The sequence below is a fragment of the Mesorhizobium sp. C264A genome, from assembly GCF_040324515.1.
Lineage (GTDB): Bacteria > Pseudomonadota > Alphaproteobacteria > Rhizobiales > Rhizobiaceae > Mesorhizobium.
Genome location: NZ_JAMYVY010000001.1, coordinates 1694530 through 1916665, shown reverse-complemented (window position 1 = coordinate 1916665; position 222136 = coordinate 1694530). Strand labels below are relative to the sequence as shown.

Genomic DNA, 222136 nt, shown 5'->3' with positions numbered 1-222136 from the left:
GTCGCCAACATCGACGAAGTGATCAAGCTGATCCGCACCGCGCCCGATCCGCAGACGGCGCGCGAGCAGTTGATGGAGCGACGCTGGCCCTCCGGGGACGTCGAGTCATTGATTCTGCTTATCGACGATCCGCGCCATCGCATCAATGAGGATGGCACCTACAACCTCTCCGAGGAACAGGCGCGCGCAATCCTCGAACTGCGCCTGCAGCGCCTGACCGCGCTCGGCCGTGACGAAATCGCCGACGAGCTGAACACCATCGGCGACGAGATCAAGGATTACCTCGACATTCTGTCGTCCCGCGCCCGCATCCAGCAGATCGTCAAGGACGAGCTTGCCGCCGTGCGCGACGAGTTCGGCACGCCGCGCCGCACCGAGCTCACCGACGGCGGCGCCGACATGGAAGACGAGGACCTGATCCAGCGCGAGGACATGGTCGTCACCGTCAGCCATTCCGGCTACATCAAGCGCGTGCCGCTGTCGCTCTACCGGGCGCAACGCCGCGGCGGCAAGGGCCGCTCCGGCATGTCGACCAAGGAAGAGGATTTCGTCACCCGGCTGTTTGTGGCCAACACGCATACGCCGGTGCTGTTCTTCTCCTCGCGCGGCATCGTCTACAAGGAAAAGGTCTGGCGGCTGCCAATCGGCAATCCGCAGTCGCGCGGCAAGGCGCTGATCAACATGCTGCCGCTGGAGCAGGGCGAGCGCATCACCACCATCATGCCGCTGCCCGAGGACGAGACCAGCTGGGGCGAACTCGACGTCATGTTCGCCACCACGCGCGGCACCGTGCGCCGCAACAAGCTGTCCGAATTCGTCCAGGTCAACCGCAACGGCAAGATCGCCATGAAGCTGGAGGAGGAGGGCGACGAGATCCTCGGCGTCGAGACCTGCACAGACAATGACGATGTGCTTTTGACCGCCAGCTCCGGCCAGTGCATCCGCTTCCGCGTTGGCGATGTGCGCGTCTTCCAGAGCCGCAATTCGGTCGGCGTGCGCGGCATAAGCATGGCCGAGACCGACCGCATCATCTCCATGTCGGTGATCGAGCATGTCGATGCTTCACCGGCGGAACGCTCCGCCTACCTCAAGCGGGCAGCCCTGGAGCGGCGGCTTGCCGCCGAGGTGACCGGCGAGGAAGAAGAGATTGCACTCACCAATGAGGAGATTGGCGAGGAGACCGAGCTTTCCGACAGCCGTTACGAAGAGCTCAAGGCGCATGAGCAATTTGTGCTGACGGTGACGGAATATGGCTACGGCAAGCGCTCGTCATCCTACGATTTCCGCCTGACCGGACGCGGCGGCAAGGGCATCCGCGCCACCGACGTGTCGAAGGTGGCCGAGATCGGCCAGCTGGTGGCGACTTTCCCGGTCGGCAATGACGACCAGATCATGCTGGTTTCGGACGGCGGCACGGTCATCCGGGTGCCGGTCAACGGTATCCGTTTCGCCAGCCGCGCCACCAAGGGCGTGACCATCTTCAACACCGCCGAAGGCGAAAAGGTGGTTTCGGTCGAACGGATCTCGGAGCCGCAGGCCGACGAGGATGTCGAAGAGAGTGTCATTGAGGCCGGCGCCGGAGATGCCGTACCGGACAGCGCCGAATAGGTTTTGACCAACAACGCCGGCCCGATGGGCCGGCGCAAACAAGAAACTAGCAATAAATCAGGGGTGACGGTGGGGCCAGCGAGCGCCGAAACCTTCGAACCGCTTTGTCCGGACACGGACGCGCTCTGCCTCGCTATGCAATCCGAATGCGGTGGCGATCAGCATGGCGACGGTCATTGCGGTGGCGAGCATGTAGATCAGCATGTGCGTGTTCTCCTGCGCCTATCCAACGGTTAGATCGGGTTTTGGTTTCATCTTCCGAAGTGCAAACTAGCGAACGCGGCGTGAAGTCTTCGTGATCAAGGCATTCATCTGTCGTTCATGTCTGCGAAAAGGTTCACGCAGATGTTCCCAATCGCATTTGCCTTCCGCCCAATGCCCCGCTAGAAGCACCTCCCATGACCGATCGCATCGCCCTTTATGCCGGCTCCTTCGACCCGCTGACCAACGGCCATCTCGATGTGCTGAAGGCATCGCTGGCTGTCGCCGACACGGTTTATGCGGCGATCGGCACCCACCCCGGCAAGACGCCGCTGTTTTCCTTCGACGAACGGGTGAAGCTGATCGAGGCCGCGACCAAGGCCGAATTTGGCCGCGACGGCGACCGTATCAAGGTCGTCGCCTTTGACGGGCTGGTCATCGACGCGGCCCGCAAGCATGGCGCCTCGATCATGATCCGCGGCCTGCGCGACGGCACCGATCTCGATTACGAGATGCAGATGGCCGGCATGAACGAGACCATGGCGCCGGAACTGCAGACGGTTTTTCTGCCCGCCAGCCCATCGGTACGCACCATTACCGCCACACTTGTGCGCCAGATAGCCTCGATGGGCGGAGACATCCGTCCCTTCGTACCGGCCGCCGTTGCCGGCGCGCTCACCGCCAAATTCGCGAAATAGTGCATGTCGCCCAAAAGTGGATGCCGGTTTTGGGGCAACGACATGCACCCTAACAAAGACCTTCGGAGATCCCTTATGCAGCTGAAAAAGCTCGCCTCGTTCCTCGTCGTGCTTGCCGGTCTCGTGACCGCATCCGTTTCGGCCTTCGCCGCCGAACCGGAAAACACCATGGTCATCACCTTGAAGAACGGCGACGTCACCGTCGCGCTACGCCCAGACCTGGCACCCAAGCATGTCGCCCAGATCAAGAAGCTGGTGCGCGAAGGCGCTTATAACGATGTCGCATTCCACCGCGTCATCAACGGCTTTATGGCGCAGACCGGCGACGTCAAGTTCGGCAACATGAAGAAGGGGTTCAGCCCCGAGGCCGTCGGCACCGGCGGTTCAGACCTGCCCGACCTGCCGGCGGAATTCTCGCAGAGCGAACATTTCAAGCGCGGCACGCTCGGTATGGCCCGTTCGCAGGACCCGAACTCCGCCAATTCGCAGTTCTTCATCATGTTCGCGCCGGCGCCGAACCTCGATGGCCAGTACACCATCGTCGGCAATGTCGTCAGCGGCATAGAGCTGGTGGACAAGATCAAGAAGGGCAACGAGGCGGACAATGGCACGGTCAGTGAGCCCGACCGCATGATCAAGGTACGCATCGCCGCCGACAAGTAAACCTCTCAAATCATTCTGTTTTCTGAGATAAAGGATATCCGACATGGCTGAGATCAAGGACCGCGAAAACGCGCTCATCCTGGAAACGACCAAGGGCAAGGTCGTCATTGAACTGTTCCCCGACCTGGCCCCGGGCCACGTCGCCCGGATCAAGGAACTGGCCCGCGAAGGCGCCTATGACGGCGTGGTTTTCCACCGCGTCATCGAAGGCTTCATGGCGCAGACCGGCGACGTGAAGTTCGGCAATTCGTCGAAGCCGACCTTCGCGCCTTCGCGTGCGGGCATGGGCGGCTCGGAAAAGCCGGACCTGAAGGCTGAGTTCTCCAACGCCAACCATGGCCGCGGCACCTGCTCGATGGCCCGTTCGCAGAACCCGAACTCGGCCAATTCGCAGTTCTTCATCTGCTTCGACGATGCCGCTTTCCTCAACCGCCAGTACACGGTCTGGGGCCAGGTCATCGAAGGCATGGACAATGTCGACAAGATCAAGCGCGGCGAGCCGGTGGTCGATCCCGACAAGATCGTGTCGCTGAAGGTCGCGGCCGACGTCAGGTAAGGACAAACGAAGATGATGGGCGTGGTCTGGTCGCTGCTCGGCATCCTGTCAGGCGCCTTCATCGCCGTCCAGGCGCCGATCAACTCGCAGCTGGCGCGCGGCCTGGGGCTCCCGGTCGCGGCTGCTGCGTTTTCGTTCCTGTCGGGCGCGATCGTGCTTGGTATCATCTCCATTGCCGTTGTGCGGCTGCAGGACATCTCGCTCGACTGGAAGGCGCCTGCGCCTTGGCTGTTCATCGCCGGCGGCATGCTCGGCGGTTTCTATGTCACCCTGTCGACCATTCTTACGCCGCGCATCGGTGCAGCCGCGCTGATGGCGTTCCTGGTTGCCGGCCAGCTGCTGGCCGGCATGCTGATCGATCGGGTCGGCTTCCTCGGCGTGGCGGTGCGCGAGATTTCGCTCGGCCGCATCGCCGGCGCGGTGCTGCTCTTGGCCGGAGCACTGCTCGTCCGGCTCTACTGATGCGCGTCGATCTCTTCGACTTCGACCTGCCGGAGGAGCGCATCGCGCTGCGCCCGGCCGAGCCGCGCGACAGCGCAAAAATGCTCGTGGTCAGGCCGGGCGAGGGTCTTTCGGACCGCGCGGTTGGCGACCTGCCGTCCTTGCTCAACGCCGGCGACGTGCTGGTCTTCAACGACACCAAGGTCATTCCTGCCCAGTTGAGAGGCATAAGGCGGCGCGGCGAAGCGCAGGCGCAGGTCGACGCCACGCTGCATATGCGCATGGCGCCGGACCGCTGGCTGGCCTTCATGCGGCCGGGCAAGCGCATCGCCGCCGGCGACCGCATCCATTTCGGCCATGACGGCAATTCCTGTTTCCTCGGTCAGCTCGATGCCACGGTGATCGAGAAGGGCGATGCCGGCGAGGTGCTGCTCGGTTTCGACCTGTCGGGGCCGTTTCTCGACGAGGCGCTGCATGCCGTCGGCCACATCCCGCTGCCGCCCTATATCGCCTCCAAGCGCAACGACGACGCGCGCGACCTGACGGATTACCAGACCATCTATGCCAAGGAGGAGGGCGCAGTCGCTGCCCCCACCGCAGGCCTGCATTTCACGCCGGAGCTGTTTGCGGCGCTCGACGCTAAAGCCATCGAACGCCGCTTCGTCACCTTGCATGTCGGTGCAGGCACCTTCCTGCCGGTCAAGGCGGACGATACCGCTGACCACAAGATGCATGCCGAGACCGGCTCGGTCAGCGAAGCAACAGCCGACGCTCTGAATGGCGCCAAGGCGCGGGGCGGGCGTATCATCGCTGTCGCACGACCTCGCTGCGCCTGCTGGAGAGCGCGGCACGGCCTGATGGCTCGCTGACCGCCTGGTCCGGCCCGACCGACATCTTCATCACGCCGGGCTATCGGTTCAAGACCGCCGACCTGCTGATGACGAACTTTCATCTGCCGCGTTCGACGCTGTTCATGCTGGTTTCGGCCTTCAGCGGCCTAGATACGATGCGTGCGGCCTATGCTCATGCCATCGAGAACCGTTACAGATTCTACTCCTATGGAGACGCAAGCCTGCTTTATCGAGCGGAGATGAGCGATGGACGATGATCTGCAAGCCTTTGATCGCGAGAGCCTGATCGCTGAAGTGAAGAAATTGCGTGCCGGCATTCGCCAGCACCGAGATTCTACCGGCCATGATTTATGCTGGCATCATCCCAACCTGTGGGACCTGCTGCCGGAAAAGACCGATCCATCGATTGCTGTGCCGCCATGGCCGAAATTCATGCGCGGCTGCATCCAATACCGGCAGTCGCTCGACAGGCAGGCGCCAGGCGCGCCTGTCCATGACAAGGAATTCAATGGCTGAGACATTCACCTTCAAGATCCTCGCCACCGACGGCAAGGCGCGGCGCGGTGTCATCGACATGCCGCGCGGCGAAATCCGCACGCCAGCCTTCATGCCGGTCGGCACCGGCGGCACGGTCAAGGCCATGTATATGGACCAGGTGCGCGGCGTCGGCGCCGACGTCATTCTGGGCAATACCTATCATCTTATGCTGCGGCCAGGCGCCGAGCGCGTGGCGCGGCTTGGCGGCCTGCATGAGTTCGCCCGCTGGCCACAGCCGATCCTGACCGACAGTGGGGGTTTTCAGGTCATGTCGCTGTCGAAGCTCAGAAAATTGACCGAGAAGGGCGTCACCTTTCGCTCGCACATTGACGGCGCTGCCTACGAGATGTCGCCGGAGCGCTCGATCGAGATCCAGGGCCTGCTCGATTCCGACATCCAGATGCAGCTCGACGAATGCACAGCGCTGCCGGCCGACCTCAAGCAGATCGAGCGCGCGATGGAGCTGTCGCTGCGCTGGGCCGAGCGCTGCAAGACAGCGTTCGGCGACCAGCCCGGCAAGGCCATGTTCGGCATCGTCCAGGGTGGCGACAACGCAGCTCTCAGGGTGCGTTCGGCGCAGGCGCTGAGCGCGATGGAGCTGAAGGCTATGCGGTCGGCGGCCTGGCCGTCGGCGAACCGCAAGCGGTGATGCTGGATATGCTGGAGATCACCTGTCCGGAATTGCCTGACAACAAGCCTCGATATCTCATGGGCGTCGGCACGCCGGACGACATCGTGAAATCAGTGGCGCGCGGCATCGACATGTTCGACTGCGTGATGCCGACCCGCGCCGGCCGCCATGGCCTGGCCTATACCAGGCGCGGCAAGGTCAATCTCAGGAATGCCCGCCATGCGGACGATCCGCGGCCGCTGGACGAGGAGAGTGACTGCCCGGCGGCACGCGACTATTCACGCGCCTATCTGCATCATCTCGTGCGCTCGCAGGAGGCGCTGGGCGCGATGCTTCTGACCTGGAACAACCTGTCTTACTATCAGAAGCTGATGCAGGACGTTCGCGCCGCGATCGAGGCAAAGGCCTTCGAGGCGCGCACATCAGACATTTCAGAGGGATGGGCGAGGGGCGATATTCCGGTGCTATAAGCACATCTAGGTGCTGAGCGAATTCGCTGCGCGCAAGCTGCAGCCGGTGATTTGAAAGCTGCCGTCGGGCTGCTGTTCCAGCGTGTAGACCGCCTCATAGTCCTTGCCGTCGGGTCCGACGATCAGCACTTGCTGGATTAGCGAAGTTGGCCCCATCTGCTCGACCTTGCCGAAGGAATAGCTCTGCGGCTGGCGCACCGGCGGATAGCCGTTGGTCACCATGTTCATGAAGGTGTCGACGGTCGGAAAGATGCGCTTCACATTTGGAGCGGCGAAACTGTACGCCTTGGCGCCATCATTGGCGATGAGCGCCTTCAACTGACCATCGATGACGGCCTGGCCGGCCTTGACTTCGGCGTCGCCGGCAAGGGCTGCCGACACGAACAACGCGAACAGCAATGAAACAACTGCGAATGCGGTGCGGCGCATGGCCTGTCTCCATTGTCCCCCAACAAAACCTGTCCCGGGACGCATCATACCATACGGTTTGCGGAGCCTCACGGTTTCAGCAACCGCAATATTCGCCACGCAAGTGCCACATGATCATGCTTAAGCCTCCTTTAACGCGGGGCGCGCATCGTAGGGACGGGTGGGGACCCGTTCGCGCAACCAGGGGACAACCATGTTCAAGCAGCCGATCGACCGGCGCCTTTTGCTGAAGGGCGCGGCAAGCCTCGCAGTTTTGGCTCCCTTGCCCGCCTGGGCAAGCACTGGGCCGACCGTCACGGAAGTCGCCTTCGATCCCGCCATTCCAGCGCTCGGCAACCCCGATGGCGACGTCACCATCGCCGAATTCGTCGACTATCAGTGCCCGATCTGCAAGCTCGTCTTCGTCGAACTGAAGAAGTTGATGGAAGAGGACAGCGGCGTTCGGCTTGTGATGAAGGACTGGCCGATCTTCGGCGACGTGTCGCGCGACGCGGCGCGGGTGACGCTGCTGAGCGGCGAACACTATGGCGCGGCGGTCGATGCGCTGATGACCAACCAGCGCGGCCTTTCGGAACGCCGCACCAACGACATCCTTTCTTCCGTCGGTGTCGATGTGGCGATGGTGCGTGCCGACCTCGCCATCCGTGAACCCGACATCGACGCTGCCCTTGTCCGCACCGAAGTCCAGGCGACAGCGTTCAAGCTGCGCGGCACGCCAGCCCTGGTCATCGGCGGCAACTTGTATCGGCGCGGCATGCCGGTGTCCGAACTGAGACAAGCCGTCGCCAAGGCGCGCTCGGCCTAATGCTTGAAAGCCGGGCGGCAGTCTGCCACAAGGGCCGCTTGAGTGCTGAAGCTTGATCGGGACCGGCAATGAAGACGTTTTTCATGCAGATAAAGTGCGATCTGGGCAAGTCCTATGAGGTCGCCAGCGCGCTCGCCGATGCCGAAATCGCCTCGGAAATCTACTCGACCGCCGGCAATTACGACCTGCTTGCCAAATTCTACGTCGACGACGAGGAAGATGTCGGCCACTTCGTCAACGAGAAGGTGCAGATTATTCCCGGAATCAAGGACACCTTCACGGTCGTCACTTTCCGCGCTTTCTAAAGCAATTCCAGGAAAAAAATGTGAAGCGGTTTTCCGTCCGGAATTGCGTCAAAGCAAAAAGCCATGGCAGGTCGCCGTTTCCATGAAACGGTGAACTGCTATGGCCGCATCAGGCACTTGCCCGGCGACAAGGCAGAGCCTGATTAAGGTCCCGTTCCGACTGCCCGAATTTTGGGCAGTCGAAACATACTGATCGCCGATATCCTCCAAATCACCGATTGCGCTTGATTTTCTCCCGCGACGCCAGTGAAATGGCGTCACAGGGGAGTATGCGATTGGCAGCGTTCGATGAAATGCTTCCGGAAGTTTCCGGGCTTAGACAACCGTATACGGCTTACGACCGCTGGCTGAAGGAGCAGGACCCGGCCAGGCTTACCGAAAAGATGCAGGACGCCGAGCGCGTCTTCCGCAAGACCGGCATTACCTTCGCCGTCTATGGCGAGCAGGAAGCCTCCGAGCGGCTGATCCCCTTCGACATCGTGCCGCGCATCATCTCCGGCAATGAATGGCGAAGGCTGACGCAAGGCATCGAGCAGCGCGTGCAGGCGCTGAACGCTTTCCTCGACGACATTTACCACCGCCAGGAAATCCTGCGCGCCGGCCGCGTGCCGAGGGAGCTGATCGCCAGGAACGAGGCGTTCCTGCCGGAAATGATCGGAGTGCGGCCACCGGCCGGCGTCTACACCCACATTATCGGCGTCGATATCGTCCGGATCTCGGAGAACGAGTTCTACGTGCTGGAGGACAATGCGCGCACGCCGTCGGGGGTCTCCTACATGCTGGAGAACCGCGAGACGATGATGCAGCTCTTTCCCGAGCTGTTCCAGCAGATCAAGGTGCGGCCGGTGGAGAATTATCCGCAATTGCTGCGCCAGTCGCTGGCGGCAGTGCGGCCGCAAAGCACCAAGGGCGCACCGACCATTGCCGTGCTGACGCCGGGCAGCTTCAACTCCGCCTATTTCGAACATGCCTTCCTCGCCGACCAGATGGGCGTGCAACTGGTCGAAGGCCAGGATCTGCGCGTTGTAGACGGCCACGTCGCCATGCGCACGACCGAAGGCTACAAGCAGATCGACGTGCTTTACCGGCGCGTCGACGATTCCTTCCTCGATCCGCTGACCTTCCGGCCGGACTCGGCCCTTGGCGTGCCCGGCATCATGGACGTCTACCGCGCCGGCAACATCACCATCGCCAACGCGCCGGGAACCGGCATCGCCGACGACAAGGCGATTTATTCCTACATGCCCGACATCGTCGAGTTCTACACCGGCCGCAAGGCCATCCTCGGCAACATCCCGACCTGGCGCTGCTCGGAGCCCGACAGCCTGAAATACGTGCTCGAACACATCCATGAGCTGGTCATCAAGGAAGTGCACGGCTCCGGCGGCTACGGCATGCTGGTGGGGCCGGCTGCGACCAAGAAGGAATGCCAGGATTTCGCCAAGAAGCTGCAGGCGAAGCCTTCCAACTACATCGCCCAGCCGACGCTGGCGCTGTCGACCTGCCCGATCCTGACAGAAAAAGGCCTGTCGCCGCGCCATGTCGACTTGCGACCCTATGTTCTGGTCTCCGACCGAATCCAGATCGTGCCCGGCGGCTTGACGCGGGTGGCGCTGAAGGAGGGGTCGTTGGTCGTGAATTCCTCGCAAGGCGGCGGCACGAAGGATACGTGGGTGTTGGACGATTAGGTAGGCAGTAGGCAGTAGGCAGTAGGCAGTAGGCAGTAGGCAGTAGGCAGTAGAGGGACAAGAAATGCCATATTCAACAGAGATTCAAATGCTTACTAATCCCTACTCACTATTCCCTACTCACTAGCCAGAAGGCCACTTCACATGCTTCTCGGCCGCACCGCCAACGGGCTCTACTGGATGAACCGCTATATCGAGCGGGCGGAAAACATGGCGCGTCTGGTCGATGCCGGCCTTCGCATGGCGCTGACCCGCACCCAGAGCGCGTCGGAAGAGTGGAATTCGGTGCTGCTCAGCGCCGGCTCCGACGTCACCTTCACGCAGAAATACAAGGACTATACCGCCGCCAACGTCGCCGACTTCCTGCTGCGCGACACCTCGAACCCGTCGAGCACGATGTCGGCGATCGAGACCGCTCGCAACAATGCCCGCATGGTGCGCACCGCGCTGACGCGCGAGACCTGGGAGAGCATCAACGAAGCCTGGATGGCGCTGAAGCGCATGCTGGCAAAGCCGATCGACGAGCGCGACCTGCCGAGTGTGCTCGACGCCATCAAACGCGAGACGGCGCTGATCCGCGGCTCGTTCTACGGCACGATGCTGCGCAACGAGATCTTCGACTTCTCGCAGCTCGGCACCTATGTCGAGCGGGCCGACAACACGGCACGCATCCTCGACGTGAAATACTACGTGCTGCTGCCGTCGATCTCCTGGGTCGGCTCGAGCCTCGACAACTACCAGTGGGAATCGATCCTGCGCTCGGTGTCGGCGCACCGTTCCTATCGCTGGGTCTATGAGGCCGACTACAAACCGACCAATATTGCCGACTATCTGATCCTCAATGTGCGCATGCCGCGTTCGCTGACCTTCTGTTATCGTTTTCTCGCCGAGCATCTGAAGTTCCTGGGCGACGACTATGGCGACCGTCATGCCTGCCACGCCACCGTCGACAGGACACAGGCGATGCTGCAGGCAGGGTCGATCAAGGACATATTCGACACCGGCCTGCACGAATTCCTGGCCAGGTTCATTCAAGACAACACCAAGCTTGGCGAAGAGATCGCACAAGATTACCGGTTCAATTGAGCATGATCGCGAACCGGAGGACCGCGCTAGCGACAAGTGAGACCCGGTTTTCGGATAAGATCATGCTTACAAACGGAAAATAGGCATGCGGCTCAAGATCACCCACCGTACCGAATACCGCTACGACGCGCCGGTGCACTATCTGTTGCAGCGGCTACGCCTGTTACCGGTCAGTGGCCCGACGCAGACCGTGCTGTCCTGGGCGCTGAAGATCGAGGGCGCGCGCGAGGAAGTCCGCTTTAACGACCATTTCGGCAACGATAACAGGCTGTTGAGCGTCGAGGGCGAGCGCGACTTCATCACCGTCGAGGCCTCCGGCGAGGTTGTCACGCGCGACACAGCGGGCGTCTCGGGTCCGCATCACGGCTTTGCGCCGCTGTGGCTGTTCAGCCAGGAGACAGCTTTGACCATCCCCGGCGAGGGCATAAGCGAGCTTGCCGCGGCGGTCGGCAAAGGTACCGACATCGAAAGGCTGCATCGGCTGATGGCGCTGATCGTCGAGCGCGTCGCCTACACGCCGGGCACCACCAGCGTGACGACCCCGGCGGAAGAGGCATTGGCGCTGAAGACCGGCGTTTGCCAGGATCACAGCCACATCTTTGTCACCGCAGGCCGCGTCATGGGTTTTCCGGCCCGCTATGTCAGTGGCTATCTGATGATGGATGCGGCCATCGAGCAGGCGGCAAGCCATGCCTGGGCCGAAGCCCATGTTCAGGGTCTCGGCTGGGTCGCCTTCGACGCCGCCAACGGCATTTCCCCCGATGAACGCTATGTCAGGGTAGCCACCGGCCGTGATTATCGCGACGCCTCGCCGGTGTCGGGAATTCGACTGGGACAGGCGGAGGAACAGCTTGCAGTCACCGTCACGGTAGAGCAGTAGTCTCCGGCAAGATTGCTGCCTGAAGAGATTCCATGACTTATTGCGTCGGCCTCAAGATCGATCGTGGGCTCGTGTTCATGTCGGACACGCGCACCAATGCAGGGATGGATTCGATCTCCACTTTCAAGAAGATGCATGTCTGGGAAGAGCCAGGCGAGCGCGTCATCGTACTGATGTCGGCCGGCAATCTGGCTACGACGCAGGCCGTGGTCAGCCTGCTCGACGAGCGCACCAAGGCGGTGGCGGAACGCCACGCGACGCTGCTCGAGACCCCATCCATGTACCAGACGGTGCGGCTGGTCGGCGACACCGTCAAGGAAGTCATCGCCAGCTCGTCGCCTGCCGGCGAAAAGGCGGATTCCTATTTCAACGCCTCCTTCATCCTCGGCGGCCAGATCAAGGGCAGCCCGCCACGGCTGTTCATGATCTATCCCGAGGGCAATTTCATCGAATCGACCGACGACACGCCGTTCTTCCAGATCGGCGAGACCAAATACGGCAAGCCGATCATCATCCGTGCCTATGAAAGGACGATGAGCCTGGCTGAAACGGTCAAGCTCTTGCTGGTATCGTTCGATTCGACGCTGAAATCGAACCTGTCCGTCGGCCTGCCTCTCGACCTGCTGTTCCTGGAGGAGGACACGTTCACGGTGGGTTTGAAAAAGCGCATCGGCCAGGACGATCGATATTATCGTGCTATTTCCGAAGGCTGGTCGAACGCGTTGAAGACGGCCTTTGCCAGCCTGCCGGATTTTCCGGGCTAGCGCGGGAACCTTCGTCGCGGTTGCCTGTCTCTATTTAACATGTTAATCAAAATTCAAACGGCTGTCTGATCGGCGCGTCGGGAGGATCCATGGACAACGAGCAATTCCGCGACTGGTCGAGGCGCGCCGCCGACTGGGGCGCTGATTACCGCGCCGGCCTTCGCGATCGGCCCGTGCGACCTGCCATAGCGCCGGGCGAGATCTTCAGGAGCATCGAAGCTTCTCCGCCGGATGCCGCGGAATCGATGGAGACGATCTTCGCCGATTTCGAAGCCAAGATCGTGCCCGGCATGACGCATTGGCAGCATCCGCGTTTCTTTGCTTATTTCCCGGCCAATGCAGCACCCGTCTCGGTGGTTGCCGAATATCTGGTCTCTGCGATGGCCGCGCAGTGCATGCTGTGGCAGACTTCGCCGGCGGCGACAGAGCTTGAGACGCGCATCGTCGACTGGATGCGCCAGGCGCTCGGCCTGCCCGAAGGCTTTTCCGGCGTGATCCAGGACTCCGCATCATCGGCGACGCTGGCCGCCGTGTTGACCATGCGCGAGCGCACGCTCGACTGGCAGGGCAACAAGAAGGGTCTTTCCGGGCAGGGCAGGCTGCGCGTCTATTCCTCCGACCAGGTGCACACCTCGATCGACCGCGCCATCTGGGTCGCCGGCATTGGCGAGGAAAACCTCGTCCGCATTCCCGTCGCCGGCACCTACCGCGCCATGGATACCGCGGCTTTGGAAGCGGCGATTGTTGCCGACCGCGCGGCCGGCCTATTGCCGGCCGGCATCATCGCGTGCGTCGGCGGCACCAGCACCGGCGGCACCGACGACATCGCTGAAGTGGCCGCGGTGGCCAAACGCCAGGGGCTCTATCTGCATATCGACGCCGCCTGGGCCGGATCGGCCATGATCTGCCCGGAATACCGGCATTTCTGGACCGGTGTCGAGGGCGCGGACTCGATCGTCTTCAACCCGCACAAATGGCTGGGCGCGCAATTCGACTGCTCGATCCAGTTCGTCCGCCAGCCGGAGGATCTCGTGCGCACGCTGGCGATCAAGCCGGACTATCTGAAAACTCGCGGCCATGACGGCATCATCAACTACTCCGAATGGTCGGTGCCTCTCGGCCGTCGCTTCCGGGCGCTGAAGCTGTGGTTCCTGCTGCGCGCCCATGGCCTCGAGGCGCTGCGCACCATGATCCGCAATCACGTCGCCTGGAGCGAAGGCATAGCAGCGCGCCTGGCCGAGGAGGAGGATTTCGAGCTCGCCAGCCAGCCGATGCTGTCGCTGTTCTCGTTCCGGCATCGCGCCACATCCGGCGCTGACTGCGACGAGCACAATCTGCGTCTGGTCGACGCCATCAACAATGACGGCCGTATCTACCTGACGCAGACGCGTGTCGATGGGCGGGTCGCCATCCGCTTCCAGGCAGGCCAGTTCGAGACAACCGCGGCCGATGTCGATACCGCCTTCACTGTCATATGCGAGTGTGCAAGATCCCCGAAGGACTGACAGGGATTGCCCGGGTGGTTGCCGCCGCCGGGGCAAGCCAGCAAGGACTTGCGAGCAAGCATATGGCCGGAAGGGCTGAAGGGGTTAGCCAGAATCTGACGGGCGTCTGGAGCGGGCGCTATTTCTATCCGCGCGAACTGCCGCCGGTTTCCTTCGTTGCAACGCTGATCGAGACGGCAACCAGCTTGACGGGGATGACCCACGAACCGGCGGCGACCAGCACGGCAAGATACGCAAGCCTGCAGGGGCAGCGAGAGGGCAACGCCGTCTCCTTTACCAAGACATACGACAAGGCCGAATTGAAGGCGCACCCGATTCACTACAGCGGCATCATCAACGGTGATGCAACCGAGATCAAAGGCACTTGGCGGATCCCGGGATACTGGTCCGGCAATTTCCTGATGATCCGCTCGCCAGGTAAAGTCGCGGCTGTCACCCGCAAGGTGGCGGAGCGGGTCTGAGCCGTATCTGCCCGGTTCGCCTTTGCAATCATCGATATTTCATTAGCCGGCGTCTCCCTTTTCATTGCTTTCGTTTTCAGCTACAAACAAGAAAAACGAAAACGGGAGGTTCTCAGTGTATTTGTCGCCGCGCCATGCCGAGATCATCCAGATGGCGAAGGACCATGGCCGTGTGCTGGTCGATGACCTCGCCACGCATTTCAACGTGACGCCACAGACCATCCGCAAGGACCTCAACGATCTCTGCGACCAGCGGCTGCTGACGCGCATCCATGGCGGGGCCCTGTTCCCGTCCGGCATCGAGAACATGGAGTATGAGGCGCGCCGCAAGATTGCCGCCGACGAGAAGGAGGCCATCGGCCGCGCGGCGGCCAGGCTGATACCCGACAACGCCTCCCTGTTCATCAACATCGGCACCACGACCGAGTCGGTCAGCAAGGCGCTGCTCGACCATACCGGGCTGATGGTCATCACCAATAATATCAATGTTGCCAACAGGATGCGCATCTATCCTTCGATCGAGGTGGTAATCGCCGGCGGCGTCGTGCGTGGCTCCGACGGCGGCGTTGTCGGCGAGGCCGCGGTCGATTTCATCAGGCAGTTCAAGGTCGACTATGCAGTGATCGGCGCCTCGGCCATCGACCATGACGGCGCGTTGCTCGATTTCGACTTTCGCGAAGTGAAAGTGGCGCAAGCCATTATCGCCAATGCCAGGCATGTCATCCTGGTCTCCGACCAGACCAAGTTCGAACGCACCGCGCCGGTTCGCATCGGCCATCTCTCGCAAGTCAACACCTTCATCACCGACCGTTGCGACATCCCGTCGGTGCGTAAGATCTGCGAGGAAGCGGAGGTTCAATTGATCGAAACGTCGCTCGGCTAGGCTATCGATCACGGTCCCGTTACATTTCGTTTGACATTCGTTCTTATTTCGAAATAATCCCGATACGGTTTCGTAACAACTCAAAAATGCTGCAATGCGAAATCGCGGGAGGGATTTGTGGACGCAGTCCGTGACATCTTCGTCATCGGTGGCGGCATCAATGGCTGCGGCATCGCCCGCGACGCCGTTGGGCGGGGCTTTTCGGTATTTCTCGCCGAGATGAACGACCTCGCCAGCGGAACCTCCTCCGGTTCGACCAAGCTGATCCATGGTGGCCTGCGCTACCTCGAATTCTACGAGTTCCGGCTTGTGCGCGAGGCGCTGATGGAGCGCGAGGTTCTGTGGAAGAACGCGCCGCACATCATCTGGCCGATGCGCTTCGTGCTGCCCTATGCCAAGGGCCTGCGCCCGGCCTGGCTGATCCGGCTCGGCCTGTTCCTCTACGATCATATTGGTGGCCGCAAATTGCTGCCGGCGACCCGGACACTGGACATGTCCAAGGATCCGGCGGGCAAGCCGCTGAAGCCGCTGTTTCACAAGGCCTTCGAGTACTCGGACGGCTGGGTCAACGATGCCCGGCTGGTGGTGTTGAACGCGCGTGACGCCGCCGACCGCGGCGCCACCATCCGCACCCGCACGAAAGTCGTCGGGGCGCGGCGCGAAGGCGATCTATGGGCGATCCGCGTGGAAGACGTGCGGACGGGAGATGCCGACGAGGTCAAGGCCCGGCTGCTGGTCAATGCCGCCGGTCCATGGGTCGACCACGTCCTGTCGACCACCGTGGGCCAGAACGACGTGCACAATGTGCGCCTGGTGCAGGGCAGTCATATCGTCATCAAAAAGAAATTCGATGATCCGCGCGCCTACTTCTTCCAGAACAAGGACGGGCGCATCATCTTCGCCATCCCTTACGAGGAAGAATTTACGCTGATCGGCACCACCGATCGCGACTATCCCGGCGATCCGCATGACGTGAAGATCAGCGACACCGAGATCGACTATCTCTGCGCGGCGGCGAGCGAATATTTTGCTGAAGCCGTGACGCGCCCCGACATCGTCTGGACCTATTCGGCCGTGCGCCCGCTCTACGACGACGGCGCTTCGAAGGCGCAGGAAGCGACCCGCGACTATGTGTTGAAAGCCGATGGCGGCGAGGGCAAGGCGCCGATCGTCAACGCTTTCGGCGGCAAGATCACCACCTACCGCCGGCTGTCGGAATCGATGCTGGAAAAGATCGAAGGTTTTCTCGGCAAGCGCGGCAAGCCGTGGACGGCGAACGCGCCCTTGCCGGGCGGCGATTTCCCGGCCACCGGTTTCGACGTCCAGGTGGCGAAGCTGAAGAGCGCCTATCCTTTCCTCGACCAGCGCCTGGCGCGTCGGTTGACCAGGCTTTACGGCACGCGCGCGCAAGTGCTGCTCGGCCTTGCCAAGTCGAACGCCGATCTCGGCCGCAATTTCGGCGCCGATCTCTATGAGGCCGAGGTACGCTACCTCAGCGAAAATGAATGGGCGCTGACCGCCGAAGATGTATTGTGGCGTCGCACCAAGCGCGGTCTGCATCTCAGCCGCGAACAGGCCTCGGCGCTTGACGAATTCATGCGCGGCATCAGCCGGCGCCATGTCGCGGCAGCGGAATAGGGAAGGCGATTGATGCACAAAGCCTGGGAGGAGGCATCATGCTGGAACTGAGAAACGTGACGAAGATGGTCGGCGCGGTGGAGCATATCCGCGACGTGTCGCTGACGCTTCAGCACGGCTCGCTCAACGTTTTGCTCGGGCCGACACTGTCGGGCAAGACAAGTCTGATGCGGCTGATGGCCGGGCTCGACGTGCCGACCACCGGTTCAGTCTGGTTCGACGGCCAGAATGTCACCGGCATGCCGGTGCAGCAGCGCAAGATCGCCATGGTCTATCAGCAGTTCATCAACTACCCCGCGATGACCGTCTACGAGAACATCGCCTCGCCGTTGCGCGTCGCCGGCACCGACCAGGCCAAGATCGACAAGGAAGTCCGCAACGCGGCAGGGCTTCTGAAGCTCACACCCTATCTCGACCGCACGCCGCTCAGCCTGTCCGGCGGACAGCAGCAGCGTACGGCGCTGGCCCGCGCCATCGTCAAGAATGCCAGCCTGGTGCTGCTCGACGAGCCGCTCGCCAATCTCGACTACAAATTGCGCGAGGAGCTGCGCGCCGAACTGCCCAAGATATTTGCCGCCGCCGGCACCATTTTCGTCTACGCCACGACTGAGCCGCATGAAGCCTTGCTGCTCGGCGGCAATACGGCGACGCTGTCCGAGGGGCGGATCACCCAATTCGGGCCGACCATCGACGTCTTCCGCAAGCCGATCGACCTGGTGACGGCGAAAACCTTTGCCGATCCGCCGCTCAACACCATCGTGCTGGCCAAGAAGGGCCCGGATTTCCTGCTCGAGGGCGGCGTCAAGCTGCCGGTGCCGGCCGAACTCGCCGGCATTGCCGACGCCAATTACACGATCGGCTTTCAGCCGCATCATCTGTCGCTGGAGCGGCCCAACGCTGCCGCGGTGCCGGTGCGCGCCAAGGTGACGATCACCGAGATCACCGGCTCGGAAAGCTTCATCCACCTCGATTTTGCCGATGCGCGCTGGGTCATGCTGGCCCACGGCATCCGCGATTTCGAGCCGGACGCCGAGATCGAGGTGTTTATCGATCCGCGCCACATCATGGTCTTCGACAGCAACGGCAGCGCCGTCGCCGCGCCGAAGCTTGCGGCCTGAGGGGGAAGAGATGGCGCGCATCGACGTCAACCATGTCAGGCACTCCTACCTGCCCAATCCGCAGAAGGATGCCGATTTTGCGCTGCGGGAAGTGCACCACACATTCGAGGATGGCGGCGCCTATGCGCTGCTTGGGCCCTCGGGTTGCGGCAAGACCACGCTGCTCAACATCATTTCGGGACTTCTGCACCCCTCGCACGGTGAGTTGTTGTTCAACGGCAAGGACGTCACCAATCTGTCGACGCAGGAGCGCAACATCGCGCAGGTGTTCCAGTTCCCGGTCATCTACGACACCATGACCGTTTACGACAATCTTGCCTTCCCGCTGCGCAATCGCGGCGTGCCGGAGGCCGATGTCGACCGCAAGGTGCGCGAGACGCTGGAGATGATCGACCTGGCGTCGTGGGCGAAGAAGAAGGCGAGGGGCCTGACCGCCGACCAGAAGCAGAAGATCTCGCTCGGCCGCGGCCTGGTGCGCTCGGATGTCAATGCCATCCTGTTCGACGAACCGCTGACGGTTATCGATCCGCACATGAAATGGGTGCTGCGATCGCAGTTGAAGCAACTGCACCGCCGCTTCGGCTACACCATGGTCTATGTCACCCATGACCAGACCGAGGCGCTGACCTTCGCCGACCAGGTCGTCGTCATGTATGATGGCGGCATCGTCCAGATCGGCACGCCGGCTGAATTGTTTGAGCGCCCGCGCCACACATTCGTCGGTTACTTCATCGGCTCGCCCGGCATGAACGTCATGCCGGTGGCGATCGACGGCAAGACTGCGACCATTGGCAGTCAGCGCATCGAGTTGCCCGGCGCGCCAAAGACCGCCGCTGGGAGCTCCGGCGCCATCGAACTCGGCATCCGCCCCGAGTATGTCAGGCTCGGCCGCGAGGGCATGGCGGTTAAAATAAGCAAGGTCGAGGATCTCGGCCGCCACAAGGTGGTGCGCGCCAGCCTCGAAGGCCGCGAGATCGCTGCCGTCATCGGCGAGGACGAGAGCGTGCCGGCCGACCCAAAGGTTCGCTTCGATCCGGCCGGCATCAACATCTATGCCGATTCCTGGCTGGTTGAGATGGGGCGTGTCGAGATGGGGGCATAGATGGAAAAGACCTGGAACAACAAGGCCTGGTTCCTGGTGCTGCCGGTGCTGGTGCTGGTGGCGTTCTCGGCCGTCATTCCGCTGATGACGGTCGTCAACTATTCGGTGCAGGACACCTTCGGCAACAACGTCTTCTTCTGGGCAGGCACCCAGTGGTTCGAGGAACTGCTGTCGTCCAGCCGCTTCTGGGAAGCCATGGTGCGCAACCTGATCTTCTCCTTCATCATCCTGGCCATCGAAGTGCCGCTCGGCATCTTCATCGCGCTCAACATGCCGAAGAAGGGTTGGGGCGTGCCGGTCTGCCTGGTGCTTATGTCGTTGCCGCTGCTCATTCCGTGGAACGTCGTCGGCACCATCTGGCAGGTCTTCGGCCGCAACGACATCGGCCTGCTCGGCTACTACGTCAACGCGCTCGGCATCGACTACAATTACGTGCAGGATCCGTTCGACGCCTGGGTCACCATCATCATCATGGACGTCTGGCACTGGACCAGCCTTGTCGTGCTGCTCTGCTATGCCGGCCTGGTTTCGATCCCGGATGCCTTCTACCAGGCGGCCAAGATCGACGGCGCCTCGCGCTGGGCGGTGTTCCGTTATATCCAGCTGCCGAAGATGCAGCGTGTGCTTTTGATCGCCGTGCTGTTGCGCTTCATGGATAGCTTCATGATCTACACCGAGCCCTTCGTCGTCACCGGCGGCGGCCCCGGCAACTCGACCACCTTCCTGTCGATCGACCTCGTCAAGACCGCGCTCGGCCAGTTCGACCTCGGTCCGGCGGCCGCCATGTCGCTGGTCTACTTCCTGATCATCCTGTTGTTGTCGTGGGTGTTCTACACCGTGATGACCAACTACGACGCGGAGCGCTGAGATGAGCGGCGCCAACGAAAGAGCCGACAGAGTGAGCGAAACCACCGCTTCGGGAAAATTGGCGAGCACGCTTTCGCAGGATCAGGTCGCCCGGCTGATGCGCAAGCGCGGCGAGGAATCGCGCTGGTGGTGGATCGTGCCGACGATCTACATCATCGTGCTTCTGCTGCCGATCTACTGGCTCATCAACATGAGCTTCAAGACCAATGCCGAGATCGTCTCCTCGCTGACGCTCTATCCGCATCAGCCTACGATCGCCAACTACGTCACCATCTTTACCGACGCCTCCTGGTACTCGGGCTACATCAACTCGATCACCTATGTGGTGATGAACATGGTGATCTCGGTGGCCGCCGCGCTGCCGGCGGCCTACGCCTTTTCGCGTTACCGCTTCCTCGGCGACAAGCATCTGTTCTTCTGGCTGTTGACCAACCGCATGGCGCCGCCGGCAGTGTTCGCGCTGCCGTTCTTCCAGCTCTATTCGGCTTTCGGCCTGATCGACACCCACATCGCCGTGGCGCTGGCGCACTGCCTGTTCAATGTGCCGCTGGCGGTGTGGATCCTCGAAGGCTTCATGTCGGGCGTGCCCAAAGAGATCGACGAAACAGCCTATATCGACGGCTACTCCTTCCCGCGCTTCTTCGTCAGGATTTTCATGCCGCTGATCGCCAGCGGCATCGGTGTCGCGTGCTTCTTCTGCTTCATGTTCTCATGGGTCGAGCTTTTGATCGCTCGCACGCTGACGACCACCGATGCCAAGCCCATCGCCGCCACCATGACCCGCACCGTCTCGGCCGCCGGCATGGACTGGGGCCTGCTTGCCGCCGCCGGCGTGCTGACGCTGATCCCCGGCGCGCTCGTCATCTGGTTTGTCCGCAACTACATCGCCAAGGGCTTCGCCCTGGGGAGGGTGTGATGAAACAAACGCACGGGTTCATCCTCACCACCACCGCCAAGGGCTTTGCCCTGGGGAGGGTGTCACCATGAATCTCGACCTCACCTGGATGGCGTGGACGTGGCCGACGGCGGCGTTCTTCGGCACCATTCTTCTGCTGCTGTGCGGCATGGCGTTTTGGGAATTTGCCTCGCCGGGCGGCAATCCGCGCGTCGGCATCCTGCGCTTCGAGACGACGCGCGGCGACCGTCTTTTTCTGTCGCTGCTTGGCAGCGCCTTTATCCATCTCGCTTGGCTGGGTCTTGTCGGATCCAACCTGTGGTGGGCTCTCGCTCTCTCCGTGGTCTACGCCGTCGGCGTGTTCCGCTACGTATAGAGGGGGAAACTGTTGGATCGACCGCGTGCCGGCGGCCGTTCCAGATCGCACTTGAAACCTAAATGTGGAGGAAACCTATGCGACGGCAATTTTTAACATCAACAACTGCCCTTGTCCTGTTGCTCGGGGTAGGCAACGCCTACGCCGGAATGGATGAGGCCAAGGCGTTTCTGGACAAGGAAATCGGCCCGCTGTCGACGCTCGACCGCGCCGGCCAGGAAGCAGAAATGCAGTGGTTCATCGATGCCGCGAAGCCTTTCGCCGGCATGGACATCAAGGTCGTGTCCGAAACCATCGCCACCCACCAGTATGAATCGCAGGTGCTGGCGCCCGCCTTTACCGCCATCACCGGCATCAAGATCACGCATGACGTCATCCAGGAAGGCGACGTCGTCGAGAAGATCCAGACCCAGATGCAGACCGGCCAGAACCTCTATGACGGCTGGGTCAACGATTCCGACCTGATCGGCACCCACTGGCGCTACCAGCAGGTCCGCAACCTGACCGACTGGATGGCGGGCGAGGGCAAGGACGTTACCAATCCCAACCTCGACCTGAAGGATTTTATCGGCACCTCCTTCACCACCGCGCCGGACAAGAAGCTCTATCAGCTGCCCGACCAGCAGTTCGCCAACCTCTACTGGTTCCGTTACGACTGGTTCAACGACGAGAAGAACAAGGCCGACTTCAAGGCGAAATACGGCTACGACCTCGGCGTTCCCGTCAACTGGTCGGCCTATGAGGACATCGCCGAGTTCTTCACCGGCCGCGAGATCGACGGCAAGAAGGTCTATGGCCACATGGACTACGGCAAGAAGGACCCGTCGCTCGGCTGGCGCTTCACCGACGCCTGGCTGTCGATGGCCGGCAACGGCGACAAGGGCCTGCCGAACGGCCTGCCGGTTGACGAATGGGGCATCAAGGTCAACGAGAAATCACAGCCGGTCGGCTCCTGCACGGCGCGCGGCGGCGACACCAACGGCCCGGCTGCCGTCTACTCCATCCAGAAATACCTCGACTGGCTGAAGGCCTACGCTCCGGCCGAAGCCCAGGGCATGACCTTCTCCGAATCCGGCCCGGTGCCGGCACAGGGTGCGGTCGCGCAGCAGATATTCTGGTACACCGCCTTCACCGCTTCGATGGTCGACGCCGGCGCCAAGGCGGTGCTGAACGACGACGGAACGCCGAAGTGGCGCATGGCCCCGTCGCCGCATGGCGTCTACTGGAAGGACGGCATGAAGCTCGGCTATCAGGACGTGGGTTCCTGGACGCTGATGAAGTCGACGCCGACCGACCGCGCCAAGGCCGCCTGGCTCTACGCGCAGTTCGTGACCTCGAAGACGGTCGACGTGAAGAAGAGCCATGTCGGCTTGACCTTCATCCGCGAAAGCACGATCCACGACAAGAGCTTCACCGAACGTGCGCCGAAGCTCGGTGGTCTGATCGAGTTCTACCGCTCGCCGGCCCGCGTTCAGTGGTCGCCGACCGGCACCAACGTGCCCGATTATCCGAAGCTGGCACAGCTCTGGTGGCAGGCGATCGGCGATGCCTCGTCCGGCGCCAAGACGGCGCAGGAAGCCATGGACTCGCTCTGCGCCGAGCAGGAAAAAGTCATGACCCGCATCGAGAAGTCGGGCGTCCAGGGCGATATCGGCCCGAAGATGGCCGAAGAGCATGACCTCGCCTACTGGAACGCCGACGCGGTCAAGAACGGCAATCTCGCGCCTCAGCTGAAGATCGAGAACGAGAAGGAAAAGCCGATCACCATCAACTACGACGAACTGGTGAAGAGCTGGCAGAAGTAATCTTGGCGTACGCGCCAGGATCATAGTGAACGGGGAGGCGGCATCTTGCCGTCTCCCCTGTTTGTATAGGCGAGCTACCGGGAGGACTAATGACCGGATACATCCTTGCAATCGACCAGGGTACGACATCGACCAGGGCGATCCTGTTCGACGGCGCGATGAAGGTCGCCGGCAGCAAGCAGCAGGAATTCACGCAGCATTATCCTGCCTCCGGCTGGGTCGAGCATGATCCGGAAGAGATCTGGGCAAGCGTCGTCGCGACGGTCAAAGGCGCGCTGAAGGCCGCCGGCCGCGAGGCCTCGGATGTGGCGGCGATCGGCATCACCAACCAGCGCGAAACCGTCGTCATCTGGGACAAGGCGACCGGCAAGCCGATCCACAATGCCATCGTCTGGCAGGACCGCCGCACCGCGCCGCTGTGCCAGAAGCTGAAAAAACACGGCCTGGAGAAAAAGTTCACCAAAAAGACCGGCCTGCTGCTCGATCCCTATTTCTCCGGCACCAAGATCGCCTGGATGCTTGACAAGGTAAACGGTGCGAGAAAGCGCGCCGAAAAGGGCGAACTGCTCGCCGGCACTATCGACAGTTTTTTGATCTGGCGGCTGACCGGCGGCAAGGTGCATGCGACGGATGCCACCAACGCCTCGCGCACGCTGGTCTATAACATCGAGAAAAATGTCTGGGACGACGAGCTGCTCTCCATCCTGCGCATCCCGGTGGCGATGCTGCCTGAGGTCAAGGATTGCGCCGACGACTACGGCGTGACGGAAAAAAGCCTGTTTGGCGCCGAAATCAAAATCCTTGGCGTGGCCGGCGATCAGCACGCAGCGACCATCGGCCAGGCCTGTTTCGAGCCAGGCATGATGAAATCGACTTATGGCACCGGCTGCTTTGCGCTGCTCAACATCGGCGCCGATCTGGTGCGCTCGAAGAACCGGCTGTTGACCACCATCGCCTATCGGCTGAACGGCAAGACCACCTATGCCTTGGAAGGCTCGATCTTCATCGCCGGTGCCGCCGTGCAATGGCTGCGCGACGGCATCAAGGTGATCGGCAAGGCCGAGCATAGCGGCGTTTTGGCTGCAACCGCCGACCCCACGCAGAACGTCTATCTGGTGCCGGCTTTCGTCGGTCTCGGCGCGCCGCATTGGGACGCCGAGGCGCGTGGCGCGATCTTCGGGCTGACCCGCAACTCTGGCCCGGCGGAGTTCGCCCGCGCGGCGCTGGAATCCGTCGCCTACCAGACGCGCGATCTCCTCGACGCAATGCGCAAGGACTGGAAGGGGGCGTCGGCCAAAACCGTGCTTCGCGTCGACGGCGGCATGGTGGCCTCCGACTGGACCATGCAGCGGCTGGCCGATATCCTCGATGCGCCGGTCGATCGCCCGACCATTCTGGAGACGACGGCGCTGGGTGCGGCGTGGCTTGCCGGCTCGAAAGCAGGCGTGTGGCCGAAGGCGAAGGATTTTGCCAAGAGCTGGGCGCTCGAGCGCCGCTTCAAGCCGGACATGGATGCCACGGTGCGTTCGGCAAAACTGGCCGGCTGGCGCGATGCGGTGCGCCGGACGCTGAGCGTACGGTAGTAAATCGTGGCGGGGGAAGGGGATGAATCCACACTGGTATGTCGCCTGGCGCGACGAGGCTGTCGAACAATTGGATGCAAAGAATGCACGCTTGCAGCAGGCGTTCCGACTCGGCAGTTGGCCTCGCTATGACTATGATCTGACAGAAGGAAAGCTTCTGTTCTCGGACAACGGCATCACCAAGGTCGTCGCCGAAATCCAAATCGCCGGATCGACGAGTGCCAAGGCCAGCAACTGGCTCTGGGCTTGGGCAAATTCAAACCTGCCTGGCGAACTGCTTGCCGACGCAAAGCTGGTTCGGTCATTCGGACAGGAGCATTCCATTGATGAACTGGCTCAATCCTATGCGATAGCTTTGAACAACGACCTGGAAGTGCTCGGCTGGAAGATGACCGCAGTTGCGGTTCGAATCTGCAACGGCCTCGGTGCATACCGTTCTCCGCGTGGTGAAGGCGGAGCCCTGTATCTGATCTTCAAGAGCGTCAATTGGGCCAGCTAATCCGCCGCGCCCGTACCCAAGCAACCTACGGAAAGGCCCGCGCCGTTGCCGGCGCGGGCTTTTCTACACAACACTTGGTACCAACTCAGCTCAATAGGGCGAATTGCACTGCCGACGCGGGCCGTAATTGGGCTGGAATGTGTTGTCCGAAGCGCGGTACGACCGATAGTGGTCGTAGCACCACTGCACATGCGCATCGCCGCGGTTGTTCTCGCTGTTGACGATCGCGCCGGTGATCAAGGCGCCGGTGGCGAAGGCAGCCAGCGGGAACCAGTAGTCGCCGTGACGGCGATAGCCGCGGTGATATTCGCGATAGCCGCGATGGCCATTCCAATAGCTGCCGCCATCATTGTTGCGCGAGAACTGGCGGCCCACGCGGAAATCGCGATTGCCGGAATTGCGGTTGCCATGGCGCATCCACCGCCAGTTGTCATGACGAGAATCGCCCACATTCACGATGTCGGACGAAGTTTCTGATGACTGGGGCACGAACATCTGGGCGGCATTGGCCGGCATAGCGGCGGCCGCGGCAAACGAAATTGACAGGGTGGTCGCCAGTAGACCCGTTGCGATCTTGTTCATGATCTTCTCCTTGAAGGGTGGTTGACGTCCCTTGTGAGACGAAAACGGCCCGCTCGTGCGATGGTTCCCACCAAAACAGTAAGTTGCTGATTTGTAATGTTTCTCGAATTCGGCGCGAGAGAAAAGGCGCGTCTCGCGCGCCAACAGATCGAAGCGGCGACCACGTGCGGGAGCGGCTCACCGGGCTGGTGACGACGCAATTTGCGGCGCGTCTGGCGATGGCTGAAACCCCGGTCGAAGGGCATCTTTTTCCGGTTGACCGGTCGCGGCACTCTCCCTATGTTCCGCGCAATTTCGAGGGCGGCCTTTAGAGCCCGCGGGAGCGCGTAGCTCAGCCGGTAGAGCAACTGACTTTTAATCAGTAGGTCTCGGGTTCGAACCCCGACGCGCTCACCAAAAACTGAAGAAAATCAAGGAGTTGCGGGAGGTGAGGGCGGCCTTTTGTGTCCGCTGAAATCCATGTCCGCACTATGTCCGGAAAACTGGCCATTGTTTCGTCTGTGACAGTGCCACACTCGCCTTGGTTGATGCGACATCACGAGGCGATCATGGGTGTGATTGAGGACGTTCGAATAGTCGACTGGCCGGCGATCCCCTCAATTCACGTCGACGGACTCAACGGCGGCAACTTAGCCGACAGGTGTGGCTTACTAGCTACATACAAGGTTGCAGGTTTATGGCACTAAGTTCCTGACATTGTGCTGGGGATTCCGATGAAAGCCTTTCTTTTCGCTTCACTTATCGCGCTTTCGGTGACCGCGCCGGCGATCGCCGCCGACACCATTACTGCTCCTGTGGACACCCCTGAATGGACCTGGCAAGGACCTTACGCTGGTATCTTCGGCGCGGGGACGCTGGAACACTACAAGATACATGAGCCGAACATTGGTGCCGGTGCTACCCACAGCCCAGGCTCGGCAACAATCGGCGGCTTTGCGGGCTATAACTTCCAGTCCGGCACGATTGTCTACGGCCTCGAAGGCGAGCTTGGGTATCGCTTCAAAAAGAACACCTTCAACGACATTCCAGGACCAGGCGTCCTCGACGCATCCACCGGGTTGTTCGGCTCTGTAAAGGGTCGAGTCGGCATGGACATGGGCGCGTACATGCCGTTCGTCACTGCGGGTGTAACCGCGGCGAAGTTGAAGACGTTCTATCCAGGTGGCGACGCGGAGCGCGATGCCACCTTGGTAGGCGGCATCGTTGGAGCAGGTTTAGACGTCGCACTCACCCACAACGTGTTTTTGCGCGGAGAGTATGATTTCTCCTTCTTTGGCAAGAAATCGCTAGAATATTGCGGTGGCGGGTGCACACTCGAACACACGGTTCAGACGCACGACTTCCGCGTCGGCGTCGCGATGAAATTCTAGCAGTAGAGAGATCGCCCGCCAGCGTGAGCCGGCGGGCTTTTCGGGAGGCACTCTCTGGCCACAAGAAACCCGCCGCTGTGAGGGGGCCCAGGGCGGCGGGTTCTGCACCTTGAATAGAGCGGCCATATTCCTGAGAAAGCCGCTGCACGACATAAACCCGCAGAGGCGGCTCTTGTTCCGGACAATTTTAAGAACCGGCCAGCACTTCCTGCGATTTCAGATCATCGCCCCACATAATCGTCTCGCCGTAATCTTCCGGGCAATAACCCTCAGCGTCGCCGCCCTCCTCATCGTCGGCGTTGTCTAGCTCCAGATCGTATGTGTCGCCGGCCGGCAGGTTGGGAGCGGTTCCGGACAGGAATGACTGTCCACCGTTATGCGCCCAGCCGAGCGACGGCTCCTCGTCGCCGGTTTCCTCATCGTTGCAAAAGTCGGCTTCCATCAGATCCAATGCCGTCACCAGCGACATCGCCCGGTCTAGAAGGTCGTTGAGGCGTTTCTCGACTGACTGCCTCCAAACACGCGGGTCCGTCCCCTTGGGCATGCCGTAGGGGCGTAGCGTCCTAACCAGGGCGGTCATGACACGCGCTCCTGATCGAGGAACGCCAGCGCCGATATCAGGATGGCTTCTGCCACCCGATCAATCAGCGAATGCTCCTCCAGAGCGTAGCGGATCGCTTCTGCAACGCCCCGATTGCTATTTGCCGGCGGCGTTGCGTGCCACAGCTTGTCATCCAGTGGACCATAGGTTGCCGCGACGAGGGCATCCTCGTTTTCGCCCGTGATCTCGCCGTTCGGAATTGCCATGAACTCTGCCATCTTGGCATAATATTCGGCGATGGTGTCGGCGAGCGGGTCAGTAGCCCTTGCGGGCGGCGCCAGCGCCACAGCGCCTCCTATGAGTGGAAGCGAGGCAAAGGCGCCAAGCAAGGCGCGGCGGGAAAATCTCCCGATGACTGCGGGCATAGCTTCGCCGGCAGCCGGAACATGGGTGTTCGGCATTGTAAATCCCCTTTGCGTTGGATATGCTGTTTACAGGGTAAACATGCCACTGCCCGTATACAGTGTCAACAGGGGCGCGAATGATCACACCATCACAGTGCCGAATGGCTAGAGCCGCGCTTCAGATCGGCGTGCGCCAACTGGCTCACAAAGCCGGGATATCGTCGATGACGGTTACTCGCTTCGAAAACGGCCATTCTGCCGGCGCACCTGAGACGGTCGCCGCGTTGCGTGCTGCCCTCGAAGCTGCCGGCGTCGAGTTCATCGCCGAGAATGGCGGCGGCGCCGGGGTGAGGCTAAGGAAGACCTAGCTTTAGCAAAAGGGGATGGGGCTGGTAGGCTCGACTTCATCGAGCGCCACATCTCAGCGCTTCACCTTCGGCGTGATCGTCGCCCGCACCTTACGCCTACTAGGCCGCTTCCGCAGCAATCACCACGCGCAATTTTTCTAGCAGATCCGCCGTCTGCGGCACTCGACGTAGTCAGCGAAGGAAAGCTTGGGCTCGATATAATGCTCGTAGTCCTTCTTCACCGCGTCGACAAAGAGATCGTTGGATATGTCAAAAAGATCAAGCACAAACTCGTCCGGATGGCGCGCTTCAAGCCGCAATGGCTTAAGAACCTCTGTCGGGAAATCAGCCAGGTTGAAGGTGACAATTACATCGGCCCGTGTGAGGGTCGCAGCAGCCACTATGTGTCGGTCGTTGGGATCTGGAAGTTCTATGCCCCCTCAAGTTGTTCATACCCTGAGACCAGAGCATCTGGCACCGCTCTGTCCATCAATTCGCGGAGCTTTTGGAGTTTCTCAGGTTCAATGCCACGCTTTTCGGCAACCGCAGCCATCCATTCCTGATGGACCCGCTCACTCCAGCGTGCGCGATACATCTTTGTCTGAGACAAAAAAAGGAGGAGGCTTCTCAGCCTCGCTCCAAAGAAAACATTGGCGTCAATGAACGCCGTGAATGTTGAGATCATTCAAGTCCGAGCTTTCTAGTTTCCTCTGCCATTTCAGCCAATGCATCATAACGATCGTTCTGTGAAGACTTCTCGTATGCAAGGATGTCGGAAAACTTCACTCTGCGGTGACGGTTTACCAAACGGGCTTTCAACTTCCCCTCGTCAATTATCTTGCAGACGTATGGCCGAGACACATTTAGAAAATCGGCCACCTGTTTAGTGGTCAATTCGGCTTCATGCGGTATCATTGATACTGGCTTACGCTCAGCCATCGCCAGCAAGATAGTTAGCATCATTTTCACTGCCTTCGCGGGCAGAGGGACAGCAATCTTCGCAACCCCTTCGACGTGCACTGTGATATCTTGATCGGCCTCGGCAACGGCCGCGAGCCTTTCAGCCGCCTTTTTTGCAATGACAGCTTCCGTCTCGTCAGCGGTTATCGGCGCATATGTTTGATCGAGAAGAGCTAGCATTTTTTTATCCTCTTTTTTTGCCTGCATCATATATGTACGCTTCTAGCGTCTAAACGCAACACGCGCAACGAACGAAACAGACGCAACAATCGAAATAGCAACGAAATGTGTTAACGGAATGTTCCGAGCGAACGAAAATTTCGTTAAAGTGACGCGCAATAGAGGATCATCCGCAACTCAACCGGCGACAATCTGGCCCGCGCCCATTTGGCAGTGCGGGCGCGGAGCCGACCAAGCTTTGGAGCCTTGGCCAGCAGCCGGGAAGTGAGGGCGACCTAGCTGCCATACGTTGAAACAGCCCGGGGTCAGCAAAGTTCAGGCGGCAGCCGGGCCACCCTAGAACGGCCACCAAGACAGCACCAGAACGACGATGCTTGCGGCGGTGAATGCGATGTGATCGGCGGTCATGCGTTGCCGTCCAGTTCCTTAGCTGCAAGCTGGCGGTGCCCCATCTCTTCGATCGAGCCGGCGAGTTCGGCAAAGAACTGCTCGACCATCCGACCAGGCAGCGCGAAGCGATGGATCGAGCCGTCCGGGCGGTGAAACTGGAAGGCGAGGTGTTTCCCGTCCATGGACGTGCCGAGCCAGAACGAATCGAATTCGACGGCTTCGAAACTGCCGAACTGCGCCTTGAATTTGAGCCGGTTCTGTTCGGCCCGGCCTTCGTGTTCCGGCGGCGGGCGCCACCATGCGAGCTTGTCGGTCATTTGCCGCGCCCCGGCTTTCGTCCTGTGCTCAGCAATCCGCTTCTGACGGCTTCTTTTTGCAGGCGACGCATCGAAACATCTCCGATGGTCATGTCATCGATTTCCGCGCCGTTCGGCAGTTGCAGCACGAATGGCGTGCGGCCGGCGGTGGTCGACGGAGATGAAGCCGGTACGTTCGCGAAACCGCCGCCGGCAAAGCGCGGGATCGTCAGTTGCGACATTGAGCCGTTGAAGCTGTCGGCGAAGCCGCCCATGGAGAAGCCGCGCAAGCCCTTCAACGATGGCAGAAACCCGTTGTTCAAGGCGTGAAAGAAATCCACGCCAAGCCGTTTCACGATCGCCGCCTGGACGACAAATTCACCATCGCTTAGGCGTGCCAGGATGCTGTCTGTCCGTGGCCCACCCGGGCCGCGAACTGAGCCGCCGCCGGCAAAGCCACCATGCGAGCCGCCGCTATCGGAAGATGAACTGGAGCCGGCAGCCGCGCGGAGAGACTGTGCGGCAGCCGCCGCTGCCCTGAGCGAGGCCAGGATGCGGGCGATTGCCGCCTCGACCTGTGCCGCCAGGGTGTTGACGATGCCGGCGAAACCGGAGAAGCCGCTTTGAAGCAAGGCACGCATTCCAGACAGGATTGCCGAGAGCTTGCCCGGAAGGGTCTCAAATGGCGCCACGATGGCTTCTGCGGCGGCTTGGGCTGCACCGGAGTCGAGATTGCCGAGCGAGCTATTGAAGCCGCTAGCGGCCTCCTGTGCGGCAGGAGCAATGGTGCTGATGGAATGGGTGATTTCGTTGCTGACGCCATCCACGGCGCCGCTGGTGCCGTCAACGCTGCTCTTCAAGCCGTCGAGAGCCTGCTTGCCATCATCGGCCGCGCGGGCCACACCGTCGACGACATTGAAAACTTGCTTCGTCAGTTCCCCACCACCGCCGCGAATAACCGTGATCTGGTGGCCGAGGTTTTCCACCTGGCCGGCGGTCGTAGCGGAAGCAGCACCGACAGCAGCAACACCTTTTGCTGCGCCGTCAGCGTTCTCACGAAGATCGATGATGTTGCCGACGACCTTGCCGGCAATCGTGTTCTGGATGTCTTCGAGTTGGCGCTCAGTCTGCGCAAGTCGGATATTCGCCCTGACAAGCGCGTCCATCGCCGGATCTATGTCGACGCCGAGGCGCTTTTCCATCGGGCCAAGCGCGCTCTGATCAGCAGAGAGCTTGGTCGCATCGAACACCGCCTGCTGATGCGCGAGCTGCGCCTTGGCGTCCGCAATTGCCGCCTTGGCGGCGTCGATATGAGCTTGGCCGAGACGCTTCAGCGCGCCCTCCGCACCCGGAACGCCGTTCTTGACCGCGGCAACTGCGGCATTCAGGTCGGCCAGGGCTTTCTGGTGGGCTGCCGTTGCGGTTGCAGCGTCGAACTGCTTGTTGCGCACCAGACCGAGTGCCAGGCGCAGCCCCTCGAATGCGGCGGCGACGATGACGATAGCGCGGCCCCATGGCGTCAAGAACAGGAAAGCATTTTTCAGTGCGAGGGCAATCCTGATCAGGTTGGCCACGCCGCCGAACACAAACCCTAAGCCCCGCCCGAGCAAGCCAAGTGCAATCAGCGCCGGGCCAATGGCCGCCGCCACCGCGCCGATCTCCGTGCCGAGCTTCAGCGTCTCCGGATTGAGCTTCGAAAGCGACGTGGTGAAGTCGGTGAGTTTGACGACCATCTTGGTGACGGATTCGAGCAATCCGGAATCGCCTATGGCAATCGACAGGGTTTCCACCGCGCTGTTGAACTTGTTCACTTCGCCGGTCAAACCCTGGACGCGGACTTCGGCCAGCTTGTTCGCGCCGACACCATTGATACTTGCGGCAAGCTCCTTGAAGCCCTTGGAACCGAGCTTCATCAGCGCGATCGCGGTGCGCAGCGCGTCCGTGCCGAAGATGGTCGAGCCCTTGTCGTTGAGGTCTTCCTGCGAGAGCTTGCCGAGCTTTAGGTGCAGTTCCTCGGCAATGGCGGCCAGGCTTTTCATCTTGCCCTTGCTGTCGAAAAACTGAAGGTTCAATTCCTTGAAGACGCCGGCCGCTTCCTTGGATTGCGGCACCAGCCGTTGGAGGAAGGTTTTAAACGATGTGCCGGCATCCGAGCCGCCGGAGAACAAGGCGGCCGTGCCGGCAAGCGCGGTGTTCATGTCCTCCAGACTCACGCCCAGAGATGAAGCCACACCGCCGGTCTGGCCGATCGCCAGGCGATAATCATCGAAGCCCAGCTTCGACTTGATCAACGTGCCGGTGATGCCGTCGACGACACCGGGCAGTTGCTTGGCCTTGAGATTGAACTGCTGGATCAGGTCGCCAGCGATGCCAGCTGCCGCGACCAATTGCCCGCCATTGGCGGCAGCCAGGTCGAGTGTGGCTTGCGCCGCCCCGTCCATGATCTGGCTATATTCAAGGCCGACCTTCGCCAGCTCGGTCATCGCGTTGGCGGAATCGGTGGCGCTGAAGACTGAGGCATTGCCGAGCTCGATCGCCTTGGCCTTGGCCTGGTCGAATGCGTCGCCTGCCGCTCCGGTGTTGGCAACGAAGCTGTTCATCGCGGTCTGGAAATCGGCGGCCTGTTTCAGGATGCCGACACCAGCGCCGACGATCGGCAGCGTCAATGCGGTCGAAAACCCCCGGCCAACGCTCTGGATTTGTTTGCCAGCGTCTTGAAACGACTTGGCTAGCGATTTGATCTGGACTTCCGCCTGCTTCAGGGAGCTGAAGAAACCGGGACTGAGCCCCTTAGTCTGGGCCGCTGCTGTCTGCAAATCCTTGAACGCCTTGCGGCCGGCAGCGCCGAACTCTTCAAGCTCGCGCTTGAGTTCCTTGCCGCCGTCGAGGGCGATGCGCTGTTTGATTGTTGAGGCCATGATGGCTTCCTTCTAGGGACAGGCGCGCCATCACGGCGGGCCGAATTGATGTAGCTACTTGTTGCGGCGAGCGTAGATGCCTGCAGCCAGGTCGTTGAAGCCCTCGTTCGTTTTTGCGATGGCCTTATCCCACGCCTTCGAAATGGTCGTGACTGGTTTGCCCGATTCGGCAGCATCGAAGGGCGCCCGCTTCATGGCTTCGGACGTTTCGAACTTGGCCCGATCTTCGGCCCGAGCCTGAGCCAGGGCAGCGGCGTATTGCTCTGGATGACGGTCTGCCAGGTCGAGATAGTGCTTCTCTTCCTGGGAAAAGAGGGCGGTGACGAAGCGTGCCTTGTAGAAAAAGCTCACCATATCGCCGGCGGTGCGAAAGCCGGTGGCGGCACCCGTGGCGAGCGCGGTTTTCCAGTGGTCGGGAAAGTGGCTTGGGATGGTCATTGGGTGTTTCTCCTTCGAATGGGACGCGGTGTCGTCACGACGCTGCGGGTTGGTTTTAAGGCTTGGCTCCCCAGCACGCCGACATTGAGCGTTCCGCCCAATCGGCGCCGCCGGGCAGGCCTTCGATGTCGTCCGAGGTCCATTGCCCGCCTGACCCGTCATTGCCGGTTTGGTCGACGAATTCTTTCACGTCGTCGGACCAGTTCAGGACAGGCCGAGCCGGCAACGGCAAACGAAAATCATGAGTGCGTGAGCGGTTGATATCTTGATGCACCGCGCAGGCCAGCGTCGCGGTAAGATCCTCCACCGCTATCACGGCCCGAGCCTGGTCGAGTTCTGAGGCTCCCAGGATTTCCATCGCCTCTCGGATCAAAGACGGCCATTCGGCTGTCATGACCGACAGGCACGCTTTCACGGCCGGGTCGTATCCATCGGTGGATTTTGCCGTCCAAGTTGAGCGCCGACGCTCAGCCCGATCTGGTCGGCCGCCATGGCCGTTCTTTATGTTGGAATTCTGGCGCCGCGCCGCGTCGGCAGCCTGCCGGTCGATCATACGCCGGCCATCAGCCAGAACGACCACAGGCAATGAACCGCGCACCACAGCCCGGCTGATGGTTGACGGGTTGACGCCGATGGTGGCGGCATATGCGGACATTGTGAGGAGAGCTGCTGACATCAGATCATTTTCAACAGGTCAGAATTGCGCGGGAGGAGGGTTCCAGACCTTGCGCCATAAGGGGTCAGCCAATTTGCATGGTGACCATGCCCATGTTTTGGAAGGCTGTGGCTAGGGACAGTTTGGGCTACCGCCGGCCCCTCATACGTGCAGCGCTGGGGAGAACCTACCCTAGGTTGCGTAGCGGTGCCGCTTGGTTGCAAAGCCGGTGCGGACGGACAAGTCGGGGAAACCCTTTCCGACCGTCCGTCCGCGACGCACGCCGGGATGGAAGTCCGCGACCGCGCCATTCGTGATGATGCCGTGAGCCGGCGGCCAACCGCTCTGAAGTCCGCCGGCTCTATGCCCACGCTGTCAGGACTGACAGGAACCGACGCAGGGCAATGGGTGAGGCCGGGCAGCCGAAGCCGTCCGGTCTCTTGGTGATGGTGAAGGATTAACACCATGCTCGTGAACTCAGTCCCGCAGTTCCGGCAGATCGTCGGCCAGACAAAGCAACGCGCGGGGATCCACATCGGCTCGGCGTTCGACTGGCAGGTGTTCGGCCAGGGCTGCATCGACAAGGGCTTCCTCTGTGCGCTCCTTGGCGAGCAACTGCCCATCGATCTCGTTGATCTTGTAGGCGCGGGTGGCCTTATCGAGTGCACGGTCGTCGGCGGCTATAGCGCCGATGTCCCTGTTAAGGGCGGCAATCATCGCGTCTGGGTTGAGCCAGCATTGGAGGGCCACCGGATCAACTGCGCTAGCGTGACCGCGCGCTATGCCGTGCGCGTCGGGCATGACAACCGTGGTCTCGACGGTGATCATCTTGTTGGGGAATTCGATCTCGTTGCGGCCACCGTCAAGGATGCCATAGAGGCGCGGCTTGGCTGTAGCTGCCTGTGCGGCCACCCAGGCCTTGGCAAATGCCTTAGCATCGCTGGAGGGCAGCGGAGCGGTCTCAACGTCGCGGCGGTCGGCCTTCAGTTTCGAGATGGTCGACCGACTCACCTTGATCTCGGCAAGCAGCTTGTCACCCTTTGCGGTCGACGGCTTCACCGGCTCGGCCACTTCGATCCGGCCAGGAATGTCCTTGAGGTAGCGCTCAAGCCTGTCAACGAGGGCAGCATGGGAGCGCCAGACGGTGGCGCGCGCCTCGTACTGGCCGCGCACCCGTTCGAGTTCTTCTAGGGCGATGTCCAACTTTGCCTTGGCTTCTGCCAAGCGGGGATCGTCTGGGCCTCGCCGGACAACGCCGTTGGGCAGATCCTCCTCGCGTTGCAGTTCACCGCGATCCAGGGCGCGTTCCAGGCGCTGGAACTCCGTCTCGGCTTCGTCGCGCTTGTCGAACAGCTTCCGCTGCTTGTCCGAAATCCCCATCAGCAATGCGCGTGCATCGTCGCGGGCCTCGACCAGTCCGACGAACTTTGCCTTTGCCGGTGCAGGCAACTTTCCACCCGGATTGGCGCTGTTGAGGAAGACGATCAGATCGGCGGGAGTGGCGGCGTCCATAGGTTTCTCCGTTGATTTGCACGCATTTTACCAGACCCTGAAAAGTGCCTCGACGCGCAAATATGATTTCCGCGTTAGGTGCTGAAGAAGTCGGCGAGCCATCGCCGTGTCGGAGCTTTGCCGCCATTGCCGCGAAGGATGGTCCAGGCTAGCGCCTTGCCGCCTTCCGGGTGCGGGCAGACAGCCGCCGTTCGATGCTCTGGCCATTCGCCAGCGGCATAGGCTTCGAGGTGTTCGAACATATCCCAAACGCCTTCAGCGCCGGCGCCGTCGCGATCGGCCGCAACATGCCCGGCAAGTTCCCGCAGAGCTTTGTCGCGCTCGCCGATGAGCCAGGCGCGTCGTGCATCGGCCTGGCCAGGGCCAGCGGCCTTCAGGCCGAGCGCTGCGTCGAGCGTAGGCGCGTGACCAGCAAAGAATGCGTCGATCGCCTCGCCGAGCGGCATCGCGTCAACAGGATCGATCGGGCGCCCTTCGCGCAAAGCTGCCGATATCCTGCGAAGCCGTGCAGCGGAGTCGATGGCGCCGCTCATAGGGCGCCGCTTTCTGTGGAAAGTTCTTGGCCTGAAACTTTCTGAGCGCTATGCGGCATCGAGCTGCCCCCCGAGCTCTTCGTATAGCCTGCGGGCTCTGCCGTAGTTCTTGTCGTCGTTGTCCATGGTGGCATGCTCACCGACAAGCCCGTCGAGCCAGTTGAACCAGTACCGCAGTCTTGAACTGTCGCCGCTCTTCATCCCGCGCTCGACCATCGCGAGCACGGCGCCGACGCTGGAGGAGTTCACCCTCTCCTTGCCCCTTTTGTCGAATGGCGTGACGTTCGATGACGCCGTTTCAACGGGATCTATTATTACCGTTTCAACGGGATCTATTAAGGCTTCGCCTAATATATTATACAGCCCATCTCCTTGAAGTTGTTCAGCGTTTTCTGAAAGTTGGTTACCTATCGGGTCATTTTGAGGAACGGGACGGTTACCCATGCGCGCCGTTGAGGTAACAGGCTGGTTACCTGTGGTAACATGCTGGTTACCCTTGACGGTCTTCAGGATGGCCTCGTCCATCTCGCTGTAGATGACGAAGTAGCATCGCGATTTCGGGTTGAGTGGGTTAGCGCGGCCACCGATATAGCCGCACTCAGCCAGGGTTCTGATAGACCTGGAAAGGCTCTTGAGATGGCATCCGACAAGGCCTGCCAATCGGCCATGGCCCGCGGTGCAGCCTATGCCGTTGGTGCTCATGCGGTCATGGATCGAGATTGCCATCATAACCCGGAGATCCAAGGACGTGAGGCGCTGATCCGCCATGGCGCGCGGCGGATCAGGACAGAAGAGGCGACCATCATTCTTAGCCATTGGCGCCTCCTTGCCTGCGCAAGAGCGCATGGAGCCGGCGATGATGCTTGCGGCAGAGACAGATTATCAGCATCGCGTCCGCCGCCGGCTCCGGATGGTGACAGTCCACCCTCGGGTCGCCGCAAACCTCACACGGCCAAACGATCAGCTTTCCCTTTTTGCGCGCCTGTGCGACGGCGCAATGAGCGCGACGCGCGTCCGGGTTGGCAAGGTTCCAGTTGCGTTGCGCGCGCCATTTCGGGTCTGGCGATTGCCTGCGGCGAGTGCTATTGTCCGAACTCTCAGATGCTGCCAAGCTTGAGACTTCGAAGCCGGTGAGCGTGGTTGCACACGCCGCCGGTTTTTCTTTTTGCTGATCCATTTTAGGTAGCCCTCGCCAATGCCAGATGGTGTTGGCGGACAGCCTCACAGGCTTCGCGGGCGGTCAGCCCGAGACCTCTCAAGGCGGGGATAGCCGGGCCGCGAGCGTGGCGCGGCGTATCCTGGATGAAGCGCAATCCGATCTCGACTTTCGAGGAATCGCAGGCGGCATGGTCGTCGGTTTGAAGGCCGATCATTTATGCGGCCCTCCGGCGAGGGTTCGGCTTGCGCTCCAGCGTCTCAATCCACGCCTTCACGGAAGGGACGCGGTAGAGGATGCGGCCACCGAGTTCGACATAGGGAAGCCCGTCCGGCAAACGTTGCCACCGGATCAGGGTGCGCTCGCTGACATGTAGTTGTGCAGCCAGGGCAGGGCGGTCCAGATAGTCATCAAGTAGGCTCATTCGCTGACACTCCTTTCGATGAGTTGACAGCGGGAACCTATGTTTTGACGGGCGGCAGGTCGGCCGGAAAAGGTCAGAAAAGGTCAGTTTTGAATTTCTGGCCTAATCCTGGCCAAGAATTCGGCCACATATCCCCGAACCGTAGAGACGCCTGCCGAGCAGCCTTCGCGCTCTAGCAAGTCAGTTACCCACCGTTCGACGTCTGCTTGCTTATCCCATCCTTTGACGTTGAGCTCGTCGGGATAGCCAACGGCTGCGATCTTGGTTTTCAGCGCTTCGAAGTAATCCTCCCAGTCGGCCACTTTTCTTCGCCCACGTTGTGCTTGACTTTTGGCCGGCGGACTTGCTGGTGCGGCCGGCTGCGCTTCGCTGGGCAGCTTGTTTGCGGCCGTAATGCGATCTCTAACCGGCTGGTCGCGCGGTATCTCGCCATAGGTCAGAAACCGAACGCCACGAAACTCGATCCCTTCACCGGACGCCCTGGCCTCCTTAATATTCAGGGCTAGGAAGGGCCAGTACCTATTCGGTATCACCTCTTCTGGGGCATCCAGATGGCGCCGGCCGAAACCGATCCAGCTCCCGGAACCCATCATCTCCATCATCAGCCGATCGACTGCCGCATTGGACTCGCTGATCAAACGTCGAAGCGGCTGGACTATCTCTTCGAATTGCTGGCGATCAGCGTCTTTGGCGCCGTGGAGCGCAAAGATGTGGGTCTCGAAGGCAAGATTGCGCTCGGCTTCTTCAATCACCTCTTTGACGCTGATGTTCGGATCGGTCCTCGAAACAGCAATATCAAGGACACGATTGCGGACTTCCTGAGGGGTTTTCCATGTGATAGGAGCCATCATGCACCGCCCTTCAAGTTCACAACCTCGGCGCCTTGCCCCTTCGCCATGACAATGGCGCCAGCTCGTTCGGTCGCTGCCCGCAGGGGATCATCCATCAAATGGCTGTAGCGCGCCGTGGTGGCCGGCTGTGAGTGTCCGAGCAAGGCGCCGATGATTGGCAGGGACAGGCCAGCACTGGCCAGCACGGAGGCATAGGTGTGGCGCAGGTCGTGAATGCGGGCCGATGGCGTCACCACGATCTTTTCGCCTACGGTTTCGGCCGTGACGATGCCGGCGGCAAGACATAGTCCCCGCCACTCGGTCTTGATCTCGACGCGATGTTCGGCGCCACGGCCGGGGAACACATAGACGGCATCATCCTTTGCCTTCTCGCGAAGCTGATTTAGCAGTAGCCGGGCCGGAGCCGAGAGGGGGACGCGATGCATGGTCTTCTGCTTCGTGGTCGATCCCGGCTTTGTCCAGACGCCAGCGGTGAGATCGAACTGATCCCACTTCGCGGCTTGAACCTCGCCACGCCTCGCGCCAGTGAGCAGCAGAAGCCGGAATATGTTCGCTGCTTGCTGGTCCTCTAGAGCGGTCAGCGCCTCGGTGAGCTTGCCCAACTCGGCCGGGGACAGATAGCGATGCCGCTTCTGCTCGTCGTTGCGCTCGATCCCCTTGGCGGGATTGTCGGTGCGCCACCGCCACTTGATGGCGAGCCCGAACATCTTCGAGAGAACGGCCACGGTCCTGTTTGCCAGATAGGGCGCGGTCTTCGAGATCTTGCGGTGCAGGCCGTCGATGTCGGTGAACTCGACCTCGGCCACCTTCTTGTTTTTCAGCGCCGGCAAGATGTGGTTCTTGATCAGCGCCTTGTAGTCGCGGGCGGTCGAGTCCCGCTTCTTGGTGAGGTGTTCCTTTTCGAAGCGGTCGCAGAGATCGCCAACGGTCTTTGCGTCGCGGGCGGCAGCGACCTGGCCCATGGGGTCGGCGCCCACGTCGATCTGCTTCTTAAGGTTCTTTGCTTCCTCGCGGGCAGGACCGCTTTTCCAGTCAGGGAAAGAGCCGATCGTGTACCGACGCTCCAGGCCGGAGCGAGTGCGATAGTTCAGGATGAACGCCCGGGCGCCAGCCTTGGTGACGCGGATGCCGAAGCCCTTCACGTCGTCGTCATAGGTGATCTTGTTCCCGCTTGCCGGAGCCGGCAGGGCTTTGATGATGGCGTCCGAGAGTTGCATCTGGTGTCCGCACTGTGTCCGTCATATCGACGGCGCTTCATGTGCGTTCAATGTCTCACACTGTCCTGATTTGTCAAAGAGTGTCCCTTAGGAATCAACAGCTTATGTGCGGACACGGTACAAAAACGAACGAAAGCAATGGCTTGGCAAAATGGCCGGAAATGAACTTTTAATCAGTAGGTCTCGGGTTCGAACCCCGACGCGCTCACCAGAAATATTTCGTGCGGAAGTTGCCCTGTCAGCAGCCCCCATCGCCCCCTACAATCGCCGCCCGGTCTTGACGTCGAACAGATGAGCGCAGGCGCGGTCGATCTCGATGCGCATCTGCTCGCCCTGTTTCAGTGCCAGCCGCTCGCGGAAAAGGCAGGAGATTTCTTCTCCGGCGCAGTCGACCCTGGCAAAGATTTCCGAACCCGTTGCTTCCAGAAGCACGATCGTGCCGGGGATTCCTTTGGCGGTCGTCGCTCGGATGTGTTCGGGGCGGATGCCGTAGATGAGGTCGCCGCCGGGTATGTTTGCCAGGTCGATGCCTTCCGGCAGCGGCAAGATCAGTCCACCGGCGCTGCGGAAAACACCTTCCTCGACATGGCCGCGAATGAAATTCATCGCCGGCGAGCCGATGAAGCCGGCAACGAAGAGGTTGGCCGGGCGATCGTAGAGATCGAGCGGCGCGCCGATCTGCTCGACAAGGCCGTCATGCAGCACGACGATCTTGTCGGCCATGGTCATGGCCTCGATCTGGTCGTGCGTGACGTAGATGGTTGTGGTTCCCAGCCGCTGGTGCAGCGCCTTGATCTCGCCGCGCATCTGCACGCGCAATTTGGCGTCGAGATTGGACAGCGGCTCGTCGAACAGGAACACCTGCGGGTCGCGCACGATGGCGCGGCCCATGGCGACGCGCTGGCGCTGGCCGCCGGAAAGCTGACGCGGATAGCGGTCGAGCAGCTTGTCCAGGCCGAGAATGCTGGCGGCCCTGCCGACGCGGCCGGCGGTGTCGGCCGGATCGGCTTTCTTGATCTTCAGGGCAAAGCCCATATTGTCGGCCACCGTCATATGCGGATAGAGCGCGTAGTTCTGGAACACCATGGCGATGTTTCGGTCGCGCGCCCTGAGATTGTTGACGACGCGATCGCCAATGGCGATCCTGCCGCCCGAGATCGTTTCCAGTCCGGCAATCATGCGCAGCAGCGTCGACTTTCCGCAGCCCGACGGCCCGACCAGGATGACGAATTCGCCATCGGAGATGTCGACGCTGACATCGTGGATGATCTTGGCGGCTCCGAAAGCCTTCTGGACGTTGTTGATTGTTACCGATGCCATTGGATTTCTCCCGGAATGAGTGATGTCGGGCCGTGCCTCAGCCGCCCTTGACGGCGCCTGCGGTCAGCCCTGCGACGATCTGCCTTTGCGCGAACAGGGTCAGCACCAGCACCGGCAGCGTCACCACAAGTGCTGCGGCGGCGAGCGGACCCCAGCTCACCTGCTCGTAGGAAAGCATGTTGTAGACGGCGACCGGCAGCGTGCGAGTCTCGCGGCTGGCGAGCACAATGCCGAAGACGAAATTGTTCCATGAGAAGATGATCGACAGGATGAAGGCGACGACAATGCCCGGCTTGGCGATGGGCAAGGCGACCAGCCGGAACACCTGCCAGGAACTGGCGCCATCGATGTTGGCCGCTTCTTCCAGCTCCATCGGCGTGGTCTCGAAATAGCCGATCATCACCCAGACCACGATCGGCACCGTCACCACCAGATGGATGATGATCTGCGGCCACAGCGTGCCGAGAATGCCGACCCACTGGAACAGCAGGAACAGCGGAATGAGATAGGAAAGCCCCGGCGTCATGCGGGCGATCATGATGACCACCGCCGAGCGTTCGGCCTTGAGCCGCGCGATGCCATAGCCCGCCGGCACGCCGATCAGCAGCGCCAGCAACGTTGCCGTGCCCGTCACCAGAACCGAATTCCAGAAATAGAGCAGGAAATTGTTCTCCTCGAATACCTTCACATAGTTCGACCAGGCGAGATGTTCCGGGATCAGGATCGGCGGGTAGGCACCGTTGTCGATCTCGAACTTCAGCGACAGCGAGATCATCCAGAGGAAGAACAGGATCGCCGGCGAGACGAAGACCAGAGCCGCGAAAAACAGCCCGATCCGGTTGAGCAGCCGTGAACTCATCTATTTGCCCTCCACCCCGATCCATTGGGAGCCCTGGCGCAGCATCAGCAGGATGAAGGACAGCGCGACGATGACGATGAAGAACACCACGGCCATGGCCGAGCCATAGCCGATGTCGTAGTAGGAGAAGGCGGTGTTGTAGAGATAGATGTTGATGGTTTCCGAGGCCGTGCCCGGTCCGCCCTGGGTCATGGCATAGATGATGTCAAAACTTTTCAGCGCATCGATAGTGCGGATGATCATCGCGATCATCAGGAACGGCGCGATCATCGGCAAGGTGAGATAGCGGAATTGCTGCCAGGCGTTGGCGCCATCGATCTCGGCGCTCTCGAAGGGCTCGCGCGGCACGGAGGCCAAGCCGCCCAGCACGATCAGCATCACCAGCGGCGTCCACTGCCAGGTCTCGACCGCAACCAGGGACGGGATGACCGTCCTGGCATTAAAGATCCATTCCTGCGCCGGGATGCCGACCAGCGACAACAGATAGTTGAGCACGCCGAGCTGGGGATGGAACATCATCGTCCAGACCAGCGCCACGGCGACTGGCGTTGCCATCATCGGCATGACGAAGACGCCGCGCAACAGGCCGCGCAGCGGAAATTTGGCGTCGAAGATCAGCGCCGCGACAGTGCCAAGGAACATCGGCGCCGCGACCGAAAGCGCCGTGTAGGTCAGCGTATGGAAAAGCGATTCCCAGAAGCGTTGGTCGACTGCCAGCCGCAGATAGTTTTCCATCCCGGCAAAGCTTCGCGCCTGGCCGAGGGTCCAGCGGTTGACGCTCATCCACAGTGTGAAGGCCCAGGGAAAGACGATCACGGCGCCGACGACGACGAGCGCCGGGACGACGAAAGGCCAGTAGTTGGGAGCCAGACGGATGGTCTGGCCCCCTTCGATGGCTTGCGTCGTCACCCCGGTGCGTTCTGGGGTGATGGCGGACATCAGCCTTGCTCGCTCCGGTCGAGCACCGGCTGGAACTGCTCGGTGGCCTTCTTCAGTTCCTCTGCCGGATCGGCGCCGGCGATCAGATTGGTCAGCGCCACGCCATAGATGTCGCGGAACTCGGTGACCGGAATGATGACCGGCAGCGACAGCCGGCTGACATTGCCCGAGCCGACCACGGCATCGAGCCAGCTCGCCGGCATGGTGACGCCTTCGCGCACCTTGGGATCTTCCAGCACCGACTTGCGGAACGGCACGCCGGCACCCGCCTGCAGCAGGCGCGCGCCCATGGCGGGCGAAATCGCCCACTGGCAGAAGAGGTAGGCGGCCTCCTTCTTCTCGCTGGCGGCCGTCACGCCGAGGCCGTCGCCAAAGGTGCCGGCGGCATGCGCCTTGGGCCCCTTGGGCATGACGCCGTAGCCGACCTTGCCGACCACTCGTGACTTTTCCGGGTTTTCCATCGGCGGGGCAAAGCCGACGCCATCGAACCACATGCCGATCTTGCCTTGCAGGAAGGCGGACTGGGCTTCGGCCCAGTTGAATCCGGTGACGCCTGGAGGCGCCGACTTGGTCATCAGCCGCTGGTAGAGGCTGGCGGCCTCGACCGCCTCGGGCGAGGTCGTGCGCAGCTTGCCCTTGTCATCGAGCGGCGTCATGTCGTAGCCGAGCATCAGCGACGTCCACACCGGCGTGTTGGCGTTTTTCAGGCCGCGGGCGACAAAGCCGTAGGTGTTGGTCGACGGATCGGTCAGCGTTTCGGCGGCGGCCACCAGCTGCTCGAACGTCTCGGGGTATTTGAGGCCCTTGGCCTCGAACAATTCCTTGTTCCAGTAGACGATCCAGTAATCCACCGAGAACGGCAGCGAGCGCAGCACGCCCTGGCCGTCCTTGGCAAACAGCATGCCGGCATCGGCGAAATCGGTTTCCACCAGCGCAGGATCGGTCAGGGTCGGGTCGGCGAGATAGCCTGATATGTCGGCCAGCCAGTCGCCCTTTTCGAACTGGCGCTTCTGCACGTGGTAGCTCAGATGCACGACGTCGAAGCTCGGTTTGCCGGAGCTCAGTTCGATCACCGTCTTCTGGCGCTGCTGCTGTTCCGGCGTCGCTTCGGCATTGACCTTGATCCCGGTCAGTTCCTCGAACTCGGCGATGTATTTTATCAGCGTGTCGCTGCGCGGGCTTTTCACCAGATTGACGTCAAGCGTCGTTCCCGCAAAGCGCTTCCAGTCGACGCCGGCGGCAAAGCTTGGGCGAACACCGGCAAAGCCGGCGGCGGCAAGGGCGGCGGTTCCCTGGAGGAGTTGCCTCCTGGTTGGGTTGAACAGATTGGACGACATTTTCTTCCTCCCGGTTGTTGTCGTTGTCGATTGCGCCGCAGCGACCGCGGCGCGGCTCATGCTTCCTCAGATTTGCAGCGCCAGCCGGCGCGCCTTTTCGATATGCTGGCTGATGGCCTCGACCGCCTTCCCAGGATCGCGGCTCTGCATCGCATCAATCACCGCCAGGTGCTCGCGCATGACCGGCACGACGCGCCCGTCGATACGGAACCGCTCCTGGTGGATCAGGCGGATCTTCACCGAATTCACCAGATAGGCCTTGGCGATGATCTCGTTGCCCAGCGCATCGATGAACGTGTCGTGCATGGCCCAGTCGATGGTCTGCGCCTTGGCCTCCATCTCCGGCGTCGGGGTTTGCGCCAGCGCCTGGGCAAGCATGTCCTCATGCTCGCGCCGCAAGCGGGCAAGCTCGGCATCGGAGGCGCTTACCGTAAACAGCGCCACCGCTTCACGCTCCATGAACAGGCGGAACTGAAAGGCCTCGCGGATCAGGCTGATGTCTATATGGGCGATCTGCATGCCGCGCTGCGGGATGGTCGTCAGCAGTCCTTCCGCCTCGAGACGCGGCACGATCTCGCGAATGGCGCCGAGCGGCAGTCCGGTGAAGGCAACCAGCTCACGTTGCGACACGAACTGGCCCGGCTTGAAGTCGCGCGCCAGCAAATGCCGCGTGAAGCTGGCATAGGCCTTCTCCCTGAGGGTGGTCGGTTCGTTGCCGTCTTCCATTTCGGCGCGCTTCCCTTTGCCGGTCAGGCCGGTTCCCTGGCAAACAGGCTGTCATAGGCTGCGGCAAGCTGCTGCTGCCCTTGCAACGCAATCGGCTCCAGCGGCGGACGGACCGCCAGCCAGCGCTCGTCGCCGGTCTTGCGCGCCACCATGACCTTTACCGCGGGGGTGACCGGATATTTCAGCAATTCGAGCACAAAACTTTCGACGCGAGGATCGTCGCGCCCGTCCTCGGCCATGGCGCGGATTTCGCCCGGGACGAAATTGGCCATGCCCGAGATTGCACCTTGAGCACCCAGTCGCACCGCACGCGCCAGATGCCTTTCATCGCCGATCAGGATCACCAGATCGCCATAGGCGGCAAGCAGCGCCTCGCTGTAGCTCCAGTTTCCACCGGAATCCTTCACCCCGGCGACCACGTCGGGAAAAGCAGTGCGCAATCGGCCGATCAGGCCAAGCGAAAGCTGCACCATGGTAACCGAAGGGATGTTGTAGAGCAGCACGTCACGGGCGAGGGGGCCAAGCGCGGCAAAGACGGCGGAGAACCAGCCGAAAAGGCCCTCCTCGCCGACATTCTTGAAGTAGCTCGGCGGGGCCAGCAGAATGTTTCGGGCGCCTCGCTGCAAGGCATGCTGTGCCTGTTCGGCGGCGTCTTCGGCGGCGTCGACCAGCACGCCGGCAACGAGTTGATGCGGCAAGATTCCAGCAGCCAGCATGGCTTCGGTCACCGACCGCCGCTCCGTCGTGCCCACCGACGCGCCTTCCCCTGTGGTGCCGAAAAGCGTCACGCTGCCGCAACCCTGCGCCAGGCAACTTTTGGCCTGAGCGATCATGGGATCGGTGGCGATCTGCCCGCGGGCATCGAAAGGCGTGGCGAGAGCGGCCGAAAGGCCAAAGCATGATGTCACCGGAAGGTCTCCGAAGTAGGTGTGTATGCCGTGCTAGCACACTAACATGTTAGTCGTAAATTGGGGTGGTGCGCTTTTTTAACAGCGGAGGGCCTTATCGAGCGGTTCACGGTTCGAAGCCCATGGCGGATCGAGACCATTGGCGAAACGGCAGGATGGCCCAGTGTTCGGGCGCGGAGCGGCAGCTCCAACCTTGTCCCCATCCCAGTCGATGGCTAAACTCAGCCTTTCCCAGGGGAGGGTTCTGACATGACACTTCAGCTTTCGGCGGATGCTGTCGCTCCTAAGGCGGCGGCGCCTCAAAAGTACCTCTTCGGCCCGGTCGCCGATTTCCTCATGCTGGGCGGCAGCGCCTTTCTCATCCTGCCGGTGCTGTTTCTCGTTCCGCTCGAATATGAAGGTCCGGTGGCCGCAACGATGGTCTTCGTGGCCTATCTCGTGAACTATCCCCACTTCGCCCACTCCTACCAGCTCTTCTACCGCAATTTCGGGCGCAAGGTGACGGGCGACGGCTACGACGGGAGCCTGCAGCTCCGCTACATCTTCGCGGGCATTGTCGTGCCCCTGGTCATGGCCGGGTTCTTTGCCTATGGCGCCGCGGCGGCGAACACGCGCCTGCTCGGCTATGCCACCAACGCCATGTTTTTTTTTGTCGGTTGGCACTACGTCAAGCAGGGCTACGGCATGCTGATGGTGGATGCGGTGCTGAAGCGCAAATTCTTCGACGACCGCGACAAGAAGGTGCTGCTGGTCAACTCCTATGCGGTGTGGATCCTGGCATGGCTGCAGACGAATACGGCGGTCACCCAGGGCAAATATTATGGCCTGGACTATTACACATTCGCGGCCCCTTCCTGGGTCACCGACATCGCCATGCTGGCGGCCGTTGCGTCGACGACGGCCACGCTCTTGATGCTGGTCAATCGTTGGCGGAAGAACGGCGGCGGCCTGCCCTATAACGGTTTGGTGGCCTATGTGGCGTCGCTCTATCTCTGGATCTTGATTGCGCGCGTAAACCCGCTTTGGCTGCTGATCGTGCCCGCGCTCCACTCGCTGCAGTATCTCGCCGTGGTCTGGCGCTACCAGACGAACGTCGAGCGCGACAGTTCCGATGCCGAAAGCGATCCGCAGCCGAAAATCCTGTCCTTTCTCGGCCCCCTCTACAGGTTTCGGCTCGTCGGCTTTATCGTCGGCGGCACGGCCCTTGGCTATCTCGGCTTCTGGCTGATCCCATCCGCGCTGACGGCCTTGATTCCCTATGACAGGCAAGTGCTGGGGTCATCGCTGTTCTTCTTCATCGTGCTGATCTTCATCAATGTGCATCATTATTTTCTGGACAATGTGATGTGGCGCCGAGGCAATCCGGAGGTATCGCGGTATCTGTTCCGCTGACTGATGCGCAGACTGTCGAGCCCGGTTTTCGTCAGCTGTCGAGTATGCCATTGCGAGCGTGATCGTCAGTGCAACGGAGAGCCCTGGAATGGCGGAGTGCTTTTCCGGGAGCCGCCTGGAAAATACCCTACGGTGGCATCTGTACCGGCGTTGGCGACTATACCGAGGTTGGCGCCGCCGGCGTGACCCTCGACGCGTGAGTTGCGGCCGACGTGCGGCGGGATCGGCTGGAACGTCACGAAACCAGTGAGACATTGCCGCCGGCATGGCGCTCGATGCGGCCGGCAAGGTCGAGTTCCAGCAGCACCATGGAGACTTGCGCGGCGTTGAGGCCGGTGTGGCGGATGATCTCGTCCACGCCCACCGGCGTTGGGCCCAGCACCTCGAGCACGCCGCTGCGTTCGTCCTCACCGGGCGGGGGAGTTGCCGAAAAATCGGGTGCCTTTTCTGGTGGCGCAATGCTTCGCGTTCGCGTGCCGGCCAAGGGTGCAATCGCGCCGGAAACGTCGGCCGCCTCGGTGACCAGGGTGGCGCCGTCCTTGAGCAGGCCGTTGGAGCCGGCGCAGCGCGGATCGAGTGGCGAACCCGGTACGGCAAAGACCAGCCGGCCCATCTCGCCGGCCAGGCGCGCGCTGATCAGCGAGCCGGAGCGTTGCGCAGCTTCGATCACCACCAGTCCGAGGGCGGCGCCCGCGACAAGCCGGTTGCGGCGCGGAAAATCCTGCGCCCGCGGCTGCCAGCCGAACGGCATTTCCGAAATAACGGCGCCGCCACGCTCGGCAATGTCGTCGCACAAGCCGATATTTTCGGGCGGGTAGGGGACATCGAGCCCACCGGCCAGCACACCCACTGTACCAGTCGAGAGACTGCCCTGGTGTGCTGCCGTGTCGATGCCGCGCGCCAGGCCGGAAACGATGACGTAGCCGTCGCGGCCAAGATCCGCTGACAGCATGCGCGCCATCTTGATGCCGGCGAGCGACGCGTTGCGGGCGCCGACGATGGCCACCGCCGGCAGGCGAAAGACGGCTGCCTCGCCCTTCACGGCAATCAGTGGCGGCGGATTGTCCATGTTTTTCAGCATCGGCGGGTAGTCGGCCTCGCCGATGCCGACGAAGCGGGCGCCGTTTTCACTGGCTGCGTCGAGTTCCGCTTCGGCTTCCTCCACGGAAGGAATGCGCATGATCCTTTTGGCTCCGCCCGAAATCATCAGCTCGGGCAGCATCTCCAACGCCGCCTCCGCCGAACCAAAGCGGTTGATCAATTCGCGAAACGAGGCCGGGCCGACATTTTGTGTGCGGATCAGCCGCAGCCAGCTCAGCCGCTGCCGGTCGCTGAGGCGCGGCCCGGCGGCGGGCTTGCTCAACCCTTGGCTCCGATCTTGCCTTCGGTGCCGGCAAGAAGGCGCGAAATGTTGGCGCGATGTTTGAAGATGACGATCAGGCTCATCACCAGGAACAGCCCGGCGGTCTCAGGTGTGCTCCAGAAATAAAGCGCGATCGGCACGATGACCGCCGCCGTCAGCGCTGCCAGCGAGGAATAGCGAAACAGAAAAGCCATCGCCAGCCAGACGACGATAAAAATCAGCGCCACATGCCAGCCGAGCGCGATCAGCACGCCGAGATAGGTCGCCACGCCCTTGCCGCCCTTGAAACCGAGCCAGACCGGAAACAGATGGCCAAGGAAGGCGCCAAGGCCCGCCCAGAGTCCAAGGCCGGCCCACAGTCCGTAGTCGTGTCCAAAATGGCGCGCGATCATCACCGCCGCCGTACCCTTCAACGCGTCGAGCACCAGCGTCGCGGCGGCGAGGCCCTTGTTGCCGGTGCGCAGAACGTTGGTGGCGCCGATATTGCCGGAGCCGATTTTGCGCACATCGCCGAGGCCGGCCGCGCGGGTGATCAAGAGGCCGAAGGGAATCGAGCCGAGGAGATAGCCGAACAGCAATGCCAGGATAACGTTATAACTCATTGTTTGCCCCCGCATTTCCCCAGCAACATATCGGTCTGCGACGTGGCGCGATCGCTCTAGCTCGAAAACACTGTGCGGCCCGCCACCAGCGTTTGCAAGACCATGCCTTGCAGCCGCGCACCTTCGAAGCAGGTGTTTTTCGAGCGCGAGCGGATGCCGCTTTCACTCACGATCCAGGGTTCTTCAAGGTCGATCAGCGCAAGATCGGCCGGCGCTCCCGGCTTCAGCGTGCCGCCCGGCAGGCCGAACAGCCTTGCTGGTGCGGTGGACAGTGTTTCGACCAGCCGAAGTAGCGGCACGTCGCCATTGTGGTAGAGCCGAAGCGCTGCTCCAAGCAGCGTCTCCAACCCGATCGCGCCGGCAGCTGCATCGGCGAAGGGAAGGCGCTTGGTGTCGACATCCTGCGGGTCGTGCGAGGAGACGATGATGTCGATCGTGCCGTCCTTGACCGCCTCGATCATGGCCAGCCGGTCTTCCTCGGCGCGCAAAGGCGGCGTCAGCCGGAAGAACGTGCGGTATTCCCCGACATCGTTTTCGTTCAGCGACAGATTGTGGATCGCCACGCCCGCCGTGACATTGGCCTGGTCGGCTTTCGCCCGCGTCACCGCTTGCGCTGCCATCGCCGTCGAGATCTTGGCCGCGTGGTAGGCGCCGCGCGTCAGCCGTGCCAGCGCCAGGTCGCGCTCCAGCGGGATGGACTCGGCCTCGCGCGGAATGCCGGCAAGGCCGAGCCAGCTGGCATACAGGCCTTCATTCATCACGCCTGCCGAAGCGAGGTCGCCATCCTGTGTCTCATGTGCGATGACGCCGCCGAAATCGCGGGCATAGGTCAGCGCCCGGCGCATCACCAGTGCGCTGGATATTGTGTGCCGCCCATCGGTGAAGGCGACCGCACCGGCCTCGCGCAACAGGCCGAATTCGGTCATCTCGCGACCGGCGAGGCCTTTGGTGATCGCCGCCGCCGGAAAGATGTTGACGCTTGCCGTGTCCCGGGCGGTGCGCAGCACGAATTCGACCAGCGCGACATTGTCGATCACCGGGTCCGTGTCGGGCATCATAACGACGGAGGTAACGCCGCCGGCCGCCGCCGCAACGCTGGCCGAAGCGATGGTCTCGCGATGTTCGCCGCCCGGTTCGCCGATGAAGACGCGCGCGTCGATCAGGCCGGGAATGATTGCCTTGCCGGCGCAGTCGACCACGGTGGCTCCCGCCGGCAGGCCCTGGTTCAGGGCAGCCTTGCCGGCGGCAACGATCTTTTTCCCCTCGACGATCACGGTGCCGACCTCGTCGAAGCCGCGTGACGGGTCGACGATGCGGGCGCGCTCAAAGACCGTCGTGCTCATGCGCTCCGGCCCTCGTTGCGGCGCGGGTCGAGCAGCGCTTCCATCACCGCCATACGCACGGCGACACCCATCTCGACCTGTTCCTGGATGACGCTTTGCGGCCCGTCGGCGATTTCGGACGCAATCTCGACGCCGCGGTTCATCGGCCCGGGATGCATGACCAGCGCGCCGTCCTTGGCGGCCTTCAGTTTTTCGGCATCGAGGCCGAAATAGCGGAAATATTCGCGCACCGAAGGCACGAAGGCGCCTTCCATCCGCTCACGCTGCAGGCGCAGCATCATCACCACGTCGGCGCCCTTGAGGCCCTCGGCCATCGAGCGCGAGACGATGACGCCCATTTTCTCGATGCCGGACGGCAGCAGCGTCGACGGCGCCACGACCCGCACCTGCGCGCCAAGCGCGTTCAACAGCATGATGTTGGAACGCGCGACGCGCGAATGCAGGATGTCGCCGCAGATCGCTACGATCAGTTTCGACAGCGGCCCCTTGGCACGGCGGATGGTCAGCGCGTCGAGCAGCGCCTGCGTCGGGTGTTCATGCGCGCCGTCGCCGGCATTGACCACCGAGCAGCCAACCTTCTGCGCCAAAAGGGCGGCGGCGCCCGCCGATTGGTGGCGGATGATCAGGATGTCGGGCCGCATGGCGTTCAGCGTCATCGCCGTGTCGATCAGCGTCTCGCCCTTCTTCACCGAAGAGCTCGCCACCGACATGTTCATGACGTCGGCGCCGAGCCGTTTCCCGGCCAGTTCGAACGACGACTGCGTGCGCGTCGAGGCTTCGTAGAAGAGGTTGATCTGGGTGCGGCCGCGCAGCGTCGAGGTCTTCTTTTCGGACTGCCGCGAAATGGCGACGGCGCGATCGGCCCGGTCGAGCAGAAGCTCGATGTCACCGGGGGAAAGATCGCGGATGCCCAGAAGATGGCGGTGAGGATAAAGCGGCAGGGACGAAGCGTCGGTCATCTCAAGGCGCTGCTATAGGGGGAGAATTCCTTGCCGCAAGCGTCAGCTTGGCATTGCGGCCTTTCTCCCCGGTATTTTCGTCGCGCGCGACGCCTGCCTTGGGCTATATCTAGCCGATTGCTTCGGATTCGAAGCCTTGTGATGATAAGTGCCTTTCTAGCGTTAGAAGGCCCTTCTACTTTCAGAAGGATTGGGCGTGACCGACGACGTGACCAACCAGCCGCCGCCGCTGACGGGCGGCAACGCCTGGCGGGGCGATCCGTTGCTGATCCAGCTTGCCGAGCGTTTTTCCGATCCGGTGCGCAAGGACCTCGACGGGCTTGGCCGGTTCGTCCTGACGCAGGAGGCGCAGGAGCTGGCGCGCCTCGCCAATGTCGAGACGCCGAAGCTCCGCACGCATGACCGTCAGGGCCGGCGCATCGACCTCGTCGAATTCCATCCGGCCTATCATGCGCTGATGCGCCGCTCGGTTGCCGGCGGCCTGCATTCCTCGATCTGGGAAAACGGCGATAGCGAGATCGGCCGTCGCCATCAGGTGCGCGCCGCGCGTTTCTACCTGACCGCCGAACTCGAGACCGGGCATCTCTGCCCCATCACCATGACCAGCGCTTCGCTGGCCGCCCTGATGGCCAGCCCAAAGCTGTTTCGCGAATGGGCGCCGCGCGTGACGACGCGCAAATACGACCAGAGTCAGAAGCCGCCGGTCGACAAGACCGGGCTGACGCTCGGCATGGGCATGACCGAAAAGCAGGGCGGCACCGACGTGCGCGCCAACACCACACGGGCCGAACGCGCCGGCAGCGGCTTTTATCGCCTCACCGGCCACAAATGGTTCATGTCGGCGCCGATGTCGGACGCTTTTCTCGTGCTTGGACAGGCGCCGGAAGGGCTTTCCTGTTTTCTCGTCCCGCGCATCCTCGGCGACGGTTCCGGCAACGGCTTCCGCTTTCAGCGGCTGAAGGACAAGCTCGGCAACCGCTCCAACGCCTCATCGGAGGTAGAGTTCGTCAACGCCATCGGCGAGATGGTCGGCGAGCCCGGCGCCGGCATAAAGACGATCATGGACATGGTCACGCTGACCCGGCTCGACTGCGCCGTCGCCTCGTCGGCAATCATGCGAGCGGGGCTGGCTGAGGCCGTGCATCACGCCCGTCACCGCCAGGTGGCCGGCTCGACGCTGATCGAACAGCCGCTGATGCAGCGCGTGCTGGCGGACATGGCGCTCGATGTCGCCGCCGCCACGGCACTCTCGTTCCGACTGGCGCGCTCCTTCGACGAGGCTGCCGGCGACCGCGGCGAGGCTGCTTTTGCCCGCGCCATGACCCCGGTGGTCAAATACTGGGTCTGCAAGATCGCGCCGCCACTGCTCTATGAGGCGATGGAGTGCCTCGGCGGCAATGGCTATGTCGAGGAAGCGCCGCTCGCCCGCTACTACCGCGAAGCCCCGGTCAATGCGATCTGGGAGGGCTCAGGCAATGTCATGGCGCTCGACGTGCTGCGCGTGCTCGGCCGCGCGCCCGGCCTGTTCGAGGAGGTGCTGGCCGGCATCGACCGCGATCTCGGCGCCGGCGGACGCGGAACCATTGGCGTGCTCAAGGCGGCCATGCAGGTAGCCGGCACCGATGAGGGGTCGGCCCGCCTGCTGACCGAACAGCTGGCGCTGTCGGCGGCAGCTGCGGAATTGCGCCGGCTGGGGGCAGGGCGGATTGCGGACGCCTTCGTCGAGACGCGGCTCGCCGGCCAGTGGCGCAACACCTATGGCATGCTCGATTCGCGCCACGATGCGCGCATGATCATCGACACGCTCTATCCGCCGGTGAATTGAGGGCCTTCCGCCAGGCCTTGAACGAATTTGCCTGCCTGTGGAAAGCCGTTAACCTTAACGAATGGTTTCCGTTGCAGCCGCAGGCCGCAGACCCCACTGTCTTTGTCACCAAAGCAGGAATGCCATGCGGCACATTTTGACGTCCTTTCTGGCCTTGCACTGGGCGCTGGTTTTCGCCCTGCTGGCGTTCATCTGTGTCGATGGAAACCGCGGCGTTGCGGGCGCTCTGGGCGTGCTCGGCGTCGTCGTGGAAAACACTCGTCTGGCCGATGTCGACAATGCTGCCGTCGTGGCGCCGCTGGCCATCGCCTTGCTGGTCGTGGCGGTGCTGTTTTGCTGGGTCTTCGTCGAGAGCCTGGTTAACGCCGCAGCGAGCCCGGACGGAGCCGACAGTGTGGCGCGGACCGCCTTCATTTCGGCATCCGCGGTGTTGTCGCTCATCCTGATCGGCGGCGCAGCGCGAGGCATCAACGGCCTGTTTTTGGTTGTCGCCGTGCAATTGGCGGCACTTCTGGCCTCCTATGTCGCCATGCTGGCAGAGCGGAGGTCGGTCTTCGCCGTCATGGTTTCGCGGGAGGCAGAGAGCCGCGCCACCGCCCATGCCATGGCCAAGGGTGCCGCGCACGGCTCCTTGCTGTCGCGCATTTCCGGCCGTCCGGACATTGGTCCCAGCGGTCCCAGAGGCGGTTCGAGCCGCAGGGACGGTCACTGATGCGCACGCTGTTCGCATTGTGGGCCGCGCCACTCGCTCTGTTCTGGGGCTGGTTCTTCCTGTCGCTCAACGACATCAATTTCGGCTACGTCATGCTCAGCCGGCAGCTGCATGATTTCGTGTTCCAGCTCTACGGGCAGATGCTGGGCATCGATCCGGCGATCATTCCGGGCATGGTGGCAAGGGCCTGCGTCTTTGACGGCTTCCTGCTGATGGCATTGTGGGCGTTTCGCCGCCGCCGCAACATCACGGCCCGGGTCAGGCGGCAGGCGGGGAATCCGGTTCCGTCCGATCGCGTGGGTCAAGCGACTGGAGCCGGTCCAGAACTCCCTGCAGAATAAAGGCCGCAGCCGCCGAATCGATCTTGCCGGCGCGCTTTCGGCGCGAGAAATCCATCTCGATCAGCGTCCGCTCCGCCGCCACCGTCGACAGCCGCTCGTCCCACAGCACGAAGGGCAGGTCGGTTATGCCTGCCATGTTGCGCACGAAGGCGCGCGACTTCTGGGCGCGGGGACCTTCCGAACCGTCCATGTTGATGGGGAGACCGAGTACAAACGCACCGACATTGTCCTTCTGCAGCTGGGCGAGCAGCGCTGCCGCATCCAGCGAAAACTTTTTACGCAGGATGACAGGGCGCGGATGGGCAAAGGACAGGCCGCGGTCGGAAACGGCGACACCGATCGTCTTGTCGCCGAGGTCGAGCCCTGCCAGCGTCCTGCCGCCCTCCAGGCGTGTCGGCAGATCCTCGATTGCTATGATGCCCAACGGCTTTCCCCAACCAGCGTTACCGTGACTCAGTCTATTGCGACCCAGACTTGCCGTCACAAAGAGCGCGACACGTTCTTTTGAAGCGCGAGCACACTATGTCACTTTAATTTTGCTGCCGGCGTTCTATCTTCCGGCGCAACCAAAAATCGAGGAACACGATCGATGAAATTGACCTGGTACGGACATTCCGCCTTCCGCGTCGAGACATCAGGCGCGACCATCCTGATCGACCCCTATCTCGTCGGCAACCCATCATGGACGAGCGGCTGGGAGGGGCCGGCGGAAGGCGTCACCCATGTGCTTCTGACCCACGGCCACAGTGATCATGTCAGCGGCGCGGTGGAGGTGCTGAAGAAGAGCGGCGCCCAGCTGGTCGCCAATTACGAGATCTGCATGTACCTGGTCGGCAAGGGCGTCGACGGCAAGAAGATCAATCCCGGCAATCATGGCGGCACCGTCGATTGCGGTGCCTTCACCACCACCTTCGTGCAGGCACTGCATTCCTCGTCGTTTGGGCTCGATGGCGGCCAGAACGTCTACCTCGGCAATCCCAACGGGCTGGTCCTGCATTTCCCGGAGGACAAGACGCTCTACCATATGGGCGACACCGACATCTTCTCCGATATGGCGCTGATCGAGGAATTGCATGAGCCGAAGATCGGCCTCGTGCCGGTCGGCGACCGCTTCACCATGGGCGGCGCGGTGGCGGCCCTGGCCTGCCGGCGCTTCTTCCACTTCGACACCGTCGTGCCATGCCACTTCGGCACCTTCCCGATCATCGACGCGACGGCGGAGAAGTTCGTGGCCGGCCTCGAAGGATCAGGTGTCGACGTAGCCTTGCCAGCCATCGGCCAAACGATCACACTATAGAGCGATCGTTGAAACGATCCCTTGTCGCAAAGGGGAATTAAACCATGGGTTTGAGAGAGACTCTTTGCGTTTCGATGCTGGTCGCTGCGTCGCCCGCATCCGCCGCCGAGGACTTCATCAAGGGCGTTTACCTCCAGACCCAGGAGCTTTGCGCGCAAGCCAAAAAGGACACGCTGCAGACGCTGATTGACACCGGCAATGTCATCTTGTCGGCGGACGGCCTGCAAAGCGTCGAGTATAATTGCGAGTTCGTCCAGGTCACCAAGGCGACGCGCTCGCCGAGCTGGGCGGTCACTGCCATCTGCCAGGAGCCGGGCTTTCTCTTTCCCGATATACTGTCGATCACGCAGATGAACGCGACCCAAATCGACATCGTCTCGGTGCGCCCGACCGCCGACGAAGGCGAGCAGGCCGGCAATGGCGGCAGCTATTATCTGTGCGAGGGTGTATCGCTGCCCTAGGCTGAAATGCCGCCCTGGCATGAACGGGCTCTATCCCCAAGCACGATCGATGTTGCGCGGCACGCGCCACGCCGCTATAGCGCCATCTGGTTTTCCCAAAGGCTAAAGACATGTCCGTTGATCTGCAAACTGTGAAGCGCGTCGCGCGTCTCGCCCGCATTGCGGTGAGCGAGGAGGATGCCGAGCGCATGACCGGCGAGCTGAACGCCATTCTGGGCTTTGTCGAGCAGCTGAACGAGGTTGATGTCTCCGGCGTCGAACCGATGACATCGGTGACGCCGATGGAGATGAAGAAGCGCCAAGACATCGTCACCGACGGCAACAAGGCTGCCGATATCGTCGCCAACGCGCCGGCCACTGACGAGAATTTCTTCCTCGTGCCGAAGGTCGTGGAGTAGCTGGCCGATGGCAATCGAGATCGCCGTCGAAACGCCGCTGCAGGACGATGTCCGCGCTTTGGTCGAGGAGCTCAACGCGGCTCTGCTCGAACTGACGCCGCCGGAGCATTGCTACCATCTGACGGTCGAGCAGATGGCTGGCGACGACACCACCGTCTTTATCGCCCGCGACGACGGGCAAGCCATCGGCTGCGGCGCGCTGAAGCGCCATGATGCCCGCGTCGGTGAGGTCAAGCGTATGTACACGCGGCCTTCGCATCGCGGCAGGAAGATCGGCGCCAAGATCGTCGAACATGTCGAAACGCTGGCGCGCAGCGAAGGGCTGAAGCGTCTGGTGCTGGAAACCGGCGACCGCCATCCCGCCGCCTGGACCGTCTATGAACGCGCCGGCTTCTCGCGCTGCGGGCCGGTGCTGGATTATCCCGATTCCGAGTGGTCGGTGTTTTACGAAAAGAGCCTTTGATGAGCGAACTGACCCATCTGACAATTTCGCAGGCGCGCGCCAAGCTGCGCGCCAAGGAGATTTCTGCCGTCGAAATCACCGAGGCCTATCTCGGTGCCATCGAGCGCGCCAATCCGGTGCTCAATGCCTACATCGTCGTCACCGGCGACAAGGCGCGCGATATGGCCAAAGCTTCCGACGCCAGGCTCGCCAAGGGCCAGGGCGGTGCGCTGGAGGGCATCCCGCTCGGCATCAAGGATCTGTTCGGCACCGAAGGTGTCCACACCCAGGCCTGCAGCCATGTGCTCGACGGCTTCAAGCCGCGCTACGAATCGACAGTCACCGCCAATCTGTGGGCAGACGGCGCCGTCATGCTGGGCAAGCTCAACATGGACGAGTTCGCCATGGGCTCGTCCAACGAGACCTCCTATTACGGCCCTGTCGTCAATCCGTGGCGGCGTTCGCGCCTCGACACGGTGGTGATGCCGACCACGCATCAGGGCGATGGCGGTTTCGTTTCGGCCGGCGGCACGAAGACCGCGCGCACGCTGGACAATGCCCAACTGGTGCCGGGGGCTCGTCGGGGGGCTCGGCTTCCGCCGTCTCGGCTTTCCTGTGCGCCGGCGCCACCGCCACCGACACCGGCGGCTCGATCCGCCAGCCAGCCGCCTTCACCGGCACCGTCGGCATCAAGCCGACCTATGGCCGCTGCTCGCGCTGGGGCATCGTCGCCTTCGCTTCGTCGCTCGATCAGGCCGGCCCGATCGCCCGGGACGTGCGCGATGCCGCGATCATGCTGAAGTCCATGGCCTCGGTCGACCCCAAGGACACCACTTCCGTCGACCGGCCGGTGCCGGATTACGAGGCGGCGATCGGCAAACCGATCAGGGGCATGAAGGTCGGCATTCCCCGGGAATACCGCGTCGACGGCATGCCGGAAGAGATCGAGGCGCTGTGGCAGAAGGGCATTGCCTGGCTCAGGGATGCCGGCGCCGAGATCGTCGACATCTCGCTGCCGCACACCAAATACGCTTTGCCGGCTTATTATATCGTTGCGCCCGCCGAAGCGTCATCCAATCTGGCGCGCTATGACGGCGTCCGCTACGGCCTGCGCGTGCCGGGCCAGGACATTGTCGACATGTACGAAAAGACCCGAGCCGCCGGGTTCGGTCGGGAGGTCAAGCGTCGCATCATGATCGGCACCTATGTGCTGTCGGCAGGCTATTACGATGCCTACTATCTGCAGGCGCAGAAGGTGCGCAATTTGATCAAGCGCGACTTCGAGACGGTTTTTGCCGACGGCGTCGACGTCATCCTGACGCCGGCGACGCCGTCGGCCGCCTTCGGTATCGCTGACGAGGACATGGCCGCCGATCCGGTGAAAATGTACCTCAACGACATTTTCACGGTGACCGTGAACATGGCCGGACTGCCGGGCATTGCCGTGCCTGCCGGCCTCGATGCCAAGGGCCTGCCGCTCGGCCTGCAGCTGATTGGCCGCCCCTTCGACGAGGAAACCCTGTTCCAGACAGCCGCCGTCATCGAGCAGGCGGCGGGAACCTTCCAGCCGGAGAAGTGGTGGTAGCATGCCGCCTCCGTCTCGCATTTCCATGGTCGAGACGGGAAACGAACTGCTGATCATGAACCCGCCACGCACCTCGGATTTCAGGACCGTCTTTGTCCTGATCGGGGCCGCGATCGTCGCCTACACCGGCTACATGGGATTGACGGATATGTCGTCCGCAACGCTCACCAGCGGCACGCTCGGCCTGCTGTCCTTCGTGGCGGTCATTGCCCTCTTCACCTATTTCCTGGGCAAGGATTTCATCTGGCGGGTGTTCGGCAGGGAAACCCTGCGGCTGACCGACACCGCAGCCGTGCGCTCGGTGAGGGGTTCTTTGCGAAATCGGTGGTCACTGCCTTTGAAAGGGCATCTTAGGGTCGAAATCCTCGACCACACCTATCCCACGGACGAAGTGGGACTGTCGGAAGTCATCAGCTTGACCAACGCGAACGGCGTCCTTGTTTTCGGCAGGGAGTTAAGCCGCCTCGAAGCGGAAGCGGTAGCGAGTGCGGTCGAGCACTTCATCGGCCGTCACAATTTGAGCTGGAGATAGGCAGGCAATGTTCTTCTATCTCTCCAAGATATTCTGGTTCTTCGTCCAACCACTCAACCTGGCGATCTTCCTGCTGCTTGCCGGCTTGCTCGCGGCGCTGATCGGCCGCCGGCGATTGGCGGCGACGGGCAGTGTGTTCGCCTTCCTGATTCTGGCGCTGTCGGCCTGGACGTCGCTTGGCGCCATGATGCTCAATCCGCTCGAAGAGCGCTTCCCAAAGCCGCCGCTGCCGCAGAAGGTCGACGGCATCGTCGTGCTCGGCGGCGGTTTCGAGGGCGCCATCAACCTGGCGCGCGGCGGCTATGAGCTGAATTCCGGCGGCGACCGCATGGTCGAGACGGCGATCCTTGCCCGGCGCTTTCCCGAGGCGAAAGTGGTTATCTCCGGCGGCACCGGTGAACTGTTCATCGATGGCGAGGGCGATGCGGCCACCGCGCCGCGCCTGCTCGGTGCGCTTGGCGTCGACGCCGATCGCCTGATGCTCGATAACAAATCCCGCAACACCTATGAGAATGCGGTCTTCACCAAGGAACTGGTAACACCGAAACCGGGCGAGACCTGGCTGCTTGTCACCTCCGCCTTCCACATGCCGCGCGCCAAGGCGCTGTTCGACAAGGCCGGCTTTCAGACGGTCCCGTGGCCGGTCGACTATCGCACCTCGGGCAAGGAAGGCTTTGGCCTGTTTCGCGACAACGCACCCGATTCGCTGCAGACCACCACCATTGCGATCCGCGAATGGATCGGCCTCGCCGCCTATTGGCTATCGGGCCGGATCGACCAGCTTTTCCCCGGCCCGGGCGGCTGACCGATCACGGCTTGTCGCGCCGCTGAAAAGAACTGGCGCCGCACCAGCACCGCCAGAAGCAGCAGCGTCGACAGCACGAACACGATCGGGTCGACGAACCAGCCGAGATAGCCGATCGAGAAGAACACCGCGCGCAGGCCTGAATTGAAATGCTTGCCGGCCAGCATGTTCATGCGCGCCGCGCGCCACACCGCCGTTTCGCTGACCGGGTTGCGTGACGCCTCGCCATAGGGGATCGGCACCGCGCCGATCAGGATCGTGCAGTAGTTGAAGAGACGGTAGGCCCAGCCGAACTTGAAGAAGGCGAAGGCTAGGATCAGCACCAGGCCAAAGACCTTGATCTGAAAGGCGGAGCGCGATGAGGTCGCGTTCAACGGCAGGTCGTTCAGCACGGCAAGGACCTGATCCGAGGCGCCAAGCAGCGCAAAGCAGCCACCGAGCGCAATCAGCGAACTGGAGGCGAAAAAAGCGGTGCCCTGCTGCAGGCGGCTCATGATGGCGGTGTCGACGATGCGAATTTCGCGCTCGGCCATGGTGCGCATCCAGGCCTCGCGCTGCACGTTCATGGCCATCGTCAACGACACCCGGCTGACCAGTCTGCCGTCGGACGCGAGCGTATGCAGCAACCATGCGAGCAGGAAAAAAGCCAGCGCCGCCAGATCGGCCGTCGACAGATGGAAGGAATCGCCCATGCCCCCTTTTACCACAGGCAAAGCGGTCAGTTCGATGCTCCAAAGCATGTCGCCCAGAAGTGAGCTTCGGTTCTGGGACAACGACATGCATTAAAACAAGAACTTAAAGCGCGTCGCATGAATCCGTTTCAGCGCGACGCGCTTTCAGCCGGGGATGTCGCTGCCGGAGCAAACAAGGTCGGCAGGTGCAGCGCCGCAATCCGCAAAACAGCACAAACATCATGGAAAGTCCTATATGTAGGTCTTGATCCCATTCCCGGAGACGGCGCAGCGTGTTTCTTTCGGTTTTCGACTTGTTCAAGATCGGCATCGGACCGTCGAGTTCGCACACGATGGGACCGATGACGGCGGCGCGGCGGTTTCTCGACGAGATCGCCGGAGATGACTGGCCGCGCCCGGCCGGAGTCAAGGTCGATCGCATTGGCGCCAGCCTGCACGGCTCGCTCGCCTATACCGGTATCGGCCACGGCTCGGATCGCGCCGTTGTCCTCGGCCTTGCCGGCCTGACACCGCAGACGGTCGATCCCGATCAGGCCGAGGGAATCGCCACGCGCATCGCCGCCGAGAAGCGGATATCGCCACACGGCCATCCCTCCTATCGCTTCGACCCGGCGACGGATCTGGTGCTCGACCGCAAGACGCCGCTCACCGGCCACGCCAACGGCATGGCCTTCTACGCTTACGATGCCGGCGACCGGCTGCTGCTCAAGCGCATCTATTATTCCATCGGCGGCGGCTTCGTGGTGTCCGAGGAAGAGCTGCAGCGGATGAAGGTCAAGGGCTCGGTGACCACAGAAGGCAAGAAGGTGCCCTATCCCTTCAAGAACGCCGTCGAGATGCTGAAGATGGCAGGCAAAAGCGGCCTGTCTATCGCCGACATGAAGCGCATCAATGAAGAGACGCATATGTCGCGCGAGGAGCTCGACAGCGGCCTTGATGCGATCTGGGGCGCCATGAAGGGCTGCATCGACCGCGGCCTGTCGCAGGACGGCATCATGCCGGGCGGGCTGAAAGTGCGCCGTCGTGCCCGCATGCTGCACGACAAGCTGCAGGAGCAATGGCAGCAGAACAAGCCCAACCCTTTGCTGGCCAATGACTGGCTGTCGATCTACGCCATGGCGGTGAACGAAGAGAACGCCGCCGGTGGACGCGTCGTCACCGCGCCCACCAATGGTGCGGCCGGCACATTGCCGGCGGTGCTGCGTTACTGGCTGCATTTCCACCCCGAGGCCGACCAGCCGAGCATCCGCGACTTCCTGCTCACGGCCGCCGCCGTCGGCGGCATCATCAAGACCAATGCCTCGATCTCCGGCGCCGAGGTCGGCTGCCAGGGCGAGGTCGGTTCGGCCTCGGCGATGGCTGCCGCGGGTCTCTGCGCCGTCATGGGCGGCACGCCCGAGCAGGTCGAGAACGCCGCCGAAATCGCGCTCGAACATCATCTCGGCATGACTTGCGATCCAGTCGGCGGTCTGGTCCAGGTGCCTTGCATCGAGCGCAACGCGCTCGGCGCCGTCAAGGCGGTCACCGCCGCCTCTCTGGCGATCAAAGGCGACGGCGTCCATTTCGTGCCGCTCGACGCCGCGATCGAAACAATGCGCCAGACGGGCCTCGACATGAACGAGAAGTACAAGGAAACCAGCCTTGGTGGGCTCGCCGTCAATGTCGTGGAATGCTGACCGTGCAACGCCACTGGCACTGTGGAGAAGTCGGGCAGGGCCGTTGACGCAATCGCGCGCCGGACTAAACCTTAAGCGATGGCACTCAATCTCCTAAAACTGTGCGTCGGTTGCGACAGCGTCGAGGACCTCGAAGAATGGATCGCCTTCCGCCTCGATGAGCGCCGCCGCGCCGGCGAACCCGCCGAGCACTGGCACACCACCCGCATGGTGCCGACGCGCGGCGCCGAGGTCACCGATGGCGGTTCGCTTTATTGGGTGATCAAGGGCAGCGTGCAATGCCGCCAGTTGATCACTGATATCAGGCCCTTTACCGACGACGAAGGCATCGGCCGTTGCCGCCTGATGCTCGACCTCGACGTCGTCCGCACCGACTGGCAGCCGCGCCGCGCCTTCCAGGGCTGGCGTTATCTCAAACCGTCGGATGCGCCCGCCGATATCGGCAAGGGCAAGGCCGGAATGGTCGAGATGCCGCCGAAACTGAAGCGCGAGCTCGCCGATCTGGGCTTGTTGTAAGGCCACGGCGCGGCCGCTTCTCCCAGAGCGTCGAGCGCTGGCCCTTCATCTTGTCCAAGGCTGGACTTGCAAGGGGGCCGACAACGCCACATCTTGCTTCTTATGAGCGACAAGAAGCAGCGCGTGCCCGCAAGGGCCGATCCTGCGCCGGTCAAGCCTCAATCCAATGCCGGCGAGATCGACGCCTTTATCCGTCAGGCCCGGACGCTTGTCGCGACCGGCACGGGCCGGCTGATCCTTGCCCTCGACGCAACGATGAGCCGCCAGCCGACCTGGGATCTCGCCATCAAGCTGCAGGGCGAAATGTTCGACGCCGTCGGCAAGGCCGGCACCCTCAGCGTCCAACTGGCCTATTTTCGCGGGTTGGGCGAGTGCCGCTCGTCGGCTTTTGTCGCCGACACCAATGCCCTGAAGCAGCTGATGACGCGGATCGACTGCCGTGCCGGCCACACCCAGATCGGCAAGGTGCTGGCGCATGCGCTGAAGGAAACGGCGGCTGCCAAGGTCAATGCTCTGGTCTATATCGGCGACGCCATGGAAGAGGATATCGACGACCTGGCGCAGAAGGCCGGCAGCCTCGGTCTGCACGGCGTTCCCGTCTTCGTCTTCCAGGAAGGCCATGATCCCGGCGCAGAAAAGGCGTTCAAGGAGATTGCGCGGCTGTCCAAAGGGGCTTGGTTCCGATTTGATCGGCGGGCTGCCGCGACCTTGGCCGGGCTGCTTTCGGCGGTTGCCGTCTATGCGACGGGCGGATTGAAGGCGCTCGAGGCAAGGGACAGGCCGGGATATCGGCTGCTGATCGAGCATCTCAGGGGCGGCGGGAATTGATGGGCGCTATCATTGCACTTGTTGCACTGTTTCTGGTGCTGCTCGGCGCGGCGACGATCTTTGTCCGTGCCGATGCGCAAAAACTGGCAAGCGGCATGCGCACGCTCGGGCCGGTGCTTCTGGCGCTGGTCGGGCTCGCCGTGCTGGTGGTCGGGCGCGAAGGCATTGCCGGCCTCATTCTGGCCGCGGCCCTTGCCTGGTACGGTTCGATGCGAATGAAGCGGCCGTCGGTCGGGCCGGCGCCCGGCAAGCGCTCGACGGTGCGGACCGCCGCACTGGAAATGGAGCTTGATCACGATACGGGCGGGCTTGAAGGCCTGGTTCTGGCCGGCCGCCATGAAGGCAAGATGCTGGGCGCGATGGGCCTGGCCGAGCTGCAGCAGCTTTACCGCGAACTCCCCGGCGACCCGGAGAGCCGCCAGCTCCTAGAGACGTATCTTGACGGCCGTTTTCCCGTCTGGCGCAAAGACGCTGAGGCGAACGGTGGCGAAGGGCTGGGTGTTGCGCCAGGTGCGGGCGCCATGACTAAGGAGGAGGCCTACAAGATCCTTGGTCTTGAAGCGGGGGCCGCCGCGGCGGATGTCCGCAAGGCGCACCGCCGCCTGATGCAGCGCCTGCACCCCGACATCGGCGGCACGTCTTTCCTGGCGGCGCGGATCAACGAAGCCAAGGACGTCTTGCTCTCCAATCACAACTAGTCTCCTTCGACGCAGTAAATTTCCGGGAGATGGTTCCGACGCCGCCCTACTGTTGGACGGCGTAGCAGGCGATTTTCTTTTTCTTCAGGGCATTGCAGGCATTCCAGGCCGCGTCCTTCGAGCGGAAGCCGCCGAACCGGGCGCGGTAATAGGTCTCGCCATCCTTTTCGAAGGCGACGGTGAAACCGGAAGCAGCCCCAAGAACTTTGGGCGCCAGCTTGGCGGTCTTGTCGAGGAAAGCCTTGGCTTCGGACTGCTTGGGCGACGACGCCACCTGCACCGCCCAACCAGCCGGCACCGAGGCCGTGTTGACCGGGTCGACCGCCTGTGGGATACAGGCGTGGGTTCGGCATAGGCAGCCACAATCTGCGCAGTTTCGACCTTCGGCGCCGTCACGATGACGGTCTTGACCTTCCTGGTCTTGACGACGGGGGCGGGCTCTTCGACCGCGGCCACCGTCTGTTCGTCGGCAGACTGGCCTTCAGCAGACTGCTCGTCAGCGGATGTCGGATCGTCATTGGACGCTACGGCATCGTCTTCAACGATCGGCTTGCCATCCGGCGTCGGCGCGTCATGCTTGGGCAGGAAGACCTTGGCCAGCCCTTTGACCGGATTGTCGCCGCCGGCCTTGGCGACCAGGGCGCCGCCGCCGCGGGTCGATGCGCGCGGCATGTAGGCGTTGATCAGGCCGGCCATCTGGTTGTCGCGGCTGCGCCCCGAAGTGCCGCCCATGACGACGGCGACGAGGCGGCGGTTGCCATCCGAAACCGACGAGACGAGGTTGAAGCCGGAGGCGCGGGTATAGCCGGTCTTGATGCCGTCGACGCCCTTGATGCGGCCGAGCAGACGGTTGTGGCCATTGATGCGCTGGCGGCCGTAAAGGAAGGAGCGCTGCGAGAAATAGCCGTAATACTGCGGATAATGTTCCCTGAGCGCTATGCCGAGCATCGCCATGTCGTGGGCGGTTGTGAACTGGCCGGGATCGGGCAGGCCGTTGGCATTGCGAAACACGGTGCCGTCCATGCCGAGCGCGCGCGCCTTGGCGGTCATCATGCGGGCGAAATTGCTTTCGCTGCCGCCGAGCAGTTCGCCGAGCGCGGTCGCCGAATCATTGGCCGACTTGGTCACCATCGACAGGATGGCGGTCTCGACCGAAACCGCTCCGCCCGCCTTGACGCCGAGCTTGGTCGGCGGTTCGGCCGCCGCTTTGGCCGAGAACGGCACGGGCGTGTTCCTGCTGATCCGGCCCTTCGCCATGGCCTCGAAGGTCAGATAGAGCGTCATCATCTTGGTCAGCGACGCCGGGTAGCGCCGGCCGTTGGCATCGGAGGAATAAAGCACCTTGCCGGTCTTGGCGTCGACGACGATCGCCGAAGACCTGGCGGCCATCGAGGACGCGGCATCCGCAACGACAAATGACATCGCCAAAGCGAGGATCATGATCGTTTTGAGGGAAGATGCGGATTTTGAACCGAAGACCGACAACGCCTGACGCACTGATAGTTCCTTTGAAACTCATTGCCATGGAGGCGGCAAAGGGATCCGACCTCACTTGTCGTCAAACTATCGCGGCCAGCGTTACCAATCCGTTTATGGTAACCGGCGCGTTCACCATTTTCCTCGGGCTTGAGCCTTTCTTTATTCGAATTTTAGCTGTTGCCGGCGCAGCGCGGCCTGATGCCGCTGAAATCTTGACTTTTGTGCAGCGCACAATATATTCTCGTGCATTGCACAACGGCGCTCAGGCAAGGGCGCTTCAAAACGCCAAGGGAAACGTCAAATGACCCAGACCTACGAGGACTTCTCGAAATACGGCAAGGAGTTTGCCGATACCGGATTGAAGAGCTTCACCTCGCTCTCCAAGGGCGCGCAGGCGATCGCCACTGAAGCTGGCGAATACACCAAGAAGAGCTTCGAAGCCGGCAGCGCCGCGGTCGAAAAGCTGTTCTCCGCCAAGTCGCTGGAAAAGGCGGTAGAGATCCAGTCCGACTTCGCCAAGCAGAGCTATGAGAGCTTCGTTGCCGAGGCGACCAAGTTCGGCGATCTCTATGCCGATCTCGCCAAGGAGGCTTACAAGCCCTTCGAATCGATTGTCGCCAAGGCGAAGTAATTTCGCTCGAGAATACCAGGCACGGCCTTTCGGGCTTGCAAAACAGACCCGGTCGCGGATGCGCGGCCGGGTTTTTTCATGCCGGTTTCAATTCCGGGGCTTTGGCGGTTCACGATTTTGAAAATCGCCTCGGTTTGCCCACCTAGCCATATTGTCAGCTAACAAGAAGGGCTTAAAATCGTCCATCGAACACCTACATATCGAACTCGCCATGGGGATTCGAAAGAGGCAGGATTACGTGACTTCAGGTTTGACTGCCACGACAAGCGTGGTGCGGATGCAAAGTGACGGCGACGGCAATGAGGCCGGTCGCGGCACAGCCGTCATTACGCGCACCAAGACCAAGACGAAGAAGCCCAGCCTTTACAGGGTCCTCATCCTGAACGACGACTATACGCCCATGGAGTTCGTGGTTCACGTCCTGGAGCGTTTTTTTCAAAAGGACCGCGAAGCCGCCACACGCATCATGCTTCATGTTCACAATCATGGGGTGGGCGAGTGCGGGGTCTATACATTCGAGGTGGCCGAGACCAAAGTGTCTCAGGTCATGGATTTCGCCCGACAGAATCAGCATCCGCTGCAATGCGTGATGGAGAAGAAGTGAGGTAACATGCCGGCTTTCTCCCAAGGCCTGGAAAAGGCGCTTCACCAGGCGCTGACGCTCGCCAATGAGCGGCACCATGAATATGCAACCCTAGAACATCTGCTGCTCGCCCTCATCGACGACACCGAGGCGGCCGCCGTTATGCGCGCCTGCAACGTCGATCTCGACGAGCTGAAGCACACCGTTCTGACCTATATCGACACCGAACTCGACAATCTGGTCACCGGTTACGATGAGGATTCCAAGCCGACCGCCGGCTTCCAGCGCGTCATCCAGCGCGCCGTGATCCATGTGCAGTCATCCGGCCGCGAGGAAGTGTCCGGCGCCAACGTGCTCGTCGCCATCTTTGCCGAGCGCGAGAGCCATGCCGCTTATTTCCTGCAGGAACAGCAGATGACCCGCTACGACGCGGTCAACTACATCTCGCACGGCATCGCCAAGCGCCCCGGCGCATCGGAGACGCGCTCGCCGCGCGGCGCCGATGACGAGCAGGGCGGCCAGAACGGCGCCGAGCCGCAGGAGGAAGGCGGCAAGAAGAAGCAGCAGCAGGATGCGCTGACGGCTTATTGCGTCAACCTCAACAACAAGGCCAAGGCCGGCAAGATCGATCCGCTGATCGGCCGCGAGAGCGAAATCAACCGCACCATCCAGGTGCTGTGCCGCCGCTCCAAGAACAACCCGCTCTATGTCGGCGATCCCGGCGTCGGGAAGACGGCGATTGCCGAAGGTCTGGCCAAGCGCATCGTCGAAGGCGACGTGCCCGAAGTGCTGCAGGACGCCACCATCTTCGCGCTCGACATGGGCACGCTTCTGGCCGGCACCCGCTACCGTGGCGATTTCGAAGAGCGGCTGAAGCAGGTCGTCAAGGAGCTCGAGGATTATCCGGGCGCCGTGCTGTTCATCGACGAGATCCACACCGTGATCGGGGCCGGCGCCACCTCAGGCGGCGCCATGGATGCGTCGAACCTGTTGAAGCCGGCGCTGTCTTCGGGTGCCATCCGCTGCATCGGCTCGACCACTTACAAGGAGTTCCGCCAGTTCTTCGAGAAGGACCGCGCTCTGGTGCGGCGCTTCCAGAAGATCGACGTCAACGAGCCGACCATCGAGGACGCCATCGAGATCATGAAGGGCCTCAAGCCCTATTATGAGGAATTCCACAAGGTGAAGTTCACCAACGAGGCGATCAAGGCTTCGGTGGAACTGTCGGCCCGCTACATCAACGACCGCAAGCTGCCGGACAAGGCGATCGACGTGATCGACGAGACCGGCGCCTCGCAGATGCTGGTGCCGGAAGCCAAGCGCAAGAAGACGATCGGCATCAAGGAGATCGAAGCCACGATCGCCACGATGGCCCGCATCCCGCCGAAGACGGTTTCGGCCGACGACGAGAAGGTGCTGCAAGGCCTCGACATCGAGCTGAAGCGCGTCGTCTATGGCCAGGACACCGCCATCACCGCGCTGACCTCGGCGATCAAGCTGGCGCGTGCCGGCCTGCGCGAACCGGAAAAGCCGATCGGCTCTTACCTGTTCTCAGGCCCGACCGGCGTCGGCAAGACCGAAGTCGCCAAGCAGTTGGCTGCCTCGCTCGGCGTCGAGCTGATCCGCTTCGACATGTCGGAATATATGGAACGCCACACCGTTTCGCGGCTGATCGGCGCGCCTCCCGGCTATGTCGGCTTCGACCAGGGCGGTCTGCTCACCGACGGCGTCGACCAGCATCCGCACTGCGTACTCTTGCTAGATGAGGTCGAGAAGGCGCATCCGGACCTGTTCAACATCCTGTTGCAGGTCATGGACCACGGCAAGCTGACTGACCACAACGGCAAGCAGATCGACTTCCGCAACGTCATCCTGATCATGACCACCAATGCGGGCGCATCCGATGCGCAGCGCGCGGCGATCGGTTTCGGATCGACCAAGCGCGAAGGCGACGATGTCGAGGCCATCAACCGGTTGTTCACGCCGGAGTTCCGCAACCGTCTCGATGCGATCATCCCGTTCGGTTCGCTGCCGGTGCCGGTCATCCATCAGGTGGTGCAGAAGTTCGTTATGCAGCTCGAGGCCCAGCTCTCCGAGCGGGGCGTCACCTTCGACCTGTCGCCGGACGCGATCGCCTGGCTGGCCGACAAGGGCTATGATGAGCGCATGGGTGCGCGGCCGCTCGGCCGGGTCATCCAGGAGCACATCAAGAAGCCGTTGGCCGACGAGGTGCTGTTCGGCAAGCTCAAGAAGGGCGGCACGGTGCGCGTCACCGTCGAGAAGAAGGAAACCGGCGAAACCGGCCTGAAGCTCGAATCACTGGCCGACGAAGCCCCGGTGCAGCCGAAGCAGGAGCCGGAAGAGGCGCCGAAAGCCCGCAAGGCGGTGGCCAAGAAGCCGGTCGCCAAGAAGGCGGTGGCGCAGAAGCCTCAGCCCAAGGGCAAGGACGAGCCTGAGCCCAAGGGCAAGGATGGCGGCAAGCGCAGCCTGGTGCCGCAACTGCCGCGCAAGAGCTAAAAAGTTCGCCTATGAAAAAAGGGCCCGGTGACGGGCCCTTTTTTCATTGGCTGGCCGGTTTGCCGACACAGCGCCCCTGCTTTTCAGGTCAGATGTCGTTAGGTCAGGCGGCGACGCCCTCGGGTGCAAACTTGCCCAGGAAGTACCCGCACGCCTTCCAGATGGCGATCGAAATCAGAACGCTCGCATAGCCACGGCATAATGCCAGCCAAGGACGACCGAGCCGACCATGATGATTGCGGCGAATGCCCACATCAAAAGGCCGGCCAACCGTGAGCGGCGTGTTGCATAAAGCGCGAAAAGCACCGCCATCGCCACATGCATGGACGGGAAGGCGGATATGCCGAGCGTCGCCCCGATATAGCCGCTCCAGACAATGTCCTGCGTGCTGAGCGCCCAGATCGGTTAGATGCGATCGGCGGCGGCGAGTGCTTGCATCAGGGAATGATAGTCGCTGCCCAGCCCCAGTCGCTCGTAAAAGCACGGCCCTGCCGAAGACAGGCCCATCGCCAGGAAAAAACCCGCCAGTATCCACACGAGCATGAAGCTCATCAGGAACTGGTGACGCAGCTTCGTGTCCCTGCGCGTGATGCAAGCGATGAAGACCGAGGCGATAAGGACGACGAACCAGGAATTGTAAGCCAGGTTGAACGATCTTACGGCGAGCGGCGACTGGACGATAAGCCATAGCCATTCATGGGGCGCTCGGCCGAAATGCAGCACCCGGTCGGCCTGAGCCAATGCGTGATCCCATGCGAATGGCGAAAGGATCGCGACCGCCCCTTTCAACACGCCGAAAGCGGATATGAGCGCAATGCTCGCCGCCAGACCATTCAGGCTGTTGGCGTTGCGCTCGGCGTCGCCGAAGACGCCGCCGATCGATCGCAGAAAAGTGCCGAGCGGTTCAGGATCCCGCTTGATGAGCGCAAGGTGAAAAAGCTGCCGAGTGCGAAGGCGCAGCCACCGATCCAGAAAGCGAAAAGAAGGTATTGGGCATAGTCTTCCAGCACGCCGAAATCCGGCATGTTTCCGGTGCGCAGGCCGACCGCGGCTGCCAAAAGCAGGGCAGCGATGGCCATCGCGTGCAGCAGGCGGTGTCGCCGGTACGCGTCCGCCAAGGTGCGCAGAAAGGCCCGCCCGGCAGCTGCTTCTACCAACGGCTCTGATGTCGCAACCGAATGTTCCGCGATTTGAAAACTCAAACGCATCCCGGTACGGCGCGCGTTATCACGGGTGGTTTGATATTTTCCTAACCGACGCAGTGGATTGTGGCTGAGCGCATCGCCGTGAGGCGCGCGCCACCTCAACCGTTCAGCGCTGCCCGGATCCTGGCCGCGTTCTCCGTCAGCACTTCGGGCTTCTCCATCTGCCCCGTATGCGGCTTGAGGGCGATGCCTTCGAACCGCGGGATGACATGGACATGAAGGTGATAGACGGTCTGGCCAGACGCCGGTTCGTTGAACTGCAGGATGGTGACCCCGTCAGCGCCGAAAGCCTTTTGACCGCCAGCGCCACCTTCTGGACCGTGGTGAACAGCCGGCCGAGCGTCGCCGGATCGGCGTCGAGCAGATTGCGCGACGGTGCTTTGGGCACCACCAGCGTGTGACCGGGGCCTTGCGGCATCACATCCATGAAGGCGACCACGGCATCATCCTCGTAGACGCGGTGCGACGGGATTTCGCCGCGCAGGATCTTCGCGAAGATATTGCTGGGGTCGTAGGCCTCGGTCATGGCGGCGCTCCGGGAGTATGCTCCCGGTGTAGCGAAGCTGTCCCGGACCGGCAAGATGGTCCGGCGATATCGACAGGCGAGGGCAGGGGCGGATCGCTATTCCTCAAGATCCTTGCGGAACGGCGTATGCTCTTCCAGGATTTCGCCCATCCGCTCGACCTCGCGGCGTTCCCGCCGGAGATAGTCGGCCACAGCATTGCGCAGGCCGGGATGTGCGATGTAGTGCGCCGAATGCATGGTCACGGGACGATAGCCGCGCGCCAGCTTGTGCTCACCCTGCGCGCCGGCCTCGACCACCTTCAGCTTACGCTCGATGGCGAAGTCGATGGCCTGATGGTAGCAAACTTCGAAATGCAGGAACGGGTGGTCCTCGATGCAGCCCCAATTGCGGCCGTAGAGCGCATCGGAGCCGATGAAGTTGATGGCGCCGGCGACATAGCGGCCATTGCGCTTGGCCATTACCAACAGGATATCCTGGGACATGCGCTCGCCGATCAGCGAGAAGAACTTGCGGTTGAGATAGGGCCGGCCCCATTTGCGGCTGCCGGTGTCCATATAGAAGGCGAAGAAATCGTCCCAGGCCCTTTCGGTCAGGTCCTTGCCGGTCAGCCGGTCGATCGAGATATCGTTGGCGAGCGCCTCGCGCCGCTCCTTCTTCATCGCCTTGCGCTTGCGCGATGCCAGCGTAGCGAGGAAATCGTCATAGGTCGAAAAGCCTTCGTTGAAGAAGTGGAACTGCTGGTCGGTGCGGTGCAGGAAGCCGGCTGCTTCCAGCGTTGCAACGTCGCTTTCACTGGCGAAGGTGACATGCGCGGACGACACGCCGAGCTTTTCCGTCACCGCCTTCAGGCCCGCTGCGAGACCGGCCTTCACAATGGCGCTGTCCTCGCCTTTGCTGACCAGCAGGCGAGGGCCGGTGACCGGAGAGAACGGCACGGCGCATTGCAGTTTCGGATAGTAGTTGCCGCCGGCGCGTTCGAACGCATCCGACCAGCCGTGGTCGAAGACATATTCGCCCTGGCTGTGCGATTTGAGATAGCAGGGCACGGCGCCCAGCAATCTGCCTTGGGCATTTTCCAGTCTGAGATGATGACCTTGCCAGCCGGTACGCCGCACGGCGCAGCCGGAATCTTCAAGCGCGCTCAGAAAAGCATATGAAACGAGAGGGTTATAGCCATTTTCTGTGTCGCTGCGGGTTGTGCCGGTAAAGCCGTTCCACTCGTCGCAGGTGAAGGCATTGATGCCGGCGGCAACGCGGATGGAAAACTCCGCATTCGCCGTTTGCCCGTCACCTTCATCACCCTGATCCATGGGGCTTATTTAAGCTCTGTCGGGGCGGCTACAAGTCACGTTTCAGGCACTTCCATCAGGCGACATTGACCAGATCGGGTTCGAACCCTTCGAACGTCATCTGGTCGGCGTATTTGAAGGTGAGATCCACCGCCGGCTGGTCATGCACCGTCCAGGTGATGACAGGCATTTTAAGCCTTTCGCGCACGAAGCTGACGAACGGGTTCGGCAGATCGCCCGCGGCATAGGAGGTGAAGGCGAGGTCATGTGCCAGCATGGCAAAATGCGCCTCGATCAACTGGTTGTCCCTGCCATAGGCGGTCAGCCCACCCGGAATGCCAGGCGCATCCCTGGGGAAATCGCGGACCAGCCAGTGGTCGAACGACATGATCGCCGCCTTGCCCTTGTAGCGCTCCAGCATCTTGCCGACGCTTGCCACCAGGCCCTCGTCGTAACCGGGCACGCCCTTCAGTTCGACCACCAAAGGCACGCGGCCGTCGACCAGGTCGAGCACCTCCTGAAGTGAAGGCACATGGTCCTTGGTGCCGCCGATCCTGAGCGCCGCCAGTTCCGCTGCCGTGCGCTGCCAGACAAAGCCGTCCTGGCCGGTCAACCGCCTGAGATCGCCGTCATGAATGATGACGGGGACGCGGTCGGACGACAAATGCACGTCGCATTCGATCGCATAGCCGCGCTCGGCGGCAGCAGCGAAGGCCGACAGCGTGTTTTCCCAGCGCGTCTTGTTCATGTCGTGAAAGCCGCGATGCGCCACCGGGCGGGCGGTCAGCCAGGAAAGGTCGGTCATTGTCTTGGTCCTGCTCATGCGACCTCGAAGACGGCTTCGATTTCCACTGCGGCATTAAGCGGCAGACAGGCGGTGCCGACGGCGGAGCGGGCATGCTTGCCGCGCTCGCCAAGGGCCGCGACCAGGAAATCGGAGGCGCCATTGGCGACCAGATGCTGCTCGACGAAATCCGGCACTGATGCAACAAACACGGTGATCTTGACCAAACGCTGGATTTTTTCGAGATCGCCAAGTGCTGCTTTTGCTTGGGCCAAGACATTGATTGCGCAGTACTTTGCGCCTTCCTTGCCGGTTTCGGTATCGACGTCGCGGCCGAGCAGGCCGCTTGCCTGCAGCTTGCCGTCCTTGAGCGGCAACTGCCCGGCGGTGAACAAAAGATTGCCGGACCTGCAATAGGGCACATAGTTCGCGGCGGGCGCTGCGGCGGCAGGTATCGTCACGCCGAGATCGCTTAGCCGCTTTTCGATTGTTTCACTCATCGTATTTCCCTATTGCTTGGAGACGCCGCGCTGGCCGGGCCGAAATTGCTATTTTTGCCTCGCTTCCGCCACGACTTTTTTTAAGCTGGACCATCTTTACCTGCGGCCTGCCATCAGCTGCGACGATCGGAGCCCCTTATGCGCGCAACGCGCCTTGCCTTCCACGCCGTTCTCGTTCCGGTGCTGTCCTCGATGGCTCCAGCCTTTGCCGTGCCGGCGCTGCAGGCGCATCGCGCCGTCTACGATCTTACCCTCGACAAGGCGTCGGACCGCTCGGGCATCACCGGCATTTCCGGCCGCATGGTCTATGAGTTCAACGGCTCGCCTTGCGAAGGCTATACGGTAAAATTCCGTTTCGTCACCCAGATCGCCACCGGCGACAACACCAGGCTGACCGACCAGCAGACGACCACGTTCGAGGACGCCGAAGGCAAGACCTTCTCGTTCGTGACCAAATCCTTCGTCGACCAGAACCTAGACAAGGAGGTCAAAGGCACCGCCACGAAAGAGACCAAGGGCCTCAAGGTCGACATCGACAAGCCCGAGAAGAACAGCCTGGAACTCGCCGCCACTCAGTTCCCGACCCAGCATCTGGTCGAACTGATCGGCAAGGCCGAGAAGGGCGAGAATTTCTACGAAACCAGCCTGTTCGACGGTTCGGAGGATGCCAACAAGGTGATGACCACCACCGTCATCGTCGGCAAGAAGGCCGAGGGCGACAAGGCCGACCCCGAAGCGCCGGCGCTGGCCAAGCTTGCCGGCGACAAATACTGGCCGGTCGACATCGCCTATTTCGACGAGACCGACAAATCGGGCGAAGAGGTGCCGGAATACCGCATCAGCTTCAAGCTGCACGAGAACGGCATCACCCGCGACCTCACAATGGACTATGGCGAGTTCTCGATGACCGGAAAGCTGGTCAACCTGTCGCTGTTCGATCAGACCAAGCCTTGCCCGGTCTCGAAATAGCAACAATGCGGCGCTGGCACGGCAGGCTTGATGGCAATTCCCGATGGCGGTCTATGTCGATGCGGCGATCTGGAAATGGGCCGGCCATCGCTGGTGCCACCTGATGGCCGACGATACGGACGAACTGCATCGTTTCGCCGCCGAGCTTGGTGTCAAGCGTTCGTCCTACCAGGGGCCGCCCAGGACATCGGCGCCGCACTATGACATAACCGGCTTCGAGCGCGACCGGGCGGTGCGGCTCGGCGCCATCGAATGCAGCCGCGAGGAGATCGTTGCGATCTTCAGGCGCGTACGGGTACCCAACGGAAAGGGCCGATCGTGACGCTAACGGCATTCTTGGCTTATTGCCTTGCCATCACACTTGCCGCCGCCACGCCGGGACCGGCGATGTTCACGGTGATCACCAACGGCGTGGCACGCGGCTTCCTGCGTGCGTTCGTCGCCGGAATGGGCATTGCCGCCGGCGATGCCGTGCTGGTCACCCTGGCACTGCTCGGGCTGGTGGCGCTGGCACAGACCTTCGAATGGGTGTTTCTCCTGTTGAAATACGCCGGTGCGGCCTACCTGATTTTCCTCGGCATCAAGATGTGGCGGGCCGCGGCCGCGCAATCGGCTGCGCAAGGAATCCCCCAAACCGGATTGTCGCGGTCGTTCCTGCTTGGCGCCTCCGTGGCGCTCGGCAACCCGAAGGCGATCCTGTTCCACGCCTCGATCATGCCGCTGATCCTCAACCTCGACACCATGACGTTTGCCGACGGCCTGCTGGTGGTGGCAGTCGTCGTCGGCGCCAATATTCTCACCATGGGCATCTACGCCGCGCTGGCGGGCAGGGCATCCGGCTGGTTCAGGACGCCCGGACGCATGCGGCTGATTAACCGGTTCGCCGGCAGCGCCATGATCGGCACCGGAGCGCTGATTGCCGCACGCTGAGCGATGAAGCACCTCACCGCTTGCGTTTGCAGCGCTTCCCCTCTATATGCGCGCTCATTCCACACACGGACTTTGGTGTCTGCCCGGGAGAAATCCGGCTGAAACCTCCGGTGGCGTTCGAGGACAAAGTCCAAAAATGCCTGTGTCCGTGGAGGCTAACCGGAAAAGGAACTAAGAATGGCACTGCCTGATTTCAGCATGCGCCAGCTTTTGGAAGCTGGCATTCACTTCGGCCACCAGACCCACCGCTGGAACCCGAAGATGGCGCCTTACATCTACGGCGCCCGCAACAACATCCACATCATCGACCTGTCGCAGACGGTGCCTTTGCTGCACCAGGCTCTGAAGCAGGTTTCCGACACCGTTGCCAAGGGCGGCCGCGTGCTGTTCGTCGGCACCAAGCGCCAGGCGTCCGACATCGTCGCCGACGCCGCACAGCGTTCGGCCCAATACTATGTCAACTCGCGTTGGCTCGGCGGCATGCTGACCAACTGGAAGACGATCTCGAATTCGATCCAGCGCCTGCGCAAGCTCGACGAGATGCTGGCCGGCGAAGCCCAGGGCCTGACCAAGAAGGAACGCCTGAACCTCGACCGCGAGCGCGAGAAGCTCGACAAGGCGCTCGGCGGTATCAAGGACATGGGCTCGACGCCCGACCTGATGTTCGTCATCGACACCAACAAGGAAGCGATCGCCATTCTCGAGGCCAAGCGCCTCGGCATTCCGGTCGTTGCCATCATCGATTCGAACTGCGATCCGGACAAGATCGACTTCCCGATCCCCGGTAATGACGACGCGGCGCGCGCCATCCAGCTCTATTGCGACCTGATCGCCAAGGCTGCCATCGACGGCATCGCCCGCCAGCAGGGCGCGCTCGGCGTCGACATCGGCGCCTCGGTCGAAGCTCCGGTCGAACCGGCGCTTGATCCGGCTCCGGCCCCGGCTGCGGACGCTCCGGAAGCTTGACAATCGAAGGCCGGTTGCGGCCTTCATCATTCTCATATTTGGCACGCTAGACGGACGCATCACCGAGTACCGGTGGTGCGTCGGTGCATTTAAAACAAAGAGGCGACAATGAGCATTTCGGCTGCACAGGTCAAAGAACTCCGCGACTTGACCGGCGCGGGCATGATGGACTGCAAGGCGGCGTTGACCGAGACCAACGGCAACATCGAAGAGGCCGTCGACTGGCTGCGCAAGAAGGGCATTTCCAAGGCCGACAAGAAGGCTGGCCGTACTGCCGCCGAAGGCCTGATCGGCGTCGACTCCGGCGTCCGCGAGGCCGCCATCGTCGAGGTTAACTCCGAGACCGATTTCGTGGCCCGCAACGAGCAGTTCCAGGAGATCGTTCGCAATGTCGCCAAGGTCGCGCTTGCTTATGGCACGACGGAGGCTGTCTCTGCCGCAAAGTATCCGGGTTCGGACAAGTCGGTCACTGACACCATCAAGGACGCCGTTGGCACCATTGGCGAGAACATGAGCTTCCGCCGTTCGGCCAAGCTCACCGTCCCGCACGGTGCTGTCGCAACCTACGTCCACAATGCGGTTGCCGATGGTCTTGGCAAGCTCGGCGTTCTGGTCGCGATCGAGACCACGGGCAATGAGCATGCCGCCAACGCCTTTGGCCGCCAGGTCGCCATGCATGTCGCCGCCACCAACCCGCTGGCGTTGACCGCCGAGCAGATCGATCCGGCAGCGGTCGAGCGCGAGAAGGCGATCTTCGCCGACCAGGCGCGCCAGTCCGGCAAGCCGGAAGCGATCATCGAAAAGATGGTCGAAGGCCGCCTGCGCAAGTTCTACGAGGAAGTCGTGCTCCTCAAGCAGGCCTTCGTGCTCAATCCCGACATCACTGTCGAGCAGGCGCTGAAGGATGCCGAGAAGGACATCGGCGCTCCGGCCAAGATCTCCGCCTATCTGCGCTTTGCGCTGGGCGAAGGCATCGAAAAGGAAGAGACCGATTTCGCGGCGGAAGTCGCGGCGGCGGTGAAGAAGTAGTTTTAAAAATAGCCCCGAAAGGGGCTTCTCAGCTCAGGCAACTCGGCCGGGTGTCCGCAAGGATGCTCGGCCGATTTCTTGTGCGGTGTCGATGAAGGCCCTGAGCTTTGGCGCCGTCGACGCCCTGCGCGGGAAGTAAAGGAAGAGGCCGGGCTCCTCGATCGCCGTTTGCGGCAGGATCTGAACGAGGCGGCCGGCGGCCAATTCCGCGCGCACCAGCGGCTCGAACACATAGGTCAGCCCGACGCCGGCAAGCGCAAGGTCGATCGCGGCCAGCGAATCGGTGACGATGACCGTACCCTTCGTCTCGGCCATGACATCCTTGCCGTCCTCAGTCAGGTCCCAGCGATAGAGTGCGCCGGAGCGCACAAGCCGGTAGCCGATGCAATTGTGGTCCGAAAGATCCGCCACACCGCGCGGACGGCCATGCCGGCCGACATAGGCGGGGGAGGCGACGATCACGGCGTTGAATGGCGGCGTCAGCCGGACCGTGACCATGTCCTGTGCGATCATCTCGCCCAGCCGGATGCCGGCATCAAAACCCTCGCCGACAATGTCCACCAGCCCCTGGTCGGTGAGCAATTCGATGGTCACATCAGGATAGCGTTCAGCCATCGCGGCGGCCACGGGAGTGACGGCAAGTGGAACGGCGATGTTGGGAACGTTCAACCTGAGCAAGCCGGAGGGCCGGCCCTTGATGGCTCGGATGCGGTCCATCCGGTCGGCGATATCCTGGAGGGCAGGGGCTGCCGTGTCCACCAGCGCCTTGCCGGCTTCCGTCAGCGAGACGCTGCGCGTGGTGCGCGCAAACAGCGGCTGGCCGATCCGCTCCTCCACGAGGCGCACCGCATGGCTGACGGCGGATGGGGACATGCCCAGTTCGGCCGCAGCTAGCGCAAAGCCGCCGCGTCGGGCAACGGCGACGATGACAGGCAAATGACTGAGCAGATCCCGATCCATTCATGCATGATATCGCATAGTCCTTGCGAACACTTCAATCTTCTCGATGCCGACAGGCTGACCCATATTGCCATCACCGATGCACAAAGGAGAAGAGAGATGGATGCCTTGAAACACGCTACGTTCGCCGCAGGTCTTGCCCTAGCGCCGGTCGATGCCGGCGGCGCCGAGCCGTCCGGTTGGCGCGCGCTCGCCGACGAACGTGCCGTCATCCGCATCGCCGATGCCATCGACCGTGCCGTCGATGCGCAGGACTGGAAGCTTGCCCGCTCCTATTTCGCCGACCGTGTCACCGTCGACTTCAGCAGCCTGTCAGGACAGCCTGCCGCCACCATCCCCTCCGACAATCTGATCGGTACCTGGGCCGGCAACCTCAGGGGCAGCAAGACCAGCCTGCATCTGCGCACCAATCACCAGGTGATCTTTGAGGCGGACGCGGCGACCGTCTCTTCGAACGGCTATGCCTGGAACCGGATGGAAGGCAATGGCGACCCGCTGTGGGAAGTCTGGGGCACCTACGAGCACCATCTGGTTCGCTCCGGGACCGGCTGGAAAGTCGACGGCTTCGTTTTCCGCGCCACGCATGAGCGCGGCAATCCCTGGGTCAAGATGACGCCTGGCCAGTGAGCCGGCGTCAAGAAATCAGGATAGGAAAAACACCATGACCATGAGCTATTACACACTGGGCAACAGCGGCCTGCGCGTCAGCCGGCTGGCACTGGGCACCATGACCTTTGGCACCGAATGGGGCTGGGGCGCGGACAGGGAAACCGCGCGCGCCATGGCCGACGCCTATGTCGAGGCCGGCGGCAATTTCTTCGACACCGCCGACCTCTACACCGGCGGCACAGCCGAAACCTGGCTCGGCGAATTCATCGCCGAGCGAGGCTTGCGCGACAGAGCGGTGATCGCCACGAAATTCACCTTCAACGCGGAGCCCGGCAATCCGAACGCCGGTGGCAATGGCCGCAAGAACATCTTGCGCGCCGTGGACGCCTCGCTGAGGCGGTTGGGCACTGACTATATCGACCTCTACCTCCTCCATGTCTGGGACGGGCTGACGCCGGCCGAGGAGGTCATGCGCACGATGGATGATCTCGTGCGTGCGGGCAAAATTCGCCATGTCGGCCTGTCCGATGTGCCGGCCTGGTATGCTGCCCGCGCGCAGACGATCGCCGAGTGGCGCGGCTACGAGCCGGTGTCGGCCCTGCAGCTTGAATATTCGCTGGTGGAGCGTTCGATCGAAAATGAGTTCGTGCCTTTCGGCACCCGCCATGGCGCAGGAATCATGGTGTGGAGCCCGCTGGCCAGCGGGCTGCTCAGCGGCAAGTACCGGCCGACGCAGGAAGGCCATGCCGGCCGGCTCGACGGCTTTCGCAACACCACTCATCCGGGGTTCCAGAAGTTCACCGAGCGCAACTGGGCGATCGTGGCGGAGCTCGAAAAAGTTGCCGCCGAACTCGGACGCAGCATGGCGCAGGTCGCGCTCAACTGGGTGGCAACGCAACCGGGCATCGCCACCGTGATTCTTGGCGCCACCAAGCTGGCGCAGTTGCAGGACAATCTGGCGGCGTTGGATTTCACTTTACCCGCCGAGCTTCGCGCGCGGCTGGATACGGTCAGCAAGACACCGCCGCCATTCCCGTACGCCTATTTCGGTTCCGACATACAAGCCCGGGTTACCGGCGGCGCCGTGACCGGCGACAAGCCGTTGGGTTATGCGCCGCCGCAGCTGGTCGAGGGCGACGCCGTCAGCATCACCAGCAACTGACGGGCCGCGACGGGAAGGCGGAATTGGGCGAGGGGCGCCGCGTGACATCGCGGCGCCCTTCGTGTATCGGAACTCGGCATCGCGCCAGCGGCGGCGCCCGCGCGAGGGCGGCCTGCCCAGGCTGCCACACGCAACAATGACGAGGTCCAGATGACGGCAAAGCCCCTCTATCGACGTGTCCTGCTGAAAGCGTCGGGCGAAGCGTTGATGGGCGAGCAGCATTTCGGCATCGATGTCTCGGTGGTCGACCGAATCGCCGCCGACATCGCCGAAGCCCGCGCACTTGGCATCGAGGTCGGCGTCGTCATTGGCGGCGGCAATATCTTTCGCGGCGTGGCGGTGGCATCCAAGGGCGGCGACCGCGTCACCGGCGACCACATGGGCATGCTGGCCACCGTCATCAACTCGCTGGCGCTGCGCACCTCGCTGAACAAGATCGGCGTCGATGCCGTCGTGCTGTCGGCCATCGCCATGCCCGAACTTTGCGAGAGTTTTTCCCAGCGCCAGGCCACCGCCTATATGAACCAGGGCAAGGTCGTCATTTTCGCCGGCGGCACCGGCAATCCGTTCTTCACCACCGATTCGGCCGCGGCCTTGCGCGCCGCCGAGATCGGCGCCGACGCGTTGTTCAAGGGCACCCAGGTCGACGGCGTCTATTCGGCCGATCCCAAGAAGGATCCGAATGCGACCCGCTTCGAGCGCATCAGCCATGCCGAAGTCATCAACAAGGGCCTTTCGATCATGGATACCGCCGCAATTGCACTTGCGCGCGAAAACAACATCCCGATAATCGTCTATTCGATCCACGAAAAAGGTGGTTTCGGCGATATTCTGCGGGGCGGCGGCCGTTGCACGATCGTCGCCGACGAGTGACCCGGAGTATACTCTCCTAAAAAGGGGATCAGTTTTCGAAAGCGGGTCCGGATATAGGCCCTAAGCACTGAACCCGGATCAAACGGGTCGAGGAGACTAAGATGAGTGGTGAGTTCGACGACCTCAAGCGGCGCATGGATGGCGCGATCGCCGCCTTCAAGCACGATCTGGCTTCGCTGCGCACCGGCCGTGCCTCCAGCAATCTGCTCGATGCCATCCAGGTCCAGGCCTACGGCACCACCATGCCCATCAACCAGGTGGCCAACGTGTCGGTACCGGAGCCGCGCATGATTTCGGTTTCGGTATGGGACAAGTCGATGGTCGGCGCGGTCGACCGTGCGATCAGAGAATCCAATCTCGGCTTCAATCCGATCGTCGACGGCACCAATCTCAGGATTCCGCTGCCCGAGCTCAACGAGCAGCGCCGCAAGGAACTGGTCAAGATTTCGCATGGCTACGCCGAGAACGCCCGCGTCGCGGTGCGCCATGTCCGTCGCGACGGCATGGATTTCTTGAAGAAGGCGGAAAAGGACGGCGACATCAGCGAGGACGATCAGCGCAAGCGCTCCGATCAGGTTCAGAAGCTGACCGACGAGACGATCAGCACCATCGATCACCTGCTTTCCGATAAGGAAGCTGAAATCATGCAGGTTTAGGGTCGGCCCACACCGGCCCGAAAGCGAGACCATGGCAACGCCCGCGCACGTCGCGATCATCATGGATGGAAACGGACGCTGGGCAAAGGCGCGCGGCATGCCGCGGCTTGCCGGCCATCGCGCCGGCGTCGAGGCGTTGCGCAAGACGGTGCGCGCCGCGCCGGGTCTCGGCATTTCCTTCCTGACCGTCTATGCCTTCTCGTCGGAAAACTGGTCGCGGCCCAAGGCCGAAGTCAGCGATCTGATGGGGCTGTTGAAGCTGTTCATCCGCCGCGATCTGGCCGAACTGCACCAGAACGGCGTGCGCGTCAGGATCATCGGTGACAGGGCGGGGCTGCAGCCGGACATCAGGGGCCTGCTCGAAGAGGCCGAATCGCTGACTGCGCGCAATGAATCGCTGACCTTGGTTATCGCCTTCAACTATGGCGGGCGCGACGAGATCGTGCGCACGGCACGCAAGCTCGCAGCCGCAGTGGCGCGCGGCGAGATCGACGCAGAGGCGATCACGGCAGACACTTTTGCCGGCGCCCTCGACACCGCAGGCATTCCCGATCCGGAGCTGGTCATCCGCACCAGTGGCGAGCTTCGGCTGTCGAACTTCCTTCTGTGGCAGGCAGCCTACAGCGAATTGGTTTTTCTGCCTTGCTACTGGCCTGACTTCAGCCGCGAACACCTGGCCGACGCATTGCGCGATTTTGCTGGCCGCGAGCGCCGTTTTGGCGGGCTTGCCGCTCAAGATGTCGCTGCCTCGTGATCGGCGGCGGGATGAACAATCTTCAGCTTCGCATCGTCTCGGCGCTGGTGCTGGCCGCAATAGCGCTTGGCCTGACCTGGTTGGGAGGGCTGTGGTTCCGCCTGCTTTGCGCCGGGATATCGGCGGTCATCTTCTATGAATGGGCGCGCATGTCGCGCCCCTTGGCCGGTGCGACCCTCGGCTTCATTCCCGAAGCGCTGCTTCTGGTTTTCGTCGTCGCCCTGGTTGCAGGCGTGCCGGCATCGTGGCTTCTGTCTCTTGTCCTGGCCATGGTTGTGGTCGCTGCTGTCGGCGCCCGTATGCGTGGAGCGGCGCAATGGGATGCAGCCGGTCTTGCCTACGCGGCCTTGTCCGGCTTATCGCTGGCGCTGCTGCGCGGCGGCGACCATCCCGGCCTGATCGCAATCCTGTTTCTGTTCGCCGTGGTCTGGGCGACCGACATCTTCGCCTATTTCGTCGGCCGCTCCGTCGGTGGGCCCAAGCTCGCGCCATCTATATCCCCCGGCAAGACGCAGAGCGGCGCGCTTGGCGGCGCTGTCGGCGGCGTGGCCGCCGGCGTGCTTCTGGCTGCCGCCGCCGGGGCCGGCAATCTTGGCGTCCTCGCCTTGGTTGCGCTGGTGCTGTCGATTGTTGCCCAGGCTGGCGATCTCTTCGAATCCTGGGTCAAGCGCCGCCACGGCCGCAAGGATTCAAGCGCGTTGATACCCGGGCATGGCGGTGTCATGGACAGGGTGGACGGGCTTGTCGCGGCGGCTTTTGCCCTATACGTGATCGGCTGGATTTCGGCGGGCGCCGATCATCCGGCGCAGGGGCTGTTTCCGGCTTGAGTGATATTTCACGGCGAAGAAATGGCGCACGCCACGGATTCGCCTGGATTGATGTCACAGTCGCGGCGACACCTTTTGCCGCGGGTGAATTTGAGGGCATGACTTGAACGAAATTCTTCACGCGTTTTTCAGCACGGAAGGCTTTGTCCTCGGCACGCTGGTGCCGTTTCTGTTCGTGCTGACCGTGGTCGTCTTCATTCACGAAATGGGCCATTACCTGGTCGGCCGCTGGTGCGGCATTGGCGTGAAGGCCTTTTCGATCGGCTTCGGCCCCGAACTTCTCGGCTTCAACGACAGCCACGGCACGCGCTGGAAGCTCTGCGCCATACCGCTCGGCGGTTATGTCAAATTCGTCGGCGACATGAGCGCCACGTCGAGCCAGCCGAGTTCGGAAGATCTGGAAACGCTGACTGACGCTGAACGCAAGGTCGCCTTCCACACGCAACCCATCTGGAAACGCGCCGCCACGGTCGTGGCCGGACCGCTGTTCAACTTCCTTTTGACCATTGCCGTCTTTGCCGTGCTGTTTTCCCTCTATGGCCGCCCTGTGTTTGAGCCGATGGTGGCGGCGGTCACCGCCGGCAGTCCAGCCGCAAGGGCCGGCATTTTGCCAGGCGACCGATTCGTCGCCGTCGACGGCAGCAAGGTTGAGACCTTCGCCGACGTCCAGCGCCTAGTTTCGGGCCGCGGCGGCGACGCCATCACCTTCACCATGTTGCGCGACGGCAAGGAGGTCACGGTCGTCGCGACGCCGGAGCCGATGGAGCAGCTGGACGCACTGGGCAACAAGGTCAAGGTGGCCGTCATCGGCGTTGTCAACAACAAGGATGTCGGCCAGCCCAGGCTGATCACCTACAGCCCTGTCGGAGCAGTCGGCGCCGCGGTCGAGGAGACGGGGCACGTCATTCAGCGCACCGGCCAGTTCCTGCAGCGATTCGTTGTCGGCCGCGAAGACAAATGCCAGCTGGGCGGCCCGATCAAGATCGCCAAGATGTCGGGGCAGGCGGCAAAGCTGGGCTTCCTATGGCTGGTGCAACTCGTCGCCGGCCTGTCGGTCGGGATCGGAATTCTGAACCTTTTGCCGATTCCCCCCCTCGACGGCGGCCATCTCCTGTTCTACGCACTCGAAGCCGTTTTCCGGCGCCCGGTATCGGAGCGGATGATGGAAATGGGATACCGGGCCGGCCTCTTTCTGGTGCTGGGATTTATGGGCTTCGTCTTCTGGAACGATCTGTTTGGGTGCTGAAATCATGAAGAAATTTGGCTTCAGCACCGGCAATGTTGAGACGCCGTTTACCATGCACGGGGGTATGCGTGACGCGAAAGCCACGCATCAGGGTTAAGTAATTACAAATTAACCAGAAGCCTTGCGTGTAGGGAAAATCCGGTTAATACGGTAGGAGAAATTACCGCACGTCCGGTTTTCTCGCCGTGGGGACTTCGAGAAAAGGTACAAAAGCCCGATGAAGGCAGCATCCAAATTTTTGAGCGCCGCGTCCGCGGTGGCTATGTCCGCCGCTCTGGTTGTACCAGGTGCGCTCGCCGTGCAGTTCGTTGCCACATCTGCGGCGCAGGCAGCCGTTGTCTCGAGAGTCGAGGTCAGCGGCAACCAGCGTGTCGACGCCGACACCATCCGCAACTACATCACGATCAAGCCGGGCAAGGCGTTTTCCAGCGCCGATATCGACGATGCGGTCAAGGCGCTGTTCGGCACCGGGCTGTTCTCGGACGTGCAGATCAATCAGGTCGGTTCGACGCTGGTAGTCAAGGTTGCCGAATACCAGGTCGTCAACCAGGTTCTGTTCCAGGGCAACAAGAAGCTCAAGGACAACGCGCTGGCAGTCGCCGTGCAGTTGAAGCCGCGCGGGACGTTCTCGCAGGCAACGCTAGACTCCGATGTCGAGGCGGTAAAGGCTGCCTACAGGCGAATTGGCCGGGATGACGCCGCTGTCACGACGCAGATCATGGATCTCGGCGACAACCGCGTGAACGTGGTCTTCAACATCAACGAAGGCGGCCGCACCAAGATCGCCGCTGTCAATTTCGTCGGCAACAGCGCCTATTCGAGCCGCCGCCTGTCCGACGTCATCGCAACCAAGCGCTCGAGCTTCTTGTCCTTCGTGCTGCGTGACGACGTCTATGACGAGGACAAGCTCCGCGCCGACCAGGAATCGCTGCGCCGCTTCTATTACAATCACGGCTATGCCGACTTCCAGGTGGTCTCAGCCGTCGGCGAGCTCGACGACACGACCAACCAGTACACCGTTACCATCACCGTCCAGGAAGGCGACCGCTATACGTTCGGCGACGTCAGCGTCGAGAGCACCATTCCCGAAGTCGACTCGAAGGCGCTGGAATCGGTGGTTCAGACCCACAAGGGCGACGTCTACAACGCCAAGAATGTCGAGGACACCATCATCGCGCTGACCGAAAAGGTCGCGGGTTCGGGCTATGCCTTCGCCCAGGTGACACCGCGCGGTGATCGCAACTTCGAGAACCACACCATTTCGGTCGTCTATACGATCGACCAGGGCACCAAGGCCTATATCGAGCGCATCGAAATCCGCGGCAACGACCGCACGCGCGACTATGTCATTCGTCGTGAGTTCGATGTCAGCGAAGGCGACGCCTTCAACCAGGTACTCATCCAGCGCGCGAAGAAGCGGCTGGAAAAGCTAGATTACTTTGAGAAAGTAGACGTTTCGACTGTCCCGGGTTCTGAGCCAGACCAGGTCGTGCTCGTGGTTGACGTAGTCGAGAAATCGACCGGCGAGTTCTCGGTTGGCGCAGGATATTCGACCGGTGGCGACACTGCGGGTCCGTCCGTCGAAGGTTCGGTCGCGGAGCGCAACTTCCTCGGTCGCGGCCAGTACATCAAGGTTTCGGCGGGTGGTGGCAAGAATTCGCGCGACTACAGCCTGTCCTTCACCGAGCCCTATTTCCTCGGGCGCCGTATCGCTGCCGGCTTCGACATCTTCCAGCAGACACGCAACTACGACCACTATGACAGCGAGACGCTGGGTGCGACGGTGCGCTTCGGCCTGCCGATCACCGACAACATCTCGACGCAGTTGGCGTACAATATCGCCCAGGAGAAGTACAAGCTCGACGACGGTTGCGATAACAATCCTGCCGTCCCGGGCAACGCCCCTGGCGACGGGATTCCCGACGCGGACTGCAACGTATCTGCGGCAATCGTCCAGGGAATTGATGAAAGCCCTTGGATCAAGTCGTCGGTCAGCCTTGGGTTGGTCTACAACACCATCGATGACATGAAGAGCCCGCATGAAGGCATCTACGCCACCACGACCATGGAAGTTGCCGGCCTTGGTGGCGATGCCAAATTCGTAAAGGTTACCGGTCGTGGGACTGTCTACCAGACGTTGTCCGAACAGCTGGACTTGGTCGGCCTGATCTCAGGCGGCGCCGGCCATATCCAAGGCTTCGGCGGTGACGGCCTGCGTATCTTCGATCAGTTCCAGAGCAGCGACCGCATGATCCGCGGCTTCGAGTATGGTGGCATCGGTCCTGCGGATATTGCAACGGGTGACCACCTCGGCGGCACCACCTATTTCAATGCGTCGGCGGAAGCTCAGTTCCCGATACCGGTCATTCCGGAAAGCTTTGGTGTGCGCGGCGCCGTGTTTGCTGATGCCGCCACACTGTATGGCAGCAAGATTAACGTCGCCGGGGTTACTCAAGCTTCAACTGATCTAGAGTTGCGCGCTTCGGTTGGTGTCGGCTTGTTGTGGTCATCGCCTTTCGGCCCGATCCGCATTGACTACGCGATGCCCGTCAAGAAGGAAAAGACCGACGACGTGCAGGAATTCAACTTCGGCATGTCGAGCCGCTTCTGATGCGCGGGTAACGATGCTTCCGGGCCGTTGGGGTCCGGAAGAGAATTGATCCGACCTAGCTGGATATTGCTTCTGGAATGACCGATCCGGTGTTCTTCGCGCCATCACGCCGGTATACGGCCGGCGAAGTCGCGAATCTGACCGGCGCGTCGCTCGTCGATTCCGACCTCGCCCACATATCGATCGATGCGTTGGCGCCAGCCAATGAAGGCGGCGAGGGTGCGCTCGTCTTCGTCGACGGCAAGCGCAATTTCGCGCTGATGCAGTCGCTGAAAGCGGCGGCCGTGTTTTGTCCCGCCGAGTTCGCCGGCAAGGCGCCGGCCGGCATTGCGGTTCTGGTGCATCCGCGCCCGCAGCAGGCCTTCGCCATGATCGGCCGGCTGCTGTTCCCGACAGCGGCTACGCCGGGACCGATGACCAGCGAAACCGGGGTCTCGCCGCAAGCTCATGTCGATGCCACGGCGCATATCGAGGCAGGCGCGATCATCGAAGCCGGAGCCGTCGTCGGCCCGCGTGCTTCCATCGGCAGCGGAACGGTCATTGCCCCCCACGCCGTTATCGGCCCCTCCTGCCAGATCGGCCGTGACGGCTACATCGGGCCGGGTGTCAGTGTTCAATATGCGCTGATCGGCAACCGCGTCATCATTCATGGCGGCGCCAGGATCGGCCAGGACGGCTTCGGCTTTGTCGGCGGCGCCAAAGGCCCCGAGCGTGTGCCGCAGGTCGGCCGCGTCATCATTCAGGACGATGTCGAAATCGGCTCGAACACGACCGTCGATCGCGGCGCCATGTCGGATACGGTCATCGGTCAGGGCACCAAGATCGACAATCTGGTGCAGATCGCCCATAACGTTCGCATCGGCCGCAATTGCATTATTGCCGGGCTCTCTGGTATTTCCGGCTCCGTCACCGTCGGCGACGGTGTCACCATGGGCGGCGGCGTTGGCCTTGCCGATCATTTGACCATCGGATCAGGGGCCAAGCTTGCTGCAAGAAGCGGGTTCATGAGCAACGTGCCGGCGGGCGAGATCTGGGGAGGCTATCCGGCGCAGCCGATGGCGGAAGCCATGCGCGAGATCGCCATGCTGAGGAAGCTCGCCAGGACGCGCAAGCAGGGCGAAGGGGGAAGTAGCTGAGATGGTGCCGGCGACGCTCGAAGCGGTCGATATATTGGGGTTGATGAAGCTTTTACCGCATCGCTATCCCTTCCTGATGATCGATCGCATCATCGAAATCGACGGCAATGATTCTGCCATCGGCATCAAGAACGTGACCATCAATGAGCCGCATTTCCAGGGCCATTTCCCGGATCAGCCGGTGATGCCGGGCGTGCTCATCGTCGAGGCCATGGCGCAGACCGCCGGCGCGATCTGCATCCGTAACCTCAACACGGAAAAGCCGTCGCTGGTCTATTTCCTGACCATCGATAATGCGAAATTCCGCAAACCGGTCGTCCCGGGCGACCAGTTGAAAATCCACGTCAAGAAAATCAAGATGCGCGGCAACCTGCTCAAATTCGCCTGCGAGGCCATGGTGGAGGGCACAAAGGCCGCCGAAGCCGAGATCTCGGCAATGATGGTTACCGGCTGACGGTTCGAAATGCTCATGAAAATACAGACTTCAATCCACCCCTCGGCCGTCATCGAGGCCGGCGCGCAGATCGGCGAAGGCGCCGCAATAGGACCTTTCTGCTATGTCGGCGCTGACGCCGTGATCGGTGACCGCGTCGAACTGGTCAGCCATGTCTCGGTGCTGGGCGCGACAACCATTGGCGCCGCGACCAAGGTCTATCCAATGGCGACACTGGGCGGACCGCCGCAGAACACCAAGCACAAGGGCGGCCGCACCACTTTGGTCATCGGCCAGAACTGCACGATCCGCGAAGGCGTGACCATGCATCTCGGCACCGATTCCAGCCGCGGCGAGACGACCGTCGGCGACAACGGCAATTTCCTTGCCTATGCCCACATTGCCCATGATTGCGTCGTCGGTAAAAACGCCACCTTCGCCAATGGCGCGACCCTGGGCGGCCATTGCGAGGTCGGTGACAGCGTTTATATTGGCGGCCTCAGCGCCGTTCATCAGTTCGTGCGTGTTGGTGACAACGCCTTTCTCGGCGGCTGCTCGGCTTTTGTCGGCGATGTCATTCCCTACGCCATTGCGGTGGGCAATCGCGCGAGCCTGCGTGGACTCAACATCATCGGCCTGAAGCGCGCCGGGTTGCCGCGCGCCGAAATCTACCTGCTGCGCAAGGCTTACAAGACCATCTTCGACCGCTCCCGCACTGTCGGCGAGAACATCGAATTCGCCAAGGCCGAGTTTGCGTCGTCGCCGACGGCCATGAAAATCATCGATTTCGTCACCAGTCGCGGCAAGCGGCATTTTGCCGTCCCGTCGCTTAAGGGTGGCGACGGCGACGATGCCGATGACGAAGGCTGAGGCCACTTCAACGGGCCTCGATCTTGCGCCGGACGCCAGGGTCGGCATCATTGCCGGCGGCGGTAGCTTGCCGGTCGAAGTTGCCGCCGGCCTGGCGGAGGCCGGACATCCGCCCGTCATCATCCTGGTCGAAGGTCAGGCCGACCGTCAGTCCGACCTCACAATCTATGAGCATGAAAGCCTTGCGCTGGAAGACATCGGCTCGCTGGTTGCGTTGCTGAGGCGCCGGCGGATCACCCATCTTGTGCTTGCCGGCGAGATCAGGCGCAGGCCGCGGTTAGTCGACATGCGTCCGAACCTTGGGCTACTGGCACTTATACCCTCGCTCGCCATGGCGCTTGCCCGCGGCGATGACGGGCTGTTGAAGATATTGACCCGCGGCCTGGAGGCACGGGGCGTCAAGGTTGTCGGTGCGCATGAAGTCGTGCCCCGGCTCGTCGCGGCCGAAGGGCCGCTGACCAAAGCAGTGCCGCGAAAGTCCGACTGGCGCGATATCGAGGCGGCACACGCGGCGGCAAAGGCCATCGGCGCGCTCGACATTGGTCAGGCGGCAATTGCCATCGGTGGCCGCACTGTTGCCCTGGAAGGCGTCGAGGGCACCCACGGACTGCTCGAGCGGACGCAGCAGTTGCGCGGCCATGGCAGGCTGGCCGGCAAGACGCGCGGTGTCCTGGTCAAATGCGCCAAGCCTGGCCAGGAATTGCGTGCCGATCTGCCATCTATCGGCCCCCGGACCGTCGAGGCGGCGCATGCCGCGGGGCTCGCCGGCATTGCCGTCGAAGCCGGCCGTTCGCTCATCCTCGAAGGCCCCGCCGTTGTCGCGCGCGCCAATGCGCTCGGCCTGTTCGTGTTCGGCCTGCCGGCTGCGGAGTCTGTCCATGGCAGCTGAGAAGCCGCTGAAGATTGCCATCGTCGCCGGCGAAGAATCCGGCGACCTGCTGGGCGCCGACATCGTGCAGGCGCTGAAGCGCATAACCGGGCGCGAGGTGCAACTCGTCGGCACTGGCGGGCGGCATCTGCAGGCGCTCGGACTGGCGCCGCTGTTCGACGGCGCCGAGATCGCGCTGATGGGGCTCAGCGCCATCCTGCGTGACTTGCCGCGCCTGATGCGGCGGATCAGCCAGACGGCAAGTGCTGTCGCCGCCGAAAAACCCGACTGTCTGATCACCATCGACAGCCCCGATTTCTCGCTGCGCGTCGCCAAAAAGATCCGCGCCGCCGATCCGTCGATCCCGATCGTCCATTATGTCTGCCCGAGCGTCTGGGCGTGGCGGCCGGGTAGGGCGGCCGCGATGAAGCCCTATGTCGACCACATACTGTGCATCCTGCCTTTCGAGGTAAAGGAGCTCAGCCGTCTCGGCGGCCCGCCTGGCACTTACGTCGGACATCGCCTCACGCATGATCCAGGCGTGCAGGGCGCGGCCAGGGCGCAAGCCCAGCCACGCGATCTCTCTGCCGATCACGTCAAGACGCTGCTCGTCCTGCCAGGGTCGCGGCGCGGCGAGGTGAGCCGGCTTATCGGTCCGTTCGGCGAGACGGTGTCGGCGCTGCGCGCGCGTGGCCACCGGCTGCGGCTGTTGCTGCCGACGGTGCCGCATGTCGCCGAACTGGTCAAAACATCGGTGGCGCGCTGGGATCAGGAGCCGGAAATTATCCTCGATCCCGAGCGCAAATGGCAGGCCTTCGGCAAGGCCGATGCGGCGCTGATCGCGTCTGGAACGGTGTCACTGGAACTGGCGATGTCGGGTGTACCGATGGTCTCTTGCTACAAGTTCGATCCGATCATGCTGATGGCGCAGAGCCTGATCACGGTGTGGAGCGCCGCTTTGCCCAACCTTATCGCCGACCGGCCGGTCGTGCCGGAAAGCTACAACCAGTATGTGCGGCCGCACTATCTGGCGCGGCAGCTCGAGGCACTGTTCTCAGACACCGCCTACCGCGCTTGGCAAAAGGACGGCTTTGGCGAGGTTGCCAGACGCATGGCCACTGACAGGCCCTCCGGCGACATCGCCGCCGATGTCGTTCTTCGCCACATCGGGAGAGCGAATAGGGCTTAGCGAGTGAATAGTGAATAGTGAATAGTGAATAGTGAATAGTGAATAGGATTAACGCACTCTCGATTATAATCAAGCTGCTACTTACTACCTGCTATTCACTACTTACCATTCACCATTCACTCTCTTTCACCTTTTCGCAATCGGCACGTAGTCGCGTTCCGGGGCGCCGGTATAGAGCTGGCGCGGGCGGCCGATCTTCTGGTGCGGGTCCTCGATCATTTCCTTCCACTGCGCGATCCAGCCGACGGTGCGGGCGACCGCGAACAGCACGGTGAACATGGTGGTGGGGAAGCCCAGCGCCTTCAGCGTGATGCCGGAATAGAAATCGACGTTCGGATAGAGCTTCTTTTCGATGAAGTAGGAATCGGTCAGCGCGATCTTTTCCAGCTCCATGGCGATGTCGAGCAGCGGATCGTCCTTGATGCCGAGTTCGCCGAGCACCTCATGCGCCGTCTTCTGCATGATTTTCGCACGAGGATCGTAGTTCTTGTAGACGCGATGGCCGAAGCCCATCAGCCGGAACGGATCGTTCTTGTCCTTGGCGCGGGCGATGAATTCCGGGATGTGGTCGACATGGCCGATTTCTCCCAGCATGTTGAGCGCCGCCTCATTGGCGCCGCCATGCGCCGGGCCCCACAGGCAGGCGATGCCGGCGGCGATGCAGGCGAACGGATTGGCGCCCGACGAGCCTGCAAGCCGCACGGTCGAGGTCGAGGCGTTCTGCTCGTGGTCGGCATGCAGGATGAAGATGCGCTCCATGGCGCGCGCCAGCACCGGATTGATCTTGTATTCCTCGCACGGAACCGCAAAGCACATATGCAGGAAGTTGGCGGCGAAGTTCAGCTCGTTCTTCGGGTAAATGAAGGGCTGGCCGATATGGTATTTGTAGGCCATGGCCGCAATCGTCGGCATCTTGGCAATCAGCCGCATCGAGGCGACCATGCGCTGATACGGGTCCGAAATATCGGTGGAGTCGTGATAGAAGGCCGACAGCGCGCCGACCACGCCGCACATTACAGCCATCGGATGCGCGTCGCGGCGGAAGCCGGTGAAGAAGCGCGACATCTGCTCGTGCACCATGGTGTGGCGCGTCACCCGGTAGTCGAAATCGTCCTTCTGTGCCTTGGTCGGCAGTTCGCCGTAGAGCAGGAGGTAGCAGACTTCGAGGAAGTCGCCATGCTCGGCCAGCTGGTCGATGGGATAGCCGCGGTGAAGCAGGATGCCGGCATCGCCGTCGATGAAGGTTATCGCCGACTCGCAGCTCGCCGTCGAAGTGAAGCCGGGATCGTAGGTGAAGGCGCCGGTGGTGTTGTAGAGCGCACCGATGTCGATGACGTCGGGCCCGACCGACCCGCTTCGCACCTTGAATTCATGCGTCTTGCCGGCCAGTTCGAGCGTGGCAGTCGACGGGTGCGTCGTCTTGCTGCCGGTTTCCAGTCTTGTCGCAGCTTCGCTCATTCTCAAACTCCTTCATGTTCCTCATGCCGGCAAGGCAATTCCTGCAAACGACACGTCGAAATCACCGGAATGCGCGAACTCGCCACCGCATTTTGGGAGGTGCGTGCCTGATTGGGCCAAGGCCTAATGTTGCACTGCGAAACCCGCCTTTCAATGCCAATCTTTTTGGGCCAGCTCGCTCCTAATCGATTTGATCCGCAATCCGCGCCAGGCTTTCCTCGCGGCCAAGCACGGCAAGCACGTCGAACACGCCGGGCGAGGTGCTACGGCCGGTAAGGGCCGCCCGGAGCGGTTGGGCCACGGCGCCGAGCTTGTGGCCGCCGGCCGCTGCGAACTCGCGCACCGCGGCTTCAGCCGCGGCAGCCGACCAATCGCCCGAAACAGTCTGCAAAGCGGCATGTGCGCCGCGCAGGATCGCGCGCGCGTCGGCACTGAGCAGTGCTGCCGCCTTCTCGTCGATCGGCAGCGGCCGCTCGACGAACAGGAAGGCCGCGCCATCGGCCAGTTCCACCAGCGTCTTGGCGCGCTCTTTCAGGCCCGGCAAGGCGGCCAGCAGCTGCGCCTTCCTGGCGTCGTCGAGACGGGCGGCGATAGCAGATCCGCCTTCGAGGTATGGCAGAGTGGCGACGAAAATCTCGAACAGCTCGGTATCGGCCATCTTGCGCATATGCGCGCCGTTGATTGACTCGAGCTTGGCGAAGTCGAAGCGCGCCGCACCCTTGTTGACATCGCCGATGTCGAACCACGAAATCATGTCCTTGATCGACATGATCTCGTCGTCGCCATGGCTCCAGCCGAGCCGCGCCAGATAGTTGAGCAGTGCCTCGGGCAGATAGCCCATGGCGCGATAAGCCTCGACACCGAGTGCGCCGTGCCGCTTCGACAGCTTGGCGCCGTCGGCGCCGTGGATCAGCGGGATATGCGACATCGACGGGACGTCCCAGCCCATGGCGTTGTAGATCACCGTCTGGCGCGCGGCGTTGGTCAGATGGTCGTCGCCACGGATGATGTGGGTGACGCCCATGTCATGGTCGTCGACGACGACGGCATGCATGTAGGTCGGATTGCCGTCCGAGCGCAGGATGATGAAATCGTCGAGGTCCTTGTTGGGGAAGCGCACCTCGCCCTGGACACGGTCGTGCACCACGGTTTCGCCCTCGGTCGGCGCCTTGATGCGGATGGCGCCCTTGACGCCGGGAGGCGCCTCCGAGGGGGCACGATCGCGCCACGCGCCATTGTAGCGCGGCGGCAAGCCCTTGGCGCGTGCGGCCTCGCGCATCGCCTCGAGCTCGGCAGGGGTCTCGTAGCTGTAATAGGCCTTGCCCAGGCGCACCAGCTCCTCGGCCACCTCCCGGTGGCGTGGCGCGCGCTCGAACTGCGATATGGCCTCACCGTCCCAGGAAAGGCCGAGCCAGGTCAGCCCATCCAGAATGGCCTGTGTCGCCGCCTCGTTGAAGCGTTCGCGGTCGGTGTCCTCGATGCGCAGCACCATCGTGCCGCCGGTGTGCTTGGCGTACAGCCAGTTGAACAGTGCGGTGCGCGCGCCGCCTATATGCAGATAGCCGGTGGGCGAGGGGGCAAAACGGGTGACGACCGTGTCGGACATGGAACTCTCGGGAACCTTGGAAAGCGGGGCGTGATCGCGCGGGCTTTCGCGCTTTGCGCGTTCATGTAGCATAGGAGGTCTGGGGCGCAAGGGGCAGACCCGATGGCTGGATGAGGCCGGGGCACGTCGCCAATTATCGGTTGCGTCAACGGGCGCCGGAGCCTTGTAGCACAAAATCTGTTCGCACCTCCGCGCAACCTCATTTGGCAGCAGCGTCAATGTCTGGGTTTCATTCGGCTGCAGCGTCCGTCACAGTGCCTGGAACATCGCTGCGACGGTGGTAGCCTCCTCTGACGAGCGGACATTTCTTCACGGAGGCGGCACTGCCCGACTACAACGCCGCCGTGACAGCGTTGGCTTGGTCACGCATATTGACCTTTCTGCAATCATTATCGTGAACACCGCAACTGTGTGCAGTCCGGTCTCGCCACTAAGGAAGCATGATTGAAAGAAGGACTACCGATGACCAGAAACGCTGACCATACGGAGGGTGATCCGTTCTACCATGGCACCCGGGCGGATTTGAAACCCGGGGATCTGCTGAGCGTCGGCCACCCTTCCAATTTCAGAGGTAAACCACTGTCATGGATCTATTTCACCCAGACACTGGAAGCCGCCATCTGGGGAGCAGAGCTTGCAACGGGTGACGGTCGTCGAAGGATTTACATCGTAAAGCCGACGGGGTTTTTCATGGATGACCCTAACCTGACCGATAAAAAATTTCCCGGCAATCCGACGAAATCCTACCGCTCCCGTGATCCGTTACTCATCCTGGGGGAGCTCGCTGAATGGCAGGGTCATACACCCGAACAATTGAAGGCAATGCACGATGGGCTTGCTCGCCTGAGGGCGGAGGGCCGGGATATGATTGAGGATTGAGCGTCCTTGGCGAGTGATGGTCAATTCCGGCGCGGTGGACGCGACCGCACGGACTTTCGCGCTTTGCGCGTTCATGTAGCATAGGAGGTCTGGGGCGCAAGGGGCAGACCCGATGGCTGGACGTGGCCGGGGCACGAAGGAAGGCGAAGGCGCCGAGGCAAGCGTCAGCGAACGCTCGCTGTTTGCCGATAGTCCCTATGCCGAGCCGCTGCCCCTCGCGCTGCCGGAGCCGCATCCCGGCGTCGCGCCTGCGCTGCCCGGTCACGCCTTGCCGGCGCAAGCCACAGCGCCCGGATCTATCGCCCGTCTGCGCAGACGGCTTCGCCGTCCGTCATGGCCCGCGCTCCGCCGCAGCCTTGCCGTGGCCGCCAACACGGAGCTCGACCGGGGCGTCGCCTTCCTGCTGGTGCCGGTTTTCCTGGCGGCCGGCGTCATCATTTATTTCTCGCTGGCCGGCGAGCCCGGCTTTGCGCAGCCAATCGCCATTGTGGTGCTGGCGACATGTTGCGCTGTCGCCACGCGACCTCGGCCGAGGACGCATCTGTTCTGCATGGCCGCGATGCTGTGCGCGCTCGGCGTCGTCGCCGCCAAGGTCGAGACCTGGCGCGCCGGAACGCAGATGCTCGGCTCCGAGATCCAGACACGGCTGACCGGCCGCGTCGTCAGTCTCGAACAGATGGAGAGCGGGCGCATCAGGCTGACGCTCGACGTGGTTTCGACCGCTTACCCCAAGCTGCGCTACGCCCCGGAGCGGGTCAGGCTCTCGGCGCGGACCGTTCCCGCCGATATGACCGCCGGCTCCCTGATCACCGGCTATGCCAGGCTGTTGCCGCCGACCGGTCCGGTGCGGCCGGAGAGCTACGATTTCTCCTTCGACAGCTATTTCACCGGCATCGGCGGCAGCGGCTTCTTTCTCGGCAATCCGAAAACCATTGCTACGCAGGGACCGCCGCCGCTGACCGCACGGCTCTCCTCGGCAATCGAGAACGCGCGCGAAAACATTGCCGACCATATCAGGGGCAAGATCGGCGGCGCCGAAGGCGAGATTGCCGCGGCGTTGATTGTCGGCGTGCGCGCCGGCATCCCGGACGAGGTCAACGAAGCGATGCGGCGCACCGGCATCTACCACATCATCTCCATCTCCGGCCTGCACATGGCGCTGGTTGCCGGCACCATCATGGCGTTGCTGCGTGGCGCCTTTGCGCTGTTTCCCGATTTCTCTTCGCGCCGCCCAGTCAAGAAATATGCAGCAGTGGCAGCACTCGTCTCCATCGCCGCCTATCTCGTTATTTCAGGCGTCGTGGTTGCCGCCGAGCGCAGCTTCATCATGCTGGCGGTCATGCTTGTCGCCGTGCTGTTTGATCGCGCCGCACTCACCATGCGCAATCTGGCGATCTCCGCCATCGCCGTCATCCTGGTGTCGCCGCACGAGGTGGTCGGTCCCAGCTTCCAGATGTCGTTTGCCGCCACCGCCGCCCTTGTCGGCGCCTATGCCGGCTGGGCCGATTACCGCGCCGACAAGGTGAGAACGCCGCTGGCAAAGCGCTCCTTCGTCGGCTTCCTGTCGCGAAAATTCGCGCTGGCCATGGGCGGCCTCGCCATGACCTCGATCATCGCCGGCAGTGCAACCTTGCTGTTCGCCATCTGGCATTTTCAGCGTGTGTCGCCGCTCAGCCTGATCGCCAATCTGGCCGTGATGCCGATTGTTTCGTTGATCGTCATGCCCTTTGCCGTGCTCAGCGCACTGGCGATGCCGTTCGGCGCCGACGGGCCGTTCCTCTATGTGATGGGCAAGGGTCTGATGGCGATGATCGCTATATCGGCCTGGATTTCCGAGCGCTCGCCGGTCGACGCCGTCGGGCTGATCTCCATCCGCTCGGTGCTGTTGGTGGCGGTCGCCCTCGTCATCGCCACCATGGCCACCACCTGGCTCAGGCTGGCGGCCGTGCCTTTCGCGCTGGCCGGCCTGTTGACGGTGCCGCAGGTGCTTACGCCCGACGTGCTCATATCCGAGGACGCACATCTGGTGGCCATGCCGATAGGTGGCGGCGAACTCGCCCTCAACCGCGAACGCTCCAACGAATTCACCACGGACAATTGGAAACGGGCGCTGCGGGCCGAAACCATTATCCCGCCCGAGATTTTCGAGGCAACAGATACGCGGTTCGATCTCGATCCGCTCGATCTGCCGCCCGGGTCGCCCTTCTATTGCATGGGCGATCTCTGTATCGCCCGACACCCTTCCGGAGCCATTGTAGCCCTTGCCAAAGACCGCAAGACGGCGCGGCCGGCCTGTGCCTTCGCTAGCCTGATCGTCATCGATGACGCCACGGCCTACAATCCGTGCCGCGACCCGCTGGTGCTGGTCGTGACGAAGAAACAGCTGGCCCGCGACGGCAGCGCCGCCGTCTTCTTCGATCCGCAATCGGCAGCTGCAGCGCCAACCATCCGCTTCGCCGTCGACAAGCCGTATCGCCCCTGGCACGAGCAGCGCCGCTTCTCCCGCGAAGCGCGCGGCCTGCCGCCTTACAACCAGCGTGAAAAGTACAAACCCAAGCCGGCTCAGTAGCGCCGGATCAATCCGACAAGCTTGCCCTGCACCTTCACCCTGTCCGGTCCAAAAATGCGGGTCTCGTAGGCCGGGTTGGCGGCTTCCAGGGCGATCGAGGCGCCCTTGCGGCGGAAGCGTTTCAGGGTCGCTTCCTCATCGTCGACCAACGCCACCACGATCTCGCCGGGGCTGGCTGTGTCGGCATTGCGGATGATGACCGTGTCGCCATCGAAAATGCCGGCCTCGATCATCGAATCGCCCTTGACCTCGAGCGCGTAGTGTTCACCGCCCATGATCATGTCAGGCGGCACCGAGATCGAATGGGTCTGATGCTGGATGGCGTCGATCGGCACACCGGCAGCAATGCGTCCCATCACCGGGATCGACACCGCCGAAACGGCGTCGTCATTGCCGGCCGACATCGAACGCGACGGCGAGCCCGGCTTGATCTGGCGGCCGATACCGCCTTGGCCCATCGCGCCTTGTCCCTGGCCGCCTTGCCCTTGGCCGGTTTGACCAAGACTGCCCTGAATGACGCTCGGCGAAAACTTCCTCGCCGCATTGAGGCCTGGTGCGATCGAGTCGGGCAGCCGCAGCACTTCCAGCGCGCGCGCCCGGTTCGGCAGCCGGCGAATGAAACCGCGCTCCTCAAGCGCCGTGATCAGGCGGTGGATGCCGGACTTGGAGGCGAGGTCAAGCGCTTCCTTCATCTCATCGAAGGACGGCGGGATTCCGCTCTCCTTCAGGCGTTCATGGATGAACATCAGAAGCTCATGTTGTTTGCGCGTCAGCATCGCGGCCCCCAGGGGTTCTGAAACCAGAATCAGAAAAAACAAACCCAGAACAAACACTATCTGTTCCAGTTGTGTTCCGCAACCTTTTAAAGTTTAATGAATGTGTTGACGTTTTGTTCAGCGTGACGTTCGGCACCGCGAGCGGCGCTCGTAGTCGTTGGCCGGCAACGGGGTGAAACGAAGACAAAGTGCCCTGCGTCGTCGGCTACGATCGCCGCTTCCTTTTCGGATGGGGCTGCGCAGCATCCGCGCCGGGTTCACTCTGGGCATAGACCTGCAGCGTGTAGCCGATGTGAGCGGTCATCAGAGTTTTCGCACGTTCGACGTCGCGATCGAGGGCCGCTTCCATCAGGGCGGTATGGTGTTCGATCGCCACGGCGTCGCGCAGGGCCGCCACGGCCTTCCGGTGGCCATCCGTGCGGCCGGCGGCGGCGCGCAGCGTCGGGGCCAGACCCAGAAAGCGGTGATGGCGATGCAATTGGTCGGAAATCGTCGCATTGAAGCGCAGCAGCCAGCTGGATGTCGCGGCACTGAGCAGCGCCGCATGGAAGGCATCGTGTTTTTCGTACCACGCGTCGACCGCATCATCCGATGGATCGTCGAGAACAGACCCGCACCGTGAGAGACGATAGTGGGCGGCAACGACCGCGTCTTCCCACTCACGGTCGCCCTCCTCGATCGATTCCACCAGCAGGGGCAGTTCGACCACCAGCCGCGCACGCGCCAAATCCTCGAGCTCCGCCCGAGAGACGGGAGCGACCGCAAACCCGCGGTTGCTGATGGCGGTCACAAGCCGTTCCGCCTCCAGCCGCGACAGCGCCTCGCGCAACGGCGTCCAGCCGATGCCGTAGGTGTTGCGCAGCGTGCTCAGCTTCAACGGCGCGGCAGGCGCCAGCCGGGTCGCAAGAATATCGCGCCTGAGCAGGCGATAGGCCGCTTCCGTCTTCGAGGTCTGCTCGTCATCCAGCATCGTGATCCATCAGATATAAACGCTCGGCGGATCATTATATATCAAAGCCTTTCAATGGGTGAATTATATATAATGTTTGACAGTTCAAGGGCGACCACTCAAGATCGCCGGCATGTTTGGGCGGCAGGCTCCGCCGCGCGCGTTTGTCCATGGAGGGGCGCCGGATCATGAGCACGACACCCGATCTCGCTACAATCCAAGCAATGGATGCCGCCGATCCGCTGCGCTCCATGCGCGAACGCTTTGTCTTGCCGCAAGGCGTGATTTATCTCGACGGCAATTCCCTGGGCGCCGCGTCAGCGGTCGTCTTCAGCGAACTGCAGCAGGCCGCCACGCAGGAATGGGCGCAGGACCTCATTCGCGCCTGGAACACGGCTGGCTGGTTCAACATGCCGGTGGAACTGGGAGATCAGCTCGGACGACTGATCGGCGCGGCTGACGGGCAGACGGTGGTCTGCGACACAACCTCGATCAACATCTACAAGCTGCTGCACGCCGCGCTCGGCATGCGGCCGAATCGGTCGGTCATCGTTGCCGAGGGCGACAGTTTCCCGACCGACCTCTACATGGCCGAAGGCGTCGCCTCGACCCGGCCGGGAACGCGGCTGCGGCTGGAGGGCGTCGACGCGGCCGCAATCGAGGACCTGATCGACGACAGCGTTGCCGTCATCCTGGTCAACCACGTCAACTACAAATCCGGCCAGTTGCGCGACATGGCGGCGCTGACGCGCAAGGCACATGACGCCGGCGCGCTGATCATCTGGGATCTCTGCCACACCGCCGGCGCCTTGCCGGTCGAACTCGACCGTGCCAATGCCGATTTCGCTGTCGGCTGCACCTACAAATACCTCAATGGCGGCCCGGGCTCGCCGGCCTTCATCTACGCGGCCGAGCGCCACCATGGTGATATCAGCCAGCCGCTCAGCGGCTGGTGGGGCCATGCGCGGCCGTTTGCCTTCGAGCAGGGCTTTGCCGTCGGCAGCGGCATCCGCCGCTTCCTATGCGGAACGCAGCCGGTGCTGTCGATGCGGGCGCTCAAGGGCGCGCTCGATATCTGGAACGACGTCGACATGGCGGCGGTGCGCAGAAAAAGCATCGCGCTGACCGACCTGTTTATCCAGCTCGTCGAAGCCAGATGCGGCGCCTACGGGCTTGAACTGGAAAGTCCTCGCGACGGCAGCCAGCGCGGCAGCCAGGTGTCGTTCCTCCATCCGCATGGCTATCAGGTGATGCGCGCGCTGATCGAGCGCGGCGTGATCGGCGATTTCCGGGCGCCGTCGACCATCCGTTTCGGCTTCACGCCGCTCTATGTCGGATATGGCGATGTCTGGCAGGCGGTCGAAGTCCTGGAGGATATTCTGCGCACCGGCGCCTGGCAGGACGCCCGCTTCGCGGTGAAGACCGCGGTTACGTGAGAAACTAGAGCAATTTCAGGAAAAGTGTGAAGCGGTTTTCCGTCCGAAATTGCGTCAATCAAAGAGCTAGAGCATTTCGCCGTTTCCGTTAAACGGTGAAATGCTCTAGAGCCGGGTGCGGACCGTCCAGAGCTCCGGAAACAGCACGACCTCCAGCATCTTCTTCAGATAGGAGGCGCCTGAGGTGCCGCCCGTGCCGCGCTTCAAGCCGATGATGCGCTCGACCGTTGTGACGTGGTTGAAGCGCCAGCGGCGGAAATAATCCTCGAAGTCGACCAGCTTCTCGGCCAGTTCGTAGAGCATCCAGTAGCGCTGCGGGTCGCGGTAGACGGTTTGCCAGGCAGCCAGCACTTCTTCGTTCTCGACGCGCGTCTCGCGCCAGTCCGTGCGACTGGCGTCGGCGCCGATGTCGAAGCCATTGCGCGCCAAAAGCAGAAGCGCCTCGTCATAGAGCGACGGCGTGGCCAGGATGGCTTCCAGCCTGTCCGTAAGGTCGGGCCGGTGCTTGTGCGGCCCGAGCATGGCAAGGTTGCGGTTGCCGGCCATGAACTCGATAGCGCGGTACTGCCACGACTGGAAGCCCGAGGATTGGCCGAGCGCGTCGCGAAACTCGGTGTATTCGCTTGGCGTCATCGTGCGCAGCACGTCCCAGGCATTGTTGAGCTGCTCGAAGATGCGCGCGACACGCGACAGCATCTTGAAGCTCGGTTCGAGGCGGTCGGCGCGGATCGAGCGGATCGCGGCGCCGATCTCGTGGAGGGCCAGTTTCATCCACAATTCGGATGTCTGATGCTGGATGATGAACAGCATCTCGTCATGGGCAGAAGACAGCGGCGCCTGCGCATCGAGCACCTTGTCCAGCTGCAGATAGTCGCTGTAGGACATCCGCTCCTTGAACGACATCTGCGCGCCATCGGACGCCGGATCGTGCGGCTTAATCAATTGATCTTCTCCGCGCGCAACCGGAAGCGCTGGATCTTGCCGGTCTGGGTTTTGGGCAAGGCGTCGATGAACTTCACCGAACGCGGATATTTGTAGGGCGCGATCGTTGCCTTGACGTGGTCCTGCAGGCGTTTGACGGTCAATGCGTCCGGCGAAACGCCTTGCACAAGCACGATATGCGCCTCGACGATCTGGCCGCGTTCGCCGTCCTCGGCGCCGGTCACCGCGCATTCGGCGACGTCGGGATGCGAGAGCAGCGCCGCTTCGACCTCGGGGCCGGCGATGTTGTAGCCGGCGCTGACGATCATGTCGTCGGAACGCGCGGCGAAGTGGAAGAAGCCATCCTCGTCCTGCGTGAACGTATCGCCGGTGAGATTCCAGCCGTCGCGGACATAGTCCTTTTGCCTGGCATCGGCCATGTAGCGGCAGCCGGTCGGGCCGCGCACCGCCAGCCGGCCAGTAGAGCCGCGCGGCAACTCCCGCATCTCGTCATCGACGATGCGTGCCTGATAGCCGCCGACGGGTTTGCCGGTGGAGGCCGGCTTCATGTCGTCGAAGCGGTTGGAGATGAAGATATGCAGCATCTCGGTGGCGCCGATCCCATCGAGGATCGGCTTGCCGGTCTTCTCAGTCCATTCCTCGAAGACAGGCGCCGGCAGCGTCTCGCCCGCCGAAACCGCGACGCGCAGCGAGGACAAGTCAGCGCCTTGATCCATGGCCTTGAGCATGGCCCGATAGGCGGTTGGAGCGGTGAAGGAAATGGTCGCTTTGTAGGTCTCGATGATGTGGATCATGTTGGGTGGCGTCGCCTGTTCCAGCAGCGTCGCCGCGGCGCCGAAGCGCAGCGGGAAGATGGCGAGCCCGCCAAGACCGAAGGTAAAGGCAAGGGGCGGGGAGCCGACGAAGATGTCGTCGGGCGTCACCTCCAGGATTTCGCGGGCATAGGCGTCGGCGACGATCAGCAGGTCGCGGTGGAACTGCATCGTCGCCTTCGGCACGCCGGTGGTGCCGGAGGTGAAGCCGAGCAGGGCGACATCGTCGCGGCCGGTGTTGACGGCAGTGAAGGTGACCGGCTTGTCGAGGGCGGCGCGGTCGAGTTCCGCGTCATGGTTGGCCGTGCCGTCGAAGCCAATGACCTGCTTGAGATACGCACTGCCCTTGGCGCAGGCGGTCATCTCGTCCATCAGCCTTGTATCGCAAAGCGCAACCGTGATTTCCGCCTTGTCGACGATCTTGGCGAGTTCGCCGGCGCGCAGCATCGGCATGGTGTTGACGACCACCGCGCCAACCTTGGTGGCGGCCAGCCAACAGGCGACCATGGCCGGGTTGTTGGCCGAGCGGATCAGCACCCGGTTGCCCGGCTTGACGCCATAATTCTCGACCAGGGCATGGGCGAGCCTGTTGGTCCAGTCGGACAGTTCCTTGTAGGTGCGGCGGCGGCCATTGCCGATCAGCGCGGTGTGGTCGCCGAACCCTTTTTCGACCAGCCTGTCGGTCAATTCGACGCCGGCATTTATGTGGTCGGGATAGTCGAAGCCGTCGAGCAAAAACTCCGGCCATTGCTCCGGCGGCGGCAGGTTGTCGCGCGTGAATGTGTCGATATGCGCTGATGGCCCAAGCATTTTCGGCTGCCCCTGTCTGCCTCGCGCCCATGGCTGAACAAGGCGCAGGATCGCACCAGTCGAAATTTGTTTCAAGCCTAAAATGTTTTTAGGTCGCAGCATTGACGCCGCCCTGTTCGGCGGCCATTCCTGTCGACTGAACTGAAGCCATCCGGGAGGGATGCAGATGCTCCAACATCGTGTTGCCGATTGGGACAATGCCTACGCCAACGGCGACAACATTGCCGGCAGCAATCGCTGGCCGGCCGCGTGGGACACACCGGCACAGGCTTTTCGCGACACAATGTCGGCGTCCGGTCGGGCCAAGCTCGACATCGCCTATGGCGACAGCCCGCGCAACAGGCTCGATCTGTTCCTTCCCGATGTCATGCCCAAAGGGCTCGTCGTCTTCATCCATGGCGGTTACTGGAAGGCGTTCGACAACAAGCCATGGTCGCATCTGGCCAACGGCGCGGTTGCCAATGGCTTTGCCGTGGCAATGCCGACTTACACGCTTTGTCCCGACATACGCATTTCCGGCATCGTTAGGGAAATCGCGGCGGCGATCGGCAAGGCGGCGACGATGGTCGGCGGGCCGGTGATCCTGACCGGGCATTCCGCCGGCGGCCATCTCGCCTCCAGGATGGTGACGACAACGACACCCCTGGCCGCCGATGTGGCGGGCCGCGTGCGCAATGTCGTCTCGATCTCCGGCGTCCATGACCTGCGGCCAATCATGCGGACGGGGATGAACGCGACACTGGCCATCGATGAAGCGGAAGCACTGGCCGAAAGCCCGGTTCTGCTGCGCCCCATGCAGGGCGCGCGCATCACCTGCTGGGCCGGCGGCGGCGAGCGGGCGGAGTTCCTGCGCCAGAATGCGCTGCTTGCCAACATCTGGATCGGCCTCGGCGCCACGACCAGCACAGTGGTCGAGCCGGACCGGCATCATTTCAGCATCGTCGACGGGCTTGCCGATCCGACACATCCGCTGACGCGGACATTGCTGGCGGAGTAACAACCAGTCTTATCTCTTGGAATTAACGGCTTGGATCCGCGACCTTCAGCGCAACATCAGAACGCTGCAAGCAGCGCCTGCTTCTGCCGCCGGAGCGAAGGGCTCGCGCACGATCAGGCTGTTGGCGTCGGCCAGCATTCTCAGCATCGAGGAATCCTGGATGCCGAATGGTGTCGCCACCAATGCGCCGGCTTCTTCCCGGACCACGGCGCGCACATAGTCTTGCCTTAGATCATTGGCCGGCATCGCGGCGCCAAGCTGAGCCTGGCGGATGTCCTGCCGGTGGGGACGGCCGCCGAGCTGCGCCAATAGCGGCTTCAGGAACAATTGCGAGCAGACCAGGCTCGCCACCGGATTGCCGGGCAGGCCGATGCACCTGATATCGCCCAGCCGCCCGAACATCAGCGGCTTGCCCGGGCGCATGGCGAGCTTCCAGAAGTCGAGGTTCATGCCTTCGCCGGTCAGCACGTCATGAACGAGATCATGGTCGCCGACCGAGGCGCCGCCGAGCGTGACGATGACGTCGGCTTTCGCATCGACCGCCTTTTTCACCAGCGCCGCGATCGCTTCCTTGCGATCGGCCGCTATACCGAGATCGAGCGCGCGAGCGCCGACCGACTGCGCCACAGCAGCGACGCCATAGGCGTTGGACGAGATGATCTGGGCGGGGCCAGGTTCGCTGCCCGGTGGCAGCAATTCGTCGCCGGTGGCGATGATGGCGACCAGCGGCCGTTGCACCACGTTCAACCGGGGATGATTGGCCGACGCCGCCAGCGACAATGCAGCCGGATCGAGCACGCGGCCTTTCTCCAGCAGCACGTCGCCTTGGGCAAAATCCAGTCCAAGGCGGCGGATGTTGCGGTTCTTCGCCGTCGGTTCGGTGACCTCGATCCGGCCACCGCCGAGATCGCGAACATTTTCCTGGATGACGATCGTGTCTGCGCCTTCAGGCAGCGGCGCGCCGGTGAAGACGCGCACGGCCTCGGATTTACCCACTGTGCCGTCAAAGCCTCGCCCTGCGGGCGCCATTCCGATCACCGAAAGCCGCGCCGGGGCCGACGCCACATCCTGCGCCCGTGCGGCATAGCCGTCCATGGCAGATGCATTGAAAGGCGGCTGGGTACGCAGCGCCACGACCGGCTCCGCCAGCACCCGGCCGGCCGCATCCGCCAGCGCGACCCTTTCACCGGGCAACGCCACAGCGCCGTCGAGTAGGCGTTGAAGCGCCTCGGCGACCGGAACCAGCGCCATTTACGAACCCGCCTTGTAGTCGCCGGACTTGCCGCCGGTCTTTTCCACCAGCTGTATACCGGAAATCACCATGGCGCGGTCGACCGCCTTGGCCATGTCGTAAATGGTCAGGCACGCGACAGATGCCGCGGTCAGCGCCTCCATCTCGACCCCGGTCTTGCCGGTGACGCGGGCGAGCGCGGTGACCCTAAGGCCGGGCAGCGTGGTGTCCGGTTCGATGTCGACCGACACCTTGGTCAAAAGCAGCGGATGGCAGAGCGGAATCAGCTCATGCGTCTTCTTGGCCGCCATGATGCCGGCAATGCGCGCGGTACCCAGCACATCGCCCTTCTTGGCGTCGCCGTCGAGGATCATCTTCAGGGTTTCGGCCCGCATCGAGACAAAGCCCTCGGCGACCGCCGTGCGCGTCGTCTCCGCCTTCTCGCCGACATCGACCATGTTGGCCTCGCCCTTGGCGCCGAGATGGGTGAGGGCGGCTGCCATCCTCAGATGGCCTCTGCTTTCGCCTTGCCTGTCAAAAGCAGCCGCGTTGCCGCAGCGACATCCTCTTGCCGCATCAGGCTCTCGCCGACGAGGAAGGTGCTGATGCCGGTCTTTTGCATCCTGAAGCAATCGTCGTGGGTGAAAATTCCGCTCTCGCTGACCAGCAATCGGCCGCCCGGCACCATCGATGCCAGCCGTTCCGAGGTCTCGAGACTGGTCTCGAATGTTCTGAGATTGCGGTTGTTGATGCCGATCAGCTGCGACGAGAGTTTTACCGCGCGCTGCGTCTCGGCCTCGTCATGCACCTCGATCAGCGCGTCCATGCCGAGTTCGAACGCGGTCGCTTCCAATTCGCTCGCCAAGGCATCATCGACGCTGGCCATGATGATCAGGATGGCATCGGCGCCCCATGCGCGAGCCTCGTAGACTTGATAAGGGTCGAACAGGAAATCCTTGCGCAGCGCGGGCAGGGACACTGCCTCCCGTGCACTGATGAGAAATTCCGGCGCGCCCTGGAAGGATGGCGCATCGGTCAGCACCGAAAGACAGGCGGCACCGCCTTTCTCATAGGCCTGCGCCAGTGCGGGCGGGTCGAAATCGGCGCGGATCAAGCCTTTGGATGGGCTTGCCTTTTTGATCTCGGCGATCAGGCCGAAGCTGCCCGATCTGCGCTTCGCCTCAAGCGCCCTCCGAAAGCCACGCGGTGCGTCGGCGTCCTTGGCTCGCGCCTTGATCTCGGCCAACGGTATCCGCGCCTTCGCCGCCGCGATCTCGTCGCGCTTGTAGGCCTCGATCTTGCGCAGAATGTCAGCCACGGCTCATCCGTTCGAAATCTCGACCAGCCTGTCGAGCACGCCCAGCGCCCGGCCGCTGTCGATGGCCTGTGTGGCCGCGGCCATGCCGTCGGCAAGCGTCGTCGCCTTGCCGGCTACCACCATGCCGGCGCCGGCATTCATCAGCACCGTATCGCGATAGGCGCCGGCAGAACCGCCCAGCATGTCGCGCAACGCCTTGGCGTTGTAGGCGGCATCGCCGCCGCGCAGCTCGTCCTTGCTGTGGCGCTGCAGGCCGACCGCTTCCGGCGTGAGCGTGAAATGGCGGATCTCGCCGCCGGCCAGTTCCGCCACCTGCGTTTCGCCGGTGGTGGTGATTTCGTCATAGCCGTCACCATGGACGACCCAGGCATGCTCGGTGCCCAGCGCCTTCAATGTCTCGGCCACCGGCACGATCCATTCCGGCAGGAACACGCCGACCATCTGCCTGCTGACGCCGGCCGGATTGGACAGCGGTCCGAGCAGGTTGAAGATGGTGCGCGTGCCGAGCTCGACGCGGGTCGGGCCGACATGCTTCATCGCAGGGTGGTGCGCCGGCGCGAACATGAAGCCGACGCCGGCCTCCTGGATGCAGCGGCCGATCACCTCTGGCGGGATATCGATCTTGACGCCGAGCGCGACCAGCACATCGGCAGCGCCCGTCAGCGACGACAGGCCGCGATTGCCGTGCTTGGCGACCGGCACGCCGCAGCCGGCAATGACGAAGGCCGAAGCGGTCGAGATGTTGACTGAATGCGAATTGTCGCCGCCCGTGCCGACAATGTCGATGGCGCCCTCAGGAGCTTCGACGCGCAGCATCTTGGCACGCATGGTGGCGACGGCGCCGGAAATCTCGCTCACGGTCTCCCCGCGCACGCGCAACGCCATCAGGAAGCCGCCGATCTGGCCCGGCGTCGCGTCGCCAGACATGATGATGTCGAAAGCTTCGCGCGCTTCCTCGAAGGTAAGCCCGGTTCCCGTGGCGACCTTGGCGATATGGGTCTTCAGGGCGCTCATTGGGCCAAGACGTTCATTGGGCTAAGGCCATTCATTGGGCGAGGGCTTGGGAAACGGCGGCCTGGTCGACGCTGACGGCGTACTGCGTCTGCAACTGCGCCACCAGCTGGTCGAGCAGATCGTCGGACATGCCTTGCGTGAAGGATTTTTGCGCATCGTCGGGTACCGAGCTGGCGTCGGCTCCGGCCGGCTCGAACACTTCGGCGACCTTGAACAGGATCTGGCCGTCGCCGGTGGGCGAGGGGATCAGCCCGGTGCCGCCTTCGCCGACGCCGAACATCGCAGCAGCACCCTCCTTGCCGAAATCGACATCGTCGGCCTCGCGCTTGACGCCGCGCTTGGTCTGCTTTTCAAGCTTCAGTTCGCCGGCGATGACGTCGAGTGTGGTGCCAGCCTTGAGGCGCTTGTCGAGTTCGTCTGCTTTCGCGGTCAGCCGCTTGGTCGTTTCCTCAGTCGTCCAGTCCGCCACCACGCGCTGGCGGACTTCGTCCAGCGTGCGGTCGCGAGCCGGCGTGATCGATGTCAGTTCATAGAACACGAAGCCGTTGTTGGGCGTGGTCAGGGCTTGATTCTCGGTGTTGGGCTCGGCCTCGAACACCGCCTTGATGAGGTCCGGCGATGCCGGCAGGTCCTTGATGATGGTGCCGTCCGGCTTCAGGCCGGTGCGGTCTATGGCCTCGACGGTAACGTCCTTGAGCTTGAGTTTGGCGGCGGCTTCGGCCAGCGTGCTGCCGGCGGCGCGGGTGTCTTCGTAATTGTCGTGCACGTCGAGCAGGATGCGGCTTGCTTCGCCAAGCGCCAGATCCTTGCGGATCTGGTCTGAGACTTCCGCCAGCGGCTTCACCGTTTCCGGTTTGATCTCGGTAACGCGCAAAAGCACCGGACCGAACGCGCCCTGGACGACCGGGCTGACTTCGTTGACGGCAAGCGCGAATGCGGCATCGGCGACCGCCTTGTCGGTGATCTTGTCCTTGGAGAGCGTGCCGAGCAGCGTGTCGGCCGGGGTCTTGCCCTGCGCGGTGACGATCTTGTCGAAAGTGGCGCCCGTCTTCAGCGAATCGGATGCCGCCTTGGCGGCGTCCGCGGAAGGAAACACCAGCTGTTCGATGGTGCGCATTTCCGGCGTGGTGTAGCGGCCCTTGTTCTTGTTGTAGTCGTCGCTGACCTGCTGGTCCGTTACGGCGCTGACATCCATGATGTCTTCGGGCTCGAGCCGGACATAGGAGAATTTGCGGTATTCTGGCGCCGCGTAGGTTTTCTTGTTGGCCTCGAAATAAGCCTGAAGCACGCTGTCGGATGGCGCCTCGATGGGCTCCACCAACGCCTTTGGCAAGATCAGATAGTCGATGGTGCGGTCTTCGCCCCGATAGAGCGCAACTGCCTTGAAGAAGGTGTCCGGAGCCTTGAGGCCGTCCGAAACCGCTTCGACGATCTGCTGGCGCACCGCCACCTGAGCCCGGTTCTTCAGATAATCCTCCGGCCGCATTCCCAGTTCGCGCAGGCGGGATTCGAACAGCCGGCGGTCGAACTGGCCATTCGGGCCCTGGAAGGCGGGTTCCTGCCGCGTCAGTTCGGCCAGCCTGTCCTTGGAGAAGCCAAGCCCGAGCTTGCGCGCCTGTTCGTCGAGGACGGCGCCGGACACCAACTGAGCCAGCACCTGGTTGTCGATGCCATAGGCCTTGGCCTGGTCGCGGCTGATGCGCTGGCCGATCTGCTGTTGCAGCATGGCGATCTGGCGATCGTAGGCTAGGCGGTACTCGGTGATCGACACGGTGGTGCTGCCGGCGGTGATCACCGCATGATGGCCGGCCAGGAAGCCGCCCGTCATCCGCGTGGTGACGCCCCAGGCAAGGAAACTCAACACCAGCAGCGACAGCAGGGCTTTCGCGACCCAGGTCCCTGCCGCGCTTCTTAATATACCAAGCATTGTTACTTCCGATTTTTGCGCAGTTTTGCGTGCGCCCGAGTCTGAAACAAGCGCAATAGCGCCCTTCCGGCTCACTGTCGATTGCTTTGTGGCCTGATTTTGATAGGGAGGGCGAGACCCCAATGTCGCCCGGAGAACCAGATCCCCATGACGCCAGGAATTCGACCGCTCGTTGCCGGCAACTGGAAAATGAACGGCACCAGCGCTTCGCTGAACGAGCTCAGGATGATCGGCAACGGCTTCATGAGCGGGCTCGATGCAGAGACCGAAGCATTGGTCTGCGTGCCGGCGACCTTGCTGTCGCGCGCCGTCGAAATCCTGTCGCGCACGCCGGTGCGGGCCGGTGGCGAGGACTGCCACATTAAGGAAAGCGGCGCCTTCACCGGCTGTGTCTCAGCCGAGATGCTGAAGGATGCGGGCGCCAGCCACGTCATTGTCGGCCATTCCGAGTGCCGCGAACAGCGTAGCGAGGACGATGCCATCGTCCTCGCCAAGGCCTCGGCGGCGTGGCGGGCAGGGCTCGTCGCCATCATCTGCATCGGCGAGACCAAGGCGGAGCGTGAAGCGGGCACAGCACTCGACGTGTTGTCGCGGCAGGTCGCCGGCTCGGTGCCACCGAGCGCAACGCCCGCCAACACCGTTATCGCCTACGAGCCGGTATGGGCTATCGGCACCGGCCTGACGCCGACCGCCGAAGACGTGGCGGAGGCGCACGCGCATATCCGCCAAAAACTGGCGGAAGCGCTCGGCGCAGCCGTGGCCGGCAAGATGCGCATCCTCTATGGCGGCTCGGTCAAGGCGTCCAACGCGGTCGAACTGCTGGGCGTCAAAAACGTCGATGGCGCGCTGGTTGGCGGCGCCAGCTTGAAGGCGTCCGACTTTCTCGCCATCGCCGAGGCATACCAGAATATCGCGTAGGCCCGGAATTTCGTTGCCGACCAGTTCCGTCATCGACTTATGAACGCAGCAGTTCGGCGGAAATCGTTGCAAAGGGCGCATTGCTTCCCATATTCCGGCCACGGGCTTGGAAATGCCGTTAAAGCATTGTATGGAGCCGCCTCCAAATCACCGGCCCTGATCGCCAGGGAGCGGCAGGGCTTGCCAGGATAAAATATGGAAACCGTACTGATCGTCATCCACCTCATGGTCGTGCTCGCCCTTGTCGGCGTGGTGCTGCTGCAACGCTCCGAAGGCGGTGGTCTCGGCATTGGCGGCGGTTCCGGTTTCATGACCGCGCGTGGCGCCGCCAATGCGCTGACGCGGGCGACGGCGATCCTGGCCGCGGCCTTCTTCGTGACGTCGCTGACACTCTCGATCGTTGCCCGCTATGGCGAAAAACCGATCGACATTCTCGACCGCGTGCCGGCCGACAGCGGCAACGGCGTGCTCAATCAGTTGCCCGGCACGACGGCGCCGACGCCGCCTTCGGGCAACACCGCACCGGCCGCGCCCGCGGCCAACGGCGCCGCCACGACGCCGCCCGCGACGGCTCCCGCCACCACAGCCCCGGCGACGGCTCCATCTCCGGCGACGCCACCTGCAACCGATTCGGCTGCGCCGCCGGCTACCAATGGCGTTACCTTGCCGGTCACGCCGCAGGTTCCGAACCAGTAGTCGGTACGGTCAGATGCCGCGATCTGTTGTTGTTTCAACACAGTCGCGGCAAATGGCACACGATCACGAAGATTCGACGGCACCCCGTGCTTGAGGCCCGTACGCCACTTCGATTATAGATTGCCGGCGGCACTTTCTGCGCCCTTGGGGGGCGCCGGGCGACGCCGTGGGCAACAAGCATTGAACGATCGGATCTTCGCCATGCAGCTTCGCAGCTTCATTTTCATGGGGTTTTGTGCCGTATTCGGCATGAGCTCCGCGGCCTTCGCCGGCACTCCGGCAATGACCTCACCGCAGGCGGTTGGCAAAACCGCTGTCATCAACGTCGCCGCCAAGAGCGATGCGACGCAGCTGAAGCTTCTCAAGAAGAAGAAAAACCCGAGCCCGGATGATCTGGCTCAGATCAGCAAGCTCGAAGACAAGATCGCCGCCGACAGGGATCTCGCCCGCGTCAAGGCGCTCGAGGCCCGCAAGGTGGCGATGCGCGATGCGGCGAAAGCCAGGGCCGACGCCCAGCGCCAGGCGTTCCTGGCCAGCAAGGGCAAGCCGGTGGTGATCGCTGACGCCAAGCCAGGCAAGAAGATCACCAAGATCATCGCTCCGGTTGACCCGATCGCGCCGGTCGAGCCGATCGAATCGGCCGAACCGCTTCCGGCCGAAGCGATGAATATCGCGCTGACCGGCAACAATGGCGAATTGCGCAGCGAGGCCCCGGGCCAGAAGCCGACGAGTGGCGGACTGTTCGCCGGCCTGTTCGGCGGCACGTCCTCTGCCTCGTCCATTGCCTATCTCCCCGAGACGCGCGCTCTCGACCAGGCTCTCGCCAAGCGGCAAGCCAAGAAACAGTTCAAGGTGAAGCCGGAATTCGTGCCGCAGGACGTCGAATTCAGCGGCTACGAGCCGGGTACGATCGTCATCGATACCAGCGCGCGCCGCCTCTACCTCGTCGAATCGGCTTTCACCGCCCGCCGCTATGCGATCGCGGTCGGCCGCGAAGGCCTGCAGTTCAAGGGCAAGGTTGCCGTTGGCGACAAGCAGGAATGGCCGCGCTGGATCCCGACGCTCGACATGCAGAAGCGAGAACCCAAGCATTATGGCCAGTACAAGGACGGCATGCCCGGCGGCGGCCAGAACCCGCTCGGCGCCCGCGCCATCTATCTCTACGATGGCAAGAAGGACACGCATCTGCGCATCCACGGCACCATCGCGCCGCAGTCGATCGGAACCAGCGCTTCCAATGGCTGCTTCCGCATGATCAACGAGCACGTCATGGACCTCTACAGCCGCGTCAGGGTCGGCACCAAGGTCGTCATCATCTGACGCTTTCACAAACCTGCCGAAAGGGCCGGCTTTTGCCGGCCCTTTTGTTTTGACCAAAACACCAGTCTCGAACCTCGGGACTATCGCGCCTTCTCTGGAAAAAGCCTCAGCGGCGGTTTTTTCTCTGGCGGAATCAATTCGGCCGCGTTAAGCGATGACTCCCATGGCGCGATATGTATTCATCACAGGCGGCGTGGTTTCCTCACTTGGAAAAGGCATCGCTGCAGCGGCCCTTGGGGCTCTCTTGCAGGCGCGAGGCTATCGCGCACGCATCAAAAAGCTCGATCCCTATCTCAATGTCGATCCCGGAACGATGTCGCCTTACCAGCATGGCGAGGTTTTCGTCACCGATGACGGCGCCGAGACCGATCTCGATCTTGGCCATTACGAGCGCTTCACCGGCCGCTCGGCCAACCAGCAGGACAACATCACCACCGGCCGCATCTACAAGAACATCATCGAGCGCGAACGGCGCGGTGACTATCTCGGCGCCACCGTGCAGGTCATTCCGCACGTCACCGACGAGATCAAGAATTTCGTCCTCGACGGCAATGACGACTATGATTTCGTGCTGTGCGAGATCGGCGGCACGGTTGGCGATATCGAGGCGATGCCGTTTCTCGAGGCTATCCGCCAGCTCGGCAACGATCTGCCGCGCAACAACGCCGTCTATGTCCACCTGACCTTGATGCCTTACATCCCGACGGCCGGCGAGCTGAAGACCAAGCCGACCCAGCATTCGGTCAAGGAACTGCGCGGCATCGGCATCGCGCCCGATATCCTGCTGGTCCGCGCCGACCGCGCCATCCCCAAGGAAGAGCGCAGAAAACTGTCGCTGTTCTGCAATGTGCGCGAAAGTGCCGTCATCCAGGCGCTCGACGTGCCCCACATCTATGACGTGCCGATGGCTTACCACAAGGAAGGGCTCGATTCGGAAGTGCTGGCCGCCTTCGGTATCGATCCGGCGCCGAAGCCGCGCATGGAGCCCTGGCAGGCCGTGTCCAACCGCATCCACAATCCGGAAGGCGAGGTGACGATTGCCATTGTCGGCAAATACACCGGCCTCAAGGATGCCTACAAATCGCTGATCGAGGCTTTGTCGCATGGCGGCATGGCCAACCGCGTCAAGGTCAAGCTCGACTGGATCGAGAGCGAGATTTTCGAGAAGGAAGACCCCACGCCGTGGCTGGAAAAGGTGCACGGCATCCTGGTGCCCGGCGGCTTCGGCGAGCGCGGCTCGGAAGGCAAGATCCTGGCGGCGAAATTCGCCCGCGAGCGCAAGGTGCCGTATTTCGGAATCTGCTTCGGCATGCAGATGGCCTGCATCGAGGCGGCGCGCTCGCTGGCCGGCGTCGAACACGCCTCGTCGACCGAATTCGGTCCGACCGACGAGCCGGTCGTCGGCCTGATGACCGAATGGCTGAAAGGCAACATGCTGGAGAAGCGCCGCGAAACCGGCGATCTCGGCGGCACCATGCGGCTCGGCGCCTATCAGGCTGAACTCGCCAAGGGTTCGAAGATCGCCGACATCTATGGCGACACCCAGATTTCCGAGCGCCATCGCCACCGCTACGAGGTCAACATCGACTACAAGGAGCGGCTTGAGGATTGCGGCCTGGTGTTTGCCGGCATGTCGCCCGACGGTGTGCTGCCGGAAACGGTCGAATATCCCGACCATCCCTGGTTTATCGGCGTCCAGTATCACCCGGAGCTGAAGAGCCGGCCGCTCGAGCCGCATCCGCTGTTCGCCAGCTTCATCTCGGCCGCGGTGGACCAGTCGCGGCTGGTATAAGCAGGCCGCGTTGCCATGCAAACCTATGTTGCGCTGCTCTACAGCATTATCCTCGGCGAAGGCCGCCGGGTCGTCATGGCCGACCTCAAGGCGATGGCAGAACAGCTTGGGCTGAAGAACCCGCGCACCCTGGTGGCGACCGGCAATCTGGTCTTCGAGACACGGGCGACCGGCATCGCCAAGCTGGAACAGCGGCTGGAAACGGCCTTCGAAAAAACCTTCGGCCGCAATGTCGTCATCATCGTGCGCACTGCCGAGGATTGGCTGAAACTTGCCGCCGGCAACCCATTCCCGGCCGACTCTGCCGAGGCAGGCGATCAGGTGGCTGTGCGGGTGATGCGCAAGCCAGCGCCAGCGGATGGTGTGGCCGCGCTCCAGGCCTATGCCGCCGAGGACGAGAAGGTGGCTTCGGTCGACGGCGACATCTGGGTCGTCTTTTCGCGCGAGCGGCCAAGCTCGCGGCTGCTCGCTGCCATGAACCACAAGCGCATGGGCATCGGCACCGCACGCAACTGGAACACGGTGCGGAGGTTGGCTGAGATGGTGGAGTAGGGAGTAGGGAGTAGGGAGTAGGGAGTAGGGAGTAGGGATTATACTATTCCCCTACTGACTACTGACTACTCCCTATCTCTCATTTCACGCCTTCGCCGTCCTGGCCCCTGCGCCAAGGGCGGCGGTGCGAAGGACGTAGTAGATGACCCCTGCAATGCCGACGCCGAAGAACCAGCCATAAACGCCCCACCATGCCGGCAGCAAGTTGGTGAAGTTCGGCAGGACCGAGGAGAAGATGGCGCCGATGCCGGCGGCTATGAAGGCGTTGACGTGCCAGCCGCCCTGGAAGCGGAACTCGCCATCTTCGCGGTACAGTGCCTCGACGTCGACCTCGCCCTTCCGGATCAGATAGTAGTCGACCATCATCACCCCGAAGATCGGCCCCATCGTCGCGCCGATGACGTTGACGAAAGACGCGGCACTGCCTTCCCACGGCGCGAAGGGATAAAGCACCAGCGCGATCACGGCCGCGATATAGCCGCCCTTCTTGAAGTCGATCTGCCGGGGAAAGACATTGGAGAAGTCGAAGGCCGGCGAGACGAAGTTTGCCACCACATTGATGCCGAGCGTTGCCACGGCAAAAGTCAGGGCTGCAAGCGCTGCCAGGAACCAGCTGTCGAATTTCGCCGAGATCTGGTCGGGATGCAGAAGCACTTCGCCATAGACGTCGAAGGCAGCGATGGTGGTCACGCCGGCGACCAGCGAGAACAGGATGAGATTGATCGGCAGGCCCCAGATGTTGCCCTTGCGCAGCGATGCCTTGTCTGGGGCATAGCGGGCGAAATCGCAGAAATTGAGATAGAGCGCCGAGAAATAGGTGACCCAGATCGCGGCCACCGCAAACAGCGACGTCCAGGAGCCAGGGGTTCCGGGTACGCCGGCATCCTTTGTCTTGTCGAGCAGCACATCCATCGGGATGTCGCTGGTAAAGGCAAATCTCCCGGATTTTACACAGAGATAGATCGCCAGGATCAACATCATCACCCACACCGCCGGGCCGGCCCAATCCTGGAAGCGGCGCACCGTTTCCATGCCGTTCTGGATGATCAGCAATTGCAGTGCCCAGATGACCACAAAACAGATCACTTCCAGACCCGTATGGCCGAGGAAATGCGTGTTGGCGTTGAAATCGGCGAACCATTGCGAGCGGATCAGCAACGCCACGATCGCGCCCGATGCCGCCGCCGTCTGCGCGCCGTACCAGAAGCAGGCGACGATGGCGCGCACCAGGGCCGGAATGTTGGCGCCCCAGATGCCGAAGGAGGCGCGCGCCAGCACGGGGTAGGGCACGCCGGTCTTCACGCCGGCATAGCCGACCATGTTCATCAGCGCGTAGATGATCAGCGAACCGATGCCGATGGCGATGATGAAATTGACGAAGCCGCCGCAAAACAGGAACAGGCTTGCGGCGAGATAATAGCCCCAGAGGCTGTGGACGTCCGACGTCCAGACGTTGAAGATCGAGAACGGCCCCAGTTTCGGACTTTGGCCGGAGCCAGATCCTCATTGTATAGATCAGGTGATGCGCCTTGTATGGTCACTGCGATGTCCTCCCCTTGATGCCGCACGCGCCCTCACGCGTCGACTGCGCAGGTTATGCCTGACGCAGGGGAACCGGCAAGCAATCCATTTGCCGGCTTTGGCCTTAAAGATATTCAATGAGAACAGCGCTTATCGATCGGCTTTTGGCGAAGGTCGGCGCAATCGCGGCGATCTTGATTCGACCCGCAGACGGCAGGGATCAGGACGCTTTGCGGTTGAGGGCCGGTGATGCGTCGAAATTGGCGGCAAGCCAAGCTATCGCGCAGGTGACATCATCGAGCCTGTATTGGGCCACGGTCGGCCCACGCGGCTTGACCCGGATCGAGATGCCGCCGGCCTCGTTGATCGCCTCGAAACCGTTTTCGTCGGCGGTGTCGTCGCCGAGAAAGACCGGCCGGCGTCCGGCAAAGGGCGGGATTGCCATGAAACGCCGCACGGCAGCGCCCTTGGCGGCTTCGAGCGGCATGAGTTCGACGCCGGCATTGCCCGGGATAACCCGATAGCCCTTGGGAAGCTCGGTCAAAGCCTGTTCGACAAGATGCGTTGCCCTGGCCAGCAGATGCGGCGCCGCACGCGTATGGATGGCGAGGATCGGACCCTTGCGCTCGATATGAACAAGGCCGTCATCGAGTTCGGCCTCGATGGCGTCGGCAAGGGCAGCGATATCGGCGGGAGCATCCGCGGTAACGACCGGGCCGTCCGGCGTCAGCCGGTGTTCCAGCCCATAGAGACCGGCAACACGCAGCTTCAACGGATGAAACAGGCGGTCGGCGCCCTCGACCGAGCGGCCGGTGATAAAGGCGACGGCGCCGTCCAGCCGTTTGTCGACGGCGCCGAGGAGGTTGCGCAGTTCGTCGCTCACGGACACGGCGTCGGGGTGCGCGGCGTGCTCCAGCAACGTGCCGTCGATGTCGAGGAAAAGCGCCCATTGTCCTTCCGGCAGGTCGGGTGCGGTTGGCAGGCCCGGTGCTTTCGACAGGCTATTCATGACGCCACCTTCCGCATGCGGTCGAACAGTGAGACGATGTTGCTGCCGGTGTTTGCGGGCCGCTCGGCGACACTTGTCGCTCTTTCGAGGTCGCCGCGTTTGCGCAGGCGCGCCGCATCGAGCAGCATGCTGCCGGCCCAGCGAAAGACATTGTTGTCGCGCACTATTTCGCGCATCGGGCGCATGCGCTCGCGTTGTTCGTCCGGTGACATGGTCAGCGCCTGCAGCAGCACCTGGCTCATCATCGCCGCGTCGTAAGGATTGACGATCAGTGCTTCCAGCAGTTCGCGCGACGCGCCGGCAAACGTGCTGAGCAACAGCACGCCCTGTTCGTCGTCACGCGCGGCGACGAATTCCTTGGCTACGAGGTTCATGCCGTCATGCAGGCTGGTGACCATGCAGATGTCGGCGGCGCGATAGATCTCATAGACCTGTTGCTGCGAATGGTGCTCAGCCACCATGACCACGGGCTTGTAGCCGTCATGACCGTAGCGCTGGTTGAGCTCGTTGGCATAACGCAGGCATTCATCGTGCAATTGCTGGTACGCCGGCAGCGTGCCGCGGCTTGGGGCAGCAATCTGCAGGAACACTACCTTGCCGATCCACTCGGGGTGGCGCGTAAACAATTCGTCCAGCGCATGGAAGCGGTCGAGGATGCCCTTGGTGTAGTCCAGGCGCTCGACGCCGACGCACAGCTTGACGTCCGCCGACAGGCCGAACCGCTCACGCAGGCGGGCGCGGCTTTCCTCGACCGGTGACAGTTTGGCCAGGAGTTCGGCCGGCCATTCGATGGAGATGGGATAGGCGTGCACCAGTGTCGTCCGCCCGCCATACGAGATCGCGGCGTCGGCGCGCTCGATCCGGCTTTCCAGGAACCTGTCTACGCTTTCAGTGAAATTATTGGCATGAAACTGGGTGTGAAAGCCGATGATCGAGCTCCCGAGCAGTCCATCAAGAACGCGTTCGCGCCATGGGCAGATGCTGAACACTTCGGAGTTCGGCCACGGGATGTGCCAGAAGGTGATGATGATCGCCTCCGGCAGGCGCTCGCGGATCATGCGCGGCAGGAGCGCGAAATGGTAATCCTGAACCAGCACGATCGGCCGCTCATTGCGCGCCTCGGCAACCACCATATCGGCGAATTTGCGGTTGACGGCCTCATAGGCCTCCCAGTCCGAGGCACGGAAGACCGGCCGTGTGAAGGCGATATGGCAGAGCGGCCAAAGCCCTTCATTGGCAAAGCCGAGATAATAGCCCTGATATTCGTCGTCGCTCAGCCACACGCGGCGCAGCGTATAGGACGGATTGTCCGGCGGCACCTGAACCCGATCGTTGCTGTCGACCGTCAGACGATCCGCCGTTCCGCCGCCATAGGCGATCCAGGTGCCGCTGCAGGCGCGGGTGATAGGCTCAAGCGCCGACACCAGGCCGCTGGCCGGCACCAGAAGCTCGACGCCGTCGTCCTTGATGTTGTGGATATAGGGTTCTCGGTTCGAGACGACGATGACCTGCGCGTCCGGCAGGTCGTCGGCAAGTATCTTGCGCAAGGTGTCGGGCGACCAGTTCACCAGCGCCGCGTCGGGAGATTGTCCATTCTTCTCGAACTCCCGCAAAACCTTGCGCGTCGCTTCCGATGCGACGTCCTCGCCGGCAGTCGGTGCAACCGTCAAGCTATGGCTACGACGTTGCCTGGAGATCGATAACAGAACGGCTAGAATCGAAAGGCCAAGGCTTGCAAGGATCAAGACCCAGAGCAGGGCCATGCCATAATCAGTCATTCCAATTCCAACTCAATTTTGGCCGTCAGGGCCTTTTTCTTCATGGTTCGATTTTGAGTGTTCGCAGCCGACGATCGCCCGTGAGAACCTGTGTTTTTTGCAACGCACAAACCCTGGGATCGGTTCCCGTTGAAAGCCGTTCCGATCATGTCCGCACGATCAGCGGAACCAGCCCCTCATGGCGGTCGGCGAGAAAGGCGACGACGCGGTCGCCGACGCGCTGAAAGGTAAGATCGACCCTCTTTTCGGCGACACCCAGATGCCTGAGCGTCAGCGTATCGATGCCGATCGGCAAACGGGGTCGAGTGACGTGGATTTCGCCGTTCCAGCCGTCGATTTCCAGACCGAGGCACGCCTGCATCAGCATGAAGGCCGAACCGGCGGACCAGGCTTGCGGCAGGCAGGCGACGGGGTAGGCGATCGGTGCTTCACCCGGCGAGCGGGTAAAGCCGCAGAACAGTTCCGGCAGCCGCATGTTGAAGTGCACGGCGGATTCGAACGTGCCGCTCATCAGCCGCACCACGCTGTCACGCTCGCCGAACCGCGCCAGGCCGGCGCCGCACATCGCCGTGTCGTGTGGCCAGATGGAACCGTTGTGGTACGACATCGGGTTGAACAGCACAGCATCGTCGGAAAGCGTTCGCACTCCCCAGCCGGAGTGGAAGGAAGCCGAAAGCAACTGGTCGGCGACCATCTTAGCCCGCGCCGGTTCGGGCAGGCCGACGTAGAGCAGGTGTCCGGCATTCGAGGTGCGCACCTTGCACGGCTCTCCGGCGCCGTCGATCGCCAGCGCATAGAACCCGAGATCGTCCAGCCAGAAATCACGCTCGACGGCGATCCGCATCTCTTCGGCGCGATTTTCCCAGTGATCGGCCTGCGCGAACTCGCCCCGGCGGCGGGCGAGAGCGGCAAGGCCCCTGAAGGCGGCGAAGACATAACCCTGCACTTCGACCAGCGCGATCGGCCCCTTGGGGATGCGCCCGTCGGCGTGGAAGACGGAGTCGAAGCTGTCCTTCCAGCCCTGGTTCGCAAGGCCGGATTCGGCAGCGCGCTGATAGGTGACGAAGCCGGTTGCGCGGCTGGCCTCTTCCGTCCACTTGGCGGCGGCGCAGAGAGACGGCCACAGGCTGGCGATGAAGTCCATGTCGCCGGTGCGTTCGGCATAGGCGCAGGCGAGGTGGATGTAGAGCGGCGTGGTATCGACGCCGCCATAGTAGCGGCCGAAAGGCAGTTCCTGCAGCGCCACCATCTCGCCCTTGCGCGTCTCGTGCATGATCTTGCCGGGCTGCGAGTCGCTGAAAGGCGATGTCTCGGTCGCCTGGTGCTGGGCGAGGAAGGCAAGCACGCCGCGCGCCAGGCCGGGGTTGAGCCATAGCATCTGCAGCGCCGAGATGACGCCGTCACGGCCGAAGGCCGTCGAAAACCAGGGGATGCCGGCATAGGGGTAGGGGCCGGTCGACAGCTCGGTGGTCAGCAAGGCGACATCCGCGCGGGCGCGTTCGACCCAATCGTTGAAGACGCGGCCCGAACTGTGCACCGTCGCGCCATGGCGGCGCTTGGCCCGCATGCCGAAACGAGCGCGCGCCGCGGCCGCCCGAAAACGGTCGCGATCGGGCGTTTCGGTCAGTTCCGCGCCGACCTCGACGTAAAGCATCTTGCTGCTGCGTTTGGTCACTGCGATGAGGAAATCCGCGCGCTCGGCGCTCAACTGGTCCGGCGGCTGCGAGAACGAGATCGCCGACACCCGCGCCAGCCCGTCCAGTCCGTCATAGCGCAGCAGCACCGAGGCAGGCTCGATCTCCGCTGCATGCGCCATTCCGCGCTTCGTCCGGGTCGAACCGCGGACCTCGAACATGTCGCGGAAATCGGCGGCAAAATGCAGCGAGACGCGGATTGCCGAATGCTCCTGGCTGTAGTTGGAAAGGGTGATTCGCTCGAACAGCCGGTCCTGCCACAACAGCCTGACGCGCTCGATATGGATGGCGCCCTGGGGGATGTCGCGGCCACCGACGCTTTGCATCGGCAAATTGGTCATATTGCTGGTGAACAGCACATTGTCCTGGCTGAGGGAGGCGCCGAGCAGCGATGTCTGCCGGCCGCCGACGGTGAGCCTGAACTCCGACAGCACCCGGGTGTCGTCACGGAAGAAACCGTCGCCCGCACCCCTGATATCGCCGTAGGCATCGGCCACGGCAAAACAGTCGCCTTGCTTTAGGGCAAACAGCCGGTGCGGCTCGCGCGGCGCGGTTTCGTCCAGGGAGGCAAGGGCCACGGCAGGGTCGAGCTTGCGCTCGTCAAGTTCGGTCATCAGTCACAAATCTCTGTTTCGGGCTCGGAACGTCCGCCGTCGTTCACGACGCTTTCGATTCAGCCGGGGCGCCGATGAGACGCGCATAGGCAGTGAGATAGTCGCGCGCCATCCTGTTGGCGGAGAACCGACTTTCGAAGACGGCGCGCACCTTTCGCCGGTCGAGTTGCAGCAAGGCCGGCACCGCGGCGACCGCGGCGTCGAGAGAATCGACGACAAATCCGGTAACGCCATGGTCGATGACTTCCGGCAACGCACCGCAGTTCCAGCCGATGGTTGGCGTACCGCACGCCATCGCCTCGATCGCGGCAAGGCCGAACGGCTCGGGCCAGTCTATCGGAAACAGCAGACCAGCGGCATTGCCGAGGAATTCAGTCTTCTCACTCTCGGCGATCTCGCCGACATAGTCGATGCGGTCGCCATCGATCAACGGCTCGATCGTCTCATGGAAATAGGCGCGATCATCGTCGCCGATCTTGGCCGCCAGCTTGAGTTTCATGCCCGAGCGCAAGGCGATGTCGATGGCCCGGTCCGGCCGCTTGTCGCGCGAAAGCCGGCCGAGAAAGGCGAGGTATGGTTCGCCTGCCGCCGTCTCGAAGGTCGGCTGATAGAGACCCGTCGGCAGCCCGTGATGGATGGTGGCCAGCCAATTGGCATTCGCAAGCCCGGTCTTCTGGCTATGCGAGATCGAGATCAGCGGAAAGCGCGGAAAACGCTCATAGGCTGGCGCCAGATCGACATAATCGAGCCGGCCATGAGGCGTCGTCACCGTCTTGTCCGGCATGGTCTCGAAGAACGAGAAATGCAGGAAATGGCTGAGATGAAAATGAATGATATCAAAGTCGTGGGCTCGGTTCCTCACATCGGCAAGCATCGCAAGATGCGCCGCCGTGTCCGATTTCAGCGGGCGCGGATCGAGGCGTAGCGCGCGTTCGCGACCTGGTATCAGTCTGGCCGACGTCCGGCTGTCGCCGCTGGCGAACAGCGTCACCTCATGGCCGAGTTCGACCAGCCCTTCGGTCAGATAGGAAACGATGCGCTCGGTGCCGCCATAGAGAAGGGGTGGCACCGATTCGTGCAAAGGGGCGACATGGGCTATGCGCATGGTTTGAACGTGTCCCTCAAGGCAATCACGAGAGCGAAATGCATCAGCCGGCCTAACGTTCCGGACAAAAGCGGGCGTCGGCAACCCAAGCCCACCAGCGCAGATTTTTTTGCAATAAGCGGAACAAACGCGCCATCCGCGAATTTAGTAGGGTTGGTTCGCGCTGCGGCCGACCAGGGAGAGAACAAAATGGACCGCTTGCATTTCTTTACGCCCGTGCGCATTGCGCGCGGGCAGGGACACCCCGTCGAGGAAGTCGATAGCGTTGCCGAAGCGATGGTCTTTTTGGAGAAATGGCCATTGGGACGGCGTGGGCCTGTGTATCAGTGCGCCGTGAATTGCTGCTCCGCGGCCCTGTCGGGCAGAATGTCGGCCGAAGCAGCCAGGAAGGCGTTTACGGGCTTTGCCCGCATCACCCGGCTGCTCGATGATGACATGGCCCTGCCGATGGGCGGCGAAAGCATGGCGGAAGTCCACGCGCTGAGGCGCTAGGCGCCGGTCCAGCCATTTGGCTATTGAACACCCGGGCTTTGGCGGCGCGGGCATCATCTTTTCCGCACCGGAGTATTCCGGCGCGGCCCTTCACCTCATGGGCCACACTGTGCTTTCATGCGGCGTTTCGCATGACCGGTGGGTGACGACCATCCACAGGCGGCCCGAACGTGGAGGGGTAGACAATGCCGAGACTGATCCTGGGAACACTCGGCGCTATCGTCATCGCCCTCATCTGGGCGGTCTTTGCCAGTTTGATGGGCGCGCCATCGATCGTGATCACGGTCGGCGCGGTCGCCATTGGGGCCGGCGTCTACACCTACGTCGACCGACGCTCGACTTGACGCGTCCCCGGTCTGCCGCGCGCTCGACCAATTGCACGCCGGTGTTTGACGCGCGCGGCAGTCGCGGCGGGCATTCTTCAAGGACGAGCTTGCTGGCCGCATAGAGAGCCAAGGCGCAGACAGGGCGCCACACGTCGGACCGGGCTCCGCGAGAACTTGGGAGAGATCGTCAAAGATCTTTCAATCCGGCCAATGTAGATCGAAACGGCGAATCTGTGGATTTCCGGTGGAACATCGTCGCCTCGAAACACTTCGGGCGTTGCACTGCCCCATCAGTGCACGTTCCCTTGTTCTGTTGGAACTGGCCGGCTGCCGAAAGGTGGCCGGCTTTTTTGTATATTAGCGGAACCTGAAATTACGGGGCTTGTTCTGCATGCGGCAGCGAGCCCCTCGCTGCTGGTCGAGGGCCGTAACCCTTGGCCGGGCCCGCATCGCTCCGCCAGTGGTGCGGGCCCACGGCCTCCGGTTTTTCCGGGCGTCTCGACTCGCTGATCCTCACCCTGGTCCGGCTAATGCATGTCACTCAAAAAAAGGCTCGGTTGTGAGACAATGACATGCACACGCGGCGCGCTTTAGCACAATCATTCACAAAGCCGTGGGTTCAACTGTTGCTACCCTTCTTGGCTGGATTGTGCGAATGATGACTGTCCTTTTCACCGCCACCCCCTGAAACTCGGCTTTTGGATCGACGGTCTTCATCCGCCGGGGGCTTGTTGATCTGTAAGGGTTTTCTGGCGTTCTCGTGCGATGCGCCTGGCCCGCCCTGCCGGATCGTGTTCGGGTGTTTCTTCGATGTGGACATGATCACCGATCCTGCTGACGGCCCTGATGAGTGGTGTTGACCTTGGTGTTGGCTTGCTGCCCTTGGCGCTCCGGATCCGGCGCTCCGTGAGTGCCGTGCTGGGCATCATCGTGGCTAATCTGTCGCCCTTCTCCTCGACCCTTCTGGCTCTGGTTCTCAGGCGGCACGGGCGGCATTTTGCTCGACATCTGCATCTCCTTGGTTGGTCTCGTGACTCCAAACCGTGATCGTGGGGGGAAGTTCCGTCTGCTTCGTCAGCACCTGTGATTTCGGTGCCGACGGAATCTGACTCCCAACGCGGATTTCAACGAACGGCAGGGCCTGCGTTGCTTGTCGAGGACAGGCAATCTCTGGGCAGGCCCGCGTCGCCCCGCCAGTGATGCGGGCCTGCAATATAAACCTCAAGACTGGGCTGCTATCGCAGTTTATTGCGAGCTTCCGGCGACTTGCGTAGCGGGCTTCAGTGGCTTTCAGGAGAGCAGCGTGTTGTATCCGGTCGATTTCGAGCGACCGAAATACAGTGCTTGACCACGTTGCTGACATGATCGGTGATGGTGTCGCGCCTGGATCGCGGCAGCAGCCTCAGGTCCGCTCTCCCTGCAGCTGATGGCAGCTAAAACGACGTCAAAAGACCTAAGTCTCTTTGATCGCCCTCGCTGCTCGCACGAGCGATGACCAGTCAGCTCCCATGGCTGCGACAAGGTCTCGAGCATCTTCGTCTGATATTCCGGTACGGTCTACGAGCTTCCGTGCCAGCAATTCGAATGCCAATTCTATGATCGTCATAGCTCAGCCCCTACGAGAGTGCCCATGACGATAGCTTGCAAATGGGTCTTCCGCATTTGCACATGTTAAGCGACCATCACGAATGTCTCATGTACCGCAGAATGTCTGCAGGACGCGCTCATCCGGGCGTGGCGGCTCAGCAAAGCGTTCCATTCCCGGCTGCTCATCGAAGGGACGGCTGACGACTGCCAGGATCTCCTCGAACGGTGTGAAGTCGCCGCCCAACGCCGCCTGGATCATCGCCTCGATGCGATGATTGCGGGGGATGAATTTGGGATTGACCGATTGCATGGCAGAACGGCGCGTGGCCGTGTCGCCCTCGCTTGCGATGCGCTGGCGCCACCGCGCCGACCAGGCATCGAATGCACCTGGATCCTTAAACAACTGCCGCGCCGTGCCTTGGCCGTCCGCAGCGTCGAGGTCATCGCCCAGGCGCCGAAAGCCGAGCGTAAAATCCGCTTCGCCGCGAGCCAGCACATCCAGAAAGTCGGCAGCGAGCTGCAAGTCGCCTTCCGCTTCGGTCAGCAGTCCGAGTTTTCTGCGGAAGCCGCGCTGCAACACAGCCTCATAGGAGGCCTGGAACGACCTCAGCACCTCTTCCGCTTCAGACACTGCTTCCTTCTCGTCCGTGCTCATGAGCGGCAGCAGGGTCTCGGCAAAGCGCGCAAGGTTCCATGTGGCGACACGAGGCTGGTTGGCATAGGCATAGCGGCCGGCGCGGTCTATCGAACTGAACACCGCGCTGGGGTCATAGGCGTCCATAAAGGCGCATGGACCATAGTCGATCGTCTCGCCCGAGATCGACATGTTGTCGGTGTTCATGACGCCATGGATGAAGCCGACCAGCATCCAGCGCGCCACCAGGTCCGCCTGTGCGGCGACAACGGCCTCCAGCAAAGCCCGGTACGGCCGTGCTTCCTCCGCCAGCTGTGGGAAGTGACGCTGAATGGCATAGCCGGCCAATATCTTGAGCGCCTCGGTATCGTGGCGCGCGGCGAAATATTGGAACGTACCGATCCTGATATGGCTTGCCGCCACCCGTGTCAGGACGGCGCCGGGGAGCCGGACCTCGCGATAGACCGGGTCGCCGGTGAGCACCGCCGCAAGGCTTCGCGTCGTCGGAATGCCGAGCGCCGCCATCGCTTCGCTGACGACATATTCGCGCAGGACAGGGCCGAGTGCGGCGCGGCCGTCGCCGCTGCGCGAGAACCGCGTGGGTCCCGATCCCTTCAGCTGGATGTCACGGCGAATGCCGTTGACGTCCAGCACTTCGCCAAGCAGCAGAGCGCGCCCGTCGCCGAGCTGAGGCACGAAGCTTCCGAACTGGTGGCCCGCATAGGCCAGAGCGATTGCCTGCAAGCCTTCCGGAAATTTGTTGCCGGCCAGCATCGCCACTCCATCCGGGCTGGTAAGCAGGTCGGCATCGAGCCCGAGTTCCTCGGCGAGGGGCCGGTTGAACCGGATCAGCCGCGGTTCGGATACCGGCCTCGGATCTGTTTGCGCGAAGAAGCGCTCCGGCAGTTGCGCATAGCTGTTGCTCAGGGCAGGAAGCCCCATCTGAATGACCGGGGTTTGTTCAGCAGTCGCAGGTGACGTCATGACGAGCTGTCTCTGAAGAGGAAGGGTTCAACAGATCCCGTTTCGAGGAGCCTGTGTTCATTTGTTCATATAGGGACGCAACGTCGTTGGTGCCATCCGGATCCATCAGGCCGGCACCGGATACAAGCTGGGAACCACCCGCCTCAACTATCGAGGTTCGGGCTGCCGTGGGACGACGGGCCGTGGCGGAATCCAGAGCTGACCCCCGCATCGCCACTGTCTCCGAACTGAGCACCCGGCAATCTAGTCAGTGCGGGCGTGCAATGCCGGCGGCGTCTGCCTTGGTTGGCAGCGGCTCTCTCGGGGCCGCTCCCGGCGACGATGTCGAACCCGGTTCGACTCGCTCCTCGGCGATGAGCCGGGCGCCACGCTCATAGGTCAGGTAGCGCCAGAGCCACTGGATCGAGACCTGAACGCGGTGCTGAAAACCGACGAGCAGGTAGACATGGATGAGCGCCCAGGCAGACCAGGCGAACCAGCCTTTCAGTTTCAGCCTGCCCGATTCGAACACGGCAGCGTGGCGGCCGACAATGGCCGTGTTGCCTCGATTGCTGAAGACAAAAGCGGGCAGCGTGTCGCCAGCATCTATCCGGCGTGCCAGTGCCTTGCCGAGGTGCTCGCCCTGCTGCTTGGCGACCTGGGCAAGACCCGGCAATGGCTGGCCGTTCCCATCGAGGACCAGTGCGACGTCGCCAAGCGCGAAGACATCGGGGTGGCCGACGACGTGCAGGTCGGATTCGACCTTCACCCGACCGCCGCGGTCGAGCCCGACACCGAGCTGGGCGACCAGCGGAGAAGCCGCCACCCCGGCGGCCCAGAGCGTCAAGGCCACCGGGATCACCTGGCCGCCGACGGTGATCTGATGCGCTTCGATCGCCTCGACCCGGTTGCCGAGCGCGACCTCGACGCCCAGGCTTTCAAGGCGCAGACGTGCATATCTGGAAAGCTCCGGGGCGAAGCCGGCGAGCAGACGCTCGCCGGCTTCTACCAGTATGATCCTTGTCTTCTCGGGCCGGATGTTGCGGAAGTCGCGCGCCAGTGTGTGCCGGCTGAGTTCGGCGATCGAGCCCGCCAGTTCGACACCGGTCGGGCCGCCGCCGATAATGGCGATCGTCATCAGCCGGGATTGCTCGACTGGATCGGTGGTCCGTTCCGCGTGCTCGAACGATAGCAGCAGCCGTGACCGGATCGTGCGCGCGTCCTCGATGGTCTTCAAGCCGGGACAAACCCGAGCCCAGCTCTCCTGGCCGAAATAGAATGGCTGCGAACCGGTGGCCAAGACCAGGATGTCGTAGGGGACCGTGGTCCCATCGGCCAGCACCAGTATCCTGGCCTCGGTGCCGATCTCGGTGACATCGCCGAAGAGGACCTGAACCGAGGGATAGCGGCCCAGGATCTTGCGGATGGGCTCGGCGATATCAGGCGCCGACAAGGCGGCGGTTGCAACCTGATAGAGCAAGGGCTGGAACAGGTGGTGATTGTGGCGGTCGATGATCGTCACCCCGATTTCCGCCTTGCCGAGCGCCTTGGCAACCTCCAGACCGGCAAAGCCTCCGCCGACCACGACGATCCGCGGTGTCAGGCTCCGGCCGTGGCTGCTCTCGGTGGCGAATTGCATGCTTGATACTCCCCTATCCCTGTCCGGAAGTCATAGCCTGGCAGGAGTGCCTCGCTGCTGGCTGGAGCTACTGCTCACTCCGGCGGCATCGGTCCAGGCAAGGCATCCGGCAATGACAGGCGTCGTGCTGACCACCAAGGCGCCGCGCGCGTGAAGGGCTACCAACCCGCGCCATGAGACGCGGTCGACCGCCCAGATGGTGCCGCTGGCGTCGACCCATTTGAGATGGGCGTCGGCGACTTCAACGGCCCGCATCATCGCCGCCGGTTCCATCCCGGCCCGAAAGACGATGATGGAATTGGCGGCACCGTTGAAGAACGGGCCGGCGCCGGCTGCCACTCCCGCGAGCAGGACGATGCTGGTCAGCGCTGCCGAAGCACCGCGTGCCGGTCCGCCGCGGTTGGGCAGCACCAGCACCAACACAAGCGGCACGATGCCGAAGATGACCAGCCACGCAATATCCCAGGCGAGCGGCAAGTCGCTGTTCATCTTGATCCGGTGCAGACCCAGCAGCCAGTGAAACACGACGGCATCGACGACATGCCAGACGCCGAACCCGGCGAAGGCGAGCCGCAGGATCTCCGTGGTGCTCCCGGGCCGCGCGCCGGCCGCCCTCGCGGCCACCAGCAGCACCGTGCCGGCGACGGCGAGCACATACATGAAAAGATGGAAGAGGCCGTCGGCCATGATCTGGAAGCGCAGGTCGGAACCCACCGGATCGGCGACGCCCGAGAGAAGATGATGCCATTGCAGGATCTGATGCAGGACGATGCCGTCGAAGAAACCGCCGAGCGCGAAGCCGAGCAGCAGCCAGCCGGCTCGCGTTCTCGGGTCGAGTGTCGCGGTGATCGCGTCCATGTCAGGACCACCGGCTCCAGGCCGGGGCGTTCAGTTGCCTGGGCACCGACATGTCCGGCGGCATGGGGTCATGGAGACCATGACGCGCCTCGAGCCAGAAGGCGGATATCAGCCCACCAACCACCGTCGTCAGAACCAGTGTCGCAGCAATTATCGCCAGCATGGACGTCGATCCTCAGCCGCGCAGGGTCGGCCGCGCGGAACCTAACCGCGGCTTCCGTGGAATGTTCCTACCGCCTGTTCGGTGGAGGGAACAATCAAGTTCCAGCACGGTTCGATGCTGGCGACGGACGGCTCAAGCGGAGAAGGTCATGAACGAATATACGGCGGCAGATCCGGACGGTCTCGACAGCCATCAGCCGAGCGGCATCACCCGATGGCTGTTTTCGACCAACCACAAGGACATCGGCTCACTCTATCTGGTCTTCGCTTTCATCGCGGGGGTGATCGGCATGCTCTTGTCGGTGAGCATGCGAATCGAGCTGCAGCAACCCGGGATCCAGTTTTTCCCCGGACTGGCGTCGATGATCTACGGTTACCAGGGCGACGCGGCGATCGACGCCGGCAAGCAGCTTTACAACGTCTTCACCACGGCCCACGCGCTGATCATGATCTTCTACACTGTGATGCCCGCCCTGATCGGCGGCTTCGCCAACTGGATGGTTCCGATCATGATCGGCGCCCCCGACATGGCCTTCCCGCGCATGAACAACATCTCGTTCTGGCTGCTGCCGCCGGCATTGATGCTGCTTTTATTGTCGATCTTCATGCCCAGCGTCCCCGGCGGCTATGGCCCTGGGACCGGCTGGTTCCTGTACCCGCCGCTGTCGACCTCCGGCCATCCCGGTCCCGCCGTGGATCTGGTCATCCTGTCTCTGCACATTGCGGGCGCCTCCTCGATCCTGGGAGCCATCAACTTCATCACCACCATCTTCAACATGCGCGCGCCGGGGATGACCCTGCACAAGATGCCCCTGTTTGTGTGGTCGATCCTCATCACCGCCTTCCTGCTGCTGCTGGCTCTGCCGGTGCTGGCCGGCGCCATCACCATGCTCCTGACCGACCGCAATTTCGGAACCACGTTCTTCGCGCCGGACGGCGGAGGCGACCCGCTGCTGTACCAGCATCTCTTCTGGTTCTTCGGCCACCCGGAAGTCTACATCATGATCCTGCCGGCGTTCGGCATCGTCAGCCAGGTGATCTCGACCTTCTCGCGAAAGCCGATCTTCGGGTATCTCGGGATGGTCTACGCAATCGTGGCGATCGGGGTGATCGGCTTCGTCGTCTGGGCCCACCATATGTACACCAGCGGGATAGGCCTCGACACGCAGCGCTACTTCACCTTCGCCACGATGGTGATCGCAGTGCCGACCGGGATAAAAGTGTTCTCCTGGATTGCAACCATGTGGGGCGGTTCGGTCAGCCTGCGGACGCCGATGCTCTGGGCCCTCGGCTTCATATTCCTGTTCACCGTAGGCGGGGTGACGGGCGTTCAACTCGCAAATGCCGGCCTCGACCGTGAACTGCACGACACATACTTCGTCGTCGCGCATTTCCACTACATACTTTCACTGGGAGCGATCTTCGGCATCTTCGCGGGCTGGTATTACTGGTTTCCGAAAATGACGGGATATCTCTACAACCCGCTTCTGGCTGGGGTCCATTTCTGGACGACCTTCGTCGGCGTGAACCTCGTCTTCTTCCCCCATCACTTCCTTGGATTGGCGGGCATGCCGCGTCGCTATGTCGACTATCCCGACGCATTCGCCGGCTGGAACATGGTGTCCTCGTATGGATCGTACCTGTCGGCCGCGAGTGTCGTGATTTTCCTCTTCGGCATCTTGGAAGCTTTCTACCGGCAAAGAGCCGCCGGCATGAACCCATGGGGGCCAGGAGCTACCACATTGGAGTGGGAGCTGACCTCTCCACCCCCTTTCCATCAATGGGACAGGCTGCCGCAAATCAGATGAGGCCGGGTTGTCGAACTCCTTTGCGCAAGCCAGCCCGGTTCGCCGCTGAGGCGAACTTCAGCCTGCCGGTGGCAGACGCTGGCTGCAGCTGAGAACCGGATCGCTATCTGAAGCTGATTAACAGCACAGCGAACAAGCTTGCGAGCGCGACTGCCCAGCAGAACAACCAATTGGCGATCAGAAGAAGCGATTTGAGCACGGTGGCATGGCAGTAATCTTCGATGATCGATTGCATTCCAAGCCGCATGTGAACGCAGCTTACGAGAATGAAGCCAATAAGGGCTGGCGCGACATAGATCGATCCTACGACGCTGAGGACGGCGTCTCGAGGCTCACCGACCAGCATTATAACGATCGCGACGATGTAAATGACAAGGATCAACAGGGCAGCAGATGTCAGCCGCTCCAGCATGAACGTTTCGGTTCCGTGTTTCGCCGATCCAAGGCCCCGCACTCGAGCTAGCGGAGTTCTGATTGAGGGTCTGTCAGCCATGGCGTTTCCCCAAAACTACTTGGTTGCCTTGCGCGCAACTCAAGCTGTTGCTGTTTCGATGCCCGGGCCGTCGGTGCCGACGGATATTGGGCAAGCACGGTCTCCAGTCGAGCAAGGCGGGCTTTGTGGGCGTTCAGTTCGTATCCTGAACGCCATCCAATTTGCCTGGGTCTGCCATCTCTGCATAGCTCGCTTTCAAGCAGCGAGATACGAAGGCGGACCGCGTCGATCTCCTTGACAAGCGCGGCCTTCACCGATTTTCGACTCTGCATGGCTGTAGTTCCGGTGCAAGGATGGTTCCAAACCTGACGCGTCTGGAAATGTTCCCGGGTGCCGAAGGCGTGCTGAAGATTAATGCCTCAGTGCTGGACCCGCACAATGGGTCGCCATGAGCTAAAGCCGGGCACTAGCTCAACGGCCGCGATGTGCCCGGCGAATGCTTGTGAAAACGAGCGAACGCCTGGCCCGCCTCCTCCCGAGAGATAAGTAGCCCCTCAGAACAGCGGCCGCACGTGGCCGAGATGACCAGAGGGTGTTCTTGGCCCAACATATGTTAACGGCCACTTTTGTTTCTCTCTCCTGCAAAAATATTTGGGCTGAAAGGCCGGGAACTAACCGATCCTCCGGATGTTGCGGAGTTAGTCAGGAGAAACGGACTATGTCGGACAAAGAAATTCATCGGGGCGCCTCGCGTTTTCGCCCTATCCGCGTCGTGGATGCCCGCGTGTTTCGCGGGCCGCACCTCTATAGCATGACGCCAATGGTCCAGATTAGGATCGACCTCGGAGCCCTTGAGGCGTTCCCGACAGACAAACTGCCCGGGTTTTCCGAACAAATCGTCCGACTGTTGCCCGGCCTTGCGGGCCATGGCTGCAGCTATGGCGCCGCCGGCGGCTTTGTCCGCCGCATGCAGGAAGGAACCTGGCTCGGCCACGTCGTCGAGCATGTCGCCCTGGAACTGCAGAGCATGCTCGGCCACCGGGTGACACGAGGAAAGACACGGTCGGTCAAAGGCAGTCCGGGCACTTACAACGTCATGTTCGCCTACAAGGATGAGCTTGTCGGGCTGCTCGCGGGACGCGTCGCGCTCGAACTGGTGGACAGCCTGCTGCCTGCCAATCTCCATGGCGTCGAGGGGCTCGGCGAGATTGCGGAAACGCAGGGGCCGTTCGAGTTCGCATCCAGGCTGCAGCAGCTCAAGCGTCTGGCCGCCGAGCGTGCCTTGGGCCCCACGACTGCTTCCTTGGTGCGCGAGGCCGAGAGGCGGGGCATACCCGCCGCGCGGATCGACGACAGCAGCCTCGTGCTGTTTGGTCACGGAAAGCATCAGAAGCGGATCCGCGCCAGTTGCAGCGACCTCACTTCCGAGATTGCGACCGAGATCGCCTCGGATAAGGACCTGACCAAATTCCTGCTGCAACAGGCCGGGCTACCGGTGCCACGCGGGGAACTGGTGCGATCGGCGCAGGACGCGGTCGCGGCAGCCACACGGCTGGGCTACCCCGTGGTCACCAAACCACTCGATGGCAATCATGGAAGCGGCGTCAACATCGGTCTGGCAACGGAAGACGACGTCCGCTGGGGTTTCGAACAGGCGCGAGAACACAGCCGCAGCGTTATCGTCGAGCAGCATTTCGTCGGCTCGGACCACAGGATCCTGGTGATCGGCGGAAAGGTGGTGGCGCTTGCCGAGAGGGTTCCGGCCCATGTGGTCGGCGATGGCCGGAGTTCTGTCGCCGAACTCGTCGAGGAGACGAACCGCGACCCACGAAGGGGAGAGGGCCATTCCTCGGTATTGACCCGCATCGAGATCGACGAATGTGTCGAGCATTTCCTGTCAAAATCGCAGCTCACCCTGGCGAGCGTTCCAGCGCCGGGTCAAATGGTGCTTTTGCGGCCCACCGCCAATCTCTCCACCGGTGGGACCGCGATCGACCGGACGGAAGAAATCCATCCCGAAAACGCGCTGATCGCCAGGCGGGCGGCACAGATCGTCGGTCTCGACATTGCCGGGATCGACTTCGTCTGTCCCGACATCTCACGGCCGGTGAGCGAAACCGGCGGCGGCATCATAGAGGTGAATGCCGGTCCTGGCTTTCGCATGCATCTCGAACCCTCGTCGGGGCGCGCCCGCAACGTCGCACGGCCCGTGCTCGATCTTCTCTTCAAAGGCGGCAAGGACGGCCGGATTCCGATCTTCGCGATCACGGGAACCAACGGCAAGTCGACCACTGCCCGGATGCTGGCGCACATCCTGCAGGCGAATGGGGCAACCGTCGGGCTCACCTCCACCACCGGCGTCTACTTGAACGGCGAGCGGATCATGACAGGGGACTGCTCCGGTCCGCAGAGCGCCAGGATCGTGCTGCGCGAGCCGGGTGTCGATGTCGCGGTGCTGGAATGTGCGCGCGGCGGCATCCTGCGCGAAGGGCTTGCCTTCGATGCATGCGATGTTGGCGCGGTTCTGAACGTCCACGGCGACCATCTCGGGCTGAGGGGCATCGACACGATCGAGGACCTGGCGGAGGTGAAATCGGTCGTGGTCGAGTCCGTCCGCCGCGGCGGATGGAGCATTCTCAATGCCGACGACGTCCATACGTCCGCAATGTCGCGAGATGCCGGCGGCAGGATCTGCTACTTCTCGCTGGCGAGCAGGAGCGAGTGGCCCGGTTTCTTGCGCAACCACCTGGCGGAAGGCGGCCGCGCCATGACGCGGGAGCCCAGCAGCGACGGCTGGGACATTTTCATCCACGAGGATGGGGAGTCGATGTTCCTGATGAGCGTCGACGAAATTCCCGCGACCTTCGAGGGTTCGGCCGAATTCAACGTTGCCAACAGCCTGGCAGCCGTCGCCATGGCGCATTGCCACGACGTTCCGGCGGCAACGATCCGGGCGGCGCTGGCCGAGTTTGGCACCTCGTTCGAGCAATCTCCCGGTCGCCTCAACGTCTTCGACGGGCATGGTTTCCGCACGATCGTCGACTATGCGCACAATCCGGAGGGGCTGAAGGCGCTCGGAAAGCTCGTTTCCCACATGAGGCGCGGCTATCAGCGCACGATCGGCCTGGTCGCCATACCGGGCGACCGCCGCGATTGCGACATCCGCGAGATGGGCGCGATCGCTTCGCGGATATTCGACGTCATCGTCTTCAAGGAGGATGAGCAGGAGCTGCGCGGCCGAGCCCCCGGAGCGATCGCCGGCTTGCTGCGGGAAGGTGCCTTGAACGCCGGCTGCGCCCCAGGCCGCATACACGCCGTCTGTCCCGAGAAGGAGGCCGTCGACGTGTGTCTCCGGCTTGCTCGGGAGAACGACCTTGTCGTGCTCACCGTCGACGACGTTGAAGCCGTGTGGCGGCAGGTAACCGGCTTCGGAGGCGCGACGCCTTCGAGGGGAGGGCCCGATCAGACCCATATTCGCCATCTGAGGGCTGGCTGATGTGGTCGCTGATCCTGCACGGCGGCGCCAAGGAGATCGATCCGCAAGAGGAGGAGGCGCATCGCAACGGATGCATCGAGGCGCTCGAGGCAGGTCGGGCCATCCTGGCCGGCGGCGGAACGGCGGTCGATGCCGTGGAAGCTGCCGGTCGCGTCCTCGAGGCGGACCCGACGTTCAATGCGGGATATGGAAGTGCCCTCAATTCGGACGGCGAGGTCGAGATGTGCGCTGGCCTGATGGAGGGCAGGGACTTCAATGTGGGTGCCGTCGCAGTGATCAAGGGCGTGCGCCATCCAATCAGTGTCGCCAAGGCCATGCTGCATGAGGAGCCGATCCTGCTGGCGTCCGAGGGGGCCCGGCGTTTCGCCGCCGACAAGCAGCTGGAGCTTTGCGATCCGGCGGATTTGATCACGCCGCAGCAGCGCGACGCCTCCAGCAAGTCTGAGGCGAAGGATACGATCGGTGTGGTTGCCCTGGATCAATACGGGGACATCGCCGTGGGCACTTCGACCGGCGGACTGGACGGCAGTGCTCCGGGTCGTGTGGGGGATTCTCCGCAACCCGGTTGCGGCTACTATGCCGACAACCAATTGGGAGCCGTCGCCTTCTCGGGAGACGGTGAGCATATTGCGCGAAAGGCTCTCGCGGCCCGTGTCATGCAGGCACTCTCGGCGCGGCAGGCATTGTCCTCGGGGCAGGCTGAAGGCGGCCTGGAGCAGGTGCTGAATCCCGCGCTCAGGGAAGTCGAGGCGATCGGCGGCGAAGCCGGAGCCATCGTGCTTACCGCGACCGGCGTGTCTGGATGGGCGCATAACAGCAGGGAGTTCGCAGTCGCATTCATGACCAGCGAGGACAACCACCCACACGTTTTCCTGCGCAAGAAAGACGTGGACAAATGACCGACAAGAAGAAAAAACGATCCTCGAACGGTAAAGCCGGAACGCTCGTCATCATCGGCGGCCACGAGGACCATGATGGCGATCGTGTCATCTTGAAGGAGGTGGCGAGCCTGGTTCCGAACGGCCGCCTGGTGCTTGCCACCATCGCGTCTCATGAGCCGGATGGCTATCTCGAGAAGTATCAGAGGTCCTTCGGTGAGCTGGGCATCAAGGATGTCATCGAGCTCTACGTCAACGACCGCCTCGAGGCAGCTCATGAAAAGAAAATAAGTGCGCTCGCAGACGTGAGTGCGGTGTTCTTCTCCGGCGGCGACCAGCTCCGGATCACCAGCCAGATCGGCGACACGCCCATCGACGAGCGGGTGCACGAAATCTATGAAGCCGGAGGCGTCATTGCCGGCACCTCCGCGGGCGCGTCGGTCATGAGCGACACAATGATGGTGAAGGGGCCGAACGCAGCGTCCTTTCGGATCGGCCACATTCGGATGGCGCCGGGACTGGGCCTGCTGCCGAATGTCATCATCGACCAGCACTTTGCGGAACGGGGCCGCATTGGGCGGCTCATCGGGGCGGTGTCGCAGAACCCGCGCGTCCTCGGCATCGGCATCGATGAAGACACCGCGATCGTGGTGAAGGGCGAGATGTTCAAGGTCATCGGCAGCGGCGCTGTCTATCTGGTCGATGCAGCCGGCGTGACGCATTCCAACATCGCGGAAGGTGAGCCTGATGCCGCCCTTTCCATCCATGATCTTAGGGTTCACGTGCTGAGCTCAGGCGACGGGTTCGATCTCGCGCTGCGACGGCCGGTGGGGATTCCTTAAGACTTCGCCGCACTCAAGCTGATGGTGTGGCGCGGTCCGCGTACCGCGAAAACCGTATATGAGGCAGTTCTCCTATTTGAAGTCGCCCAACCAGGATTGTCGCGTTGTTGCGGGCCCGGCAGGATTACGGACGGCCTCTCTCGGCTCGAATCCCGCAAAGCTGAAGACCTTCGCTCACCCGGCGTTCTGCCGAGCTAGCCCCGGCGGCGACTGGCCTGAATGGCAGCAAAGGTTACCGGACGAAACCCCCATGCGTCGACGCCGACATCATGCTGGCGCGTCATCGGCTTCAGACGACCGTGCGAATGACCGTGCAGGTTTACCGACCTCTTGCCGATCTGGTTCCAGGTGCGAAAAGGATAGTGGCACAGAACCAGCAAGCTGCCCTCGACAAGAAGCTCCATGTAGTGGTGCACGCTCGCCCAGGCCGGGTCGCCAATGGTGGCGGCGCCATCATTGTTGCCAATTATCAGGTGCTTGGACCCGTTAAGAGACGACAGCAGTGAAGACACGGTCTCGGCTGGACCCTTGGCGAAATCGCCGAGGTGCCAGACCTCGTCGTTCGGGCCAACCGTTTCGTTCCAAAACGCAACCAGCGCCTGGTCATGCTCGACCAACGAGGCGAAGGGACGCCGGTCGAGGCGCAGAATGCGCGGATCGTTGAAATGCGTATCCGAAGTGAAGAAGATCATGCGCCGCGGCCGGCTGCGACGCGCGACCGGCGATCGCGTCTAACTGCCGGAGCGCTCTTCGGCTTCACCATCGATCCCGATCGGGGCTTCCCTGAGCATCTTGAGTGCCTCTTCCTTCGTAAGGCCGCACTTGCGCGCGAAGTAGAGCGCCTCGATCGCCTTTTCGCGATCCGCCGTGGATTTTGCGTGCTGTTTGGGCTTTTTGCCCATCGTTCTCTGCCACCTTCCGAGGCCACCAAACCATCACAGTGCCGCGTTGTTCCCGTGCATCGGCTGACCTGCCGGACTGCGCGACTGCCGATGTCGCCGACATCCCGCGAGCCCCGGACAGCGCGTATATCAGCCGGCTCGCGACAACGGTGGAGCGACTCCAACCCCGACAGCGTGAATTCAAACGAAAGCCCGCGCCGTGGGAGGGGCCGGCGCGGGCGATCGGGCTACCGATCTTGCAGCGCGGGGGTCGACCGCTGCATGGCTCGAACTGTGCAAGCGAGCATTTGTTCCGGCCGCATGCAAAGCATCGGCGTTTCATTGCATCCTGGGGGACACAACCAGCATTTCGCTTCAGTCCGCCGCCGATGTGGGAGGATGAATACCGCCTTGCGCTAATTCGTCCGCCCTGGACACGAAACCAACCGCGCATTGAGCGCGTAGCTTCGGCGATTTAAAAACACCTGCACTGGAATATTTCCGGGCGCATGGAACATCTCCGGCCGCTGATGTTTAGGCCGGAATGACGATGATCTCTGTTCTTACAATGATTTACTCTGTCGCCATCTTTATCGGCGCGAAGCGGCGCAACCTCTTGGTGAATGCGAAACTCGATAGAGTTTTGCGCAATATGGCTGGCGCAGAACTGAATCAACGTGGCCAGTAAACCGCAACAGCGCCGGTTCCAGTTCACAGCCAGTGTCCTCGCGGCCGCTACCTCGGTTCGGGTGGCAAGCGGCTCGGCAGGACTGCAAGGGCCGCCCCCTCTGGGCTGGCTGGTGCGTGGTCGATCCGATTTAGTCGATGGGGGCGGAGCACGCTGGCTCGAATTGGGGAGCCACGTCCACGATCCCCGCACCGGGGCACGCACCTTTAGGTCCGGCCCACGCGAGTGGCTTCGGAGGACCTATCCATGAACGATGATGATCCTATAAATTCGCTCGCCAATGCAATTCGTCATCGCAGCGCAATTTTGTTTGTGGGGGCGGGGGTATCGATCAGCGTCGGACTTCCGTCTTGGGAGAAGCTCATCGAGCGAATGGCAAAGGAGCTCGGCGTCGACGATGAATTTTCCACGCGACGCGATCGTTTTCAGACCTTGGCCGAATACTATCGGATCAAGCATGGCAGCATCGGACCACTTCGCAGTTGGATGGACAGAAACTGGTCTGTCGCCAAGGAACGGATCGAGAAATCGGAATTGCACCGTCTCATCGTGACGCTCGATTTTCCCGTGATCTATACGACGAACTATGACCGGAACCTGGAACTCGCTTTTGAAATCCACGGTCGAGAGTACGTGAAAGTGGCCAACGCACGGCACGTTGCGCAGGCCCGTCGAGGCGTAACGCACATCGTGAAATTTCACGGCGACTTTGACGAGGACTCTTCCCTTGTCCTCACCGAAACCGACTATCTTGACCGCCTGTCCTTCAATTCTCCCCTTGATGTCCGCTTTCGTTCCGATGCTCTCGGCAGCACGATCCTGTTCATTGGCTATAGCCTCTCCGATCCAAACATCAGGCTGCTGTTGCACCGGCTTTGGCAGACCTGGCACCGGTCTGGATATGAGAAAGATCGTCCCCCTTCGTTCATCTTCATGCCCAGCCGCAACCCTGTGGAGGAGGCCGTGCTTGGGCGCTGGGGTATTTCGGTGCTCGTTGGCGCAGGTAATGATCCTGAAGCCGGTCTGACGGACTTCCTCAGGCGTTTGGTGGAAGCGGTGGCGGTGACCTGAGGCGCGCTCCCTGGTGGACCGCAGTTGGGTTTTCTCAGGTGCGCGGTGACCGACGCACCAGGCGGTGGCCGACAGGCGCCAGATCGGCGACTGTTGGAGCCACGACTTCCACAATCAATCCCGCCGCTCTCATCTTGGCGTGAAGTCGATCTCCGGCGTCAATTGCCGGCAATATGCACAAACCAGGTCAATCGTCGTTTGCACATCATCCAGGCAAACAACTTCCGACGGGGTATGCATGTAACGCAAAGGCACGGAGAGCACCCCACTTGCGACGCCGCCTCGGTTCTGCTGCATGACACGCGCGTCGGTAGGGCTTGAGCTTCCCACCGCCTGAAGCTGATAAGGTAGGCCCTCTTTCTCGGCCACCGACTTCAGCAGATTGAACACCACCGGGTTGGTGTTCGCGCCTTGAGTGATTGCCGGCCCTTTCCCAAGGTCCAGTTTGCCCTGATCCTCGGCGCGAGCGCGCGGATAGTCCATTGCCACGCCCATATCGATTGCGAGGCCGGTTCGAGGTGCGATGTTGAACGCTGAGGTCATCGCGCCTCGGGACCCAATTTCCTCTTGAACCGTACCCAGGATATAGAGGCCCACGCCGGGGTGAACGCCTCCCTCCTCGGAGAGGCAGCGCAGGACCTCGGCGCCGATGAGGAGGCCAACCTTGTTGTCGAACGCTCGTCCGACAGCAAGGTTGCCCTGTAGCGCCGCAAACTCGCCATGGATAGTGACCGCGCTGCCGACCTCTACGACCTTCAACGCTTCCTCTCGCGAACTCGCGCCGATATCGATCCATAGTTCCATCAGCGAGGGAGTTTGAGACGTGTCAGAGGCTTTGAACGTCTGGATTGCTTTGCGACCCACGACCCCCAGGATCGGCTCTTTGCCGTGCACCCAGACACGCTGGCCGATTTCAGTGGCAACGTCCGTTCCACCTATGGTGCTGAAGAACAGAAAACCGTCATCGTCGATGTAGTGGACGATGAAGCCGAGCTCATCCATGTGCCCGGCATACATGAAGCGCATAGACGCCTCAGGATTGATGATCGCTGTGACATTGCCCATGACGTCCGTCGTCACCCTGTGGGCATAGGGACGAACATACTCGCGGAAAAGCTCCGCTACAGGTTGCTCAAAGCCGCTCGGCGACGGGGTCGCCACAATTTTCTTCAAGAACTTGAGTGATTCATCGCGCATGAAGCTGACTTTCACGGTTCATGGGTGGAGGGCCATTCGAGCATGGTCATACTCGTCGGGCTTCGCGCCAATTTTGGCCTTCTTCGGTGCGATCGCCCGCGAATTGGTCAGCCCAAGGCAGGTTGTGGAGCCAGGCTTCGCGCCGGGGGGTCCAAAGCTCGTATGTCGGGAGAAGGTCGTTTGGCGCATCGTCGAGAGTGCCGGTCATGATCTCGGCTTCGTCGTCGCGAAGGTTCACCACGCGCGACCCGCATGCCGGACAAAAACCTCTGCCGTTGAACGCCGCAAGCTCGCCCTTGCACTGGTAAGCCGACCGCGGCCACACGGCAAAGGCACTGTAGGTGCTGCCGCTGGTTCGCTTGCAATCCTGGCAATGACACAAGCCAACGCGCAACGGCGCGCCGGTGACAACATACCTCACAGACCCGCAAAGACAGCCGCCGGTCCGCTCTATCTTTTCAACCTTGCCGTTCATGGTCGCCGGAGCCATGAGTGAGGGAAGCGTGTTGGACTCGGCTCTGCCGTTTGCATCCGAGGCGTCAAGTTAATCGGCAATGTCTTCAACAAGGCCCAACTCCAAAGCTCTGGCTGCCATCAGGTAGCAGTTGGTCAAGGCATGGTCGCGCAGCTCTTCCAGCGATGTTCGAGAACCTTGGACGAGATCGGCGAACCCTTCATTCTCGAGTCGCTCTGCCGTTTCCAACAGCGCAAGTTGTTCGCGAACGATCTGAAGACAGCTTCGAATTGGTCCATTCAGAACCAAGTCTTTCTCAAGCCTTCTTTCATGAATCAGCAGGACTGCTTGCGGGCAAAGGAACCTGCAGGCTTTCGGGAAAGCGGCAAGGACCGTTACCCCGGCAGAGTAAACCGTATTCTTGCCAATGATGTAGCCGTTGCGGCCCGAGTGTTTCAGAAAAAGTTTGAACTCTAGAGCTAGACGTCGCGCGCCGTCGGCGTCGCCTCCAGGCGTGTCGATTTCAACGTAGAGATCGTCTTCCCCGGAACGCACGGCTTTCAAATCGTCCAAGGCTTTGGTGACGACAGTGTCATCAATCAAGCCGTGTATACGCAAGTTTGGATCGAACAAAAGCCGGTGAAGGTCTGGAGCGGGCGGCGAGGAGACGGTGTGTTCGGCTGACTGGGGCAACAGATCCATATAGGCATCCTCATTATGGGGGCCGAACTTAGTTGGTACCCTTTTGTTCCCTTGAGGGAGTTCGAGCGGTGGTGATCACGCCGCGTCTCTCGGCGGCTGTGGAGCTCCCTCTTTCATTGCAGATCCTTTTCGCACCAGGCCCGGTAGAGGCACCTCAGCCGCTAGGTTGGCTCCATGGGCATATCGGGCATTTGCCGGAGCTGACGCAGTCGCTTTGCTGATTTCTGCCACGTCCGGGACCAGTCCTGTGGACGGTTCAACTCGACGGCCTCAATGGTTCCCGGCTGCTGCCTTCCGGACCCCCACGGTCGGGCTATTTTTCCTGGCCGTGCCATTTTTCCGGGGGGCTGAAACAAACAGCTTTGTTGGCAGTTCTAGCGTCCGGAGCACCGGCTCCGCGCGGCGCGGCCGAGCGGCCGGGGCTGTCCGGCAGGAGGTCCAGCAATGTCTCACGATATGCAAAGACGATTTGCAACGCGCTTGATCGCGGTTGCGCTGATGCTCTCGGCCAGTGGCGTGGCGCCTGTCCTGGCCCAGGATACCCCGACCGACTTCACAGCGATCATCCAGCAGAAATTGCCGGCCGTGGTCGCGATCACGACCCGGGAGGTTGTCCAGGACCAGACGACGGCGGGCGACTTTACAAGTCCGTTCGACGGCCAGGGCCTCGGACCCGTTCAGCCGCAGGTGAGGGAGGCGCTTGGCTCCGGATTTGTGATCAGTGCCGACGGCTACATCGTCACCAACAACCATGTCGTTGCCGATGCGACAGAGATCCATGTCGTATTTTCCGACAAGGAAACGGCGCCGGCGCAATTGGTCGGCCGTGACCCCGCCACCGATATAGCGGTGCTGAAGGTCGACCCGCGGCCCAACATGACCACGACCAAATGGGGTGACTCGGATGCAATGCAGCCGGGCGCATGGACAATCGCGATCGGCAGTCCCTTCGGGCTCGGAGGGACTGTCACTGTCGGCGTTCTTTCGGCCCGCTCGCGAGACATTCAAGCCGGGCCGTACGACGATTTTCTCCAGACGGACGCGTCGATCAACCGAGGCAACTCGGGCGGTCCGCTGTTCAACGCACGTGGCGAGGTGATCGGCGTCAACACCGCCATCGTCTCGCCGTCCGGCGGCAGCATCGGGATCGGGTTTGCGGTGCCATCGCGCACCGCCCAAAGCATCGCCGACCAGTTGATCAGAACCGGCCGGATCGAGCGTGGCTTCATCGGGGTCCGCCTGCAGGACATCACGCCGTCGCTGGCTGAGGCCCTCGAGATGAAGGATGACAAGGGCGCGCTGGTTGCTTCGGTCGAGCCCGGCAGCCCGGCGGAGAAAGCCGGCTTGAAGCCGGGTGACGTGATCACCCGGTTCAACGGCAAGGGCATTGAGGGTGTCCATGACCTCACGCTTGCGACGGCTAGCCAGAAGCCTGGCAGCAAGGCCACTCTGACACGGAGTAACGGCGGCAAGGACCAGGAGATCGCGCTTGTCATCGGTGAGCGCAAGGATGCGGAGGTGAAGACCGGCGCTGTTCCCGACAAGAAGTCGGCGGCCGAAGGCCTCGGCCTATCCCTCAGCCCGATTCCGGATCAGGCGCGTCAGCAGCTAGGCATCAAATCAGGAACAACCGGCGTCTTCGTCGTGGAAGTGGTTCCCGATGGCCTTGCCGCCCGGAGCGGATTGCAGCCCGGCGATGTCATCATATCGGCCAACGATCGCCGCGTGACGGAGCCTTCGGATATCGTCGAGGAGTGGGCGAACTCTCGCCGGCAGAGCAAGCCCATCCTGTTTCGGCTGGAAAGGCAGGGGCAGTCCGTGTTCGTGGCGGTCGCCGGGAAATGACCGTCTCCAGGACGGCCATGTGACTGCACCAGGATCCGCTTGCGGATCCCGCTCCAAGGGTGTCGGACCCCAGGTGCACCGGGGAAGCATCGCCGCAGAAAGTCTGCGGGATGCGCTCATCGGCCGGGTGCGCACGCGCACTGATTCTGCAGCGCCATCGTGCTCGAAGGCGCTCGCCATCCTCAGGCAGTTTCGCGCCTTGCCGTAAGCCGTGCCTGGAGAAGGACGACGACGAGCAAAAACAGCCCGCGGATCACCGACTGCCAGTAGGCTGACAGCGAAATCCAGCCCATGCCGTTTTCGAAGTTCAGGACGTTGAAAAGGATCCCGAGCAACAGCACGCCGGCCAGCGTGGTCAACACCGAGCCAGAGCCGCCGGTCAGCAGCGTCCCGCCCACGACGACCGCTGCGATGGCAAACAGTTCCCAGCCGACGCCCTCGATCGGCTGGCCTGCGCCGAACTGAGAAGCGAGGACGACGCCGGCGAGCCCGGCCAGGCACCCGCTTGCGACATAGACGAGAAATTTGACGCGGTCCGTGCGCAGCCCCATCAGCCGCGAGGCATCCTCGCCGCCGCCGATGGCCAGCACCGTCCGTCCCGTGCTGGTGTAGTTCAGGACCACTGAGCCGACGGCATAGGCAACCAGGGCGATGACTGCCGGAATCGGGAAAATCCAGAAATTCCCTTGGCCGATGGCGGTGAAACCCGAATCGTAAGACACCGAAACGGTCTGGTTGCCGGCCAGAAGCAGCGCCGAGCCGCTTGCGGCCAGCATGGTGGCAAGCGTGGCGATGAAAGGCATCAGGTTGCCGCGCGTAACCAGGAGCGCGTTGATCAGCCCGGCTGCTAGGCCGGCGCCAACGCCCGCTGCAAGGCCTGCCACGATGCCGTGCGGGCTCGCCAGGGCCGACGCGACGCTGCCCAAGGCGGCGACGGAGCCGACGGACAGGTCTATGCCGCCGGTCATGATCACGAAGCACATGCCGAGCGCGACGAGCGCGAACATCGAGTTGTAGCGCAGAACGCTCATCACGTTGAAGAGGCCGAGGAAGCGGTCGTAACGCAGGAATCCGAACAGGACGAGGGCTGCAAGCGCGATGACGACACCATAGGTGCCGATGATGCGAACCAGTCTGGCGCTGTTCATGAATTACCCCCGGTGTTGCTGCTGCAGCCAGACGGCGAATGCGATGATGCCGGCCTTGACGACGAGCGCAGCGGCGTCGGGCACGCCATTTGCAAGCAGCGTGTAGCGCACCAACTGGATGGTCAGAGCGCCCAGCAGGGTGCCGATGATTGTGGCCTTTCCACCACTCAACAGCGTGCCGCCCACCGCGACCGCCGCGATGGCGTCGAGTTCCATGCCCAGCCCGACGAGATTGGCGTCGCTGGAGGAGTTGATCGCAATGACGACGAGACCGGCTAGCCCCGCGCACAGGCCGCTGATCGCATAGACGGCGAGCTTGATCCTCGATACGGCGATGCCGGCGAGTTCAGAGGCCTTTTCATTGCCGCCGACCGCCAGGATGCTTCGCCCGAACACTGTGCGGTGAAGGGCCCAAGCGGCCGCCGCAACCAGCACGGCCATGATGATGACCTGCGCGGGAATGCCGAGCGGGCGGGCAAGTCCGATCCACTGGAATTGCGGCACGCGGAAGGTCTGCAGATTGCCGTTGGTCATGACCTGCGCGATCCCGCGCCCGGCGATGAACAGCACGAGCGTTGCGACGATCGGTTGGATGCGGAAGCGCGAGACCAACCAGCCGTTGAACAACCCGAACAGGCCGGCGACGAAGATCGAGGCAACCATCGCGACGGCTACCGCCAGACAGATGTTTCCGACCGGGAAGATCGTGCCCATGAAGATCATCGGCGCCAATGCGCCGGAGATCGCCATCAGCGAACCAACCGACAGGTCGATGCCGCCGGTGGCGATCACCAGGGTCATCCCCACCGCGACGATCACAATCGTGCAGACCTGGGTTAGGTTGACGTTGAGTGTCTGCAGCGTCGCGAAATTGCGCGTATAGGCAAGGTTGAAGACCACCAGCAGCACAAGCGCGATCACCGTGCCGTAGCGCGCCAGGAAACCGAACACATCAAAGCGGCGGTTTCCAGCGTCGTTGGCTGCGGATGGTGTGGCCAGATCGCTCACGCTGCCTCCTTCGCCGCGCCGCCATGCGCCATCGCCGCGAGCACGTCCTCCTCGTTGGCTGCCTGGCCTTCCAGTTCGGCCACCCTCACTCCTTCGCGCAGCACGAATATGCGGTCGGCTCCTTCCATCACTTCCTCGAGTTCCGAGGAGATCATCAGCACGCCGAGCCCGTCATCGGCAAGCTTGCGGATGAGGCGCTGGATCTCGGCCTTGGCCCCGACATCGATGCCGCGCGTCGGCTCATCGAGAATGAGCAGCTTCGGGTTCATTGCCAGCCAGCGGGCAAGCAGCACCTTTTGCTGGTTGCCGCCCGACAACTCGCGGACCTTCTGGTTGGGCCCCGAGCATTTGATGTCGAGTTCACGAATGAAGCGCTCGACGATCTCCTTCTGCCGGGCCTCGTTCAGGATGCCATTGCGGCTGATTTTCGGCAGCAGTGCCAGTGTTATGTTCTCCGCGACGGTCATTTCCGGCACGATGCCCTCGGCCTTGCGGTCCTCGGTGCAGAAGCCCATCCCTGCGGCGATGGCGTCAGCGGCACGTGCGGGATGGTAGGACGCGCCCTCCATCGTCATCTCGCCTGCGCTCCGGCGGTCGGCGCCGAATACGAGGCGGGCTGTTTCGGTGCGGCCGGCGCCGAGCAAGCCGGCAAAGCCGGCGATCTCGCCGCGGCGCAGGTCGAAGCTCACGTCACGCACTAACTGGCCGGCCGCCAGCCCTTGCGCGGTAAACAGCACATCACCGATCCTCGACCGATCGCGTTCGCCGAACGCGGTCGCATGGCCTTCGACGGCTGCGACGTCGCGGCCGAGCATGGCCGCGACCAGCTCCAGCTTGCCGATGTCGCTCATCGCCGCGCTTCGCACCGTGCGGCCGTCACGCATGATCGTGACCCGGTCGCAGACCTCGTACAACTCGTCGAGCTTGTGGCTGACGAACAGAACGGAGACGCCGTCGGCCTTGAGCTGACGGATAACGCTGAACAAGACCGAGACTTCACGCTCGTCCAGCGAGGAGGTCGGCTCATCCATGATCACGAGGCGGGCGGAAAAGCCGATGGCGCGGGCGATCGCCACCATCTGCTGCGTGGCGGTGTTGAAATCGCTGAGCGGGCGGCGCACGTCGATGCCGATCGAGAAGCGGCTGAGCAGGCGCTCGGCTTCCGCATGCATCGCGCTCCAGTCGAGCAGGCCGCGGCGGCGCTTCTCGCGTCCAAGGCAGATGTTCTCGGTCACCGAGCGCAGCGGTACGAGATTGATCTCCTGGTAGATGGTGCTGATGCCGCTGACCTGCGCCTGATGCGGAGACCCAACTTCGAACGGCTTCCGTTCGAACAGCACCTGCCCCGCATCCCGGCGGTAATAGCCGGTGAGCACCTTGATAAGTGTCGATTTGCCCGCACCGTTCTGGCCGATGAGTGCGTGGATCTCGCCCGGAAGCACCTGGAGCGAGGCATCGGCCAGGGCAGGGATGCCGGCAAAACGCTTCTGGATGTCACGCATGTCCAGGAGCAGCGCGGCTTGGTCCGGCTGAGCGGTCATCGTCAAACTCCCAAACCCTACCCGCCGAAGCGGGTAGGGCAACTGGAAAGAAAGTGGATATCAGAACGCAATATCGAAGTCTTTCTTCGCGTTCGTGGCGTCGAAGAAGGCATCCTCGTTCTTGATGAACGGCGGGATCTTCTTGCCGGCCGCATAGTCGGCCATCGTTGCGAAGGCCTTCGGCCCGAACAGCGGGCTGCAAGCGCAGATAGCGCCGATCTTGCCGTCAATGATCGCCTGGACGCCTTCCTTCTCGCCGTCGATCGACAAGATCAGCACATCCTTGCCCGGGGTCTTGCCGGCTGCTTCCAAAGCGGCGATGGCGCCTAGCGCCATCTCATCATTATGCGCGTAGATGATATCCGCATCAGGGTGCGCCTGAAGCAGCGTCTCGGCGACCTGCCGGCCCTTGTCACGGGCGAAGTCGCCGGACTGCGATGCCAGGATGGTGAACTGCGAGTGCTTGGCGATGAAATCGTCGAAGCCTTTCTTGCGGTCGGTAGCGGCCGAGGCTCCGGTCGTGCCTTCCAGCTCGATGATTTTCGACTTGCCATTGGCGTTCTTGACCAGCCATTCGCCGACGCGGGTCGCCTCCTCGATGAAATCCGAACCGATGAAGCAGACATAATCCTCGCCCGGCTTGGCCATGGTGTGATCAACGTCGCGGTCGACCAGAAACACCGGTATGCCGGCATCGCGCGCGGCAAGAATGACCGGCACCAGGGGCTTGTCTTCGCGGGGCGGCAGGAAGATTGCGTCGACGCCCTGCGCGATCATCGAGTTCACGTCGGAGGCCTGCTTGGCCGACGAACCGGCGGCATCCGTGTAGACCAGCTGATGGCCGAGCTTGGCGGCTTCGTCCTGCATGCTCTTGGTCTCGGCAAGGCGCCACGGATTGTTGCTTTCCGTCTGGGCGAAACCGACCTTGTACTTGTCCTTCTTGGCGAGTGGCGGGAGCGCCGCGAAGGCGCGTGAGCCGAGTGTCAGCGCGACCGCGCCGGCGGCGGAGCCAACCAGTAGTTTTCGACGGGTAATGATCATGCTCTTTCCTCCTTTATTGTCGCTTTCAGCGACTGTGTAATTTCCTCACGATATCGGCCCAGACGGCTTCGGCGATGACGCCGTCGGCAAGCTGGATCCGGCGCTATGCCGCCTCCAAAATAAAGTCGGCGCAGCGGTCGCCCAGCATCATGGCGGGCGCCGCCGTATTGCCGGCATTGATGTTGGGGCAGGCCGACATGTCGGCAACCCGCAGATTGTCTATTCCGCGCACGCGCAGCGCCGCGTCCAGCACCGCCATCCGGTCGCTGTCCGAGCCCATCCGGCATGTCCCGGCCGGATGGTAGTTGGTCTTCACAAAGCGCTTGCAATGCTTTGTCATGGCTTCGTCGCTGAGATCATCCTGGCTTGGCACGGCAATGGCCTTGACCCGATCGGCGAGCGGCTTGGTCTGAAAAACCTGCAGGAAATAACGCTGGCCGGAGATCATTTCCCTCATGTCGTCGGGATGTTTAAGGAGGTTCGGCGAAACGATCGGCATGTCCTTCGGATCCGCCGAACGCAGCCTCACGAAACCGCGCGACTTTGGCTTCACCACCACTGTCGTCACGGTAAGCCCATAGGTGTTCTCGACCAAGGTCAGGATATCGCGGTCCAGATAGACGTGCGGTACGCAGAAGGCCTGGATCGTCGGTTCGCCCTCGGGATCGGCCGGATTGACGAAGGCTCCGGCCTCCACCCCCGCTGACAGGATCGTGCCGGTGCCGAAGAGCTTGAAATGCAGGCCGTTCCTGATCATCCTCCAGCCTTGGCCCTGCCTGAAATAGCCGTATGGGCCGTTTGCGGTGGCGATGATCGGCACCTCCGGATGGTCGATCAGGTTTTCGCCGACCCCGGGCAGGTCGGCGACGCAGGAAATGCCGTGCCCGGCAAGCGCCTCGGCGGGGCCGATGCCGGACAGCATGAGCAGTTTCGGCGAGACGAGGGCACCGGACGAGACGATCACGTCGGCATCTGCATGGACGGTATGCTCGGCGCCCGACGCATCCGAATAGACGACGCCGGTGACCCGACCGTTTTCGATCAGCAGCCGGCTGACTGTGCAATTGAGTTTCAGCGTCAGCTTGGGATCATTCGTCAGCGGCTCGACGAAGGCATAGGCGGCGCTGCTGCGCTTTCCCCGCCGGTTCATGAACTGGTAGAAGCCGACCCCGCGCTGCGACGGTCCGTTGAAGTCATGGTTGTACGGCAATCCAAGGCCTTGGACGGCCTGGACGAACCAACGGGAAACATCATCGATGTGGCCTGGATCCGAGACCAGCAGCGGACCTTCGCTGCCATGCAGTTCGCCGCCGAGGCGGTTGTTTCCCTCCATGCCGGTGAAATGCGGCAGCACCGCCTGCCAGTTCCAGCGCACGCCGGCATTGTTGCCGCGCAGCAGTTCGTCCCACTCCTCATAATCGGCCGAGCGGCCTCGCATGTAGACCTGGGCGTTGACCGAGGTGCCGCCGCCCAGCACGTTGCCTTGCGAGATTTCATGGACGCGGCCGTCGAGATGGGCCTGCGGCTCGGTGCGGTGATAGCGCATGAATTTCGAGCCGTTGATCATCTTGAAGATGCCGGGCGGCATGTCGAGCAAGGGATGATGATGGGAATGGCCGGCCTCCAGCAGCAGGGTTCGCCGTCCCGCTTTGACAAGCCTTGCCGCCGCGACGCAGCCGGCTGCTCCGCCGCCCACCACGATATGGTCGTAGGACTGCGTCATGCTTCCGGCGCCTCACGGCTTTCGAATGTACCGCGGACATACTCCCAGGCCGCCGAGAGGTGGTTGAGCAGCGCCCGCTCGGCGCCGTCAGGATCTCGCTCAAGGATGGCCGTGCAGATTTCACGATGGCTGAGGAAATTCACGCGGTTGCGCTCGGGCGACCGTGGCATGCGCATCCAATGCGGCGACAGCCAGGCGGTAAATGCCTTGTGCACGACAGGCAGCACCGGGTTGCGCGCGATGTCATAGAGCGCTGCGTGGAACGCCACGTCCGTCGCATAGAATTTCTCGGAATCCGGGATGGCCGCCTCGTTCATCGCCAGCGCCGCCCTCAGGGCTGTGACGTCATCCTTGCGGGCATGGATGGCGGCGTTGCGCGCCAGCGACGCCTCGAGGAAGACGCGCATGTCGTAGAGGTTCTTCACGCCCGCCTGGTCGCTCAGCAGATGTCCTACAATGCCGTCGAGGGCGCCGAGCGCGGCATCCAGGCCAGGCCGGCGCGCCACGGGCCGGAACCGCGGACGCGCTTCCACCAGGCCGCGGCTGGCCAGGCGCGCAATCGCCTCACGCACAACGCCCCGGCCGACACCATACTCGATCATCAGTTCGCGCTCGGCCGGCAGGTAGCTGCCGTCGCCAAGCCTTCCGGACGTGATGTCGGCCTCTATGCCGGCCACCATCGCGTCGGCCGCGCGGGCGGCGAGAATAGCCGCGGGCATCTCAGGACGCTCTTCCGTATCCAGCAAGCCTTTTCCTCCCAGATGGTCCTGTTATTAGAAGGTAAATCGGACCAAAGCACAAGCGGTTTGATGCTTTTGTAGGACCAAAAATGACAGACTGGCTTCAGAATCGCTGAAAGATCAACCACATTGTTGCTAGTCAGCGCTGCCGGTGCAATTATGGTCCGATGAAAAAACCTGAATGGAGCGCAGCATGAGCCGCACCGAAATCAAGGAAGTCGAGACCCGGCTGTTCCGGGTCCCACTGCGTGAGGTGATGACCGATGCCAAGCACGGCGCGCACACGCATTTCGAGCTGGTCACCGTCACGCTGAGGCTTGCCGACGGCACCGAGGGCACAGGCTACACCTACACCGGCGGCAGGGGCGGCTATGCGATCAAGGCAATGATCGATCACGACCTCGCGCCGTTCCTCAAGGCTCGCGACGCAACGCAAATCGACACGATCTACGACGGCATGCTCTGGCACATCCACTATGTCGGGCGCGGCGGCATCGCTTCTTTCGCGATTTCGGCGATCGACATCGCGTTGTGGGACCTCAAGGGCCGGCGTAGCGGCCTGCCGCTTTGGCAGATGGCGGGCGGGGCCGGGAAGAGCGCCAAGGCCTATCGCGGCGGCATCGACCTAAACTTTACCCTCGATCAGCTTTTGGCCAGCATCGATTCCTATCTCAATGGCGGCTTCACCGGGGTGAAGATCAAGGTCGGCAAGGACGACCTGGCCGAGGATGTGGCCCGGGTGAAGGCAGTTCGCGAGCGCATAGGACCTCATGTCACCTTTATGGTTGACGCCAACTACGCGCTCGACGTCCCGCGAGCGATCGAGGCAGCGAGAGCATTCGCCGCCTACGATCTGCTGTGGTTCGAGGAGCCCATCATACCCGACGACTATGAGGGTTACGCCAGCATTGCCAAGGCGACCGGAATGCCCCTGGCAATGGGAGAAAACCTGCATGTCATCGAGGAGTTCGAGCATGCCTTCGCTTGGTCGAATCTCGCCTACATCCAACCCGACGCCTCCAACTGCGGCGGGGTCACCGGCTGGCTGCGCGTGGCAGCGCTCTCACGCAAGGCTGGCATTCCGGTCTGCAGTCACGGGATGCAGGAACTTCATGTCAGCCTCGTTGCAGGTCAGACAAATGCCGGCTGGGTGGAGGCGCATAGTTTTGATATTGACCATTATACCACTGAGCCGCTGAGGCTTCAGGATGGTTTGGCGATAGCACCCGACGAGCCTGGAGTGGGCGTTGTCTTCGACTGGCGGAAATTGGCGGATTTTCGCCAATAGCGCCTTGCATGGAACATGGTGCCTGTCGCTGCCGTTTGGAAATCTTGGAGGCGGCCGCATGCATTTTGTCCGGATCCTGCTTCCTCGTTCCGGCAACGCGGAGAGCGCTTCGCCGAGGAAGACTTCGACCGTCTGAAGAACGAACTCGCCGCCGCCGCAGCCAGCGGGCATACCACTTATCGGATGCCACACTTACATTTGTAATTGCAGTGACGCTTCACCGGCTTTAACTCACGCGATCATAGCAGCGACACGACAAATGCAGGCGGCCGCCCGAAAACGGGCAGAAGCTGCAAGCATTGGGTGCGCCTGCAGGGAGGCGGCGATGGTTGCAACGCGTACGGACACTGCACATCCGGTTATGGAGGACTTCATTCTATCACGGCACCGCTCACCGGTCCGCGAAGTTGGATTTTACGAGGCTATGAGTCAAACCCGACAAGCGATCGCCGCATCGCGCGAGGTGCTGAGGCGCTTTCGCGAACGTCAGGGCGACGACACTCCTCGAGCGAAGAATACAGACCGTGGTCCTGTCGCCGTGTCAGCCTTCGATGCCGACATCATACGCGCTGCATGCCGAGATCTGATCGCGGAGATGAACGTGCCCGAGTGTCAATGGCGCGAGCTGGCGCGAAGTCTGGTGCGCGAATTCGTGGCCTGCGAGCAGACCGAAGCCGGTTTGGTGGATTGGATCGTCCGCCGGCCAGCGATGGCGGAGACGGACGAGGCCGGCTGACCGGAGCCAACTGGCGGGGCGGCGAATGAGCCAGGAGTCGGTCGACCGCAATTAACGCGAGCAAACAGGTCTCCCGGCGACTTGTTGCGCGGGAACTGCGGTGATCCGAGGATCGGAAATTTTGGCGAGCGGCTTGGACACATCTGATCCTCCTCGTCTGTAGCGTCGCGCTCGTGTTCGCATTTGAAGCATGTAGCGAGGACTGGCCGATGGCGTGACCTTTGGTTGAGTGGAGACGAATGCGTCCAGCCTACTGTCCAAGGCACGGCGACGGCCATGTCGCGTTGCTCCCGGCCTTCGCACACAAGGAGCCCAGGCTGGATGCCAACCAGGCTGCATTAGGCCAGTGGGAACAATTTGCGCGGGCCGAGCTTGGGCTAGCGTCGTACAGAGGTGCAAGTATGCAAGATAATTTTGACCGAGCTTCATCCGTCGCGGAGGTTGCGGAATCCTTCGTGAGATCCCGGAGGCCGTTCTCTGTCGTATCGACCCGGGATGCGGTCACGATTGTCAGGAAACAGGCAGCTTTTTGCGAGCATACGGATGGCGAGCTTGCGGAGTTGGTGGCGGCAATTGCGGTCAGGCATGGTCGACTGGTCGCGTTCGATCTTGATCTCGACGACACAGGCTTGGAGATCGGTCGCGCAGCATAGCCAACGCCTCACGCAATGAGATAGCCACCGTCAACCGGCAGAATTGCCCCAGTGATGAACCCCGCGAGCGGCGAACACAAGAACAAGGCGGGGCCGGTCAGGTCGCCCGGCATACCCCAGCGACCCATCGGAGTGCGTTTCATCAATTCCGCGTTGCGAGCTGGATCGGCCCGTGGCGCGGCGGTCATGGCGGTCTCGATCCAGCCAGGCGCCAATGCGTTTACGCGGATGCCATCCCCGGCATAGGCGATGGCGAGCGACTTGGTAAGTTGCACGATGGCGCCCTTGGATGCGGCGTAAGCCGGCGCATGAGCCGCGCCGAAAAACGCGAACATCGAGGCGATGTTGACGATGGCGCCCCCGTTCGAGAGTGCCCTCGGAACGCGCTCGCACTCCGCATGGAGCCGGTGAGATTGATATCGACCACCGTTTCGAAACCCTGGACAGTGAATTCGGCGGCGCGCAGGTTTACCCCTGCGCAATTTACGAGCGCTGCAACGGATGTGAACTGACTGGAATATCCTTCGACCGCAGTCATGTCCCGGACGTCGAGTACTGAATACGAGACGGCGGTGCCGTATGCACGAGCGGCCGCCACCTCGGCGGCCGTGGCCCCCGTCGCGTGGACGATTGCCCCGGCCCCGGCGAACGCCATGGCGATGCCGTTTCCGATGCCTGTCGTGCCTCCGGTAATGACGACGGTCTTGCCCGCGAAGAAGGGCATGGCCCATATGGAATCGGTCACCAAGATCTCCTCGTTTCGCCTCTGTGGCGGAGCGCGAACTCATCGGCGCGGAAGACAAACGGGCGGATGTCTACCGCACGAACTGATCGACGAAATCCTTACCGAGACCCACGCTCGCATAATGATTTCTGCACATGTCGATCTTGGTGAAAACGTCCTCGAAACCAATCTGCTTGTTATCCTTGTCCAGGTAAACCATGCAGCCGGAAATGTTGAAGAAGGTGATCATCTCGGGCACGTCGCTTGGAACCGTGAGCGTGTGGATTTCACCGGGCGGCTCGAAAACGTAAGATCCGGTCTCTGCCACCCAGTCGTGTTCAAGATAGTGCCAACGCCCCTTGATCACATATCCATTCACGGGGGCCGGATGCAGATGACGGCTTAATATCCCGGCCCGGCGTACGCGGAGCAGATTGCACCACTGCCCCTGCATTGTGTTGAGCATAAGTGGTCGAAACCACACGCCCTCCGCCTGTGGGACCCAGACACGCTCGTCTTCGGGGACGGCAGCGATCGCGATCTCTTTCGGTGCCAGGGGATGGGCGGAGCCGTTGAAGGATTGATACATAGGAACCTCTGTCGCCATTCATTGGAGCGTCCATATCAGCGCGATCCTAACAACTCGGCCGAGTTCTGCCGAGGCGCAATCGGGCGCCCACGCATTGGGAAAGTTGTCGGCGCTCGCCCGCCCGCTGCCGCGACCGCAAGCGGGAAGAGGTTCAGGATGGTCCGTTGGGCGTCGAAGACGATCCGTGGGCTCGTTCTTGCCTCATCATGCGGCTATCCGGAGTGCACCGGGCTGGTCCTGGTCTGGAAGCCCCGGTTTCGGGCTTCCAGGACCAGCAAGGCGAGTTCGACCTCGTCCAATCGCGACGGGCGTGCATTTTCCGGCATGCCTTCGGCGGTGGCCAGGTCGATCAGGTACTCGTTCCAGGCCCAGTTCTTGAGCACAGCGCGTTTCTCGTCGGGTGCGAGCACCGGGTCGTCCACGACCTCCATCGGAGAGGCGTAGAATGTCTCGGGCTCCGAAAGCGCCGTCTGTATGTGCGCTGCCTGTGCACCGGCGCCATAGCCGTGACTTGCCTGGAGCCAAGCCAACTGCAGCCGCTGCCAAACCAGGTCGGAAAAGGCCTGTTTCTCCTGCGATACATGCTGACTCCTGATCTTGGCCTGGGAAGCAGGAGGTGCCGCCTGCACCACGTAATTGAGGCCTTGACGCTCGGCATAACGGATGGCCGCTTCCAGCGTCGGAAAGTTAAGTTCAACCTGGGTCAAGGTGTCCCGGCCACCGGTATAGCCCATCAGCGGCTCGATGAACGGGGCTGTGCGGCGTTCGAAGACCAATCGCCAGTCCTTGCGGGGCTTTGCCGAGGTCATGGCCGAGCGGCAGGGCTGGTAGATCCGCGCCACTGCGCCGTCCGGAAACACTGACCGTCCCCATGACAAAGCCGGCCCGTCTAGACGAGGCCGATTGTCATTGTCCGGCCAGACGGACGTCTTGGTTGGGTTCCTGATGTTGTCGCTGCTTTGAACTGTCTCCATTGCCTGTCCCTCCCGTTATGAAGGGTCGCACGGGCAGCGGCCGTAAGGGCCGCCACCCATACTGCATCCGTCAGTTCTTCCCGTTGATTGCGATCCGCTTGGCCTTCGCCTGCGCCCGCTCGGTCTTGGGCAACGTCACGGTCAGCACCCCGTTCTTGAAGGCGGCGTTGACCTTGTCTTCTTCAACCTCGTAGCCGAGCGGAATGAGGCGCTCGAAGCGACCGTAGAAGCGCTCGGAGAACTGCCGGTCCTTGTCCTCGGTCTCGGAACGCTTCTCACCTTTAAGCTTGAGCGCCCCATTTTCCAGCAGGACTTCTATGTCGCTCTCGTCCAAGCCAGGTATTTCCGCCGTGACGCGGACTTCCTTGTCCGTGTCGGAGATTTCGACACTCGGCCAACTGGCGGCGAAAGAGGGACCGAAGGCCGGCAGTCTGGCGCCAAAGCTGCGGAAGGCGTCATCGAACAGCCGGTTTACCTCCCGGTGGAGGGAGACGAAGGGGTCTCGATCTCCGTCGGGGAAGAGACTGGGCGCCGAGTTTCCGTTGCCCCGGCCCATGGGATCAAGTCACGTACGCTCATTGTCTTTCTCCTTTCGTAGGTCTCTGAGCCGGGCGGGACGCCCGGCTCAAGCGAAAGCCTTCATGGTGGATTGCTCAGGCGGCCAGCTTGTCGGTCTCGACCTTGGGCGCCTCGATCTTCGGCATGGGAGCCCCGCTGGAGATTTCGATCTTGCGCGGTTTCATCTCCTGGGGAACCTCGCGCTTGAGATCGATGCTCAGCAGCCCGTTCTCAAGGCTGGCGCCCTCGACTTTGACATGATCGGCCAGTTCGAACCGACGCTCGAAAGCGCGCCCGTTGATGCCGCGGTACAGATACCGGCCGTTCTCATCGCCGGATTGCGACCCGCTCACAACCAGCATGTTGGGCTGGTGGGTGACGGTCAGCTGGTCCTGCGAGAAACCGGCGACCGCCATCGTGATGCGATACTGATCATCATCAACCTTGGCGATATCGTAGGGCGGCCAGTTGTCGAACGAGGCCACACGGCTCGCACTTTCAAGCATGTCGACCATGCGGTCGAAGCCGATGCTGGACCGGTATAGAGGGGTAAAATCGAGGTTTGTCTTCATAGCCACATCCTCCTTGAGCAACATGGACAACAGAAGGCGCCAAGAGCCTTGCCGCCTCCTGGTGTTGCCGGCCCCATTGGGCGGCCGGCGACCATCATTTAGAATCGCGACGTGCACCTTCAAGAGGAAGAATAGGAAAATTTTCATCGGCAATCTGGGCGAACGCACCGATGCCACACCCCTCCCGCCGGCGGGGTCACTCGCCGACGGGTCCATGGTGCAAGAACAACTACGTCGCCCTTAAATCCGATCGACGAATGGTACGAACGCGGCCACTGCCGCGCTGTCACTGCAGTCAGGACCGGCACGCTCATCCGATTGATCCAACTGTTGCAACGCATCCATGATCGTGTCGAAGCTGACCGGTTCACCCGCTCCCGGCAGCATGCGAAGCGCTGGCACGGATTCTACGGCGCAGGCATCCGACGCCCATGACGAAAGAATGGCGCGCTACCCCTGAACAGCCAGGGCAACGTCGGCCAAAACGTCGTGGGGATGTTTGAAATGCCGCGCCGGATGCAGCAAGTGGTCCAGAAAACGTCGGGGGCCACGGGTTCAATCGATGCAAAATAGGTCGAAATGGGTCCTTCCATGGATGGTCCTCCGCTTCAGACAATCTCATGCGAGTTTGGCGGCTCTCGCCAGCATCCAGGAACGACGCTCAAGGACTTTCCCCAGGTGATGTCGATACCGAGAGTCATCGTCCGGCACCCTGGGCGGCTCGATCACGACCGAAGCGAACGAGCCGTTCGCGAGGGTGGCGATGCTGCACTTCCCCAGATGTTCGGAGCATAGCGAGGGCTGCGGCCTTGGAGCGGGGAGGGGACTTGCCTACATCGCACACGTCGTCGATATGGAGGTCGATGAGTTCGCCGAAGGCTTCAGGGGCGCTAACAGGGCTTTGTCGGCGTCTCACTGCGATCGACTTGGTGTCAGTGCCCCGGCGCCGCGCATCCTCGCGTTGCAGGAAGGTCTCGCTGACGCAGCGTGTGCGGTAGGTTCTAAGGTTCTGATGTTAAACAGATGCTGTAAAATCAAGAGCATAGACTGGCCGTGGCCCCTATGATGGATGGGGAAGATAGATTAACAAAATCAGATGTTTATGAGGGTTCGTGTGCAAATACTGCACACGCAAGTTCCGCTTCTCATCTTTTTTCGTTCCTACGAGGGAGCTGCCGAAAGGCCTTTTCGGACCCTCTTTTGCCGACGATACTATCCGCTCCAATGCGAATAAGCATCAGTGGAGGCAGACCACAAACCCTGGCCGACGTTGAAGTCAAAACTTCCGGGGCGGCCTTCTTCTTGTCGGGGTCGATCACCGGCAGTGGCGCAGTCGGCTCATGGAGCGGGGGCGACAGCCCAATTCATGACGAGATTGCTTTGACCAACGATCGGCCTGTTGCGACCGACGCATGGTCGATACCCACAACAGAGAACGATGCGACCAGAGATTTCACAGTCACCCTGTCCGGCTCTATCATCAAGGCCGTGGGCATCTCGTTCCAGTAAGGATCAGCCGGCGATTCGCCATTCCAAGGCCAAGCTAAGGGCACCTAGTGGGCCATATCGCGCAGAGGCTTCTTGCGCTTCGGCGGCACATAGGCCTGCACCAGCCTGACCTTGTCGATGTCGACCGTGACCGGCGGTCCAGTATAATTGTCACCTTGCCGCCTTCCTCGTCGACATAGGTGACGTTGCCGACGAGTTCGATCTGCTGCCCTCGCTTCACCTTCGTCGTGCGATCGAGGATCGAATGGGGGAAGTTGTAGCTGGGTATGCTGACGCTGACGTGGTCCTCGTCGACCCGCCTGCGCACTGTGGCCGTTATCGCCACCTCGTCGCCGATGCCTATTCCCCGAGCCATGACAGGATTCTGGAGCGGACAGCTTTTTAGTCGAGATGTAGCTAATATACGGCGCAGCCCTTGGCGGACTGACGGGCGCCACGGCCGAATCTGCCTATTTCCCAGCCGGCCAGGCCTGCGTAGGCTGACTACCAAGTTATATACGCTCATGCTAATATGAGGGCACCACACCTTATGAAGTAGGCAAAGGTGGAGCATGGTCAACGAGTCGGTGACAACCTACGTTGTGAGCGTGTTTGAAGCGCCGAACTGGCGCACGGTGCTTACGACCAACGACAAGGCTAAAGCCTTGGCCTGGGCGAGAGAGATCGGCGAAAACGTGCAGGTCGAGGAGATCACGCCGGAGCCAAAGGGTGCTAGCGCTGAGTAAAACGGCTGGTTGCTGCTGGGCGGCTGGCCGGAAGGACCGTTATCCTGCCGGAATTGATCAAGCGCGACCGTGACGAGTGCTGCCTTGCCTTGCAGGCGGCTCACGTCGCGTTTGCCAAGACAGGGGAGCCGGATTTGCAAATTGCCACGCCTAGGCCGATACCGAGGCCGAGGAACAGCTTACCTGCCGCATCGATGGCGAAGGCGCGAGCAGGGCGCCACACGTCCTGGCTAGGCTCTCTGAGGGCGCTGGCGATAGATCGAAGATCGCTTCCATGACCAGATTCTAGATCCAAATCGCGAATATGTGCGGCGGGTTTCTCGCAACAAAAACGGGCGCTACTTCTTCGTGATCCAATCCAGCAAGCCGGCTTCGATCTGCTCACACCCGACAAATTCGCGTACCAAGCATTCAGCAACAACGCGCCACTGACACTCGGGCACGTCTGCATCCCTGACTAGGTTTTGAAATGCGGAGCGGAGAACGTCGGCATCGAACCCCGATATGCGCATCGGCGCGAGATCGTCCTCGTCTTCGAGCACCTGGGCCATATCTTCGCGGTAGCGTTGGCGAAGGCGCTTGAGCAGTTCGCGCGACTCTTGGATGGCTTGCCGGGTGTGGTCCATGTGGCTGCGGAACGCAGCTGTTCCGGTCATCGACCGGCTCTGCAACTGAAAGCTGGTTTCCATCACCGCACGTGCGGTTTCTAAGTGCTTTATTAGATCCATCGCGGCCTCCCTTCCGGCGAAGGGAGTTATTTACTCTCTTTTTAGCGAAGGAGGTTCAAAGGTACGGTTTCGTACAGGGGAGGCCCCGGCCTAATCAGCCAACATTGAGCGTGGTCGGCGCTGTCGGGGGCAACGTTACAGTTGGGTGACGTGACGGTGCCGACCACACTGGAGAGTGGCATTAACCACACCCCGATCCTACCCGCAGAATGACAGCGCAGCAATTAAGCCTGATGGTCTAATCCGCGCTGCAACCATAACCCGATTTAAACTCGGTCCCTTCCCGAGTGCCCGTATGAGTTTGAGCTGTGAAGCACCTGCGCGCGAGGAGGACCTCCGCCACGCCTCACTGCAGGACTTCCGCGAGGAGAACTAGCCCGGAGGCTTCTCCCGCGGCTGTGCCGGTCCTGTCATGTTCGGCTGGATGAATGGCGCCCTCTTGCCGGTAATGGTCTCAATCGACTTCAACAGCGGTCGATGGACCTCACGTAGAGCTTGGTAGTGCTCGCTGTGATACGCCAGGAGCGGCCCGACGATGCTCTTGTGCAGCGCTTCGGCTGCCGCGATGAAGCGCTCGATTTCAGCCCGGGAAAGCTGTTCGGAAGGTTTGGTTCTGGCCATTGGCGATCTCCGCTTGAGGGGGTCGCCGCAACGAGGACTACAATCCTACATGCCGGACTGCCTCACAATAGGGCTCGCTGGCCTACTCGAGGGAAGCGATAGGACCAGCGTCAGCATGATCCTCATTGCCCCCGTCCGCAAGCGGCCACCGAAGACCCTATTCCTCAGCCCATCTGGTCTCGGCAAAATGACGCGCGAAGCTCCCCTGGAGCCTTGCGGAACTTGGGCAGATACCCTCTCTAGTTGTTTGATCCCAGGCTTTGATGGCGCATACTTTTCGTCCGAATCAAAGGATGCGCTATGGGCCAGGTTCTTCATGGGAGCGCCACGACGACAGAGGCGATCCGTCGAGCGTTACAGCATAGTCAAGAGAGCCTGAGGGCGCTGGCGAAGCGCTACGGCATCAATCAGAAGACGGTTAGGAAGTGGAGGAACCGGACGTCGGCCGCCGATCTTCCGACTGGCCCCAGAGATCCGAAGTCGACAGTGCTATCGACTGAGGAAGAGGCGGTCATCGTCGCCTTTCGGCGTTATACGCTGCTGCCACTGGACGATTGCCTCTATGCTCTCCAACCGACGATCCCGCATCTGTCGCGGTCATCCTTGCATCGCTGCCTGCAGCGTCACGGGATAGGCAGGTTGCCGGATGTCGAGGGCGACAAGCCGGCAAGGAAGAAGTTCAAGGCCTATCCAATCGGCTACTTCCATATCGACGTCGCCGAGGTCCGAACCGAGCAGGGCAAGCTGCATATGTTCGTGGCCATAGATCGGACCTCGAAGTTCGCTTTCGTCGAGCTGCACGAGAAGGCAACGACAGCGGTCTCCGCCGATTTCCTGCGCCATCTTCTTGATGCTGTCCCTTACAAGATCCACACAGTGCTTACCGACAACGGCATTCAGTTCACGACCCCAGGTGCCGGCGGCTCGGCCGTTCCGCTGATCAAGGAAGCCATGGCGGCGGGAGAAATCATATGGGCGCACGCCTTCGAACATACTTGCGCCAAGGCCGATATCGACCACCGAACGACAAAGCCAAGGCACCCATGGACCAACGGCCAGGTCGAACGCATGAACCGCACGATCAAGGATGCGACCGTCAAACGCTTCTACTACGAGAGCCATGACCAACTGCGCCAGCATCTCGCCGATTTCCTCTTAGCCTATAATTTCGGCCGTCGACTGAAGACCCTCAAGGGCCTCACGCCCTTTGAATACATCTGCAAAATCTGGACAAAAGAGCCCGAACGATTCAGGCTCGATCCAACCCATCAAACCTCGGGACTAAACATCTAGTCTCTACTCAGGAGCCGAATGCTGGTATCGCGACGCAGTTCGGAATCGGCGCGATCGACGCCTTCAACCGTGATCGCGATTGTCCCGTTCTCAATTCTTGCAATCCATCCCTTTGCCTTCATGTACCAGAGATGAAACTCCAGATGCTCTGGTGGACAGCCTAACAACCGTTCGATTTCGACGTCGCCAATGCCCGGATTGCCGACATCCTGGCGGCGCTTCACATAGAGCAGCGAAAGCAGTTTGGCCTGGACCAAAGCATCTTTCTCGACCCCTTTGGGGTCGCTTGCCTCCTCGACCAATTTAAGCCGCTCACCGGCATGCTCTCGATAGGAGATATCGTACTGGGCGCGCTTAACGGGATCCCTCAAGACGTTGTGTGCTTCTACTATTTCGCTGAAGCGGGCTTCGTTTCCAGTTTGCTGATTGTCGGGATGATAGCGCATCGCAAAGTAGCGGAATATTCGCTCAAGTGTCTCCGAGTTGGCGTTTGGGCTGATCTCCAAGAGTTCGTAGTAATCGACGAACAATGCGCTGCTCCCTCAAACATCGCTCGACAGCCGCGGGGGCCGACCGCCTACATGGCGATGCAGTGCCCTCACTCGTCGAGTTCATATACGGACAATACATTGCGCCCGGGGTCAAGATGAGCGGGAGCTAGTGGACGTCAGCCAAGGCGGCTCCCGCGCGGGGTGCAACGAAAATGGCCGGGGCCGCAGTGGGAGATTGCCTGATCAGCGCCGGCCGGAGTTCGGGGTAGAACTCAATGCCGAAGCCGCCTGCGCAGCCAAGGTTGGGGTTTGACCGCGCCGTCCTATAATGGGACAGCGCGGTCCTCGCTAGGCAGCACGCCGGGCGGGCAGTGGTCCTCGATTGTGCGCCGGATGAGCGTCAACGCTGCCCGGCATTCGTCGGCTTCGATCTTCATAACCATTGAAACATGCGTTTGAGCTAAAATGTTCCGGAACCGATTTCGGGCTCGCGGCTTGAGTCGGTGAGGGAAGAACACTAGTCATGCCCATCAGACGAAAAGCCGTGGATGCCGGGATCCTTAAGCCTGCCGAATTGGCCTTGCTAGGGCGCGTTTTCGAGCAGCTTAAACTCGTCGACGACCAATCACCCGATGCGCAGGGCCGGTTGGCCTCTCGGATCATTGCCAACTACATGGCCGGGATAAAAGATGAGGCCGAACTTCTCTCGCTTTCGAAGCAGCCGTTAGGGCGGTAAGGTCGGGAAAGCTAGAGCTTTACCAGCCGCACAACATCAAGCGCGACCGTCACCACCGGGCCACCCAGGCTGACCGTTACGGCGTCCTTCTCGACCCGTGTGACGCTGCCGATCAGTTCGATGGTCAGACCTTTGACCACCTTCGTGGTGCTATCCCGAACGGAATGCGGAAATCCGTAGGTCGGTATCGACACGCTGATCCTGTCGTCAGTGACGCGTCGAATAATGGGTGGCGTAGATCGCCACCTCATCGCCGATCTTGAGACCACTAGCCATGCACTGGAGTCTGGTGCGGCCGTCTCAGGGGTCAAGTAGCGGAACCTAATATGCGCTTTGAACTTATCGGCTGATGAGCACACGCGGCATCAACTTTCTCGATCGGTGGATGGCAGAGCACCTGCCCAACGCAATGACTGATGATCCAGTGGCGGTTAGCGACCTCGCTGACGAAATGATGAAATTTGCGGAGCGTGAGGGAATCGGTGCCGACGAGATCAAGGAGGAGGTCGGCAGCGTCTATGAGGTGATCTTGGAGGCGATGCACCACCGGGAAGGCAGCTTGGCCGAATAACCCTTGCCATCCAGGTCCAGTTAGGAATAGAATCCTTTGCGGCGACCCCTTCAACGGAGATCGCCATGCCCAAAAGACTCTCGCCGACAACCTGGCCGGGCATCCCATGTGCTGCAAGTCGACCAAACTGACGGCATCAACGCGAAGCCGGCGGTCGCGGCCGGCAGCCTTGCAATCCGAGCAGGCGAATAGCCCTCATCTGTTCGGCCGATGTGCCGGGCAAAGGAAGGCGCCAATTTGCAAATGTGATCCTCCCCGGGTCACACCGCCGAACAGCCCCTTCAGCTAGTCCCTGAGTGGGCTGATCTAAGAGCTCCACCGGCTGATTCCGGTGGGGCATCTTGCTTATCCAGGCCTCAGCCAGGCGGCGCGTCAATATTTGATTTTTCTCGATCCCATAGGGCCAAGCCCATCCGACACACGTCTCGCAACGTCCCTGACCAAATGATGGATCGCACTCGGCTCATGCGCCGCGTATGCCGTGAAGAATTGCATCGACTGTGCGACGTGATAGATCTCGCGGAAGTTCTGGGACATCAGTTCGTCATTATCGTCGAATGGATTCAACATGACATGTTCCATTCGCTCTACGGCGTCCGGGAACCTCGCGACGTAGGCTTTTAGGAATTCCTCGATCTCTTCGTCGCGGAAATGCTTGCCCAATGTCTCCTCACCAAAAGGCGCTAGCGTAACGGCATATAGGCGCTCATGCCGGCCATCACGAGGCACGCGGCCACACCCACTATGTCCCGCTGCCGGTAGCGCCAGACACCGTGATGAATGATGACGGCGCTGACCTTACTTGATCTGGAGCGCGTGTCATGACCGCCCTTCGCGTTCTAAAGCCCATGGGATGCCCGCAGGGAACCGACGCGCGCATATGGCGCCAGTCCGTAGAAAAGCGCCTGAACGACCTCCTAGACCGTGCCATGAGCCTGATAACGGCACTGGATCTCATGCAGGCTGATTGCGATCTGGAGGAAACGGCAGACGATGAGCCGTCGCTTGGCTGCCTTGATGATCTAGAGCTGGACAACGTCGACGACGAGGAAGGCGCGGACGCAGAGCCATGCCCGGACACCCACGGTGAAACCGTGATTTGGGGCGAGGATCTGAAATCTCAGGAAGTGCTGGTGGAGAGCGGCCCTAAGATGAAATTACTAGCACCATGTAGTCCTCGACAGGCTGGTTCTTAAAATTGTGTGGAACAAGGAGCCGCCTCTGCGGGTTTATGTCGTGCGCGGTCTTCTCCGGAAAGTGGCCGCTCTATTCAAGGTGAAGAAACCCGCCGCCCTGGGCCCCCTCTCAGCGGCGGGTTTCTCTATTCCGGCGGGTTTTTTTGTTGTCATGTCGCGTTTCTTTACCTGAGCTTTTCAGCGGCGGCGTTTGCCTTGTCCCTGTTGCCCTTGGTTTCCTTGATTATTTTCAAGGCCATATCCTTTGTGATTGCGTGCTTCCGGGCGAAGTAGTTCACCTCGTAAGGCTCGCTGGTGGACACCCTGGCCCGATCTTGCTTTCCCCGATTTGATTTGTTGTCAGCCATAGCTCTCTCCATGTCGCGTCCAAGTCCACGGACCTGCCGATAGTTGCAGGAAAGAATTGGCGCCGCAATCGGCTATGGGTGGCGCGCGCCTTCATTGGCGAACATGACGGGAACAATCCGCCTTTCCGTGTTGCAGTCATGTTGCAATGACAACAAGGTACAGGACGGGACAAGCCCGGAATGCAAGGGTTTGCGCGTTACAGAGCGGGAAAACCGATGCAACACGGTTCGGTCGCGGCCTTGTTCGCTAACTTCATGATTTGCCTGATCAATTGTTTGGCTGGGGTTCCTGGAAGTTTTTCGAACTTTCTGCGTCGCGGGTCAGCCCGAATTGCGCTTGCTTATGGACTCGTTAAGCCTGTGGTCGGGGGGCTCGGACCGCACCGGCCCACGATATCGCGTCGGCGGCGCCGCACCTATTAGATCGCTTATGGCTGGCTGCTGCTCAACAGGGCGAACGTCTACGACGCTCCAACACCTCCTCCGTGCTGTTGTCCTTGTCGGTGCAAACGAGCCAGCCTCCGCTTCTATGGTTTCCGAACGAATTAAAATGATCTTGAGAAAACCATTATCAAATGCGCGTCCCGAAAGGGGGCGAAGGCGATGCCAGCGCATCGGAGCGGAAGTTCTATGCCGGCGACCCTCCGCGGAAGTCGGTGCGAAAACTCCTGCCACAGCCCGCAACCGGAACATCAGATGTGCTGGTGCATTGCTAGTGAACGCCAATTCGACTGGGGCGCAAAATGCATCGCGCGATCACAAATGCATGGGCAATGGTGCGAGAAGCCGTCGTTGGGTTCGTCAACGACAACGCTCTCAGCCATGGCGCAGCAATCGCTTTTTATGCCACAACATCGTTGGCGCCAATTCTGCTCATCGTGGTTGCAATTGCGGGTCTCGCATTCGGTCACGAGGCAGCGCAAGCGGCATTGTCCGCCCAAATCACAGGGATGATGGGTACAGAAAGCGCAAACATCCTTCAAACCGCACTGAAGAGCGCATCCGAAAAGCCATCCGGCGGCACCTGGGCGGCGGTGATCGGCATCATCACCTTGCTTGTGAGCGCTTCCGGGGTCTTCGGCGAAATACAGCAGTCCTTGAACATGATATGGAAGGTCGAAGCGCAGGGCAGTTCGTTGTCGCGCCTGGTGCGCGCACGTGCGGTAAGTCTGGGACTGGTCACCGCACTTGGCTTCATGTTGCTCGTCTCTCTAGTCGCGAGCGCGGCGATTTCGGCCCTAGGCAACCTCATCAAGGCACAGTTGCCGTTCGGGACACTTGTCCTGGGCGTTATCAACGCGGTCGTTTCTTTTGTCCTCCTCGCAGCTATTTTCGCTGCCATCTTCAAGATCTTGCCTGATCGAACCCTGGAATGGCGGGATGTCTGGATTGGCGCTGTTGTGACCGCTGCCCTGTTCACGCTCGGGAAATTGCTTATCGGTTGGTATATAGGCTCCAGCGCGGTCGCGGCCTCATATGGGGCCGCCGGTGGGCTGCTCGTCATCCTGTTGTGGGCTTACTACTCGGCGGAGATTTTTCTTTTTGGTGCGGAAATCACTCGCGCCTACTCCATTCGACACGGCAGCAGGTCCGATCAGGAAGCTGTGCTTCACAATGCTTGACCTGCAAGACATGCCACTATCGCCGGCTGATCCCCGGTCCTGATCGCGTACTCTGATCAGGTCTAGGCTCGCCGGGATCGAGGTGGTTGGGGTCTTCGCCCGGCGAGCTGTCCACCTGCACGGAAAGTACTGGCCGTGGGTTTGCCCATCAGCCGTGACTTATCCAATATCGGTGCGGTTAAGCCCCACAAGCACGCCCAACTGCTGGGGGGCTTTTTTGGGTCAGTCGGGAACATCCTCGCCCTGAGGCTGTTCAGTCACACCCGGCTCGTTCTTAAGCGGTCCTGCCGGTGACCAAGATGGCCCTCACTCATCATGGTCGGCCCGCGCTCGGAAGCAAGCGCGGGCCATCCCTGAACAAGTCCGGGGCAACCGGCCAGGCAATTGCAGCATCGATGGTGGCCGGCCGCCTTGACCGAACTTGCGGGCCAATTCCTCCTAGGTTGACGACGAAATATCGGTAGCAATTTCTACAATTTTCAATTTGGCTGGAAACCCTTTCTACCCGCAAGCGTTGAATTAGCACGGCTGCATTAAAGCAGTTGCATTCGGAGGAATTTTGATGAATTCGAAAATGCTCATTCTCGGCGCGACATTTGCCCTGATGACCGGATCGGCCTTTGCCGGCAGTTCCACTGGCACGTCTGCGCTCGACGATCCTGCAAGAATGTCTCCTTTCTTCACGGACAGCAGCATGAAGACCATGAAGTCTGAGGCCGAAGCGAAAACCGCTTGGTCGGCTATGTCTCAGGAGGATAAGGACGCGGTGATGAAGGACTGCGCTGACGCAGATATTGCGAAGGCCCATGAGAACTTCTGCAAAGCTGCGATGATGATGGGCAAATAGGCCCAGCACCTAGCTTAATATAATACGCGCCCGCTGGCCCCGGCCGGCGGGCGTTTTCATTTGCCCTCGGACCCTGGGCCAGTTCGCACAGTTGCTCCCCTGGGATGGCGCGGGCCACTCGATCTGAGACTCTGTCAATCGCCCGTCGGGCCTGATGCCCTCCATGGCGCAAGCCGGAATGCATAACGATTGCGGATGTGGCTGTTAAAATAGACTCCCTTGGCAAAGGCAGCTTTGAACGCAGCAACGGCCTCAGCAGGTACGTCCAAGAACTCGTAATGCTTCCCGCTCGCTACAAACCAAACCGACAGAACCCTAGTGTTGGGGTCATATTCGAACTTGCGTATCGAGGTCGACGGCATGGTATGCCATTCAAAAACTCAGCTAGCCGAGTTGGATCGCCAGCTACAGGCTGAAACTGTATTCGAATATGTGGCCGCGCTTTTCGTCGGCAACCCTGATCCAGATGGGCTCGCTGGTGCGCAGAGTGACTTCGCGCTCTGTCGCTTCCCGCGCCGCCCTGATCGGCGTTGTCGCATGGACGATGTGGGTAGCCGTCACGGTATCGCCGTCCATTTCCTCAACGTGGAATTTCGGCACTTTTGGTCCTAAGCGTCCAGTTCGAGCGGCTCGTGCTCCGGATCGGCATGATAAATGACCTGGCGAAAATCGCGCATATCAATCTGTTGCCCGCAAACCGGGCAGGGGAGGAAATGCGCGAGTTCGCTCGCGGGCGGGCCTTCATGTCGGTGCCCGATTAGTGGTCTGCCGAGATCAGATAGCCTGGTCATTGTTTCCGCAGCGCCTTGGCTACCCGCTCTAAAGTCTCGCGTTGGTTGCCGTGCTTCGCGATCAGCTCTTTGACCTGCTGGGTTGTGATGCCGGTCTTTGTTGCGAAATATTCAACTTCATAATCCTCATCGGCCGAGACACGGTCCCGATCACGAAAATCCCGCTTGCTCTTGTCGTCGGCCATATCGATTCCTCCTTCGCTCATCCCGCAACGCCGAGTTGACTTGTTTGTTGCACCCAAGAGGCTGATTTCCGGTTTCGGAACTATTTTAGCTTCATCTTATTGAATCGCCGGAGGGTGGTCAGTACATGCGTTTGAAGTTCATCGAGCCGTTGATGCCGACCCTTGTGGAGAAGCCTCCCGAGGGTGAAGGCTGGACCCACGAGGTCAAGTTCGACGGCTACCGATCGCAGATGATCATCGATGAAGACGGCACACGCATTTATACGCGCAACGGCCACGACTGGACTGCGAAATATCGCGACCTGGTGGGGGAGGCAAAGAGTCTTGGTGCCGAAAGCGCGATTGTCGACGGTGAGATCATCGTCTTGAACGAAGCTGGCCTTTCGGACTTCGGCGATCTGCGCAAAGCGATCACCCGCCGACAGCAAGACCTCTATTTCGTCGCCTTCGATCTATTGCACCTCAATGGGCACGATCTGCGCGACATGGCGCTTGAGGTGCGGCGCGAGATCCTGGCCAGCATGATCAAGCCCGGGCGGCGTATTCAGTTCAGCGAGCCTCTGCCCGGCGAAGCCAAGGCGATCCTCCACTTGCTCGACCAAGCCGGACTTGAAGGCATGGTGTCGAAGCGGAAGGACAGCAAATACCGCAGCGGTCCGTCAGCCAACTGGCTGAAGGCCAAGTGCTATGCGATCGACGAGTTCGATCTGCTCGGCGTCGAGCGTGAAGCGGGCAAGCCGGCTTTCGCTCTCATGGCCGAGCGGGGCACAGGGCGCTATGTCGGCAGCGCGTTCGTCACCTTGAACCGGGAAATGCGCGAGAGGCTATGGAAACGCGTCCAAGAGCACCCAGGCACGGCGCCCAAGGGCGTCATGAAGCGGCCTGCGACGCAATGGGTCAAGCCGGGGCTGATCGGCCGCGTAAAGCACCTGCGCGGCGAGGATGACCTGCGGCATGCATCGCTGCAGGACTTCCGCGAGGAGAACAAATAGCAGCTCCACAACTGGTCATCGCTTTTGCGAGAGGCGCGCATCCTAACGCCGCAAAGGCGGAGCTGAACGCGATACCGCAGGAACTCGCCTCACGCTTGTCAACGGTTAACACGGCTAAGAACGCCTAACACAATTCACTTCGTCACTGTCATTGCCAAGAATAGGTATGGAGTTTTTAGACATTTATTCATCTACTCGTGCTTTCTAGTGAGCTATGTCTTTGAGCACCTTCACCCGGATCTGGTTTGGAGGATGTCGTGGTCACGATCATAATTAATGCCGACAGCGGAGGTTTCCGCATGGCACATCTTACCGCCGATACGCCTATCTGATCGCGTTCCCGTTTTTCGATCAATACCCAATCAAGCACTCAACGACCACACCGTCGCGCTGGTTGCGAGCTAAAACACCGCCGGCCTTGGTTTGGAAAAGGGGCTGACATCCTTGGAGGCGCATTATGACAAAGATTTTTGAGATCCTGGTGGGAAGCATGGCCATTGGAGCCGTTCTCGCAAATCTTTCCATGCCGGCGAACGCCGCAGTTGGCGACGACGGAACCACTGCACCCATTGGCACGAGCGGTGCCACTGTCGGAACCGAGTCCCCCGACAATCCGACCAATACGGATCTGACTCGCATTGTCGACGCTATGTCGAGCGCCGAAATCACTCGGTTCAAGAAGCGCTGCATCGACGTGATCGAGAGCCGGGGCGTTTATGATCGTGACCTGCGCCAGCTCTGCCTGCTGATCTGGCGCCACTAACCAAACCGTTCGCAAGTGCCGGAGCTGTCGACATGACACTCTCCAGTTCCGACAGTGGAGGCCCGCCCACCGAAAGGTTGGCGGGCTTTTAGATAGCGGCCCCACCCTACGGTTGGGTAAGTGTTTCCGCCCGATTACCTGGCGTGCAGGCTTTCGTGACACAGTCGGCAATAGCCAAGAACGCTCAATCGGCGCTCGATGCCGCTAATCAGGCGGTTACCGACGCCAAAGCGGCGCTCGACGCGCTGAATGCGAAAGCGGCTGACCCGAATACCCCGCCCGAAGATGTCCCTACGCAGGCCGACCTCGATGCAGCACAGACAGCATTCGATGACGCCACTCAGGCCGCGGCCGATGCTCAGGCCGCCGCCGCTGACGCCGCCGCCAATGTCCCATCGATCGATGCAGCCCTTGCCCAAATGGCCAACAAGCCGGTTGACCCTGAGGTGACAGATTGGGCCAATGGCGTGCTTGCCGACAAGATCGACCAAGTAGCCGCCAAGCTGGCGCCGGCCACGCCTTGAGGGGTCTCATGCGGCGGCAGCAATCCAGTCGACGTCGCCGGGTCCGCCCGGCGGCTGCATCTGATCGGGTCCGCGCTTTCCTTTTTAGGTGGCGCGGGCCGCTTTGGATTAGAAAATTGTGTCAACCGCCCGACGAGCCTGCTGCCCTCCCTGGCGCGAGCCGGAATGCATGACGATTGCGGATGTGGCTGTTAAAATAGACGCCCTTGGCAAAGGCAGCTTTGAACGCAGCAACGGCCTCAGCAGGTACGTCCAAGAACTCGTAATGCTTCCCGCTCGCTACAAACCAAACCGAGAGAACCCTGGTGTTCGAGTCATAGTCGAACTTGCGTATCGAGGTTGAGGGCATGGTATGCCATCCAAAACTCAGCTGGCCGAGCCGAGTTGGATCGCCAACTACAGGCTGAAGCTGTACTCGAATATGTGGCCGCGCTTTTCGTCGGCAACCCTGATCCAGATGGGCTCGCTGGTGCGCAGCGTGACGTCGCGCTCGGTCGCTTCCCGAGCCGCCCTGATCGGCGTTGTCGCGTTGACGATGTGGGTGGCCGTCACGGTCTCGCCGGCGATTTCCTCGACATGGTATTTCGGCATTTCGCGCGCTCCCAAGCGTCCAATTCAAGCGGCTCGTGATCTGGTTGCTCGTGCCACATCACTTGACGGAAGTCGCGGCGGTCAACCTGCTGGTCGCATATCGGGCCATAGGTCGAAACGGGTCTTGTCCGTCTGCCGGCGAATGTGGTTTGCCGGGGATGCGTGGGCCAAGGTCTGCTATTCTGGTCATGCTCGAACGAACACGATTCCGCGGCAAAAGTTCCGTCAGTTTGGTCTTCTCAGTTGGTGAAAGACATCGCACCAAAAGCGGAAGTCATTTGGTCGGCCGTCGAAATGTGCCTCCAAAGCGCAGTGCGCCACGGCGGTCGGTGCTTCCATCCCATAGAGTTCGATCGCAGATTGCGGCCTGACCTTGGTCGACGAGATCGGCAATCTTCAAAGCCGTAAATCAGGCTCCGCATTGCGAGCCTTCCGGTATGAGTTCCGAGCCTAAGACGCTCCTGAGTAGGCTTTTCGCCTTATTATTTTCTCTGCCGCCGGCGCCACTGTCTATTGTCGGTGGCGAGGCCGCTATCACCTTCTGAGCGGGCTAGCGATGGAGTGCCTTCGACGGTGAAGACGATTCCGGCGTCTTCAAACGCCTTGCGGATCGCCGCGATGTTGTGGGGACGCGATTTCCTGAATCCGTTCTCAAGATCGCTGATGGCCATTTCGCTAAGATCTGCCTTTGCGGCAAGTCGCACACGCGACCAGTTCAGTAGGGCTCGTGCTGCTCTGGGTTGGTCTGCTGAGCACGGTACGGCTGCTCATAGACAGTCGAACATTCAATATCGCTAAAATGTTCCTCTTGACTTTCTACGATTTCCAACGGCCTGAGGTTGGCCTCTCGGATAACGCAGAGGGGTCGTCTAATACCTCTGCGGAACGTTGATCGTCACTCCGCAATATCTTCTTTTTCGGCTTCGTCCGCTGAACCAGATCTGGCCTTTTCGCTATCAGGTAGTCAGCCTTGTTCGTTCGATAGTCTTCTTTGTGGATGGACATTGCTACGACCTCCATTGCGAAGATCAACGCAACTGGAAGCCGACACGTTCCCAAAAATCGATTGTTCAAGGTCGAGCCGAACGTCGCACGGGAACACTAAAAGGGCGCGGTTTGTGGACTGCGCCTTTATTTTAGCTAGGTTCAACTGTCCTATCCTACGAGTCTTGTCGACCATACCAGTCGTCAACGTCTCGCCGCACGCGATCCTTCTCAATGCCGTAGCGTTCCTGGATCGTACCTTCGAGCTGATCGCGGTTGCCGGCTATGCGGTCAAGATCATCATCAGTGAGCTTGCCCCACTGCTCCTTGACCTTACCTTTGAATTGCTTCCAATTTCCTTCGACGCGGTTCCAGTCCATGATGGCGATCTCCTTTCGTTGTCCTTTCAAATAACGGTCGTAGTGGCCGTCAGGTTCCGCTGCAGGTAAGCGCGCTTGCTGGTGATCTAGCAATGGAACCGAATGCCCGTCGACCGCTTGTGTGCGCCGGCCTTTTCAGTTTTGGGAACACAGCCGGCCTTTTGCCGTTGGGTCGTGTGGAACAACTTCGCAAGGAAATGCACGTCTCGCCGATCCGGGCATCTGGGTCGCATTGGCGGCTGTGTTCATCCCTTATGGGGTCGGTGTCGCACTGCTTCTGAGGGTAGCCGGTTGATGAACCTGCCAGCGCTGCTCTGGCGTCAAGATGAGCGGATTCCCATAGAAGCCGCCTCAACCTGGCAGCGGGGGGTCTTCGCGTTCGGCCATCTGTTCCAAGAGCTTCCGTGACGCAGCCAGGACGCGGCGTGTCTCGTCTATGGTCGTAAGTAGGGAGTTGAGTTCGCCGACCGTCCGGCGTTGGTTCCGGCGAGCGCTTTCGAGGTATGAGTCGTCAGGCTTCCAACAGTCTGGCATCGGAATCTCCAGCCCGCGTCACCTCGCACGTGACTTTCACCTCAAACAGCGAAATGCTGGTGCCGTCATGAACTCGGAAGGCGACTTGGCGGAATGTGCCGCCCATTTGTTCTTTTGCGATTTCAAACAGCGCCCTTGCCGCCTAATCTTCAGCCGCGTCCAGACTTGCAAGCTCGGTGCCTTCGGTGTCCGGGTAAGGGGTTCCGTTGTCGGTTAGATCGAAGAAGAAGCGGGCCATGGAACCCTGACAGCGAAGCTTGGAAAAGGTTTCCTCGATCCCGAATCCGGGTGACGGCCACGGCGCACAAGGGCATTATGAAGCGGCCGGCGACGCAATGGGTCAAGCCGGGCCTCATTGGACGCGTGAAGCACCTGCGCGGCGAGGATGACCTGCGTCATGCATCGCTGCAGGATTTCCGCGAGGAAGATTGAAGGATATTCGGAGCCATGCCAGCAGCTGATCGCCTTACCGTCCGCTTCGCCTATCAACGAGGCTTTCAGGTCGTCGACGGCAGTGCAATTCTTCAGACGTTCGAGAAGCAGGATGAGGCGTTCAATTTCGTGCTCGGCCGGGGTGCTCGCGTGTGGCTGGCCTGGTCGCGGACCGTGATAGGAGGGCAGACGGCGCCCTTCGATTTCGCCGCAGCTTTCCAGCAGGAAAAGGTCGGCCGCATCCTGAAGATGATGCACGGCCCAGCCGCAGGCACTTGGTTCTGGACCTGCGATGACGGCGGCGCGTGCGGAACAGTCGAAACGAACGATGAGGCTGTTGTTGGAGTCGAGCGGGCATTCACGCAGCGCATCGCCGGGGCAGATCTACGCTAACCAGCCAGCACCCATTCCAAAGCCAACACCTAGGCCGATAGCGAGGCCCATGAACAGCTTGCCTGCCATATCGATGGCGAAGGCGCGGACAGGGCGCCACACGTCCTGGCGGGGCGCTCTGAGGGCGTTGGCGATGTCATCGAAGATCGCTTCCATCGGTCGAGTCCGGAACGCCGAACCTGTGAATCCCCTGTTTGTTCCGTCAAAGTCTAACGATCAGGGAAGCGCCATTGAAAGCACGTGCAGTAACGGTTGATTCAACCATTGCTGGTAAATTGTGGAATGTGGGTGGCGGCTCCGACAGTTCGGGGTGGAACTCAATGCCGAAGCCGCCTGCGCAGCCAAGGTTGGGATTTGACCGCGCCGTCCTATAATGGGACAGCGCGGTCAACGATTCGTTAAAACGCTCCGGAACTAATTAAGCACGCGCTAATTGACTCGCGGTCTCGGGAGTCAGTGCATGCGTGAAGTTCATTCCTCCGATGATGGAGCCGATTTTGGCGGGACAGGCCTCCCGAGGGCATTGGACAGCGTCACGTACCGACCGCCGTCTTCGTCTTCCCTCTTCCTAGAGATCCGCCATTCGTTGGGCGAGTGGGTCGTTCGCATCATAGGGAGGAACGGTGAAACGTATTCCCGAGCATTCGAATATGAAGCAGATGCCGTCGCTTTCGCTGGCGATCAGTCTTCTAGTCTAGGATTGGAAGCTCCCCCGAAGCGAGCAACTTGACGAAATCAGCGAGAGACGCGCTGAAGCAGAGCGACTATCTGTTTCGCGGTCTCGTCGGTCCCGATCACTGGCGACTGTCGTGCGTCATCTTTCTGTATGATCGATGACGCCTGTTCGGGGGTGGTATCATCCTCCAGGCCGAACTCTACTGCTGCGATCCGCGCAATCCCTGGCAACGCGGCAGCAACGAAAACACCAACGGCCTGCTCAGGCAGTATTTCCCCAGGGCAACCAACTTTCCCAAGCCTCGCAGGACCAGCTCGACGCCATCGCTCTGCGTCTCAATCAGCGCCCCCGAAAAACCCTGGACTTCGAAACGCCGGCCGATAGCCTACGGAACGTGTTGCGATGACCGGTTGAACCCACCGCTTCATATCGGCCGTTGAGGCAAACCTTGCCTTGGTCTGGAAGTGAACGGTTTTGGATAGGATCTATGGGTGAGATCTTGCCTCAGGAGGTGGAGCTAGGAGATGACGAAGGGTTGTCCTTAGGAAAGCTGAGGACGGGCAGGGCGCAGGCTCGAGAATCGTGATCGGGTTTACATCGGCGGGTCGCGACGTTGGAACCACTTCGCGGATTGAACGTTGCGAGCAGATGATCAGACGATTTGCCTACGCCCTTATCCTCGTCCAAGTATCTATGGCGACTGCGCTCGCCACGCAGGTATTCCTGTCGACCGCAGACGAAGCCGGTAACGCAGAACTCACGCTTGCGACGGCCCGAGGCGAAGATCAGCGATGCGCCAAGGCGATGTGGCCCAATATTCCGGAACGATGTCTGCAGCGAGCCGAGCCTAAGGTGGTTACGCTCGTCCTCAGCCAAAACAACTAGAGCCCTTCACGTTTTGACGGAAGCATATCCGGCGTTTTCGAAGTAGTTCCTGCATTCGGCTGCCTCGATGGTTTCGACGAGGTGGCCGATGTGACGCCATGTGTCCTCGACGGTGCGCTTTTGAGCCTGGCGCATCCAATGTTTGATCTTGGCAAAGGCCTGCTCAATTGGATTGAGATCGGGAGAGTAAGGTGGCAGGTACCAGAGCCTTGCGCCGGCAGCCTTGATCATCTGCCTGATGGCGGCCGACTTATGGCTTCCCAGGTTGTCCATGAGGACGATGTCGCCGGGCTTCAGCACGGTGATGAGCTGCTGCTCGACATAGGCCCGGAAGCATTGGCCGTTGATTGGCCCATCGAAGACGCAAGGCGCGAGCCGATCGCAGCGCAGCGCGCCAAGGAAGGTCAGTGTGCGCCAGTGGCCGTGCGGGGCCAAGCCGCGCAGCCGCTTGCCCTTCGGCCCCCAGCCTCGCAGCGGAGCCATGTTGGTCTTGATCCACGTCTCATCGATGAAGACCAGGCACTGCGGATCAAGGCCGGTCTGCCAAGATCGCCATCGCTGGCGCCTGCGGGCAATATCAGTGCGCGCCTGCTCAAGGGCGAACAGCGTTTTTTTTGAAGCTCAGCCCCTCGCGGCGCAGGAACAGCCACACTGCCCTGTGCGAGACCTTGACCCCGCGACCGGCCAACTCATCCTTCAGACCGTGCAGCGTCAGATGTGGCGTCCCACGTATACGCGCCTCGATGAAGGCACGGTGCGGCTCCAGCACCCTCTTGCGATGCCCACCCATCTTGCCCGGTGCCACCGGGCCGGTAGTCCCATGGCGCTGCAACAGCTTCACCGCGGCCGAAACCGAAATACCGAACCGTTTGGCGGCAGACCGGCGGCTTTCACCACTCAAAACCGCCGCCACAACCCGCTCGCGAAGATCATTGGAAAGGGGTCGAGTCATCAGATGCTGGCCTCCACTCCAGCCAGCATCTTGAATCACAAAATCGACAAAGCGGGGATCCCCTTCGATTCCATCAAGTCGTGAACCGCTCTAATGGCTGCGCCATACGCGAATGGCTCTTGCAGGCTGCCATGCCCGACTGGCCGCGCCACCACAGAATCACCACCGCTCCGTTAAGCCTCGCGTAATCTCTGCAATCTATCTTGAAGGCAAGATTGTTGAGGGTGACATGAAGCGCAAGTCGATAATGCTCTTTGCCTTCCCATCGCTGATCCTGCTGATCCTTGCAGGGGAGCGCATGGCGACATTCTTGCTGGGAGCATATCCGGCCAGCCCCACAATGTGGCGGGTTTGGCTTGAACTAAGGCCGCTGTCGACGATGTTTTGGCAACAGGTCGATGTCTGTCTGGGAGGGTCGATGGTCGTTGATGCCTCCATCCTGGCTGCCGCGTCGATCGTTTGCTGGACGGCGTGCCGCACAAGAAAGTCAGCTGCCTTCTTCTTTCTTGCCAATCACGTCGCCCTGCTTTTCGCCGGGTTGATGATCGCTGTCACCAGCCATTCCGAAACAGCGAGCACGATCGCCTCATTCACGGTACCCGGGGGGCTTCCCTTCTCGCTAATGGTCGATTTCACCTTGAAGAACAGCCTTGTGCTGGTCCTGGGTCTGACAGCATGCGCCTACTGTCATGTTGTCTTTCTCAGGGAAGCTCGAGAGCGATCCGGAGCGCTGGCCGCGAGGCTTGTTGCTCTGCAGCGAGATCTCTAAGGCAGCCCCATTTTTCCGGCGTTAGTTGATCTTCCGGTAGTAAACCTTGCCGTCGGCCTGCTCAATTCGCTGGTAGTTGGAGCTTGGGGCAGGCGCTGCAGCTGCAATCCGCCTTTTGGGCGGACGCGGTGTATCGACGACGCTGGGCTCGGTCGCGTCTTCACCATCGAGAACAGCAGGCGCCTCCGCCATGCTGCTGGTCGTGTCGACGGAAGGTTCCGCTGCGCTCGACGTGATTTCGTCGTGGACAATAGGCTGGTTTTGTTCCAGCCGGGCTATGCTCCGGTTGATTTCACCAAAGCTGCTCTGCAGCTGACTGTCCAGTTTTTCAAATCGGCTCTGAAAACCGTTGTTGACCGTATCCAACTGGCTGCCGATTCGTTGTTCGAACGTCCCGAGTTGTTCCAGGCGCCCTTCCAGAAAGCGCATATCGCTGATGCCGCGGTAGAGATAAACCGCGGCTATCATATTCACCAAAGTGAGCAGGGACGTGCCGATGATGACCGCGCCGATAATGCTTTTGTCGCGCGGTTTCCCAACGACAGCCTGCTCTCCAATGCGGGCTGCTGTCCCAATCTCGATTGCCGGCATATCCGGTTCGCTGATCATCGTCATTGAACCACCACCTTTGCGCCGATCGCGACGCGCCTGAAGAGATCGATCACATCGGTGTTGGTAAGGCGAAAACACCCCGATGTTCCATCGAAGCCAACACCCTTGGGATCGTTGGTTCCGTGTATCCGATAGAGCGTGTCACGCCCGTCCCGAGAGAGATAGAGCGCCCTGGCGCCGAGTGGGTTGTAGGGACCTGCAGGCACCATTTGCGGCAGGTTCGGCTGGCGGGCGCGCATTTCGCGGGGTGGCCGCCATTCCGGCCATTCGGTCTTCGCCCCCACCTTGACGACCCCGGTCCAGCCAAAGCCGTCCCGTCCGACGCTGATCTGATAGCGAAGCGCCTGGCCTTGTCGGATCACCAGATAAAGCGCTTTCTCGCCCTTGCGGATAACGATTGTTCCGGGCTGTTCTGTCGTCTCGAAGGCAACAGTCTTGCGCAGGCTGGGTCCCATTGCCGGCAGCGGCGGCCGATCCGAAAGTGCCGATCGTGCGCTGGCGAAATCCTGGACCAGCATCATCAGCGCAATGCTCATGACGCACGCCAATCCCGGGCCAATCCGATACCTACTTGGCCGCCCCCTATTTGGCAGCGTCATCGAGCCGCTCTTTGAACATCCGCTTGAGGTCCTTGTTGAAGCGCGCACGCCCATCCACCTCGGCAGGCAGGATAGCACGGTTCAAGGCATCGGACAGAAGCGCATTGTCCAGCGTGACCGACTTGATGTGGGGCGCCTTGAAGATCTTTTCGAGTTCGCTGCGCGAAAAGTGGTTGCCGAACCATTTGCGCTTGTGCTTGTTGGCGACCAGCGTGATGCTGACAGCATTGCCACGCAACTCACGGATCTTCTTGTAGAGCCGTTTGCCTTGCCGCAGCGAGGCGACGTTGAGTTCGAAGACGATGAATATCTCATCGCTCGTCGACAGCACGGAATTGTGCCAAGGCGTCTCGATGTTCGGCAGGTCGATGACGATGTCGTCGAACCGGTAGGCGACGAGGTCCAGCAGCCGGAAGACAAAATCACTGCCCTGCGGTTCGAAAGGCAATTGCGGCCTCTCGAAGGAATAGAGCGTCAGCCCAGACGGGCGCGAGAGCTTGATGACATCCATCAGCTCGACGTCGAGCCTCTCCGGCTGGCCGATGATCCCGCCAAGATCGAACTGGTTGAACTGGTTCAGATAGGCGCCGCAATTGGCGCTCTGGAAATCGAGGTCGACCAGGCAGGTGGAAGCCCCGCGTTCCTTCGATTTCGACGCCAGGAATTCGGCCGCCGACAATGCAAGCGTGGTCGCGCCGGCGCCGCCGCTGGCGCTGATGAAGGTGACGATACGGCTTTTCGTCCCTTGGTTGCCGGTGTCGTGGAAAGTCACTGCGTTGAGCAGTTCCTTGCCGTCGAGCGGCTTGTGCAGCCAGTCCGAAGCGTTCATGCGCACCAGCACGCGCGTCTGCTCCGACGACAGCTCGTCGGAGACCGCGATCAGCGGCACGGTCGCCCAAAGGGCGCGTGCTTCGACGATGCCCGGCCTGCCGAGCATTTCGCCATTGCCGAGGTCGAGAATGACGATGCCTGGGCGCGTATCCGCGGGAGGACCCCTGAGGAAATCGCTCGTCTCGGAAACCCTGACGTCGTAGATCGCCAGCGCGTCGAGCCGCGTCGCCACATCGCGCTTGAAATTCGGATCCGACGAGAACAGCGCCACCTGCTTTCGCTTGGTCGGTGTGACCTTGGTGTTGATGGCATTCATGGATAGCTGCTCTTCATGTCTTCGCCCGTGACCGTGCTCAGCATGGAGGGCATGGTGAGGTTTCCGAATCCGAGTAGTCCGCCCAGGAAGAAGAACTGGAATTGATGATTTACAATGCTGACCGTAATGGTCGGCACCGGTCCGTTCGGACGCGTCCAATATCCGAGGCCTGAGGCCTGGTATTGTATCCTCACCTCGGATTTTGGAAGCATCGGCAAGAACGTGTGCATTCCAGACCGGCTGCCGCTGCCAGTGTAAATGAAGTCAAAGGCAGCCTGACTTGCCGTGAGGTCCTGGCATGTAGCGCCCGTTCCGCAGGTGCAGGAGGCAACTCCCGCGGCACTAGCCGTGCAGATGTAATTATACGTGTTGGCGGGGACCGCTTTGCCGACGTCCAGCGAGTCGCTTGGCGTTTTTGCCTCGAGTGAAAGCCCGCTGGCGACCGGACCGGAAATTTGCGCCAGCCGTGCTCCGGCCTGCACTGCCTTGTTCGCGGCGTTCCATTGGTAGAAGGCATAGCCGAAGTCGACGAAGCCGAGCAGCAGCGTCAGCAGCAGCGGCATGGCGATGGCCATCTCGACCATCGTCGCGCCGGACTCGCTTGCCCAGAATTTGCGCCGCAGCATCACCATCCTAGAACACGCTCCTGATGGAATACCGATAGGCTGATCTGGCCGAAACCGAGATAAGACCAGAACCCTACACCCGCATACGGATATGATGTGCTGACCTGCACCACATCGACGTTGGCGGTGCTGCTGAGGTAGAGCTCAGTGCCGGTGCCGGAATCAATCGCTGGAGTAGATAATGACTTGCTTATGGTGACTTCGCCTGTGGTCCATCCCGTCACCCTTGCGCTGCCGCCAGATATGGCTCCATTCACTGCAAGGTTTTTTGCATACCCCGAACAAGTATCCCAGTCGCTGCTGCAGCGCGCCATATAGCGGGCCGCATCCTTTACGCCGGCGTCAAGGAGCATGCGTGTGTTCAGCATGTTGGAGAATTCGAACACGCCAGCGGCCAACAGCAACACAAATGGTGTGACCATCGCCACCTCCACCAGGGCGACGCCATCCTCGTCGCCCTTGAAATGTCGAATGATTTTCCTGAGCGCGACCAGCATGGTTCTACCGGTAAAGCTGCGCTTCGTTGCGCTGAAGTTTCTTCAGCGTGCCTTGGCCGACGGTAGTGCTGATATCCTGGATCTCGCCGTAGATGTCGGCGTTAGGCGGACCACCGGCCGGTTCGGTGATGAACACGCTGGAGAAGGCCTGCACTGGCAGCGTTTGATTGCCGCCCTTGACCTGGTTGGCCACGCAGTCGATGATTGCAACATAGATTAGCCGACGGTCGGCGGTTTGCGTGGTTGTGTTGCACTGCGGCGGTGTCTTCTCCTGGCCGCTCTTCAAAGTTGGATTGTCGATCTCATACTTATATACGCAGTACCGGCTGGGGCTGGCGCCGCATGCAGCCAACACGCTGGATGTGCTGGCATTGCCGTGGTTGACCGGCCAGTAGCTGTTTGCGGAAGTGTTGAAATCCCAGGAACCGTCACCGAGCACGCCCGCTTGTGTACAGCTCCCAGAGGTGAAGCAATTGTCCTTGGGGAGCTTTTTATAATTGCTTTCCTGTCCGCTGTTGGGGGCCTCATAGGTGCAATTGTTGCCAGTTTTCTTCGTTACCATACCCTTGCGAACATTCGGTGAGGGCGGCGCGCTTGAGGGGACCAGCTTGCCACTGTTGCCATTGGGATAAATGTCGAAACGCGTGTTGATTCCGTCGTTTACCGGAGTAACGTTGCCTGGGCGGGTCTTGACCCCGTTCTGATCGTAGCAGGCGGGCGGGCTGGTCACCGCGAACATTTCCGTCAGTGCTTGCGCCGACTTGTCCCCCTCAGGCGAAGACAGAAACCCGTAATTGCCAGGCCCATATTGAGCGTTATTGCCGCCGGTCTGCTCCTTGAGCCATATCATCGGCTTCTTTGTTCCAGACAGCGCCGTCTGCAGGGCGCCAAGCGACGCATAAGGATTGCAGATGAACATCGGCGTGAACTGACACAATGCGTTGGTGAACCCGGCAACCGCCTGCGGTTGTAAGTCCATCCTGTTGTTGCTGCCGACGACGCTGGCTGGGAAGATGGTTTCGAAAGCGCCCGCGCCGTCCGCCAGACCGGAGGCGTTGATCGTCACCTCGGCAAATCTCACAGCCTTGGGGTCCGTGCTGGCCCAGGTCACCCCGTTGGAGTCGACGCCGTCGGCGGTTAGCGTTGTGCTGTCACTGGCGGGAATCCCGGTCAAATACTTTACCGTGACGTCAGACAGAGCAAGCGTGTGGTCGCCTGCGGTCGAAAACTTCGTTGTGTTGGCGAGAAGATTGGCTACCGCCCGGTTGGCCCGGGTGATCGCATCCGAATTGCCGTCGAGTTCCGCCGCTGCTGCAAGCGCAAGCGCGTCCACACCTTTTTGAAGATCATTGTGCAGCCCAGTGGCGCGGCTCATGTCGATAGCCAGCAATGCGAGCCCAACCAGCACAGGCAGCATGATTGCGACAAGGATCATCGCTATGCCGCGTTGATCATTCCAGAACGCCCTAATGGTCCCCAACATGACCTTACTCTCTGCTTCCTTTGCACCGGGCCCCTCGCTCGCCCGGCGCAATGCAACCGCATCCTTCTGTTCAATTCGCTCCGTTGGTCACACCCGACCCGCCGACATTGACCGTTATCGCAGGCGGTGGCGGTGGTGGCGGTGGAAATTTGTAGCCCTGTGCAACAGCGGCTGCCCGGGCGCCGTCGCCTTCGATATGTGTGTTCTTCGCGTTCGGATTGAACGGATCCACCGTCTGCGCCAGCGAATTGAATTTTTGCGTGTCGCCGGCGGCGAGCGTCACCGTGTCGTAGTGGTTCAGATAGTCCGCGGCGCAGCCCGATAGGGCGCCGGCGCACAGAAAGAGGATCAAGGCGCTATTTCTTGACATAGAGCATCTTGTCCTTCGATTTGAAGTCCAGCATGTGGCCATAGGGGCCGGTGACGCCGTCGCCCGTTTCATATTTTCGGATCATGTCCTTGTTCACCTCGAGCTGACCAAGGATGAAGAACTCCGGGTCATTGGCCGGCCGTGTCTTGTCGAACGGGGTCGCCAGCTGCTCGCCAGGCTTCACCGGCCGGACGATGTGCGGCGTGACGATAACCACCAGTTCGGTCTCTTCCTTCTGGTTGCTCGAATTGCGGAACAGCGCACCGATGACCGGCACCTGGCCCAGCCACGGCACCTGGTTCTGCAACTTGGTGGTCTTGCTGGACAGGAGCCCGCCGACCGCGAAGCTCTGGCCGTCGCGGAGTTCGACGACGGTTTCTAGCTTGCGGTTGGTGAAGATCGGGTCGCCGGCGGTGGTGAAACCGGTGAGGTCACTCACTTCCGGCGCCAGCTTCATATGGATCTTGCCGTCGTCGAGTACGACCGGCGTGAACAGCAGATTGACGCCAAATTGCTTATACGTGATGGTTATCTGGCCATCATTGCCCACGACACGGATAGGCACTTCGCCGCCGGCGTTGAAGCTGGCTGGCTCACCCGACAGAGTGGTGAGATTTGGTTCTGCCAGCGTGCGCACGACGCCCTTGGCCTCAAGCGCTTCAATGATCAGGTCGACCTTGATGTTGCTGTCAATGACACGGGTAATCAGTGCCGCGAAGGGATTGCTGGTCGACAGTAGGCCACTGAGCAGATCGCCCGGGCCAAGCACTACGTTATCTTTGTCGGCGGCGGCAATGCCTGTCCCTGTACGGGTTGTGCCACTGCCATTCGTGCTCCTGATTGAAACGCCGAGATCGCGGCCGGCGTTGCGCTTGGCCTCAAGCACGCGCACCTCGAGATTGACCTGCTGGCTGTCGTCGACGATGACGGAATTTATGATGGCGTCGGGGCCATACTGCTGTACCACTTCCAGGATCGACGCCAGCGTGGCGCCGTCCTTGACGTGACCGCCAAGCCTCACCTTGCCGTTGATCGAACCGATTTCGATGCGCGCCCTGGGCGCCACCTGGCGGATCGCCTGCGCCATGTCGCTGACGTCGACGCCGACTTCGATCTGGATGACGCCGAGCGAGCGCTTTTCCGGAGAGAAGAGATTGACTGTGGTGGTGCCGGCGCTCTTGCCGATGACATAAAGCGTTCGGTCGGTCATGGGCTGGGCATCGGCGATCTTCTCGTCGCCGACAACGATATCGCCGAGATTGGCGCTCACCTGTAGCGTCACAGACTGTGACGTCGGCAGGAAGATGCGATGGACGCTCGGGTTCGATACGTCGATGAAACGGTCGGCTGCCTCAGTCCCGAGGCTAGACGTCAGCAGCGCAGCCAAACAGGACAGTGCGGCCGCCGCTACCCTCATCCAAAACCCCTGCATCCCCATCTCCCAAACTGCTGCCGCCGGCTGCCCCGCTTCGCCGCATCCCTTATGGTTGTCGCGGCACGTCATAGGATTCAAGCTTCACGCCGCGAAAGACGCCCACTGTAACATTCTTCGGCGGTTCCGGCTCCAAATACTTGATAACTTCCTTGACGACTTCTTTTGATGCGGGTGCCGTCACCACGGCCGGCACCGGCTTGACCTTGCTCAACTCGTCGAGCTGGCTTCCCACCCTGTCCACGGCCTTTTCCAATCCGGCGATCTTGTCAGCTGCGCGCTGGCGTTCGGCTGCGGCTGCGTCGGCTGCGGCCTGCTTGTCCAGTTCGGCCTGCCTCTTTGCGACATCGTCCGGCGTCTCGCCATTCAGGTCGGAAAGCGTGACTCGTTCGGTTGTCTCGCCCTTATTGGCGGCAGCCTGGCGCAGTGCAAGAGACAACTGCCCCGCACCGGCGGCCAGCGTCAGTTTCTGCGCGTCCTTTGTGGTGGCTTCAAGCGTCACCGACTTCACAACCGTCGGGTTGTCCTTGCTCACGTCAGCGACCTGGTCGACGGCGAGCACTTTCATGCTCTGCAGCAGAACGTCGACAAAACTCTTGTCCGCACCGTCATCGCCGCGCACCGAGCGCGTCAGCAGCACATCAACCCGGTCGCCCGGGAAGACGAAGCCGGCAACGCCAAGCACGTCGTTGACGCGGATGGATACGGCCTTCATGCCTTCACCCAGCACCGCCGAAAGTGTGGCGCGCTGGCCTGGACCGGTGATCTTGCTGCCGAGGATCGGCTCATTGGTGCTGATCGCTTGCAGCGCCTGCCTTGCGCCACTGCCGGCCAAGGCTTCCTTGGTGGTCTTGAACGCTCCAGCCGGGACTGCGCCCGCGGGCCAAGCGATCTCATGCAACTTGTCGGCGCTCAATGTGTCGCCGAACTTCAGCGGCAGTGCCGCGACAACGATCGTATTGCCTTTGCCGTTTGATTGAGCCAAAGCACTACGCTGGCCAGCGAGCCAGATGTTGATCAGCACGACCGCCAGCACCCCGAAGACGCCGGCGAGAACTATCATGATAAGTGTGTTGGCGCGCATAACCCAAGCCCCCAGCCAATAGAGCGGGAATTCGCCCGCCACGACTGAATTCAGGCCCGGGTCTGGACAACCCGGGCCTGATGCCGATCAATCGATCAAGAACCGGCACCGCTGGCGCAAGATCCGGTACCGGAGGCGTCCATGGCGCTGCAAAGGCCGGTGAAGCGGCCCGTAACCCACCCGCCGATGCCGATGATGAAGCCGATAGAGGCCACTGCGATAATGCCAATCAGAATAGAATATTCGACCATAGCAGCGCCGTTTTCGTCGTCGCGGAACTGCCGGGTCATTGTCATGAGCTTTTTCATGTCAATTTCTCCCTCTGGAGGTTTCAACCCGACGAGACAGAGCCAAGGATGAACTCCATACCCAAGCATCCCCCGTCACCTCAATCCTAGGTCCCGAGAAATTGGAGAGTCAAACGGGATTAACGGTCCTTTAACCTTCTAATACATCAATTTGCAAATTCGGCGTGACCTCAATTTCTAGCAAGAGCTTGATTCGTCTAATTTTTCAAGCGTTCTTAACCATTCGTTCACAATTGCCCCTCTGAGCTAATCAAGGCATACGTACTTTAGCCAGATGGCATATTCCTTTATATCTAAGGCGTTGTAGCATTTGTGAAGAGGATGCCCCGTGTCAGGTCACCCAAGGGGCGCCGGTAACGTGAAAGCTTAGTGCGTCACTCGTGTTTGGCAGCGCGAGTGCCGGAAATAAATCGATATTTTTCTGCCGGACTCCTTAACTATGTTGAAAGTATTGGCCTCACGTGAGGTGCCCTGACGCTTGTGCGCCGCTTGGTTAACGTTTAGTTTCGGCTCATATGGGCTCTAGGGGTATAAGGCATTATGCTGGGGCGGTTTATCAAGGGACCGAGTGAGCCGAAGGCGCTGCAGCAGCTAGCGCCGGTGCCAGCAAGCGTGTCGGCACCAGCCCCGTCGGCTGAAGTCGAACCGCATGGCGACGATTTTCTGACGCTCAAGGTCGAGCTGCATCGACATCTGATTGACAGGTTCAATCTTTCCGCTCTTGAAACAGCCTCCAAGGACCAGATCCTCAACGAGATTCGCCCGATCGTTCGCGAGTTCGTTCGCACTCGTGCCGTGCCGCTAAACGCCCGCGAGCTCGACCAGCTAACCAGCGACACCGCTGATGAGATGCTAGGCCTCGGGCCGATCGAACCACTGCTCAAGGACGATTCCGTCAGCGATATCCTTATCAACACGCACGACCGTGTGTTCATCGAGCGGCGCGGCGTGATCGAAGAGACGGCAATCCGTTTCCGCGACGAGGCGCATCTGTTGCGTGTGATCAACAAGATCGTCTCGGCTATAGGCCGGCGCGTCGACGAATCGGCGCCGATGGTCGACGCTCGCCTGGCAGACGGCTCGCGCGTCAACATCGCGGTGCGGCCGATTTCTGTAGATGGTCCGCTGGTGTCGATCCGCAAATTCTCCAAGAATCCCTATTCGCTTGAGCGCCTGATGGCGTTCAATTCGATACGCCCGCCAATGATCGAGCTGCTGCGGATCGCCGTCCAGGCCCGCAAGTCAATCCTGGTCTCGGGCGGCACCGGCAGCGGCAAGACGACCTTGCTCAACGCGCTCTCAAGCTACATCCCGGCCAGAGAGCGCCTGATCACCATCGAGGACGCGGCGGAACTGCAACTGCAGCAGCCGCATGTCGGCCGTCTGGAGACGCGGCCACCGAATGTCGAGGGCAGAGGCGAGGTTCGTCAACGCGAACTGCTGAAGAACGCGCTTCGCATGCGGCCGGACCGCATCATCGTCGGCGAGGTTCGCGGCGAGGAGGCCTTTGACATGCTGCAGGCCATGAACACCGGCCATGAGGGGTCGATGACCACTATCCATGCCAACACGCCTCGCGACGCTATTTCTCGTCTGGAGCAGATGGTCGGCATGGCCGGCATGCCGATGACGCACGAATCCATCCGGGCACAAATCGCTTCGGCCATCGACATCATCGTGCAGACGCAGCGGCTCGCCGATGGCGGCAGGCGCGTAACGTCGATTTCCGAGATTACCGGGATGGAAGGCAATGTCGTCCAACTGCAGGAAATCTATCACTTCGTGAGGCGCGATGTAGCTGCGGATGGAATGATCATAGGGGATTTTCGCGCCACCGGTGTCCGCCCGCGCTTCGCGCCAGAGGCCGCAACGCTGGGGCTCCATTTCGGCAAGGATGCCTTCAACCCGCAGGTCGCCCTCTGATGCTTAGTGGACAGGCGCTGCTTTATTTTATCTACATGCTTGCGGCAGCCTCGGTGATCCTTGCCGGCGAAGCCCTTTACCTTTCTCTGGCCGGTCGCCGCTCCCGACTCGTGGCGGTGAACCACCGGCTCCGTCGTCTCGCTGATGAAGCGCCCGCGGAAAAAACCTTGCAAGGGTTGCTGCGAGAACGCGGCCTGACTGATTCAGGAGATTTCATCTTCGGCTTTGTCTCGCTGAACAGGCTTTATACCCAGTCCGGCATTACCGGAAACCCGATGACCTTTGCAGCCTCGTTTTTTCTGGCCGGCCTGGCGCTGGCTTTGCTCCTCTGGCTTTTCCTTCACGTATCGGCGTCGGCGGCCTTCATCATCTTTCTCGTGGTGGGCTTTGCCTTGCCTGTTCTTGTTTTGCGCCGGGCACGTAACAGACGGATCAAGAAGTTCGCCAAGCAATTGCCCGATGCACTGGACATGATCGTTCGTTCATTGCGCGCAGGGCATCCTGCCTCAGTTGCGATAGGCCTCGTCGCCCGCGAGATACCTGATCCGCTTGGCACGGAATTCGGCATCGTCGCCGACGAGATTACTTTCGGACTCAGCATGGAGCAGGCCGTGCGAAAGTTAACGCAACGGGTCGGCTTCGAGGGACTCAATCTGCTATCGGTGTCGCTTTCTATTCAGGCGAGGACCGGCGGGAATCTTACCGAAATCCTGGCAAATCTCTCGACCGTGCTGCGGGAACGCCAGAAACTGCGGTTGAAGATCAGGGCCTTGTCAGCCGAAGGCCGGGCCTCGGCCTGGATCATTTCCTTGTTTCCGCTCGTCATGTTTGGGGCGCTCTGGCTGATCGCGCCCGGCTACTACGGCAAAGTCTGGAGCAGTCCTCTCATTACGCCTGCATTCGTCATCTGTGGAAGCTGGGCCCTGTTGGGAGACTTTATCATGTACCGAATGGTCAATTTCGATTTCTGACAGGAGCGAGTCATAAATCTGTTTTCGAACACCGACGACCTGACCTTTTTTGTATCCATCGCAGTCTTCGCGTCCGCGGTGGCGCTGTTCCTGTTTGCGGCGCTGGTCTTCCTGCCGGCACTGCAAACGCGAAAGCTGGTCGCGGACAGCCTTTTGGGCGAAGGCTCGGTCGATCCGCGATCGATCCTGGGACGGGACCGCCTGGCCAAGATCGCGGCGCAGAAGCCGGTCGACGCTTACTTCAAGTCGATCGAAAAAGAACGCAGCGAGCCCAATGCTCTGGAGGCGAAACTCTTCCGCGCTGGATTTTATCGAGCGGGTGCACCTGTCGTCTACACGATTTGTCGCCTCGGCGCGGTTTGTATAGGGTTTCTGGCCATGTATGCCCTGCTGTCGTGGGTGCTGCCGCCACGACTGCCCGGATTCCTAACTTTCGGGGGCTCGGCCTTGTTTGGGTTAGGCTGCATCGTCATTCCCAGCATCATGCTGGACCGGTTCGAGAATTCACAGAAACAGATCTATCGTCGCGCCTTCCCCGATTTCATGGATATGATGATCACTTGCGCCGACGCCGGTATGAGCCTCGAGGCCGCGGTCGAACGGGTAAGCCAGGAACTTGCGGCCACGCACAAATGGCTGGGGATTCAGCTGACGATCATGAATCTGCAACTGCGCGCCGGCAAGCCACTTCGGGAAGGGCTTCGCGAACTGGCTGACCGCATTGGCCTTGACGAGGCGCGGGCGCTGGCCGTGCTGTTCCGGCAGTCCGAAGAACTGGGCACCAGCCTGACTGACGCCCTGCGTGTCTACAGCGCGGAGATGCGCAGCCAGAGGATTCTGCAGGCTGAAGAGCGCGCCAACGCCTTGCCTGTCAAAATGATGATCCCACTCGGCCTGTGCATCTTTCCGGTGGTGATGATGGTAATCATGCTGCCGGTGATCATTCGCATGAAGGGCATTTTCTTCTAGGTGCGTATATGCTCTGTTCTTAATATCGGTCGGGGGACTCGGGGAGATTGTATGAATAGGCCAATTGCAATCGTGGCCTGCCTGTTCATGGCGGCACTCGCCGGCTGCCAGACGAACGGAGCGGACGGCGTCGTTCGAACCAACGAGCCGTCGAAAGGCGACGTAACGTCCTTTGGCGATGCGTTCGACGGGTTGAAGACGGTCGGCGATGTTGAATACTACGCCTCGGACCAAGCGGTCGCGGAGGCCAAGAACCAGTTTCGTGCAGAAAATTACGGCAATGCCGGCGCACTGTTCTTCAAGGCGACGCAGCTTGCCCCCAATGATGGCGGCGCCTGGATGGGACTGGCCGCCTCCTGCGACCGGATCCATCGCTTCGACCTTGCCGATCGGGCCTATGGCCGGGCCTTCAAGCTGTTGGGTGCGACGCCCGAATATTACAATAATGTCGGCTATTCCTATCTGTTGCGCGGCAAGCTGCAGGACGCGCGCAGCAATTTCCTCAAGGCCTATGAACTGGCGCCCAATGATCCGACCGTGGTCAACAATCTGAGGCTGCTATCGTCCAGCGTGCAGAACATCGAGCGGTAGGATGTTGTTTGCCGCGTCGCTGTCCATAAAGGCGCTTGTGATCCCTCTGCTGGCATGGGTCGCCTGGATAGACTTCTCGGCCCAGAAGATATCCAACCGTGATGTGCTGCTGCTCTTGTGTCTCGGGCTGGGATCGCTTCAGCTTGTTTCCATAGCAAGCGGATCGTGGTGGGATATGGGATTGAGCGCAATCGCCGGATTTGTGCTGTTCGTCGCGCTCTTTCCGTTCTGGATTTTGCGCAAGGTCGGAGCCGGCGACGTCAAGCTGATGGCGGTCGTTCCGTTTCTGACCGGTGGAAACGGTCTCGCCCTGTTCTCGGTGCTTCTATTGGTTTTCGCCGTCGCCACCGTGGCCATCATGAAAAACCCTTTCATGCTGCCGGCAGGCGCGTTTCGGGTCTATATACAGCACTTGGACCGCAAGGGCGTCGTGCCTTTTGGCGTGCCGATTTCAGCTGCTGCGATCTGCACGATAGCGTTCCAAATCTATGCCACTCTGGCGCTGGTGGGCAGTTCTGGGATACTGCGGCAGCTTAACTAGCGCTTGGTTCCGGAGATTTTCTTCCATGTCGATAGCGCGGCTGGCGATCCGTACCACTTCGGAGGCGTGGCGCGCTAATCAGCCATTTTTCGTGACGGTATTCGCCTATATTCTACTGGCGCTTATTGCTGCGGCGCATTGGAACATCGTCATAAACTTGAAAATATATAATAAGAATTTCTTATTTTTTGGGGCAGCCGTAACCCTGATCCTTCTCGCTGTAGTCCTGGTTCGGTTGACTATTCAACGGCCGGAGCAACCGTTACGTGCCATGAAGGATCTCATGCTGGCCAACAACCTGCCGGATCGAATTGCATTCGGACTGCCCGTTGCGCTCGTCATCCCGCTCTTTTTCTCGATGTTCACCAGCATCAAGGGGGGACTCAGCAGGATCCAACCATTCTACGCCGACACGTCCCTGGTGGCGATCGACAGGGCAATTCATGGCGGGGTCGATGCATGGAGGTTTTTTCATCCTATGCTTGGCTTTGGCCCTGTCACCTTTTCGCTGAACGTTCTTTACAATCTCTGGTTTGCCGAGGTTTTCATCGTTTTGTTTTGCGTCGCTTTTTCAGCGAGGAATGGACGGCTGCGTTCCCAGTTTCTGGTCGCGTTTGTCCTTACCTGGGTGTTGATAGGTAACGTTTTGGCGGCAGCCTTCGCTTCAGTTGGGCCGGCATTCTTTATGCCCTTTTACGGCGATGGTACCTTTTCTCCCCTGATGGACTACCTTCAGTCGACCAATTTGACCTATACCGTCTCGGCGCTGGTTACGCAAAATTATCTGCTGGTCGATGCCGGGTTTGATGGTCCACGCGTGGGCAGCGGCATTTCAGCCTTTCCGTCGTTGCACGTGGCTGTCGCGACCCTGAACGCGATTTATCTCTGGCGTTTCGGGCGTTTGCTCCGCTGGGCCAGCATTGCGTTTCTGGCCGCAATCCAGCTGGGCTCGGTGCACTTGGCCTGGCACTATGCGGTCGATGGATACGCTTCCATGCTGATGACGCCAATCATCTGGGCAATTTCAAGACGACTGTCGAACGCCCAGCCTTGTCTTCAAATCGGTATGAAAGATCGTCGGGTCGAAATAAACTGAGCTTGCTTGTACCGCGATTGTACACGGCTAGCTCCTATTCCAATGAGATCACCTTCTCACCTACAAATCGCCAACAATAGCGTGTTGAGGGGCGCCATGGCTACATTGAGACTTGGTATTGCGTGAAACAGCGCCTGCCGCTCGAACGGTGGCTCCGTCGAAATGTAATCTGTTATTGCTTTGCGCCTGTAAGCTTTCCTGTGGCACGCCAGATCAGACACACCAGGATGATCGAGACATAGCCGTCAATGGCATAGTGCCAACCGAAATAGACCGAGCCGAACATGATCGCTGCGACGTAAAGCCAGGCGAAGATGCCGGCCGTCCGGTTGATGCTGCTAAGCAGCAGCGCGTTAAGCGTAACCACGGCGACATGGAAGCTTGGCATGGCGGATATGCCGGTCCCGATCGAGGCCTGGCGGCTGGTGTAGGACGAATAGAGATAGTCGCTTATGCGCAGGATGGCCGGGCCTGCATTGCTGCTTCGAAGCGAGGCGGTGAGATCGTCAAACAGGTCCGGGTCAAACAGCCGGTCGTAGAAAATTGGCCCTGCGGATGATCCTATTATCCGCACAAAGATGCCGAGGATGACCGCAGTCGCAGAGAGCGACAAGAAGTATCGCTGGCGCTTGGCGGCGTCGTCCATCCATGCGGCTGAGACGACCACGAAGGCGACGGCCACGAACCATAATTGGGCGTAGAGGACATAGAGGATTTGATCGACAACACCTGGCAAGGGAACCGAGCGCGCCCAACTCCAGACATGCCCGAAATGCAAGGCCGCATCGATTTCGGCAAGCTGCCGATCGGCGAAGAACGGCACCATCTGCGCAAGCTCATACTTGTAGGTGGTGAAGGCGGCCAGGCAGAGAATGAAGATACCAAGGGTGGGGGTCGCGCTGCGCCAGCGGGAGCTGATTTTCGCGAGGAACCAAGTTGCCGGGGCTCGTCGGTCGCTGAATGGTGCCGCGATGCCGATCCCGAGCAGGATGATGAAGGGCAGCAGGAAATAGAGGATCAGCAGCCGCTGCGTTCCCAGTGCCGCGAGGTAGGTTTCAGGGAAAAGGCCAGCCGCGACGCCGGCGTAGCAAAGGCCGAAGATCGCCAGTTTTGCCGATAGCCCTATCCTCGGTGCGGAAGTTAGGTCAGCGCTCGCCGCCATATTCGCTTCTTTGGCGGGTTTTTCTTCAGAAGGACCGGAGCGTCGGCCGCGACCGGAGCCGGTGGGGTAAACATCAAGTATTGGACGACGGTGACGAACCCGCCGGCACCGGCGCTCGCAATCGCGCAAATCAGAAGCATTCTCAAAAAGCTCACGCGGAAATCGCTCCTCAAGGTGGGAGAGAGGATGCGCTCGACTTGGTTAAGAAGCAACTACTACGATGGCCAGAAAGGAGAGACCGATGGCCGTCTAGAGCAGCGAGGCTAGAGGTCTTTGCAAATACCATCGCCAGCCTGCTGCACCTCGCTCGGGTTCGCAGTCTCGGCGAATGCTGTAAAGGCGCGTAGATCGGTGAAAACGACGGTCACCCCGCGACGGTGACTTTAGAAGCGTGGTCGCATCCCGTTAAGGACTGCGTTTGAGAGTTCGCTAACTCAGGGGAAGGGCACCTTCGAAGCCACGAAGCGGGTACCGTCTCCATCTATTGCAGCAACGCGATTGCTGCGTCTCCGAGACCCTTTGGTGGGGTGCCGCTGTAGCCATCCAGGTTGACGCTCGAATCTCCATTGTAAGAGAATTGCCAAGCAACAATCCATCCCAGGCCGGTAGCCAACTTCTTGTCATTGGTCCCTTTCATTTTAAGGTGGTGCATTGGCGAGTATATTGTACCATTTACCCAGTAATTCTTATTTATTGCGAGCGATATAGTCGGCAACAATGGCAAGGCGGTACGCGATCCGAAGATGGCAATGCCGGTATAAACGCCGCTTGTAGGAGCGGAAAGTTCCATGGCGCCGTTACCAACTGCCTGTATGATGCTGGACTTGGAATCGACGAATATGGTGACTTCCTTGCCTGTTATTTTCGCATTGTTGCTGATGCCGACTATCGCATTGTGAAAGTAGTGAACGCCTGGGGAAAGCACAATTTTTCCACCGAAGTCGATGCTTCCGCAGAACACCCGCCCGGCCGGAATGGTGACATCCGAGAGCGCCTGGTTGCTGTAATCGCAACCGGTCGGGGGAACCGGTTCTGGTGTGGTGACAAGTGGGTCGGCGAGGAAGGGCTGGTTCGTCTTCGGGGAAACACTGTATCCGCCGCCTTGGTAATTGCCGACTACCGAGATTTTTGTCGCGGCGATTTTGCCGGCCCCAACGTGTCTCAGTGCTTCGGGGCTGGAAGAATTTACCTGAATGCCACAATTTGGCACCGACACCTTTCCCAACCCGGTCACACTCAGCGCTCCGGTTGACTCTGGATCGAGAGCATAGATGCAGTATTCCGGGGGCGCCTTTCGTGCCTTTGCCGTGACGTGAAGGCTGATCGCCCGAATGCCGGCAAGGTTCATAAAGTCCGTCGGCATTGAGGCGGTGATTTCAACTGCTGCCTCCCGGGACACGGGAGTGGGCGTTGTGATGTCGACTTCAACCACCCCGCCGACCGCAAAAGAGCCGTTGCCAAGCGCAATGTTCTTGGCGGCCGCGACGGCTTCCTCGTCTCCACCGTCGCTCTCTATAGCTGCCAGAGCCGCTGAATCGGCCAACTCTTGCAGTCTGGACTTCCAGGTGACGGCACTGGTAAGGTCAATGGCCACGCCCAAGACCAAGCATAGCGGTAGCGCCACCAACGCCGCTGCCACGGCAAAGTTTCCGCTCCTATCGAGCAGCAGGTCCTTCAGCTTTCGCATTGAGATGCCCTCGCAGAGAAGCAGCCTAGATCGAATCGCGTTTAAACTTTACTAAATTAGAATGTCCTAACTAAATTGCATTCCGCTGCAGGCTGCGCAAACTTTGGCCAAGCGACTCGCGCTAGGCTATCTCGCTCATCGAGGTATCTACATCTTGCCGAGCTACAGGACCGCAGATCCCGCTATTTGAGTCCGAATGCGCTCGCTGCCTGATCCGAACCCAACATATCACTTGCCGAATGCCCGACGCCCGGCAAGATCACAAGACGCCAGTTAAAGGGCCACCCGTTGGCGGTAGCGACAGCTTGCGCCAACTCGTATGTGTACTGCCCCCGTTCCAACCGCGTCGCCCCTTGGCGCATGGCGGCCGCACCTTCGTTCAGCTCGGCATCGCCTGTATCGTCCTCTCCAAGATAGATCGTCAGCGGCAAGGCCAGATACGCTTTCATCTCCTCGGTGGCTTGATCCGGCGTATAGACGCATCCCGAGGAGACGCAGCCGAGGCCGTAGGCCACGGATTCCGCCAGCGAGGGCAAAACATATGAGGACGGATTGGCAACCACCAATCTTTTCGCATCGGCTAGGGCGAATGCGGCAACACGAGACGTGAACTGGCCGCCGGCGGAGTGCCCGAAAAGGTAATACTGCGCGTTCGGCAGTCCTTCTCGCGACCTCGCCCAGTTCACCAGGCCCTTCACATACCAGACGGTCCATCGTTCTCGCGGCTGAATAGCGCCGCTGTTGACGATCCCCCCACGTTGATAGCTCCAGCTTGGGAACCTTTCCAAGTCAAAGAGTGGCGCCATGACGATCAGGCAGTTTCGATCAGCGAGAGACTGCGCATAGTCCCTGTAGGAAGACGCCGTTCGGCTCAACCCATGGAAGACGAACAGAATCGCGGGATTGCTGCAGCTCTTGGGGTGGTAGGTATAGACCGTCAGCTTCGTCCCGTTGATGGTTGCTGTGGTCGTACCCTTGCCCACCTTCCAGGCAAGCACCGGGCCTGAGTAAATCAGGCTGCAGGCCATCACCGCCGCAGCCAACAGACGGATCAGAAATCGCACCTGTCGCTCCTATGGACAATCCACATGATGCCATATTCCATTAGAGATTTCTAAACAAATCAAAACCGCCTGGGCGGTAAAGACTTCGTTTCAGTCATGGGGACTTGGCGCTTGCCGAAGGCTGGCCGTCAGCACGAGGGGATAGACAATTTGAGGCATCTGTCCTGGACATCGGCTACTGCACTGCCCAGTCCAGGCGACAAATCGAGCAGCCGATCGATCGTCGCCCGGCCGGCCGCCCCTCCCATTATTTTTGGTTGGTAGTCGAGGCGCGGATCTCTGTTTTGAGCGTAAACGGGGTATATATCCAGACCTATCTGCCGCGCACCAAAGTGGAAGCACGGCAAGATAGACTCACCCCGGCTGCTTCCCGACCCAAAGGCGAAATTGCCGACACTGTATAGTATCGGCCGATCTTTATAGATCTCGATCGGCTGGAGGATATGTGGATGATGGCCGATGACGGCGTCGGCGCCGAAGTCGATAAACTGCCGTGCTTTCACGCGGTTTTGCTCTGTAGGTTGGCGCCGGTATGTAGCAGTAAACCAATGCACCATCACCGCGATCCGATCGACCAGCGGCCGCAGTCGTGCGAGGTCACGCTCGACCAATTCGGGCAGATCTTGAGCGGAGCCTGGAAGTTCGCCACGAGCCGCCGTTCGGTCGTTCCAGTAATATCCGAGAAGTCCGATTCGGATATCCACGCCGTCAAAAATCGCCGGATCGTGGGCCGAGTTCTGGTTCCTACCGCCACCGTACGGTTTGATAGAATGTCGCTCCAGCGTGTCGAGCGTCTCAACTACGCCACCCGGACCGCAGTCCTGAATGTGGTTGTTCGCAATGGTCATGGCAGCAAAGCCGGCGCGGCGTAAGACAGCGGCTGACTTGGGATCGACCTTGTATGAGTATTTCTTACTGGGATCTGCTTCCTCGGATGTGGAGGCGAACGGCCCTTCAAGGTTTCCAGTTATCAAAGCGCTGCGCCTAAAGATCGGCTTGACCCACGCGAGGGGATAGTCCGGGCCGAACCTGCGGATACGATGGCGCATCCGCATGCCCGTCATGACGTCTCCGACCGCGGCGAGATGGTATGGTGCGGTCGTGGACGATGAAAGGAACAGTTCAAGTTGGTCCGGGTCGATGAGATCGCCATCATCCGGAATTATGACTTCTGAAAACTTCTCGCGAATTTTGGCAACATGGCGCTGCACGTCTAGAGAGCCGCTGAGGCGGTGAGGGAGGGGCGGAACTGACGGCGCGAGCAGCATGTCGGTCACAAGCGAACTAAAACCGATCCCGCGCTTCTCGAAGATCTCCCGGATCGGCGTTTTGTAAAGCCCGCCGGACGCCACGCTGTCCGTATGAAGAAGGCACGAGACAAAGCTGCGTGGTGATGATCTGATCGACCTGGTTTTGACCCGGGAGGGAGCGAAGGGGCTGTCAGAAAGTCGCCCAAGCTCCAAAAGGGCACCAACAACCAACTCCATGCAGGCAAATTCGTGCCCGAGAAATGCTTTGTGCAGATCCCACATCGCCCCCGCGAGGGCTTGTGCGACCAGCGCCTCCTGCGGCTGCATTTCGTCATCGTCAATGCGGGTCTCATTGGCAAGGCTGCCCGCAGGCACAAACTCAGCATCGTGACGAGCGTGCCAGCACCCGACGTGGGGGCTCGATAGCATGGAGGCCGCCAGATAAGTGCTCACGGCATATTCAAGGGCACCCGGTCTGCTGAACGCGGCACGCGGTGCACGCAACCTGTCGGCCTGCACATCAGCGGTATGACGCACGACGTGAAGCCCGAACGCCTGGTATATTTTGCCGGCGTCGTGGGATGGGTCGCAGCGATAGGTGCCGCCTGAAATTCGTGGCAGCCACCCTTCCGCGGTGACCCCGTGCACCGGACCGAAAAGTAACTCTCCGCAAAGCGGAATTGAAAAGTCGTCGAGATTTTCCGTTCTTGCTGGGTAACGATATCTGGCCCCTTTGACCGGCACCCAGCTGCTGGTGTCCTCAGGACTGCCCGGTCGTGGGCTCGGCCGACGTGCATTGACGATCGCCCTGACTTTCGGCAGGGAGCCTATTCCAGATGAACGAAGTGCATCGTTGATGCGCTGGCTCATCAAGGAGACGTGGTAGTAGACGTTGACCTGGCCAAAGCCCGCGGCGGCCTCGCGGCTTTCCCATCCACCGCAATCGCCATCGCCGGACGGCTTGAAAGAAAAATTGCCATACTCGTCGGGCGACACCTCGCCCATCTGGCCAGTCGGCCAATCCTCTTCCATGCTTGGATGGCTGATGACGTCCACGTACCGCCCACGCAGGCCGCGCCTTCCGGCGCGCTGCGAGAGATAGGGCAATTCGACGTCCGCCAGATACACGCGGCCGCCGGTAAAGTCCGAGTCACATGGCTCCCAGACGTAAACAGAGCCAGTCGCCATATTTACTCCCTTGTCGAGCTTACTGCTTTCGCCGTCATGCCGTGCGCAAAGCAGTAACTGCTGCCCCGAGGTGCCTTCACCCTCGCTTTCCCGTCAATGCGTGTCTATCGGACTACTGTCTTTTTTCTTGTTCCCGGTCGACCCATTGCGGGCACCTGATGCGTCAGTAGCCTCGCCAAGCTCCCGCCGTGCATTGTCCAGCACTTCCGAGAGCGATCCCTCACCGATCAGCTTGAGTTCCTTCGCGACCACATTCGATTTTGTGAGCGGCCATTTGTCTAGCGACGCTGCGCGCACGAAGCCATACGCCGACGGCATGCGGACCATCAGCCAGCCCAGGTTCACCATCTCCGCAGTGAACTCCCGCACAAATTTTGCCCCCCCTATACGACGCCCGGTCAAGCGCCTGAATGTCTTGTAAGACATCCTTGCACGGGTTCTAGGCTCCCCCGCCTTGTTCTTGGTGCGTTGCAGGGCCAAGGCGACGAGTGCTGCCGCGTCGCCTTGCGAAACATTTGGTGTCGCAGTTGCTAAAACAGTATCCATGAACGCTACTCCCTTTTTACCTCAGCAGAGAAACTCCTGCTTGCTGGTGAACTCCAATTGCGTAAGGTCGATTCGAAGGTGGCGACTCCACCTCATCGAACCATGCATCCCGTTTTGCCAGATACGAAATTGCCATTGCATGCATTGCAGCCTTGAGCTGCGGCGGTCGCGACGCAAACGTGGCAGGTTCCGAAACCAGCTCGCCAGATCCCGATGCAAGCGTCATCTTGGCTCCGGACCCATCGGTGCTCCACCGCATCGATAGAGCCAATCCACCGCGTTGTAGATGTCGCCGCAAATCAGGGCCAAGCTCAGTCTCGGCACTTGTCAGAATCAATCTTTCAACAGGCAGCGCCGACAACGCCTGGCGGGATACGAAATCCTCATTGTCGACGATAAAACAGCCATGGTTACCGGCGTTCAGAACTGCTTTGGCGAGGTTTTTGAGAATCTCGCAATTCTCGAGGTCCGTCGCCGTCACCGACACGGCGTGGCAAGCGCCCAGACCGAGACCGTTCTCCGAGATTCTTGCTGGAGAAGCGGCATAAACCAGTGCTTCCAACAAAGGATCCCTGGCCAGCATTTGCGGGGTTGCCCGCTGGCTGAATCCTTGTGGTGCGGTGTTGATGTAGGCGCCTTTCTTCGACAAGAGGCCGATGCTCCGCCCCTCTGCCATGAACCGGTGCTCGATTGCTTTTGCCACCATGCTGGTATGCCGGTCGCCAAGGACGAGCACCGTGGCAACTTCCGATGAAGCCGGATCGTCATACATATTGGCCAGGATTATCTCGCTCACATCCCTTGCCGTGCCGGCCCGCGGCCAAAGATGAAACTCGATCCCTGGTCTAGCGTTCACCTCGATGACAGTGCACCCGACATCTTTGTGAGATTGCGCAATGTCGGGCATGATCAGATCCAACCCGGCAATACTGAGCCCAATGACCCTGGCGATACGTTCACATAGCTTATGATTGTCCGGATGGACGGAGTTTGTAACGTCGACCGGTACGCCTCCGCGTGCGAGGTGACCGTTTGGTCGCAGAACCACCTGCTGCCCGGCAATCGGGATAGTCTCCATCGTAAGATGGTGCAATGACAGGTGTCTAAGCAGGTCGTCGTCGATTTCCAGACGCGACAGACGCCTGCCGTCCCTGTCAGGTTCCCGATTCAAATCATCGATCAAGTGGCGCAGCGTTTTTTCGCCGTCGCCAGTAACCTGCGGCGGGCAACATAGGACTGCCGCCACGACACGAAAATCAACAATCGTCGCTCGATACTCCGGGCCGGCGATGAACTCTTCTACCAGCACGCCATACCGGTCAGACTGAGCCACCTGGCACGCTATGTCGAACGCGGCTTCAACAGCTCGGCGTCCCCGCAGCTTGACTGAAACTCCGCGCCCCTGATTGCCTTGGGCGGGTTTCACCACCACAGATTTGCCCAGCTGCTTGGCGGCAGCGACCGCCTCGGATTTGCTGCGAACCGTAAGCTGGCGCGGTACGGGCAAGCCGGCCTGCGCCAAAAGCCTGTTGCCCAGCCTCTTGTCGAGGGCCACTTTCGCGGACGCAAACGATGTCGAACCGGATATCGTTGAGAAGAGCTGCTTTTGGTTTTTGCCTTGGCCGAGACGAAGGTGGTTGCGCGCGACAAACTCGAACGGGATGCGGTTCCTCTTGGCGGCCGCAACCAGCACTGCGGTCGAATTTGAAAGTCGCCGTTTCTTTGCTCTTTCCAGGTTCAATTCCCGTGCGAGGGAATACTTCGATGTGGCATCCCCATCTCGCGTTGCCTCGCTGACCGCATGAACGACAGCCGCCGCGGCCGCGCGCGACATTTGCGGGTCGTCCGACTCCCAGACGATGACTGAATTGCTCTCGGACGGATCGCTCACCAACGTGGCCACAGTTGGAAACGAATAAAAATTCATCGCGCGGCGAAGCTCGAGGTCCGCGGCCAGGATCGCATCAGCAAGATACGAAGCTACCGATGCATCCTGCTCGCACTCCGGAAAGAGATCGGAAAGCACCAATCGGACCTCATGAGTAAAACCGGAGACGCGGGCAGTAGCCAGTTGCCCTAAATTCAGCGTCAATTTAACGACTGTATTCGCGTTATACACGTTGAGGCCGGATAGCGTCTTGAACCCGGTGATCTCAAACGGCTCTAATTCCCCAACTGGGCATACTATAGCCATACATTTTGCCCCCGAATTAACCTTCCGTCTGCTCTACGAAAGGTTCCTGCCTCCATCGCTTGCGCGCAACCCTCAGTTATATTATGGTTAGCTAATGGTTAAGGCAACAAAAAAATAAAGGGAGGTTGGAGCCAGAGGAAAACAAATCTTAAATTAAGTTTTAAATAAAAAGACTCGAACTGCGTAATTGAAGTAGTGTTGGGGTGGGTATCATGTCTGTTTGTAGAATTCAGCGCGGGCGCATGAAGAAAGCCAAGCGTTCGTTCGCGACTCGCCGGGTCGCGGCCTCGCACATGCGCACGTTGATCACAGGTTCCTTGCAGCCGACCGCAGGCGATCTTGTCCTGGCTCGTGTGGACAAACTCGGCAATCACAGCAGATTGGAGCTGATCAACGGGAGAAAGGCGATCATGTTTCCCGGCGATGAGATAATCATTTGTTATGGAAACAGATACGCACCGGACCAGTTCGAAGCTGTTATTGGCCCTGATCTCGGACCATGTGACCTAGTGGCGGGGGGGGGCATCGCAGCGTGTGAGCTTTCCAGACATGATCGCATGATTGCGCCAACAAAGATCACCCCTCTCGGACTGATCGGGGACAAGTTCGGTCGCCGATTGAATGTTTGGGATTACAAGGTCAGCTCCGACGACCTTCGCCCCTCTCTGCCGATTGTCCTGTCGCTGGGAACATCCATGAACGCGGGAAAGACATTGACGGCGACGTCGTTGGTAAGAGGTTTCAAAAGAGCAGGGCTTAAGGTTGCCGCGCTGAAGATTACCGGAACCGGGTCCGGTGGCGACACCTGGATTGTGCGCGATGCGGGCGCTGACATCGTTCTTGATTTCACCGACGCCGGGTTTGCAACCACCTATCTTGCCTCGGTGGAAATGATCGAAAAGGGCGCTTTCCGCCTGCTGAACCATGCTGCCGAAAATGGATGCGACGTTGCTGTCATCGAGATTGCCGACGGGCTGCAGCAGAAGGAAACGTCCGAGTTAATTCTGGCGGAATCATTTCGCAGCATGGCTCTTGGCACGATATTCGCGTCCTACGACGCGATGGGTGCAAAGTATGGAGTGGATACGTTGCGCGCTGCCGGCCACAAGGTGCTGGCCATCAGCGGCAGACTTGGCCGATCCCCGCTTGGCGTGAGAGAGGCTGAGGAAGCTACCGGGCTGCATTGCTATTCCCCGTGGGATCTCCAGGATGGCGCGCTCGGTCCTGTGTTTAGGGCCCGCGCTGCGGACAAACTGTCCAATGGGCAGAGCAACAACCCGTACCTGCGGCGCATTGCGGCATCGTCGGAGGCAGCCATGCCGGTCGGCGTGGATCGAGCCCATTCTCACCAACTCCGGATTGATTTCTTGGCAAAGGTCGCGCGCGAGTTGATTGTAGCCGAACTTGGAGAAGTAAATGCCAATGGCAGCCTGGCGACGTGGCCCAGTCCATTCGGAAGCATCTTGGTCACTCTGCCTGAGCGGCCTTCCCAGGGTTCTATCCCCACATTCATGTCGGTGCAGGCGCCCACGGAACTAGTAGAGGCAGCAGTGCTGGCAAAAAGCCGCGGTGCCCTCAAGTCGTCGCTCTGCGGCATCTTGCAGGCCCTCGGCTGCGCTCCGCTCCCGGCTGCCCGGATGTCCTACCTGCTGAATGAAACCTGGTCAATGTTTGAGGCGGCCGATCATCACGACAGACCTCTGCAAAACGCACTTGAGGCGCCGCCGTTGGATGCTCATGATGACATTGATGCGGTGATCATGAATTTCTCTGGCCTCTTCAATGAGCATTCTGATCAGCACGCTCCCCTTGGACGCGCGTGAAAGACGGTGTCCCGATGAACACACGAGGCAGGCGTCGGTATAGCGGCCCCCTCAGCGAAATGTGGAGAAAGTCGATACCCGGCCTTGCGGCTCTGGTGGTATTCAGCGTGTTTATCAATGTTTTGCGCTTTGCCGGCCCGCTCTATCTCATACAGATATTCGACCGGGTCATCTCGAGCCGCAGCGTTGAAACCCTTGTCATCCTGACCCTGGCTGCCTTGCTCGCCCTGGTAGCCGGCGTCGCACTGGAAACCATTCGCCGTCGCATGCTTTCGCGTTGGAGCGTATGGATCGAGCACCAGTTGACCAGCCAGTCCGTGAAAGCCGGATTGACGTCAGGTGTCGCCAATCCGCCGCTGCTGGCCAGCATCGAGAAAGTCGCGGGCTTTATTGAGCGCGGGCTATCTCCCTGGTTGGACGTGGTTTGGGCGCCGATTTTCCTGTTGTGTGTGTACTTCATCCATCCGGTTCTCTTCCTGATCGCAATAGCAGCCACACTTTTGCTGATTGGCTTGGGCCTGTTGAAAGAAAATTTCACGCGAGAGCCCCGCCAGGCGGAACGTGATGCCGTCAAGCAGGCAAAAGAGGTGTTGGTCTCGGCGGATAGGCATAGAGACGTTGTCAGCGCGTTCGCAATGGCGGATGCGATCGCTGGTCGCTGGGGCAGGAACCGAGTGGACGGCTTCTTGCAACGAGACCGGCTCAACGCCCGCGGATCGAGCCTCGATGCTGCGATCCGGGTGCTGAACCGGAGCCTTTACATTATTCTGCTGGCCTCCGGCATATGGCTGTTCCTGAACGATCAAGCGTCGCTCGGCGGCCTGTTTGCAGCCCGACTCATTGCCAATTTTGCCTACAGGATGGTGGGCAAGGCGGTTGGAGAGTTCAGAGGCTTCAGGGAAGCGCGGGAAGGATATGCAAAGATCAAGGCGGACCTTGCCAAGCCGTCGGACGGAGGCCCGTCGTTGCTGCCTGGAACTCCGCGCGGCACATTAATTCTTGATGAAGTGGCGTTCAGGCACGCGGGATCGCGAGAAGACGTATTCAGGAAACTGTCGCTGTCGCTGGCGCCAGGCGAGTTGCTATTGGTCATCGGGCGCGCAGCTACCGGCAAGACAACGCTTTCCCGTCTCCTGATAGGTTTGCTCAAGCCACGGACCGGACAGGTCCGCCTGGGAGACATGAACGTCACCCGGCTTCCGGATTATATTAGAGCCGAGGCTATTGGCTATTTGCCACAGCAGGTCGAACTGTTCGAGGGAACCGTCGCCCAGAATATTGCCCGGTTTCAACAAAGCTCTATAGACGATGTGGTTTCTGCGGCAAAAATAGCGGGAATCCACCAGGTTATTATTCGCCTAGGCCAGGGCTATGACACCGTGCTTGACGACACGGTCGGACTGTCCGGCAGCGAACGGAAACGAATTGCACTTGCAAGGGCGCTGTTTCGCGCACCGAGACTTATCGTTCTGGACGAGCCTTTCGCCAATTTTGACAGCTCATCGAGAAGGGCGCTTGAAGCGGCGGTGAAAGTCATGAAGGAGTCTGGATGCTCGGTAATCATTACAATGTCGGGACAAACCAACCGTCTTGCCGGATTGATCGACCGGACGCTGATCCTGGGCGGCCGAACGCCTGAGCTCTCCGATCCCACGGAGCGCCCGGTTCGTCCTCAGAAAACTGAGTTGCGGAGCGTCAAGTGACAGTCCCGCTCGCCGTTGACGCCAAACAAGCTGGAGACGATCCTGCGCCCTTTGGTAACAACTTCATTGTTCTCGGTTTCGCGATAATCGCAATTTTTTCGACCCTGACCGGCATGTGGCTTGTTGCGGCTCCAATCCAGGGCGCCATTGTGGCCAATGGGTTGGTGGAGGTAGCCTCAAACGTAAAGACAGTGCAACATCTCGAAGGTGGGATTGTATCCGAGATATTGGTTCAGGAGGGCGATCGCGTATCGCCAAGTCAGGTCCTGGTACGGCTGCAGAGCACTGCTTCTACGGCCGCTGCGAACGAGATCAAGGCGCAATGGTACGAGGCGAAAGCTACCGAGGCACGGTTGATCGCCGAGAGAGACGGCAAGGACTCAATCGAGATTCCGCCAGAGTTAAAGGAGCCCGGTAAAATGGCGGCCGAGGCTGTTTCCGGCCAGGAGAGTATCTTTCGAACACGTCAGACCCTGCTTCGTGAGAGACTTTCCTTGCTGCAGCAAACGACCGGAAGCCTGCATAAGGAGATAGAGGGCTATGAAGGGCAGGTGGTGGCGGCCACACGGAAACTGGAGTTGATCGAGGAGCAGCTGGGCGATGTTCGTGCCCTGTATCAAAAAAAACTGGTGGTAAGGACGCGCCTGACAGATTTGGAGACTGAAAAGGCGGATGTGGGAGGCGACCTGAGCGGCTATATCGCGTCGATTGGCGTTGCCAGGCAAAAAATGGAGGAGACGAAGTTCAAGGTTGCTGAACTTAACGCATCCACGGCGGCCGACATTGTCGCTGAGCTTGGGGTGGTGCGTGCCAAGATATATGAATCCGCTCAACGAATAGCCGCCGCCGATGACGTGATGACAAGAACCGAGATCCGCGCTCCCATCGGAGGCACCATAGTGGGGCTCAAGATTCACACCATTGGCGGGGTAATAGCAGCAGGCGATCCTCTGATGGATATCGTGCCCATCGACGACAACTTCGTCGTGATTGCCAACGTGGACCCGCTTGACGTCGACCAGGTGAAAGTGGGGCTGCACGCGACCATCTGGCTCAGCGCGGTGGGCAGGCGGTATCAGCAGCCCATGAACGGTGATGTCCGCACCCTTTCAGCAGACCGGCTGGTCGATCCGCGCACTGGCAAGGCATTTTATGCAGCTCGCATCGCTCTGACACCTCAGTCCCTGAAGGCGACGCCCGTGGCATTGCAAGCCGGAATGAACACACAAGTGATGATCGAGACTGGAGCGAGGTCAGCATGGGAATATCTTAGCGCTCCGGTCTACGCTGCCATGGGTCGGGCTCTGCGCGAACAATAGGATTGGCTATCGGGGCAGCCGTCTTTGGGGTGGATTGTTAGCGGTGCGCAAGCTCAGCGCCTCCACATCTCAAAAGATAGCGTGCACCTGCTGGGGTGAGAGAAGAGCCCATAAGCGCCAACTTTACACCAAGACGACAAAAATCCTCACCCGCGTCACTGAAATCATTCGTCACGTCTGCGACCCACCAAGACGGCGCAAAAGCCAATCCGCCGACGAAGCCCGCGGCAATGAGGGTCATCGGCTGCAGCCTGTTGGAGCAGCGGCGCTGATTGCCCGCCTTGCCGCCTTCTGGGCCTTTTGCGTGGCCTTCTCATCCTTGCGCTTGACGATGAGCCTTGTCTGCAAGGGCGGCTTGCCTCGTCCCTTGCGACCCGAATGCTCCACGAGCACGTTCATCTCGCAAACCTCACCAGGCCCGCATGGGCTCATAGATGGCGTTCCAGTCGGCCCGTTGCCCGTCGTGTGGTCAGCCGAACACTGGTCCAGCCCGTGCGCACGATGAAGTCGGCACCCGCCGACACCACCTTTTCAAGGGATGGAGCGCGGGCGTAGGCGCGATCGCCAACAACAATGTCGCCTTGGCGTAGCGGAACACGCAAGAAGCTTTCACCCCCGCGCACGTCGCTGATCTCCAGATGCGTGAAGCGTGCGAGCGCCGGTTCGTAGGTGGCATGCAGCCGCCAGTCCGTCCAGGCAATGGCGGATAATGGCAGTGGACTTATGGTTCTATTCGGCATTGCAGTGGGCGGCGGCTGGCCGCTTCGCGCCTCCAATGCGTCACTCATGCTGCGGCCACAATTTCCTGAAGCTGCTGAACCGCCAATGCTGGTCGTGATAGGAAGGTTCAGTTTGGCAGCGCGTCTCGCTGTTCTTTCGATATCGGCAGCAGACTCTTCGCTGCTCGGAATCATGAGTCAGGATTAGGTTTGTGACGTCTTCCAAGGTCAAGTTTCGGAAGCCCCGTTTGCAGACGCCCGATTTTTCGGCAAAGGTTGTGCTTAAGCTCGGCCAGCGCTCAGCGTATCGATGCTCTAATCCTGAATGTGATTCACTGACCATTGGTCCGAATCCAGAGGACATGAAAGCGACTATTGTTGGCGAGGGTGCTCACATCTACGGCGCAAGACGGGGGCAAGCTCGTACCGTGAAGAAATGACTGATGCCGCAAGGGCGACCATGAGCAACGGCATCTGGCTATGCGTGATGTGCCACACGGTGATCGACAAAGAGGAGCGCAACTACTCTCCAGACTTGCTCTTCCACTGGCGCAACTCCCACGAGGCTAAAATTACGGCTGAACGCGGTAAACCAAAGGAACTGATTAGGCTGCGCGAGGAGGAGCGGCAAATGAATGACTTCGCCGACGTTTCACTATTTGCTCAGCAGATCATCAGGGACAAACCGCCGGGCTGGGAATATCAACTCACAGCTGAAGCGCTCGACAACCTGTTCACGCCGATTCTCCGTCGGTGGAAGGGCCTCCACGCAGGCTCCTACACGAAAGCCGTGGGGCAGCAGAAGCCGGACCATTACTTGAGGTGGGTGGGAGCCCAGATTCCCGAACTGCCGAAGATAGCGGAATCGTTGGGGGACCTCATCAACAACCGCTTGAAGGAAGCGTGGGGCGCTAGGGGGTGCCAGGAGACCCAAAAGGAAATTGTACACGTCTGTCGAATGATCACCGCTCGGGCTACGCGGCTGCTCGAATGGGATGAGGCAATGCATTTTGTAACGCCTGCGAAGGGTTTCGAGATTCCGAAACATTTGTCAAAAGGCGTCGCGGTGGTGATGGAGAAAATCCCAGAGATATCTTCTTTTCTCCGCTCCATTTTCCATGAGGGTAAGGCGATCCCCGGCACCTATACAAGGACCATCACCTTCGACCTTTCCGACGACTTTGACACGGGGCTGGAGGATGCGATGGAAGCGGGTCGATTGGCTTACGAGAAGCGCGGGCGTAGGTGGACGTAGTCAAGTCAGTGGTTGGTTTGAGAGCACGAATTGATCCAACCCCCGAGGTTCTGAGCCAGCTTTTAGCTGACCGTGAACATCTTCTTCAGTCGCAGCTTTTCAAATCCGGATAGCGGAAAGATCGATCCGACGGGTAAGAGGGTTGTGTGCGTCAAGTTCTGCAAAATGGGGCGGCCATGATGCTGGTCATGCGGCTTGGCGCAGAGCGAGCTTCTTGTGCTCGCGCAGCTCGTCCATGTTGATGTATCGGTTGGCCTCCATCCAGTTTTCATTGGTCTCGACGGCCAACGCCCTGACCAGGCGCAGGCAGCTTTCGGTATTGGGGAAGATGCGCACGACATAGGTGCGCCGGCGGATTTCCTCGTTGAGCCGCTCCAGCATGTTGGTGGATTTGAGATGCTTGTGGTGCTGTCTCGGCAGCCTGAAGAAGGTCAGGGTTTGTTCGATGGCATCCTCGGCCCAGCCTGTCAGGCGCGGATAGCGTGCCGACCATTTGGCAAGCCATGCGGCAAGATCAGCCCTGGCCTCTGCGAGATCGCGCCGGTCGTAGAGCCAGCGCAATTCCTGCAGGCAGTCGTCGCCGTGCTTCCTCGGCAGATGATCGAGCGCGTTCCTGAGGAAGTGCACGTAGCAGCGTTGCCAGGCGGCTTCGGGGATCACCTCGCCGATCGCTGCCACCAGGCCGGCGTGATCGTCGGACACAACCAACTCGACGCCCTTGAGGCCGCGCGCCTTGAGGCCGACGAGGAAGTCCCTCCAGGCCGAGCGGCTCTCGCGATTGGCCATCTCCACGGCCAGGATCTGGCGCCTTCCGTCCCAGTCGATACCGACCGCGATCAGCACCGCCTGGCTCATGACAACACCGGCTTCACGCACCTTCTCGTAGCGCGCATCGAGGATGAGGTAAGGAAACGGCTCTTGAAGGGGGCGCCTGGCAAAGGCAGCGAGGCTCTCGTCCAGCCGCTTGTTGATGGCCGAGATCGACGAGGCCGAGAAGGCATGGCCGCACAGTTCTTCCGTGATCGCCTTCACCTTGCGGGTCGACACGCCCTGCACATACATCTCCGCCAGTGTCGCCACCAAGGCCCGCTCGGAACGCTGGTAGCGCTCGAACAGCTCGGTGGAGAAGCGCCCGGCCCGGTCCTGCGGAACCCGCAGCTCGAGCTTGCCGACCCGCGTCACAAGGGTACGGCCGTAATAGCCCGAGCGATAGCCAAGCCGTTCGGGCGTGCGCTCGCTCTTCGAGGCACCCAGCGCCTCGTCCATCTCGGCCTCAAGCACCTCCTGTATCACCGCACGGAGCACTTCGTGCAATCCATCCGGGTTCGAAAGCAAAATGTCTTTGACGGCAGCGCTGGCGGTCTTAACTTCAGTCTTGGTCATGGTGGCGTTCCTTCGCGGGAATCAGGTGACGTGAACAATCACCAGCCTGCCATGACCGCCCCCTCTCAGCGAATTTGCAGAACTCTCAGCACACTACCGGTATGAGTTGCGAGGTGTCTAGGCAGCGTACTTCTTCATTCGGTCGGACCACATGTTGGCTGCAACGTTATTTGGCAACCCTTACCACTGAAGCGTGCAGGTTCCGAAAATGGGATTTGGCTCTGTTAGAACTGCGGCAAGCTGATCGATTCTGATCCCGCTTATCACACTGTAGAGCTTCTCAGGGACTGGAAACGGAGAGCGCACGATCAGGCGTTTGTGGAGCTTTCGATTGGGCGGCTGGCGGCCGCTGCCAATCCGGCGTCGGAAGGCGGCGACACTCAGGTTTGGACCGCAGCGGCGGCCGATTTGGCAAAGTTCAAGAGATTGGAGACTTCCCCAAGCAACCGATCGCGGTAAGCCTCGCGATCCAAGGCCATGATCGCGGCGGACTGGTAACACCCGAGAGTTTGGCAGCCGGCCTGGCGATCGAGCGCGAGCTGCTGATCGCAGCCCCTCCCGGTACGGGAAAGTCAACCGCAATGCTCCAGATCGCGGAGGCGCTGGTTGCGACGCCGACGTTCGTTCCAAGCATCGTTCCACTAAACGAGAGGTCGGTCGACATCTTCATGCCGCTCCGCATCGAATGCGTGCTTTCCCTTCGCAGTCCACAGGTCGCGCGCATGCTCACCTTCATGGCTTTGCAGCTTTGCCGCTATCCAGAGTAGCGCGCCGTAGATGGTAGCGCGATCGTCATTGGTCAGATCGACGATGCCTGCCTTGACGACAAGACCGCCGAGTTCAATCAGATGCCGGGTGCGCTTGCGGCGTTCGACCTGCCACGTGCTCATGTCATGCCGAGCCCGTGCCGCTTGCTGTCGATTGTGTGCTGCCCGGTTGCGTTGGAGCGCTGCGAGGGTTGCGCTGAGATGCCGGAGCAGCTCGTCGTGGCCGGCTCTCGAAAAACGTTGCCCCACGCTTGGCCCATGCCTCACGCTTTGCGGTGTCTTTCGTTTCTGCGATCGCGACCAGGGCCCCAGCGAGTTGGTCGGTGCTGAGCTGATCGGCGCCGGTAGTGAGCACCAGCTCACCAAGCTGCTGGACTTTTCGCGTCTTGAGCTCTCGCGCTTTTTCTTCCAGCGCCTTCAGTTCGGCGTCGAAGTCCCTTGGTTTGCGCATGGTTGTCTCCATCGGTTGTCGATCTCTGGATGATAGTTGAGCGTCTGCCGGAAGACTTCAGGCTTGCCAGGACAGCCCGGGACGGGCTGGTCCATCCCGAGATTTTTTCGAGGGAGGGCGCGCTTATACGTCGTGCCGACGTGCGCTTTGACGTGCAAATGATCCTGTCGCGATGGCGATCTATCATCTTCACGTCAAGGTCATTGGCCGCAAGGCAGGCTCAAGCGCTGTCGCGTCAGCCGCCTACCGCTCGGCTTCGCGGTTACGTGACGAACGCATCGAACGTAGCCACGACTTCTCGGCCAAGCGCGGCGTCGTCCATTCCGAGGTGATGCTGCCGGAGGATGCGCCGGAGGCCTGGCGCGACCGCGAACGGCTGTGGAACGATGTCGAGGCGTTCGAGGTGCGCAAGGATGCCCAGCTTGCCCGCGAGGTCGAGTTTGCGCTCCCGCGTGAACTCAGCCAAGGGCAAGGCATCGAACTGGCGCGCGACTTTGTACAAGTCGAGTGTGTCAGCCGAGGCATGGTCGCCGATCTCAACGTGCACTGGGACAGGGCGGAGGATGGCAGCCCCAAGCCGCACGCTCATGTCATGCTCACCATGCGGTCCGCGGACGAGAACGGTTTTGGGTCAAAGGTTCGAGACTGGAATGCTACCCAGCTGGTCGGGCGCTGGCGCGAGCGATGGGCGGAGCTGGCCAATGAGCGTATGGCCGAACTCGACATCGACGCCCGCATCGATCATCGCAGTCTGGAGGCTCAGGGCATTTCACTGGAGCCGCAAACCCAGATTGGTGCACCGGCGCAACGCATCGAGGGCAGTGGCCTTGCTGCTGGCTACAGTGAAGCAGATCGCGCCGAACTGCATCGCGAGATCGCGCGCAACAATGGCGCGCGCATCATTGCCGATCCATCCGTGGCGCTCGATGCCATCACCCATCAGCAATCGACCTTCACCCGAAAGGACATTGCGAAGTTCTCGCATCGCCACAGCCACGGGATGGAACAGTTCAACGCGGTGATGGGTGCGATCAGCAACGCACCCGATCTGATTGAACTCGGTAAGGACGGATGCGGCGAATACCGTTTCACCACAAGGCAGATGATCGACACCGAGCAGCGCCTTCACCGCGCGGCGCATCGTATCGATCTGGACGAGCGCCACGCGGTGAGCGACGTACATCGCGAGGCAGCACTGGCGCGGGCCGCGCAACGCGGGCTTGTCCTTTCGGGCGAGCAAAGCGATGCGCTTGCGCACATCACCGATGGTCGCGGTCTTGGTGTCGTTGTCGGCTTTGCCGGAACGGGCAAGAGCGCCATGCTGGGCGTTGCGCGCCAGGCATGGGCGGCGGCGGGCTACGAGGTTCGAGGCGCGGCACTCTCCGGTATTGCCGCCGAGAATCTGGAAGGCGGATCAGGCATCCCGTCGCGCACAATCGCCAGTATGGAGCATAGCTGGGGACAGGGCCGCGATCTGCTCACCACCCGCGATGTGCTTGTGATCGATGAGGCCGGCATGGTCGGCACGCGCCAGTTGGAGCGCGTGCTTTCCCATGCGGCCAACGTTGGCGCAAAAGTCGTCCTGGTCGGCGATCCGCAGCAGTTGCAGGCAATCGAAGCCGGCGCCGCATTCCGCTCCATCCATGAGCGACACGGCGGCGTCGAAATCGGCCAGGTGCGCCGGCAGCGCCAGGACTGGCAGCGCGATGCCACGCGCAATCTGGCAACCGGCAGGATCAATGCTGCGATCAGCGCCTACGACGCGCAAGGCATGGTGCATGAGGCTGCAACGCGCGACGAAGCGCGATCTGAACTCGTCGAGCGCTGGGATCGCGACAGGCAGGCGCATCCAGAGGCAAGCCGGATCATTCTCACCCACACAAACGACGAGGTACGTGCACTCAACAACGCTGCACGCGAGCGCATGCGCATAGCAGGGAATCTCAGAGATGATGTTCCGATAAGCGTCGAACGAGGTGCAAGGGCCTTCGCCAGTGGCGACCGGGTCATGTTCCTGCGCAACGAGCGCGGGCTTGGCGTCAAGAACGGCACGCTGGGCATTGTGGAGGAAGTCAGCACACAAAGCATGACGGTTCGCGTCGACGATGGGAGATCGGTGCGGTTCGACCTGCAAGACTACGCGCACATCGATCACGGCTATGCTGCGACCATTCATAAGGCGCAGGGCATGACCGTCGACCGGACGCATGTGCTCGCAACACCGGGCATGGATGCGCATGGCAGCTACGTCGCACTGTCGCGGCATCGAGACAGGATGGAGCTGCATTATGGGGCCGATGACTTCGCGACCCGCGAACGTCTGGACCGTACGCTGTCACGCGACCGCGCCAAGGATATGGCGTCGGATTACGAGCAGATCGACCCGGCGCAGACCTATGCCGAGCGGCGCGGCATCACGTTCCGCGAGCGCGTGGTCGAGATCGTGCGCCGGATGGTTCCGGATAAGCTGCGGGACAGGATCGTTGGGTTGCTGGACGCATTGCGCTCACCCGGAGACGGCGAGCCTGTGCAGGAACGTGGCCTTGGGCCGGGAAGGGAAAATGTCGGGGCGCAGATCGGGAATGTCGGCGCCACGCCTGGAAGAGAAGCTTCTGCTGAGCGAGCGCAGCGCGACACGCAGGTGCCGGCGAACCCAGAAGCAGAAATGCGCCGAGCCCGCACCCAGGCGCTTGTTCGTCACGCGCGGGCTATCGACGCGATCCTGCGCAGCGGAGATGCGGACGGGCAGGGCAGTCCCGACCAGATGCGCGAATTGAGGGCTGCCCGTAACGCTTTCGAGAAGGTTCGACCGCATGGCTGGCGCGATGCCGAAGCGGCTTATGTGAAAAATCCCGAGTTGGTTCGCGAGGCGGGGCGGGCCGCGTCAGCAGTATCGTGCTTGCTCTCCAGCTTGAAACGGAAATCCGCACCCGGATAGACATCGATCCCGGTCGCCGCGCCGACCGGTTCGTGGAACGTTGGCAGAAGCTCGACCGTATGGGAGAGGAGCAATATCAGACAGGCGACATGTCCGGCTACAAGTCCACACGCTCGGTTATGTCCGATATGGCCAAGAGCCTTGAACGCGATCCTCAGCTGGAATCCCTACTGGCAAACCGCAAACGCGAGCTTGGCATCAATGTGGATTCGGGTCGTCGCTTAGGCGCGGAACTCGCGCTAAGCCATGGCATCGGTAAGGGGCGGGGCCTTGGGCTCTGACACCCCTCCGATTTGCCGCCGTTTTCACGCCGCAGACGGTTGAAGCGACAAACTGATTGCGTCCAGCGTTCGGTCCGTCCTGTCTGTCTCAGCAGAGATCAGTAAACCAGCGAGGTGCAGGCAGTTATGTCCGAACCGAATCGTATCATACGCCTCAAAACCGTCCTTGCACGGACCGGTCTGTCCCGTTCAACGATGTACCGAAAAATCGGCGAAGGCACGTTCCCGGCCCAAATCAAGATCAGCTTAAACGGTGCGGGATGGAGGGAATCAGAAATAAATCGATGGATCGAAAATCCCGTGGCATGGCGAACAGAACATCAGGGATTGCGGGACAAACGCACGCCCGGGCCGCCGCCATTCTCTTGAATGAACTCAATGCCGGCGCTTTCGAACGTGCTTCTTATCAGATCCACAGTCGATTGCTTCAACGCCTCGCCTCTTTCGAAGCGAACAATCGTCTGGGTGGATATTTTGGCTTCTTTTGAGAGGTCTAAAACGCCCCACCCTAATGCAGCCCGAGCCATACGGCACTGCACCGGATTCATGAAATCACCATCTTATGGTGATTTTGGTTGCCTAGATAATGCACTGTGTGTAGTCTCGGTTTCACTTGGCGGCCGGATGGGTGATGCAAACACCAATCCGGCCTGGCCACGCCAAAGCTGTCGAGGAGCTCGGATCATGGCTGATTCCGACAATACCACGACTTTGCCTTTCGTCACGACTAGTGGCCACGATCGGCAGACCGCAATCGCGCCTGGACATTTCGACGATGCGGACCCGGCTCTTGCGCTGCTCCAAGGCTGGTTGCGAGCACAGGATGTCTCGCATGTCCTTTGCCGACTTCAACAGCGTCTGGAGAGGCGCGTTCTCGACGCAGAGGCCCCGGACGCGATGCATAAGAAGGTCGGTTATGCTATCGCTTGCCAGGCGGAGGTCGAGGCCACGACTGCTGCCTTGAAGCTTCAAGACAAAATCCCCACGTACCGGCGGGGTCGCTTCTTGGCGTTGTCGCCAAGCTAGAAATCATCGCTGGCGCAGATCGTGACATCGACGATCCAACAGACTTCCCTGGCCGCATATTGCGTCTGTCCTTGCCGACTTGAAGAAAATCGCCGGGAGCCTGCCGCTTGACCGGCCTGAGAGATTCATCGTTCAAGCGGACTGTAGGCATTATCAAGCGATGGGGGCCGACTTCGTCGGCCTGCAAATGCAGGGCGCTAACCTACGTTTGGGGAAGGGGCCTGCGTTGGGACAACACGGACCGGAATGAACTCAGGTTTTGAAGGCGGCGGTGCGTCACTGAACGCGGTCTTAAGAGTAAAGCTAGGCCGATCTATCTCGTGCCGGTGCGCGATTCACGAAGCAATCTGGGACGAACGACCCGATTTGATGTCCGCAGCACCAGCTTGCCTGTCCGCGCGGTCGTGTCCAACGAGGCATCGTCCAGCACCTTGAAACCCACACCCTTCTTGTCGAGCGTCTTGACGATCTGGTGGAGGTGCGCAGCCGATCTCGCCAGCCGATCCACCTTGTTCACGACGACCACGTCACCCTCACGGGCAAACTCAAGCGCGTTCTCCAGCTCGGGTCGCGTTTCGTCTAAGCCGGACCGCTTCTCGCTGAAGACCTCCTCAGCGCCGGCAGCCGTCAGCTTCTCAAGTGGGTGTCGAGGTCGTGGCCGGAGGAGCTAACGCGGGCATAACCGACGATCATGACTGTTCACTTTCCTCCAAGAGTGTTGGTGCACATCACTTAGTGGACGATTAGTGGACATGTGAGGAGCAATGTTGACAAAGGTATAGGTTTGTGAACGTTCGGCGCAGGGCGGGGCTGTTCCGAATCGCTAGCGCAGCCAGCCCAAACCGCCAGTGAATGCCGCGCGCCGCAGACAATCGCGATGAAGGGCACTACGCAACCAGCGGTTCTGTCGCTCTTTTTTCGATCTTTGGTGACACCACCGACCTTCGTGTAATAGCCCATCCCGTGGCTAGTCGTGGTTCTAAACCCGCCATCAACTAGGGAGGTGTTTGTGCTCGATTTCGAGCCCTTTGATTTGTACGTGATTGACTTAAGCGCGCCATCTGCGCCGTAGTTGCGCGTAACGTTGCCGCTCTTTTTCCTGCGGCCCCGCTTCCCGTGTTTGATCGGCATTGTTCACCCCCGAGGCTGGAAGATGCACAGCGCGTTTGAGTGATCAATCGGGCCGGTCAGAACTTCCTTTGAAGGCTCCAAGGGGGTACGGGGGTCGGCGCGCGTGCCACTTATCCGATCACCCGCTCGGAAATTGCTCCAAATATTCCCGCCCATTTGCTTAATCCTAACTTACGGCGCATTGTCATACATGAAACAAAGCGAGCGGCATCTTACGGACCTCGCGAACGCCCAAAGGGACCTCTTCGTGCTATCGAAGGCTTTGCGCGCTCAATGCCAGGAAACGCGGACACAACTCGCAAAATCACGCCACGAACTTCGCGAGATGGTCCTTAAGGCGCGCGGCATGCACGTCCTTTCGAAATCGTCTGGCCACCGGGCCGTCGCCTCCGATAACAAAGAGCCTTAGCGCCTCGGGCAAGGGAACCAACTGGGACGCCTGCACGTTCGGGTTGCGACATTGGTAGATGGGCCGTGAGAGAGCTAAACAATGAACGGCGAGAGGCTATTTCGCGCCTCATTCGCAAGTGGATTAGGTCAGAGACTGTCCACCGCCACCTTCGCGACCTGCTGAAGCTACCTGTCGAGACAGAGCTGCCTAGGAGACACCTATCCCTGCTCGACGAGATCGAGGGGAAGCGCAACGGCAGATAGGCCGCATTGGGCGTCAGCAACCTACCGGATTGTACGAAAAACTCATCGGTGGCTTGCAGCCAAAAAAGCTCTTGACAGCGTACCTAAGTAGAAGTCGATTTCCGATTCGTCGCCGGCTGATGTTGCGGTGCTGGCGAGTAGGAAGGTCTTCAACTTCCGCCCTCATGAGGGAATGACGATGGACAGCCAATCGTTGGTGTCGGTTGTCGTTTTGGAGGACGAGGCGCTTATTGCGCTCGACGTTGAACAGTCATTGTGTGATGCCGGCTTCAATGTCTTGGCAGTCCTGTCATTTTGCTCCGAGGCTCTTCGGTGGCTGCAATCGAACTCCCCCGATGTAGCCGTCCTTGATATCGAGCTGAATGATGGAAGCTGCGAGGCCGTGGCTAGGCTCCTTCACGAGCGAAACATCCCGTTTGTTGTCCATTCGGGAAGCGCGTTCGATCCTCGCTACTGCGACCCGATCTTTCAAAAGGGAACGTGGGTGTCGAAGCCCGCTGGGGACGGTGATGTGGCTAATGCAGTGGCCGCTTGTGTCAGAGGAGGGTCCGCCGCATGACGGTTATGGCACTCAATTGGTTCACCCAGCAGTCCGCATTAGGGAACCCCTAGGTCTCCGCTACAACGTCTCCTCGGTCGAGGCAGCCGGCGCGGGCATGAGCGATGTGTGCCGCGAGTTCGGCATCTCGCGCAAGACCGGCTACAAGATCTTCAGAGGACGGGCTGGATGCGCTCACCGACCGCTCGCGGCGGCCGGTGCGCTACGCCAACCAGCTTCCCGACCAGATCGAGCGGCTGATCGTGGAGAGCAAGCGGGAGAAGCCGCACTGGCGTGCCAGGAAGATACGCGAGCTGCTGGTGCGCAGGCTGGCCGGCGACGTCCGCATCCCGGCCAGGAGCACCGTTCATGCCGTGCTCGATCGCCACGGCCTTGTGAGCCAGGCCCGCAAGAGGAACCGAGCGAACAAGGCCGTGGGCACGCAACTGTCCCAGGCGGTTGTGCCCAACGATCTGTGGTGCGCCGACTTCAAGGGCGAGTTCAAGCTCGGCAACCGCCAATACTGTTACCCCCTGACGGAATCGAACCGCCGACCTTCGGTTTACAAAACCGTAGGTCGTTTTACCGGCCGAAGTGATCGAGGCTCTGCTTCGTCGCTGCGCGATTGTAGCCGCGGCCATCCATCGGAGGCGTTCAACGCCGCCCGAGATTGCGGACTGATACCGGCAATCGCGTCAACTACGCAGCCTTCGCCGCTTGGATAGTGTGGAGCATTTCCGGCTTGAGGTGCGTATAGCGCCGCAACATCTTCCAATCCTTGTGCCCCGTGACCAGCGCTACCTGTTCGATTGTGAACCCAGCTTCAAAAAGGCGGCTCGTTCCTTCGTGCCGCAAGTCGTGAAAATGAAGATCGTGGATGTCCAGGTCAGCGCACCCTAGACGGAAGGCGGTGCCGACTGACCTATGATTGAATGGGAAAATTCGATCATCGTCATTGCTTCGCTTGGCCAGTCGGTCCTCGACAATGGCCCATGCGTCGTACCCAGTTGCCGCGAACAAGGGTATGCGTTGATTGTTCCCGTTTTTGTTTCGCGGGTCTTTCCGGTCACGGATGAGAAGCATCCGCGTGCGGGCGTCCATGTCGGACCACCGCGCCTTGCAGATTTCCTCCTGGCGCATCGCCGTTGCGACGGCGAAACGTATTATCTGGCCAACCGGCGCTATTTGACGAGGATTTGCATCGAAGTGGGCGATGAGCCTGTCGAGTTCTTCCTGTGTCGGTCGTCTATCTCGCTGTTGGCCTTTGCCAACGAGACCGAGCCTCGTTAGAGCGACACGCGCGAAATCAACCGGTTCGACCTTGACGGGCAGGCCGTGGACCGCAGCGGCGTGAGTAAGGACAAGTTTTATAAAGCCGATGTCGATACCGAGGGTCATCGGTCCGGCACCTTGGGCGGCGCGGTCACGACCAAAACGAATGAGCCGTTCGCGATCGAGCGCTGCTAGGTTGCACTTCCCCAAATGCCGTTGGAGCATATCGAGGGCCGCGGCCTTGGAGCGGCGAGGGGACTTGCCTACATCGCACATGTCATCGATATGAAGGTCTATCAGTTCGCCGAAGGTTTTGAGGCGCGCTATGCGGGACTTGGTCGGCGTCTCACCTCGATCGACCTGGCGCTCGGTTTCGGTGGCCCAACGCCGGGCGTCGTCTCGGCGCAGGAAGGTCTCGCTGACGTAGCGACCTTTGCGACGGACTTGGACGCGCCAGGAACCGGATGAGAGCTTCGTGTAGGTGGCCATTTTTTCGTGTGCGCTCCGTGTGCACTGAGAGATCGAAACGTGGCGAAAAGGGTCGTATTCTGGCGTAAATTCGTGTGCACTCGGCAGGTACTAACGATTTGATGTTAAAGAAAAAATGCTGAAAAATCAAGATGGTAGAGTGGCCGTGGCCCCGATGATGGACTGGACCGACCGGCATTGCCGGTTCTTCCACCGCCAGTTGACGCAGCGTGCGCTGCTCTACACCGAAATGGTGGTGGCCGACGCTGTCATCCATGGTGCGCGCGAGCGGCTGCTTGGTTTTGACGAGACCGAACATCCGGTGGCACTGCAGCTCGGCGGCTCCGATCCGCAAAAGCTGGCCGAGGCGGCGCGCATCGGCGAGGGCTTCGGTTACGACGAGATCAATCTCAATGTCGGCTGTCCGTCCGACCGCGTCCAGTCCGGCACGTTCGGCGCCTGCCTGATGAAAGTGCCTGACCTCGTCGCCGATTGTGTGGCGGCGATGAAGGCGGCGGTGACAATCCCGGTGACGGTCAAATGCCGCATCGGCGTCGACGAGCAGAATCCGGAGCCCGCGCTCGACGCGCTGGCCGACGGCGTCTTCGCGGCCGGCGCCGACGCGCTGTGGGTGCATGCGCGCAAGGCCTGGCTGGAGGGTCTGAGCCCGAAGGAAAATCGCGACATCCCGCCGCTCGACTATGACAGGGTCTATCGCCTCAAGGCGGGAAAATCGAACAAATTCATCGGCATCAATGGCGGCGTTCAATCGCTCGAAGAGGCGGCTCGCCACCTCGATCATGTCGATGGCGCCATGCTTGGCCGCGCCGCCTACCACACGCCAGGCATCCTGGCCGGCGTCGACGCGGCATTCTACGGCGGCAAGGCCGGCGCCTACGATTTTGCCGCGCTGATCCACACGATGGCCGACTATGCGGCGCGGCATATCGAGCAGGGCGGGCGGCTCGGCCACGTCACTCGCCACATGGTCGGGCTGTTCCACGGCCTGCCGGGCGCGCGCCGCTTCCGGCAGATACTGTCCACCGACGCGACGAAACCCGGCGCCGGACCGGATGTGCTGAAGGCAGCGTTCGCTGCCGTCGATTTCGACCGTGTTGAAAAGGCCGCTTAAGCAGTTCAGTCGCGCAGAATCATCCGGTTGCCGCGCACGTCGAAACCCGACAGCGAACCGATGAAATTCATGCCGAGCAGGCTCTGGCTGAGCGCGCCGGGCGCGGCGACCATGACCTGCATGTTCTTGCGCACGATGCCGCCGATCGCCAGTTCGTCGGTGCGCACCGAAGCGGCGCGCGCCATGCCATTGGCGGTCGAGACCGGGACGGTGAAGCTCAGCGCGGCCGGATTGAAGCCGGCGGCCTGCGCGTCTTCGGCGGTGAGCACTGTACTGGTCGCGCCGGTATCGACGACGGTGCGGATCGGTGCGCCGTTGATCGTGATGCGGGCCTCGAAATGGCCGCTGTCGGCCTTGTCCAGGGTCACGGTGGCATGGCCGTCCTCGACGCCGAGCGCCAGCGGGCTGCCGGGAACGAGGCCCGCCGTCACCCGGCTGGCGAAATCCTGCAACTCGTAGCGGTACTGGTAGCCGGCGACGAGCGCCAACACGATCACGGCCCACGTGCCGAGACTGCGGGCCATGACGCCCAGCGGCCTGCCGGACCGGACAAGGCCGGCGCTGACCAGCAAGCCGATCGCCCCCAGCCAGACCAGACGGCTGAAATCGTAATTCTCGATGCCGAACGTGCTGCCGGCGTCGTTGTTGATCATCAGCAGCACCAGCCCGAGGCCGATTGCCGCCATCACGATCCAGAACAGTCGGTTCATTGGACCTGCCGTTTCAAGAGAGGACGTCGCGCTCGCGCGCCATGCGGCTGCGGCGTGTTTCCCGGCGCGGCCGGCGCTCGACCGTTTCCAATCGGGCCGGCAACTCGGCCATGACGCTGCGGCGTACCTCCGGCGTCATCCCCATCCAGGCGCCGATTTCATCGCGCGTGCGGCCACAGCCGAAGCAGAAGCCGGTTTTCATGTCGATCGAACAGACCAGGATGCACGGGGATTCGATGGCCGTCATGACTTTCTCTTGAAGGTTCCTTCCGGAATCCCTCGTTTCATCTCCACATGGTGCAACGGCAAAGCCAATGCAAGCCCTTCGGAATGCGGCGCGGGCAACCGCTTTCGCGCCAATATCGAGGGGAGTTGTGCCGGCCGGGCAAGGCGGTTATGCCGCTGATCAATCCCAGGGATGATCAGGACCGACATGA

225 protein-coding genes, 1 tRNA gene and 11 pseudogenes (2 of these 237 running past the window's edge) are annotated in these 222136 nt (G+C 61.2%); 116 read left to right on the top strand and 121 right to left on the bottom strand.

The genetic code is table 11. The annotated features are described in order from the left end of the window. On the top strand, positions 1-1608 hold the 3' portion of the coding sequence (gyrA, locus tag NKL04_RS09460; protein ID WP_352723667.1) for a DNA gyrase subunit A. It extends 1182 nt beyond the left edge of the window; 1608 of the gene's 2790 nt are visible here — the last part of the coding sequence; the start codon falls outside the window, past its left edge; it ends in the stop codon at positions 1606-1608. 57 nt (positions 1609-1665) lie between these two features. On the opposite strand, the gene NKL04_RS09455 is transcribed toward gyrA, so the two are convergent. Beyond that, complete coding sequence (locus tag NKL04_RS09455) at positions 1666-1812, bottom strand: hypothetical protein (RefSeq protein ID WP_023700785.1); 147 nt, start codon at positions 1810-1812, stop codon at positions 1666-1668. A gap of 194 nt (positions 1813-2006) precedes the next feature. Here NKL04_RS09455 and coaD point away from each other — a divergent pair, with 194 nt between their 5' ends. From coaD to tgt, 7 genes and pseudogenes are all read left to right on the top strand, one after another. Beyond that, positions 2007-2507: a pantetheine-phosphate adenylyltransferase gene (gene coaD, locus NKL04_RS09450; RefSeq protein WP_023670954.1), complete on the top strand. Its 501-nt coding sequence runs from the start codon at positions 2007-2009 to the stop codon at positions 2505-2507. A 168-nt stretch (positions 2508-2675) separates the two neighbouring features. After that, a complete protein-coding gene (locus NKL04_RS09445; RefSeq protein WP_245259922.1) occupies positions 2676-3170 on the top strand; it encodes a peptidylprolyl isomerase in 495 nt (164 codons plus the stop codon). Between the two features lie 43 nt (positions 3171-3213). Continuing rightward, positions 3214-3726 (top strand): peptidylprolyl isomerase, encoded by a 513-nt coding sequence (locus NKL04_RS09440; protein ID WP_023693397.1) that lies wholly within the window; start codon positions 3214-3216, stop codon positions 3724-3726. Positions 3727-3738: 12 nt separating this feature from the next. Continuing rightward, entirely contained in the window at positions 3739-4188 is a 450-nt protein-coding gene (locus NKL04_RS09435) for a DMT family transporter (RefSeq protein ID WP_023693398.1), read from the top strand. Next, a pseudogene (gene queA / locus NKL04_RS09430) lies at positions 4188-5275 on the top strand (tRNA preQ1(34) S-adenosylmethionine ribosyltransferase-isomerase QueA). The gene NKL04_RS09435 and the pseudogene queA overlap by 1 nt, the downstream one beginning before the upstream one ends. Then, positions 5265-5534 carry a hypothetical protein gene (locus tag NKL04_RS09425; RefSeq protein ID WP_023684641.1) on the top strand — a complete coding sequence of 90 codons (270 nt, stop codon included), beginning with the start codon at positions 5265-5267 and terminating at the stop codon, positions 5532-5534. The pseudogene queA and the gene NKL04_RS09425 overlap by 11 nt, the downstream one beginning before the upstream one ends. After that, positions 5527-6656, top strand: a pseudogene (gene tgt, locus NKL04_RS09420) (tRNA guanosine(34) transglycosylase Tgt). The gene NKL04_RS09425 and the pseudogene tgt overlap by 8 nt, the downstream one beginning before the upstream one ends. A gap of 6 nt (positions 6657-6662) precedes the next feature. Here tgt and NKL04_RS09415 read toward each other — a convergent pair. Then, on the bottom strand, positions 6663-7085 hold the full coding sequence (locus NKL04_RS09415) for a DUF4864 domain-containing protein (protein ID WP_023684643.1): 423 nt from the start codon (positions 7083-7085) through the stop codon (positions 6663-6665). 193 nt (positions 7086-7278) lie between these two features. On the opposite strand from NKL04_RS09415, the gene NKL04_RS09410 reads away from it, so the two are divergent. The 18 genes from NKL04_RS09410 (at position 7279) to NKL04_RS09325 (ending at position 25345) form a co-directional block, all read left to right on the top strand. Further along, complete coding sequence (locus NKL04_RS09410) at positions 7279-7890, top strand: DsbA family protein (RefSeq protein ID WP_023700783.1); 612 nt, start codon at positions 7279-7281, stop codon at positions 7888-7890. Between the two features lie 68 nt (positions 7891-7958). Beyond that, positions 7959-8195 carry an Lrp/AsnC family transcriptional regulator gene (locus NKL04_RS09405; RefSeq protein ID WP_023670963.1) on the top strand — a complete coding sequence of 79 codons (237 nt, stop codon included), beginning with the start codon at positions 7959-7961 and terminating at the stop codon, positions 8193-8195. A 275-nt stretch (positions 8196-8470) separates the two neighbouring features. Next, positions 8471-9883 carry a circularly permuted type 2 ATP-grasp protein gene (locus tag NKL04_RS09400; RefSeq protein WP_023670964.1) on the top strand — a complete coding sequence of 471 codons (1413 nt, stop codon included), beginning with the start codon at positions 8471-8473 and terminating at the stop codon, positions 9881-9883. A 144-nt stretch (positions 9884-10027) separates the two neighbouring features. Then, the gene (locus NKL04_RS09395) at positions 10028-10969 is read left to right on the top strand and encodes an alpha-E domain-containing protein (RefSeq protein WP_023670965.1); all 942 of its coding nucleotides are present in this window, start codon (positions 10028-10030) and stop codon (positions 10967-10969) included. Positions 10970-11054: 85 nt separating this feature from the next. Further along, a complete protein-coding gene (locus tag NKL04_RS09390) occupies positions 11055-11849 on the top strand; it encodes a transglutaminase family protein (protein ID WP_023700782.1) in 795 nt (264 codons plus the stop codon). Positions 11850-11881: 32 nt separating this feature from the next. Then, positions 11882-12613, top strand: coding sequence for a proteasome-type protease (locus tag NKL04_RS09385; RefSeq protein WP_023684646.1), 732 nt, complete (start codon positions 11882-11884; stop codon positions 12611-12613). Between the two features lie 89 nt (positions 12614-12702). Further along, positions 12703-14118 (top strand): pyridoxal phosphate-dependent decarboxylase family protein, encoded by a 1416-nt coding sequence (locus NKL04_RS09380; protein WP_023700781.1) that lies wholly within the window; start codon positions 12703-12705, stop codon positions 14116-14118. Between the two features lie 14 nt (positions 14119-14132). After that, positions 14133-14579, top strand: coding sequence for a hypothetical protein (locus NKL04_RS09375; protein ID WP_023693406.1), 447 nt, complete (start codon positions 14133-14135; stop codon positions 14577-14579). Between the two features lie 115 nt (positions 14580-14694). Then, complete coding sequence (locus NKL04_RS09370) at positions 14695-15462, top strand: DeoR/GlpR family DNA-binding transcription regulator (RefSeq protein WP_023670971.1); 768 nt, start codon at positions 14695-14697, stop codon at positions 15460-15462. A 117-nt stretch (positions 15463-15579) separates the two neighbouring features. Beyond that, the gene (gene glpD, locus NKL04_RS09365) at positions 15580-17100 is read left to right on the top strand and encodes a glycerol-3-phosphate dehydrogenase (RefSeq protein ID WP_023700779.1); all 1521 of its coding nucleotides are present in this window, start codon (positions 15580-15582) and stop codon (positions 17098-17100) included. A 38-nt stretch (positions 17101-17138) separates the two neighbouring features. After that, the gene (locus NKL04_RS09360) at positions 17139-18218 is read left to right on the top strand and encodes an ABC transporter ATP-binding protein (RefSeq protein ID WP_023700778.1); all 1080 of its coding nucleotides are present in this window, start codon (positions 17139-17141) and stop codon (positions 18216-18218) included. 10 nt (positions 18219-18228) lie between these two features. Then, a complete protein-coding gene (locus NKL04_RS09355; protein WP_023700777.1) occupies positions 18229-19320 on the top strand; it encodes an ABC transporter ATP-binding protein in 1092 nt (363 codons plus the stop codon). After that, a complete protein-coding gene (locus NKL04_RS09350) occupies positions 19321-20187 on the top strand; it encodes a carbohydrate ABC transporter permease (protein WP_023670975.1) in 867 nt (288 codons plus the stop codon). A 1-nt stretch (position 20188) separates the two neighbouring features. Further along, positions 20189-21103, top strand: a complete 915-nt coding sequence (locus NKL04_RS09345; protein ID WP_023670976.1) for a carbohydrate ABC transporter permease — start codon at positions 20189-20191, stop codon at positions 21101-21103. 67 nt (positions 21104-21170) lie between these two features. Beyond that, positions 21171-21458 (top strand): DUF2160 domain-containing protein, encoded by a 288-nt coding sequence (locus NKL04_RS09340; protein WP_023670977.1) that lies wholly within the window; start codon positions 21171-21173, stop codon positions 21456-21458. Positions 21459-21535: 77 nt separating this feature from the next. Continuing rightward, the gene (locus NKL04_RS09335; protein ID WP_023670978.1) at positions 21536-23263 is read left to right on the top strand and encodes an ABC transporter substrate-binding protein; all 1728 of its coding nucleotides are present in this window, start codon (positions 21536-21538) and stop codon (positions 23261-23263) included. An 89-nt stretch (positions 23264-23352) separates the two neighbouring features. Then, complete coding sequence (gene glpK, locus NKL04_RS09330) at positions 23353-24846, top strand: glycerol kinase GlpK (protein WP_023700776.1); 1494 nt, start codon at positions 23353-23355, stop codon at positions 24844-24846. Between the two features lie 22 nt (positions 24847-24868). After that, positions 24869-25345, top strand: a complete 477-nt coding sequence (locus tag NKL04_RS09325) for a DUF6882 domain-containing protein (protein WP_023670980.1) — start codon at positions 24869-24871, stop codon at positions 25343-25345. A 90-nt stretch (positions 25346-25435) separates the two neighbouring features. On the opposite strand, the gene NKL04_RS09320 is transcribed toward NKL04_RS09325, so the two are convergent. Next, positions 25436-25927 (bottom strand): BA14K family protein, encoded by a 492-nt coding sequence (locus tag NKL04_RS09320; protein ID WP_023700775.1) that lies wholly within the window; start codon positions 25925-25927, stop codon positions 25436-25438. Positions 25928-26247: 320 nt separating this feature from the next. Between NKL04_RS09320 and NKL04_RS09315 the strand changes: the two genes are divergently transcribed. Both NKL04_RS09315 and NKL04_RS09310 read left to right on the top strand, forming a co-directional pair. After that, positions 26248-26323: transfer RNA gene (locus tag NKL04_RS09315), tRNA-Lys, on the top strand. Between the two features lie 317 nt (positions 26324-26640). Further along, entirely contained in the window at positions 26641-27297 is a 657-nt protein-coding gene (locus tag NKL04_RS09310) for an outer membrane protein (protein ID WP_023700773.1), read from the top strand. 187 nt (positions 27298-27484) lie between these two features. On the opposite strand, the gene NKL04_RS09305 is transcribed toward NKL04_RS09310, so the two are convergent. Next, on the bottom strand, positions 27485-27877 hold the full coding sequence (locus tag NKL04_RS09305; protein ID WP_023700772.1) for a hypothetical protein: 393 nt from the start codon (positions 27875-27877) through the stop codon (positions 27485-27487). Then, positions 27874-28299 carry a hypothetical protein gene (locus NKL04_RS09300; protein WP_023700771.1) on the bottom strand — a complete coding sequence of 142 codons (426 nt, stop codon included), beginning with the start codon at positions 28297-28299 and terminating at the stop codon, positions 27874-27876. Before NKL04_RS09300 ends, NKL04_RS09305 begins: the two co-directional genes overlap by 4 nt. Before the next feature lie 167 nt (positions 28300-28466). Here NKL04_RS09300 and NKL04_RS09295 point away from each other — a divergent pair, with 167 nt between their 5' ends. Next, positions 28467-28610: an XRE family transcriptional regulator gene (locus tag NKL04_RS09295; protein WP_348528046.1), complete on the top strand. Its 144-nt coding sequence runs from the start codon at positions 28467-28469 to the stop codon at positions 28608-28610. Positions 28611-28747: 137 nt separating this feature from the next. Here NKL04_RS09295 and NKL04_RS09290 read toward each other — a convergent pair whose 3' ends face one another. The 20 genes from NKL04_RS09290 to NKL04_RS09195 all read right to left on the bottom strand — a co-directional run bounded on the left by NKL04_RS09290 (position 28748) and on the right by NKL04_RS09195 (position 46208). Beyond that, positions 28748-28990 carry a hypothetical protein gene (locus NKL04_RS09290; protein WP_352723665.1) on the bottom strand — a complete coding sequence of 81 codons (243 nt, stop codon included), beginning with the start codon at positions 28988-28990 and terminating at the stop codon, positions 28748-28750. A 280-nt stretch (positions 28991-29270) separates the two neighbouring features. Beyond that, on the bottom strand, positions 29271-29759 hold the full coding sequence (locus NKL04_RS09285) for a helix-turn-helix domain-containing protein (protein ID WP_023700768.1): 489 nt from the start codon (positions 29757-29759) through the stop codon (positions 29271-29273). 374 nt (positions 29760-30133) lie between these two features. Then, on the bottom strand, positions 30134-30436 hold the full coding sequence (locus tag NKL04_RS09280) for a hypothetical protein (protein WP_023700767.1): 303 nt from the start codon (positions 30434-30436) through the stop codon (positions 30134-30136). After that, positions 30433-33333, bottom strand: coding sequence for a phage tail tape measure protein (locus NKL04_RS09275; RefSeq protein ID WP_023700766.1), 2901 nt, complete (start codon positions 33331-33333; stop codon positions 30433-30435). Before NKL04_RS09275 ends, NKL04_RS09280 begins: the two co-directional genes overlap by 4 nt. 54 nt (positions 33334-33387) lie before the next feature. Next, positions 33388-33771, bottom strand: coding sequence for a hypothetical protein (locus NKL04_RS09270; protein ID WP_023700765.1), 384 nt, complete (start codon positions 33769-33771; stop codon positions 33388-33390). Positions 33772-33826: 55 nt separating this feature from the next. Next, positions 33827-34426 (bottom strand): hypothetical protein, encoded by a 600-nt coding sequence (locus NKL04_RS09265; RefSeq protein WP_023700764.1) that lies wholly within the window; start codon positions 34424-34426, stop codon positions 33827-33829. Positions 34427-34903: 477 nt separating this feature from the next. After that, positions 34904-35938 carry a hypothetical protein gene (locus tag NKL04_RS09260; RefSeq protein ID WP_023700763.1) on the bottom strand — a complete coding sequence of 345 codons (1035 nt, stop codon included), beginning with the start codon at positions 35936-35938 and terminating at the stop codon, positions 34904-34906. 74 nt (positions 35939-36012) lie between these two features. Then, a complete protein-coding gene (locus NKL04_RS09255) occupies positions 36013-36420 on the bottom strand; it encodes a hypothetical protein (RefSeq protein ID WP_156951449.1) in 408 nt (135 codons plus the stop codon). 99 nt (positions 36421-36519) lie between these two features. Next, positions 36520-37287, bottom strand: a complete 768-nt coding sequence (locus NKL04_RS09250; protein WP_156951448.1) for a helix-turn-helix domain-containing protein — start codon at positions 37285-37287, stop codon at positions 36520-36522. Then, entirely contained in the window at positions 37280-37648 is a 369-nt protein-coding gene (locus tag NKL04_RS09245) for a hypothetical protein (RefSeq protein WP_156951447.1), read from the bottom strand. The genes NKL04_RS09250 and NKL04_RS09245 overlap by 8 nt, the downstream gene beginning before the upstream one ends. A 1-nt stretch (position 37649) precedes the next feature. After that, on the bottom strand, positions 37650-37844 hold the full coding sequence (locus tag NKL04_RS09240) for a hypothetical protein (RefSeq protein WP_156951446.1): 195 nt from the start codon (positions 37842-37844) through the stop codon (positions 37650-37652). Next, entirely contained in the window at positions 37845-38051 is a 207-nt protein-coding gene (locus NKL04_RS09235) for a DNA-binding protein (RefSeq protein WP_156951445.1), read from the bottom strand. A gap of 83 nt (positions 38052-38134) precedes the next feature. After that, complete coding sequence (locus NKL04_RS09230) at positions 38135-38902, bottom strand: hypothetical protein (RefSeq protein ID WP_023700759.1); 768 nt, start codon at positions 38900-38902, stop codon at positions 38135-38137. Then, positions 38899-40119, bottom strand: coding sequence for a tyrosine-type recombinase/integrase (locus tag NKL04_RS09225; RefSeq protein WP_023700758.1), 1221 nt, complete (start codon positions 40117-40119; stop codon positions 38899-38901). The genes NKL04_RS09230 and NKL04_RS09225 overlap by 4 nt, the downstream gene beginning before the upstream one ends. A 258-nt stretch (positions 40120-40377) precedes the next feature. Further along, positions 40378-41439, bottom strand: coding sequence for an ABC transporter ATP-binding protein (locus tag NKL04_RS09220; RefSeq protein WP_023700757.1), 1062 nt, complete (start codon positions 41437-41439; stop codon positions 40378-40380). A gap of 37 nt (positions 41440-41476) precedes the next feature. Continuing rightward, positions 41477-42298, bottom strand: a complete 822-nt coding sequence (locus NKL04_RS09215; protein WP_023700756.1) for a carbohydrate ABC transporter permease — start codon at positions 42296-42298, stop codon at positions 41477-41479. Next, the gene (locus tag NKL04_RS09210; RefSeq protein WP_023700755.1) at positions 42299-43237 is read right to left on the bottom strand and encodes a carbohydrate ABC transporter permease; all 939 of its coding nucleotides are present in this window, start codon (positions 43235-43237) and stop codon (positions 42299-42301) included. Beyond that, entirely contained in the window at positions 43237-44574 is a 1338-nt protein-coding gene (locus tag NKL04_RS09205) for an ABC transporter substrate-binding protein (protein ID WP_023806080.1), read from the bottom strand. The genes NKL04_RS09210 and NKL04_RS09205 overlap by 1 nt, the downstream gene beginning before the upstream one ends. A 66-nt stretch (positions 44575-44640) precedes the next feature. Then, positions 44641-45300, bottom strand: a complete 660-nt coding sequence (locus NKL04_RS09200; RefSeq protein ID WP_023688610.1) for a GntR family transcriptional regulator — start codon at positions 45298-45300, stop codon at positions 44641-44643. Between the two features lie 23 nt (positions 45301-45323). Next, positions 45324-46208, bottom strand: a complete 885-nt coding sequence (locus NKL04_RS09195) for a dihydrodipicolinate synthase family protein (RefSeq protein ID WP_023700753.1) — start codon at positions 46206-46208, stop codon at positions 45324-45326. 249 nt (positions 46209-46457) lie between these two features. Between NKL04_RS09195 and NKL04_RS09190 the strand changes: the two genes are divergently transcribed. Then, on the top strand, positions 46458-47600 hold the full coding sequence (locus NKL04_RS09190; protein WP_023700752.1) for a hypothetical protein: 1143 nt from the start codon (positions 46458-46460) through the stop codon (positions 47598-47600). Positions 47601-47835: 235 nt separating this feature from the next. Here NKL04_RS09190 and dprA read toward each other — a convergent pair whose 3' ends face one another. The 4 genes from dprA to NKL04_RS09170 are packed head-to-tail and all read right to left on the bottom strand — an operon-like array spanning position 47836 to position 51867. Next, complete coding sequence (gene dprA / locus NKL04_RS09185) at positions 47836-48963, bottom strand: DNA-processing protein DprA (protein ID WP_023700751.1); 1128 nt, start codon at positions 48961-48963, stop codon at positions 47836-47838. Next, positions 48960-49565, bottom strand: a complete 606-nt coding sequence (plsY, locus tag NKL04_RS09180) for a glycerol-3-phosphate 1-O-acyltransferase PlsY (RefSeq protein WP_023696534.1) — start codon at positions 49563-49565, stop codon at positions 48960-48962. Before plsY ends, dprA begins: the two co-directional genes overlap by 4 nt. Positions 49566-49621: 56 nt before the next feature. Continuing rightward, complete coding sequence (locus NKL04_RS09175) at positions 49622-50908, bottom strand: dihydroorotase (protein WP_023700750.1); 1287 nt, start codon at positions 50906-50908, stop codon at positions 49622-49624. Continuing rightward, positions 50905-51867 (bottom strand): aspartate carbamoyltransferase catalytic subunit, encoded by a 963-nt coding sequence (locus NKL04_RS09170; RefSeq protein WP_023688599.1) that lies wholly within the window; start codon positions 51865-51867, stop codon positions 50905-50907. Before NKL04_RS09170 ends, NKL04_RS09175 begins: the two co-directional genes overlap by 4 nt. Before the next feature lie 196 nt (positions 51868-52063). On the opposite strand from NKL04_RS09170, the gene NKL04_RS09165 reads away from it, so the two are divergent. The 3 genes from NKL04_RS09165 to NKL04_RS09155 all read left to right on the top strand — a co-directional run bounded on the left by NKL04_RS09165 (position 52064) and on the right by NKL04_RS09155 (position 54745). After that, a complete protein-coding gene (locus tag NKL04_RS09165; RefSeq protein ID WP_023700749.1) occupies positions 52064-53692 on the top strand; it encodes a DNA alkylation response protein in 1629 nt (542 codons plus the stop codon). Between the two features lie 124 nt (positions 53693-53816). Then, positions 53817-54404: a hypothetical protein gene (locus NKL04_RS09160; RefSeq protein ID WP_023700748.1), complete on the top strand. Its 588-nt coding sequence runs from the start codon at positions 53817-53819 to the stop codon at positions 54402-54404. After that, entirely contained in the window at positions 54404-54745 is a 342-nt protein-coding gene (locus NKL04_RS09155; RefSeq protein WP_084568517.1) for a DUF6105 family protein, read from the top strand. The genes NKL04_RS09160 and NKL04_RS09155 overlap by 1 nt, the downstream gene beginning before the upstream one ends. Here the strand turns inward: NKL04_RS09155 and ruvX are convergent. Continuing rightward, positions 54663-55169 carry a Holliday junction resolvase RuvX gene (ruvX, locus tag NKL04_RS09150; protein WP_023700747.1) on the bottom strand — a complete coding sequence of 169 codons (507 nt, stop codon included), beginning with the start codon at positions 55167-55169 and terminating at the stop codon, positions 54663-54665. The genes NKL04_RS09155 and ruvX overlap by 83 nt on opposite strands. Before the next feature lie 165 nt (positions 55170-55334). Between ruvX and NKL04_RS09145 the strand changes: the two genes are divergently transcribed. The 7 genes and pseudogenes from NKL04_RS09145 to NKL04_RS09115 all read left to right on the top strand — a co-directional run bounded on the left by NKL04_RS09145 (position 55335) and on the right by NKL04_RS09115 (position 60265). Next, positions 55335-56042, top strand: coding sequence for a metal-dependent hydrolase (locus NKL04_RS09145; RefSeq protein WP_023684673.1), 708 nt, complete (start codon positions 55335-55337; stop codon positions 56040-56042). A 44-nt stretch (positions 56043-56086) separates the two neighbouring features. Then, positions 56087-56503 (top strand): hypothetical protein, encoded by a 417-nt coding sequence (locus tag NKL04_RS09140; RefSeq protein WP_023670998.1) that lies wholly within the window; start codon positions 56087-56089, stop codon positions 56501-56503. A 110-nt stretch (positions 56504-56613) separates the two neighbouring features. Beyond that, on the top strand, positions 56614-56901 hold the full coding sequence (gene gatC / locus NKL04_RS09135; RefSeq protein ID WP_023670999.1) for an Asp-tRNA(Asn)/Glu-tRNA(Gln) amidotransferase subunit GatC: 288 nt from the start codon (positions 56614-56616) through the stop codon (positions 56899-56901). A 7-nt stretch (positions 56902-56908) separates the two neighbouring features. Continuing rightward, on the top strand, positions 56909-57364 hold the full coding sequence (locus tag NKL04_RS09130; protein ID WP_023700746.1) for a GNAT family N-acetyltransferase: 456 nt from the start codon (positions 56909-56911) through the stop codon (positions 57362-57364). Beyond that, positions 57364-58928, top strand: a pseudogene (locus tag NKL04_RS09125) (amidase). Before NKL04_RS09130 ends, NKL04_RS09125 begins: the two are co-directional and overlap by 1 nt. A gap of 1 nt (position 58929) precedes the next feature. Beyond that, positions 58930-59460 (top strand): hypothetical protein, encoded by a 531-nt coding sequence (locus NKL04_RS09120; protein ID WP_023700744.1) that lies wholly within the window; start codon positions 58930-58932, stop codon positions 59458-59460. Positions 59461-59467: 7 nt separating this feature from the next. Then, positions 59468-60265 (top strand): YdcF family protein, encoded by a 798-nt coding sequence (locus tag NKL04_RS09115; protein WP_023700743.1) that lies wholly within the window; start codon positions 59468-59470, stop codon positions 60263-60265. On the opposite strand, the gene NKL04_RS09110 is transcribed toward NKL04_RS09115, so the two are convergent. Further along, positions 60214-60957 (bottom strand): DUF599 domain-containing protein, encoded by a 744-nt coding sequence (locus NKL04_RS09110; RefSeq protein ID WP_023700742.1) that lies wholly within the window; start codon positions 60955-60957, stop codon positions 60214-60216. The two genes, NKL04_RS09115 and NKL04_RS09110, sit on opposite strands and share 52 nt — an antisense overlap. A 272-nt stretch (positions 60958-61229) precedes the next feature. Between NKL04_RS09110 and NKL04_RS09105 the strand changes: the two genes are divergently transcribed. The 4 genes from NKL04_RS09105 (at position 61230) to NKL04_RS09090 (ending at position 64675) form a co-directional block, all read left to right on the top strand. Then, a complete protein-coding gene (locus NKL04_RS09105; protein ID WP_023700741.1) occupies positions 61230-62633 on the top strand; it encodes an L-serine ammonia-lyase in 1404 nt (467 codons plus the stop codon). Between the two features lie 78 nt (positions 62634-62711). Next, positions 62712-63149 (top strand): DUF1489 family protein, encoded by a 438-nt coding sequence (locus NKL04_RS09100; RefSeq protein ID WP_023671006.1) that lies wholly within the window; start codon positions 62712-62714, stop codon positions 63147-63149. Positions 63150-63251: 102 nt separating this feature from the next. After that, complete coding sequence (locus NKL04_RS09095) at positions 63252-63977, top strand: hypothetical protein (protein ID WP_023700740.1); 726 nt, start codon at positions 63252-63254, stop codon at positions 63975-63977. After that, complete coding sequence (locus NKL04_RS09090) at positions 63977-64675, top strand: DnaJ domain-containing protein (RefSeq protein WP_023700739.1); 699 nt, start codon at positions 63977-63979, stop codon at positions 64673-64675. The genes NKL04_RS09095 and NKL04_RS09090 overlap by 1 nt, the downstream gene beginning before the upstream one ends. A 46-nt stretch (positions 64676-64721) precedes the next feature. On the opposite strand, the pseudogene NKL04_RS09085 reads toward NKL04_RS09090, so the two are convergent. Then, positions 64722-66115: pseudogene (locus NKL04_RS09085) on the bottom strand (SPOR domain-containing protein). 68 nt (positions 66116-66183) lie between these two features. Here NKL04_RS09085 and NKL04_RS09080 point away from each other — a divergent pair. The 4 genes from NKL04_RS09080 to clpA all read left to right on the top strand — a co-directional run bounded on the left by NKL04_RS09080 (position 66184) and on the right by clpA (position 69885). Beyond that, positions 66184-66459: a hypothetical protein gene (locus NKL04_RS09080; protein ID WP_156951444.1), complete on the top strand. Its 276-nt coding sequence runs from the start codon at positions 66184-66186 to the stop codon at positions 66457-66459. Continuing rightward, positions 66456-66785: a phasin family protein gene (locus NKL04_RS09075; RefSeq protein ID WP_023671011.1), complete on the top strand. Its 330-nt coding sequence runs from the start codon at positions 66456-66458 to the stop codon at positions 66783-66785. Before NKL04_RS09080 ends, NKL04_RS09075 begins: the two co-directional genes overlap by 4 nt. Before the next feature lie 277 nt (positions 66786-67062). Beyond that, positions 67063-67389 (top strand): ATP-dependent Clp protease adapter ClpS, encoded by a 327-nt coding sequence (clpS, locus tag NKL04_RS09070; protein ID WP_023671012.1) that lies wholly within the window; start codon positions 67063-67065, stop codon positions 67387-67389. Positions 67390-67395: 6 nt separating this feature from the next. Further along, on the top strand, positions 67396-69885 hold the full coding sequence (clpA, locus tag NKL04_RS09065; RefSeq protein WP_023700736.1) for an ATP-dependent Clp protease ATP-binding subunit ClpA: 2490 nt from the start codon (positions 67396-67398) through the stop codon (positions 69883-69885). Between the two features lie 174 nt (positions 69886-70059). On the opposite strand, the gene NKL04_RS32075 is transcribed toward clpA, so the two are convergent. The 7 genes and pseudogenes from NKL04_RS32075 to NKL04_RS09035 form a co-directional block, all read right to left on the bottom strand. Then, positions 70060-70197, bottom strand: coding sequence for a hypothetical protein (locus NKL04_RS32075; protein WP_198029297.1), 138 nt, complete (start codon positions 70195-70197; stop codon positions 70060-70062). Between the two features lie 93 nt (positions 70198-70290). Further along, the gene (locus tag NKL04_RS32070) at positions 70291-70626 is read right to left on the bottom strand and encodes a phosphatase PAP2 family protein (RefSeq protein ID WP_198029296.1); all 336 of its coding nucleotides are present in this window, start codon (positions 70624-70626) and stop codon (positions 70291-70293) included. Positions 70627-70718: 92 nt separating this feature from the next. Beyond that, a complete protein-coding gene (locus tag NKL04_RS09055; RefSeq protein WP_023700735.1) occupies positions 70719-71093 on the bottom strand; it encodes a hypothetical protein in 375 nt (124 codons plus the stop codon). Positions 71094-71188: 95 nt separating this feature from the next. After that, a pseudogene (locus NKL04_RS09050) lies at positions 71189-71616 on the bottom strand (HIT family protein). A 96-nt stretch (positions 71617-71712) separates the two neighbouring features. After that, complete coding sequence (locus NKL04_RS09045; protein ID WP_023693439.1) at positions 71713-72927, bottom strand: GNAT family N-acetyltransferase; 1215 nt, start codon at positions 72925-72927, stop codon at positions 71713-71715. A gap of 55 nt (positions 72928-72982) precedes the next feature. Next, positions 72983-73711: a glycerophosphodiester phosphodiesterase gene (locus NKL04_RS09040; protein WP_023700734.1), complete on the bottom strand. Its 729-nt coding sequence runs from the start codon at positions 73709-73711 to the stop codon at positions 72983-72985. A gap of 14 nt (positions 73712-73725) precedes the next feature. Further along, the gene (locus NKL04_RS09035; protein ID WP_023700733.1) at positions 73726-74190 is read right to left on the bottom strand and encodes a RidA family protein; all 465 of its coding nucleotides are present in this window, start codon (positions 74188-74190) and stop codon (positions 73726-73728) included. A gap of 138 nt (positions 74191-74328) precedes the next feature. Between NKL04_RS09035 and NKL04_RS09030 the strand changes: the two genes are divergently transcribed. From NKL04_RS09030 to tsf, 5 genes are all read left to right on the top strand, one after another. Beyond that, positions 74329-75159: a cell envelope integrity EipB family protein gene (locus NKL04_RS09030; RefSeq protein ID WP_023700732.1), complete on the top strand. Its 831-nt coding sequence runs from the start codon at positions 74329-74331 to the stop codon at positions 75157-75159. 43 nt (positions 75160-75202) lie between these two features. Beyond that, complete coding sequence (locus tag NKL04_RS09025) at positions 75203-75481, top strand: DUF4031 domain-containing protein (protein WP_023671020.1); 279 nt, start codon at positions 75203-75205, stop codon at positions 75479-75481. Further along, positions 75478-76089, top strand: coding sequence for a LysE family translocator (locus NKL04_RS09020; protein WP_023700731.1), 612 nt, complete (start codon positions 75478-75480; stop codon positions 76087-76089). Before NKL04_RS09025 ends, NKL04_RS09020 begins: the two co-directional genes overlap by 4 nt. Positions 76090-76266: 177 nt before the next feature. Beyond that, the gene (gene rpsB, locus NKL04_RS09015; protein WP_023671022.1) at positions 76267-77055 is read left to right on the top strand and encodes a 30S ribosomal protein S2; all 789 of its coding nucleotides are present in this window, start codon (positions 76267-76269) and stop codon (positions 77053-77055) included. Between the two features lie 108 nt (positions 77056-77163). Beyond that, positions 77164-78084, top strand: a complete 921-nt coding sequence (gene tsf / locus NKL04_RS09010; protein ID WP_023684688.1) for a translation elongation factor Ts — start codon at positions 77164-77166, stop codon at positions 78082-78084. A gap of 33 nt (positions 78085-78117) precedes the next feature. On the opposite strand, the gene NKL04_RS09005 is transcribed toward tsf, so the two are convergent. Beyond that, complete coding sequence (locus NKL04_RS09005; RefSeq protein WP_023700730.1) at positions 78118-79044, bottom strand: LysR family transcriptional regulator; 927 nt, start codon at positions 79042-79044, stop codon at positions 78118-78120. Positions 79045-79143: 99 nt separating this feature from the next. Between NKL04_RS09005 and NKL04_RS09000 the strand changes: the two genes are divergently transcribed. The 13 genes from NKL04_RS09000 (at position 79144) to lpxB (ending at position 92278) form a co-directional block, all read left to right on the top strand. Continuing rightward, positions 79144-79671 (top strand): nuclear transport factor 2 family protein, encoded by a 528-nt coding sequence (locus tag NKL04_RS09000; protein WP_023671025.1) that lies wholly within the window; start codon positions 79144-79146, stop codon positions 79669-79671. Positions 79672-79705: 34 nt separating this feature from the next. Next, on the top strand, positions 79706-80815 hold the full coding sequence (locus NKL04_RS08995; RefSeq protein ID WP_023700729.1) for an aldo/keto reductase: 1110 nt from the start codon (positions 79706-79708) through the stop codon (positions 80813-80815). 150 nt (positions 80816-80965) lie between these two features. Further along, positions 80966-81688, top strand: coding sequence for a UMP kinase (gene pyrH / locus NKL04_RS08990; protein ID WP_023671026.1), 723 nt, complete (start codon positions 80966-80968; stop codon positions 81686-81688). Positions 81689-81789: 101 nt separating this feature from the next. Next, positions 81790-82344 (top strand): ribosome recycling factor, encoded by a 555-nt coding sequence (frr, locus tag NKL04_RS08985; RefSeq protein ID WP_023671027.1) that lies wholly within the window; start codon positions 81790-81792, stop codon positions 82342-82344. A gap of 31 nt (positions 82345-82375) precedes the next feature. After that, the gene (locus NKL04_RS08980) at positions 82376-83098 is read left to right on the top strand and encodes an isoprenyl transferase (RefSeq protein ID WP_023748403.1); all 723 of its coding nucleotides are present in this window, start codon (positions 82376-82378) and stop codon (positions 83096-83098) included. 11 nt (positions 83099-83109) lie between these two features. Then, positions 83110-83925, top strand: coding sequence for a phosphatidate cytidylyltransferase (locus NKL04_RS08975; RefSeq protein ID WP_023693443.1), 816 nt, complete (start codon positions 83110-83112; stop codon positions 83923-83925). Positions 83926-84028: 103 nt separating this feature from the next. Further along, a complete protein-coding gene (gene rseP, locus NKL04_RS08970; RefSeq protein WP_023693444.1) occupies positions 84029-85171 on the top strand; it encodes an RIP metalloprotease RseP in 1143 nt (380 codons plus the stop codon). A gap of 217 nt (positions 85172-85388) precedes the next feature. Then, positions 85389-87782 carry an outer membrane protein assembly factor BamA gene (bamA, locus tag NKL04_RS08965; RefSeq protein WP_023684694.1) on the top strand — a complete coding sequence of 798 codons (2394 nt, stop codon included), beginning with the start codon at positions 85389-85391 and terminating at the stop codon, positions 87780-87782. A 77-nt stretch (positions 87783-87859) separates the two neighbouring features. Beyond that, positions 87860-88918, top strand: a complete 1059-nt coding sequence (gene lpxD / locus NKL04_RS08960; RefSeq protein WP_023700728.1) for a UDP-3-O-(3-hydroxymyristoyl)glucosamine N-acyltransferase — start codon at positions 87860-87862, stop codon at positions 88916-88918. Position 88919: 1 nt separating this feature from the next. After that, positions 88920-89372 carry a 3-hydroxyacyl-ACP dehydratase FabZ gene (gene fabZ, locus NKL04_RS08955; protein ID WP_023684696.1) on the top strand — a complete coding sequence of 151 codons (453 nt, stop codon included), beginning with the start codon at positions 88920-88922 and terminating at the stop codon, positions 89370-89372. Between the two features lie 15 nt (positions 89373-89387). Further along, entirely contained in the window at positions 89388-90221 is an 834-nt protein-coding gene (lpxA, locus tag NKL04_RS08950) for an acyl-ACP--UDP-N-acetylglucosamine O-acyltransferase (RefSeq protein WP_023700727.1), read from the top strand. Next, positions 90208-91110 carry an LpxI family protein gene (locus NKL04_RS08945; protein WP_023700726.1) on the top strand — a complete coding sequence of 301 codons (903 nt, stop codon included), beginning with the start codon at positions 90208-90210 and terminating at the stop codon, positions 91108-91110. Before lpxA ends, NKL04_RS08945 begins: the two co-directional genes overlap by 14 nt. After that, positions 91100-92278, top strand: a complete 1179-nt coding sequence (gene lpxB / locus NKL04_RS08940; RefSeq protein WP_023700725.1) for a lipid-A-disaccharide synthase — start codon at positions 91100-91102, stop codon at positions 92276-92278. Before NKL04_RS08945 ends, lpxB begins: the two co-directional genes overlap by 11 nt. 126 nt (positions 92279-92404) lie before the next feature. On the opposite strand, the gene gltA is transcribed toward lpxB, so the two are convergent. Both gltA and gltX read right to left on the bottom strand, forming a co-directional pair. Then, complete coding sequence (gltA, locus tag NKL04_RS08935; protein WP_023671037.1) at positions 92405-93736, bottom strand: citrate synthase; 1332 nt, start codon at positions 93734-93736, stop codon at positions 92405-92407. A gap of 181 nt (positions 93737-93917) precedes the next feature. After that, positions 93918-95342: a glutamate--tRNA ligase gene (gene gltX, locus NKL04_RS08930; protein WP_023700724.1), complete on the bottom strand. Its 1425-nt coding sequence runs from the start codon at positions 95340-95342 to the stop codon at positions 93918-93920. A 462-nt stretch (positions 95343-95804) separates the two neighbouring features. On the opposite strand from gltX, the gene arr reads away from it, so the two are divergent. After that, positions 95805-96221 (top strand): NAD(+)--rifampin ADP-ribosyltransferase, encoded by a 417-nt coding sequence (gene arr, locus NKL04_RS08925; RefSeq protein ID WP_023700723.1) that lies wholly within the window; start codon positions 95805-95807, stop codon positions 96219-96221. A gap of 112 nt (positions 96222-96333) precedes the next feature. Next, the gene (locus NKL04_RS08920) at positions 96334-98790 is read left to right on the top strand and encodes a ComEC/Rec2 family competence protein (protein WP_023700722.1); all 2457 of its coding nucleotides are present in this window, start codon (positions 96334-96336) and stop codon (positions 98788-98790) included. On the opposite strand, the gene lexA is transcribed toward NKL04_RS08920, so the two are convergent. Both lexA and NKL04_RS08910 read right to left on the bottom strand, forming a co-directional pair. After that, on the bottom strand, positions 98784-99566 hold the full coding sequence (gene lexA / locus NKL04_RS08915; RefSeq protein WP_023693449.1) for a transcriptional repressor LexA: 783 nt from the start codon (positions 99564-99566) through the stop codon (positions 98784-98786). The genes NKL04_RS08920 and lexA overlap by 7 nt on opposite strands. A gap of 205 nt (positions 99567-99771) precedes the next feature. Continuing rightward, complete coding sequence (locus NKL04_RS08910) at positions 99772-100536, bottom strand: GntR family transcriptional regulator (RefSeq protein ID WP_023700721.1); 765 nt, start codon at positions 100534-100536, stop codon at positions 99772-99774. 167 nt (positions 100537-100703) lie between these two features. Between NKL04_RS08910 and kynU the strand changes: the two genes are divergently transcribed. After that, a complete protein-coding gene (gene kynU / locus NKL04_RS08905) occupies positions 100704-101951 on the top strand; it encodes a kynureninase (RefSeq protein WP_023700720.1) in 1248 nt (415 codons plus the stop codon). Between the two features lie 105 nt (positions 101952-102056). On the opposite strand, the gene kynA is transcribed toward kynU, so the two are convergent. Beyond that, on the bottom strand, positions 102057-102893 hold the full coding sequence (kynA, locus tag NKL04_RS08900) for a tryptophan 2,3-dioxygenase (RefSeq protein ID WP_027049448.1): 837 nt from the start codon (positions 102891-102893) through the stop codon (positions 102057-102059). Further along, the gene (locus tag NKL04_RS08895) at positions 102890-104515 is read right to left on the bottom strand and encodes an AMP-binding protein (RefSeq protein WP_352723518.1); all 1626 of its coding nucleotides are present in this window, start codon (positions 104513-104515) and stop codon (positions 102890-102892) included. Before NKL04_RS08895 ends, kynA begins: the two co-directional genes overlap by 4 nt. Before the next feature lie 160 nt (positions 104516-104675). Here NKL04_RS08895 and NKL04_RS08890 point away from each other — a divergent pair, with 160 nt between their 5' ends. Next, a complete protein-coding gene (locus NKL04_RS08890; protein WP_502882147.1) occupies positions 104676-105512 on the top strand; it encodes a hormone-sensitive lipase in 837 nt (278 codons plus the stop codon). Between the two features lie 45 nt (positions 105513-105557). Here NKL04_RS08890 and NKL04_RS08885 read toward each other — a convergent pair whose 3' ends face one another. From NKL04_RS08885 to NKL04_RS08865, 5 genes are read right to left on the bottom strand one after another with little or no spacing between them, the layout of a single operon-like run. Beyond that, positions 105558-106763: a molybdopterin molybdotransferase MoeA gene (locus NKL04_RS08885; RefSeq protein ID WP_023700718.1), complete on the bottom strand. Its 1206-nt coding sequence runs from the start codon at positions 106761-106763 to the stop codon at positions 105558-105560. Further along, entirely contained in the window at positions 106764-107246 is a 483-nt protein-coding gene (gene moaC / locus NKL04_RS08880) for a cyclic pyranopterin monophosphate synthase MoaC (protein WP_023671048.1), read from the bottom strand. Between the two features lie 2 nt (positions 107247-107248). Then, the gene (gene trpC / locus NKL04_RS08875; protein ID WP_023696566.1) at positions 107249-108061 is read right to left on the bottom strand and encodes an indole-3-glycerol phosphate synthase TrpC; all 813 of its coding nucleotides are present in this window, start codon (positions 108059-108061) and stop codon (positions 107249-107251) included. Between the two features lie 3 nt (positions 108062-108064). After that, a complete protein-coding gene (gene trpD / locus NKL04_RS08870; RefSeq protein ID WP_023700717.1) occupies positions 108065-109075 on the bottom strand; it encodes an anthranilate phosphoribosyltransferase in 1011 nt (336 codons plus the stop codon). Between the two features lie 31 nt (positions 109076-109106). After that, the gene (locus tag NKL04_RS08865; protein ID WP_023688560.1) at positions 109107-111002 is read right to left on the bottom strand and encodes a peptidylprolyl isomerase; all 1896 of its coding nucleotides are present in this window, start codon (positions 111000-111002) and stop codon (positions 109107-109109) included. 147 nt (positions 111003-111149) lie between these two features. Between NKL04_RS08865 and tpiA the strand changes: the two genes are divergently transcribed. The 5 genes from tpiA to NKL04_RS08840 all read left to right on the top strand — a co-directional run bounded on the left by tpiA (position 111150) and on the right by NKL04_RS08840 (position 116280). Continuing rightward, positions 111150-111920: a triose-phosphate isomerase gene (tpiA, locus tag NKL04_RS08860; protein WP_023671052.1), complete on the top strand. Its 771-nt coding sequence runs from the start codon at positions 111150-111152 to the stop codon at positions 111918-111920. 195 nt (positions 111921-112115) lie between these two features. Then, entirely contained in the window at positions 112116-112616 is a 501-nt protein-coding gene (secG, locus tag NKL04_RS08855; RefSeq protein ID WP_023688558.1) for a preprotein translocase subunit SecG, read from the top strand. Between the two features lie 201 nt (positions 112617-112817). Next, a complete protein-coding gene (locus NKL04_RS08850; protein WP_023688557.1) occupies positions 112818-113936 on the top strand; it encodes a L,D-transpeptidase in 1119 nt (372 codons plus the stop codon). A gap of 154 nt (positions 113937-114090) precedes the next feature. After that, a complete protein-coding gene (gene pyrG, locus NKL04_RS08845; protein ID WP_081725397.1) occupies positions 114091-115728 on the top strand; it encodes a CTP synthase in 1638 nt (545 codons plus the stop codon). A gap of 15 nt (positions 115729-115743) precedes the next feature. Then, a complete protein-coding gene (locus NKL04_RS08840; RefSeq protein ID WP_023702848.1) occupies positions 115744-116280 on the top strand; it encodes a DUF1697 domain-containing protein in 537 nt (178 codons plus the stop codon). An 84-nt stretch (positions 116281-116364) separates the two neighbouring features. On the opposite strand, the pseudogene NKL04_RS08835 reads toward NKL04_RS08840, so the two are convergent. The 5 genes and pseudogenes from NKL04_RS08835 to NKL04_RS08815 form a co-directional block, all read right to left on the bottom strand. Continuing rightward, positions 116365-117821: pseudogene (locus NKL04_RS08835) on the bottom strand (NCS1 family nucleobase:cation symporter-1). A gap of 200 nt (positions 117822-118021) precedes the next feature. After that, on the bottom strand, positions 118022-118810 hold the full coding sequence (gene otsB, locus NKL04_RS08830) for a trehalose-phosphatase (RefSeq protein WP_023702849.1): 789 nt from the start codon (positions 118808-118810) through the stop codon (positions 118022-118024). Then, complete coding sequence (locus tag NKL04_RS08825; protein ID WP_023830060.1) at positions 118807-120588, bottom strand: alpha,alpha-trehalose-phosphate synthase (UDP-forming); 1782 nt, start codon at positions 120586-120588, stop codon at positions 118807-118809. Before NKL04_RS08825 ends, otsB begins: the two co-directional genes overlap by 4 nt. Positions 120589-120733: 145 nt before the next feature. After that, on the bottom strand, positions 120734-122896 hold the full coding sequence (locus NKL04_RS08820; protein ID WP_023702851.1) for an amylo-alpha-1,6-glucosidase: 2163 nt from the start codon (positions 122894-122896) through the stop codon (positions 120734-120736). A gap of 43 nt (positions 122897-122939) precedes the next feature. Beyond that, positions 122940-124001, bottom strand: a complete 1062-nt coding sequence (locus NKL04_RS08815; RefSeq protein ID WP_023672687.1) for a glycosyltransferase family 4 protein — start codon at positions 123999-124001, stop codon at positions 122940-122942. Between the two features lie 189 nt (positions 124002-124190). Here NKL04_RS08815 and NKL04_RS08810 point away from each other — a divergent pair, with 189 nt between their 5' ends. Both NKL04_RS08810 and NKL04_RS08805 read left to right on the top strand, forming a co-directional pair. Beyond that, entirely contained in the window at positions 124191-124493 is a 303-nt protein-coding gene (locus NKL04_RS08810) for a DUF982 domain-containing protein (RefSeq protein WP_031209863.1), read from the top strand. Positions 124494-124678: 185 nt separating this feature from the next. Next, positions 124679-124837: a hypothetical protein gene (locus NKL04_RS08805; protein ID WP_023672685.1), complete on the top strand. Its 159-nt coding sequence runs from the start codon at positions 124679-124681 to the stop codon at positions 124835-124837. Positions 124838-125438: 601 nt separating this feature from the next. Here the strand turns inward: NKL04_RS08805 and NKL04_RS08800 are convergent. The 6 genes from NKL04_RS08800 to NKL04_RS08775 form a co-directional block, all read right to left on the bottom strand. Continuing rightward, positions 125439-125639 carry a hypothetical protein gene (locus NKL04_RS08800; RefSeq protein WP_081726098.1) on the bottom strand — a complete coding sequence of 67 codons (201 nt, stop codon included), beginning with the start codon at positions 125637-125639 and terminating at the stop codon, positions 125439-125441. A 2-nt stretch (positions 125640-125641) separates the two neighbouring features. Further along, positions 125642-125827 (bottom strand): hypothetical protein, encoded by a 186-nt coding sequence (locus NKL04_RS08795; RefSeq protein WP_023682450.1) that lies wholly within the window; start codon positions 125825-125827, stop codon positions 125642-125644. 685 nt (positions 125828-126512) lie between these two features. Then, entirely contained in the window at positions 126513-127982 is a 1470-nt protein-coding gene (locus NKL04_RS08790; RefSeq protein WP_023702854.1) for a protein adenylyltransferase SelO, read from the bottom strand. Positions 127983-128271: 289 nt separating this feature from the next. Further along, positions 128272-129642: an NAD(P)/FAD-dependent oxidoreductase gene (locus NKL04_RS08785; RefSeq protein WP_023702855.1), complete on the bottom strand. Its 1371-nt coding sequence runs from the start codon at positions 129640-129642 to the stop codon at positions 128272-128274. 30 nt (positions 129643-129672) lie between these two features. Then, entirely contained in the window at positions 129673-130500 is an 828-nt protein-coding gene (locus NKL04_RS08780) for a DUF2243 domain-containing protein (RefSeq protein WP_023702856.1), read from the bottom strand. 1 nt (position 130501) lies between these two features. Continuing rightward, positions 130502-130663: a hypothetical protein gene (locus NKL04_RS08775; RefSeq protein ID WP_023693466.1), complete on the bottom strand. Its 162-nt coding sequence runs from the start codon at positions 130661-130663 to the stop codon at positions 130502-130504. 148 nt (positions 130664-130811) lie between these two features. Here NKL04_RS08775 and ctaD point away from each other — a divergent pair, with 148 nt between their 5' ends. Next, positions 130812-132470, top strand: coding sequence for a cytochrome c oxidase subunit I (gene ctaD, locus NKL04_RS08770; RefSeq protein ID WP_023834102.1), 1659 nt, complete (start codon positions 130812-130814; stop codon positions 132468-132470). A 103-nt stretch (positions 132471-132573) separates the two neighbouring features. Here the strand turns inward: ctaD and sdhD are convergent, their stop codons facing one another. Continuing rightward, a complete protein-coding gene (gene sdhD, locus NKL04_RS08765) occupies positions 132574-132963 on the bottom strand; it encodes a succinate dehydrogenase, hydrophobic membrane anchor protein (protein WP_023688545.1) in 390 nt (129 codons plus the stop codon). Positions 132964-133501: 538 nt separating this feature from the next. Between sdhD and cphA the strand changes: the two genes are divergently transcribed. From cphA to NKL04_RS08750, 3 genes are read left to right on the top strand one after another with little or no spacing between them, the layout of a single operon-like run. Continuing rightward, complete coding sequence (gene cphA, locus NKL04_RS08760) at positions 133502-136399, top strand: cyanophycin synthetase (RefSeq protein WP_245271477.1); 2898 nt, start codon at positions 133502-133504, stop codon at positions 136397-136399. Next, positions 136399-137298 carry an isoaspartyl peptidase/L-asparaginase family protein gene (locus tag NKL04_RS08755; protein WP_023702860.1) on the top strand — a complete coding sequence of 300 codons (900 nt, stop codon included), beginning with the start codon at positions 136399-136401 and terminating at the stop codon, positions 137296-137298. The genes cphA and NKL04_RS08755 overlap by 1 nt, the downstream gene beginning before the upstream one ends. Continuing rightward, positions 137295-138119: a cyanophycinase gene (locus NKL04_RS08750; protein WP_023688542.1), complete on the top strand. Its 825-nt coding sequence runs from the start codon at positions 137295-137297 to the stop codon at positions 138117-138119. The genes NKL04_RS08755 and NKL04_RS08750 overlap by 4 nt, the downstream gene beginning before the upstream one ends. A gap of 194 nt (positions 138120-138313) precedes the next feature. On the opposite strand, the gene NKL04_RS08745 is transcribed toward NKL04_RS08750, so the two are convergent. Together NKL04_RS08745 and NKL04_RS08740 are read right to left on the bottom strand one after the other, a co-directional pair. After that, a complete protein-coding gene (locus NKL04_RS08745; protein ID WP_023702861.1) occupies positions 138314-138811 on the bottom strand; it encodes a hydrolase in 498 nt (165 codons plus the stop codon). Between the two features lie 39 nt (positions 138812-138850). After that, a complete protein-coding gene (locus NKL04_RS08740; RefSeq protein WP_023702862.1) occupies positions 138851-139021 on the bottom strand; it encodes a hypothetical protein in 171 nt (56 codons plus the stop codon). Positions 139022-139934: 913 nt separating this feature from the next. Here NKL04_RS08740 and NKL04_RS08735 point away from each other — a divergent pair. Continuing rightward, entirely contained in the window at positions 139935-140759 is an 825-nt protein-coding gene (locus NKL04_RS08735; RefSeq protein ID WP_023736591.1) for an SIR2 family NAD-dependent protein deacylase, read from the top strand. 129 nt (positions 140760-140888) lie between these two features. Here the strand turns inward: NKL04_RS08735 and NKL04_RS08730 are convergent, their stop codons facing one another. The 3 genes from NKL04_RS08730 to NKL04_RS08720 form a co-directional block, all read right to left on the bottom strand. Further along, positions 140889-141956: a M42 family metallopeptidase gene (locus NKL04_RS08730; RefSeq protein WP_023702865.1), complete on the bottom strand. Its 1068-nt coding sequence runs from the start codon at positions 141954-141956 to the stop codon at positions 140889-140891. Between the two features lie 46 nt (positions 141957-142002). Further along, on the bottom strand, positions 142003-142431 hold the full coding sequence (locus NKL04_RS08725; RefSeq protein WP_050593613.1) for a GFA family protein: 429 nt from the start codon (positions 142429-142431) through the stop codon (positions 142003-142005). Positions 142432-142500: 69 nt separating this feature from the next. Beyond that, positions 142501-143112, bottom strand: coding sequence for an ATP-dependent Clp protease proteolytic subunit (locus NKL04_RS08720; protein ID WP_352723505.1), 612 nt, complete (start codon positions 143110-143112; stop codon positions 142501-142503). 444 nt (positions 143113-143556) lie between these two features. On the opposite strand from NKL04_RS08720, the gene NKL04_RS08715 reads away from it, so the two are divergent. Further along, positions 143557-144957 (top strand): Do family serine endopeptidase, encoded by a 1401-nt coding sequence (locus NKL04_RS08715; RefSeq protein ID WP_031209868.1) that lies wholly within the window; start codon positions 143557-143559, stop codon positions 144955-144957. Between the two features lie 182 nt (positions 144958-145139). Here the strand turns inward: NKL04_RS08715 and NKL04_RS08710 are convergent, their stop codons facing one another. The 6 genes from NKL04_RS08710 to NKL04_RS08685 all read right to left on the bottom strand — a co-directional run bounded on the left by NKL04_RS08710 (position 145140) and on the right by NKL04_RS08685 (position 152164). Then, positions 145140-146105 carry an ABC transporter permease gene (locus NKL04_RS08710; protein ID WP_023672667.1) on the bottom strand — a complete coding sequence of 322 codons (966 nt, stop codon included), beginning with the start codon at positions 146103-146105 and terminating at the stop codon, positions 145140-145142. Between the two features lie 3 nt (positions 146106-146108). After that, entirely contained in the window at positions 146109-147113 is a 1005-nt protein-coding gene (locus tag NKL04_RS08705; RefSeq protein WP_023672666.1) for an ABC transporter permease, read from the bottom strand. Beyond that, positions 147110-148654 carry a sugar ABC transporter ATP-binding protein gene (locus NKL04_RS08700; RefSeq protein ID WP_023682466.1) on the bottom strand — a complete coding sequence of 515 codons (1545 nt, stop codon included), beginning with the start codon at positions 148652-148654 and terminating at the stop codon, positions 147110-147112. Before NKL04_RS08700 ends, NKL04_RS08705 begins: the two co-directional genes overlap by 4 nt. Before the next feature lie 60 nt (positions 148655-148714). Continuing rightward, complete coding sequence (locus NKL04_RS08695) at positions 148715-149695, bottom strand: ABC transporter substrate-binding protein (RefSeq protein WP_023672664.1); 981 nt, start codon at positions 149693-149695, stop codon at positions 148715-148717. A gap of 103 nt (positions 149696-149798) precedes the next feature. Further along, positions 149799-151418 carry a GMC family oxidoreductase gene (locus NKL04_RS08690; RefSeq protein ID WP_023702869.1) on the bottom strand — a complete coding sequence of 540 codons (1620 nt, stop codon included), beginning with the start codon at positions 151416-151418 and terminating at the stop codon, positions 149799-149801. Further along, positions 151415-152164, bottom strand: a complete 750-nt coding sequence (locus tag NKL04_RS08685) for an FCD domain-containing protein (protein WP_023707502.1) — start codon at positions 152162-152164, stop codon at positions 151415-151417. The genes NKL04_RS08690 and NKL04_RS08685 overlap by 4 nt, the downstream gene beginning before the upstream one ends. A 187-nt stretch (positions 152165-152351) precedes the next feature. Between NKL04_RS08685 and NKL04_RS08680 the strand changes: the two genes are divergently transcribed. Both NKL04_RS08680 and NKL04_RS08675 read left to right on the top strand, forming a co-directional pair. Beyond that, a complete protein-coding gene (locus NKL04_RS08680) occupies positions 152352-153446 on the top strand; it encodes a mandelate racemase/muconate lactonizing enzyme family protein (RefSeq protein WP_031209870.1) in 1095 nt (364 codons plus the stop codon). A gap of 325 nt (positions 153447-153771) precedes the next feature. Continuing rightward, positions 153772-154182 carry a hypothetical protein gene (locus NKL04_RS08675; RefSeq protein WP_031209871.1) on the top strand — a complete coding sequence of 137 codons (411 nt, stop codon included), beginning with the start codon at positions 153772-153774 and terminating at the stop codon, positions 154180-154182. Between the two features lie 661 nt (positions 154183-154843). Here NKL04_RS08675 and NKL04_RS08670 read toward each other — a convergent pair. The 5 genes and pseudogenes from NKL04_RS08670 to NKL04_RS08650 form a co-directional block, all read right to left on the bottom strand. Continuing rightward, a pseudogene (locus NKL04_RS08670) lies at positions 154844-155490 on the bottom strand (SDR family oxidoreductase). A gap of 160 nt (positions 155491-155650) precedes the next feature. Next, on the bottom strand, positions 155651-156148 hold the full coding sequence (locus NKL04_RS08665) for a 2,4'-dihydroxyacetophenone dioxygenase family protein (RefSeq protein WP_156951518.1): 498 nt from the start codon (positions 156146-156148) through the stop codon (positions 155651-155653). 212 nt (positions 156149-156360) lie between these two features. After that, entirely contained in the window at positions 156361-157008 is a 648-nt protein-coding gene (locus NKL04_RS08660) for an NADH dehydrogenase ubiquinone Fe-S protein 4 (RefSeq protein WP_023702877.1), read from the bottom strand. A gap of 184 nt (positions 157009-157192) precedes the next feature. Further along, a pseudogene (locus tag NKL04_RS08655) lies at positions 157193-157701 on the bottom strand (Hsp20/alpha crystallin family protein). Positions 157702-157775: 74 nt separating this feature from the next. Continuing rightward, complete coding sequence (locus tag NKL04_RS08650; RefSeq protein ID WP_023824891.1) at positions 157776-158252, bottom strand: Hsp20 family protein; 477 nt, start codon at positions 158250-158252, stop codon at positions 157776-157778. 2060 nt (positions 158253-160312) lie between these two features. Here NKL04_RS08650 and NKL04_RS08645 point away from each other — a divergent pair. Beyond that, a complete protein-coding gene (locus NKL04_RS08645) occupies positions 160313-160486 on the top strand; it encodes a hypothetical protein (RefSeq protein WP_023672650.1) in 174 nt (57 codons plus the stop codon). Between the two features lie 338 nt (positions 160487-160824). Here the strand turns inward: NKL04_RS08645 and NKL04_RS08640 are convergent, their stop codons facing one another. Together NKL04_RS08640 and NKL04_RS08635 are read right to left on the bottom strand one after the other, a co-directional pair. After that, complete coding sequence (locus tag NKL04_RS08640; protein WP_023702883.1) at positions 160825-161214, bottom strand: hypothetical protein; 390 nt, start codon at positions 161212-161214, stop codon at positions 160825-160827. A gap of 372 nt (positions 161215-161586) precedes the next feature. After that, positions 161587-161835, bottom strand: a complete 249-nt coding sequence (locus NKL04_RS08635; protein ID WP_023672647.1) for a hypothetical protein — start codon at positions 161833-161835, stop codon at positions 161587-161589. Positions 161836-162135: 300 nt separating this feature from the next. On the opposite strand from NKL04_RS08635, the gene NKL04_RS08630 reads away from it, so the two are divergent. Next, positions 162136-163128, top strand: a complete 993-nt coding sequence (locus NKL04_RS08630) for an IS481 family transposase (protein WP_352723500.1) — start codon at positions 162136-162138, stop codon at positions 163126-163128. On the opposite strand, the gene NKL04_RS08625 is transcribed toward NKL04_RS08630, so the two are convergent. Then, the gene (locus NKL04_RS08625; protein ID WP_023672646.1) at positions 163125-163658 is read right to left on the bottom strand and encodes a J domain-containing protein; all 534 of its coding nucleotides are present in this window, start codon (positions 163656-163658) and stop codon (positions 163125-163127) included. The genes NKL04_RS08630 and NKL04_RS08625 overlap by 4 nt on opposite strands. Positions 163659-164142: 484 nt before the next feature. Between NKL04_RS08625 and NKL04_RS08620 the strand changes: the two genes are divergently transcribed. Beyond that, entirely contained in the window at positions 164143-164355 is a 213-nt protein-coding gene (locus NKL04_RS08620) for a hypothetical protein (protein ID WP_023672644.1), read from the top strand. Positions 164356-164366: 11 nt separating this feature from the next. Here the strand turns inward: NKL04_RS08620 and NKL04_RS08615 are convergent, their stop codons facing one another. After that, on the bottom strand, positions 164367-164495 hold the full coding sequence (locus tag NKL04_RS08615) for a hypothetical protein (protein ID WP_023702884.1): 129 nt from the start codon (positions 164493-164495) through the stop codon (positions 164367-164369). A 209-nt stretch (positions 164496-164704) separates the two neighbouring features. Between NKL04_RS08615 and NKL04_RS08610 the strand changes: the two genes are divergently transcribed. Further along, on the top strand, positions 164705-164926 hold the full coding sequence (locus tag NKL04_RS08610) for a DUF768 domain-containing protein (RefSeq protein WP_023695060.1): 222 nt from the start codon (positions 164705-164707) through the stop codon (positions 164924-164926). Positions 164927-165298: 372 nt separating this feature from the next. On the opposite strand, the gene NKL04_RS08605 is transcribed toward NKL04_RS08610, so the two are convergent. Further along, positions 165299-165589, bottom strand: coding sequence for a hypothetical protein (locus NKL04_RS08605; protein ID WP_023695061.1), 291 nt, complete (start codon positions 165587-165589; stop codon positions 165299-165301). Positions 165590-165747: 158 nt separating this feature from the next. On the opposite strand from NKL04_RS08605, the gene NKL04_RS08600 reads away from it, so the two are divergent. Then, positions 165748-166122 (top strand): hypothetical protein, encoded by a 375-nt coding sequence (locus tag NKL04_RS08600; RefSeq protein ID WP_023695062.1) that lies wholly within the window; start codon positions 165748-165750, stop codon positions 166120-166122. 164 nt (positions 166123-166286) lie between these two features. Here the strand turns inward: NKL04_RS08600 and NKL04_RS08595 are convergent, their stop codons facing one another. Then, complete coding sequence (locus NKL04_RS08595) at positions 166287-166469, bottom strand: DUF3606 domain-containing protein (RefSeq protein WP_023734668.1); 183 nt, start codon at positions 166467-166469, stop codon at positions 166287-166289. A 743-nt stretch (positions 166470-167212) separates the two neighbouring features. Here NKL04_RS08595 and NKL04_RS08590 point away from each other — a divergent pair. Then, the gene (locus tag NKL04_RS08590) at positions 167213-168091 is read left to right on the top strand and encodes a YihY/virulence factor BrkB family protein (RefSeq protein WP_352581561.1); all 879 of its coding nucleotides are present in this window, start codon (positions 167213-167215) and stop codon (positions 168089-168091) included. A gap of 562 nt (positions 168092-168653) precedes the next feature. Continuing rightward, complete coding sequence (locus tag NKL04_RS08585; RefSeq protein WP_023702887.1) at positions 168654-168938, top strand: hypothetical protein; 285 nt, start codon at positions 168654-168656, stop codon at positions 168936-168938. Between the two features lie 134 nt (positions 168939-169072). Here NKL04_RS08585 and NKL04_RS08580 read toward each other — a convergent pair whose 3' ends face one another. The 3 genes from NKL04_RS08580 to NKL04_RS08570 form a co-directional block, all read right to left on the bottom strand. Then, entirely contained in the window at positions 169073-169300 is a 228-nt protein-coding gene (locus NKL04_RS08580; protein WP_081731378.1) for a KTSC domain-containing protein, read from the bottom strand. A 43-nt stretch (positions 169301-169343) separates the two neighbouring features. Continuing rightward, positions 169344-169538: a hypothetical protein gene (locus NKL04_RS08575; protein ID WP_155921714.1), complete on the bottom strand. Its 195-nt coding sequence runs from the start codon at positions 169536-169538 to the stop codon at positions 169344-169346. A 187-nt stretch (positions 169539-169725) separates the two neighbouring features. After that, positions 169726-169914, bottom strand: coding sequence for a DUF3606 domain-containing protein (locus NKL04_RS08570; protein ID WP_023691304.1), 189 nt, complete (start codon positions 169912-169914; stop codon positions 169726-169728). A gap of 125 nt (positions 169915-170039) precedes the next feature. On the opposite strand from NKL04_RS08570, the gene NKL04_RS08565 reads away from it, so the two are divergent. From NKL04_RS08565 to NKL04_RS08555, 3 genes are all read left to right on the top strand, one after another. Further along, positions 170040-170906 (top strand): ATP-dependent DNA ligase, encoded by an 867-nt coding sequence (locus NKL04_RS08565; protein ID WP_352723497.1) that lies wholly within the window; start codon positions 170040-170042, stop codon positions 170904-170906. Positions 170907-171363: 457 nt separating this feature from the next. After that, complete coding sequence (locus tag NKL04_RS08560) at positions 171364-171669, top strand: hypothetical protein (RefSeq protein WP_023691303.1); 306 nt, start codon at positions 171364-171366, stop codon at positions 171667-171669. 155 nt (positions 171670-171824) lie between these two features. After that, the gene (locus tag NKL04_RS08555; RefSeq protein WP_156951542.1) at positions 171825-172193 is read left to right on the top strand and encodes a hypothetical protein; all 369 of its coding nucleotides are present in this window, start codon (positions 171825-171827) and stop codon (positions 172191-172193) included. A 121-nt stretch (positions 172194-172314) separates the two neighbouring features. Here NKL04_RS08555 and NKL04_RS08550 read toward each other — a convergent pair whose 3' ends face one another. The 6 genes from NKL04_RS08550 to NKL04_RS32060 all read right to left on the bottom strand — a co-directional run bounded on the left by NKL04_RS08550 (position 172315) and on the right by NKL04_RS32060 (position 174920). Then, on the bottom strand, positions 172315-172542 hold the full coding sequence (locus NKL04_RS08550) for a KTSC domain-containing protein (protein ID WP_352581558.1): 228 nt from the start codon (positions 172540-172542) through the stop codon (positions 172315-172317). 47 nt (positions 172543-172589) lie between these two features. After that, positions 172590-172784: a hypothetical protein gene (locus NKL04_RS08545; RefSeq protein WP_023691307.1), complete on the bottom strand. Its 195-nt coding sequence runs from the start codon at positions 172782-172784 to the stop codon at positions 172590-172592. A gap of 225 nt (positions 172785-173009) precedes the next feature. Further along, entirely contained in the window at positions 173010-173177 is a 168-nt protein-coding gene (locus NKL04_RS32065; protein WP_502898777.1) for a Y4oE-related protein, read from the bottom strand. A gap of 89 nt (positions 173178-173266) precedes the next feature. Next, positions 173267-173488 (bottom strand): XRE family transcriptional regulator, encoded by a 222-nt coding sequence (locus NKL04_RS08540; protein ID WP_245271435.1) that lies wholly within the window; start codon positions 173486-173488, stop codon positions 173267-173269. A 456-nt stretch (positions 173489-173944) separates the two neighbouring features. Then, positions 173945-174148 carry a CsbD family protein gene (locus NKL04_RS08535; RefSeq protein WP_023673385.1) on the bottom strand — a complete coding sequence of 68 codons (204 nt, stop codon included), beginning with the start codon at positions 174146-174148 and terminating at the stop codon, positions 173945-173947. A gap of 676 nt (positions 174149-174824) precedes the next feature. Continuing rightward, the gene (locus NKL04_RS32060; protein ID WP_023673382.1) at positions 174825-174920 is read right to left on the bottom strand and encodes a DUF6894 family protein; all 96 of its coding nucleotides are present in this window, start codon (positions 174918-174920) and stop codon (positions 174825-174827) included. Positions 174921-174970: 50 nt separating this feature from the next. Here NKL04_RS32060 and NKL04_RS08530 point away from each other — a divergent pair, with 50 nt between their 5' ends. Together NKL04_RS08530 and NKL04_RS08525 are read left to right on the top strand one after the other, a co-directional pair. Continuing rightward, complete coding sequence (locus NKL04_RS08530) at positions 174971-175114, top strand: hypothetical protein (protein WP_023694776.1); 144 nt, start codon at positions 174971-174973, stop codon at positions 175112-175114. A gap of 15 nt (positions 175115-175129) precedes the next feature. Next, positions 175130-175507, top strand: coding sequence for a hypothetical protein (locus tag NKL04_RS08525; protein ID WP_023694777.1), 378 nt, complete (start codon positions 175130-175132; stop codon positions 175505-175507). On the opposite strand, the gene NKL04_RS08520 is transcribed toward NKL04_RS08525, so the two are convergent. Beyond that, complete coding sequence (locus NKL04_RS08520) at positions 175499-175663, bottom strand: hypothetical protein (protein WP_023694778.1); 165 nt, start codon at positions 175661-175663, stop codon at positions 175499-175501. The genes NKL04_RS08525 and NKL04_RS08520 overlap by 9 nt on opposite strands. A gap of 714 nt (positions 175664-176377) precedes the next feature. On the opposite strand from NKL04_RS08520, the pseudogene NKL04_RS08515 reads away from it, so the two are divergent. Then, positions 176378-176589 (top strand): annotated as a pseudogene (locus NKL04_RS08515) (transposase); the annotation flags it as partial. Positions 176590-177074: 485 nt separating this feature from the next. Here NKL04_RS08515 and NKL04_RS08510 read toward each other — a convergent pair. Continuing rightward, positions 177075-178020 (bottom strand): IS630 family transposase gene (locus NKL04_RS08510; RefSeq protein WP_156939184.1). Its coding sequence is split into 2 segments (ribosomal slippage): positions 177075-177683 and positions 177685-178020, totalling 945 coding nucleotides; the frame shifts between segments, so codons are not numbered across the junction. 229 nt (positions 178021-178249) lie between these two features. On the opposite strand from NKL04_RS08510, the gene NKL04_RS08505 reads away from it, so the two are divergent. Then, complete coding sequence (locus tag NKL04_RS08505; RefSeq protein ID WP_023694782.1) at positions 178250-178789, top strand: hypothetical protein; 540 nt, start codon at positions 178250-178252, stop codon at positions 178787-178789. A gap of 21 nt (positions 178790-178810) precedes the next feature. Here the strand turns inward: NKL04_RS08505 and NKL04_RS08500 are convergent, their stop codons facing one another. From NKL04_RS08500 to NKL04_RS08455, 10 genes are all read right to left on the bottom strand, one after another. Next, positions 178811-179404: a hypothetical protein gene (locus tag NKL04_RS08500; protein WP_023694783.1), complete on the bottom strand. Its 594-nt coding sequence runs from the start codon at positions 179402-179404 to the stop codon at positions 178811-178813. Next, entirely contained in the window at positions 179401-180000 is a 600-nt protein-coding gene (locus NKL04_RS08495; RefSeq protein WP_023701639.1) for a L,D-transpeptidase, read from the bottom strand. The genes NKL04_RS08500 and NKL04_RS08495 overlap by 4 nt, the downstream gene beginning before the upstream one ends. Further along, on the bottom strand, positions 179984-181147 hold the full coding sequence (locus NKL04_RS08490) for a CpaE/TadZ family protein (protein ID WP_023694785.1): 1164 nt from the start codon (positions 181145-181147) through the stop codon (positions 179984-179986). Before NKL04_RS08490 ends, NKL04_RS08495 begins: the two co-directional genes overlap by 17 nt. Next, entirely contained in the window at positions 181144-181779 is a 636-nt protein-coding gene (locus NKL04_RS08485; protein ID WP_023694786.1) for a TadE/TadG family type IV pilus assembly protein, read from the bottom strand. Before NKL04_RS08485 ends, NKL04_RS08490 begins: the two co-directional genes overlap by 4 nt. Next, entirely contained in the window at positions 181773-182270 is a 498-nt protein-coding gene (locus tag NKL04_RS08480) for a TadE/TadG family type IV pilus assembly protein (protein ID WP_023694787.1), read from the bottom strand. The genes NKL04_RS08485 and NKL04_RS08480 overlap by 7 nt, the downstream gene beginning before the upstream one ends. Positions 182271-182274: 4 nt before the next feature. Then, positions 182275-183753 (bottom strand): TadE/TadG family type IV pilus assembly protein, encoded by a 1479-nt coding sequence (locus NKL04_RS08475; RefSeq protein ID WP_023701637.1) that lies wholly within the window; start codon positions 183751-183753, stop codon positions 182275-182277. Between the two features lie 70 nt (positions 183754-183823). Beyond that, positions 183824-184105 carry a hypothetical protein gene (locus tag NKL04_RS08470; protein WP_023694789.1) on the bottom strand — a complete coding sequence of 94 codons (282 nt, stop codon included), beginning with the start codon at positions 184103-184105 and terminating at the stop codon, positions 183824-183826. 4 nt (positions 184106-184109) lie between these two features. After that, on the bottom strand, positions 184110-185555 hold the full coding sequence (locus tag NKL04_RS08465; RefSeq protein ID WP_023701635.1) for a type II and III secretion system protein family protein: 1446 nt from the start codon (positions 185553-185555) through the stop codon (positions 184110-184112). Positions 185556-185604: 49 nt separating this feature from the next. Next, the gene (cpaB, locus tag NKL04_RS08460) at positions 185605-186639 is read right to left on the bottom strand and encodes a Flp pilus assembly protein CpaB (protein ID WP_023694791.1); all 1035 of its coding nucleotides are present in this window, start codon (positions 186637-186639) and stop codon (positions 185605-185607) included. A 95-nt stretch (positions 186640-186734) separates the two neighbouring features. Further along, positions 186735-186947, bottom strand: coding sequence for a Flp family type IVb pilin (locus NKL04_RS08455; RefSeq protein WP_023694792.1), 213 nt, complete (start codon positions 186945-186947; stop codon positions 186735-186737). A 540-nt stretch (positions 186948-187487) separates the two neighbouring features. Between NKL04_RS08455 and NKL04_RS08450 the strand changes: the two genes are divergently transcribed. The 6 genes from NKL04_RS08450 to NKL04_RS08425 are packed head-to-tail and all read left to right on the top strand — an operon-like array spanning position 187488 to position 193038. Beyond that, on the top strand, positions 187488-188870 hold the full coding sequence (locus NKL04_RS08450) for a TadA family conjugal transfer-associated ATPase (protein WP_023694793.1): 1383 nt from the start codon (positions 187488-187490) through the stop codon (positions 188868-188870). Further along, positions 188870-189841 carry a type II secretion system F family protein gene (locus NKL04_RS08445; RefSeq protein ID WP_023694794.1) on the top strand — a complete coding sequence of 324 codons (972 nt, stop codon included), beginning with the start codon at positions 188870-188872 and terminating at the stop codon, positions 189839-189841. Before NKL04_RS08450 ends, NKL04_RS08445 begins: the two co-directional genes overlap by 1 nt. An 18-nt stretch (positions 189842-189859) precedes the next feature. Continuing rightward, on the top strand, positions 189860-190810 hold the full coding sequence (locus NKL04_RS08440) for a type II secretion system F family protein (protein ID WP_023701634.1): 951 nt from the start codon (positions 189860-189862) through the stop codon (positions 190808-190810). Positions 190811-190861: 51 nt separating this feature from the next. Next, positions 190862-191401 (top strand): tetratricopeptide repeat protein, encoded by a 540-nt coding sequence (locus NKL04_RS08435; RefSeq protein ID WP_023701633.1) that lies wholly within the window; start codon positions 190862-190864, stop codon positions 191399-191401. Between the two features lies 1 nt (position 191402). Then, positions 191403-191942, top strand: coding sequence for a prepilin peptidase (locus NKL04_RS08430; protein ID WP_023673358.1), 540 nt, complete (start codon positions 191403-191405; stop codon positions 191940-191942). 25 nt (positions 191943-191967) lie between these two features. Continuing rightward, positions 191968-193038, top strand: a complete 1071-nt coding sequence (locus tag NKL04_RS08425; protein WP_023694797.1) for a phosphatase PAP2 family protein — start codon at positions 191968-191970, stop codon at positions 193036-193038. Positions 193039-193210: 172 nt separating this feature from the next. Here NKL04_RS08425 and NKL04_RS08420 read toward each other — a convergent pair whose 3' ends face one another. From NKL04_RS08420 to NKL04_RS08395, 6 genes are all read right to left on the bottom strand, one after another. Beyond that, complete coding sequence (locus tag NKL04_RS08420) at positions 193211-194329, bottom strand: phosphatase PAP2 family protein (RefSeq protein ID WP_156939185.1); 1119 nt, start codon at positions 194327-194329, stop codon at positions 193211-193213. A gap of 352 nt (positions 194330-194681) precedes the next feature. Continuing rightward, positions 194682-195887, bottom strand: a complete 1206-nt coding sequence (locus NKL04_RS08415) for a TadE/TadG family type IV pilus assembly protein (RefSeq protein WP_023694800.1) — start codon at positions 195885-195887, stop codon at positions 194682-194684. Between the two features lie 182 nt (positions 195888-196069). Next, entirely contained in the window at positions 196070-196951 is an 882-nt protein-coding gene (locus NKL04_RS08410; protein ID WP_156939186.1) for an alpha/beta hydrolase, read from the bottom strand. Positions 196952-197079: 128 nt separating this feature from the next. Then, positions 197080-199389 (bottom strand): CapA family protein, encoded by a 2310-nt coding sequence (locus NKL04_RS08405; protein ID WP_031209503.1) that lies wholly within the window; start codon positions 199387-199389, stop codon positions 197080-197082. Positions 199390-199482: 93 nt separating this feature from the next. Continuing rightward, a complete protein-coding gene (locus tag NKL04_RS08400) occupies positions 199483-199935 on the bottom strand; it encodes a hypothetical protein (RefSeq protein WP_023701630.1) in 453 nt (150 codons plus the stop codon). Between the two features lie 16 nt (positions 199936-199951). Then, positions 199952-201961 carry an ATP-grasp domain-containing protein gene (locus tag NKL04_RS08395; RefSeq protein WP_245271439.1) on the bottom strand — a complete coding sequence of 670 codons (2010 nt, stop codon included), beginning with the start codon at positions 201959-201961 and terminating at the stop codon, positions 199952-199954. A gap of 410 nt (positions 201962-202371) precedes the next feature. Here NKL04_RS08395 and NKL04_RS08390 point away from each other — a divergent pair, with 410 nt between their 5' ends. The 3 genes from NKL04_RS08390 to NKL04_RS08380 all read left to right on the top strand — a co-directional run bounded on the left by NKL04_RS08390 (position 202372) and on the right by NKL04_RS08380 (position 206974). Next, on the top strand, positions 202372-203952 hold the full coding sequence (locus NKL04_RS08390) for a hypothetical protein (RefSeq protein WP_023694804.1): 1581 nt from the start codon (positions 202372-202374) through the stop codon (positions 203950-203952). Between the two features lie 95 nt (positions 203953-204047). Next, positions 204048-205655 carry an ATP-binding cassette domain-containing protein gene (locus tag NKL04_RS08385; protein ID WP_198021028.1) on the top strand — a complete coding sequence of 536 codons (1608 nt, stop codon included), beginning with the start codon at positions 204048-204050 and terminating at the stop codon, positions 205653-205655. Further along, on the top strand, positions 205652-206974 hold the full coding sequence (locus NKL04_RS08380) for an HlyD family type I secretion periplasmic adaptor subunit (RefSeq protein ID WP_023701628.1): 1323 nt from the start codon (positions 205652-205654) through the stop codon (positions 206972-206974). The genes NKL04_RS08385 and NKL04_RS08380 overlap by 4 nt, the downstream gene beginning before the upstream one ends. Before the next feature lie 428 nt (positions 206975-207402). Here the strand turns inward: NKL04_RS08380 and NKL04_RS08375 are convergent, their stop codons facing one another. Continuing rightward, positions 207403-207762 carry a hypothetical protein gene (locus NKL04_RS08375; protein WP_156939188.1) on the bottom strand — a complete coding sequence of 120 codons (360 nt, stop codon included), beginning with the start codon at positions 207760-207762 and terminating at the stop codon, positions 207403-207405. Positions 207763-208153: 391 nt separating this feature from the next. Here NKL04_RS08375 and NKL04_RS08370 point away from each other — a divergent pair, with 391 nt between their 5' ends. Then, a complete protein-coding gene (locus tag NKL04_RS08370; protein ID WP_023701627.1) occupies positions 208154-208948 on the top strand; it encodes a hypothetical protein in 795 nt (264 codons plus the stop codon). 186 nt (positions 208949-209134) lie between these two features. On the opposite strand, the gene NKL04_RS08365 is transcribed toward NKL04_RS08370, so the two are convergent. The 3 genes from NKL04_RS08365 to NKL04_RS08355 form a co-directional block, all read right to left on the bottom strand. After that, positions 209135-210331 (bottom strand): IS256 family transposase, encoded by a 1197-nt coding sequence (locus NKL04_RS08365; protein ID WP_352723492.1) that lies wholly within the window; start codon positions 210329-210331, stop codon positions 209135-209137. 641 nt (positions 210332-210972) lie between these two features. Further along, positions 210973-211221, bottom strand: a complete 249-nt coding sequence (locus NKL04_RS08360; RefSeq protein ID WP_023690718.1) for a conjugal transfer protein TraD — start codon at positions 211219-211221, stop codon at positions 210973-210975. A 1-nt stretch (position 211222) separates the two neighbouring features. Then, a complete protein-coding gene (locus NKL04_RS08355; RefSeq protein WP_023690719.1) occupies positions 211223-211549 on the bottom strand; it encodes a conjugal transfer protein TraD in 327 nt (108 codons plus the stop codon). 172 nt (positions 211550-211721) lie between these two features. On the opposite strand from NKL04_RS08355, the pseudogene traA reads away from it, so the two are divergent. Both traA and NKL04_RS08345 read left to right on the top strand, forming a co-directional pair. Beyond that, positions 211722-214768, top strand: a pseudogene (gene traA, locus NKL04_RS08350) (Ti-type conjugative transfer relaxase TraA). A gap of 126 nt (positions 214769-214894) precedes the next feature. Next, on the top strand, positions 214895-215137 hold the full coding sequence (locus tag NKL04_RS08345) for a helix-turn-helix transcriptional regulator (RefSeq protein WP_084567681.1): 243 nt from the start codon (positions 214895-214897) through the stop codon (positions 215135-215137). On the opposite strand, the gene NKL04_RS08340 is transcribed toward NKL04_RS08345, so the two are convergent. After that, positions 215089-215316, bottom strand: a complete 228-nt coding sequence (locus NKL04_RS08340; RefSeq protein ID WP_032997420.1) for a helix-turn-helix domain-containing protein — start codon at positions 215314-215316, stop codon at positions 215089-215091. The two genes, NKL04_RS08345 and NKL04_RS08340, sit on opposite strands and share 49 nt — an antisense overlap. A 136-nt stretch (positions 215317-215452) precedes the next feature. Here NKL04_RS08340 and NKL04_RS08335 point away from each other — a divergent pair, with 136 nt between their 5' ends. Then, the gene (locus NKL04_RS08335; protein WP_023690722.1) at positions 215453-215794 is read left to right on the top strand and encodes a hypothetical protein; all 342 of its coding nucleotides are present in this window, start codon (positions 215453-215455) and stop codon (positions 215792-215794) included. Between the two features lie 313 nt (positions 215795-216107). Here NKL04_RS08335 and NKL04_RS08330 read toward each other — a convergent pair whose 3' ends face one another. Then, positions 216108-216425 (bottom strand): recombinase family protein, encoded by a 318-nt coding sequence (locus NKL04_RS08330; protein ID WP_245267091.1) that lies wholly within the window; start codon positions 216423-216425, stop codon positions 216108-216110. A gap of 1332 nt (positions 216426-217757) precedes the next feature. Here NKL04_RS08330 and NKL04_RS08325 point away from each other — a divergent pair. Together NKL04_RS08325 and NKL04_RS08320 are read left to right on the top strand one after the other, a co-directional pair. Then, a complete protein-coding gene (locus NKL04_RS08325; protein WP_031209668.1) occupies positions 217758-218138 on the top strand; it encodes a response regulator in 381 nt (126 codons plus the stop codon). Positions 218139-218226: 88 nt separating this feature from the next. Then, positions 218227-218665: pseudogene (locus tag NKL04_RS08320) on the top strand (helix-turn-helix domain-containing protein); the annotation flags it as partial. A gap of 151 nt (positions 218666-218816) precedes the next feature. Here the strand turns inward: NKL04_RS08320 and NKL04_RS08315 are convergent. Next, positions 218817-219878, bottom strand: a complete 1062-nt coding sequence (locus NKL04_RS08315) for a tyrosine-type recombinase/integrase (protein ID WP_023690728.1) — start codon at positions 219876-219878, stop codon at positions 218817-218819. A 115-nt stretch (positions 219879-219993) separates the two neighbouring features. Here NKL04_RS08315 and dusA point away from each other — a divergent pair, with 115 nt between their 5' ends. Continuing rightward, positions 219994-220989: a tRNA dihydrouridine(20/20a) synthase DusA gene (gene dusA / locus NKL04_RS08310; RefSeq protein WP_023702273.1), complete on the top strand. Its 996-nt coding sequence runs from the start codon at positions 219994-219996 to the stop codon at positions 220987-220989. 5 nt (positions 220990-220994) lie between these two features. On the opposite strand, the gene NKL04_RS08305 is transcribed toward dusA, so the two are convergent. Both NKL04_RS08305 and NKL04_RS08300 read right to left on the bottom strand, forming a co-directional pair. Continuing rightward, positions 220995-221699, bottom strand: coding sequence for a TIGR02281 family clan AA aspartic protease (locus tag NKL04_RS08305; RefSeq protein ID WP_023682479.1), 705 nt, complete (start codon positions 221697-221699; stop codon positions 220995-220997). Positions 221700-221712: 13 nt separating this feature from the next. After that, positions 221713-221946 (bottom strand): DUF1289 domain-containing protein, encoded by a 234-nt coding sequence (locus tag NKL04_RS08300; RefSeq protein ID WP_023824914.1) that lies wholly within the window; start codon positions 221944-221946, stop codon positions 221713-221715. Between the two features lie 186 nt (positions 221947-222132). On the opposite strand from NKL04_RS08300, the gene NKL04_RS08295 reads away from it, so the two are divergent. Next, positions 222133-222136 carry the 5' portion of a nicotinate-nucleotide--dimethylbenzimidazole phosphoribosyltransferase gene (locus NKL04_RS08295; RefSeq protein ID WP_023682480.1) on the top strand. 995 nt of this gene lie beyond the right edge of the window, so only the first 4 of its 999 coding nucleotides appear in the window; it begins with the start codon at positions 222133-222135; the stop codon falls past the right edge of the window.

What these genes read in the sequence shown, in the direction of transcription:
- NKL04_RS09455 (WP_023700785.1), bottom strand. Translation starts at nt 1,812, where the DNA reads ATGCTGATCTACATGCTCGCCACCGCAATGACCGTCGCCATGCTGATC.
- coaD (WP_023670954.1), top strand. Translation starts at nt 2,007, where the DNA reads ATGACCGATCGCATCGCCCTTTATGCCGGCTCCTTCGACCCGCTGACC.
- NKL04_RS09445 (WP_245259922.1), top strand. Translation starts at nt 2,676, where the DNA reads ATGGTCATCACCTTGAAGAACGGCGACGTCACCGTCGCGCTACGCCCA.
- NKL04_RS09440 (WP_023693397.1), top strand. Translation starts at nt 3,214, where the DNA reads ATGGCTGAGATCAAGGACCGCGAAAACGCGCTCATCCTGGAAACGACC.
- NKL04_RS09435 (WP_023693398.1), top strand. Translation starts at nt 3,739, where the DNA reads ATGATGGGCGTGGTCTGGTCGCTGCTCGGCATCCTGTCAGGCGCCTTC.
- NKL04_RS09425 (WP_023684641.1), top strand. Translation starts at nt 5,265, where the DNA reads ATGGACGATGATCTGCAAGCCTTTGATCGCGAGAGCCTGATCGCTGAA.
- NKL04_RS09415 (WP_023684643.1), bottom strand. Translation starts at nt 7,085, where the DNA reads ATGCGCCGCACCGCATTCGCAGTTGTTTCATTGCTGTTCGCGTTGTTC.
- NKL04_RS09410 (WP_023700783.1), top strand. Translation starts at nt 7,279, where the DNA reads ATGTTCAAGCAGCCGATCGACCGGCGCCTTTTGCTGAAGGGCGCGGCA.
- NKL04_RS09405 (WP_023670963.1), top strand. Translation starts at nt 7,959, where the DNA reads ATGAAGACGTTTTTCATGCAGATAAAGTGCGATCTGGGCAAGTCCTAT.
- NKL04_RS09395 (WP_023670965.1), top strand. Translation starts at nt 10,028, where the DNA reads ATGCTTCTCGGCCGCACCGCCAACGGGCTCTACTGGATGAACCGCTAT.
- NKL04_RS09390 (WP_023700782.1), top strand. Translation starts at nt 11,055, where the DNA reads ATGCGGCTCAAGATCACCCACCGTACCGAATACCGCTACGACGCGCCG.
- NKL04_RS09385 (WP_023684646.1), top strand. Translation starts at nt 11,882, where the DNA reads ATGACTTATTGCGTCGGCCTCAAGATCGATCGTGGGCTCGTGTTCATG.
- NKL04_RS09380 (WP_023700781.1), top strand. Translation starts at nt 12,703, where the DNA reads ATGGACAACGAGCAATTCCGCGACTGGTCGAGGCGCGCCGCCGACTGG.
- NKL04_RS09360 (WP_023700778.1), top strand. Translation starts at nt 17,139, where the DNA reads ATGCTGGAACTGAGAAACGTGACGAAGATGGTCGGCGCGGTGGAGCAT.
- NKL04_RS09355 (WP_023700777.1), top strand. Translation starts at nt 18,229, where the DNA reads ATGGCGCGCATCGACGTCAACCATGTCAGGCACTCCTACCTGCCCAAT.
- NKL04_RS09350 (WP_023670975.1), top strand. Translation starts at nt 19,321, where the DNA reads ATGGAAAAGACCTGGAACAACAAGGCCTGGTTCCTGGTGCTGCCGGTG.
- NKL04_RS09345 (WP_023670976.1), top strand. Translation starts at nt 20,189, where the DNA reads ATGAGCGGCGCCAACGAAAGAGCCGACAGAGTGAGCGAAACCACCGCT.
- NKL04_RS09340 (WP_023670977.1), top strand. Translation starts at nt 21,171, where the DNA reads ATGAATCTCGACCTCACCTGGATGGCGTGGACGTGGCCGACGGCGGCG.
- NKL04_RS09335 (WP_023670978.1), top strand. Translation starts at nt 21,536, where the DNA reads ATGCGACGGCAATTTTTAACATCAACAACTGCCCTTGTCCTGTTGCTC.
- glpK (WP_023700776.1), top strand. Translation starts at nt 23,353, where the DNA reads ATGACCGGATACATCCTTGCAATCGACCAGGGTACGACATCGACCAGG.
- NKL04_RS09325 (WP_023670980.1), top strand. Translation starts at nt 24,869, where the DNA reads ATGAATCCACACTGGTATGTCGCCTGGCGCGACGAGGCTGTCGAACAA.
- NKL04_RS09320 (WP_023700775.1), bottom strand. Translation starts at nt 25,927, where the DNA reads ATGAACAAGATCGCAACGGGTCTACTGGCGACCACCCTGTCAATTTCG.
- NKL04_RS09310 (WP_023700773.1), top strand. Translation starts at nt 26,641, where the DNA reads ATGAAAGCCTTTCTTTTCGCTTCACTTATCGCGCTTTCGGTGACCGCG.
- NKL04_RS09305 (WP_023700772.1), bottom strand. Translation starts at nt 27,877, where the DNA reads ATGACCGCCCTGGTTAGGACGCTACGCCCCTACGGCATGCCCAAGGGG.
- NKL04_RS09300 (WP_023700771.1), bottom strand. Translation starts at nt 28,299, where the DNA reads ATGCCGAACACCCATGTTCCGGCTGCCGGCGAAGCTATGCCCGCAGTC.
- NKL04_RS09295 (WP_348528046.1), top strand. Translation starts at nt 28,467, where the DNA reads ATGACGGTTACTCGCTTCGAAAACGGCCATTCTGCCGGCGCACCTGAG.
- NKL04_RS09285 (WP_023700768.1), bottom strand. Translation starts at nt 29,759, where the DNA reads ATGATGCAGGCAAAAAAAGAGGATAAAAAAATGCTAGCTCTTCTCGAT.
- NKL04_RS09280 (WP_023700767.1), bottom strand. Translation starts at nt 30,436, where the DNA reads ATGACCGACAAGCTCGCATGGTGGCGCCCGCCGCCGGAACACGAAGGC.
- NKL04_RS09275 (WP_023700766.1), bottom strand. Translation starts at nt 33,333, where the DNA reads ATGGCCTCAACAATCAAACAGCGCATCGCCCTCGACGGCGGCAAGGAA.
- NKL04_RS09270 (WP_023700765.1), bottom strand. Translation starts at nt 33,771, where the DNA reads ATGACCATCCCAAGCCACTTTCCCGACCACTGGAAAACCGCGCTCGCC.
- NKL04_RS09265 (WP_023700764.1), bottom strand. Translation starts at nt 34,426, where the DNA reads ATGTCCGCATATGCCGCCACCATCGGCGTCAACCCGTCAACCATCAGC.
- NKL04_RS09260 (WP_023700763.1), bottom strand. Translation starts at nt 35,938, where the DNA reads ATGGACGCCGCCACTCCCGCCGATCTGATCGTCTTCCTCAACAGCGCC.
- NKL04_RS09250 (WP_156951448.1), bottom strand. Translation starts at nt 37,287, where the DNA reads ATGGCTAAGAATGATGGTCGCCTCTTCTGTCCTGATCCGCCGCGCGCC.
- NKL04_RS09245 (WP_156951447.1), bottom strand. Translation starts at nt 37,648, where the DNA reads ATGGATCAGCAAAAAGAAAAACCGGCGGCGTGTGCAACCACGCTCACC.
- NKL04_RS09240 (WP_156951446.1), bottom strand. Translation starts at nt 37,844, where the DNA reads ATGATCGGCCTTCAAACCGACGACCATGCCGCCTGCGATTCCTCGAAA.
- NKL04_RS09235 (WP_156951445.1), bottom strand. Translation starts at nt 38,051, where the DNA reads ATGAGCCTACTTGATGACTATCTGGACCGCCCTGCCCTGGCTGCACAA.
- NKL04_RS09230 (WP_023700759.1), bottom strand. Translation starts at nt 38,902, where the DNA reads ATGATGGCTCCTATCACATGGAAAACCCCTCAGGAAGTCCGCAATCGT.
- NKL04_RS09225 (WP_023700758.1), bottom strand. Translation starts at nt 40,119, where the DNA reads ATGCAACTCTCGGACGCCATCATCAAAGCCCTGCCGGCTCCGGCAAGC.
- NKL04_RS09220 (WP_023700757.1), bottom strand. Translation starts at nt 41,439, where the DNA reads ATGGCATCGGTAACAATCAACAACGTCCAGAAGGCTTTCGGAGCCGCC.
- NKL04_RS09215 (WP_023700756.1), bottom strand. Translation starts at nt 42,298, where the DNA reads ATGAGTTCACGGCTGCTCAACCGGATCGGGCTGTTTTTCGCGGCTCTG.
- NKL04_RS09210 (WP_023700755.1), bottom strand. Translation starts at nt 43,237, where the DNA reads ATGTCCGCCATCACCCCAGAACGCACCGGGGTGACGACGCAAGCCATC.
- NKL04_RS09205 (WP_023806080.1), bottom strand. Translation starts at nt 44,574, where the DNA reads ATGTCGTCCAATCTGTTCAACCCAACCAGGAGGCAACTCCTCCAGGGA.
- NKL04_RS09200 (WP_023688610.1), bottom strand. Translation starts at nt 45,300, where the DNA reads ATGGAAGACGGCAACGAACCGACCACCCTCAGGGAGAAGGCCTATGCC.
- NKL04_RS09190 (WP_023700752.1), top strand. Translation starts at nt 46,458, where the DNA reads ATGACACTTCAGCTTTCGGCGGATGCTGTCGCTCCTAAGGCGGCGGCG.
- plsY (WP_023696534.1), bottom strand. Translation starts at nt 49,565, where the DNA reads ATGAGTTATAACGTTATCCTGGCATTGCTGTTCGGCTATCTCCTCGGC.
- NKL04_RS09175 (WP_023700750.1), bottom strand. Translation starts at nt 50,908, where the DNA reads ATGAGCACGACGGTCTTTGAGCGCGCCCGCATCGTCGACCCGTCACGC.
- NKL04_RS09170 (WP_023688599.1), bottom strand. Translation starts at nt 51,867, where the DNA reads ATGACCGACGCTTCGTCCCTGCCGCTTTATCCTCACCGCCATCTTCTG.
- NKL04_RS09160 (WP_023700748.1), top strand. Translation starts at nt 53,817, where the DNA reads ATGCGGCACATTTTGACGTCCTTTCTGGCCTTGCACTGGGCGCTGGTT.
- NKL04_RS09155 (WP_084568517.1), top strand. Translation starts at nt 54,404, where the DNA reads ATGCGCACGCTGTTCGCATTGTGGGCCGCGCCACTCGCTCTGTTCTGG.
- NKL04_RS09145 (WP_023684673.1), top strand. Translation starts at nt 55,335, where the DNA reads ATGAAATTGACCTGGTACGGACATTCCGCCTTCCGCGTCGAGACATCA.
- NKL04_RS09140 (WP_023670998.1), top strand. Translation starts at nt 56,087, where the DNA reads ATGGGTTTGAGAGAGACTCTTTGCGTTTCGATGCTGGTCGCTGCGTCG.
- gatC (WP_023670999.1), top strand. Translation starts at nt 56,614, where the DNA reads ATGTCCGTTGATCTGCAAACTGTGAAGCGCGTCGCGCGTCTCGCCCGC.
- NKL04_RS09130 (WP_023700746.1), top strand. Translation starts at nt 56,909, where the DNA reads ATGGCAATCGAGATCGCCGTCGAAACGCCGCTGCAGGACGATGTCCGC.
- NKL04_RS09120 (WP_023700744.1), top strand. Translation starts at nt 58,930, where the DNA reads ATGCCGCCTCCGTCTCGCATTTCCATGGTCGAGACGGGAAACGAACTG.
- NKL04_RS09115 (WP_023700743.1), top strand. Translation starts at nt 59,468, where the DNA reads ATGTTCTTCTATCTCTCCAAGATATTCTGGTTCTTCGTCCAACCACTC.
- NKL04_RS09110 (WP_023700742.1), bottom strand. Translation starts at nt 60,957, where the DNA reads ATGGGCGATTCCTTCCATCTGTCGACGGCCGATCTGGCGGCGCTGGCT.
- NKL04_RS09100 (WP_023671006.1), top strand. Translation starts at nt 62,712, where the DNA reads ATGGCACTCAATCTCCTAAAACTGTGCGTCGGTTGCGACAGCGTCGAG.
- NKL04_RS09095 (WP_023700740.1), top strand. Translation starts at nt 63,252, where the DNA reads ATGAGCGACAAGAAGCAGCGCGTGCCCGCAAGGGCCGATCCTGCGCCG.
- NKL04_RS09090 (WP_023700739.1), top strand. Translation starts at nt 63,977, where the DNA reads ATGGGCGCTATCATTGCACTTGTTGCACTGTTTCTGGTGCTGCTCGGC.
- NKL04_RS09075 (WP_023671011.1), top strand. Translation starts at nt 66,456, where the DNA reads ATGACCCAGACCTACGAGGACTTCTCGAAATACGGCAAGGAGTTTGCC.
- clpS (WP_023671012.1), top strand. Translation starts at nt 67,063, where the DNA reads ATGCAAAGTGACGGCGACGGCAATGAGGCCGGTCGCGGCACAGCCGTC.
- clpA (WP_023700736.1), top strand. Translation starts at nt 67,396, where the DNA reads ATGCCGGCTTTCTCCCAAGGCCTGGAAAAGGCGCTTCACCAGGCGCTG.
- NKL04_RS32075 (WP_198029297.1), bottom strand. Translation starts at nt 70,197, where the DNA reads ATGGCGGTGCTTTTCGCGCTTTATGCAACACGCCGCTCACGGTTGGCC.
- NKL04_RS09055 (WP_023700735.1), bottom strand. Translation starts at nt 71,093, where the DNA reads ATGCGTTTGAGTTTTCAAATCGCGGAACATTCGGTTGCGACATCAGAG.
- NKL04_RS09045 (WP_023693439.1), bottom strand. Translation starts at nt 72,927, where the DNA reads ATGGATCAGGGTGATGAAGGTGACGGGCAAACGGCGAATGCGGAGTTT.
- NKL04_RS09040 (WP_023700734.1), bottom strand. Translation starts at nt 73,711, where the DNA reads ATGACCGACCTTTCCTGGCTGACCGCCCGCCCGGTGGCGCATCGCGGC.
- NKL04_RS09035 (WP_023700733.1), bottom strand. Translation starts at nt 74,190, where the DNA reads ATGAGTGAAACAATCGAAAAGCGGCTAAGCGATCTCGGCGTGACGATA.
- NKL04_RS09030 (WP_023700732.1), top strand. Translation starts at nt 74,329, where the DNA reads ATGCGCGCAACGCGCCTTGCCTTCCACGCCGTTCTCGTTCCGGTGCTG.
- NKL04_RS09025 (WP_023671020.1), top strand. Translation starts at nt 75,203, where the DNA reads ATGGCGGTCTATGTCGATGCGGCGATCTGGAAATGGGCCGGCCATCGC.
- rpsB (WP_023671022.1), top strand. Translation starts at nt 76,267, where the DNA reads ATGGCACTGCCTGATTTCAGCATGCGCCAGCTTTTGGAAGCTGGCATT.
- tsf (WP_023684688.1), top strand. Translation starts at nt 77,164, where the DNA reads ATGAGCATTTCGGCTGCACAGGTCAAAGAACTCCGCGACTTGACCGGC.
- NKL04_RS09005 (WP_023700730.1), bottom strand. Translation starts at nt 79,044, where the DNA reads ATGGATCGGGATCTGCTCAGTCATTTGCCTGTCATCGTCGCCGTTGCC.
- NKL04_RS09000 (WP_023671025.1), top strand. Translation starts at nt 79,144, where the DNA reads ATGGATGCCTTGAAACACGCTACGTTCGCCGCAGGTCTTGCCCTAGCG.
- NKL04_RS08995 (WP_023700729.1), top strand. Translation starts at nt 79,706, where the DNA reads ATGACCATGAGCTATTACACACTGGGCAACAGCGGCCTGCGCGTCAGC.
- pyrH (WP_023671026.1), top strand. Translation starts at nt 80,966, where the DNA reads ATGACGGCAAAGCCCCTCTATCGACGTGTCCTGCTGAAAGCGTCGGGC.
- frr (WP_023671027.1), top strand. Translation starts at nt 81,790, where the DNA reads ATGAGTGGTGAGTTCGACGACCTCAAGCGGCGCATGGATGGCGCGATC.
- NKL04_RS08980 (WP_023748403.1), top strand. Translation starts at nt 82,376, where the DNA reads ATGGCAACGCCCGCGCACGTCGCGATCATCATGGATGGAAACGGACGC.
- NKL04_RS08975 (WP_023693443.1), top strand. Translation starts at nt 83,110, where the DNA reads ATGAACAATCTTCAGCTTCGCATCGTCTCGGCGCTGGTGCTGGCCGCA.
- bamA (WP_023684694.1), top strand. Translation starts at nt 85,389, where the DNA reads ATGAAGGCAGCATCCAAATTTTTGAGCGCCGCGTCCGCGGTGGCTATG.
- lpxD (WP_023700728.1), top strand. Translation starts at nt 87,860, where the DNA reads ATGACCGATCCGGTGTTCTTCGCGCCATCACGCCGGTATACGGCCGGC.
- fabZ (WP_023684696.1), top strand. Translation starts at nt 88,920, where the DNA reads ATGGTGCCGGCGACGCTCGAAGCGGTCGATATATTGGGGTTGATGAAG.
- lpxA (WP_023700727.1), top strand. Translation starts at nt 89,388, where the DNA reads ATGAAAATACAGACTTCAATCCACCCCTCGGCCGTCATCGAGGCCGGC.
- NKL04_RS08945 (WP_023700726.1), top strand. Translation starts at nt 90,208, where the DNA reads ATGACGAAGGCTGAGGCCACTTCAACGGGCCTCGATCTTGCGCCGGAC.
- lpxB (WP_023700725.1), top strand. Translation starts at nt 91,100, where the DNA reads ATGGCAGCTGAGAAGCCGCTGAAGATTGCCATCGTCGCCGGCGAAGAA.
- gltA (WP_023671037.1), bottom strand. Translation starts at nt 93,736, where the DNA reads ATGAGCGAAGCTGCGACAAGACTGGAAACCGGCAGCAAGACGACGCAC.
- gltX (WP_023700724.1), bottom strand. Translation starts at nt 95,342, where the DNA reads ATGTCCGACACGGTCGTCACCCGTTTTGCCCCCTCGCCCACCGGCTAT.
- arr (WP_023700723.1), top strand. Translation starts at nt 95,805, where the DNA reads ATGACCAGAAACGCTGACCATACGGAGGGTGATCCGTTCTACCATGGC.
- NKL04_RS08920 (WP_023700722.1), top strand. Translation starts at nt 96,334, where the DNA reads ATGGCTGGACGTGGCCGGGGCACGAAGGAAGGCGAAGGCGCCGAGGCA.
- lexA (WP_023693449.1), bottom strand. Translation starts at nt 99,566, where the DNA reads ATGCTGACGCGCAAACAACATGAGCTTCTGATGTTCATCCATGAACGC.
- NKL04_RS08910 (WP_023700721.1), bottom strand. Translation starts at nt 100,536, where the DNA reads ATGCTGGATGACGAGCAGACCTCGAAGACGGAAGCGGCCTATCGCCTG.
- kynU (WP_023700720.1), top strand. Translation starts at nt 100,704, where the DNA reads ATGAGCACGACACCCGATCTCGCTACAATCCAAGCAATGGATGCCGCC.
- NKL04_RS08895 (WP_352723518.1), bottom strand. Translation starts at nt 104,515, where the DNA reads ATGCTTGGGCCATCAGCGCATATCGACACATTCACGCGCGACAACCTG.
- NKL04_RS08890 (WP_502882147.1), top strand. Translation starts at nt 104,676, where the DNA reads ATGCAGATGCTCCAACATCGTGTTGCCGATTGGGACAATGCCTACGCC.
- NKL04_RS08885 (WP_023700718.1), bottom strand. Translation starts at nt 106,763, where the DNA reads ATGGCGCTGGTTCCGGTCGCCGAGGCGCTTCAACGCCTACTCGACGGC.
- moaC (WP_023671048.1), bottom strand. Translation starts at nt 107,246, where the DNA reads ATGGCAGCCGCCCTCACCCATCTCGGCGCCAAGGGCGAGGCCAACATG.
- trpD (WP_023700717.1), bottom strand. Translation starts at nt 109,075, where the DNA reads ATGAGCGCCCTGAAGACCCATATCGCCAAGGTCGCCACGGGAACCGGG.
- NKL04_RS08865 (WP_023688560.1), bottom strand. Translation starts at nt 111,002, where the DNA reads ATGCTTGGTATATTAAGAAGCGCGGCAGGGACCTGGGTCGCGAAAGCC.
- tpiA (WP_023671052.1), top strand. Translation starts at nt 111,150, where the DNA reads ATGACGCCAGGAATTCGACCGCTCGTTGCCGGCAACTGGAAAATGAAC.
- secG (WP_023688558.1), top strand. Translation starts at nt 112,116, where the DNA reads ATGGAAACCGTACTGATCGTCATCCACCTCATGGTCGTGCTCGCCCTT.
- NKL04_RS08850 (WP_023688557.1), top strand. Translation starts at nt 112,818, where the DNA reads ATGCAGCTTCGCAGCTTCATTTTCATGGGGTTTTGTGCCGTATTCGGC.
- pyrG (WP_081725397.1), top strand. Translation starts at nt 114,091, where the DNA reads ATGACTCCCATGGCGCGATATGTATTCATCACAGGCGGCGTGGTTTCC.
- NKL04_RS08840 (WP_023702848.1), top strand. Translation starts at nt 115,744, where the DNA reads ATGCAAACCTATGTTGCGCTGCTCTACAGCATTATCCTCGGCGAAGGC.
- otsB (WP_023702849.1), bottom strand. Translation starts at nt 118,810, where the DNA reads ATGAATAGCCTGTCGAAAGCACCGGGCCTGCCAACCGCACCCGACCTG.
- NKL04_RS08825 (WP_023830060.1), bottom strand. Translation starts at nt 120,588, where the DNA reads ATGACTGATTATGGCATGGCCCTGCTCTGGGTCTTGATCCTTGCAAGC.
- NKL04_RS08820 (WP_023702851.1), bottom strand. Translation starts at nt 122,896, where the DNA reads ATGACCGAACTTGACGAGCGCAAGCTCGACCCTGCCGTGGCCCTTGCC.
- NKL04_RS08815 (WP_023672687.1), bottom strand. Translation starts at nt 124,001, where the DNA reads ATGCGCATAGCCCATGTCGCCCCTTTGCACGAATCGGTGCCACCCCTT.
- NKL04_RS08810 (WP_031209863.1), top strand. Translation starts at nt 124,191, where the DNA reads ATGGACCGCTTGCATTTCTTTACGCCCGTGCGCATTGCGCGCGGGCAG.
- NKL04_RS08805 (WP_023672685.1), top strand. Translation starts at nt 124,679, where the DNA reads ATGCCGAGACTGATCCTGGGAACACTCGGCGCTATCGTCATCGCCCTC.
- NKL04_RS08800 (WP_081726098.1), bottom strand. Translation starts at nt 125,639, where the DNA reads ATGTCCACATCGAAGAAACACCCGAACACGATCCGGCAGGGCGGGCCA.
- NKL04_RS08795 (WP_023682450.1), bottom strand. Translation starts at nt 125,827, where the DNA reads ATGTCGAGCAAAATGCCGCCCGTGCCGCCTGAGAACCAGAGCCAGAAG.
- NKL04_RS08790 (WP_023702854.1), bottom strand. Translation starts at nt 127,982, where the DNA reads ATGGGGCTTCCTGCCCTGAGCAACAGCTATGCGCAACTGCCGGAGCGC.
- NKL04_RS08785 (WP_023702855.1), bottom strand. Translation starts at nt 129,642, where the DNA reads ATGCAATTCGCCACCGAGAGCAGCCACGGCCGGAGCCTGACACCGCGG.
- NKL04_RS08780 (WP_023702856.1), bottom strand. Translation starts at nt 130,500, where the DNA reads ATGGACGCGATCACCGCGACACTCGACCCGAGAACGCGAGCCGGCTGG.
- NKL04_RS08775 (WP_023693466.1), bottom strand. Translation starts at nt 130,663, where the DNA reads ATGCTGGCGATAATTGCTGCGACACTGGTTCTGACGACGGTGGTTGGT.
- ctaD (WP_023834102.1), top strand. Translation starts at nt 130,812, where the DNA reads ATGAACGAATATACGGCGGCAGATCCGGACGGTCTCGACAGCCATCAG.
- sdhD (WP_023688545.1), bottom strand. Translation starts at nt 132,963, where the DNA reads ATGGCTGACAGACCCTCAATCAGAACTCCGCTAGCTCGAGTGCGGGGC.
- NKL04_RS08755 (WP_023702860.1), top strand. Translation starts at nt 136,399, where the DNA reads ATGTGGTCGCTGATCCTGCACGGCGGCGCCAAGGAGATCGATCCGCAA.
- NKL04_RS08750 (WP_023688542.1), top strand. Translation starts at nt 137,295, where the DNA reads ATGACCGACAAGAAGAAAAAACGATCCTCGAACGGTAAAGCCGGAACG.
- NKL04_RS08745 (WP_023702861.1), bottom strand. Translation starts at nt 138,811, where the DNA reads ATGATCTTCTTCACTTCGGATACGCATTTCAACGATCCGCGCATTCTG.
- NKL04_RS08740 (WP_023702862.1), bottom strand. Translation starts at nt 139,021, where the DNA reads ATGGGCAAAAAGCCCAAACAGCACGCAAAATCCACGGCGGATCGCGAA.
- NKL04_RS08735 (WP_023736591.1), top strand. Translation starts at nt 139,935, where the DNA reads ATGAACGATGATGATCCTATAAATTCGCTCGCCAATGCAATTCGTCAT.
- NKL04_RS08730 (WP_023702865.1), bottom strand. Translation starts at nt 141,956, where the DNA reads ATGCGCGATGAATCACTCAAGTTCTTGAAGAAAATTGTGGCGACCCCG.
- NKL04_RS08725 (WP_050593613.1), bottom strand. Translation starts at nt 142,431, where the DNA reads ATGAACGGCAAGGTTGAAAAGATAGAGCGGACCGGCGGCTGTCTTTGC.
- NKL04_RS08720 (WP_352723505.1), bottom strand. Translation starts at nt 143,112, where the DNA reads ATGGATCTGTTGCCCCAGTCAGCCGAACACACCGTCTCCTCGCCGCCC.
- NKL04_RS08715 (WP_031209868.1), top strand. Translation starts at nt 143,557, where the DNA reads ATGTCTCACGATATGCAAAGACGATTTGCAACGCGCTTGATCGCGGTT.
- NKL04_RS08710 (WP_023672667.1), bottom strand. Translation starts at nt 146,105, where the DNA reads ATGAACAGCGCCAGACTGGTTCGCATCATCGGCACCTATGGTGTCGTC.
- NKL04_RS08700 (WP_023682466.1), bottom strand. Translation starts at nt 148,654, where the DNA reads ATGACCGCTCAGCCGGACCAAGCCGCGCTGCTCCTGGACATGCGTGAC.
- NKL04_RS08695 (WP_023672664.1), bottom strand. Translation starts at nt 149,695, where the DNA reads ATGATCATTACCCGTCGAAAACTACTGGTTGGCTCCGCCGCCGGCGCG.
- NKL04_RS08690 (WP_023702869.1), bottom strand. Translation starts at nt 151,418, where the DNA reads ATGACGCAGTCCTACGACCATATCGTGGTGGGCGGCGGAGCAGCCGGC.
- NKL04_RS08680 (WP_031209870.1), top strand. Translation starts at nt 152,352, where the DNA reads ATGAGCCGCACCGAAATCAAGGAAGTCGAGACCCGGCTGTTCCGGGTC.
- NKL04_RS08675 (WP_031209871.1), top strand. Translation starts at nt 153,772, where the DNA reads ATGGTTGCAACGCGTACGGACACTGCACATCCGGTTATGGAGGACTTC.
- NKL04_RS08665 (WP_156951518.1), bottom strand. Translation starts at nt 156,148, where the DNA reads ATGTATCAATCCTTCAACGGCTCCGCCCATCCCCTGGCACCGAAAGAG.
- NKL04_RS08650 (WP_023824891.1), bottom strand. Translation starts at nt 158,252, where the DNA reads ATGAAGACAAACCTCGATTTTACCCCTCTATACCGGTCCAGCATCGGC.
- NKL04_RS08645 (WP_023672650.1), top strand. Translation starts at nt 160,313, where the DNA reads ATGGTCAACGAGTCGGTGACAACCTACGTTGTGAGCGTGTTTGAAGCG.
- NKL04_RS08640 (WP_023702883.1), bottom strand. Translation starts at nt 161,214, where the DNA reads ATGGATCTAATAAAGCACTTAGAAACCGCACGTGCGGTGATGGAAACC.
- NKL04_RS08635 (WP_023672647.1), bottom strand. Translation starts at nt 161,835, where the DNA reads ATGGCCAGAACCAAACCTTCCGAACAGCTTTCCCGGGCTGAAATCGAG.
- NKL04_RS08630 (WP_352723500.1), top strand. Translation starts at nt 162,136, where the DNA reads ATGGGCCAGGTTCTTCATGGGAGCGCCACGACGACAGAGGCGATCCGT.
- NKL04_RS08620 (WP_023672644.1), top strand. Translation starts at nt 164,143, where the DNA reads ATGCCCATCAGACGAAAAGCCGTGGATGCCGGGATCCTTAAGCCTGCC.
- NKL04_RS08610 (WP_023695060.1), top strand. Translation starts at nt 164,705, where the DNA reads ATGAGCACACGCGGCATCAACTTTCTCGATCGGTGGATGGCAGAGCAC.
- NKL04_RS08600 (WP_023695062.1), top strand. Translation starts at nt 165,748, where the DNA reads ATGACCGCCCTTCGCGTTCTAAAGCCCATGGGATGCCCGCAGGGAACC.
- NKL04_RS08595 (WP_023734668.1), bottom strand. Translation starts at nt 166,469, where the DNA reads ATGGCTGACAACAAATCAAATCGGGGAAAGCAAGATCGGGCCAGGGTG.
- NKL04_RS08590 (WP_352581561.1), top strand. Translation starts at nt 167,213, where the DNA reads ATGCATCGCGCGATCACAAATGCATGGGCAATGGTGCGAGAAGCCGTC.
- NKL04_RS08585 (WP_023702887.1), top strand. Translation starts at nt 168,654, where the DNA reads ATGAATTCGAAAATGCTCATTCTCGGCGCGACATTTGCCCTGATGACC.
- NKL04_RS08580 (WP_081731378.1), bottom strand. Translation starts at nt 169,300, where the DNA reads ATGCCGTCGACCTCGATACGCAAGTTCGAATATGACCCCAACACTAGG.
- NKL04_RS08570 (WP_023691304.1), bottom strand. Translation starts at nt 169,914, where the DNA reads ATGGCCGACGACAAGAGCAAGCGGGATTTTCGTGATCGGGACCGTGTC.
- NKL04_RS08565 (WP_352723497.1), top strand. Translation starts at nt 170,040, where the DNA reads ATGCGTTTGAAGTTCATCGAGCCGTTGATGCCGACCCTTGTGGAGAAG.
- NKL04_RS08560 (WP_023691303.1), top strand. Translation starts at nt 171,364, where the DNA reads ATGACAAAGATTTTTGAGATCCTGGTGGGAAGCATGGCCATTGGAGCC.
- NKL04_RS08550 (WP_352581558.1), bottom strand. Translation starts at nt 172,542, where the DNA reads ATGCCCTCAACCTCGATACGCAAGTTCGACTATGACTCGAACACCAGG.
- NKL04_RS08545 (WP_023691307.1), bottom strand. Translation starts at nt 172,784, where the DNA reads ATGCCGAAATACCATGTCGAGGAAATCGCCGGCGAGACCGTGACGGCC.
- NKL04_RS08535 (WP_023673385.1), bottom strand. Translation starts at nt 174,148, where the DNA reads ATGGACTGGAACCGCGTCGAAGGAAATTGGAAGCAATTCAAAGGTAAG.
- NKL04_RS32060 (WP_023673382.1), bottom strand. Translation starts at nt 174,920, where the DNA reads ATGGCCCGCTTCTTCTTCGATCTAACCGACAACGGAACCCCTTACCCG.
- NKL04_RS08525 (WP_023694777.1), top strand. Translation starts at nt 175,130, where the DNA reads ATGCCAGCAGCTGATCGCCTTACCGTCCGCTTCGCCTATCAACGAGGC.
- NKL04_RS08520 (WP_023694778.1), bottom strand. Translation starts at nt 175,663, where the DNA reads ATGGAAGCGATCTTCGATGACATCGCCAACGCCCTCAGAGCGCCCCGC.
- NKL04_RS08505 (WP_023694782.1), top strand. Translation starts at nt 178,250, where the DNA reads ATGAAGCGCAAGTCGATAATGCTCTTTGCCTTCCCATCGCTGATCCTG.
- NKL04_RS08500 (WP_023694783.1), bottom strand. Translation starts at nt 179,404, where the DNA reads ATGACGATGATCAGCGAACCGGATATGCCGGCAATCGAGATTGGGACA.
- NKL04_RS08495 (WP_023701639.1), bottom strand. Translation starts at nt 180,000, where the DNA reads ATGACGCTGCCAAATAGGGGGCGGCCAAGTAGGTATCGGATTGGCCCG.
- NKL04_RS08490 (WP_023694785.1), bottom strand. Translation starts at nt 181,147, where the DNA reads ATGAATGCCATCAACACCAAGGTCACACCGACCAAGCGAAAGCAGGTG.
- NKL04_RS08485 (WP_023694786.1), bottom strand. Translation starts at nt 181,779, where the DNA reads ATGGTGATGCTGCGGCGCAAATTCTGGGCAAGCGAGTCCGGCGCGACG.
- NKL04_RS08480 (WP_023694787.1), bottom strand. Translation starts at nt 182,270, where the DNA reads ATGCTGGTCGCGCTCAGGAAAATCATTCGACATTTCAAGGGCGACGAG.
- NKL04_RS08475 (WP_023701637.1), bottom strand. Translation starts at nt 183,753, where the DNA reads ATGTTGGGGACCATTAGGGCGTTCTGGAATGATCAACGCGGCATAGCG.
- NKL04_RS08465 (WP_023701635.1), bottom strand. Translation starts at nt 185,555, where the DNA reads ATGCAGGGGTTTTGGATGAGGGTAGCGGCGGCCGCACTGTCCTGTTTG.
- cpaB (WP_023694791.1), bottom strand. Translation starts at nt 186,639, where the DNA reads ATGCGCGCCAACACACTTATCATGATAGTTCTCGCCGGCGTCTTCGGG.
- NKL04_RS08455 (WP_023694792.1), bottom strand. Translation starts at nt 186,947, where the DNA reads ATGAAAAAGCTCATGACAATGACCCGGCAGTTCCGCGACGACGAAAAC.
- NKL04_RS08450 (WP_023694793.1), top strand. Translation starts at nt 187,488, where the DNA reads ATGCTGGGGCGGTTTATCAAGGGACCGAGTGAGCCGAAGGCGCTGCAG.
- NKL04_RS08445 (WP_023694794.1), top strand. Translation starts at nt 188,870, where the DNA reads ATGCTTAGTGGACAGGCGCTGCTTTATTTTATCTACATGCTTGCGGCA.
- NKL04_RS08435 (WP_023701633.1), top strand. Translation starts at nt 190,862, where the DNA reads ATGAATAGGCCAATTGCAATCGTGGCCTGCCTGTTCATGGCGGCACTC.
- NKL04_RS08430 (WP_023673358.1), top strand. Translation starts at nt 191,403, where the DNA reads ATGTTGTTTGCCGCGTCGCTGTCCATAAAGGCGCTTGTGATCCCTCTG.
- NKL04_RS08425 (WP_023694797.1), top strand. Translation starts at nt 191,968, where the DNA reads ATGTCGATAGCGCGGCTGGCGATCCGTACCACTTCGGAGGCGTGGCGC.
- NKL04_RS08415 (WP_023694800.1), bottom strand. Translation starts at nt 195,887, where the DNA reads ATGCGAAAGCTGAAGGACCTGCTGCTCGATAGGAGCGGAAACTTTGCC.
- NKL04_RS08405 (WP_031209503.1), bottom strand. Translation starts at nt 199,389, where the DNA reads ATGGCGACTGGCTCTGTTTACGTCTGGGAGCCATGTGACTCGGACTTT.
- NKL04_RS08400 (WP_023701630.1), bottom strand. Translation starts at nt 199,935, where the DNA reads ATGGATACTGTTTTAGCAACTGCGACACCAAATGTTTCGCAAGGCGAC.
- NKL04_RS08390 (WP_023694804.1), top strand. Translation starts at nt 202,372, where the DNA reads ATGAAGAAAGCCAAGCGTTCGTTCGCGACTCGCCGGGTCGCGGCCTCG.
- NKL04_RS08375 (WP_156939188.1), bottom strand. Translation starts at nt 207,762, where the DNA reads ATGAGTGACGCATTGGAGGCGCGAAGCGGCCAGCCGCCGCCCACTGCA.
- NKL04_RS08370 (WP_023701627.1), top strand. Translation starts at nt 208,154, where the DNA reads ATGAGCAACGGCATCTGGCTATGCGTGATGTGCCACACGGTGATCGAC.
- NKL04_RS08365 (WP_352723492.1), bottom strand. Translation starts at nt 210,331, where the DNA reads ATGACCAAGACTGAAGTTAAGACCGCCAGCGCTGCCGTCAAAGACATT.
- NKL04_RS08360 (WP_023690718.1), bottom strand. Translation starts at nt 211,221, where the DNA reads ATGAGCACGTGGCAGGTCGAACGCCGCAAGCGCACCCGGCATCTGATT.
- NKL04_RS08355 (WP_023690719.1), bottom strand. Translation starts at nt 211,549, where the DNA reads ATGCGCAAACCAAGGGACTTCGACGCCGAACTGAAGGCGCTGGAAGAA.
- NKL04_RS08345 (WP_084567681.1), top strand. Translation starts at nt 214,895, where the DNA reads ATGTCCGAACCGAATCGTATCATACGCCTCAAAACCGTCCTTGCACGG.
- NKL04_RS08340 (WP_032997420.1), bottom strand. Translation starts at nt 215,316, where the DNA reads ATGAATCCGGTGCAGTGCCGTATGGCTCGGGCTGCATTAGGGTGGGGC.
- NKL04_RS08335 (WP_023690722.1), top strand. Translation starts at nt 215,453, where the DNA reads ATGGCTGATTCCGACAATACCACGACTTTGCCTTTCGTCACGACTAGT.
- NKL04_RS08325 (WP_031209668.1), top strand. Translation starts at nt 217,758, where the DNA reads ATGGACAGCCAATCGTTGGTGTCGGTTGTCGTTTTGGAGGACGAGGCG.
- NKL04_RS08315 (WP_023690728.1), bottom strand. Translation starts at nt 219,878, where the DNA reads ATGGCCACCTACACGAAGCTCTCATCCGGTTCCTGGCGCGTCCAAGTC.
- dusA (WP_023702273.1), top strand. Translation starts at nt 219,994, where the DNA reads ATGCTGAAAAATCAAGATGGTAGAGTGGCCGTGGCCCCGATGATGGAC.
- NKL04_RS08305 (WP_023682479.1), bottom strand. Translation starts at nt 221,699, where the DNA reads ATGAACCGACTGTTCTGGATCGTGATGGCGGCAATCGGCCTCGGGCTG.
- NKL04_RS08300 (WP_023824914.1), bottom strand. Translation starts at nt 221,946, where the DNA reads ATGACGGCCATCGAATCCCCGTGCATCCTGGTCTGTTCGATCGACATG.